This is a genomic window from Verrucosispora sioxanthis, from assembly GCF_010560025.1.
GTDB lineage: Bacteria > Actinomycetota > Actinomycetes > Mycobacteriales > Micromonosporaceae > Micromonospora > Micromonospora palythoicola.
Map to the genome: position 1 here is coordinate 460,359 of NZ_SAIY01000002.1, position 230,686 is coordinate 691,044.

Below are 230,686 nucleotides of genomic sequence, written 5' to 3' on the forward strand. Positions count from 1 at the left end.
ATCGTCGAGCAGGTCAACGGCACGCTGATGCTGCACCGCCGCCTCGTGCGCGAGTACGAGAGCCGCCCAGAGTCCTCGGTGTCACGAACCCTGTGGGCGTCGACGGCGAACATCGTGCGGCGGCTGACCGGGACCAGCACACCCTCCTGGCGGCACCGGTGAACCTTCCCACCGTCCTCGACCTGATCACCGACCGGGAGACCACCGCACGCCAACGCGCCGACCGGCTCCGCGAGCAGATCACCGCACTGACCGGCGAACTCGCCCGCCTCGACGGCGAACTGGCCGACCTCGCGACCACCCGCACCACCCTGCGCACTCTCGCCGCCGACGAGTTCACCGCCGACGACCCGACGATCGCCAGCGGGCCCTACCAGCAGATCCTGCACATCCTTGGCACCGCGCCCGCCGGCATGCGCGCCAAAGGCATCTGCCTCGCCCTCGGCGTCGAACCCTCACCGAAGAACGTCGAAGGCACCCGCGCCAAGCTGAAACGCATGGTCAACCGCCACGTCCTCACCGAAGACGAACCCGGAGTATTCACCCTCAGCCAGAAACGGACCTAACACTCCGAACCGCCCTCTGAGGAGGGGTGAGCAGCCGCCGTGGATCGTCTCGGACGAGTTGTGGGCCGAGATCGCGCCGCTGCTGCCGCCCCGAGCACCGCGTAGGCACCGGTTCCCGGGCCGAAAGCCTCTCGATGATCGGAAGGTGTTGTGCGGGATCCTGTTCGTGCTCTACACCGCGATCCCGTGGGAGTACCTGCCCCAGGAGCTTGGGTTCGGGTCGGGCATGACGTGCTGGCGCAGGTTGCGGGACTGGAATGATGCTGGTGTCTGGCAACGACTGCATGAGGTTCTGCTCGGCAGACTGCGGGCCGCTGGGCAGTTGGACATGTCTCGGGCGGTGATCGACGGCTCTCACGTTCGGGCGCTCAAGGGCGGCCCAAAACCGGTCCGAGCCCGGTCGACCGCCGCAAGCCAGGCTCGAAACACCACGTCATCACCGACGCGGGCGGCATCCCTCTCGCCGTCAGCCTGACCGGCGGCAACCGCCACGACGTCACCCAACTGCTGCCCCTGGTCGACAAGGTCCCACGGATCAAGGGCATCCGCGGCAGGCCCCGGCAACGGCCCGACCGGATCTACGCCGACCGTGGCTACGACTTCGACAAGTACCGCCGCGAGCTCCGCACGCGCGGCATCACACCCGTCATCGCCCGACGCGGCATCGGCCACGGCTCCGGCCTCGGCACCCGCCGCTTTGTCGTCGAGCAGACCATCGCCCTGCTGCACTGGTTCCGCCGCCTACGTATCCGCTGGGAGATCCGCGACGACATCCACGAAGCGTTCCTCGCCCTCGCCTGCGCCATCGTGTGCTGGCGCCGGCTGCAGCGCTCAAAGAGTTAGGAGCTCTTAAGCACGTCGGCCATCGGTTCGTGCTCGGTCAGCAGCTGCGCCGGGTCGACCGTGCCGTTGGCGACGCTGTGCCATGTGACGGCCTTCATCGGATGTCCTTAGGGTTGAAGGGTCTGGGGCTGGAGCCCTGGATGCCCAGGACGGCGGGGTGTGGCTGATCGGTGGTTGCCGCTCGGTGGCTCGAGAGGAATGGCCGCCCCGCCGTTCTGGACGCCCCGGCCGCTGATTGAGATCTGTGCGAGTTGTCGCTGTCTAAGGACCTGCCGGCGGGGTTGTCCACGGGGTTGACCTGCGCGGAGGGGAGGTCGGGCCGGGTGACGGCTCGGGAAGTGATGTGGGTCGGCGTCGATGCTGGGAAGCAGGCGCACCACGCGGTGGCGGTGGATGCCGAAGGGCGGCTGTTGTGGTCGACGCGAGTCGCCAATGATCAGGCCGCGATTGAGGCGCTGGTCGCCCGGGCTGGCCGCAGCGGTGCTGAGGTGTGCTGGGCTGTCGACCTGACCTGTGCTGCCGCGACGCTGCTGCTGGCGCTGCTGGTCACGGCCGGTCAGCGAGTGGTCTACGTGCCCGGGCGGACTGTGAACCGGATGGCCGGCGCGTTCGCCGGTGAGGGCAAGACCGACGCCAAGGACGCCCGGATCATCGCCGACACCGCCCGGCTGCGTCGGGATCTGACCGAACTGTCCACGCCGAACGAACTGGTGGTGGAGATGTCCCTGCTGGTCGCTCAGCGGGCTGATCTGATGGGCGACTGGGTGCGCGGGGTGAACCGGCTGCGGGAACTGCTCACCGCCATCTTCCCGGCGCTGGAACGGACGTTCGACTACACCACCCGCAGCGCGCTGATTCTGGTCGCCGGCTATCAAACCCCACAAGCGATCCGCGAGGCCGGCCCGGACGGTTTGGCCGCCCACCTCAGCGAGGCGGGCGCGTGGCGCAAGGGCATCCCCAGCATGGTCGACAAGGCCCTGGCCGCCGCTGCCGCACAGACCATACGGCTGCCGGCCGAGGCCACCACCGCGGCGCTGATCGCCCGGCTGGCCCGTCGACTGCTCGACCTGGACCGGGAAATCAAGGACACCGACAAGCTGCTCACCGAGCGGTTCCGCACCCACCCACAAGCGAAGATCATTGAGAGCATGCCCGGCATGGGCCCAATCCTCGGCGCCGAATTCCTCGTCGCCACTGGCGGCGATCTGGCCGCGTTCGGTACCTCGGCACGCCTGGCCGCCTACGCCGGCCTGGCGCCGGTGCCCCGCGATTCCGGCCGCCGCACCGGCAACCTGCACCGCCCAAAGCGCTACCACCGCGGCCTGCGCCGGGTCTTCTACATGGCCGCCCTGTCCAGCCTCCGCGCCAGCGGCGCCTCCCAGGCGTACTACCGACGCAAACGCGAGGAACGACTGCGCCACACCCAGGCCCTCATCGCCCTGGCCCGCCGACTCGTCGACGTGCTGTGGGCACTCCTTCGTGACAATCGCCAGTTCCACGACTCACCCCCACTCACCGCGAGGGCTTGACATGGTCATTGAGATTCCCTTCGTCGGCTCACCGGTCAACTACCCGGCCTGGCACGACCGAACCATTTCGATCAGCATCGGGCATCTCGTCACAGCCGGGCCGTCATCCGGCGAGGCGGTCCCGGAGGAACGCGACGATCTCCGTCCGTGCCGACCGCGCCTGGGGCACCACGCCCGGCATGCTGAGGAACGCGTGGGTCGCTCCGGGGTGTTCGGTGAGCTGTGCGGGCGTCCCGGCCTCGCGCAGCCGTCGCGCGTACGTACGTCCGTGATCGGCCAGCGGGTCGTGGGTCGGCACCACCACCAGCGCCGGAGCCAGCCCGCTCAGGTCGCCGGCGAACAACGGTGACACCGCGCGGGGGTCCGTTCCTTCCGGAGCGGCCAGCCGGCGGAACAGTTCCAGCTGCGGCACGGTGAGGATCGGGCTGCTGGCGTGCTCGTCCATCGAGGCGTAGTCGAACGCCGTCGAGGTCAGATCGACGCAGGGATTGACAAGCACCTGTGCCCGTACCATCAGGTCGGACTCCCGGGCGCGGATCGCGGCCAGCGCGGCCACCACCGATCCGGCGCTCTCGCCGAAGACGGCCACCCGGGTCGGGTCGATTCGCCACCGCGCGGCGTGCCGCACGACGTGGTTCAGCACGTCCCAGCCGTCGTCGACAGCTGCGGCCAACGAGACTCCGGGTGCGACGAGGCGGTGTTCGACCGACACGACCACCGCGGGCAGTCGACAGGCGAGGTGGCTGTTGACCCAGTCGCTCTGCACCGCTGTGCCCACGAAGCCACCGCCGTGGACGTGGAGCACGAGCGGCAGGCCGGCCGGATCGTCGCGTTCGGACGACGACCGGTAGACCCGGACCGGGAGCACCCGGTCGGGCAGCGTCAACTGCTGCCAGTCGATCCTGGCCCTGCGGTCCGGGAAGCCGGTGATCAACCGCGCCAGGCTGGAGGCCCGCCGGCGGTTCTCCGCGTCGCGGAACGCGTCCAACGCCTCGGCCGGCATCGTCAGCCAGTCCGGCTCCTTCCGTAGGGCGTGCAGCAGCCGGACGCCCAGCGGCGGCCGTCGCATCTCGACCGTGTGGCTCATGGCTCCTCCTCGATCATTATTACGATACTTCAGGTATCGATACTAGAAGTAGCATAACTGGTTATCGTGTGACCATGGACCGAGCAACCACACCCACCAGACCGGCCGGCCGTCCCCGCTCCAGCGTCGACGCCACGGTCTTCGCCGCCACGCTCGACACGGTCCACCAGCTCGGCTACGCACACGCCACCGTCGACCGCATCGCCGCCGCGGCGGGCGTCGCGAAGACCACGATCTACCGCCGCTGGCCGTCGAAGGGTGCGCTGATCACCGCCTGCCTCGTCGACGCGTTCGGCCCGGCGCCACTGACCGGCGCCAGCCGGGAGGAGATCATGTCGACAGCGATCCGTTGGATCGCGGCGAAGATCGGTGAGCCCGGGATCGGCGCGGCGTTCGCGGGCGTGTTCACTGATGCCGTGAACGATCCCGCCCTGCGCCAGCTTCTTTCCGCACAGTTGCAGGACCCTTACCAGCTCGCGCTTCAGGAGGCGCTCGGCGAGCCGGAGAAGCGGGTGCTCTTCTTCATCGACGTGGTCGTCGGAACCCTGCTGCACCGGATGGGCATGACCGGCGAGCCGATGGACGACGCCGACGTCGACGCCCTGGTCGAGATGGTCCTACTCACTCTTCGCTAGGGGTGTGACGTGCTGGCGCGTCACGGTCCCGGCAGGGTGGTTCGCCAGGCCGCGACGAGGAGGAGTTGGCAGCCGTGGGGTAGTTCCATCGCTCCGGAAGCGTACGGCAGCTGTCCATCGCTGCCGGCCGGATCGACTGCCGGTACGCTGCACCGGCGGCGTCAGCCCGTTGCACCCGTCCCCGACGGGTGCAACACCGGCGCTCCTTCGGCACTGGCAGATGAAAGGCGACCCGACACCATGACGGCGGTACCAGGTGAACTGCGCGCTGCTGCGGATCCGGCGGGCGCAGGTCAGGCAGCGGAGGATCTGCGGACGCTGTTCGGGCAGTCCATTGCCGTCTTCGCAGCGCTGGCGGGGCCGGAGCACCTGGTGGAGACGGCCAATCCGGCGTTCTTCGCCGCCATCGGCGAGCATCGGGCCCGAACCGGCGTACCGCTCGTCGAGGTGATGCCCGAGCTGGCCGCTCAGGGCTTCATCGACCTGCTGGACGAGGTCTATCGCACGGGCGAGCCCTACACCGGTCGGGACGCTCGGGTAGTGCTGGGCACCGGGCCGCACGCGCGGGAGGCTTACTTCGACTTCACCTACGAGCCGCGCCGGGACGCCGACGGCACCGTGCTGGGCATCCGCGTGATCGGTGTGGAGACGACCCAGGTCAAGCAGGCCCAACGGCTGATGGCCGAGCACCGGGCCATGCTGGAGCAGATCGCCCGCCAGGCACCGCTGACCGAGGTACTCGACGGGATGGCGCGCTGTATCGAGCAGCTCGCCCCGCAGGAGATGCTCGTCTCCGTGCTGCTCGCCGACCCCGACGGTCGGCACCTGCGTCATGGTGCCGCGCCCAGCCTCCCGGACTTCTACAACGAGGCCATCGACGGGATCGCCACCGGTGAGGGGGTCGGATCCTGCGGCACCGCCGCGCACCGGCGGGAATCGGTGATCGTCACCGACATCGACACCGATCCCTTCTGGGCCGATTTCCGCGACCTGGCCGGGCGGGCCGGGCTGGCCGCCTGCTGGTCCACCCCGATCCTGGCCCGCGACGGCAGCCTGCTGGGCACCTTCGCGATGTACCACCGCACTCCGCGCGTGCCCCAGGACATCGACCTTGCCCTCGCCCGGGTCTTCGCTGGCACCGCCGCACTGGCCATCGAGCGGCACCACATCGAGCAGGCGAAACTCGCCGCCGAGGCGCGCGCGAAGGCAGCCCACGACGCACTCGCCAAGGCGGTACGCGCGGAGCGGGAGCTTCGTGCCGAGGCCGAGCAGCGCGCCAGCGTCGCCGCGGAACTGAATGCCCAGATGCGTGCCGCCGCGGCTGCGCAGGCCACCACCCCGCACCCGGAGACCTGCCAGCTCGGCGGCATCCAGGAGTGCACCGCACCGGCTGAAATTAAGATCGCCGATTCGTGGGGCGACTCGGCGTGGGGCTGTCCCCGCCACGTCGAGGAAGCCATCCTCAACGTGCGGACGGTCTTCATCGCCAGCGAGGAACTCGGCGGCCTGACCGCGTACCTCAACCGCTGACCGCCGGAGATAAGGCCGACTCGAACTACTCTGAGTCACCATTTCGACACACCTCTACCCGTCCGGGCTCCGGTTCGCCAACACTTCCTTCATGCAGAGCAGTGGGCGTGAGCGCAGCGACGAGCGTTTCGAGAAGGTGGCCGAGGAGACCTCCGAGACGGTGACCCATGCGGCCAGCGTGCTGGAGGAGGAACTCGCGGCGGGCATTGCCAGCGCGCGACGGCTGGAGGAGAAGCTGAGCGCCGACCGCCGGGTGGACCCGGAGGCGTTCGACGAGTTGGTGACGCGGGTCCGCACCGACGGGCACGCTCTCATCGACACCGTGGTCGCGCAGTTGAAGACCTCCGACGACCGGCGAGGTGAGGTGATCCGCCGGTACACCTCGGACGCGCACGACGCCCTCGACGGCGTGCTCAACCTCGCACGGTTGGTGCCGGACATGGCGAACGGCCTGGTCGACCGGCTCACGCCGGAGGCCAGGCAGAAGCCCACACCCTCGGACAGGTAGCCGGACCACCGACGTGACTGGCAGTCACGTCACCCAGATGCTGGAGCGCTATCGCGCCCTCGCGATCGACGCGCTCCTCGCGGGTGTGCCGTCGGGCGGACCGCACTACCTCTACGACCTGGTGAGTGAGTATCCGCGGCGGTGGGGCAAGGGGCTGCGGGCCGCGCTCTGTCTCGCGGCCTGCCGGGCCTTCGGTGGCACGCCGTCGGTGGGGCTCAACGCGGCGGTGACGGTCGAACTGTTCCACAACGCGTTTCTGATCCATGACGACATCCAGGACGAGAGCGAGCAGCGGCGCGGAGCACAGACCCTGCACGGCGAGTACGGAGTCGGTGTCGCCCTCAATGTGGGAAACATGACGAACCTGCTCGCGTTGCAGCGGCTCGCCGCCAATCGTCGGGCCCTCGGCTCGGGGATCGCGTGGCGGCTGTTCGAGGAAACCCAACTCATGCTGCGTCACTCGTTGGAGGGGCAGGCCATCGAGGTCGGCTGGATCCGGGACAACGTGTGCGACCTCGACGCGGACGACTACTACCGGATGTGTCTGAAGAAGACCTCCTGGTACACCTGCATCTACCCGTGCCGTACCGGCATCCTCGTCGCCACCGGTCAGCATGACGCGATCGACGTGCTCGACCGCTACGGCTGGTATCTGGGTGCCGCGTTCCAGATCCAGGATGACGCGCTCAACCTCGTGGGGGACTTCGCCCGCTACGGCAAGGAGATCGCTGGCGATCTCTGGGAGGGCAAGCGGACACTGATCCTCATCGACTTCATGCGGCGATGTACCGGTGACGAACGCGAGCGGCTGCTGGAGTTCCTACGCCGGACCCGAACGCAGCGCACAGCCGCTGAGGTGCGGTGGCTGCACGGGCGGTTGCTCGCCTACGACTGCGTCGAGTCCGCCCGCCGCAGCGCCCGTGATCTGGCCGCCGCCGCGATCCGGGAAGGACGGCGGGCGTTGGGGCCGGCGGCCGAGACCGAGGACGGGCGCTTCCTGCTCGGCCTACCCGAGTACGTCGTGGAACGCAGCCGGTAGCGCCAGGGCTCCGCATTCCCGCCGCGCCGGAGCTGCACGGGTACCGCCGGGGTCAGCCGCCGAGGGTGGCAAGTTCCGAGACGACGACGTTCGTCAGTGCCCGGCCGTCGCGGCGGACCTGGCGCAGGTACCACTTCTGAATCGGCGCGTGGGTTGACTTCGCGAACTGCCAGGGCCCACGGGGGCTGTTGAGCTGCCCGAGGCCGGCGATCGCGGCGTTGATCTGCTCCGGGGTGGGGTTCACACCCGCTGCGGCGATCGCCCGATCCAGCACGGCTGCCGCGTCGTACGACGCCATGACGATCGAGGTGGGTACCCGGCCCGGGTAGGCCGCGTTCCAGGCGGCGACGAATTCCCGGTTGGCCGCGTTGTCGAGGTCGGGTGAGTAGTTCAGGCCGTTGTAGATGCCCTCGGCCGCGTCGCCCTGCTCGACCAGGCTCGCCGGCTCGGTCACGAAGCCCGCCGCGTAGAGCGGCAGGTCGGCGACGGGGGACGCGGCGTACTGCTTGACGAAGGTGATGGCGTTCTGCGCGTCGAAGAAGCAGTAGACCGCGTCGGCGCCGGACTCGGCGATCTCGTCCAGGTACGGCCTGAAGTCCTCGGTGACCGGGAACGGGCTGAAGACGGCTTTGCCACCGGGGTTGGCCAACCGGCCACCGAGGTCGGTGAACGTGTCGACGAATCCGCGCAACTCGTCGCGACCGCTCTGGAAGTCCGGCCCGATGGCGTAGACCCGGCCCTGCCCCACCTCCTGCTTGACGAACGGTGCCATGGCCACACCCGGCTCAACGGAGATCAGGTTGGTGTGCCAGATGTACGTCACGTCGGTCAGCGCCGGCCGCCCCAGGGCGCCGACGAGCGGAACCTTGTGCTTGTCGATGAGCGGCAGGATGGCGGCCACGCTGCCGCCGTTGATGATGCCGGTGATCGCCGAGACGCGATCCTGCTCCAGCAGTTTCGTGGCGGACTCGACTGTCACGTCGCGTTCGTAACCCTCGTCGGCGACGATCAGCTCCGCCGGATGGCCGCCCAACTGCCGGCCGCGCATGTCCAGGTAGAGCTGGAAGCCGTCGCGCAGCTCGGAGCCGGGTGCCTCGAGCGACCCGGCCAGGGCGGTGATCATTCCGATCCGGATGGTCTGACGTTGCGGTTCCGACCCGCCGTCACAGGCGGCGGTGGCGGCGACCAGTACGCCGGTCAGCAGGGCCGCGACGAGCCGACGGGCGGGGTGGCTGGCGTTCACAGCATCCCCAGCAACTGGGACCGCACCGCCGGGGTCAGCACCTCACCCATCCGGTTCGCCAGGTCGGTCATTTCGTACGAGACCTGACCCACGTCGCAGACCGGGGACGCCAGCACGAGCAGCGAGGCCCCGTCGCTGAACGACATGCAGAACATGAAGCCGCCGTCCATCTGGGTCACGTTGGAGATCACCGAGCCCGCCTGGAAGAACCGGGCAGCCCCGACGAGCAGGGCGATCAGTCCGCTGCCGGTGGCGGCGAGCTGATCCGCCCGGTCCCGGGGCAGGCTGTGGTTGTGCGCCAGGACCAGCCCGTCGGTGGAGATGGCGAGGGCATGACTGACCTCAGGAGTACGGTTCACGAAGTTCTGCAACAGCCAGCTCAGGTCGTTCGGGCTTGTCACGACGTCGCTCCAGATCGGGGAGGGGGGGGTGGACGGTCAGCGTCAGAAGGAGGTGGTGGACCGGCGTCCGGCGACGCCCTTGGCGTAGGCCGACATCGCCGCCGACACGGCGGCCGGGTCCAGCTTCCGCCGCGGGTCCGCGCTCGGTTGCTGTGCCTCGGGTACGAGGTGCGGCTGCGGGACCCGGCGCGGCAGACCGACCTGAGTGGCGGGCGCCGGAGTGGCGGTCGCCCACTTCTCACCGTCATCGACCGGCCAGATGACGGCCACCGAGTCGCCGTCGAAGGCAGTCTTGAACCAGCCGTTCACCGTCGGCCCGGCCGGCAGGCCCACCGCGGTGGGCTGGGGCTGTGCTGCCGGCTGGAACAACGGTGCGGGCACCGGTGGGGCGACCGAGCCGGTTGGTGCCGGCGCGCTCGCCGTACCGCGCCGGCCGTGCCGACACCGGCCGGGATCCGCCCGGCGCTCGGCACCTGGTTATCGGGACCGGCCACCGGGACGGTTGGCGCGGCTCGCCGAGGCCACGGCCGGACGTCTCCCGGCGGCGGAGGGTCGGCCTCGGCTTAGTTCGGGCTCCACCGCCGGTAGCTGCTGCGCCGGGCGGCGTACCACGATCGGTGCCGGCAGGGCGATCTCGGCCACCGTGCCGCCGGTTGGTCCGGGTCGCAGCTCGACCTTGACCGCGTGCCGGGCGGCGAGGCGGGCGACCACGGTCAGACCCATGGCTCGCACGCCCGACACGTCGACCGACGACGGGTTGGCAAGTGCCGCGTTCAACTGCGCGCACCGTTGCGGGGAGAGCCCGACCCCCTGGTCGACCACCTGCACGATCGCCCGGTCGGTGAGTGCGTGCCCGGTGACCAGCACCTCCGCGTCCGGCGGGGAGTATCCGGTCGCGTTGTCCAGCAGTTCGGCGACCAGGTGCACGATCTCGTCGACCGCGTTGCCGGCGATTGCCAGCTCCTTGTCCACCGTGCCGATCCGGACCCGGGTGTAGTGCTCGATCTGGGACAGCGCGGCCTGGATCACATGGTCGAGCGGGACCGGTTCCTGACGTACCCGGGAGATGCCGGAACCACCGAGCACCAGCAGGCTCTGGTTGATCCGGGCCATCCGGGTCGCGAGATGGTCCAGTTGGTACAGCTGCTGGAGACGTTCGGGGTCGGCCTCGTCGCGTTCCACGTCATCGACCTGGGCGAGCATCGCGTCCACCAGCCGCTGCTCACGCCGGGAGAGGTGGACGAAGATCTCCGCGATGTTGGCCCGCATCACCGCCTGCTCGCCGGCGATCCGGACCGCTTCCCGGTGCAGGGCCCGGGTCGCGGTGGCCACCTCGGCGATCTCGTCGGAACCGGTGATCCGGAATTCCGAGACGGAACGGTCCGCCACCTCGTCGGGCTGCACGCTGCCCGGTGGGGCCGCGCTGAGTTCCCGGACGACGGCCGGAAGCCGGTCGTACGCCACCTTGGTCACCGTGTTGCGCAGGGACCGCAGCCGGCGGGTGATCCGGCGCGCCACCACACCGGTGAGGACGGCGGTGAGCGCCAGGACCAGGAAGATGCCGACGCCCTGGAGCAGCGCGTCACGCAGCAGTTGCCCCCGCTCCGTCGACACCCGGTCGGCGACGGCGGCATCCACGTCGCTCTGGATCCGGAACATCTGGCTGACCCAGCCGTCGGTGGCCTCGACCCAGTCATCCGCGTCGACGGCGAGCCGGCCGCCGGGAAGTGTCCGACCCACCTGATCCTGAAGCCGTTGCGCGGCGACGACCTGAGGATCGGTGCCGATCTGCTCCCAGCTGGCCGTCCAGCCTGGTTCGGCGAGGGCCAGGAAGGCGTTGGTGGCCTCGGCATACCGGGCCTGGGCACCGACGATCTCCTGCTGCCCGGCCGGGGTCAGTTCGCCTCCGGCGAGGCTGCGCAGCACGATCACCTGAAGCTGACCGATCGCCTCGCCCGCCTCGGAGACCGCCACCGCGGCCCGGACGTCGTCGGCGATGTTCGTCGAGGTGTCGGTGGCCACCGACGCGCGGAAGGTGAGCAGGTCCGCGACGAGGATCCGGTAGCTGAAGGCGATCGCGGACAGGGTTGCCCGGGGGCTCGAACGGACCTGCTCGCGTACCGAGCCGAGCGCCGTCAGACCGGCGTCGATCCGTTGCAGGGCCGAGTTCCCGGCCGACACCTCGGCCCGACGTCGTTGGAACTCGACGATCTCGGCGTCGGTCTTCGCCACCTGGTCGTCGAAGGTGGCGCTGGCGGCCTGACTCTGGGTGGTCACTTCGACCGCCGCGATCACCCGTTCGGCCTGCAGGGCGCGGGCCAGCGCACCGGCCTGGGTGGACAGTGTGACGACGTCGTGCACGGTGCCCGCGTTGAGCACCTGCCGAACGGTGCCCTCAAGGGCGAGGCCGGCGAACGCCACCACGGCGATCAGTGGTACGGCGACCAGCAGCCGTAGCAGGCGGACGATGCTGCCCCGGGCCAGCCACCCCCGGCGCGCTTCGGCATGGGTACGCACCGCGGCTGCCGCTGTAGCACGTGTCACCGGCGTACTCCGCCCCCTTGCCTCATCGACGTTGATCTCAGCAGGAACCGGCGTCCACGCCGGCTACATGGTGGAGGGTGGGCATGCCTGCCCACGTCAGAGCGCCATTCCTACCACGATGTATCGGTTCACCTCTAGATCCCTTATCGCCCGTCGACGGGTTGACTGACGTCTCGGACATGAACCGAAAACACGAAAGCGAAACTTGTTCGACCGATCGTCGTGAACCAATAGAGGAACGGGCGAGGCGAGATCTGGCTTGATCTTGTTAAGTGGTTGCATATACCCCTAGGGGGTATATGGTAGGGCCGGGAGGCGATGACATGGCCCACGTCGACACGAGAAATCATCCGGATCAGCACGGGCACGGCGGGCACGACAAGCACGCCGGGCACGATCCGGCGGCGTTCCGCCGCAAGTTCTGGCTCAGCCTGGCGCTGACCGTGCCGATCGTGGCCACCAGCCACATGGTGATGGACTGGCTCGGCTACGAACTCGACTTTTCCGGAATCGGTCTGGTCGGGCCGGTGCTCGGCACGGTGGTCTTCGGCTACGGCGGCTGGCCCTTCCTCCAGGGAGCGGTGCGTGAGATCCGGGACCGGGCGCCGGGCATGATGCTGCTGATCGCGATGGCGATCACGGTCGCCTACGTGGCATCGCTGGCCACCTCGTTCGGCGCCTTCGACCTGGACTTCTGGTGGGAACTCGCGGCGTTGGTGACCATCATGCTGCTCGGTCACTGGCAGGAGATGAAGGCGATCGGCCAGGCCCGGGGTGCCCTGTCGGCGCTCGCCGCGCTGCTGCCCGACGACGCCGAGCGGCTCGACCCGGACGGGGCACCGCAGCGGGTGCCGGTGGCCGAACTGGGCGTCGGTGACGTGGTCCTGGTCCGTCCGGGTGCCCGGGTGCCGGCCGACGGCACCGTGGTCGACGGTCGCGCCGAGATGGACGAGTCGATGATCACGGGTGAGTCCCGGCCGGTGGCCCGCGCCACCGGCGACCGGGTGGTGGCCGGCACGGTGGCCACCGACGCGGCGCTACGGGTACGGATCGAGGCGGTCGGCGACGACACCGCGCTGGCCGGCATCCAACGGTTGGTGAGCGAGGCCCAGCAGTCCAGCGGCCGGGCGCAGGTGCTGGCCGACAGGTTCGCCGCCTGGCTGTTCTACATCGCCACCGCGACCGCCGTGCTGACCCTCGCGGTCTGGTCGCTGCTCGGCAATGTGGACGAGGCGGTCGTACGGACGGTGACCGTGCTGGTCATCGCCTGCCCGCACGCGCTCGGGCTGGCCATTCCGCTGGTCATCGCGCTGTCCACGGCGGTCGCCGCGAAGGGCGGCATCCTGGTCAAGGACCGGTTGGCGCTGGAGCGGATGCGCACGGTCGACACGGTGCTGTTCGACAAGACCGGCACCCTGACCCGGGGCGAGCACGTCCTCACCGACGTAGCCGCCACCGGCGGCTCGACCGAACGGGACGTACTCGCCATCGCGGCGGCGGTGGAGGCCGACAGCGAGCACCCTCTCGCCCGGGCGATCGTGACCGCCGCCGACCAGCACGACAGGCGGGCGGCCTCCGGCTTCCATTCGATGACCGGCCGTGGGGTACGCGCCGAGGTGGATGGAGTGACCTACGCCGTCGGCGGCCCGGCGCTGCTACGGGAACTCGACGTCACCGTGCCGGACGACCTCGACGAGCACCGGCACGACTGGTCACGTCGGGGCGCGGCGGTGCTCTACCTGCTGCGGCTCCGCGACGACCACGCTGACGTCCTCGGTGCCCTCGCGTTGGCCGACCAGGTTCGGCCGGAGGCCCGACGGGCCATCGCCGACCTGCGGGAACAGGGCATCCGGAAGATCATGATGATCACCGGGGATGCGCGTCCGGTCGCCGAGGCGGTCGCCGCCGACCTCGGATTCCGTACCGGAGAGGACGAGGTCTTCGCCGAGGTGCTACCGGCGGAGAAGGACGACACCGTGACCGGACTGCAGCGACGCGGGCTGCGGGTCGCCATGGTGGGCGACGGGGTCAACGACGCACCTGCCCTGGCCCGGGCGAATGTGGGCATCGCGATCGGCGCCGGCACCGACGTGGCCATCGAGTCCGCCGGAGTGGTGCTCGCCTCGTCCGACCCGCGCGGCGTGAGCGGCGTGATCCGGTTGTCCCGGGCCACCTACCGGAAGATGCTCCAGAACCTGGCCTGGGCCGCCGGCTACAACGTGGTCGCGCTACCGCTCGCCGCCGGAGTCCTGGCCTGGGCCGGCGTGGCGCTGAGTCCGGCGGTCGCCGCCGTGCTGATGTCGGGCTCCACCATCGTGGTCGCGCTCAACGCCCAACTGCTGCGTCGCGTCGAACTGCGCCCACCGGACTGAGCACGCGTCAGGGCAGTTTCGTACAAGACCCCGGCGCGGCTGCCGGCCCAGACTCGGCAGCATGGAAACCCTCACCGAGCCCGTACGCTTCGACACCAAGATCGCGATCCTGCTCCGCGACGACCTGCCTACCTGGCAGCGACTCAACATGACCGCGTTCCTGGTCAGCGGCATCGGTCAGGCCGTGCCCGAGGTGATCGGCCAGCCGTACGCCGACGCGGACGACACGCCCTACCTGCCCATGTTCCGGCAGCCCGTGCTGGTGTTCGCCGGTACGAAGGAGACGGTGACCGCCGCCCACCAGCGCGCCGTGACCCGCGGGCTGCCGCTGGCCGTCTTCACCTCGGGCCTGTTCCGGACCGGCAACGACCGGGACAACCGGGCGGCGGTGCGCGCCGTCGGCCGCGACCACCTCGACCTCACCGGGCTGGCCGTGTACGGACCGAAGAACGCCGTGGACAAGATCCTCAAAGGTGCCCGGATGCACCCGTGAACCGGCGGTGGTGGGTGTACTGGCCGGGGGTGAAGCCGAGGATCCGCTTGAAGTGTCGACTCAGATGCGGCTGGTCGTGGAAGCCGCCGGTGGCGGCGGCCTCCCGGGCCGGTACGCCCTCGCGCAGCAGTCGTCGGGCGAGATCCACCCGGCGGGAGATCAGATACTGGTGCGGGCCGATACCGAAGGCCGCGGAGAAGGCCCGCACGAGGTGGGTCGGGTGGGCGTGCAGCAGTCCGGCGGCCTCCGCCAGGGTCAGCCCCACCACGAAACGCTCGTCGATCAGGTCATGTAGCCGCTGCGCGATCCGTGGATCCCGCCGCGATGTGACCATGGGCGTACCGCGGGCCAGTCCCGCCCGCAGCCGCTCGGTGACGAGCGCGAGATGCACCTCGGCGGCGAACTCGTCACCCGGCTCGGTCAGCCGCGCGTGCAGCAGATCGATCCGCCGGCGCAGGGCTTCGTCGTCGAAGGTCGGTCGGTCCACCGCCCGGCCAGAAAGGCGTTCGTCGAGTTGCCCGGATTCGAGATAGAGCACCCGTTTGCGGAACCCCTGCGCGGTGACGGGGGAGCCGTTGTGCGCCACGTTCGGCGGCAGCAGCGTGACCACCTGCCGGAACGCGCCGTGCTCGTGGCGATCCAGGTCGTACCGGACGACTCCCTCGTCGACCACGAGCAGCGCCCAGCTGTCATGGGTGTGCATCGGGTAGGCGTGGTCGGTGAACCGCGCGTGCAGCACCTCGGTGATCCCGCTGAGCGCGGGGGACCACGTCCGTACCTGCTGTCGCCGGGCCACGGCGGAACTGTAGCCGCTCCGCCAGCGGCCACCACAGGACGCGAGTGACCTGGGCAACCAGGGCGGGCGGAACTTCCGGGCGGCACCGGCCGACCAAGCTCATGACATCGATCTTCGAGGGGAAACTCATGCCCAGCGTCCTGCCTCGCCGGTTCCTGCGCCCGGCGGCCCTGCTCACCGGGGCCGCGCTCAGCGTGTCCCTGGCCGCCTGCGCGTCGTCGCAGGACGGGTCGACCGCGCCCACGCCATCCGCCAGCGCGTCCACCGCAGTCACCGTCGAGGCCGGCGTGCTGGGCGTACGCGATCCGTGGGTGAAGGCCGCGGACGAGGGGATGACGGCGGCGTTCGCCACGCTTGTCAACGACAGCGACACCGACGTCACGATCACCGGTGCCACCACCGAGGTCTCCCCGATGGAGCTGCACGAGATGGCGATGGCGGACGGGAAGATGGTGATGCGGGCCAAGCAGGGTGGCGTGGTGATCAAGGCGAAGAGCGAGTACAAGCTGGAACCGGGCGGCGACCACCTGATGCTGATGGACCTCGCCAAGCCGGTACGGGCCGGTGACGAGCTGGCCTTCACGCTCAGCTTCGCCGACGGGCGGACCCAGACGTTCCGCGCGGTCGCCAAGCCGTTCACCGGGGCGCAGGAGAGCTACGCCCCCGGGCATGGCGAGCCGATGCCGGACATGCCGACGAGCCACAGCCCGGCACCGTGAGGCCCACCAGCCGGCCGGTGAGCCGGCGCGGCCTGCTCACCGGCGGCGCGCTGGCCGCCGGTGGCACGGTCGTCGGGGCCGCCGCGGTGGCCACCGCCCGCAGCGAGCCAGCGGGACGTCCGCCGGAGCGGACGCCGGTGGCGGGTGTCGGCGAGGCTGTCGAACCGTTCCACGGCGTACGGCAGGCGGGGATCGTCGACGAGCCACAGGCACATGCCGCGTTCGTCGCCTTCACCCTGCGCCCCGGCACCGACCGGGCCGGCCTCGGGCGGCTGCTGCGACTGCTCTCCGACGACGCCGCCCGCCTCACCCAGGGTCGACCCGCACTCGCCGACACCGAACCCGAGTTGGGGCTGCTGCCGGCCCGGCTCACGGTCACCTTCGGTTTCGGACCGGGCCTGTACGCCGCCGCCGATCTCGACGACCGCCGCCCGCCCTCCGTGGTCGACCTGCCTGCGTTCCGCATCGACCGGTTGCAACCCCGCTGGTCCGGTGGGGATCTGCTGGTGCAGATCTGCGCCGACGATCCGATCACCGTGGCACACGCCCAGCGGGTCCTGGTCAAGGACAGCCGGCCCTTCGCCATCGTGCGCTGGGTCCAGCAGGGCTTCCGGCGGGCGGCCGGCGCCGAGCCGGGCCGGACGCAGCGCAACCTCTTCGGCCAACTCGACGGCACCGCCAACCCGAAGCCCGGTGCACCGGTGGAGACGGCGGTCTGGGTCACCGACGGGCCGGACTGGCTGCGGGACAGCACCACCCTGGTGGTGCGGCGGATCAGCATGAACCTGGAGACCTGGGACCTGCTCGGTCGCACCGACCGGGAACTGGCCGTCGGTCGGCGGCTGGGCAGCGGTGCTCCGCTGACCGGCACGCGCGAACACGACGAGCCCGACTTCGCCGCCCTCGGCCCCGACGGGCTCACGGTCATCCCGGACTTCTCCCACCTCACCCGGGCGCACGTCACCGACGACCGGTTCCGGATCCTGCGCCGTCCCTACAACTACGACGGCGTGCCCGCCGCCGACGGCACCGCGGACAGTGGGCTGATCTTCGCGGCGTATCAGGCGGACATCGCCACCCAGTTCCTGCCCATCCAGCGGCGGCTCGCCGAACGGGACCTGCTCAACGAGTGGACCACCCCGATCGGCTCCGCCGTCTTCGCCGTCCCGCCCGGCTGCCCGGAAGGTGGTTGGGTCGGTCAGCAACTGCTCGACTGACGAGGAGAATGACCGCCATGTCCCGCCACCCGCATCGGCCGCTCGCCGCCGCCCTCGCCGCCGCGCTGGCCGCCACCGCCCTGCTGCTCGGGCCGGTCTCCCCGGCGTACGCCCACAACGTGCTGCGCAAGGCCACTCCCGCACAGGACGCCGAGCTGAAGAAGGCACCGACCAGGATCACCCTGGAGTTCCTGCAGAAGCTGAACCCGTCGTTCACCACGATCACCCTCAGCGACGCCGACAAGCAGCAGGTGACCACCGGTGAGCCGGAGGTCAGCGGCACCAAGGGCACCGTCACCGTCGACACGCCGCTGGCCAACGGTGTCTACACCGTCGCGTACCGGGTGGTCTCCAAAGACGGACACCCGGTGCAGGGGTCGTACAAGTTCACCGTCGCCGACCCGACGGCCACCGCCGAACCGAGCCCCAGCCCGGTGGCGAGCGAGCCGGCACCGACCCCGTCGGCCACCCCGAGCGCCGAACCGACCGCCTCGACCAGTCCGGCCGCGAGCGGCTCCGCCGACGGTCCCGGCACGACGGCACTGCTGGCCGGCGGCGGGATCGTGCTGGCTCTGATGGCCGCCGCGGCGGTGCTCCTGCTGCGGCGCCGGCCCACCGGCGGCGATCCGACGCGGTGAGCCGTACCGGCAGCGGTCCGGCGCGGTGAAGCCGTACCGGTGCTGACGGCCGGCGACCCGGGCGGGCTCAGCGCAGCAGCACCGGGCCGGCGTCGATCCGGGTCCGGAACAACGCGTACGGCTTACGGCGCAGATCCCGGCCCCGCTGGAAGCTGGGCTGCCGGTGCAACTGGTTCGCGGTGACGTAGAGGTGTCCGTCCACCGCCACCGACAGGGTGTCCGGCCAGAGCAGCCGCGGATCGTGGACGACCGTCTCGTACTCGCCGTCCGGACGTCGCCGCAGCACCGCGTTGTGCTCGTACGCGGTGAGGTAGATCCGCCCGACGTCATCGGCCTCCAGACCGTCCGAGCCGGTGCCCTTGTCGCCCTCGTGGATCACCGTCGCGGCGGCCTCGTCCGCGCTGGTCGAGACGTCGGCGAGCGCGTCGGTGGCCACGCTGTACCACTGGCGCGAGGCCAACGGGCAGTAGTGGAGTCGGGAACCGTCGGCGGAAATGGCTATCCCGTCCGCGCCGATCGTCAACGGACTCGGCGGCCCGTCGGCCGGTCGTTGCAGGAGGGGCCTGCCCTCCACCACCGGCCGGAAACGGGACAGTGGCTCCGCCTTTGTCGACCGATGGTCGTGCAGCCGTCGCCAGGAGGTCCCGGTGGCCAGGTCGACCACGATGATCCCGTTCGGCCCGGCGACCGCGGAGTCGGTGATGTACGCGAGGCCCGCCTCGCCGCGCCGCAGGTCGAAGCGCACGTCGTTGAGGTACGTGGTGGGCAGCGCCACGTCTGGCGGAAAAGTGATCACCTGGGCGACGGTGTCGCTGCCCAGGTCGATCCGGACCAGTTTGGGGCCACCCGGTCGCGTCGGTTGGAACATCGGGCTGCCGGTGTCGAGCACCCAGAGCCGGTCTACCGGGTCGACCACGACGCTCTGCACCGAGACGAAGGCACCCGGGTCGTCGTCGCCGGCCGGCCGGTTCCACCGCTCGTCCGGGTACGGCACCTCGGCGCCGTCGCGCAGCTCGACCACGGTGGCGGGCACCTCGTCGCCCCAGCGGGGAAAGTTGACGAAGATCCGACCGCTGTGCGAGACGCTGACGCCGGTGGGCATGGGCCCGGTGAAGGCGTGCACCAGTTCCAGCTCGCCGACGGGCTCGTCGGAAACGGGCTCGCTCATCTACTGCTCCTGCCGTCGGGCCCCATAGCGTCCGACCCGTCCCGAGTCCTGCCAGAGACGGCCTGTGCCCAGCCGTTCCCGTCGTCGGACGAGGCAAACGTGGCCGTGCGGCTTCTTCGCCCGAACCGCGAGGCCGGTGTCAGCCAGCGGCCGGGGGGTGCGGACGTTGCCGGGGCGCGGGTAGGTGATCGGTTTCCGCGTAGCCGGCGGCCTGGAGGGTGAACAGGTCGGCGTACCGGCCACCGGCGGCGACGAGTTCGTCGTGGGTGCCCTGCTCGATCAGACGACCGTGGTGCAGCACGAAGATCCGGTCGGCGTGCCGGACGTTGGCCAGCCGGTGCGTGATCAGGATCGTGGTGGCCCGGCCGCGCCGATCGCGGATGGCCTGGAACAGCGCGTCCTCGGCCCGCGGGTCGAGCGCCGAGGACGGCTCGTCCATCACCAGCAGCTCGGCGTCGCGGAGGAAACCACGGGCCGCGGTGATCCGCTGCCACTGGCCGCCGGAGAGGTCCTGCCCCTTGGCGAACGTGCGGTCGAGCAGCGTCTCGTACCCGTGCGGCAGCTCGCGGATCATCTCGTCGGCGACCGCCCGGGCGGCGGCGGCCTCGATCCGGTCCTGCCGGGCCTCGGTGTCGATGTCCCCGATGGCGATGTTCGTGGCGGCGGTGAACGGCCACTTGTGGTACTCCTGGGTAACCACGGCGATGCGACCACGCAACTCGTCGCGGTCCAGCTCGGACAGGGGCCGCCCGTTCCAACGGATCACCCCGTCGCTGGGCGTACGCAGGGCCGCGATCATCGCGGCCAGGCTGCTCTTGCCGGATCCGTTCTCCCCGACGAAGGCCACCGTCTGCCCCGCCTCGACGGCCAACGTCACGCGATCCACCGCCGGGACATCGCGATCCGGGTAACGCAGGCTCACCGCCTCCACGGTCAGCACCCGAAGCCGGTCGGGTGCGGCCGCCACCGCCTCCTCCGGCAGATAGGTGGCGGCGCGGGTCATGAACCCGGTGTAGTCCCGGAAGTGCTGGCCCTCGGTGTAGACGCGGTCCATCTGAAAGGTCACCACGGCCAACGAACGCTGCGCCGCCTGCACCGCGATCACACAGGTGGCCGCCGCCGCCAGCGGAATCTGGCCGTCGACGAGCAGCAGCCCGAGCAGCACGTAGACCACGGCGGTGGCGACGCCCCCGATCATCGAGCCCACCGTGACCGTCGTGGTCACCCGACGCGCCAGGGCCAGCTCGATGTCGGTCTCCACCGCCATCACCCGGTCGTACTGGTCCAGCAGGAACCGGCGCAGGCCGTACGAGCGCAGTTCCGGTGCCGAGGCCCGTTCAGCCATCAGCCGGTGTAGCAACCACATCCGGCGTCGCCGCACCGAGCCGGCGATGTACGTCTGGTACCGCAGGTGCCCCGCCCGCAGCGACGCCCACGCGTTCGGCACGGTCGCGACCAGCAGCGCCGGCAGCAGCAGCGGATGGATCACGGCCACGGCCACGGTCACCGCGACCACCCCCACCAGCCCGGCGAGCAGGTTCATCGAGGCGGGCACCAGGTCGACCGCGGAATCGGTGCCCCGCGAGGCACGCTCCATGTCGTCGGCGAAGGCGTCGGCGTCGAAGGCCTCCAGCCGCACCGCCGTGGTCACCTCGAACAGCCCGCGCTCCACCTCGCGGCTGACCCTGGGCGTCAGCCCGTTCAGGGCGTAACCGGTGGCGATCGCCATGCCAGAGCGCGTCGCCGTCGCGGCTGCCAGCACCGCCAGCGCCGGCAGCGCGGCCACCACCTTCTCCCGGGTCGGCCCACCGGCGAACAGTTCCACCAGCACCCGCTGCGTAGCGAGCAGCCCGAACGCCGACATCACGCCGGCACCGACCGTCGCCACGGCGACCACCGAGGTGCGCAGCCGGTCGGCCCGCCAGCTGATCCGCAGGGCCGCCCAGATCAGCCGGGGCAGTTCGGCGAAGACGGCGAGCAGACCGGCCTGGGTCCGCGCCCGCATGCCCGTCTCCCACCACATGGCCCGCATCTCGGGGAGCACCGACTCCCCGGCCGTCGACCCGTCCTGTTCCGCTCGGTCACGACGCCGGGTCGACGTGGCGGCCATGGCACACCTCCTGGTCCGGGAACGTGGCCGCGATCTCCGGCCGGGCGGTGGCACTGCGGTACCGAGCGGGACGGCCGCCGGTCGTAGCCAGGAGCATTCGACCAGCTACCTATAGTCACCGTCGATGCGACCGAGGTCCAGCCCTGTCGGCGCGCCGACCCGCCCGGCCGGTCCGGTCACCGCCGCTCGGCGAACTCCGGCAGCCGGCGGACATGCTCCGCGACGTCAGGCACCGCGCGGGGCGTACATGATGACGGCGACGCCGAGCAGGCAGATCGCGGCACCGGTGAGGTCCCAGCGGTCCGGACGGAAGCCGTCGAAGATCATTCCCCAGGCCAGCGAGCCGGCGACGAAAACCCCGCCGTACGCGGCCAGGATGCGGCCGAAGTTCGGGTCGGGCTGGAAGGTGGCGACGAAGCCGTACGCGCCCAGGGCGAGCACCCCGGCGGCGACGAACCACAGCCCCCGGTGCTCCCGCCAACCCTGCCACACCAACCAGGCCCCGCCGATCTCGGCGATCGCGGCCAGGGCGAACAGCAGGACGGAACGCAGCACGGTCACCCGCCGCACCCTACCGTCGGCGGGTGCGCCGCACCCTGCGTCGACGTCCAGCGAGCGGCGTTATCCTCTGCACGGGCCATCCACCGAGGTGTCCGTGGCGGTGGGCCCGCCATCCCGCCGGTGCGGGACAACCGCGGCACCCGCCGCCAACGGTCCCTGCCAGGGCCCACGCGTACTGGTAGGGGGTGACCGTGGGAGCGCAGCGACCGCCCGTCGATCCGGACGTCGATCTCGGTGTTCCGCGTCAGCGCGCGGAACTGCGGGGCGGGACGACCAGCCTGCTCGCCGCGATCGCCGGCGGCGGGATGGTCGGCGCGCTGGCACGGTACGGGCTGACCGTGACCTTTTCGCATCCGCCGCGCGGCTTTCCGTGGGCCACCTTCGCCGTCAACGTCTCCGGCTGCCTGCTCATCGGGGCGCTGATGGTGCTCATCACCGAGGCGTGGACCGCCCACCGACTGGTCCGGCCCTTCCTCGGCGTCGGCGTGCTCGGCGGCTTCACCACCTTCTCGACGTACGCCGTCGAGGTGCAGCAGGCGGTGGCGGCCGGCGCGGTGCGGACCGGCCTGCTGTACCTCGCCGGTACCCTCGTCGCCGCCCTCGTGGCCGTCCGGCTGGGCGTGACCCTGACCCGGCGGGCGACCGGCGTGGACCGGAACCGGAGCGCCGGATGACCGTCATCCTGGTGGCGCTCGGCGCCGCTGTCGGCGCACCACTGCGCTACCTCGTCGACCGGGCGGTGCAGGCACGTCACGGCTCCGCCTTTCCGTGGGGCACCCTCGTGGTCAACGTGATCGGCTCGCTGCTGCTCGGCGTCCTGATCGGTGGGGCCGCCGTGGGCGCGGTGCCCGGTTCCCTGGTCGCCCTGCTCGGCGTCGGTCTGTGCGGTGCGCTGACCACCTACTCGACCTTCGGCTACGAGACGGTCCGGCTATTCGAGGACGGTGCCCGTCTCCCCGCGCTGCTCAACGCCATCGTCAGCGTCGTCGCCGCGCTGGGTGCCGCGTTCGTCGGCGTCACCCTCGCCGAGACGATGTGGGCCTGAACCCGGCGCGGTCCCGCGATCGCCGGGAGCCGGCCGAAGCGGGACCGTTCAGCCGAGGTTGTGGCGCAGTCGCTTGTCGACGCCGACCACGACCGCGGAGACCGCCCCGACGGCCAGGATGCGCAACCACACGTCCGGCCCGATCGGCGCCGTGTCGAAGATCGCGTTCATCGGTGGCAGGTACGTGATGGCGAGTTGGCAGAGCGCCTGCGCGGCCACGCCGAGCAACAGCAGGCGGTTGGTGAAGAAGCCGATCCGCCAGGCCGAACGGGTCAGTGACCGGCAGCTGAACAGGTAGAACGTCTCGACCACGACGAAGACGTTCATGGCGGCGGTACGCGCCTGCGCGACGTCGGCGCCGTTGGACCGCTCCCACTGGAACACCCACCACGCGCCGGCCACCAGCAACGCGGCCACCAGCAGGATCCGCAGCACCAGCGCACCGGTCAGCAGCGGCCGGGCCGGGTCACGGGGCGGCCGACGCATGATGCCGCGTTCCTTTGGCTCGAAGGCCAGCATCAGGCCGAGCAGGACGGCGGTGGTCATGTTGATCCAGAGGATCTGGGTGGGTAGCAGCGGCAGGGTGGCCCCCAGCACGATGGCGACCAGTACCACCAGTCCTTCGCCGAGATTCGTCGGCAGCGTCCAGACGATGAACTTGGTGATGTTGTCGAAGACCCCCCGACCCTCCTCCACCGCGGCCTCGATGGTGGCGAAGTCGTCATCGGTGAGGACCATGTCGGCTGCTTCCTTGGCCACCTCGGTCCCGGAGCGGGCCATGGCGATGCCGATGTTCGCCTGCCGCAACGCGGGGGCGTCGTTGACCCCGTCGCCGGTCACCGCGACCACGTGGCCGCGTTGCTGGAGCGTCTCCACCAGCCGGAGTTTCTGTTCCGGGGAGACCCGGGCGAAGACGGCGGCCCGGTCCACCGCCTCGGCGAACCCCTCGGCGGGCAACTCGTCGAGATCCGTGCCGGTGACCACCCGGTCCGGTCGGTCGGCGTCGAGCAGCCCGAGCCGGCCGGCGATGGCGCCGGCGGTCGCCGCATGATCCCCTGTGATCATCTTGACGTCGATCCCCGCGGTGTGACATGCCCGCACCGCCGGTGCCGCCGCGCCGCGGGGCGGGTCGAGCATGGCCTGCAACCCGGTGAGGACCAGGGTGCCGGGCAGCGCGACCTCGTCGAAGCCGTCGTCCGGGCCGTCCGGCGGTCGTACGGCGGTGGCCAGCACCCGCAGCCCCTGGGCAGCCAGATCCTCGGCGGCCCGCAGGGCGGCCTCGGCGCGGAGCGGGCGGATCTGACCGTCGGCGCCCATCTCCCCCCGACACATCGACACGATCCGCTCGACGCCGCCCTTTGCCAGGACCACCGTCCGCCCCGTGGCGCGCTCGTCGTGCAACGTCGCCATGTACTGCCGCTTCGAGTCGAAGGGGATGGTGTCCCCACGGGGATAGTCCGCCGACAGCCGACCGTGATCGATCCCGACCTTGGCCGCGACCACCTGCATCGCACCCTCGGTCGGATCGCCGGCCAGCAGCCACTCGCCGTCCTCCTCGCGTACCCGTGCGTCGTTGCATCCGGCACCGGCCAGCAGGGACCAGCGCAGTGCCTCGCCGCCCCGGCCGTCGTCGCGGACCTCCCCTTCCGGCCGGTAGCCGGACCCGGTCACCTCGAATTCGGCGTCCGGGGTCCACAGCGCGCGGACCGTCATCTGGTTCTCGGTGAGGGTCCCGGTCTTGTCGGAGCAGACGACGGTCGTGCTGCCGAGTGTCTCGATCGCCGGCAGCCGACGGATCACCGCCCGTCGACGGGCCATCCGGGTCACCCCGATGGCCAGGGTGATGGTGACCGCCGCCGGCAGCCCCTCGGGGATCGCACCGACGGCGAGCGCCACGGCCGCCGTGAACGTCTCGACCGCGTCCTGGCCGCGGAGCAGGCCGACCGCGAACGTCACCGCCGCGAGCACCAGGATGATCACGGTCAGCACCTTGCTGAACCGGGCCAGCTTGCGGGTCAGCGGCGTGGCGAGCGCCTCCGCCGTGCCGACCAGACGGTGAATCTGGCCGAGTTCGGTCTCGGCTCCGGTGGCCACCGCGATACCGGCACCGCCGCCCGCCGCGATGAGCGTGCCCGACCAGACCATGTTGCGCCGGTCGGCCACCGGGGTGCCCACCGGCAGTTCCGCCTCCAGTTTGTCCACCGGAACGGACTCACCCGTCAACGCCGACTCGTCGACCCGCAGTTCGGCCAGCCGGACCAGCCGCAGATCCACCGGCACCTTGTCGCCCGCCTCCAGCACCACCAGGTCACCGGGGACCAGGTCGTCGGAGGAGATCGGCCGTAGTTCACCGTCGCGGATCACGCGCGCCTCGGTACGCACCATCGAGCGCAGACTGTCCAGGGCCGCCTCGGCCCGCGACTCCTGGGCGTACCCGATCGCGGCGTTGGTCAGCACCACCGCGAAGATCACCGCGGAGTCGACGTACTCTCCGAGGACCGCGGTGACCACACCGGCCGCGATCAGCACGTAGATGAGCGGGTTGTGGAACTGCCGCAGGATCCGGCGCAGCAGCCCACCGCCGCCAGCGGCGGGCAGCACGTTGGGCCCGTAGCGTTCCAGCCGCCGGGCGGCCTCGGCACCGCTGAGGCCACGCTGCGGATCCGTCTCCAGCAGCAGCACCACCTCGTGGGTGGACATGCCGTGGTGTTCGTTGGACCGCGACGTCCCAGCTGACTGTTCGAGCGTCACCGTCACCCCGCCGACGATCAGAAGACCGGATCCGCGGCCGCCGGCCCGGATTGCCGCCTGCGTCCCGGCGGCCGGCCGGACGCCGCGCCCACCATCTTCCGGGACGAACTCCGTCCGGCAGGCCGGAACGCCCGATCACGCACCTCCGGCCGGCATCGTTCAGTCGGCGGACCGCTCGGCCGGGTCGGGGCGCCCGCCGGTGTGCTCGGCCAGGTCGGGATCGAGACGCCGCCGCAGGGCGGCGATCTCGGCACGCAGCGCCGCCACGTCGTCGCCGGTGACCTCCGCCGGCTTGTCGGCGGAGGCCGAGACGCGGTCGACGATCCAGGTCGCCAGCGACCCCGTGACGAAACCGATCAGGCCGATCCCACCGATCATCAGACCGAGGGCGACGAATCGGCCGGCGGTGGTCACCGGATAGAAGTCGCCGTAGCCGACGGTGGTGATGGTGACCGTCGACCACCACAGCGCGTCGTCGAAGGCGGTGATGTTGGCGTCCGGTGCGAATCGTTCGGCGTCCAGCACGGCCAGCGCGGAGACCAGCACCAGCAGGGCCGTGGTGGCGGCGACGTAGACGGCCAGCCGGCCGCGCGCCCACACCTCGGTACGGCGGTTGATGGTCAGCACCACCATGACCAGGCGTACCGCGCGTAGTGGTCGCAGCATCGGCAACGTCAGCACCACGAGGTCGAACAGGTGCTCCCGGAGGAATCTCCGCCGGTCCGTGGCCAGCCGCAGCCGCACGAGGATGTCCACCCAGAACAGCGCCCAGACGACGACCGTCGTGGCGGCGCAGGCCGCCCGCCACTGCGGGCTGAGGTCCGGGTCGAGGATCGGTACCGCGTACACCACCAGGAACACCACGGACAGTACGGTGAGCGGTGCGGCGCTGACCCGCTCCCACGCCTCCAGTCGATCGGTCTGCGGTGCTGTCCCGCCGCTCATGAGCCGGCTCCCGTCTGCTCCGTCGTCGTACGCGTGACCGGGCCATGGTCGCGCAGTCGAGCACCGGTCCCCACAGGTGGTCCGCAGATCGTCCGGGCAGTGCGTCACCGTCACGCTCGGCATTCGGTGGCTGCTCACCCGGTAACGTGAGCGCGGGGACACACCGTGGCACGGGTTGCCGTCCGGCTGGTAGAGCCGGGCGTGCCGGCTGTGCGCCCGTGGGGGCGGGTGTCGGCGTCGTACCCCGCACCGGGCGCGAGCGTGAGGGAGCGGAAGCATGGGTCGACGGCGACTGGGACAGGTTCCGGGATGACCCTGCAACAGGTCTACCTGCTGATGATCGCCGGAGCGGCAACCGTCCTGGTCAGCGTCACGGCCGCCCGGCTGGCCACCCGGGTCGGCGTGCCGATGCTGCTGGCGTACCTCGGCATCGGGCTGCTGCTCGGCGAGAACGGGCTCGGTCTGCGCTTCGACGACGCCGCCATGGCGCAGGCCCTGGGCACGGCGGCGCTCGCGGTGATCCTGGTGGAGGGCGGCCTGACCACCCGGTTCTCCGACATCCGGCCGGTGCTGGCGCCGGCGACCGCGCTCGCCACCGCCGGGGTGCTGATAAGTGTCGGGGTCACCGCCCTCGGCGCGCACCTGCTGCTCGACGTCTCGTGGCAGCTGGCCCTGCTGCTGGGTGCCGTGGTGTCCTCCACCGACGCGGCGGCGGTCTTCTCGGTGCTGCGTACCCTGCCGCTGCCCCGGCGGCTGGCCGGGCTGGTCGAGGCCGAGTCGGGGCTCAACGACGCGCCCACCGTCATCCTGGTCCTCGCCCTGAGCGCCACCGGGCTGACCGTCACCAGTCCGCTGGAACTGCTGGTCCAGATGATCTATCAGCTCGGCGTCGGTGGTGCGATCGGCATCGTGATCGGCATCGCCGGAGTGTGGTTCCTGCGTCGGCTCACCCTGCCCGCCTCCGGCCTCTACCCGATCGCCACCTTCTCCTGCGGCATCCTGGCCTTCGCCGCCGCGGGGCTCGCTCAGGCCAGTGGCTTCCTCGCCGCGTACCTCGCCGCGTTGCTCCTGGGCAACGCCCGGCTGGCGCACCGCCGGGCCACCGTGTCGGTGGCCGAGGGACTCGGCTGGATCGCGCAGATCGGCCTGTTCGTCATGCTCGGCCTGTTGGCCAATCCCAGCGAGCTGCCCGCCGCGATCCTGCCCGCCCTCGCCGTCGGCCTGGTGCTCCTGCTGCTCGCCCGGCCGATGTCGGTGCTGATCACCCTGCTGCCGTTCCGCATCCCGCTCCGCGAACAGGTGCTGCTGTCCTGGGCCGGCCTGCGCGGTGCCGTACCCATCGTGCTGGCCACCATCCCCGTCGTGGCCGGGGTCGGTGGCAGCGGGCAACTGTTCAACATCGTGTTCGTACTGGTGGTGGTGTTCACGCTGGTCCAGGCTCCGACGCTGCCCTGGCTGGCCAAGCGACTGCGGCTCAGCTCGGCCGGGATCGGCCCGGACCTCCAGGTCGAGTCCGCACCGCTGGACGCCATCGACGCGGACCTGCTGCACCTCACCGTCGAGGCCGACTCCCGGATGCACGGCGTGCACATCCGCGAACTACGGCTGCCTCCGCCGGCCGCGATCACCCTCGTGGTCCGCGACGGCACCGCCTTCGTACCCGAGCCGGACACCCGACTACGCCGTGATGATCAGTTGCTCGTGGTCACCACGCCACACGTTCGGGACCGTGCGGAACGTCGGCTGCGGGCGGTCGCCCGGGCCGGACGGCTGGCCCACTGGCGCGGCGAGACCGGTGACCCGGAGCGGCCGGCCAGGACTCGTCGCCCCCCGGACGCCCCCACGGCTCCCCCGCCCCCGGCACCACCGCCGGACACCGGTGACGAGGCACCGCCGGTCCTCGTCCAGTCGGCTGGCTGATCGGCCGTCGGTCGTCCGGTCAGGGCATTGACACGGGCCGTACGGTGAGGCTGGTGTGCCGGGAAGCCTGGTCGGCGGTCGTGTCCCTGATCCCACGGAGGCCGCCGTGCACCCGCCCGCCATCCGCACCGAGCACCTGACCAAGCGCTATGGTTCGCTGCTCGCCCTCGACGATCTGAACCTGACCGTCACCGCCGGTGAGGTGTTCGGCTTCCTGGGCCCCAACGGCGCCGGCAAGTCCACCACCATCCGGCTGCTGCTCGGCCTGGCTCGCCCGACCGCCGGCCAGGCGCAGATCTTCGGAACTCCCGCCGCCGCGGTGGCCACGGCACACCAGCGGATCGCGTACGTTCCGGCCGATGTGACCCTGTGGCCGCAGCTGACCGGCGCGGAGATCCTGGAGCTGCTCGGCTCTACCGGACCCGGCGTCGACGTCGCCTACCGCGACGAACTGGTGGCGCGGTTCGCACTCGACCTGTCGAAGCCGGGGCGGGCCTACTCCACCGGCAACCGGCAGAAGGTGGCGCTGGTCGCCGCGTTCGCCACCCGCGCGCCGCTGCTCGTGCTGGACGAACCGACCGCTGGTCTGGACCCGCTGATGGAGCGTGAGTTCCGCCGCGCCGTGGTCGAGGCCCGCGACGGCGGGAGCACGGTGTTCCTCTCCTCGCACCAACTGGCGGAGGTGGAGGCTGTCTGCGACCGGGTGGGCATCCTGCGGGCCGGGCGCCTCGTCGATGTCGCCACCATGCCCGAGTTGCGTCGACTGCACCGCACCGAGGTGCTGGTGCGGTTCGCCGGTCCGGTGCCCGAGTTGACCGACGTGGCAGGGGTCGACGGCGTTCAGGTCGACGGGGCCGCGCTGCGCTTCACCCTCACCGGGCCGCCCGGCCCGGCCCTGCGGGCCCTGGCGGCGGCGGACGTCACCACTCTCACCATGCGCGAGCCCACGCTGGAGGAGATCTTCCTCGACTACTACGGCGAGGAGGACCGATGAGCGCCTTCGGAGCCGGTGACGCGGGTGCCGCCAGGGCCGCCGTCACCCGGCTCGCGCTGCGGCAGGTCCGCCGGCCCGCGCTCGTCGTGTCCGCGGTGGCGGCCGGCGTCACCGCCGTCGTCGTCGCCGGGTACGAGAGCACGGCCGGCACCGCGCTCGACGCCGCCGCGTTGGCCACCCTCGCCGAGAACCCGGCGGTCCGTACCCTCTTCGGCGAACCGTTCGCGCTGGACACCCCCGGTGGGTTCACCGTCTGGCGGACCGGCACCGTACTGGCCGTCCTGCTTTCGGTGTGGGGGGTGCTCGCCACCACCCGGGTCACCCGGGGCGAGGAGGAGAGCGGTCGGTGGGACCTCCTGCTGGCGGGCCGGTTGGCGGTGCCGGCCGTGCTCGGTCGACACCTCACCGTTCTGGCTGCCGCCGTGGTGATCGCCGGGGGCGCGGCCGGCATCGTGCTCGTTGCGGCCGGCACACCACCGGGTGGTGCACTCCGGTACGCGGCCGGTCTCGTGCTGGTCGCCCTCTTCGCCGTGTCGACGGCGCTGCTGAGCGCGCAGGTGATGCCGACCCGGGCCGGGGCGAGCGGGTCCGCCCTGGCCGTGCTCGGCGTCGGGCTGCTGGCCCGGATGGTCGGCGACGGCGTCGCCGCGCTGGGGTGGTTGCGCTGGCTGTCGCCGTACGGGCTGCTCGCCCTCGTCCGCCCCTACCACGACGACCGGCTGCTGCCGCTGCTCGTGCTCGCCGGTGCCGCGCTCCTGGTCGGTGCGGCGGCGATGACGCTGGCCGGGCGTCGCGACGTCCGGGCCGGGCTGGTCGCCGCGCCGGCCGGCAGGCCGCCCCGCACGTGGCTGCTCGGCACGGTCGACGGTTTCGCGGTACGCCGGATGGTCCGCCCGCTGGCCGGCTGGTCCGCCGGGATCGGCGCGTACTTCCTGCTGATCGGCCTGCTGGCGACGTCGATGACCCGCTTCCTGGCGGACAATCCGCGCTTCGCCGAACTGGCCGCCCAGGCCGGCTTCACCGAGTTGAGCAGCGTACGCGGCTACACCGCATCCCTGTTCGTCCTGCTCGCCGTGCCGGTCGGGGTCTTCGCCGCGTCCCGGCTCGCCGAGTTCGTGGCCGCCGAGACGGACGGCAGGTTGACGTCGCTGTACGCACAGCCGGTCCGCCGCAACCGGCTGCTGACCGCCGAGACGCTGGCCACCTTCGCCGGGGTGGCCGTCCTCGTCACCGTGGCGGCGACGGCGACCTGGCTCGGTGCCGCTCTGGTGAACGCCCCGCTACCGCTGACCGCGGCCCTGGCCGGCACCTGGAACGTGCTGCCGGTCGTGCTGCTCTGCCTCGGTGCGGCGATACTCGCGCTCGGTTGGCTGCCCCGGGCCACCGCGGCCGTCGGCGTGCTACCCGCGGTCGGCGGTTTCCTGCTCCACGTGCTCGCCGACAGTGCCGACCTGCCCGGATGGGTGGCCGCCAGCTCACCGTTCACCCATCTGGCGGCGGTTCCGGCCGAGTCCCCCGGCTGGTCGGCGGCGGGCGTCATGATCGCGATCGCGATCGCCGCCGCCGCCCTCGGCCGACTCGGTAACCGCCGTCGCGACCTGCTGGGATGACCACTGACCGGCGGCGGCCCGCCGGACCAGCCGGCGAGCCTCGTCGCCTGGCACACCGGTGGCCCGCAGCATGTCGTTGGCGACGGTCCGCAACTGGGAGACCACGATCGTGCCGGAGAAGCCGATCTCCTGGCGGCAGGCTTCACCGGCGTCGTGGACGGCCCGCAGCACCCGCTCCCGCGTCCGCACCGGCTCCCGCATCGACAGGAACTCCTCGTGCATCAGGCGCACGCCCTGCCCCACCTGCTGGACGGCGTTGGACAGGCCGGCCGGCACCGGTTCGTGGTCACGCAGCGCGGTGAGAATGCGTCGGACCATCGTCCGGCTGTTGCGGAACGCCCGGTCCAGGTGCTCGGCCCCGGCGCCGTACGCGGCCAGCGCTCGTCGCCGCCGCCACCGCAGCGGGGAGAAGCGGACCACCTCCTCGGCCGCGGTCACCACGTCACCGACCTCCCGCAGTTGCCCCTCGGCGGACCGCATCTCGTCCAGTACCTGTCGCGCTCGGCGCGCGTCCCCTCGGGCCAGCGCATCCGCGGCCGACGTCAACTGCCGCGCGAAGGTGTCAAGCGCCGGCCCGGCTATCCGGCGCACGCTGCGGGTCGGGTTCATCGGGACGAGGACCAGCACCACCAGCAGCCCGGTCGCGCCGCCGACCAGGGCGTTCACCGTCCGGGGCAGGACGATGTCGGGCGTGCCCGGTGCGAGGGTGGCGATCAGTGCCGCCGCGCCGCCGGCCTGGGTCACCAGGGCACCGGTGCCGCGTACCGCCACCGCGACGAGCAGCGCACCGAACACGATCACGAACGTCTGCCAGGCGCCGGTGCCGACCGTCCCCACCAGCAGATCGCCGATCAGGACCCCGACGATCACGCCGACGATCAGTTCGACGGCCCGCCGGGCCCGCCGGCCGATCGAGGTGGCGATGACAGCCACCGCGGCGATCGGGGCGAAGGTCGGGTCCGGGTTGCCGAGCACCTGCTCGGCGACCACCCAGGCCAGTGACGCGGCCAGACCGCCCTGGAAGGCCAGCAGCAGGTGCTGCCGCAGCCGGCCGTAGCTGCCTCTGCTGACGGCCGCGACGCGTCCCCGCAGGCTGCTCATCGAGTCAGCCGACGGGATGGGCCATGGTTCCGGTGAGGGCCACCGTGCCCGGCAAGCGGGTGTCCTGTCGAAGGAACTGCACCACCACCGGCACCGGTGAGCTGAGCACGCAGCCGTACGGGCGGTCGAGGCGGACGGCTTCCGGGTCGATCAGATCGTTGATCCGTACGTGCCGGATCCGTCGGGCACCGACAGCGAACCGGTACGGCCCGACCGGTTCGGCGTCCTCGTAGTAGAAATGCAGCCTCACCTCCGCCACCTCGTCGGTGGTGTTCAGCACGCACAACTTGTCGAAGCTGGTGAACTGCGGCTCGCCGCCGGTGCCGCCGAACGGCACGTGGCCGCCCGGCACCGCCCACACCTGGGACATCACGCCTCCTCCAGCAGTCGGGCCAGGTCCGGGGTGAGGAACACCCCGTCCGGGTCGAGGCGGCGCCGGGCCACCTGGAAGTCGTCCCATCGGGGGAAGAGTGGGCGCAGGTCGTCAGCGGTCATCCAGTGCTTCTTGCCCCAGTGGGGTCGTCCGCCGTACTGCCGGAAGACGTCCTCCATGTCCCGGAAGTACTCCTCGTACGGCAGTGCGGCGTTGTGCAGGCAGGCGATGGTGGTGGTGGTGCGACCGTACGCGTTGCTGAGCCAGATGTCGTCGGCGGCGATGCTGCGGACCAGCACCCGCCAGCCGGCGGTGCGCCGGTGTCGGTTCAGGATCCGTCGCCGGACTTCCGCGAAGCAGGCCGGGAACGCCTCCGACGGGAGCATGTACTCGATCTCCTCGAAGCGCAGATCCCGGTGCTGCGGGATGGTGTCGTGGGTCGGCCCGACCTCCAGTTCCCTGGGCTCCTGCCACCCGTTCCACTCCGGCACCCGACGGGCCGCCCACGTCGACCGCGCGGCCACCCCGTCGACCCGGTTCATGGTGCGGATCTGGGTCAGGTCGCTGCGCGGGTACCAGTAGAAGTCGATGTTGCGGTTGGTGTGCTGCAACTCGGCCAGGTGGTCGAGGGTCCACTCGATCGGGGCACACCAGGACCGTCGGCGCAACTCGTAGCTGGGCTCCAGGTCGAGGGTGAGCTGGGTCACCACGCCCAGTACGCCGAGGGAGAGCCGGGCGGCGGGCAGCAGTTCGCTGTTGCTGGTCGCGGAGACGTCCAGCACCTCGCCGGTGCCCGTGACGAGGCGTACCTCCGCCACCTGGGTGGAGAGGTTGCCGAAGCCGAGGCCGGTGCCGTGGGTACCGGTGGCGGTGGCGCCCGCGATGGACTGGTAGTCCACGTCGCCGAGGTTCTCCATCGCCAGCCCGGCCTTGTAGAGGCCCTCACCCAGCTCCTTGAGCCGACTACCGCCCCGGACCGTGGCCTGGTCGCCGGCCTTGTCGATCACACCGACCATCCGGTGCAGGCTGACCAGGGTGCCGTCGGTACGTACCAGCGGGCTCGACGAGTGGCCCGAGCCGACCGGGCGCAGCGTGTCGCCCGACTCACGGGCCCGCAACACCAGTTCCCGTACCTCGTCCTCGTCGGCCGGCTCGGCGTAGCCGGACGGGGTGAAGGTGAGACTGCCGGACCAGTTGACGAACGGACGCGGCACCCCGGCAACCTCCTCACGACGGACGAACCGTGCGCTTACCCCCGGGCTGGTGGGGTAGTCCTGGGCATGGCGGCACTCGTTTTGACCGCGTCCACGCCCCGAATCGTCGGCGAGGTGCCCTGTGTCTGAGTGGTGGTATCTGGCACTGGTGGCGGTGTTGTGGCTGGCCGTCGGTCTGGGCACGGCGGCGCTCTTCGTCACTCGTGGCGGGCACCGCAGCCCGCTCTGGTATCTGGTGGGCGCGCTGCTCGGGCCGCTGTTCGTGCCGATCGCCGTCGAGCGGGGCCGGGCCCGTCCGCAGATGGTCGACGTACGCCACCGACCGTCCGAGGCGGTCGGCACCGGGCTGCGGGTGCTGGTGGGCGTGGACGGTTCCGAGCACTCCGACCGGGCGCTGCGGGCCATCGCCCGCACCCTCACCGGGAGCACGAGTGAACTCGTCCTGGTCACCGTCACCAGCCCCGACCTGTCCGACGCCGAGTCCCGGCGGGAGCACGAGCGGGCCCGTCGCATGATCGATGAACGGGCCGCCGGGCTGCCGGAAGGGCTGCCCCGGCCCACCACCGCGATCGTCACCGGCCATCCCGTCGACGCCCTGCTCACGGTCGCCGACGACCGAGAGGTGGACCTGCTGGTGGTCGGCCGACACGGACACGGGATCGGCGACCGCTTGCTCGGCAGCGTCGCCGAGGGCCTCACCCACCGGTCGACGCGGGCCGTGCTGCTCGGCAGTCTGCCCGGTCGGTGACGTCGACGAACGACCTCGCGCCACACCGAGCGGCACCTGGGCGGCGCTGACCTCGGCGTCGGCCGGTTCCGTCGGTCCCGGCCGGGAACCATGCCGGCCCGGGGAGCGACTATTGGTACATGCGGTGTGAGCAGTGGCGGGAGATTCTGTCGGCGCAGTTGGACGGTGAGGTCACGGCGGACGAGCAGCGCAGGGTCGGCGAGCACCTGGAGACGTGCGCCGGTTGCCGGACCTGGCTGGACTCGGCGGCGAGGGTGACCCGCCGGGCACGTACCCGGGTGGTGACCGCACAGCCGGATCTGACCGAGGCGATCCTTGCCGCCGCGCCGCCGCCACGGCGAGGCCGGCGTACGCTCACCCCCACCGGGGTGCCGGGACGCCTGTGGCCGGCGGCTGGTGGGCGACTCACCCTGGTCAACGCGCTGCGCGCCGCGCTGGGTCTGCTCGGTGCCGTGCAACTGGTGCTCGGGCTGGCGCAGATCGGCCGGGCCGAGGTCGCCGCGCACCTGCACGCCAACGGCCAGCACCTGTGGCACGAGTCCGCCGCCTGGAACGTCGCGGTGGGCGCGGGGTTCCTCTTCGTCGCGTTGCGCCGCACCTCGCCGTCGGGGCTGCTGCCGATGCTCGGTGCCTTCGTGGTGACCCTGGTGCTGCTGTCGGTCAACGACCTCGTCGCCTCGCAGGTCGCGGTGGAACGGCTGGTGAGCCACGGCTTTCTGGTGGTCGGCTACCTGTTCACGGTGCTGCTGGCGCGTAGCTCCCGCCAGCCCGGCGAACCGGGCGACCGACACCAACCGGAACGGTCCCGCTGGCGGCTACGCCTCGACGAGGTCGACGAGCCCGCGCCGCTGCGGCTGCTGCCGCCATACTCGGCTCAGGCGCACCACGGGCCGGCCCGGGCCGGTAGCGGCGCCGGCCGGGGCGACGGCGACCGTGACCAGCGGCGGGTCGCCTGACGACAGATGGCTCAGCCGGCGGCACCAGGGCGGTCGGTCGGCTGCTCGACCGGCCGGATCGCCGCGACCAGGTCCTCCCGGGCCCGGGCCACGCGGGACCGGATGGTGCCGACCGGCACGTCACACACCTTCGCGGCCTCGGCGTACGACAGGCCGAGCAGTTGGGTCGCCACGAACGCCTCCCGACGCTCGGGCGCGAGGCCGTCGAGCAGCCGATGCAGCACCACCTGCTCGTCCACCCCGGCGCGTACTCCGGTCGGCGTGCTCTCGGCGGCCGCCTGCCAGTCGCCGAGGTTGGCGGTCCGTGGCCGGCAGGTGGCGGCGCGTACCTGGTCCACCGCGACCCGGCGGGCGATGGCCAGCAGCCAGGTCCGTGCCGTCGACCGACCCGCGAACGACGGCAGTGCCCGCCAGGCCCGCAGGTACGTCTCCTGGACCAGGTCGTCGACCTCCCGGACGCCGGGCAGGTGGGACAGGAACCGCCGTACGTCGTGCTGCGTGGCCCGCACGAAAGCCGCCGCGGCGGCGTGGTCGCCCCGGCCTGCGGCAAGCGCATATCCGCTGATGTCGTCGGTCACGGCTGTCATCGCCGTATTGGTCGGTCGAAACCGTCGGTTGGTTCCCGGCCGGGACGACAACCGCAGGACCTGCATCTGGGGCCCGCCTCGGACGACGCCGTAGAATGCACTGATGGGGCACCTCACGTGAGCGAGCGGAGTGCCGTGCTGACTGACCAGCCGCGGTACCGGCACCTGTGCTGGGCCTACGACGACCCGGCCGGGTTCATGACCCACGCCGTGGAGTTCCTCCGCGCCGGGTTGGCGGCCGGCGAGCGGGTGTGGTTCGTCGTCTCCGGTCCCGCCGAGCCGGTCCGGGACCAGTTGCTCGGTACCCGGGATTTCGCCGACGCACTGCTGTCGGGTGCCGCCCAGGTCCGCTCCCTCGACGGCGCGTACGGCAGCACGGCGACGATCGATCCGGCGAGTCAGGTGACGGCCTACCGCAGCGCCACCCAGGAGGCGGTGGCCGACGGATACACCGGCCTGCGGGTGGCCGCCGACGCCACCGAGCTGGTCCGTACCCCCGCTCAACGCGACGCGTTCGCCCGTTACGAGCAGCGGGTGAACGAGATGATGCGCACCGAGGCGTTCCGGGCCATGTGCGCCTACGACCGCTCACGGCTGGGTGAGCCGGCGGTCGCCGAGTTGGCCTGCCTGCACCCGGAACACAACCTCGGCCAGCTGCTGTTCCGGTTGTACGCCGTACCGCTGCGCCAGGGACAGACCGCTCTCGCCGGTGAGCTGGACCCGTCCAACCACGACCTGTTCCGCACCGCCCTCGACCGCGCGGATCTGCGACCCGTCGAGGACGAACTGGTGCTGGACGCCCACGGGCTCCGCTTCCTCGACCACCGGGCGCTCATCCACCTGAGCGAGTACGCCAGGGACCGACACGCGACCGTCGTGCTGCGGGCCGCCCGCCCCGGGGTGGCCCGGCTCGCCGCCCTGTTGGACCTGCCCGACGTGCGGGTGGAGGTGGCCCGGTGAGGACCGGCGCGGCCGCCGGACGCACCGGCTATTTCCACGAGGCTGTCTGTTACGGCTCCGACGAGGAACTGCTCGCCGTCGTGGTGCCGTTCCTGGTCGGCGGCGTCGAGGCGAACGAGCCCACCTTTGTCGCGCTCGGCGAACGCACCGGCAACCTGGTCCGCGCCGCGTTGCCCGCCGACACGAAGGTCGAGTTCCTGTCCGGCGGTGACGTCTACGGCCGGCCCACCGCCGCCATCCGGATGTACCGCCAGCTCCTCGCCGATCTGGTCGCCGACGGCGCCACCCAGATCCGGATCATCGGCGAGGTGCCGTCGCTCGGTCTCGGCCCCACCTGGGACTGGTGGGCCCGGTACGAGTCGGCGATCAACCGCGCGTACGACGACTGGCCGTTGTGGAGCATGTGCGCGTACGACACCCGGACCACCGCACCCGGCGTGCTGGCCGACGTCGCCGCCACCCACCCGTGCTTCGCCACCGCCGACGGGCGGCACGTGCCGAGTGGCGACTACGTCGCCCCGGAGACGTTCCTACGCCAGGTTCGCCCGATGCCACCCGACCCGATCCAGGCGGCCCCGCCCCTCGTCGATCTGCTCGGCCCGACTGCGGCGCAGGCTCGCGCGGCCGTGCACCAGGTCGGCCAGGGCGGGTTACCGGACGACGAGTTCGACGACTTCGTCGTCGCGGTCAGCGAAACCGTCACCAACGGGCTGCGGCACGGCCGTCCCCCGGTCCGGTTCCGGGTGTGGGTGGGCGCGGACCGGATCGTGGCCACCGTCAGCGATGCCGGTAGCGGGCCACAGGATCCGTACGCCGGGCTGCTGCCGTCGGCCAACGGGACGCCGGGCGGGTTGGGCCTGTGGATCACCCACCAGTCCTGCAACCACGTCACCTACCATCGCGACGCCGAGGGGTTCACCCTCCGACTCACCGCTGGTCGACCGCTGGGCGCCTGAGCACAGGCGAACGCCGGGCCGGCGTAGGCCGACCCGGCGTCAATGTCGAGTACTACTTACGGAACGCGTCCTTGATCTTCTCGCCGGCCTGCTTGAGGTTGGCGCTCATCTGGTCGCTACGGCCCTCGGCCTCCAGACGCTCGTCGTCGGTGGCGCGACCCACGCCTTCCTTGATCTTGCCACCGGTGTTCTCGGCGGTGTTGTCGAACTTGTCCTCGACGCCCATGTCAGCCTCCCGGAGGTTTTTGCCGCTACGTCCACTCAGGTACCCAGCCCGGCGGCGACCAACCGGAATTCAGGAAACCGGGCGGAACCGGCGCAGCCTGAGGCTGTTGGCCACCACGAACACCGACGAGAACGCCATCGCCGCCCCCGCGATCATCGGGTTGAGCAGCCCGGCGGCGGCCAGCGGCAGGGCCGCCACGTTGTAGGCGAACGCCCAGAACAGGTTGCCCTTGATGGTGGCGAGGGTGCTGCGGGCCAGCCGGATGGCGTCCACCGCGGCCAGCAGGTCGTCCCGGACGAGAGTCAGGTCGGACGCCTCGATCGCCACGTCGGTGCCGGTGCCCATCGCCAGGCCGAGGTCCGCCCGAGCCAGCGCGGCGGCGTCGTTGACCCCGTCGCCGACCATCGCGACCACCCGGCCCTCGCCCTGCAACCGGGCGACCACCTCGACCTTCTCCGTCGGCAGCACCTCCGCGATCACCTCGTCGACGCCCACCTCGGCGGCCACCGCCCGGGCGACCGTGGCATTGTCGCCGGTGAGCAGCACCGGTTTCAGGCCGAGTGCGCGCAACCGCCGCACCGCCTCCCGGCTGGTCGGCTTCACCTGGTCGGCGACGGCGAGCAGGCCCCGGGCCCGGCCGTCCCAGCCCACCAGCACCGCCGTGCGCCCCACCGCCTCCGCGTCGGTCGCTGCCCGGGCAAGGTCGTCCGGTACGACCAGACCCCGCTCGCGCAACAGCCGGCCCCGGCCGAGCAGCACCTGACGGCCGTCCACGGTGCCGGTGACGCCCAACCCGGCCACGTTGGCGAAGTCGATGACCGGCGGCAGCGCGCCGACCTCGGCGGCGCCGGCCACCACCGCCCGGGCGACCGGGTGCTCCGAGCCGCTCTCCAGGGCGGCGGCCAACCGCAGCACCTCGTCGCGTCGCTCCCCGTCGGCGGGGGTCACCGCGAGCAGACTCATCCGGCCGGTGGTCACGGTGCCGGTCTTGTCGAGCACCACGGTGTCCACCCGCCGGGTGGACTCCAGCGCCTCGGGCCCCTTGATCAGGACGCCGAGCTGTGCGCCACGGCCGGTGCCGACCAGCAACGCGGTCGGTGTGGCCAGGCCAAGGGCGCACGGACAGGCGATGATCAGCACAGCCACGGCGGCGGTGAACGCGGCGGCCGGTCCGGCACCGGCACCCAGCCACCAGCCGAGCGTGCCGGCGGCCAGCGCGATCACGATCGGCACGAAGACCCCGGAGATGCGGTCGGCGAGCCGCTGGGCGGCGGCCTTGCCGCTCTGCGCCTGCTCGACCAGGCGGGCCATCTGGGCGAGTTGGGTGTCGGCACCGACCCGGGTCGCGGTGACCACCAGTCGCCCACCGGCGTTGACGCAGCCGCCGATCACCGCGTCGCCCGTGCCCACCTCGACGGGCACCGACTCACCGGTGACCAGGCTGGCGTCGACCGCCGAGGAACCCTCCTCCACCGTCCCGTCGGTGGCGATCTTCTCGCCGGGCCGCACCACGAAGCGGTCGCCCACCGCGAGCTGGTCGACCGGGATCCGGGTCTCCACCCCGTCACGCAGCACGGACACGTCCCGGGCGCCCAGTTCCAGCAGGGCCCGCAGGGCCGCCCCGGCGGTGCGCTTCGCCCGCGCCTCGAAGTAGCGGCCGGCGAGGATGAAGGTGGTCACCCCGGCGGCCGCCTCCAGATAGATGTTGCCGGAGCCGTCGGTGCGGCCGATGTCGAAACTGAACGGGTGGGTCATTCCCGGGGTGCCGGCGGTGCCGAGGAACAGTGCCCACACCGACCAGCCCAGGGCGGCCAGCGTGCCCAGCGACACCAGGGTGTCCATGGTCGCGGCGCCGTGCCGCAGGTTGACCAGCGCGGCCCGGTGGAAGGGCAGCCCGCCGTAGACCACCACCGGGGCGGCCAGGGTCAGCGACAGCCACTGCCAGTAGGTGAACTGCCAGGCCGGCACCATGGCCAGCGCGATCACCGGGACGCTCAGCGCCACCGAGACCCACAACCGGGTACGCAGGGCGGGCAGCGGGTCCACCGGTTCGGCGGCTGCCGGCCCGGCCGGGGTGGGCGGTGGCGGCAGGCTGGCCTGGTAGCCGGTCTTCTCGACCGTGGCGACCAGGTCGTCCGGGGTGACCGGATCGGCGTAGGAGACCGTCGCCTTCTCGGTGGCGTAGTTGACGGTGGCCCGCACGCCGTCCATCCGGTTGAGCTTCTTCTCGATCCGGGCGGCGCAGGACGCGCAGGTCATCCCGCCGATGGCCAGCTCGATCAGGTGCGGCGCGGTGGTCAGGGGTCGGCTCGTGCTCATGGTTGGTCCCGTCAGTCGTGCCCGTGCCCGGGGCTGCCGTGCCCGTCCTCGGTGCCGGGGGTGGCGTGCTCGTCGGCCGGCGCGGCGGCAGCGCCCGGGTCACCGACCCGCACGGTGAACTCGGCGGTACGCACCACGCCCCGGTGACGGAAGTCGAGGTAGAGCCGGTACGTGCCGGCCGAGGGGAACTCGGTGGCGAAGCTGACCTGCGGTCCGGGGGCGGTCCGCCCGTCGCCCGGGGCACCCTCGGGGTGTACGTGCAGGTAGGCGAGGTCGCCCCGGCGCAGCGCGACCAGGTGACCGTACGCGCCGAGGTACGGCTCCAGATCGGTCACCGGCGCGCCGTCGCGGTTGACGGTCAACGTCAGCGTGGTGGAGTGCCCGGGCCGTGGGGTGCCGGCGAGGGTGATCGTGTAACCGTCGACGGTGGCGCTGCTCGCCGGAGCGGGCAGTCCTCGCTCGGTCAGCGCGCCGGGGACGGTCACGTCGACGCCGAGCGTCAGGGGTGCGCCACCGGTCGGGGTGAAGTCCGCGAAGGCCCGCCACACCCCCGGGGAATCCAGCGGCGAGGCGATCCGCCAGGTGCCGTCTGCGGCCAGCTCCGGATGGACGTGCCGGAAGCCGGACAGGTCGCGGCGGGCCACGATGAGGTGCATCCGTTCGTCGTGGCTGAAGTCGTATCCGGTCACGGGACGGCCGTCGGGCCCGGTGATCCGGAACGCGAATTCACCCGGCGGGGCGTCGACCGGCACCAGGGTGTAGCCACGGTCGGAGACGAGCAAACCGCCGGGCAGGTGCCCAGCCTCCCCTTCCCCGTGCCCGACCGGCCCCGCCGCTCGGCCGGTGTCGCCCTCGGCGCGGACGTCAACCCCGTGACCGGCACCCTCGCTGTCGTGGTCGGCGGCGAGCACGTTCACCGGGCCGGCCAGCTGCCCCACCCCGTACGCCGCGCCGAAGACCGCCGCCAGGCCGAGCACGAAACCGCTCAGCCTCGTCGCCGTGTTCATGCTCGACTCCTCGGTTTCCGCCTGCCGGCCGGCTCAGGCGCCGACCAGCTCGTATCCGGCCTCGTCCACCGCGGCACGCACCGCGTCACCGGAGAGCGGTTGGTCACTGGTGACGATCACCTGACCGGTGGCCAGGTCCACCTGGACGTCGCTGACTCCCTCGATCGCACCAATCTCGGTGCTGACCGCGTTGACGCAGTGCCCGCAGGTCATGCCCTGCACCTGGTACGTCGTGCTGACCATGGAACTCTCCTCACCAGCTCACCAGGGTGGGCCGAGAACCCACCCGATACCCACCGGGGGTATCCGTGGAAACGACCGTACCATACCCCCTGGGGGTAGGCTATTCTTGTCGGCATGAGCACACCCGCGCCGATCCGTGGTTACACCGCCAGCAAGGACCAACTCCTGGCCCGGCTGCGCCGCGTCGAGGGCCAGGTGCGCGGCATCGAGAAGATGGTCGACGACGATCGCTACTGCATCGACGTGCTCACCCAGATCTCCGCCATCCAGGCCGCGCTGGACAAGGTCGCCCTCGGTCTGCTCGACGGGCACGCCCGGCACTGCATGCACGAAGGTGCCGCCGAGGGGCGCGCCGACGAGATGGCGACCGAGATGATGGCCGCCGTGGGCCGGCTCATGAAGCGCGGCTGACCCGACCCGCCGACATACCCTCGCGAACGGCGTCGGGAGGTCGGGCTGGTTACCATTCGCACACGATGGCCAGCCGAAATCCGTGCCGCGCGGCCCGAGGTCGCCGGCGGGCACCCGCCCCTACCCCCGCCGCCGTCGCGAACCCCTCCACAGCTCACGGTACGCAGCCACCCCGCCACCTTCCGGCCATTCGGGCTGCCCTTCGACACGGTCGTCCGGCGGCAGTGAACCGTCTCGCCCATCGACACGTACTCAGCCCTGAAATCGTTGGGAGACACTGAATGGGCGCCGACCACACCCGTTCCGCTCCGCCCACCCCGCCCCGGGTGCGGCGGATCCTCGTCGTGACGGTGGTCCCCCTCTTCCTCGCCACCCTGGTCGCCGCGATCGTGCTCTGGCCCCGGGACGCCCCACGTCCCGAGGCCACCGACGACACCCCCCGCTACCACGGCACGGTCACCCGGGTGGTGAGCGAGCCCTGCCCGCCCAACCCGGTGGTGCCCGAGGGCACACCGACGACCGCGGCGGGCCCCTGCGGCACGGTCACCGTGCGGGTGCAGACCGGCCCGGACGCCGGCCAGGAGGTGCAGACGCCCATCCCGACCGGGCCGGGAGCACCCCGCATCGACGTCGGCGACGACATCATCCTGGTCTCGCTGATCGACCCGGAGGACCCGTCGGTCAGCACCTACAACATCGCCGAACACCAGCGCGGCAAGCCGCTGGTGTGGCTGGCCGTGCTCTTCGCCGCCGCCATCGTCGCCTTCGGGCGGCTACGGGGCCTGGCGGCGCTGGGTGGCCTGGCGGCCAGCTTCGCGATCCTGCTGACCTTCGTGCTGCCCGGCATCAGCGCCGGCCGGCCGCCGCTCGCGGTCGCCATCGTCGGCGCCTCGTTGATCATGTTCGTGGTGCTGTACCTGACCCACGGCATCTCCGCGCAGACCTCGGTGGCCGTACTCGGCACGCTCGCCAGTCTGGTCCTCACCGGCCTGCTCGGGCTGGCCGCCACCGGGGCCACCCACCTGACCGGATTCGGCAGCGAGGACGCCACCACCCTGTCCATGTTCCGCGCCGACGTCGACCTGCACGGCCTGCTGCTCGCCGGCATCATCATCGGCTCGCTGGGCGTGCTCGACGACGTCACGGTCACCCAGGCCGCCGCGGTCAACGAGCTGCGTCACGCCAACCCGAACCTCTCCCGTCGGGAGCTGTACCGCTCGGCCACCCGGGTCGGGCGGGCCCACATCGCCTCGGTGGTGAACACCATCGTGCTGGCGTACGCCGGCGCCTCGCTGCCACTGCTGCTCCTGCTGACCGCGGACTCCCGCGCGCTGGGCCAGATCCTGACCAGCGAGTTCCTCACCACGGAGATCGTCCGAAGCGTGGTGGCCACGCTCGGGCTGATCGCCGCGGTACCGCTGACCACGGCGCTGGCGGCGGTCGTCACGACCGCCGGACGCGGCGAGGCCGGCGCCCACACGGGTGAACCCACCCCCCTGGTCCCCCGGCCGGCGACGGACCGGGCCGAGGCGCTCCGCGCGCTGAGCACCCCACCCACCCGCAACACGTCCCCCGCCACCCCCTCGGGGTGGCCCGACCCGGACAGGAGCACGGACACCACATGGTGACACTCCTCAACGTGACCGCCCCTGCCGATGCGGCTCGAAACCGTGTCGCTGGTCACTCAAAGCGATTACGAAATGACGCATCTCGTCGGGTTCGGGGCGTAGAAGCACAGATAGACTGTCGGGTAACCTCACTGCCGGTCACCGCCGAAGGCGCGCAGCGGCGCCTGCGGTGCCACCGCCCAATCGCCCTCGGGCGAGCCGGGGACCCAGGTAGGTGGGGTGAATCCGCGAAAGCGGTAGGGGCCACTTCCGTCCCGAACCCGTCAGCTAACCCGGTCGGCGGTCGATGGAAGGGAAAACAGTGACGGCACCCCTACGCCGCTGGTTGACACCCGTGGTGGCCGTGCTCGCCGCGTTCGCCGTGTTCGCCGGTCCGATGCCGGCCACGGCCGCGCCGAACGACCCCAAACCGGCGGAGCACGACGACGACCCGCCGATGCTCAACGATCTGATCGAGGCGACCACCCGGGACTACTCCAAGGCCAAGGCCAAGCTGGAGAAGTCCAAGAAGCGCCAGCTCCGACTGGCGGTCGAGGTCCGCTCCGCTCAGGCCGACCTGGACGCGCTCTCCCCGCAGGTCGCCCAGATCGCCACCCAGTCCTACCGGACCGGCCGGGTCGGCGCGATCGCCATGTTGTTGCAGAGCAGCGCACCGGACTCGTTCATCAACCGGGCCTCCGCGCTTGACGAGCTGAACCTGGTGAACGACAAGAAGCTGGGCGAGGTCAACGCGATCAAGCTCCGTGCCGAGCAGGCCAAGCTCGCGCTCGACGCCGAGGTGCGCGAGCAGAAGAAGCTGACCAACGACATGGCGCGCAAGAAGAGCGAGGCGGAGAAGTCCCTCCGGCTGGTCGGCGGTGTCGGCCTGACCGGCGGACTGGTGGACGCCACCTCGCCGGTGGCCCGGATCGGGCCGAACCGGTCCTCGGACGGCGGCTGGAAGCCCGAGTCGTGCAGCCAGAACGACCCCACCACGTCGGGCTGCATCACGCCCCGGACGCTGCACATGTACAAGGAGGTCAAGCGGGCCGGGTTCAACCGGTTCGTCGGCTGCTTCCGACCGGGTGACAAGTTCGAGCACCCCAAGGGCCGGGCCTGCGACTGGTCGTTGCAGAACAGCGGCTTCAGCCCGTGGCACAACAACGACACCCGGATCTACGGCAACAACCTGGCGGCCTTCCTGGTCCGCAACGCCGACCGGCTGGGCGTCTACTACGTGATCTGGAACCGGCAGATCTGGTTCGCGGCGACGGAGCGCTGGAGTTCCTACAGCGGACCGTCCAACCACACCGACCACGTGCACGTGTCACTGCTCTGATCGCCCGACACGACGCGCCGAGGGCCGTCCCACCAACCGTGGTGGGACGGCCCTCGTCGTTCAGGACGTCGTCGTCGGTCGCGGATCAGGGCGCGGTCGCCATCGCGCCGGTCAGTTCGGCGGGTTCCGCGGCCACCGCCCGCACCTCACCGGCGGCCAGCCGGTAGGACATGCCGACCACCGCGCATCGCCCGGCGGCCACCTCCGCCGCGAGGGTCGCCGAGGAGTCCAGCATCGTCTCGACGGTACGCGCGATGTGGATGTCGACGATCTCGTCCAGCTCGTGCACCCCGGCGTCCTGTGCTCGGCGCAGGCTCGGCACCACCGCGTCGACCACGGCGCCCAGATGCCCGGGGGGCGTGGTGTCGGTGGCCAGTGCCTCGCGGGCCGCCTGGACGGCGCCGCACGAGTCGTGGCCCAGCACCACCACCAGCGGCGTACGCAGCACGGCCACCGCGTACTCCACGCTGCCCAGCACCTCCGGCCCGACGGTGTGCCCGGCGGTACGGACCACGAAGAGGTCACCCAGCCCGCGATCGAAGATGATCTCGGCGGCGAGCCGGGAGTCGGAACAGCCGACGATCACCGCGAAGGGATGCTGCTCGGTCGCGACGGCGGCCCGACGCCCGGCGTTCTGGTTGGGATGCCGCAGCGCGTCGGTGACGAATCGACGGTTGCCGGCGAGCAGTTCGGCGAGGGCCCGCTGCGGGGCACCGGGATGATCCGCGCTGAGCACCTCGCGGTCCGGACCGGGTTGCGGACCGAGCGTTCCGGGTCGACTCATCCGGCTGCACCTCGTCTCTGGGAGGAATGCCTGGTCATCCCGGCCGACGCTGGTCACGGGCTGCCATCACGGTCACACGCGACCTAACGCACGTCAAGCTATACGTGATATGTATTTCATGCATCAGTCGACGCTTGCGCTCGGCCGGGCCGGCGTCGGCGACGGCGCGAGCCGAAGTAGCCGAACGGCAGGTCATACGATGGCGGACATGGCGAGCACTGACGGACGGGAAAACGCGCGAAACTGGACGTTTCTCACGAACCACGCGCACGTCCTGCTCGCCATCGCCCGTAACCCCACCGCCCGGCTACGGGACGTCGCGACCGAGGTCGGCGTCACGGAACGTGCCGCCCAAGCGATCGTCGCCGACCTGGAGGCCGGCGGCTACCTGCATCGCACCCGGGTGGGTCGGCGCAACGAGTACACCCTGAACCCCGCCGGACGGTTCCGGCACCCGGCGGAGGCCGACCACGAGGTCGGTGATCTGCTGGCCCTCTTCACCAAGGAACAGGTCACCGGCACCGCCGAGGGATGAGTCGACGGACATCTGGTCGGACGACGTGGCGCGCTTCACCCACCCCGAACGATCGCGGCGCTGCGGTCCCGCCGAAGGCGGGATAGGTTGGGTTCCGTGCCGTCTCCCGCGTTCGCCCGTCCACTGTGGCCGGCGACGCTGTGCGCACTGCGCGAGCTGACCCGACTGGCGCTGGCGTCACTGGTGCTCGCCGTCGGTCTCGGCGGGGCCGTCGCGGCCGATCCGCCGACCCGGTCCACCGCTGTTTCACCACCGAGCGCCACCGTCACCCTCGGCGCACCGCCCACCGCCGTGGCGGTCCGGCCCACCGTCGGGCCCGAGCGGGCGGTCGACGCCGGCCAGCGGCGGAGCCGGCCACCAGTGCTCCGGTCGGGCCCGCAGGCACCGACGGCACATCGGCTGCCGCCGTCCAGGCCGGTCACCGCGTCGCCCCGGTGCCCGCCGTCCGCGCGGGCGAATCGACCCGACGCGGCCCACCCACCGGCTGACCGACGGCGGTCCGGCCGACCGATCGAGCAGGTGACGCCGCCGCGCTGGCCAGACGCCTAGCGGACCCAGGCGACCAGCCGACTCACCGCGTCACTGCCATGGTGATGCCGGGACCATCCCGGCGAGCCCGATCCGGCCGGCCTGCAACGGCATCAGCCGCGTCCCGGGCACCTACCCCGCCGTCACGACCCGCGTCCACCACAGTCGACGACTCATCCCGACCGCGAGGTGTTGATGATGCGTACCGCCCTGTCCTCCGTTCTGCTCGACGCGCCCCGGGCCGCGGCCATCTGGCTGGGCCTGCTCGGCGTGGTGACCCTCGCCGTCACCGGCCTGCTGCTACGACCCCGACTCTTCCGCTTCGACGCCGGCGTCCGCATCCGCGAGGCCGCCCTGCCGAGCCGGCCAGACCACGCCGAGCACCGACGTGACCAGGAGCGCTGGGCCGAGGAGGTCACGATCGCGGCGGACCGGGCCGACGCCACGGCACGGCACCGGCGCGACGAGTGGCTCGCCGCACAGGACGAGACCGAGCAGGCGTGGCGGTCGTACGAGGCGGCCGAGGCGGACGTACGCCGGCTCTCCCGCGCCGCCGGCATGCCGTTGCCGCAGACCGCCCGCACCCCGCCGAGTACGCCGACCGGGAGCGCTGGCTGCACCGGGCCGCCCTGGACGCGTACTGGCGGCGGGAGCTGTCAGTGGAGCAGCTCAGCGACGTCTTCGCGCATCGCGGCTGGGATCCCCGGTTGCACCCGGTGGAGCAGGAGTTGATGCTGCGCCGGGCGGTACGCGACCACCTCCTCGCCCGGCAGCGGGCGGCCCGGGAACGGGAGCAGGCCACCTGGCGGGCCGCGGAACTCGCCGCCGCGGCGGCCCGCAGTCTGCGCGAGGAAGCGGCCGCCGCACTGGTGCCGGTGGTGGAGGAGCGCGAGTCGGTCCTGCCGCTGACCACACCCGGCGCCGCCGAGCAGACCCGGGAGATCCCGGCGGTCGTCGGCCGGGCACCGGTCGCCGCGTACTGAGTCGGGTCTCGCGAGCCGAACACCCTCCGGGCCGGTCGCCGGCAACTAGTGTCGGAAGGACGTCGACCGGGTACCGACCACGCCGGACACTGAGGAGGGCCGACGTGGTCGCAAGCGATGACGGGAACCAGCCCGACAAGACGGCGGTGCGGGGCGCCGGACCGCGCCAGACCTGGGCCGCCCTGCCCTGGCTGGTGCGATCCGCGGTGGTGTGGAGCGCCTGCCTGGTAGTGATCTCCGCCGGGCTCTACCTGCTGGCCCGGATCACGCTGCTGGTCACCCCGCTGGCCATCGCCGTGGCCGCGACCCTCTTCCTCGCCGCGCTGCTCGATCCGGTGCAACTGGCGTTGCGTCGCCTGCGGCTGCCGGCCGCGCTCGCCGCGCTGCTCAGCGTCCTGCTCCTGCTCGGCATCCTGGGCGGCGTCGGCGCGCTCGTGTGGAGTCTGACCGCCGACCAGTTCAGCGAGTTGGGCGAGGAACTGCGTCAGGGGCTGGAGCGCACCCGGGACTTCGTCACCTCCACCCTGCCGGTCAGTGACCAACAGCTGGACAGCCTGCTCGCCCAGTTGCGCCAGGCGATCAGCCAGCAGCAGGTGGACCCGGTCGCCAGCGCCCGCACGGTGGCCGAGGTGGTCGGCTCGATCCTGCTCGCCCTGGTGCTGCTGTTCTTCCTGCTCAAGGACGGCCGGGAGATGTGGCGCTGGACGTTGCGCCGAGCCGCCGGGCCCAATCGGGACATCGCCGCCGAGGCGGGTCGCACCGGCTGGCACACCCTCGGCTCGTACAGCCGGGGCACCATGCTGATCGCGGCCATCGACGCCATCGGTATCGGCCTGGCGCTGGTACTGCTCAGGGTGCCGCTGGCGTTCCCGCTGGCGTTGATCACGTTCATCGGCGGGTTCGTGCCGATCGTCGGTGCCACCGTGGCCGGCGCGGTCGCGGTGCTGGTGGCACTGGCCGCCAACGGGCCCACCACCGCCCTGCTCACCCTGGCCGCCGTGATCGCCGTCCAGCAGATCGAGGGCAACCTGCTGGAGCCGCTGGTGATGAAGCGCCAGGTACGGCTGCATCCGGTGGTGATCCTGGTCGCGGTGACCGCCGGCACCCTCATCGCCGGCATCGCGGGCGCCTTCGTGGCGGTTCCGATCGTTGCGGTCGCCTGGCGGGTCGTCGACAGCGTCCAGCGTCAACGGCAGGCCGCCGCGGACGCATCCGACTCGGCGTCCGGCCCACCGGCTCCCGACTCGCCGCCATCGAAGAAGGCACCGTCCCGCCCGTCGACCGCCCCCTCGGGATCGTCGCCCTCCGGACCGTCGCCCTCCGGACCATCGACGTCGCCGGCCGGACCCGATCCCGAGCCCGCCTGAGGGTGTGTCAGGCGGAGGCGGGTTGCGGGTGCAGGTGGTCGTGGAACCAACCGGCTGCCGCCTCGGCGACCTGGTCCAGCGTGCCCGGCTCCTCGAACAGGTGCGTCGCACCCGGAATCACGCGCAGCTCGGATCGGGACGTCAGTTGACCGAGCGCATGTTCGTTGAGCGTGATCACCTGCTCGTCGAGACCACCGACGAGCAGCAGGGTGGCGGCGCGCACCTGGCCCAGCGCGGAGCCGGCCAGGTCGGGACGACCACCGCGGGACACCACCGCGCGTACCAGATCAGGTCGTCGCGCGGCGGCGACGAGCGCGGCGGCGGCTCCCGTGCTCGCGCCGAAGAGACCTACCGGGCTCGCCCCGAACGGCCGCTCGGTGGCCAGCCAGTCCACGATCCCGGCGAGACGGTCGGCCAGCAGGCCGATGTCGAAGCGCAGCTCGGCGGTGACCGCGTCCAGTTCGTCCTCGGCCGGAGTCAGTAGATCCACCAGGACGGTGCCGAGCCCCGCCCCGTTGAGCTGGTGCGCCACCGTCGCGTTGCGCGGGCTGTGCCGGGAGCTGCCGCTGCCGTGCGCGAACAGCACCGCACCGACGGGCTCCGCCGGCACCAGCAGGTCCGCCGGGAGCAGGACCCCGCCCGCCGGGATCGTCACCGCTTCGCCGCGCACGTCCATCTCGCCTCCCCTGAGGTGTCTCACCCGCCCGGATACCCGGCCCGACCGACAACAAGCCCCGGGAACGCGGCGAGTGGGTTTGCGCCGGGGGGCGCCGGGTAGCCGACGGGTGACCAGAGACGGACCGGCGTCACCGGCGCCGCCGACAGATCGCGAGGACCGTCATGGCGCATCACCAGCGCGAGCCCGTGCAGTCCGCCGCCGAACGTGACCGGCGGGAACAGGACGACCGGCGCGGACGGGACTGGGCGGACGACGCGGCCCAGGCGCGTTCGGCCGACGATCCCCGGGCGAGGACGCCCCACGACGCCACCGGGCGCCCTTCCCAGGGCGAGCCCATCTGACGACGCGGTAGCGGGTCAGGCCGGGTTTTCCGGCAGCCGGAGCAGGGGTGCCCGACCGGGCGCCTGCTCCGGCGTCGGCAGGTCCGTACGCGGCGGCGGATTCGGCACGGTCACCGGCTCGTCGCAGGTGACGCGCACCGGTTTGCCGTGGTGACTCAGCTCGATGACCGCGTCCGGAGCGGCGTGGTGCAGGGCGTACGTCGTGTCGTGGCCGCGTACGTCGACCCGCAGCCGCATGCCGCACCACTGGAGCGAGAAGGACAGGGCGTTGAGCCGGCTGGACAGGCTCGGCGCGAACGACAGCGTCCCGTCGTGGTCCCGCAGGCCGCCGAATCCGGCGACCAGGGCGATCCAGGCACCCGCGAGCGATGCCATGTGCACCCCGTCCCGGGTGTTCTCGTTCAGGTCGTGCAGGTCCATCAGCGCGGCCTCACGCAGATAGCTGTGCGCCAGATCGGCGTAACCGACCTCCGCCGCCAGCACCGCCTGGGTGCAGGCCGACAGTGACGAGTCGCGGACCGTACGGCGCTCGTAGTAGAGGAAGTTGCGCAGCTTCTCCTCGCTGGTGAAGGCGTCGCCCCGCCAGTGCATGGCCAGCTCCAGGTCGGCCTGCTTGATCACCTGCTTGCGGTACAGGTCGAAGTACGGATAGTGCAACAGCAACGGATACTTGTCCGGTGGGGTCTGCTCGAAGTCCCACTCCTGCAACCGGGTGAAACCCTCCACCTGCTGGTGGACGCGCAGCTCCTCGTCGTACGGGATGTGCATGGCCGCGGCGGCGTCCCGCCACGCGGCGGCCTCCTCGTCGGTCACCCGGAGGTGGAACGCCTCGTCGCGGTACCGCGACGCCGCCTCGGCGGCGGTCAGCAGGTTCCGCTGGGCCATCAGGTTCGTGTAGATGTTGTCGTTCTTGACGGCGGTGTACTCGTCGGGACCGGTGACCCCGTCGACGTGGAAGTTGCCGGCGCGGTCGTGGTGCCCGAGCGAGCGCCACAGCCGCGCGGTCTCCACCAGCAGTTCCAGCCCGATCTCCCGCTCCAGTTGCCGATCGCCGGTCGCCAGCACGTAGCGCCGCAGCGCGTCGGCGATGCCCGCTGCGATGTGGAACGCCGCGGTGCCCGCCGGCCAGTACCCGGAGGACTCCGGCCCCTCGATGGTGCGCCATGGAAAGGCGGCACCGGCCAGATTGAGGGTGCGTGCCCGTTCCCGGGCCTGCTCCAGAGTGGAGAAACGCCAGTACAGCGCATCCCGTACGGCGGCCGGGTGGGTGTATGTCAGCACCGGCAGGACGAACATCTCGGTGTCCCAGAAGGCGTGCCCGTCGTACCCGGGGCCGGTGAGTCCCTTGGCCGAGATGGGTCGGCGTTCCGCCCGCGCGCCTGCCTGGAGCACGTGGAACAGGCCGAACCGGACCGCCTGCTGCACCTCCGGATCCCCGTCCACCACGACGTCGGCGGCGTCCCAGAACTCGTCCAGGTACTCCCGCTGCTCACGGACCAGCCCGTCCCAGCCGTCCAGCTTGGCCGCGGCCAGGGCGGCACCGACCTGGTCGCGCAGCGCCGGCAGGGAACGCCGACTGGACCAGCCGTAGGTCAGGTACTTGACCACCTGGAGCTTCTGTCCCGGCTCCAGCACGCAGGCCACGGTGGTACGGACCCAGTCCTCGTAGCCTTCGGAGCCGACGGATGTGCGGGCCGGCGAGGCCACCTCGTGGTCCATGGCGGCGGCGACCCGCAGCCCGGAGACCTTGGTCTGGTGGATCAGCAGCCCACCGGCGGGAGTGGTCAGCTCCTCCTCCGCCTGCAACGGCGACTCCAGCACGGCGGCGACGCGCGGGTCGCGGCTCTGCGGTGGCAACGTCTCGTTGGCCACCAGTTCCGACTGGATGATCAACCGCAGCGGCTTGTCGTCGGCCACCTCCACCTCGTAGCGGACCGCGGCCACCGAGCGCTGCCGGAAGGAGACCAGCCGGGTGGTGTTCACCCGGACCTCGCGGCCGGCCGGCGAGCGCCAGTGCAGCGACCGGTGCAGGGTGCCGGCGCGCATGTCGAGGATCCGCTCGTGGGCGAGCACCTCGCCGTAGCGCACGTCGAGCGGCTCGTCGTCGACCATCAGTCGGATGAGCTTGCCGTTCGTGACGTTGACGATGGTCTGGCCGGACTCGGGGAAGCCGAACCCGGCCTCCGCGTACGGCAGGGGCCGCAGCTCGTAGAACGAGTTGAGGTAGGTGCCGGGCAGCCCGTGCGGCTCACCCTCGTCCAGGTTTCCGCGCAGGCCGACGTGTCCGTTGGAGAGCGCGAACACCGATTCGGACTGGGCGAGCACGTCCATGTCCAGCCGGGTCTCCCGGACGTGCCACGGTTCGACCGGGTACGCCCGCTCCCGGATCACTCGGGCCGCCCGGTGTCGAGCAGGTCGGCGAGGTCGTCGACCACCACGTCGGCACCGTGCGCGCGCAGCTCGTCGGCGTGGCCGGCCCGGTCCACGCCGATCACGTACCCGAAACCGCCGGCCCGGCCGGCTTCGACGCCGGCCAACGCGTCCTCGACGACGGCTGCCTTCTCCGGCACCACGTCGAGCAGTTTCGCTCCGGCGAGGAACGTGTCCGGGTACGGCTTGCCGCGTAGCCCCTCGGCTCGGGCGGTGAGGCCGTCCACCCGGGCCTCCAACAGCGGCTCCAGGCCGGCGGCGGCGACCACCTCACGGCCGTTGGCGCTGGCCGTGACGACCGCCCGCCGCAGCCCCGCCGCGGCCACCGCCCTGAGGTACGCGACCGAGCCGGGATAGACGTCCACCCCGATCGTGCGGATCCGCTCAAGCACCATGGCGTTCTTCTGGTTGCCGAGGCCGTGCACGGTCTGGGCACCCGGTGGGTCCTCCGGTGCGCCCTCGGGCAGGGTGATGCCACGGGAGGCGAGGAAGGTCCGCACCCCGTCGAGACGCGGGCGACCGTCGACGTACCGGTGATAGTCCGGCCCCGGATCGAACGGCCGGTACGGCTCACCGGTGGTGGCCGACCGCCGGCGCAGGTAGTCGTCGAACGTCTCGGTCCAGGCGGCGTTGTGCACCCGGGCGGTCTGCGTGAGCACACCGTCGAGGTCGAACAGAACAGCGGTCACATGATCAGGCAGGCCGAGCATCGTATCAATCTATCCGCGGACGCGGACCGGCAAACACACTTCCGCTGATACCGGCGCGGCCCCGGGGTTGATCAGAGTCCGGCCGCGGAGTCGTACCGGCGGCGTAGATCGGCCATCTCGGACGGCTCCAGCGCCTCCTTCTCCGCCAGCTCCGCGTACTTGGCCGGGAACATCTGCCGCAGCCGGTCGATGAACCTGGTGTCCTCGGTCGCCTCGACCACCTGGATGTCCGCGGGTTCGGTGGACATGTCGATGATCACCGGGCCGGCCAGTTTGACCGCCCAGTCCCACGGGCGCCCCTGCTCGGCGACCCCGCAGAGGTGGAAGCCGTAGACCGTCCGCACGTCGGCGAGCACGGTGACCTCGGCCGGCTCGTAGCCGTAGACGTGCACTCCGCAGATCACCGCGGGCTTGGTCTCTTCCCCGTTCGCCACCTGCTGGATGTCGTGCCCGGCGTGGTTGTGCTGCTCCGGGTCCGCCTCCTCCAGCGTGGTACGCATCCAGTTCGTGATCTGCCCGTGCAGGTCCGGCGGCTCCGATTTCGACGTGGCCGAGTTGACCAGCACGACGGCACCTGTCGACACCACCAGCAGGATCGCCGCCGCCCACACGTAGCGGTGCCGGAACCACCTTGCGAAACTCTCCCGGGAAATCATGATCGTTTCTCACCTCGTCGCCGGTTCTGTGCGTTGCGGACCGCTGGGACGCCTCCGGCGCGTCGACGCTCGACCATCTCGGTCGACGCGAAGACAGCAGCCGGTGATACGACCGGTGGACCACCGTGCCCGGGTAGGTGTGACCGGTGAAGTTGGCCCAGGTGAGCGGCGCGCAGGCAGGTGCCCGAGCGATGCGCAACCGGCACTGGGTTGCTCCCGTGCTGGCCGTGCTCAGCGCGTTTGCCCCCGCGCTGCGGCGATATGAGTCATTCCAACACGCTTGGGCCCCATCCGGCAACATCGACGACCCTCGACGGTCTCGGCGCGGGCAGGCCCCAGCTTGCGGCATGTCGGGCAATCCTCGGGACAGCAGGGCCCGACATGCCGCATGTCGGGCCAGCTTGGGGGTCAGTTCGGGCGCAGGGTCCAGATGACGGTCATCTCCGAGGTCGGCTTGCCCTCCTCGGTGGCGATCTCCACGCGTACCGGAAACTCGGGTCGCTCGCCGGCCTCCAGTTCCGCGACCACCTCGGCCGGCGCGCGGCCGAGCCGCGCCGTCGCCCGCACCGGGCCCAGGGCGAGCTTGCGGTACGCGATCTCCGCCCGCACCGCCAGCGGCGTGGCCCGGTCGAGCAGGTGACCGAAGGCGGCGAGCACCACCGCACCGGAGGCGGTCTCCCCGAGGGTGAACATGGCCCCGGCGTGCGGGCCACCGATGTGGTTGTGGGTGGCCGGCGAGTCGGGCAGCCGGACCACCGCCCGGACCGAACCCTCCGCCTCCGGGGCCACCTCGACGAATTCGAAGCCGAGCGTACGGGCGAAGGGCACCGCCTCGAGCATGCCGGCCGCCACCTGCCGCGAGTCGATAGTCATGCCGCCAAGCTACCCGCCAGTAACTTCGTCAGGCAAGGAGCGAACCGTGGCAGGGGTCAGCGCCAGCCGACGTCGATGCGGTCGCCGCGCTCGTCGAAGAAGTGCAGGGCGTCCATGCGTACCTGGACCGCGAGCGGGTGGCCGGCGGTGACGGCAGGGTACGGGGCGAGCCGGACCGCGAGTTCGGCCGGGCGGCGGTGGTGCCGGCCCGGGTCGTGCAGCACGCTGGTCCGGGTGCCGTTGGTCGCTGGTGTCGTCGACTCGCTGGCCCGGCCGGTGATCCGCTGCATCACCTGGCCGAACCGGCGCAGGCCGCGCTGGCCGGGCGGCGCGTCCGCGTCCCCCGGGGCGCCGATGTCGTCCACCATGATGGCGGTCGCGCCGATGTCGAGGAAGGCGAGCGACTCGTGGCCGTGGTGTTCCAGGTAGCGGATCCGACCCTGGAGCACGTCACCGGGGGTGTCCGGGGCGACCGGGGTGAGCGCCTCGGCTCGCATCCCGACCACGATCCGCTCGCCGTGGTAGTGCGCCACGGCCCGACTGCGGATGTCGTCCCAGGGCAGGTAGAGCGCCTGTTCCCCGAGCGTCAGGGTGACGTAACGATCGAGGTGGACGTAGACCGACGCCTCCAGCAGGTTCATCCGGGGGCTGCCCAGGAACGCGGCCACGTAGAGGGTCGCCGGCCGGCCGTACACCTGGGTCGGGGTGCCCACGTCCTGGAGCACACCCTTGCGCATGATGGCGACGCGGTCGGCCATGGTCAGCGCCTCGGCCTGGTCGTGCGTCACGTAGACGGTGGTGACCCCCAGCTCGCGGGTCAGCCCGGAGATCTCCGCCCGCAGCTCCGCGCGCAACCCGCTGTCCAGGTTGGACAGCGGCTCGTCCATCAGGAACAGCCCCGGCCGGCGGACGATCGCCCGGCCCATCGCGACCCGCTGCCGCTGGCCACCGGAGAGCTGGCTGGGACGTCGGGCCAGCACGTCACCGATGCCCAGTGCGCTGGCCACGTCGGTGACCCGCTCGCCGCGCGGGGTCGGCTCGACCCCGGCCAGCTTGAGCGGGAAGGCGATGTTGTCGTTGACGCTCATGTGCGGGTAGAGCGCGAAGTCCTGGAAGACCATGGCGATCTTCCGCTCCCGGGGCGGCAGGTCGTTGGCCAGTTCCCCGTTGAGCATCACCGCGCCGGAGGTCGGGTCCTCCAGGCCCGCGACCATCCGCAGCACCGTCGACTTCCCACAGCCGGACGGCCCGAGCAGCACCATGAACTCACCGTCCTTCACGTCCAGGTTGATGCTGTCGACCGCGACCGTGCCGTCGCGGAAAACCTTCGTGACGTCCTTGAGTGCGACGGTGGTCACCGTCTCCTCCCCACCTCGTCCACGGAATCCCGAATGACTGTGGCCAGGATCATGCGGATGGCACATCGGGTAAACGTGCCATGTTTGAATCGTGACAGACCTATTACGTTCCATCGATTAGCGGCGATTGTGCGGAACTTCCAACTCAGGCCGGGTTCTCCCCGAGGAACACCCGGCGCACCACCCGCTCGGCGGCGCGCCCGTCCTCCAGGGCGCAGAACCGCTCCCGGAAGCGGGCCCGGGCCCGCTCGGCGTCGGGTGCGCGCAGCGCACCCGAGCGGAACACGTCGAGCAGCTCGGTGAAGGTCCGGGCCACCGGTCCGGGCGGCTCGGCGACGATGTCCAGGTAGACGCCCCGGGTCAACCGGTAGGCGTCCCAGTCGGGCGCGTAGAGGACGATCGGCCGGTCCAGGACGGCGTAGTCGAACATCGCCGACGAGTAGTCGGTGACCAGCACGTCGGCGGCGAGGTACAGGTCCTCGACCCGGGGATGGGCACTGACGTCCAGGACGCGACCACGGGCCGCCGCAGGCGGTCGTTGCCGGTTCCGGTCCTGGAAGTAGTGACTGCGCATCAGCAGCAGGCCGGCGGGGCCGAGCGCGTCCAGGAAGCGCTCCGGGTCGAACGGCGGCCGGTACCGGGGCAGATGCTCCCGGTGGGTGGGCGCGTACAACACGACCTGCTCACCGAGGCCGGCGTCGAACTCCGCGCGCAGCCGCAGCACCTCCTCGGCGGTCGCGGTGACCAGCCGGTCGTTGCGCGGGTAGCCCACCTCCAGTGTGGTGTACCCGGCCGGATAGGCGCGTTCCCACATCTGGGTGGAGAAGCTGTTCGAGGTGACGCTGTAGTCCCACCGGTCCACCCGGCGCAGCAGGCCGGCGAAGTCCATCCCGCCCGCGCCCAGCGGATAGCGCTGCTGGTCCAGCCCCATCACCTTGACCGGGGTGCCGTGGTGGGTCTGCACGTGCACCGTGCCGGGTCGCTTGCGTACCGAGTCCGGGAAGTTGACGTTGTTTATCAGCCATCGGGCCCGCGCCAGCGTCCGGTGGTACGCGGGCGTGCCCGCGACCACGTACTCCACCCCCTCGGGCAGGGTGTGCACTCGGTCCCGCCGGACGATCCACACGCCGCGGACCTGCGGTGCCAGCCGGCGGGCCGCTTCGTAGATCGCGGCGGGATTGCAGGCGTAGCCGCGGTACCAGTAGGCGGCATAGACGGCCAGGTTGTCCTCGACCGGCCGGCGTCGCTCGGCCCGCTGGTACTGGCGCAGCGCCGCGTCGCGGGCCCGCCGCACGCCGAGCCGGGCTGGTGGCAGCACCCGTCGGCGGGTCCGGCCGGCCAGCCGGCGGGCGGCTTCCCCCGCTCGGCTCGCGGCTCGCAACGCGCTGAACGTACGCCACTGACCGGCCGCCACCAGCCGGTGCTTGAGCCCTTCGACCCCGCTCGGCACCCGGTGCCCGTCGAGCGGTCGGAACCGGGCGTGCTCGATGGCGACCCGGGCGAAGAAGGTCGGCCGCAGCTCCGGCCCGATCCGGTCGCCGTTGCCGAGCACCACCAGGTAGTGCCACATCATCCGCTCGAAGATCGCCGGCCGCAGCTGCTCGGCACCGAACCGGTCGAGTTCCCGGAACACCCGGTGCCACTGCTCGAACACGTCGAAGTGACGCTCGCCGCGGGTTCTCGTGATCGCCCCCGCCCGCCGCTGCCGGTAGTTCAGGCAGACCTGGTCCAGCACGCCGATCCGGTCGGCGGCCAGCAGCACCGGATAGCTGAACGAGACGTCCTCGTACCAGCCGGGTGCGAAGCGCAGCCCCACGTCGGTCAGGAACTGCCGGCGGACCAGCCGATTCCACGCGGTGTGCAGCAGTTTCACCGTCTCCGGCCGCTCGATCAGCCGGAACGTCGCCGGCCCCGGCGGTACGGGGAAGACCTCGGCCATCGCGCTGCGGGTCACCGTGTCGTCCCAGTGTGCGCGTACGTGGTCGACCAGCAGCACGTCCGGCCGGGTCTCGCGCAGTCGGGCGGCCACCTCGACCAGGCAGTCCGCCGTCAGCCAGTCGTCGCCGTCGACGAACCAGAGGTACTCGCCGGTGGCCCGGTCCAACCCGACGTTACGCGCCGGTCCCAGCCCGACGTTGCGCTCCAGTCGTACGGCGGTCACCCGCTCGTCGCGCTCGGCGTACTCGGCGAGGATGTCGCCGCTGCCGTCGGGCGAGCAGTCGTCGATCCCGATCACCTCGATGTCGGCGACCGGTTGGGCGAGGATCGAGTCCAGGCATTCCCGCAGGTAGCCCTGCACCCGATAGGCCGGGACGACGAAGCTGACAAGCGTCATCGTCCCGGCTCCTCCTCAGTGCGTCGCGCGACCTCCGGCACCCGCCGGCACCCGTGTGGCCCGGGCCGGCCGGACGAACCAGGCCAGCACCACGCTCGCCACGAAGAGCACCAGAAGGTAAGAACCGAGTGTAGTCAGACCAATACTCACGATTCCGGCGATCGTCGCCACTGCCAGCACCACCGATCGCCCCTCCCAGCCCAGGGTGGCCGCGTGCAGCGGCGGTGCCGGTTGCCGTTTCTCCAGCCGGGCGACCAGATCGTAGTGGTGCAGGGTGAGCACGAAGAGGTACCCGAAGATCAGCCAGAGGGGTGCTCCGCCGATCAGCCCGACCGCGATGGCGAACAGGAACTCGGCCGCCCGCAGCGCCGCCGGCACCAGCCAGTCCAGCGGCCCGTTGTGGGCCGCCCGCGCCCCGGCCGCGCCGGCCAGCAGCACCAGCAGCGCCACCGGCACCGCGACCCACGACACCGCCGGCAGGCGGAGCACCAGCCCGAGCAGGAGCAGGATCGCCGCGCCGAGCGCCGCCACCACCGCGAGCGCCAGCGGCCCCGGTCGCCGCAGCACCGGTAGCCGGGCGGCCAGCGGACCGTCGTCGCGGTGCAGGGTCGCGTCCAGCGTGTCCAGCACCGGCACCCACATCCAGCGGGCCCGCAGCGTACGCAGCCCACCGGTGTACGCGAACGCCAGCGCCCCCCAGGTCAGCACCGCCAACAGCGCGATCCGCTGGTCGAAGAGCGCCACGGCCAGCGAGATCAACGCCCACCGTTCCCCGATCGGGAAGACCACCGTGCGCTTGAGCCAGTACGACACCGAGCCGGTGTCCGCCTGCACCCGGGTCGACGCCGCGTTCAGCCGGTCACCGATGCCCCCGCCACCGCCGCCGACGCTCTTCGGCCGGCGCGCCGCCTCGTCGTGCAACACGCCGTACCACGCGTCGGTCATGTGCCGCACGGTCTGCATGGTCATCGCGGCGATCGCGAGGGCCCAGCCGTACCGGAACCCGGCCTGGGTCGCGCCGAGGCCGAGCCCCGCGTAGACGAGGTACTCCTTCGCCCGGTCGGCCATCGTGTCCAGCCAGCCGCCCCAGGCGCTGAAGTTGCGGGTGTAACGCGCCAGCTGACCGTCCACGCAGTCCAGCACGAAGCCGAGGTAGAGCAGCACCGCACCGACCACCAGCAGCGGCCGGCCACCGGCGGCGAACAGCGCCGCCGCGGCCACCGCGAAGGCCACCGACACCATGGTCACCGCCGTCGGGCTCAACCCCACCCGGGCGCAGGCCTTGGTGACGTACGGCGACCAGGTGCTGACGAAGTAGGTGGTGAAGAAGTCGTCCTTCTCCTTCACCGACAGCCGCAGCTCGGCCCGGTCCTCGTCGACCGCGGCCACCGCCGCCTCCGCCCGGCTCAGGCCGGTGGCCTCGTCGACCCGGTGCGCGACGAGCAGGCGTACCCGGTGCGCGAAGACCAGCGCACCCTGCCCGGTGAGGGCGGCGAAGAGCCGGTCCACGGCGGGCCCGGCCGCCGCGTCCGACCGCTCGACCGGCCGGGTCGACTCGAACAGGTCGACCGGGACGGCTCCGGCCGGTAGCCGACCGGCGGCGACCGCACGGGCGGCGGCCACCAGCGCCGACACGTCCTCCCGACCCACCCGCACCGCGCCACCGAAGGTGCCGGTGGCCGCGCCGCCCGCCAACTGCTCGGGGCGGCCCGCCTCGACCACCTGGCCGCGCTCCTCGCGCAGCACCGTGCGACCCTCGGTGGGCGGATCGGTGAGCACCAGGGCCACGGTCGGCCCGACCGGGCTGGTCAACAGGTGCCGCAGCACGGCCGTGTGCGCGACCAGGTCGACCCCGCTGACCACCACCGGGCCGTCGGCCGAGCCCGCCAGATCGGCCAGTTCGTCAAGGTCGGCAACCACCCGTACCTCGCTCGCGCCGGCCCGGTGCCACTGGTCGGCCAGCCGGTCGCCAATCGTCTCGCCGGTCTCCGTCGACAGGCTCGCGGCCGGTGATCCGGCGGCGAGCACGATCGCGAGGGTCACCGCGGAACCGCGTCGTGGTACGCGGCCAGCGCCTCGGCGATCGTGCCGTCGACGCTCAGCCGGCCCGCGTCGAGGAAGAGCCCCCGACGGCAGAACCGGGTCAGATCCTTTTCGTTGTGTGACACCAGCACCAGAGTGCGCCCCTCCCCGAGCAGACGGTCGATGGTCGTGTAGCACTTCTTGCGGAACTCGGCGTCGCCGACCGCCGTCACCTCGTCCATCAGCAGGATCGGGTGCGGCAGGTGCGAGATGATCGCGAACCCGAGCCGCACCTTCATGCCGGACGAGTAGTGCCGCACCGAGGTGTCGATGGCGCGTTCCACCTGCTCACCAGCGAACGAGACGATCTCGTCGAAGTGCCGTTTCAGGTAGCCCGACGACAGCCCGTGCAGGCCGCCCACCAGGTAGAGGTTCTCCCGCCCGGTCAGGTCGTTGGAGAAGCCGGCGGAGAGTTCGAGCAGCGGCGCGACGTCGCCGTCGACCCGGATGCGACCTTCGTCGGGGATCAGCACCCCGGCGATCAGCCGTAGCAGGGTGCTCTTGCCGGTGCCGTTGCGACCGATCACCCCGACGGTCTCCCCCGGCGTGACCGAGAAGGAGACGTCGCGCAGCGGCCAGAACCGGCCGTCGGAGGCACCCCTCGTACCCCGGTGGATGAACAGCTCCCGCAGCCGCAGCTGCCGGCGGCGGTTGCGGACGAACCGGATGCCGAGGCCCTCCGCCTCGATGATCGGCCCACCCATCAGAGTTCCTTGAGCACGGCGGGTTCGAGCCGGCGGAACGCCCACCAGCCGGCCACGAGCAGCAGCAGGCTGGTACCGATGGTGGTGGCGAGCAACCGGGCATCCGGGAACTCGTCCGGGTACCACACCGCGTGGTGCAGTTGGAAGATGCCGACCAGGGGGTTGAGTTCGTAGCTCACCCGGAGCCAGCCCGGCAGGCCGGAGTCGCGGACCAGGCTCAGCGGGTAGATGATCGGCGTGGCGTAGAAGAGCACCCGGATGACCAGGCGCATGAACCGCTCCACGTCGCGCATCAGCACGTTGAACGCGGACAGCAGCAACGCCAGCCCGATCAGCAGGATCGCCTGCACCAGCACCGCGAGCGGCAGGGCGAGCAGCGACCAACTCGGTTCGATCCGGCCCTGTGCCGCGTACCAGACCGCGATGGCGACGAGGATCGGCAGGCCGGCGGCGTACTCGGCGAAGCGGCCGGCGACCCGGCCGACCGGGAAGACCTGCCGGGGCACGTTCATCGTGGTGATCAGCCGGGCCTGGCCGGTGAGCGCGTGGGTGGCCTCACTCAACGCCGAGCTGGTCCACATCCAGGCGAAGATCCCGGTGATCAGGAACAGCGGGTACGACCCGGCGGCCTCGCCGAGATGCCGGTTGGTGTCGCGGGAGTAGAGCACGCCGAAGACGAACCAGTAGATCGCGCCCATGCCCAGCGGCTCGATCAACGACCAGAGGTAGCCCAGCACCGACTGCTGGTACTTCACCGCGAGGTCGCGCCGGACCAGGATGCGCAGCGAGCCGCGGTGCGACCACAACGCCCCGACGCCAGAGGTCACCGCCGCCTCCCGCCTGCTGAACGGACGACAGGTTAGCAGCCGGTGAACGCCGCCCGACGAGCACTCAGCACTCGATCACGTTGACGGCCAGGCCACCGCGCGCCGTCTCCTTGTACTTGATTTTCATGTCGGCACCGGTCTCCCGCATGGTCTTGATGACCTTGTCGAGCGAGACGGCGTGCACGCCGTCCCCGCGCAGCGCGAGCCGGGCGGCGGTGATCGCCTTGATGCTAGCCACCGCGTTGCGCTCGATGCACGGGATCTGCACCAGGCCACCGACCGGGTCGCAGGTCAGACCCAGGTTGTGCTCCATGCCGATCTCGGCGGCGTTCTCCACCTGGGCCGGCGTGCCGCCCAGCGCCTCGGCCAGGCCGGCGGCGGCCATCGAGCAGGCCGAACCGACCTCGCCCTGGCAACCCACCTCCGCGCCGGAGATCGACGCGTTCTCCTTGAACAGCACCCCGATGGCACCGGCCGCCAGCAGGAACCGCACCACCCCCTCGTCGGAGGCACCCGGCACGAACCGCGTGTAGTAGTGCAGCACCGCCGGAATGATCCCGGCCGCCCCGTTGGTCGGCGCGGTCACCACCCGACCACCGGCCGCGTTCTCCTCGTTCACCGCCAGCGCGAACAGCGTCACCCAGTCCATCACGTGCAACGGGTCGGCGGGCGCAGCCGCGGTCGGGGCGGTGGCGTCGGCCTCCAGGCTGCGACGGAGTTCGGCGGCGCGACGGCGCACCTTCAGGCCACCGGGCAGGGTGCCGTCGCGGGTGCAGCCGCGCTCGACGCACTCCCGCATCACCCGCCAGATGTCCAGCAACCCGGCCCGGACGTCCGCCTCGGCCCGTCGGGACACCTCGTTGGCGAGCATGATCTCGCTGATGGACAGCCCGGTCGTGGCGGTCACGTCGAGCAGCTCCGCGCCGGTGAGGAACGGGTACCGGACCGGCGTGCTGTCCGGCTTGATCCGGTCCGCCCCGGCCGCCGCCTCGTCCACCACGAACCCGCCACCCACCGAGTAGTAGGTACGCGTCCGCACCTCGGCCCCGCCCGCGTCGTACGCCGAGAAGATCATCCCGTTCGGGTGGTACGGCAACGACCGGCGACGGTGCAGCGTCAGGTCCCGTTCCGGGTCAAAGTCGATCTCGTGCGTACCCAGCAGGGGCAGCCGGTGCTCCGCCCGGATCCGGCCGACCCGCCCCTCGACGCTGTCCGTGTCGACCGTCTCGGGCGCCTCGCCCGCGAGGCCGAGCAGCACCGCCCGGTCGCTGCCGTGCCCGTGCCCGGTGGCGCCGAGGGAACCGAACAGCTCGGCCCGTACCCGGGCGGTGTCGGTGAGCAGACCGTCGGCCTTGAGTCCGGCGACGAAGGTACGCGCCGCCCGCATCGGCCCCACCGTGTGTGAGCTGGACGGCCCGATACCCACACTGAACAGGTCGAACACGCTGATCATTACTGTGCCTTCTCGCCGTCGCCGGGGTTACCGGTCAGCGGCCGGTCGTGGTCGGCTCCGTACTGCGAAGCCGACCCGGTCGTGGCCGGTCTCCGGTACGGTCCGGCCCTGGTGACGCCCGGGTGAGGGCGTCCGACCAGCGAGCCTACTACCCGGTCCGCGACCGTGACCGACGCGCGAGCGCTGTCGAGCTGACGGCGCAGACGAATCACCCCCGGGATGGCGCGGACGGTTCGCCGCGACCGTCACCGCCGAAGAACATCTCTCCCCTTGGCGTCGCAGTTGTCTTCCCTCGGCGTCGCAGTTGCCCTGATTCCGGGCGGTAGGCGTCGTCCGGAACCCACGCGGGTAAGCACCTACGGGTCAGCGGGGTGGCCTTCCTCCTCCCGACCGAGGGCGGGGCGGCCATCCGTCTCTAGCGTTGATTCCAGCAGCGGCGGAACGCCGCAGAGGGGAAGTGACACGAATGAGCCGCAAACTCGTCCGGCCCCGCCAGGGGCGCATGCTCGCTGGTGTCTGCGCCGGCCTGGCCCGGCGCTTCGGCACGTCGGCCGGGATGATCCGGCTGCTGTTCCTGCTGTCGCTACTGCTCCCGGGCACCCAGGTGATCGTCTACCTGGCGCTCTGGATCATCATGCCCAACGAGGACCGCCACCTGGCCACCAGCCACTGACCCCCACCCACACACCCCGCCCACCGCCGCCGAGAGCGCAACTTCAGGGTTGTTGCTGTATCCGGCGCGCGGCAGGCGACAACAACCCTGAAGTTGCTGCCGCCTGGCGGCGCACGGCGGGGGGTGGGGTGGGGTGGGGTGGTCAGGGGGCGATGTAGGTGACGGTGACCTGTTCGAAGCCGAGCGAGCGGAGCAGCCCCTCCAGCATCTTGCGGGTGTTCTCCTCGGCGCGGGCGTTCAGGCCGCTGTCCCGGGCGGCCGCGGTGATCCGGTCCTCGGCCAGCCGGTAGACCTCCTGCTGCCGGTTCGGGTCACCGCCGATCAGGTCACCGACGCGGTTGAGCAGGCCGCGTTCCTCCGCGAAGACGTAGCTCTTCTCCAGGTCGAGGTTGGTCTCGGCGAGTTGCGGCGCCGGCAGCTTGATCTCGACCGACTTGCCGTCGGCCGACTGCACGATCGCCCCCTCGGTGAGGGTGGTGAAGTCGACGTACGCCTCGACGCTGCCCGACCCGACGAACAAGGTCCGCTGGTTGAGCAGCCAGTCCGGCACGTTGCGCCGGTCGTTCTGCAGGTCGACCACGACCTGGAAGTTGCCCTCGGCGGCCACGTAGCGGCTGAGGTCCTGCATCGACTCCAGCAGCGCGGGCTGCGTGCGGTCGGTCTGTTCCTTGGCGAACGGGTTGCGGAACTCGGGCAGGAGCCCGGTGGTCTGCACGCCGAGCAGCACCACCACCGCGAGCGCAGCGGCGCCGAGCACCCAGAGCAGGGCGCGGACCGCTCCGCCGCCCGAGCGCGGAGCAGGCGGTGGTGTGTCCGCGTCGTCCGTGAGCACATCGCCCGACCGGTTGTCGGTAAACCTGCTGGTGGGCTCGTTGATGTCGCCGTCGCGTGCCATCGCCCTCACCGTCCTCGTCAGACGCCGTCTCTGGTGATGACGGTAAGCCCAACCTACGACAGCCGCTCGCCGAGCCCGTCAGATGAACGGGCCAGGTTCAGGTGAACGCCGAGACGCCGGTGAGCCGCTGCCCGACCACCAGCTGATGGATCTCCGAGGTGCCCTCGTAGGTCAGCACGCTCTCCAGGTTGTTGGCGTGCCGCATCACCGGATAGTCCCCGGAGACCCCGTTGGCGCCGAGGATGGTCCGGCACTGCCGGGCGATCGCCAACGCCTCCCGTACGTTGTTCAGCTTGCCGACGCTCACCTGTTCCGGGCGCAGTCTTCCGCCGTCGGCCAGCCGGCCGAGCTGAAGCGCCAGCAGGTAACCCTTGTTCCACTCGACCGCCATGTCGGCGAGCTTCGCCTGGGTGAGCTGGAAACCGGCCAGCGGCCGACCGAACTGGGTGCGGGTCGTCGCGTACGTCAGGGCGGTCTCCAGGCAGTCGCGGGCCGCGCCGAGCGCGCCCCAGACGATGCCGTGCCGGGCCTCGGTCAGGCAGCTCAGCGGCGCTTTCAATCCGGTCGCGTCGGGCAGCCGCGCGTCCGCCGGCAGCCGCACGCCGTCGAGGGAGATCTCCCCGGTCGACGAGGCGCGCAGCGACATCTTCCGGGTGATCTCCCGCGCCGTCACCCCCGCCGTGTCCATCGGTACGACGAAACCCCGGACGCCCTCGTCGGTGCGTGCCCAGATCACCGCCACGTCGGCGATCGGCGCGTTCGTGATCCACATTTTGCTGCCGTCGAGCACCCAGTCGTCGCCGTCGCGGCGCGCCCGGGTGGCCATCGAGGCCGGGTCGGAGCCGTGGTCGGGCTCGGTCAGCCCGAACGAGCCGATCGCCTCGCCGGCCGCCATCGCCGGCAGCCAGCGCTGCTTGTGCTCCTCGCTGCCGTAGCGCCAGATCGCGTACATGGCCAGCGAGCCCTGCACCGAGACCAGCGACCGGACACCCGAGTCACCGGCCTCCAGTTCCAGACAGGCCAACCCGTACGCGACGGCCGTCGAGCCGGCGCAGCCGTACCCGGTCAGGTGCATGCCGAGCAGGCCGAGCTTGCCGAACTCGCGGGCCAGTTCGCGGGCCGGCACCTGGCCGGCCTCGTACCAGCCGGCGACGTGCGGACGGACCAGATCGTCGACCACCCGGCGCACGACGGCGCGGATCGCACGCTCCTCCTCGGTCAGCGACCCGTCCAGGTCGAGCAGGTCGACGGGGGTCACTCGACCGCCTCGGCGAGCACGAGCACCCGGGCGTGGATCTGGTTGCGCTGTTGCAGCGCGGCACGCAGTGCCCGGTGCAGGCCGTCCTCCAGGTAGAGACCGCCGTTCCACTGCACGACGTGCGGAAACAGGTCACCGTAGAAGGTGGAGTCCTCGGCGAGGAGCTTGTCCAACGCCAGCTCGCGCTTGGTGGTGATGAGCTGGTCCAGGCGCAGTGGGCGGGGCGGAATCTCCGCCCACTGCTTCAGAGTCAGGTTGTGTTCCGGATAGGGACGCCCGTCCCGGACCGCTCTGAAGATCACGACGGACGCTCCCCTCCCCCGGCCGGGCCGGTACCACGACACCGGGCCGGGTCGCGGTACGGCGCCGCGACCTGCGGCGCCGATGACCGTGCCAGCGTAGCCGGACCCCGCACCCCACGTTCTGTTCCCTGATGCCAGTTTCGCGACCGGGCGTCCGGTTCTCAACCGGACGAAACCACCGGTTCGGGTCAGCTCCACCGCCCCCGCCGAACGACCTCGTCCACCGGACGGCGTCCGCGACGCAGCGACGGTGACCGGTGGTCGGCCGCTCGATAACCGACAGTGAGGGCACCGATCGGGTGGTACGCCTCCGGCACACCGAACGCCTCCCGATAGGACTCCAGTCGCTGCGGTGGGATGCCGAAGAAACAGGAACCCAGCCCCTCGTCCACGGCGGTGAGCATCATCAGCAACGCGGCGAAGCCGGTGTCGACGAACCAGTAGGGCACCGGCCAACGATCCGTCGACCGGTCCGCCCAGCCCTTGTCGGGCTCCGCGTACCGCTCCAGGTAGACCGAGCGGTTGGCGTGCGGCACCACGATCAGCGGGGCCCGGCGCATCCCGGTCAGCCAGCGCTGCATCCCGCCGCCCTCCGGGGTGCTGGCCACCCAGAACCGCTCCCGGTCCTCCGGCGACTCCAGCACCAGGAAGCCCCAGCCCTGCGAGAACCCGGCCGACGGGGCGCGCACCGCGTGCTCCAGCAGCCGTTCCAGCACCTCCGGCGGGACCGGCCGGTCCGGGTCGTAGTTGCGCACCATCCGGCGCCGCCGGACCACCTCCGCGAACTCCACGCCGTACTCCTCACTTGCCCGCCCGGTCGACGACCGGACGTCAGACACCGGGCCGGATGCCCCAGCTGCCGCGCCAGGTGTCGCCCGGTGCCAGGGTGATGAGATCCCGACCCGACCGGAACGCGTCCGGCGGGCAGGTCATCGGCTCCACCGCCACCGACCGGCGGAACCGCTCGCCGGTGAGGGTGTCACCGGTGAAGACCTGCCACCAGCCGAACTGGTCGTCGGCCCAGATCCGCAGCCCGGCCGAGGCGTCCGGCCCGGTCAGCGTCACCGAGGAGCCTCCGTCGTCGTCCCGGTTCACCTGCCCGAAGGCGAGGTCCAGGACCGCGTCACCGATGCGCCGCGGCTCGGTGTAGTCGTACTCGGTGCCGGCCACCACGGCCGCGCCGACCGGCAGCAGCCGACCGTCCAGCAGCAGCCGGGTACGGCCGGGTACGCGCAGGGCGATGTCCTCCACGGACACCCCCGGCAGTCGCAGGTACGGGTGCACGGAGAAGCCGAAGGGCACCGCCTCGGTGCCGACGTTCGTGACCTCGTGCTCGGCACGCAGCCCGTCGGCGCCCACGCTCCACCTGGTACGCAGCCGCAGCGGCCACGGGTATCCGGGCTGCGGCAGCAGGTCGTAGCCGACCGTGACCTCGTCGGGTTTCTGCTCGATCAGGTGCCACGACGCCCAGTTCACCAGGCCGTGGATGGCGTTGTGCCGCTCCGGCTCGGTCAGGTTCAGCTGCCGTGACTGGCCGCCGAAGGTGTAGACGCCGTCGCGGATCCGGTTCGGCCAGGGTGCCAGCACCTGCCCCGCCGAGCCCGGGCACACCTCGTCGGTGGCATACCCGTCGAGGTGCTCGACCCCGTCCTGGCGGTAGGCGCGGAGCCCGCCGCCCACCTCGACGATGACCGCCTCGTGACCGGCGGCGGAGATGCTCCACTGGGCTCCCGAGAGGGGAAGCGGATCGCGGCTGTCCATGTCGCCAGACCCTAGCCGCCGACGCCGTTGTCCGCTCGCCGCGGTCGGCGGCCGGCGTCGGGCTCGTCCCCCTCGGCTCCGATCGGCGGCCGGTAGCGGGTCAGCGCCGGGAACGCCACGGCGAGCAGCACCGCGAGCACCGCCGCCGCGACACCGCCACCGACCCAGGCCACCCCGCTGCCGAAGCCGGCCGCCATCGCACCGGCCCGCAGGTCGCCCAGGCGCGGACCGCCGGCAACCACCACGGTGTTGACGCCCTGGAGCCGGCCGCGCATCCGGTCCGGCGCGTAGACCAACAGCAGCGACTGCCGTACCACCGAGCTGACCAGGTCGGCGGCCCCGGCCAGCACCAGCAGGACGACCACCAGCCAGAGCTGGCCGGCCAACCCGGCCAGCGCCACCGCGACACCCCAGCCCACCACGGCGAGCACCAGCACCAGCCCCTGCCGACGGACCTGGCCGATCCAACCCGAGACCAGGCCGGCGAGCAGCGAGCCGATCGCGATGGAGCTGTACAGCCAGCCCACCGCCGCACCGCCACCGAACCGCTCGGTCGCCACCTCGGGAAAGAGGGCCCGCGGGAAGGCGAACACCATCGCGATCAGGTCGATGGCGAAGGAGAGCAGCAACACCGGACTGCCGGCCAGGTACCGGACCCCGTCGACGATGCTGCGCAGCCCCGCCTGCCGGCGCCCGCCGTCGGGGTCGAGCTCCGGCGGCATGGCCGGCAGCCGCAGTGCTGCCCAGACCAGCGCGACGAGCAGCGTCGCGTCCACCGCGTACGCGACCGGCAGCGCCACCCCGAGATCCCAGATCGCCAGGATCAGGCCGGCGGCCAGCGGCCCGAGGACCGCGGTGGCCATGGCGGTGGTGAAGTTCAACGTGGTGGCCGCCGGCACCAGTTCGGCCGGTACCAGCCGGGCCACGAGCGCACCCCGGGCCGGCCCGGAGATCGCGAACGCCACCGAACTCAGCGCCACCAGGGCCAGCAGCAGGATCGGGCTGCCGACGCCGAGCAGCGCCTGGGCCAGCAGCCCCAGCACGGCCACCCAGAGCAGGACGGAGCCGCCCAACAGCACCCGCCGCCGGTCGATGGCGTCGGCGACCGCGCCACCCCAGAGCCCGAAGACCAGCAGCGGTACGAAGGCGGCGACGCCGAGCAGACCGACCCAGAGGGAGTCCTCGGTGAGCGCGTACATCTCCACCGGCACCGCGACGGCGGTGAACTGGAAACCGAACATCGCGATGGCGTTGCCGAGCCAGAGCCGCCGGTACGCCGGCACCCGCAGCGGGCGTAGATCGATCGCCCAGCGGCGCTGCTCGCGCGGCCGGTCGGTGCTGCCAACTGTCACGGGGCCAGCCGCTCCACGACCCAGCCCGCGTCGGTACGGCGGAACCGCAACCGGTCGTGCAGCCGGCTGGCCCGGCCCTGCCAGAACTCGACCGAGTCGGGACGCACCCGCAGCCCACCCCAGTGCGGCGGCGCGGGGATCGGGTCCACGTCGGCGAAGCGCTCCGCCGCGGCCCGGTAGGCGTCATCGAGGGCGGCCCGGTCCGGCAGCACCGACGACTGGGCGCTGGCCCAGGCGCCGAGCTGCGAGCCACGCGGCCGGCTGGCGAAGTACGCCTCCGTCTCGGCCCGGTCGAGTCGTTCCACCGGGCCGGCGACGATCACCTGCCGCTGCATCGGGAACCAGGGGAACAGCAGGCTGGCGTACGGGTTGGCGGCCACCTCGGCGCCCTTGCGGGAACCGTAGTTGGTGAACAGCACGAAACCCTCCGGGTCGTACCCCTTGAGCAGCACCGTCCGGGCGCTCGGCCGCCCGGCGGCGTCGGCGGTGCCGAACACCATGGCGTTCGGCTCCGGCAGCTCGGCGGCGACCGCGTCGGCGAACCACCTGTCGAACTGGGCGTGCCAGTCGGCGGCCAGTCCGCTCTCCGTCAGGCCGGATTCGGCGGCGTACTCGTGCCGCATCCCGGCCGGCACCGGTGTGTCCCCCATCACGCTCCCGCTCCTCCCCCGTGGGGCCGGTACGCGCCCGGCGACCAGCCCGTCCGGCCCAGTCTTATCGATGCCGGACGGGGACCGGCAAGCGGGATGTCGCCAGCAGCACATTGACAGCGTCTCGCGCACCCGGTCCCCAGCAGGCAAGATGTCACGAACACATCCCTGAGGGTCGCCTAAGGCGCTCACCCGGCCGGGGCCGGGGCACCGAGCCCGGGCGGGCGCACCGACCACACACCAGGAGTAGTGAGATGGCCGACTTCAAACCCGGACTTGAGGGCGTCGTAGCCTTCGAAACCGAGATCGCCGAGCCCGACCGCGAGGGCGGTGCGCTGCGCTATCGCGGGGTCGACATCGAGGACCTGATCGGCCAGGTCTCCTTCGGCAACGTCTGGGCGCTGCTTGTCGACGGCCGCTTCGGCCCGGGCCTGCCGCCGGCCGAGCCGTTCCCGGTGCCGGTGCACTCCGGCGACATCCGGGTCGACGTGCAGTCCGCCGTCGCCATGCTCGCCCCCTACTGGGGTTTGCAGCAGATGCTGGACATCTCCGACGAGCAGGCCCGCGAGGACCTCGCCCGGGTTTCGGTCACCGCACTCTCCTTCGTCGCCCAGTCGGCTCGCGGCCTCGGCCTGCCGGCGGTCCCGCAGAAGGAGATCGACAAGGCGGAGACGGTCGTCGAGCGCTTCATGAAGCGGTGGCGCGGGGAGCCCGACCCCCGGCACGTCAAGGCCGTCGACGCCTACTTCATCTCGGCCGCCGAGCACGGCCTGAACGCCTCCACCTTCACCGCCCGGATCGTCGCCTCCACCGGGGCCGACGCCGCCGCCTGCATCTCCTCGGGCATCGGCGCGCTCTCCGGCCCGTTGCACGGCGGTGCGCCGTCGCGGGTGCTGACCATGCTGGAGGCGGTCGAGCGCAGCGGCGACGCGGAGGGCTACGTCAAGGGCGTGCTCGACCGGGGCGAGCGGCTGATGGGCTTCGGCCACCGGGTCTACCGGGCCGAGGATCCACGCGCCCGGGTGCTCCGCCGCACCGCCCGGGAGCTGGGTGCCCCGCGCTTCGAGGTCGCCGAGGCCCTGGAGAAGGCGGCCCTCGCCGAGTTGCAGGCCCGCCGGCCGGACCGGGTGCTCGCCACGAATGTCGAGTTCTGGTCCGCCGTGGTGCTCGACTTCGCCGAGGTACCGGCGCACATGTTCACCTCCATGTTCACCTGCGCCCGGATGGGCGGTTGGAGTGCGCACATCCTGGAGCAGAAGAAGCTCCAGCGGCTGGTCCGTCCCTCGGCCCGCTACGTCGGCCCCGGCACCCGCAAGCCGCACGAGGTCGACGGTTGGGACGCCGTCCCGCACGACGTCTGATCTGCCGCGACAGGGCCTCTCCGCCGGATGGTGGAGGGGCCCTGTCCGACTGTTCGGGGCCTCGGCAGGCCGCCGGTAACGGCCGGTCGGCCGACGGGAAGGACGGTCCGCAGGCGGGCGCCGACAGGCCGTGGGCGACGGGCCTTGGGCGACGGGCCTTGGGCGACGGGCTGTGGCGGACGCCTCAGCGTTCAGGGTGGGACCAGCGCCCGGACCGGCGGCGACGGGTGGGAGGATGAAGTCCGGCAGCGCTGCCGGACGGGCTCCGACCCGGCAACGCCGTGCGACCGCGCACGCGTCCGCCGTCGGTCCACGCCCATTCTGCTCACCCGGGCCCCGACCCATGCGGAAGGATCTTGAACACCGTGGCTGACGCACCGACCATCCGGATTCCCGACGAGATCAAGCCCGCCGACGGCCGATTCGGCTGCGGGCCGTCCAAGGTCCGTCCGGCGGCGGTCTCCGCGCTCGCCGAGGTGACCACCAGCTACCTGGGCACCTCGCACCGGCAGAAGACCGTCCGCGACCAGGTGGCCCGGTTGCGCTCCGGCATCGCCCAGTTCTTCTCCCTCCCCGGGGGCTACGAGGTGATCATCGGCAACGGTGGCACCACCGCCTTCTGGGAGGTCGCCGCGTTCGGCCTGATCCGCGACCGCGCGCAGTTCGCCAGCTTCGGCGAGTTCGGTGCCAAGTTCGCCAAGGCCGTCAAGGACGCGCCGTTCCTCGGTGAGCCGACGGTCCGCAAGTCCGACGCGGGCAGCGCCCCGGCCCTGGTCGCCGAGGCGGGCGTGGACGTCTACGCCACCCCGCACAACGAGACCTCGACCGGCGTGGCGGTGCCGATCGGCCGGGTGGCCGGCGCGGACCCCGGCTCCCTGCTGCTGGTCGACGCCACCTCCGGTGCCGGTGGGCTGGAGGTCAACGTGGGCGAGACCGACGTGTACTACTTCGCCCCGCAGAAGTGCTTCGGCTCCGACGGCGGGCTCTGGCTGGCCCTGATGTCACCGGCCGCGCTTGAGCGGGCCGCCGAGGTCAAGGCCTCGGGGCGGTACATTCCGGCGTTCCTCGACCTGGTCACCGCGATCGACAACTCGCGGCTGGAGCAGACCTACAACACTCCGGCGCTGGCGACCATCTTCCTGGCTGCGGAGCAGACCGACTGGATGAACTCCCAGGGTGGTCTGGCCTGGGCGGCCAAGCGCACCGCCGAGAGCGCCGCGATCGTGTACGGCTGGGCCGAGCGCTCGTCCGTCGCCACGCCGTTCGTCACCGACCCGGCACTGCGCTCCAACGTGGTCGCCACCATCGACTTCGCCGACGGGGTGGATGCCGGGGCGATCGCCAAGGCGCTGCGCGCCAACGGCATCGTCGACACCGAGCCGTACCGCAAGCTGGGCCGCAACCAGCTGCGGGTGGCGCTCTTCCCGGCTGTCGAGCCGGCCGACGTCGAGGCGCTCACCGCGTCCATCGACTACGTCGTCGAGCGGCTGTAGGACCGCCGACCCGGTCTCGTCACGGGCCCGGCACCCGATCGGGGTGCCGGGCCCGCGCCGTGGGAAGCCTCGGTAGGCCTCCGGCACACGCCTGCTCCCGGCACCACTTCGGACCGGGTACCACGGCACTGTCCGCCGTCGACGGCTGACCCGTCACACAGCGGCGGAGCAGGCGGATCCGCCGCTTGTCCGGGCGTGGCGTCTCCCGCCCGGGGACGGATGGGCGTACCGTGGAGCGCAACGCCCCGGGTGGCCGGCTCGTGGCGTACGGCCAGCGAAGCGGGACGGAGGCAACGCGATGCGCCCAGTACGCTTCGTCGCCCTCTCCGAGGACGGCCAGGCCCTGGTGCTCGCCGACGAGGTCGGGCGGCTGCTCGCCCTGCCGTTGGACGAGCGTATCGCCGGAGCGCTGCACGCCGAGCCGGGTACGCCCACGCTCGCGGTGGCACCGGCCGCCGCCGACCCGGTGCCTTCGCTGTCTCCTCGGGACATCCAGGCCCGGATCCGCTCCGGTGAGTCCGCTGAGGACGTCGCCCGGATCGCCGGCGTCCCTGTCGATCGGGTGCTCCGCTACGCCGGGCCGGTGCTCCAGGAGCGCGCGATGCTCGCCCAGCACGCCCGGCGCACCCGGCTCAAGGGTGCCGAGAAACCGACGCCGCTGGCCGAGGTGGTCAACGGTCGGCTCGCCCAACACGGGATCGACACCGAGAAGATCTCCTGGGACGCCTGGCGTCGCGACGACGGCACCTGGCGGATCGTCGCGACCTGGCCGTCCGGCAAGGCCACCGCCCAGGCGGTCTGGGATCTGGACAAGACCCGGCAGTCGGTCGCCCCGCACGACGACATGGCGCAATACCTGTGCGCCGAGCGCCCGACGCCGATCCTGGGCCAGGAGCCGGCACCGGAGCGGGGCGGCCACGCCCTGCCCGGCCCGTCGCGTGGCGAGCCGAGTCGCGGTGGACACGGGCTGCCCTCGCCCGCCGAGTCGGGTCGCGCGGGTCGTGACCCGATCCGCGCCGGCCGCGACGCGCTGCTCGCCTCCTCGACCGGCCACTCGGTTCGACCACGGGCCGTGGGCTCGAACCGCGCACACCGGCCGCGCTCGCGGGCGGTCCGGACACGCAACGCCAGCGGGCGGTTGGCGGGGCGCCGCGGCGCTGCTCGGTGGCGGTCAGGGCTCGGCGTTCGACGACGACGCGGACGCGCCCAAGGAGGTGCCGGCCGTGCCCTCGTTGGCGGTGCTGCGTCCGCGCCGGACCAACGCGCCGGCCGCTGGTGCCACCGAGTCCGGCGAGGCCGGCGGCAAGCCGCGCAAGCGGCTGCCCAGCTGGGACGACGTCCTCTTCGGCACCGGCCCTGCGGCCCGCGAGTCCTCCTGACCCGCGGGCCCTGTGCCCGTAGCCCCTGACGGATCTCAGAGGGGCCAGGTGGCGAGTTGGTGGTAGCTCGACGAGGGCCCGGGCCGGCTCTGCACAAGCATCAGTTCCCTGGCCGGCCAGGGCGGGCCGAGGTAGCTGTCGAGTGCGGCCAGGTCCGCCTCGATGTCGGCGTGCGGCACCCGGTCACCCGGACGGGCGATGGTCAGGTGCGGTCGGAACGGCTTCTCGTCGCCGGGAACCCGGCCGCGGTCAGTCCGGCGCGTACGGCGCCGGCCAGCGCTCCCAGGCGGGCGACATCGCCGCGTACGTCGACCCAGAGCACCGTGCTTCGGCCCCAGCCGAATCGACCACCGCCGCCCAGCCGCAGCACCGGCGAGCCGTCACACCCGCCGGGCGCCTGCGCCGCGGCACCGCCGCGAGCAGCCGCCACGGTGCGTGAGAGGACCTGCCGCAACTCGGCCAGTCGCGCGGGATCGACCTCGCCGACGAAGGCGAGCGTGAGATGGGCCTTCGTCGGGTCGACCAGCCGGACGTTCGTGCCGGCGGCCGAGGCCGCCGCCAGGCGTAACCCGGCCAACCGGGTGCTCAGGTGCGCGATGGCCTCGGCCGGTGGGTAGATCGCGATGAAGAGCCGCACCTGTCACAGGATGGCAGTCAGTGGTTCCGCTCGGGTTGCTCGGGGCGGGTGGCCGGCAGCAGTAGGCCGGCGGCGTCCAACTCGGCCTCGACCCGTACCCGCTCGATCTGGCGGTCCAGGCCGGTCAACTCGGCGAGATGCTCGGTGATGCCCAACGCCCGGCAGGCCAGCCGGAGCCGATCGTCGTACGCGTCGAGCACCTCACTGTGCCACACGGCCGGTCTGCTGCCGCCGGCCCGGTCCCGGCGCAGGCACCGCAGGTCGGCGGCGATCTGTTCCAGCGGCCGCCGGTCCAGCCGGTCGAGCGCGCCGAGGTCGATCCGGTCGGCGACCGCGACGGCGTCGGCGGCCTCGTTCAGCCGGGCGATCAGACGTCGTTCGCGGCGCCGCTGCCGCCACTCGCCGTACCGGCAGGTCAACCGGTCGACGACCTCGTCGGCGCAGATGACGAGCGCGATCAGCACCGGCACGAAGACCACGGCGGCCAGCGCCACGGCCAGCAACAGTAGGCGTAGGATCTCCACCCATCGAAGCTATGCCGTGGCACAGCGTCAGGTAACCGAATTTCCGCATTCCGCGCGTGCGGCGATGCGCTGTCCAACCGCCGGTGACATCCCAGTGTTGGACCGACCGGGCAGCGGGCGCGGCCGGCCATAGGAACTCGTCACATCTCGGTGACGTAGAAGCGCGGCAGCGGCAGGACGCGGAACCGCAGTCGGGCACCGGCCCGGCGTAGCTGCCAGGCCAGCGCCAGCAGCGCGGTGGTCAGCGAGAGCAGGCCACCGGCCCAGATGCTGGCACCGGCGCCGAAGGTCTCCGCGACCCAGCCGATGATCGGGGCGCCGACCGGGTTGGTGCCGAGGAACACCAGCACCCACAGCGCCATCACCCGTCCGCGGAAGGCGGCGTCGGTGCCGAGTTGCACCCGCTGATTCGCCGCCTGGGCGAAATAGACCATGAAGAAGCCGGTCGGCGGCAACAGGGCGACCACCATCCAGTACGCCGGGGCCAGCCCGACGAGCGTGCCGAAGGTGGCGCAGCCGATCGCGGCGCCCAGCACCAGCCACACCGAGGGGCGGCTGCGCCGCCCGGTTCCGGCCAGCGCACCGACCAGCGCGCCGGCCGCGAGCGTGGTGCTGAACAGGCCGAACGAGGCCGCCCCGGTGTTGAAGACCGTCTTGGCCAGAGCCGCCAGTGTCAGCTGGAAGTTGAACAGCGACATCCCGATCACCGACATCACCACCATCGGGAGCAGCAGGTCGGGACGGCGGGCGACGTAGCGCAGCCCGTCGAGCACGGTCGCCGCGGCCCGCTCGCCACGCGCCGGCAGCGGCTCCCGGTGCAGTTCGGTCGACCGCATCCGGATCACCGTGACCAGCGGCGCGATCGAGCTGAGCGCGGTGACGAGGAAGACCGGACCGACGTCGAAGGCGGCGATGGCCAGGCCGGCCACGGCCGGACCGACGATCCGGGCCGAGTTGAACACGGCCGCGTTGAGGGAGAGCGCGTTGGGCAGCAGCGCCGTGCCGACCAGCTCGGAGACGAACGCCTGGCGTACCGGGGTCTCCATCGCGTTGGCGACGCCGAGCAGGGCGGCGAAGACGAAGACGTGCCAGAGCTGGACCAGGTCGGTCAGCACCAGCACGCTCATGGCCAGCGACAGCACGGTCCAGAACGCGTTGGCGACGAAGAGGAGCATCCGCTTGTCGTACCGGTCGGCGAGCCGCCCGGAGAGCAGGGTGAGCAGCAGCACGGGCGTGAACTGGAGGGCGACGACCACGCCGAGGGCGGTGGCCGAGTCGCCGGAGAGCTCGAGGACCAGCCAGTCCTGGGCGATGAACATCATCCAGACACCGATCAGCTTGACCAGTTGCCCGAATGCGAAGAGCCGGTAGTTGCGGACCTGTAGGGACTGGAACATCGTGCTCAGTCTTGCCTGCACTCTTGGTGCGCCTCCTCGCGGTCGTACGCGTCGTCAACGACGGACGGCACGGCGCGGGGCGCACACCCGGTGTGCGCGGCGTCAGGCGCGGGAGATTCGTTGCAGGATCTCCGCGGCCCGGTGCAGGGTCTCCCGATCGGTGTCACTCAGCTCGGCCAGCCGGCGGGCCAGCCACTCGTCCCGGACCCGCTCGAACTGGTCGAGCACGGCCCGGCCCCCCTCGGTCGTCGCGAGGATGACCTGCCGGCCGTCGGTCGGATGCGGGGTGCGCTGCACCAGGCCGCGCTCCTCCAGCTTCGCGACGATCTTCGTCATCGTCGGTGGCTGCACCCGTTCGACGTCGGCGAGTTCCCGCGGCGTGAGCGCGCCCGCCAGCCGAAGGCTGGTGAGCGCGGACAGTTGGGTGACCGTGAGGTCACCAACCGGCCGGGCCTGGCGGACCCGCCGGTTCAACCGGGTGATCGCATCACGCAACTGGAGGGCCAGTTGCGCCGGTGGCATGCTCTGAGCCGTCACCGTCCGCTCCGTCACGATAGTTAGCCTAACTAATTAGCTGACCGAGCCGCAGCGGATATGACCATGCTCACCCCGACGTTTCTCCTGCTCCGGGCCGGGCGCGGCGATCACGTCAGGCGGATCACACGCGCCCGGCCCGGCGCCTGTCAGAAGAGCAGCGTCTCGATCGGACCGCGCAGGAAGTACACCACGAACAGCGCCGCCACCGCGTACAGCAGCGGATGGATCTCCCGGGACTTGCCCTTGGCCAGTTTGATCACCACGTACACGATCAGGCCCGCGCCGATCCCGTTCGAGATCGAGTAGGTGAACGGCATCAGCACGATGGTGAGGAAGGCCGGGATGGCGATCTCGTAGTCGGACCAGTCGATCGTCCGGACCGCCGTCATCATCAGGAAGCCGACCACCACCAGCGCGACGGACGCCGCTTCGAACGGGACGACCACCACCAGCGGCGCCAGGAACATGGCCAGCAGGAAGAGCACGCCGGTGACCAGGTTCGCCACCCCGGTCCGGGCGCCCTCCGCGACACCTGCGGCACTCTCGATGTACGACGTGTTGCTGGAGACGCTTGCCGCACCACCGCTGGCCGCCGCGATCGAGTCGACGAGCAGGATCTCCCGGGTACGCGGCGGAGTTCCCTGCTCGTCGAGCATGCCGCCTTCCTGACCGACGGCCACCATCGTGCCCATCGTGTCGAAGAAGTCGGTGATGAGCAGCGTGAAGATGAACATCAGCACGACCAACCAACCGGCCCGCCCCCACGAGTCCAGCACGTTGAACTGCCCGAGCAGCGACAGGTCCGGCACGTCGAACGGGTTACTCGGCAGCGTCGGAACGTTCAGCGACCAGCCCTTCGGGTTCGGCGCCCCGTCGACGAAGGACGGACCGATGTCACCCACCGCCTCCACCAGCATGGCCAGCGCCGTGGAGGCGAGGATGCCGACCAGGATGGCCCCCTTGACCCGGCGTACCACGAGCACCAGGGTCACCAGCAGGCCCACCACGAAGACCAGCATCGGCCAGCTGACGAGTTTGCCGCCGATGCCGAGACCGACCGGCACGGTGGTGTTCGCCTCGTCCGGGATTCGCCGGACGAAGCCGGCGTCCACCAGGCCGATGATGGTGAGGAACAGGCCGATGCCGACGCCGATCGCGGTCTTCATCTGGGTCGGCACCGAACGGAACACGGCGGTACGCAGCCCGGTCAGCACCAGCACCGCGATGATCACACCTTCGATCACCACCAGGCCCATCGCGTCCGCCCAGGTCATCTCGGGCGCGATCTCGTACGCCACCAGGGCGTTGACGCCGAGGCCGGCGGCGACCGCCAGCGGGAAGCGGCCGACCACGCCCATCAGGATGGTCATCAGACCCGCGATCAGGGCGGTGGCCGCCGCGATCGCGGGGATCGGCAGGGTGTTGCCGTCACCGTCGACGGCACTGCCCAGGATGAGCGGGTTGAGCACCACGATGTACGCCATCGTGAAGAAGGTGGCCAGGCCGCCGCGTACCTCCCGGCTCAGGGTGGAGCCACGGGCCGAGATCTCGAAGTACCGGTCGAAGCCGTTGCGCGGCTGGCGGGAATCGGGTGGGGTGCCGTTGTCGGGCGGCGCTACTGCCATCAGGAACCTCACAGCGGATCATCGGGTTGTCGCGCGCATCGTCGCAGATGGCCGGCCTGACGCAAAGCAGGGTCACGTACGCTGACCGGGTGCCCACCCCGCCGCCCCGCCCCGAGCCGCTCGACCCGCCGATGGTGCCGTTCGCCCTCGCCGGGATGGCGGCCTGGGCCGTCGCCGGACTGGTGCTGCTGCTCTTGCGCGACCGGCTGGTCGCCGCTGGCCACGAGAACTGGCTCTGGATCTGCCTGGCCGGGTTCCTGTGGGGCTTTCCCGGTCTCGCGGTGATGATGCGACACGACGCCAACCGCCGCCGCCGTCGCGCCGCCGGTTGAGCCGTCGGCGACCGGCCACGGGTCAGGAGTGCCCGTACGGCTCCGCCGGCTCGCCACTCTCGACGGACCCGGCGGCCCGGCTGACCGCCATCGGCTCCACGGCACTGTCGTCGTAGACGGTGGGCATCTCGTCGACCGCCGTCTCCGCCTCGACAAGCGTCTCCGAGTGGGCACCACAGCCGTGGTCGGCGCTGACCACCCGGCCGTCGTCCGGCGCGTAAAAGTTGCCGCAGACGCCGAAGCACTGCCGCAGCTTGCCCGCGAGTGGCAGGTAGAAGCCGCAGGTGCCGCAGCGGGCGGCGGGCGGCGCGGAGGCGGAGATCGGCGCCGAGGGACCGTGATCACCGTCGTACCAGCGCTGGGCCGTCTCGATCCGCCCCTCCCGCGACATCACCCGGGGACGGCCGAGCCCCAGCTCCCAGGCGGTCTCCTCGACCGCCGGGTCGTCGGAGAGGAGGTAGCCGGGTTGAAGTCGCTCGTCGTCGGACGGGGTCGGCAGCAGGTCGCCGGGGCCCAGGTCACCGGGCTTGAGTCGCTCCTGCCAGGGCAGCCAGCCGGGGGCGAGCAGCGCGTCCGACCCGGGCAGCAGCACCGTCTCACAGAGCGTCACGGTACGACTGCGCGGAGCCCGCGTCACGGTGACCGCCCACCGCCAGCCGCGGTAACCGGCCAGCCGGCACTCGAAATAGTGCGTGACGAGTCGATCGCCTTCGGCGACGACCTGGAGGTGATCGCCGACGTCGTCGGGGCCCACCTCGGTGATGCCGGCGCGCGCCACCTCGACGGCGGCGGCGCAGACCTGGTCAAGACGAGCGGCGCGGGCGGAGGCGGGCCTGGTCACCCGACCATTGTTCCCCATCGGGTGGGTCGACTGTGAGGCACTCCCCAGAGGTGTTCTCCGCCGGTGGCGCAGCATCGCCCGCGCCGATGGGTCAGGATGGGTGCCATGCCGCTGTTCTCCCGCTCTGAGCGGTCCCTCCTCGGGCGGACCGTCGGCACCGGCATCCGCGCCACCCGGCTGATGCTGCGCGGTTCACTGACCAGCGGTCGCTGGATGACCCGCAGTGCCGCCCGGGCCCGGGCCCGGGGTGCCGGTGGGGAGACCGGCATGGTCCGCCTGTTCGACCTGCACGCGATCTCCTGCGCCGGTGACACGCTGATCGCCATCGGGCTGGCCGGGACGATCTTCTTCAACGTGCCGCTCGGCGAGGCGCGGAGCAAGGTGGCGCTCTACCTGCTGGTGACCATGGTGCCCTTCGCGATGCTCGCTCCCGTGGTCGGCCCGCTGCTCGACCACTTCCGGCACGGCCGGCGATACGCCCTGGCCACCACCATGCTGGGTCGGGCGTTCCTGGCCTGGCTGATCTCCGACTACATCCACGGTTTCGGGCTCTATCCGGCGGCCTTCGGCGTGCTGGCGCTCTCCCGGGCGTACGGAGTGGCCCGTTCCGCGGCCGTACCCCGCTTGCTGCCGGAAGGGCTCGGCCTGTCTCAGGTGGGTGCCCGGGCCAGCGTCTACGGCACGGTCGCGGGAGCGCTGGTCGCCCCGATCGGCCTCGCCGCCTTCTGGTTCGGACCGCAGTGGCCGTTACGGGTCGCCTCGGTGATCTTCCTGGTCGGCATGGTGATCTCCCTCCGGCTGCCACCGAAGGCCGACTCCGAACCACCGGAACGGGTACCGCGGCCGCTGCGGGCGCTGCGGCGGGGCACGGACGAGCGACCACTGGGCCGGGGCAGACCCGCCGGACGATTGGTCATCTCGACCCTGGTCGGCGCGGCCACGCTGCGCGCGGTCTACGGTTTCCTGCTGCTCTTCCTGGCCTTCACCATCAAGGCGGGTGACCTGACCACCGTGGTGTTCGGGCGTGACCTGGGGGACGAGGGATCACTCGGCCTGGTCGGCGGCGCGCTGGCCGTCGGCACCTTCCTGGCCACCGCGATCGGTACCCGGCTGCGCATCCACCGTCCGGCCGCCCTCCAGTCCAGCGGCATGGTGATCGTCGCCGGGGTGGCCGTGCTCACCGTGCTGAGCTTCTCGCTGCCGATGGTCGCCCTGCTCTGCGTGGTCACCGCCATGATGAGCGGCATCGCCAAGCTGGCCGTGGACGCCTCGATCCAGGAACGCATCCCGGAGCGGCTGCGGGCCAGTTCCTTCGCCCATTCCGAGACGGTGCTGATGCTCGCCTTCGTCGCCGGTGGCGGTCTCGGACTCGTACCCTTCAACGGCCGGATCGGCATCGCCGTCGCCGCCGGTGTCGGAGCCCTCGCCGCCGCCCGGGGCCTGGTGATGGCCCGGCGGTTGCGGGCCGAGAAGCTGCACGGACGGCCACTCACCGACGACGAGCTGGCCGCCGAGAAGCCAGCCGCAACGGACACCGCTGAGGCGGACGGCGCCGAGACGGAACGCGGCTCTGAGTCCACCCCCACGTCCCCGGCCCCCTTCCAGGGCGGGCGTGGTCCGGAGGAGCCGGGACTGGCACCCCCCGGCTTCCACATCTACCGGCCCTCCTCGACCGTCACCGGTTCCGGTGGTGGCGACGACGAGACGCGGCGTAGCTCACCGGGTTCGCTCGCGTGAGCGGTCTGCTCGTGGTGACCGCCGTGCCCGCCGAGGCGGAGGCCATCCAGGCCGGTCTCGCCGACCCGACCGTGGCGGTGCTGCCGGTCGGGGTGGGTCCGGCGGTCGCTGGTGCGGCGACCGCCCGGTTGCTGGCGCTCGCCGAGATGGCTGGCCGCCCGTACCGGGCAGTGGTCAGCGCGGGGTGGCCGGCGGCTTCGCCGGCCGGGTCGCGGTCGGTGGCACCGTGCTCGGCAGCCAGGCCGTCGCCGCCGACCTGGGCGCGGAGTCACCCGACGGCTTCGTGCCGATCGACGAACTCGGCATGCCGGCCGAACTGCTCGGCGGCGGGCCGGCCCTCGACGCAGATCCGGAGCTGTTGACCGCCCTGCGCAAGGCGCTGCCGGCCGCGACCGTCGGACCGGTGCTGACCGTCAGCACCGTGACCGGCACCGCGGCCAGCACCGACGAGCTGGTCCGCCGCCATCCGGAGGCGGTGGCCGAGGCCATGGAGGGGTACGGCGTGGCGGTCGCCGCCAGCCAGGCCGGCGTGCCCTTCGCCGAGCTACGTACCATCTCGAACCCGATCGGCCCCCGCGACCGCGACGCGTGGCGGATGCGCGATGCCCTCACCGCCCTCACCGCCGCCGCCCCCGCCCTACGCTGACCCGCCAACCCCATCCCAAGATCCGCGCAACTTCAGCGATATTGCTGATTCTGGCCGAGTTCAGGCAGCAGCATCCGGGAAGTTGCCCGGATCTTGGGTGGGGGCGCTACAGCGCTTGCAGCGGGTCGGCGGGGCTACGGTGGGGGTGTGGCGCTCTCGCTGGCGATCTCGCCCTGCCCCAACGACACGTTCGTCTTCCATGCCCTGGTGCACGGGCAGGTGCCCGGCGCGCCGCCGGTGGAGGTGACGTACGCCGACGTCGACGTCACCAACACGGCCGCCGAGCGCGGCGCCTTCGACCTGGTGAAGGTGAGTTACGCGGCGCTGCCGTGGCTGCGGGAGGACTACCACCTGCTGCCCTGTGGGGGTGCGTTGGGCCGGGGCTGTGGCCCGCTGGTGCTCACCCGCGCCGACCGTGACGGCGGCCCGGACCGCGACGATCTCACCGGCGCCACGGTGGCGGTGCCGGGTGACCGGACCACGGCGTACCTGCTGTTCAGGCTGTGGTCGGCCGGGCGGACGCCGCAGCGGATCGAGGTGGTGCCGTTCCACGAGATCATGCCGGGCGTGGCCGCCGGCCGCTACGACGCCGGACTGGTGATCCACGAGGCCCGGTTCACCTATCCGCGACACGGCCTCACCGCCCTGGTCGACCTGGGCGAGTGGTGGGAGTCCGACACCGGGCTGCCGATTCCGCTCGGCGCCATCCTGGCCCGCCGGGGCGTGGTCGATCCGCAGCAGGCCGCGGGCTGGATCCGGGACTCCGTTCGACGGGCCTGGGCCGATCCGGCGGCCAGCCGGGCGTACGTGCTGGCGCACGCCCAGGAGATGGAGCCCGACGTGGTGGACCGGCACATCGGCCTCTACGTCAACGAGTTCACCGCGGACCTGGGTGAGGCGGGTTTCGCTGCCGTCGAGGCGCTGCTCGGCCGGGCCGCCGACGCCGGGCTCGTGCCTCAGACCTCCAGCTCGCGGGCGACCGCGTGGACGAGCTGAGCGATCTTCTGCGCGGTCCGACGGTCCGGGAAGCGGCCCCGGCGCAGATCCGGCTGGACCTTCGCCTCCAGTACCTTGATCATGTCCTCGACCAGGCCGTGCAGCTCCTCGGCGGGACGTCGGCGCAGCTCCGCCACGGACGGCGGCGCGTCCAGGAGCTTCACCCCCATCGCCTGCGCACCCCGCCGGCTGTCCACCACGCTGAAGTCGACCCGCTGGCCGCCCTTGAGATCGGTGACACCCGCCGGTAGCGCGCCCTTCGGCAGGAACACGTCGCCACCCTCGTCACTGGTGACGAACCCGTATCCCTTGGCCGCGTCATACCACTTCACTCGACCCGTAGGCACCTGAGAACCTCTGCTTCGCTTGAACCGTCTACTGCCTCAAGGCTAGCCGGATCATCCCGTCGAGCGCCGCCGGGAATCCGGTGAGATCCGCCAGCACCACCGCCGCCCCGGCGGCGCGTAGTTCGTCCGCCGTACACGGGCCGGTGGCCACCGCGATGCCGGGCACCCCGGCCGCACTGGCGGCCACCATGTCCGCCACGTGGTCACCGACGTAGTGGGTCGCCCCGTGCGCCCGCAACGCGGTCGCCTTCTCCTCGGCGAACAGGTCACCGGCCAGCTCGTCCACGGCCAGCCCCAGGTGGTCCAGGTGCAGCCGGGCCAGCCGACCGATCTTGGACGTGACCACCAACACCCGGCCGCCCCGGTCACGAACCGCGGCGAGCGCCGCCACGGCGCCGGGCAGCGGCACGGTCGGCGTGATCGCGTACGCCGGATACAGCTCGCGGTAGACGTCCACCGCCGCCTCGACCTGGTCCGGCGGGAACCAGCGGGCGATCTCGGTACGCAGCGGCGGGCCGAGCCGGGACACGGCGGCGTCGGCGTCGACGGGGACGCCTGTCCGCTCGGTCAGCGCGCGGTAGGTCGCGGCGATGCCGGGACGCGAGTCGACGAGCGTCATGTCGAGATCGAATCCGACGGTCAACGAAGGCATCCTGGAAAGCTACCCGGCCAGTCAGACCGGCCGGGACGTCCGATGGGCGAGACCGCCCCTCACCGGGCTAGCGTGGAACGACGATGAGCACCTCACTCGCCGACCACCTGCGGTCGCTGCCCGACGAGTCCCTCGCCGCGCTCCTTCAGCTCCGGCCTGACCTCGTCGTACCGGTCCCCGCCGACGTGGCCGCCCTCGCCCTGCGGGCACAGTCCCGCGTCTCGGTGTCGCGGGCACTCGACGGGCTGGACCAGTTCACGCTCCAGATCATGGACGCCGCCAGGTTGACCCGTGACCCGGCCGACGGCACCACCTCGGTCGACGGGGTTCTCGCCCTGGCCACCACCGGCCCCAACCCACCCGCACCCACCGCGGTCCGCGCCGCCGTCGACCGGCTGCGGGCCAGGTTCCTGCTGTACGGCCCCGACAGCGCCCTGCATCTCGTCGGTGGCATCGACGAGATCTCCCCGTATCCCGCCGGGCTCGGTCGGCCGGCGGCGGAGCTGGACCCGCGCACGGCCGCGCTCTGCGCGGACCCGGCGAAGCTGCGGCGGACGCTGCTGTCCGCGCCGCCGTCGGCCCGGGCGATCCTGGACCGGCTGGCCGCCGGCCCACCGGTCGGCAGCGTGCCGCCCGGCGCGTTGCAGGCACCGGCGGTCGGCGCGGACGACGACCTGCCGCCGGACGACACCAACGGCGGGGCACCGACCGGGTCCCCGGTGCGCTGGCTGGTCGACCACCGGCTGCTGGTGCGGGTCTCCGGCGGCAAGGGTGGCACCACCGGCATGGTCGAGCTGCCCCGGGAGATCGGGCTGCTGCTGCGCCGCGAGACCGGTCCGCTGGGTCCGCTGTCCAGCAGCCCACCCCAGGTGGCTGCCACGCCCCGCGAGCCGAAGGCCGCCGACTCCGCCGGGGCGGGGCAGACCATGGAGGTGGTACGCCACACCGAGGCGCTGCTGGAGCAGCTGGCCGCCGAGCCGGCGCCGGTGCTGCGCTCCGGCGGCATCGGCGTGCGTGACCTGCGCCGGCTGGCGCGGGCCACCGGGTCGGACGAGTCCACCGCCGCGCTGCTGCTGGAGGTGGCGTACGCGGCCGGGCTCACCGGTGAGATGGAGTTGCCCGGCGTCGCCGGCCGGTACGGCGCCGACCAGCAGGTGCTGCCGACCGCCGGCTACGAGATGTGGCGGGCCGCTTCGTTGGCCCAACGCTGGGAGCAGCTGGCCCGGGCCTGGCTGACCATGACCCGGCAGGTCGGGCTGGTCGGGCAGCGGGACGACCGGGACCGGCCGATCACGGTGCTGTCGGCGGAGGCGGAACGGGCCGGAGCGCCGGCCGCCCGGCGGGCGGTGCTCGGCATCCTCGCGGATCTGGAACCGGCCAGCGCGCCCAGCGTCGAGGAGGTGCTGGCGCTGCTGGACTGGCAGGCGCCGCGACGCAGCCGGGGCCGGGAGAACACGCATCGGGAGGTGCTTGCCGAGGCGGCCACGCTGGGCGTGACCGGGTTGGGGGCGCTCACCTCGTACGGACGACTGTTGCTGGCCGAGGCGACGGCGAACGAGCACGGCGCCACGGACGACCCGCTGGGGTTGCTTGCTGACGCCGAGGACGGCGGCGGCGCGATCCGGGCCCTGGACACGCTGCTACCCGCCCCGGTGGACCACTTCCTGGTCCAGGCCGACCTGACCGTGGTGGTGCCCGGGCCGCCCGAGCCGGCGCTCGCCGCCGAACTGGAGGTGGTCGCCGAGCCGGAGTCGGCCGGTGGAGCGAGCGTGCACCGGATCACCACGAGCAGTGTGCGACGTGCCCTGGACGCCGGCTACTCCGCTGACGACCTGCACGACCTGTTCCGCCGCCGGTCCCGAACTCCGGTACCGCAGGGGTTGACCTACCTGGTCGACGACGCGGCCCGCAAGCACGGTGGGCTGCGCATCGGCTCCGCCGGGGCGTACCTGCGCAGCGACGACGAGGCGTTGCTGGCCGAGGTGCTCGCCGACCGGCGGGTGGAGGCTCTGGCCCTGCGCCGGCTCGCGCCTACCGTGCTGGTGACCCCGTACCAGGGCGGCCGCCTGCTCAGCGTGCTGCGGGAGGCCGGCTACGCCCCGGTGGCCGAGGATGCCACCGGGTCGACGGTGCTCACCCGACCGAGGGCCCGCCGGGCACCCGCCCGGGTGTCGGTGGGGAACCGGACGCTCGACCCACTCGCCACCCCGCACCTGCCGCTGCCCCGTCTGCTCGGCGTGGTGGAGCAGATCCGGCGGGGTGACGCGGTGGCTCGGGCGGCCCGAAGGGCCCCGGCGGTGGTGCGGGGCGCGGCGTCCGACGGGCCGGTTCCCGCGCACAGTCACCACGACGCCCTGGCCGTGCTTCAGCAGGCGGTACGTGACAAGGCGCTGGTCTGGGTCGGCTACGTCGACGCGCACGGGGCAACCGCCTCGCGGCTGGTGCGCCCCGTCTCGCTGGGCGCGGGCTACCTGCGTGCCGAGGACGAACGCACCGAGATGTTGCACACCTTCGCGCTGCACCGGATCACTGCGGCGGTGCTGGAGAAGTGAGGTTCAGCGGCGGCTGCGCCGCACCGACCCGACGATCGCCACGATCAGCAGCAGGGCGAAGCCTGTCCCGGCAGCCTCACCGACCGAGTCGATGAAGCCCTGCTGGAGCACCAGCCAGCCGAAGAGGAACCAGCCGAACAGGACGACGCCGACGATCGCGTACGCGACCACCGTGGCGGTGGAGACGGGTTCGGACGACTCTGCCTGCTCGCGTTTGGGGACAACTTCCTGGTCAACGGTCATCTGCCCTCCCCCGTACGGTCCGGCCCTCGCAGTCAAGGGTGTCACCCTTGGCGGCTGTCGGCCAGCACCATCGGGTGACGATCCGACTCGGCTCGTACCCTGCGGTGCCCGGTGGGCAAACGGTGCGGACGGGGCGCCGGTGCGGCCCGGGCGCGCCGCTCGCCCCCGTTGGCTTCCACTGCGACGGGAACGGCCCCCGCTTTCCTGGCCCGTCCGGCCGTGGATCGAACGCGCTGCGCACCGGCACCGACCGGCTTGACGACCGCGAGGGCGTACGGTGGCCCGTCACGCGACCCGGTGGGCCGACGACCTCGACAACTCGTCCCCTACTGCTAGACGCGCCGGGGCACCCGCAGGGTTGCGCCAGCTGAGCACTTTCTCGCCACCCGCCCGCGCGTGCAACACTGGATGGTCGCCCAGTGGCAGGTCAGCCGCCTGCCCCGGCGGCCGGATCAGCCGTACGGACGAGAGGATTCGGCGTGAGTGGTGGACCGCTTATCGTGCAGTCGGACAAGACCCTCCTGTTGGAGATCGACCATCCCGACGCACAGGCCTGCCGGATGGCCATCGCTCCCTTCGCCGAGTTGGAACGCTCGCCCGAGCACGTGCACACGTACCGGCTGACGCCGCTCGGGTTGTGGAACGCCCGCGCCGCCGGCCACGACGCCGAGGGCGTGGTGGACGCCCTGATCAAATATTCGCGGTACCCGGTGCCGCACGCGCTGCTGGTGGACGTGGCCGAGACGATGGACCGGTACGGGCGGCTCCAGCTCGCCAACGACCCGGCGCACGGCCTCGTCCTGCGCGCCCTGGACCGGGTGGTGCTGGTCGAGGTGGCCAAGAGCAAGAAGCTGGCCGGAATGCTCGGCAACCGCATCGACGACGACACCATCGCGGTGCACCCGTCCGAGCGGGGGCGGCTGAAGCAGGCCCTGCTCAAGCTCGGCTGGCCGGCGGAGGACCTCGCCGGGTACGTCGACGGCGAGGCGCACCCGATCGAGCTGGCCGAGGCCGGCAAGGACGGTGGCCGGCCGTGGACGCTGCGGTCGTACCAGCGGGAGGCGGTCGAGGCGTTCTGGGCCGGCGGGTCGGGTGTGGTGGTGCTGCCCTGCGGGGCCGGCAAGACGCTTGTGGGTGCGGCGGCGATGGCCGAGGCGAAGGCCACCACGCTGATCCTGGTCACCAACACGGTCGCCGGCCGGCAGTGGAAGCGGGAGCTGATCGCCCGCACCTCGCTGACCGAGGAGGAGATCGGCGAGTACTCGGGCGAGCGCAAGGAGATCCGCCCGGTCACCATCGCCACGTACCAGGTGCTCACCTCGCGGCGCGGCGGCGCCTTCACCCACCTGGACCTGTTCGGTGCCCGCGACTGGGGCCTGGTCGTCTACGACGAGGTGCACCTGCTGCCCGCGCCGATCTTCCGCTTCACCGCGGACCTCCAGGCCCGCCGCCGGCTGGGCCTGACCGCCACCCTGGTACGCGAGGACGGCCGGGAGGGCGACGTGTTCAGCCTGATCGGCCCGAAGCGGTACGACGCGCCCTGGAAGGACATCGAGTCGCAGGGCTGGATCGCCCCCGCCGAGTGTGTCGAGGTCCGGGTCACCCTGACCGACGCCGAGCGGATGGCGTACGCGACGGCGGAGGCGGAGGAGCGCTACCGGATGGCCGCCACCGCCCGCACCAAGCTGCCGGTGGTACGCGCCCTGCTCGACCGGCATCCGGACGAGCAGACGCTTGTCATCGGCGCGTACATCGACCAGTTGCACCAGTTGGGCGAGTATCTCGACGCCCCGATCGTGCAGGGCTCGACCACGAACAGGGAGCGCGAGCGCCTCTTCGACGCGTTCCGCACCGGGGAGATCCGCACGTTGGTGATTTCCAAGGTCGGTAACTTCTCCATCGACCTGCCCGAGGCGGCGGTGGCGATCCAGGTGTCCGGCACGTTCGGCTCCCGCCAGGAGGAGGCGCAACGGTTGGGCCGGGTGCTGCGCCCGAAGGCCGACGGCCGGCAGGCGCACTTCTACACCGTGGTCTCCCGGGACACCATCGACACCGAGTACGCCGCCCACCGGCAGCGCTTCCTCGCCGAGCAGGGGTACGCGTACACCATCGTCGACGCCGACGACGTCCTCGGCCCACCCCTACCCACCGTCGACTGACCGGTCGCCGGCAAGATCCGCGGCATCGGGGCCGTCCCTCAGAGGATCCGGGTGACCTGTTCGGCGGCGATGAGCGTGTCCCGACGGGACGGGTCGAGGTTGGCGCAGAGCAGCACGGACGCTCCGGCTGCCAGCGGGGCGAGCAGCCACTTGAGCGGCTGGTCGTGCTCGGCGACGTCGACCAGCAGCCGGTCACCGGCCCGCAGGTCGAGCTGCTCGGCCACCGCCCTGGCGATCGAACCCCACTCGGCGTAGCTGGTGCCGTCCGGACTGGCCGCGTCGTGCGCGTGCAGCACGGGCCGGTCGGTCGGGGCGACGCCGTGCCGCAGCACCTCCACGGACCAGTCGAGCCAACCGACCGGCACGTCGACGAGCGGCTGCGGCCCGGTGCCGACGAGATACCGGTGCAGCCCGTCCGGCACGTCCTCCAGCCAGTCGTCCAGGCGTTCCGGGGTGACCAGGACTGCGTCGTACGGCCGGTCGCCGCCGGGCTCCAGCACCGGCAGCCCGGCGGTGGCGCGCGGCCGGAACGACACCTCCATCCCGACCGACCAGGCACCCAGCAACACGGCCGCGGTACGCCAGTGCGGCGGCAGCAGCACCGCCACCCGGCTGCCCTGGGTCAGTCCGCAGCCGTCGCGCAGCAGCCCGGCGGCCCGCGCCGCCAGGTCACCGAGCGCGGCGGCGGACAGGTCGTGCCGCGCGCCGCTGCTGTGGTCGAGGTAGCTGAGCAGTGGCCGGTCCGGATCGGCGAGACCGGCGGCGGACGGTACGGGTAGGGCAGCGCGCATAGGTACGTCCTACTCCTGCCGCCCGGCCCTGTCGAGGCCGCCCCCTCGCGGCCGGGTCGGCGAAGACATGACTGACGGCATTGGCGCAGGGCGCCGCGTCACGGGAGAGTCAGGGGCATGACCACTCACGGGGCAGAACGGGCGGCTCTCGACGGCGGCCGGCAGCCGATGTTGCGGCGACTCGTCCCGGTCGTGGCGCTGCTGTTCCTCGCCCCCTGGGCCGCCGAGTGCTCGTGGGGCGGCTTCGCCGGCACCGACATGCTGGGCGTCGTGGTGGTGCTGGCACCGATGTACGGGGGCGCGGCGGTGCTGATCCGGGAGGCGGCCCGGCGTACGGGCGGCGGCTGGCCGATGATCGTCCTGCTGGCGGCGGGGTTCGGGGTGCTCCAGGCGGGCCTGGTGGACCAGTCGCTGTTCAACCCGGACTACCTGGCCGACACCGAGTTCGCGGAGCTGAGCGCGGCGGACCGCACCCGCGTACCGGTGCTGGGCATCAGCGCGCAGCAGGCGATCAGCTTCGTCGGTAACCATGTCGCGTTGACCATCTGCGCGCCGATCGCCATCGTCGAGTCGTACCTCTCCCCGACCCGCCGGCTGCGGCCGTGGCTGCGGGTGCCCGGCCTGGTCGTCGTGGCCGTGCTCTACCTGCTGGGCAGCCTGCTCGTCTTCGCCGACGACAGCGGACGCAAGGGGTTCCTGGCCAGCCCCGGTCAACTCGTCGGGGCCGCGGCGGTGGTCCTCGCCCTGGTCGTGCTGGCCGCGCTGCCGCGTTGGCGGCGTCGACCGATCCCGGCTGCGGCAGGTGCCCCCCGCCCGGCCCGTCCCGGCCTGCTGGTGCTGCTCGTCTACCTGGGAGTCAGCATGCTCTCCGGCTGGATCGGCGTCGCCGTGTCGGTAGTTGTCGTCGCCGCGCTGGTGTGGATGCTGGCCCGTTGGTCGGGACACGCCGACTGGGGTCAGCGGCAGGTGCTGGCCAGTGCCGCCGGTGCGCTGGTCGGGGCGGCTGTGCTGGCCTACCTGGTGCCCCCGTACTCACCGGCGTCACCCACCCAGGCCCTGATCAGCGACGTGATCGTCAGCCTGCTCGCGATCGCCATGCTCACCGGGGCGTACGCGCGACTGCGGCGGCACGAGTCGGTGCCGGCCTACCCGGGCTGAGAGCCTGCCTGAGGAGGCCATGCCTCTGGCGAGCCTCCTCAGGCACGTTCTGACCGTTGCCGGAGGCTGCCAGACTCGTGGCGCGGGCGTCCAATGTCGACGTCGGATGCTGTCGGGCGGGAGGCTGGTCATGAGGCGATGGACGCGGCTACGGGTCGGACTGGTGATGCTCGCGATGGGCGCGGTGCTGGCCCCGCCGGCAGCCGTGACGGCTGATCCGCTACCCACCGGCGCGGTCATCGCGACCGTGTGGGCGAACCAGCCGGCTGCGGCTGAGTACACGGTCGACAACGGCTGGAGCTGGTCCTCCACCGAAGGTGACATCGTCGTACGGCGGACCGGCACCGGGGCGTACACGGTCGAGTTGCAGCACGCCGCGACCAGCACCGGCGTCGCACACGTGGTGGCGTACGGTGGCGGGCCGGTGCACTGCACGGTGGCCAGCTGGTACCGGAGCCTGCTGGGCGGCAACCACCTGCTGATCCAGGTACGGTGCTTCGCGGCGACCGGCGCACCGGTGGACAGCCGGTTCGTGGCGACGTTCACCAACCGGCAGCAGATCCATCAGGGGCGGTTGGCCTGGTTCACCACGGACCAGGCGACGCCGGTCGGTCTGCGGACCATCCCGGCCGGCCTGCGGTACGACTCCACGGGCGGAACGATCAGCTATGAGCGGCTCGGTACCGGCCACTACCGCTTCCGCATGAACCCCAACCCGGCCAGTGAGTCGGGTGCCCCGATCTTCCCGATGACACACGTCACGGCGCTTGGCGGCAACGCGGTGAACTGCCAGATCGACTGGCCGGACGGGCGGGAGGTGCGATGCGCCAACGCCGCCGGTAACGACGTCGACGCGCGGTTCGCGGTCACCTACGGCTCCCGGGTCGACCTGCTCGGCCACTCGGCGGGCCCACGGTTCGCCAGCGGAACCCTCTATGGCGACAACATCACCGGAGGGTTCATCAGCGGCGACAGCTACAACTCGACGCTGCCCGGGTACGGCGGCGCCAGCGGCACACCGCTCGGCACCGGCCGTTACCAGATGATCTTCAGCGGCACCGGGACCACGTTCGGCACCGCCTTCGTCAACGCCCACCTCGGCATACTTCCCGGCAGTCGGCCTCGCGGCCACTGCGTGCTCGCCGGCTGGGGGCGATCCGGGGCGAACACGGTGGTGCTGGTGAACTGCTACGGCTGGCTCGGCGTACCGGCCAACCTGAACGCCCGGATCTCCTACACCACCTGGCCCGGGGGCACCGCCGTGTGAGCAGGGGCGGTGGGTCTACTCGGGTAGTGCGGGGCCGCCGTCGAGCAGCGGGGCGAGCAGGTCGCCATGCTTCTCGATCCGGTCCAGCACCTCGCCGGCGGCGTAGGGTCTGGTGGCCGGGCGTCGGCCCGCCGCGCCGGCGGAAACCTCGTCCCAGGTCAACGGCGTCGACACCGACGGGACGGGCTGGGCACGCAGCGAGTACGGCGCCACCGTGGTCTTCGCCGCGTTGTTCTGGCTCCAGTCGATGAAGACCTTGCCCGGTCGCAGGTTCTTCGCCATCTTCGACACCACCAGCTTCGGCTGTTCGCGTTCGAGTTCCTGGGCGACGCGCCGGGCGTAGGCCGACACGTCGTCGGCGGGCTGGCTGCCGGAAATCGGGCAGCAGAGCTGCATGCCCTTCTTACCGGAGGTCTTCGGGTAGGAGTCGATGCCGTCGGCGGCCAGTCGGTCGCGCAGCGTCAGGGCCACCTGGCAGCACTGCTCCAGTGCCGCCGGAGCACCCGGATCCAGGTCGATCACCATCAGGTCCGGGTGTGCGCCGACCTTCCACTGCGGGGTGTGCAGTTCCAGGGCGGCCAGGTTGGCCAGCCAGACCAACGTGGGCAGGTCGTCGGCGACGACGTAGTCGATGGTCTCCCGACCCTTGGTGGAGCCCGGCGCGGGCAGCGTCTCGACGCGTACCCAGGACGGGGTGGCGGCCGGAGCGTTCTTCTCGAAGAACGAGCCACCGGTCACGCCGTTCGGGTAGCGGATGCGGGTCAGCGCCCGGTCGGCCAGGTGCGGCAGCAGCACCGGGGCGATCCGGGTGTAGTAGTCGATCACTTCGCCCTTGGTGAAGCCGGCCGTCGGATAGAGCACCTTGTCCAGGTTGGACAGCTCCAGCGTGCGGCCCTGCACCTCGACCGGGAACCGGTCAGCTGGCATCGTCGACCTCCTCGGCCGGTTTGTCCGGGCGGATCCGCAGGATCCGGGGGAACCGCAGGCGCCCGTCCGGGGTGCGTTGGCCGTACTTGACCTCCACCACCAGCCGGGGAGTTACCCAGATCGCGCCCCGGGCATCCTCGCGGGGCACATCGCCGCGAAACGGCGAGGCGGTGGTGCGCAGCGGCTCCAACTCGCGCAGCAGTTCCCGTTCGAGGGCGGCACCGATCCCACCGCCGACCCGGCCCCGGTAGACGAGTCGGCCGTCGGCACCGGGCACCCCGACCAGCAGCCCGCCGATCTTCCGCGCGCCGGGCCGCCAGCCGCCGACCACGAAGTCGCCGGTCACCTCCAGCTTGACCTTCACCCAGTCCGGCGAGCGCACCCCGGGCCGGTAGACCGACTCGACCCGCTTGGCCATCACCCCTTCGAGGCCGTGCTCGCCAGCCGCCTCGTAGGTGGCCGGGCCGTCGGAGAAGACCGGTGGGACCGCCCACCGCGCCGCGCCGAGCGCCAGGCCGTCGAGGGCCTCCCGCCGCCGGGCGTACGGCCAGCCGGTGAGATCCTGCCCGGCCAACCGCAACACGTCGAAGATCATGTACGTGACCGGGACGGTTGCCGCCAGCCGGGCCGCCTTCGCGGCGTTACGCACGTGCATCCGCTCGGCCAGGGCGGTGAACGAGGGTCGTCCGGCCTGGTCGAACAGGACCACCTCGCCGTCGAGCAGTGCGTCGTCGACCTGCTCGCCGAGCGGAATCAACTCGGGATAGGCGGTGGTGATCTCCACGCCGGAGCGGGCGTACAGGCGTGGCCGTCCGCCGGCGATTTCGGCAAGCGCGCGTACCCCGTCCCACTTGAACTCGTACGCCCAGTCGGGACCGGCCGGAAGCTGCCCGGTCATCGCGAGCATCGGCTTGAGCGGCGCGCCGGGCACAGGCCGACTGTAGTAGCAGGCCGAACACCTCGCGTCCGGTTCGCTGTGATGCGAGCATGGTCGATACCGGGGAAGGGAGCGCAGCATGCGTGCCATCTGGAAGGGAGCCGTGTCGTTCGGCCTGGTCTCGATCGCGGTGAAGCTGTATTCCGCGACGGAGGAGAAGGACATCCGGTTCCACCAGGTGCACCGGGCCGACGGCGGACGGATCCGGTACAAGCGCACCTGCCAGGTCTGTGGCGAGGAGGTCAGCTACGACGACATCGCCAAGGGCTACGACATCGGTGGCGGGGAGATGGTCATCCTCACCGACTCCGACTTCGCCGACCTGCCGTTGAGCACCTCCCACGCGATCGACGTGCTGGAGTTCGTGCCGGCCGAGCAGGTCGACCCGATCCTCTACAACAAGGCGTACTTCCTGGAGCCGGAGGGCACCGCGACCAAGCCGTACCTGCTGCTGCGGGACGCGTTGACCGACTCGGAGCGGGTGGCGATCGTCAAGGTGGCGCTGCGCCAGCGGGAGCAGCTGGCCACCCTGCGGGTCCGCGAGGGTGTGCTGCTGCTGAACACGATGCTCTGGCCCGACGAGATCCGTAAGCCGGACTTCGGTTTCCTCGACGAGGACCTGAAGATCCGGCCACCGGAGTTGGCGATGGCCACCTCGCTCATCGACTCGATGGCCGGGGACTTCCACCCGGACGAGTTCACCGACGATTACCGGGCGGCGTTGCAGGAGGTCATCGACGCGAAGGTGGAGGGCCGCGAGGTGGTCCAACCGGAGGAGGTCGAGGAGGCGCCGGCCGCCGCCGTCGATCTGATGGCCGCGTTGAAGGCGTCCGTGGAGCGGGCCCGGGCGGCTCGCGGCGAGGCACCGGCCGGTGGTGGCGCCGAGCCGACCCCCATCTCGTCGGCACGTTCGGCGCAGAAGAAGGCGGCGGAGAAGAAGACCGCCAAGGCACCGGCCAAGAAGGCACCCGCGAAGAAGACCGCCGAGAAGAAGGCCACCGCCAAGAAGGCAACGCCGGCCAAGAAGACCACGGAGAAGAAAGCCACCAAGAAGGCCACCCCGCGCAAGTCCGCCTGACCGCGCCCTCGATCACCTGAATGTACCTTTCTGGGCGGGTTCGGCTCCACCACCGACCCCATGATCCTCATGCCCGTGCCGGTCGGCGCGGGCCATCGATGGTCGGAAGTGCGTCGGACACCAGGTACCGTGTGTCGGCGACGGCTGCCCGTGGCCGGACCCACCCCACACCTCTCAGCAGGGAGTCGAGGACGTGAGCGAGCAGGAGACCAAGGCGCGGCGGCGGCTGGCCGAGCAGTTGGCGGCTCAGAAGGCGGCCGAGGCGAAGCGCCGCCGGCAGGCCTGGGCCGGTGCGTTCGCCGGCATCGCCGTCGTGGCGGTGCTGATCACCGTGTTCGTGATGGTGGGCCAGCGCGGCGGTGACGACGCCCCCGAGCAGGCCGCCGGTACGCCGTCCGCCCCGGCGGAGGCGACCAACGAGCCGGCCGCCCCGCCTGCGCCGCAGCTACCGGAGGGCGCGGACCCGGCGCTGGGCAGCAAGCCGACGGTCACCGCCGGTGAGGGTGAGTTGAAGAAGCTGACCGTGACTCCGCTGATCGAGGGCACCGGGCCGAAGGTCAAGGCCGGTCAGTCGATCACCACCAACTACGTCGGTGTCTTCTACAAGACCGGTGAGGAGTTCGACTCCTCCTGGGAGCGGGGGCAGCCCGCCACCTTCCCGATCGGGGTGGGGCAGGTCATCCCGGGCTGGGACAAGGGTCTGGTGGGCGTGAACGTGGGCAGCCGGGTGCAGCTCGACATCCCGGCCGAGGACGCCTACGGCGACGGTGGCGGCGGTCGCCCGGCCGGTCCGCTGCGGTTCGTGGTGGACGTGCTCGCCGCCGAGTGAGCCGCGGGGCGCCCCGCCCCGACGGCAGGCGAACATCGATGCGGTTGACCACAGATGGCTTCCGGACGGTCACCGACCGGCAGTAGGTTCGACAGGCGTCCCGGGTACCTCGCCCGGGACGCTCGTCGAAGCGACCCGGAGGTGCACGTGACGGCAGTGGACGCCGACGGGCGGACCGCCCGGTTGATGTGGACGCACTACGAGCCGCTGCACGCCGTCACCTACTTCCATCCGCGCGCCCGCGCCGCCTACGAGGCGGCCGGACTACGCGGCTACTGGCGGGGCTACTTCGCCGGTCGCGCCGCCCCGCTCGGGCCGACCGGTCCGGCTCCGGTGATCGCCGCCTTCTACAACTTCGCACCGCAAATGGTGAGCCGGGCCCTGCCGGCGGTGTGGGAACTGGCCACGCCGGACCAGGCGCTGCGCGCCCGGCTGACCGGTGCGGTGCAGGCGCTCGCCGAGTTGACCTACGAGTTGCCCGAGCGGCATCTCGTGGAGGCCGCCGACCTGCTCGAGGCCGCCACCGACGGGCTCGGCACGGCCGGCCGGGTGCTCGGCGCGGCGAACGCGGGCCTGCCCCGGGGTGAGTACCCGCTGGCTCGGCTCTGGCAGGCCGCCACCACGCTGCGCGAACATCGTGGTGACGGGCACGTGGCCGCGCTGGTCGCCGCCGACCTCGACCCGGTGGAGACGCTCGCCTGGCGGGTCGCGGTCGACATGCCGGCGGCCAACCTCCTCGGCCGGGGCTGGTCGGAGCAGGACTGGTCGCAGGCGCGTGACCGGCTCACCGTCCGTGGCTGGCTGGACGCCGAGGGCAAGCCGACCGAGCGCGGCCGGACGTCCTTCCAGGCGATCGAGGACGCCACCGATCTCGCCGCCACTCGCCCCTGGCTGACGCTCGGCCCCGAGCGTGCACACCGCCTCCGCGAACTGCTCGACCCGATCGCCCGCGCCGCTCACACGGTCATCCCGCCGGACAGCCCCATCGGTCTGCCACCCCTGGCGAGTTGACCAAGAAGTTCCGGTCTGACTTGTCGTCGATTCCTGACGCGAACTTCTTGATCGACGCCGCGGTGGGTGGGAGAGGATGGGGGTGTGACGGTGGATGGAGTGGTTTTCGACCTTGACGGGGTGATCGTCGACTCCGAGCCGGTGTGGGAGGAGGTTCGGCGGGCTTACGTCGCGGAGCACGGGGGTGTCTGGCAGGACGACACCCAGCGTCGGCTGATGGGGATGAGCACCGGCGAGTGGGCCCGCTACCTCAGCGACGAGTTGGGGGTGCGGCGCACCGCCGACCAGGTGGCCGCCGAGGTGGTCGAGGAGATGGCCCGCCGCTACGCGGCCCGGGTGCCGGTGATCGACGGCGCGGTCGACGTGGTCCGCCGGCTGGCCGCACGGTGGCCGCTGGGACTGGCCAGTTCCTCGCCGACCCGGCTGATCGGCGCGGCGCTGGCCGCCACCGACCTGACCGGCTCGTTCCGCAGCACCCTGTCGACCGAGGAGACCGAGCGCGGCAAGCCGGCACCGGACGTCTACCTGAGCGTGGCCGAGCGGCTCGGCCTCGACCCGACGCGCTGCGTGGCGGTGGAGGACTCTTCGAACGGGGTCCGTTCCGCGGCTGCGGCCGGGATGGCGGTGGTGGCGGTGCCGCACGGGGCGTACCCGCTGGATCCGGACGCTCGGCGGCTGGCCGTGGCGGTGCTGGACTCGATCGACGAGTTGACCCCGGAGGTCGTCGACCGGCTGGGCTGAACCGGCACCGGGCGGTCCCCCGCCCGCCTACGGTCGGTGGCATGAAGGCGATGGTGTACGAACGCACCGGCGATCCCTCCGTGCTCCAGTTGGTCGAGCGGCCGGTGCCGGAACCCGGGCCGGGCGAGGTGCTGGTGCGGATCGCGGTGTCCGGGGTGAACCCGACCGACTGGAAGTCGCGCCGGCAGGGCCCGCTGCCGGCCGGCTGGCAGATACCGGGCCAGGACGGCGCCGGAGTGGTCGAGGCGGTCGGCGAGGGGGTCGACCAGGAGCTGATCGGCGAGCGGGTCTGGGTCTGGGAGGCCGCCTGGCAGCGGCCCTGGGGAACCGCCGCCGAGTACACGGTGGTGCCGGTCCGCCAGGCGGTCCGCCTCGGCGACGCGTCCTTCGAACTGGGCGCCTGCCTCGGCATCCCGTTCCTGACGGCGCACCGGTGCCTGACCTCCGGCGAGTATTTGCCGGACACCCTGCGTCCCGGCGCGCTCAGTGACCACACGGTGCTGGTACAGGGTGGGGCCGGCGCCGTGGGCAACGCGGCGGTCCAGTTGGCGTCCTGGGCCGATGCCTGCGTGATCGCCACGGTCAGCAGCGCCGAGAAGGCCCAACTGGCCGCGGCGGCCGGTGCCTCGTTGGTGGTCAACTACCGGGAACAGGACGTGGTGGAGGAGGTCCACAAGATCGCGCCCGACGGGGTGCACGGCATCGTGGAGGTCTCCCCCGCCCGCAACGCGGCCACCGACGTTCGGCTGCTGCGCCCGGGCGGAGTGGTCAGCGTGTACGCCAACGACGGCGGTGACGAGGTGACGTTGCCGGTCGGCCCGCTGATGGCGCCGAACGCCCGTTGGCAGTTCGTGCTGGTCTACACGATGCCGAAGGCGGCCAAGGCCCAGGCGCTTGTCGACGTCGCGGCGGCCGCCGCGCAGGGCGGGATCCGGGTGGGCGAGGAAGCCGGTCTGCCGTTGCATTCCTATCCGCTGTCGGCGACCGCCGCCGCTCATCAGGCGGTGGAGGACTCGGTGGTCGGCAGGGTGCTGCTCAGCGCTCACGAATAAGCGGCTCGACCTGGGAGTTTTCGCCGTACGCAGGACAGAGGCGAACAAGTCTCGCAATACTGGCATTGCGGGTCGCCCCGCAAGGAACGGGCGGCCCCGGCGCGGTGCGAACGCCGGGGCCGCCCACCGGAGAGAGGTCTGTTCAGGCCACTACTCCCAATGGCGATGATGCGCCGAAAAACGTTACGGCGTGGCCAGTTCCCGCACATTCAGGTCGCCGTCGGCGTACCGGGAGCGCACCACCTTCTTGTCGAACTTGCCGACGCTCGTCTTCGGCACCGCCTCGACGAACGCCCACCGCTCCGGCAACTGCCAGCGCGCCACCGACCCGGCCAGGAAGTCCCGCAACTCCTCCGGGGTCGCCGAGGCACCCTCCCGGAGCACCACCGTGGCCAGCGGCCGTTCGTCCCACCGCTGGTCCGGCACGCCCACCACGCAGGCCTCCAGCACCGCCGGGTGGGCCATCAACGCGTTCTCCAGTTCCACCGAGGAGATCCACTCGCCACCGGACTTGATCACGTCCTTGGCCCGGTCGGTGAGGGTGAGGTAGCCGTCCGCCGACAGCGTGCCCACGTCACCGGTACGCAGCCAGCCGTCGCGGAACTTCTCCGGGTCCGGCGCGTCGTCCCCGACGTACCGCGCGGTGATCCACGGCCCACGGACCTCCAGCTCGCCGACGGAGGTTCCGTCGGCGGGCAGCGGTTCCCCGGCCGGGCCCACGACGCGGGCCCGCACGCCCGCCGGCACCCGGCCCTGGGTGTACCGGTAGCGCCAGGCCTCGTCACCGCTCGCCCCGGCCGGTGGGCGCGACACCGAGCCCAGCGGCGACATCTCGGTCATCCCCCACGCGTGGATGACGTCGATGCCGTGCCGCTCGTCGAACGCGTGCATCAGCGACGGCGGGCAGGCAGAACCACCGACGATCACCTCCGTGAGCGAGGAGGTGTCGACGTCGTGGCTGTCCAGGTAGGCAAGCAGGTCGGTCCAGATGGTCGGCACCGCACCGGCCAGCGTCGGCCGCTCGGCGGCGATCATCTCGGCGATCGGCGCGGCCTGGAGGAAACGGTCCGGCATCACCAGCGACGCGCCGGAGAGGAACGCCGCGAACGGCAGCCCCCACGACATCGCGTGGAACATCGGCACGATCGCCAGTTCCCGGTCGGTCGGCCCGAGCCCGAACCCCTCCGGCATGCAGATCTGCAACGAGTGCAGGTAGATCGAGCGGTGCGAGTAGGCCACCCCCTTGGGGTTGCCGGTGGTGCCGGAGGTGTAGCAGAGGGCGGCGGCGTCGCGTTCGTCCACCTCGGGCCAGTCGTACACCTCCGGGCGGTCGGCCAGCAGCGCGTCCCAGTGATGTACGGCGATCCGGTCGCCCGCCGCCGCCAGCAGCGGGGCGGGATCGCCAGCGCCGACCACCACCACGTGTCGCACGCTCGTCATGCCACCGAGAGACTTCGCCAGCAGCGGGATCAACGTCGCGTCGACGAGCACCACCCGGTCCTCGGCGTGGTTGGCGATGTAGGTGACCTGGTCCGGAAAGAGCCGGATGTTGAGCGTGTGCAGCACCGCACCCATGCTGGGCACCGCGAAGTACGCCACCAGGTGCTCGGTGTTGTTCCACATGAAGGTGGCGACCCGCTCGTCGCCGGTCACCCCGCACTCCGCCCGCAGCGCGTGCGCGAGCCGGGCGGCGTCCCGCCCGACCTCGGCGTACGTGCTGCGGCGCGGCTCGGCGCCGGTCCACGTCACCACCTCGGCCGCGCCGTGCACGGTGGCGCCGTGTTCGAGGATCCGGGAGACCTGAAGGGGGGCGTCCATCATCGTGCTACGCATGGGTAACAAGTTAGTGTCGCCGGTCACACGTTGGGAACCCCCGTAAATTGTCCGGGTGAGCATCTCCTGGGCTGATTCGTACGTCGGGCAGCTACGCGCCCTGGCCGGCGACCGGACGCTGATGTTCGTCGGCGCGCGGGCCGTGGTGCGCGACAGCTCGGCCCGGATCCTGCTGATCCGCCGCTCCGACAACGGGCAGTGGGCACTGCCCGCCGGCGCGATGGAGTTGGGCGAGTCGATCGCGGACTGCGCCGTGCGGGAGGTACGCGAGGAGACCGGGCTGCGGGCGCTGCGGGTGAGCGCCTTCGCCCTCTACACCGGCCCGGACCGCACCCACACCAACATGTACGGCCACACCTACCAGATCTTCACCACCGCGTTCCGGGTGGAGGAGTGGGACGGACGGCTGGCCCGGGTCACCGACGAGACAAGCGACGCGGGCTTTTTCCACCACGAGGCGATGCCCCAGCCGCTCTCGGCAAGTGTCCTGGAGACCCTGGCCGACCTGGACGTCTTCGAGCAGACCAACCGTCTGATCCTGAAGTGACCAGGCAGCACGGTGGCCTCGCCCGGGCGGGCGAGGCCACCGTGCGGGCGCCGTCGGCGGATCAGTGCCGACCCTCGGCGAACTCCTCGACGATCTTGGCGCAGAAGGCCGGCAGGTCGTCGGGCTTGCGGCTGCTGACCAGCCCGTTGTCGGTCACGACCTGCTCGTCGACCCATTCCGCGCCGGCATTCACCAGGTCCGTACGCAGGCTGGGCCAACTGGTCAGCCGCCGGCCCCGCACCACGTCCGCCTCGACGAGCGTCCACGGGCCGTGGCAGATCACCCCGACCGGCTTGCCGGCGTCGAAGAACGACTTCACGAACCGGACGGCGTCGGAGTCGGTGCGCAGGAAGTCCGGGTTGGCCACCCCACCGGGCAGCACCAGCGCGTCGTACCTGGCGGGATCCGCGTCGGCCGCGCTCACGTCCACCTCGTACGTGGTGGAGGGGTCCAGGTGCTCGAAGGAGGTGATCTTCCCAGGCTTGATCGACACCAGCTCGGCGGTCGCACCGGCCTGCTCGACGGCCTGACGCGGCTGGACGTACTCGACATCCTCCACGCCGTCGGTGGCCAGGAAGGCGACCCGCTTGCCCTGCAACGTCGCTGCCATAGTGTTCTCCTTTCCGGGGGTACGTCCGTATCCGTTCCCGGTGCCGACGTCACGAAACGCGGCTGGACGGTGGCCCACCGCACGTCGCCGCCAGCGGGTGCCCGGCCGGCAGGTTTGACCCCGCCGACCGGAGGGGAACCGCCGGCATGGCACGAGCAGCAGCGGAACAGCTCCGGTTCGCCGACGTCGTGCAGAGCTGGCTCGGGCGTCCGGTCCTGGTTATCGGTGACGCCATGCTCGACGAGTGGCGGTTCGCCGACTCCGACCGGTTGTGCCGGGAAGCCCCCGCACCGGTCCTCACCCTGCGCCGCCGCATCTCGGCGGCGGGTGGTGCCGCCAACACCGCCGTCAACATCGCCACGCTGGGCGGGCGCTCGGTGCTGGTGGCTCCCGTGGGGGCCGACGCCGCCGGCGACGAGCTGCACGACTGCCTCGACCGGGCCGGTGTCTGGGACCGCACGGTCAGCCAGCCGGGCCGCTACACCCCGGTCAAGCGTCGGATGCTGGCCGGCGACCAGATCCTGCTGCGGGAGGACTCCGGCGACCCGGACGACCCGCTCAGCGACCTGGGAGTGGACTGCCTGCTCACCGCCCTGGACTGTGCGAGTGCGGAACTGCGGGCCGCCAGCGGAGGCGAGAAACCGGCCCTGGTGGTCTGCGACTACGGTCTGGGCGCGCTGCCCGCGCCGGTACGCGCCTGGCTGGTCGAGCACCGGGACCGGTACGCCACGGTCGCGCTCGACGCCCACGACCTCGCCGACTGGCGGGGGCTCGCCCCGACCGTGGTGACCCCGAGCTTCGCCGAGGCCACCCGCCTGCTCGCCCGGGCGGGCACGGTCCGGCCGACCACGAACCCGGCGACGGCCGCTGACCCGGTCGGTACCGGTGCCTCGCCGGCCGCCGGTGGCCGCGAGCTGCACCTGGAGCATCCCGAGGTCGACCCGGCCGACGGGCCGTCCGAACTGACCGTCGGCACGGCTCCGGGTGCGGCCGGGATGCGGCGTACCGACGGGCCCACCGGCGAGCCGACTCCGGGCGAGAGTCGGGTGGCGATGACCCGCGACGGGCTCAGCGTGACCGGCACGGGGGTGACCGTGAACGCCGAGGTCGGTGCCGGCGTGGACCGGGCCGTCCTGGCCGAGTCCCGGCTCGCCGAGCTGCGTGCCCACACCGGCGCGGCCGTGGTCGCGGTGACTCTGGACACCGAGGGCGCGGTGGTCGGCGGTGTCGACGGTGCGCCCGCCCGCAGTCACAGCACACCCGTGCCCGCCAGCCACGCCGTCGGTGCCGGTGACGCCTACCTGGCCGCGATGACCCTCGCGCTGGCCGCCGACGCCCCGCTGTCCACCGCCGCGCAACTTGCCCAGCTCGCCGCGACGAGCACCGTCGCCGGCACCGGCACCTGCGTGTGCCGCCGCGAGGACCTGCTGGCCGCCCTGGGCCGACCGGCAGCCGACGACCGGCAGGTACTCGTCGACACCGGGCACCTGACGGAGATCGTCGCCGAACACCGGCGGGCCGGCCGCTCGATCGTCTTCACCAACGGCTGCTTCGACGTGCTGCACCGGGGGCACGTGCGGTACCTGGAACAGGCCCGCGCCCTCGGCGATCTGCTGGTGGTGGCGGTCAACTCCGACGGCAGCGTACGCCGGTTGAAGGGTGCGGACCGGCCGGTGAACCCGATCGAGGACCGGGCCGCCCTGCTCGCCGCGCTGACCTGCGTCGACCACGTGGTGGTGTTCGAGGAGGATTCCCCGGCCGCCCTCATCGAAGCCGTCCGGCCGGACGTCTACGTCAAGGGCGGCGACTACCCGCCCGAGCTGGTGCCGGAGGCGCCGCTGGTGCAACGGCTGGGCGGCCAGGTACGCACCCTGGGGTACGTACCGGACCGCTCCACCTCGGCGATCATCGACCGGATCCGCGCGTACGGGCAGGAGGGCGCGACCGACGCGCAGGCCGCTCCCACCCCGGCGGTGGAGACGTCCGGCGCGACCGGCACCGGAACCGCCGCCACGACCGGTGCGGACGCGCCGCCGCTGACCGGCAAGGCGCCGTGAACCGACCCCTCGACGCCGGCACGCCCGCGCAGTTCCGCGCCGACCGGCTGGTCGACGTGCTCGTCCCGACCCGCAACCGGCCCACCGAACTCGCCGTCACCCTCTCCGGGCTCGCCGCCCAGGAGGGGGTGCCGGGGTTCGGCGTGGTGGTCAGCGACCAGTCCGACGGCGACCCCGGATACCTCCACCCGGCGGCGGCCACCATGGTCCGGGCGCTACGCCACCGGGGGAATCCGGTGCTGCTGACCCGGCGACTGCCCCGACGCGGACTCGCCGAGCACCGCGACTTCCTGCTCGACGCCTCCGTCGCGCGGTACGTCCTCTTCCTCGACGACGACGTCTGGCTGGAACCGGGCACACTGCGCCGGCTGGTGACCGCGATCGGCGAGCTGGGCTGCGGCTTCGTCGGCAACGGGGTGCACGGCCTGTCCTACCTGGACGACGTACGGCCGGACACGCACCGGCACTACCGGGAGTGGCCGGGCCGACCGGTGCCGGAGCGGGTCCGGCCGGGCACGCCCGAGTGGGACCGGGCGCAGATCCACTCCGCGGCGAATCTGCTGCACGTGACGGCGTCGCTGGCGCTCGCCGACGGTGACTGGCGGGCGTACCAGGTGTCCTGGATCGGCGGCTGCGTGCTCTACGACCGAGCCAAGCTCGTCGACGCCGGCGGATTCGGCTTCTGGCGACGGGTACCGGCGCGGCACCAGGGCGAGGACGTCGCCGCGCAACTCGCCGTGCTGGCGCGGCACGGCGGTGCCGGCGTCCTGCCCAGCGGCGCCTACCACCTGGAGTCACCGACCACGGTCACCGAACGCGACGTGGAGGCATGGGAGGTCGTCCTCGCCTCGCTGGACCCGGACACCTGAGCCGGCGGAACCCGTCAACGGAACAGCAGCTCGCGGGCGGCTTCCACCACCTCGGCCACCGGCACGTCCGTGACGAAGGAGTCGCGGTGCGGGCAGTTGCCGTCACCCGGACGGTGCGGGTAGATGCCGGGGGTGCAGTCCACCCCGCAGACCGGACAGTGCACCGTCCACGAGGTGATCGGCCGATGCCGGCCCCGCAGCACGGGAGCGGTGGTGATCAGGTTGCCGACCCAGAAGATGCCGACGGTCGGCGTACCGACGGCGGCGGCCAGGTGCAGCGGCCCGGTGTCGTTGGAGACCACCAGCTCGCAGCCGGCGTAACAACCGGCCAGCCCACCCAGGCTGAGCGTGCCGACCTGCGGCCGGACCGGCACCCCGGCGGTGGCCACCACCCGGTCCACCACGTCCCGTTCGGCAGGGGTGCCGGTGACGAGGATTTCGTACCCGTCGGCGTGCAGCGTCCGGGCCACCTCCCCGAAGCGGTCCGCGGGCCAGCGACGACGGGTGTCCGTCGCTCCGGGATGCAGCGCCACCCGGGGACGCTCCGACTCGCCGAGCACGGTGCGCGCCTCGGCCCGGTCGGTCTCGGTGACCGCCAGCGCCGGGATGGTCGTGGTGGCCGCGGCGCCCACCAGAGCCACCGTCTCCAGGTATCGGATCACCTCGTGCTGGTAGTAGACGTACCGCAGCCAGCGGTCCAGCGGCGGCGCGTCCTCGGCCCGTAGGCCGGCGGTGAGCCGGGCGCCGAGCGCGGCCACCAACGGGTTGGAGTTGGCGCCGCCGCCATGAAGTTGCAGCGCCAGGTCGAACCGTTCCGCGCGGGCGGCGGCCAGGAAGTCGACAATGCTCGACTCGGGCTCGCCCTCGGTCGCCGTCCGGATCCCCGGCGCGGGCGGCACCACGAGTACCCGGTCGACCGGGCCCGGCCGGTCGCGCCACAGCTGCGCGTGCCAGGGCGCGCCGAGCAACACGATCTCCGCTTGGGGGTACGCGGCCCGCAGCGCCTCCAGCGCGGGCAGTACGAAGATGAAGTCACCGAGCGCGTTGGCGCGCAGCACGGCGATCCGGGCCACGTCGGGCACCCGGTCGGCGGCCCCTCCCAGCACGGCCGAAGCCACCGGGCGCGCTACCGGCCGGAATCGCCGGTAGCGACGTCCGGCTGGTGCAGTTCCCGGTCCGCCGCCGGGTCGACGCTGCTCGGCACACCACCGGAGGGGCTCGTCGAACGCGGTCCGGTACGGCCGACGGTGATGGTGCGCGGTGCGGGCCGGTTCGCCCGGGGCAGCCGTACCCGCAGCAGACCGTGGTCCATCACCGCGTCGATCTCCTCGGGGTCCACCCGCGACGGCAGTTGCACGCGGTACTCGAAGCCCCGGGTCTCGAACCCGCCGGGAATGCCATGGTCGGCGTTGACCTCGGCCTCCGTCCGCGCCCGTACGCACAGCTCGCGGTCGTCCAGCTCCACCGCGACCTCCTCGGGAGCGACGCCGGGCAGCCGGACGACCACCTCCCAGCCGTCGCTGGTCTCGCCCAGCTCCACCTCGGGCGGCCCTGGACGGCCGCCGACCAGCCGGCTCAGCTCGGCCCGCAGCGACTGCAGCTCGCCCATCGGGTCCCAGCCCTGCTGGCCGCCCCGCCAACCGCGTCCCGGCCTGGTCATCGCGCGTCTCCCATTCGTTGACTGGCGGCTGCCGGCCGCAACGAGCTCGGCGCGTCGAGGTTGGCCTCCCGGTCGACCCCGACGCCGAGCCGGTCGACGAGTTCACCGCCCAGCCAGCCGCTGACCCCGAGAATGCCCAGCGCCACCACCTCGATGGCGATCAGTGCCCCACCCGCCCCCCGCGAGTCGGCGTTGAGCCGCACCACCCAGACGGCGGCGAAGAGCAGGATCACCGCGACGTTCGCGACGGCGTGGATGAGCGCCACCCGCTTGGCCCGGGTTCCGGAGGGGATGGCCAGCAGGTCGAACGTGCCGGCCGCCGCCGCCAGCAGGCCGCCGATCAGGCCGACGGTGAGGTTCCAGTACGCCACCTCGCCGAGGAAGTCCGGCCCGCCGACCGTGTCGATGACGTCGAAGAGCACGGCGGTGACCAGTAGGGCGAAGGGAAACATCACAAGCATCGGATGGACGGGGTGCCCCAGGATCTTGAGTCGACTCTCCATCTCCGGGCCTCCACTGCTGTTCGAAAGCACTCCGTGGGTCGGTACCCCCGGGCACCGGGGGACAAACCTGACGGTCGTGCGCGACTAGACTGACCGTGGCGGTTTCCCGCCCGGGTGCTGCCACCACGGTCAACTCCACGGGGAGGCACCCAGTGACGGTGGAGATCACATCCGCAGCGGAATTGACCGACCTGCTCGGCACCCCGGCACCCCGCGCGATCGCCAAGGAGCGCACCCGACTGCACGAGCGTGACCGGCAGTGGCTCGCCGCATCGCCGTTCTGCCTGGTGGCCACCGCCGGCGCGGACGGCACCTGCGACGTCTCCCCCAAGGGCGACCCGGCGGGTTTCGCGCACGTGCTCGACGACCGGACCATCGCCATCCCGGAGCGTCCCGGCAACAAGCGCGCCGACGGCTACCGCAACATCCTGGCCAACCCGCACGTCGGCCTGATCTTCCTCATTCCCGGGCGCACCGACACCCTGCGGATCAACGGCCGGGCCCGATTGCTGCGGGACGCGCCCTGGTTCGACGACATGGTGGTCAAGGGGCACCGGCCGGTGCTCGCCGTGCTGGTCGAGATCGAGCAGATCTTCTACCACTGTGCGAAGGCGTTCCTGCGGTCCCAACTGTGGCAGCCGGAGACCTGGCCACCGGACCCGCTGCCCAGCCGGGCCCGCCTGGTCAAGGAGGTCGAGGCCCCGGCGGCCACCCTCGCCGACCTGGAGCGTCACTACGGCCCCCAGTACGCCGCCAGCCTCTACACCTGACCCGCCTCGTCGACCGCCACCCGACGCCGTCGGCTCGCAGGCAGCAACTTCGGTGATGTTGCTGCCTGCGGCCCGTCCAGACACGACAACATCCGCGAAGTTGCAGGCCGGGGCTGCACGGGGGCCGGCGGCGGAGGGGTGTGCTAGCTGCGGGGGATCACCGTGGTGGTGACGATGACACTGTTGACGACGGTTGCGGTCATGGTCCGGGTCACGGCTTCCGCTGCGGCACCGGCTCCCCAGTTGCCCTGTTCGAGTTCCTTGGCGCGTTCGATCACCGGTGTGGTCCACGGGATGTCGCGGTAGAACTGGGGCAACGTTCCGCTGCCCGACAGCAGTGCCGCGAGCGCGGCCGTCCGGGCCGACGGTTCCGTGCCGTCCACGAGCACCTGCCGGACCTCCTCCAGCAGGCGCGCCCGGCGCCCGTTGCCGCCGTCGCGCAGCGCGGTCGTACGGAACAGGCCGAGCACCTTACGCTCCTCCCGCCGGATGTCGCCGCGTTCGACGAGCCGCTCCAACACCGGCTTGCGCAGGTGCGGGCCGATGGCGGCGAGCACCGTCTGGACGCCGCGGGGCTTCTCGGAGACGTAGTCCCACGCCGACCGGAGCAACTCGTCCGACGGTGCCTGCCCCTCGACGGTCTGCACCTTGCGTCGGTCCGCCATCGTCACCCGGTCGGCGAGGGCGAGATCCGCGAGTACGGCCCCGGCGAGGACATAGAAGAGGGTGTTCTCTCCGGCGATGGTGCCCGACCTCGGCTGGAACAGTAGAAGCAGCAGGTCCTCCACCAGAGTCGGTGAGCCGGGTTGCGACGTTTCTGCGGTCACGGTCACTCCTTTGTCGTACGTCTTCCCGCGCGGTGCGCGGTTCTGGTCGGGGTGTCGCGCGCACCTCGGTGCCGCTCGCCACCCTCAGCGGCGGGGTTCCCACTTGAACAGGCGGGTGGCCGCCACGACGGCGATCACGACCCAGCCCAGCGTCGGGGCCAGCAGGAGCAGGGAGTCGGTCACGGCGACGCCACCGTTCCAGGCGTTCATCACCATCTCGGTGGCGGAACCACCGGGCAGCAGCCGCTTGAGCAGGGCGAGATTCTCGGTGCCGGTGACGCCCACCCAACTGGCCACGCCGATCACGCCGAGGGTGACGGGCAGGGTGGTGACCTGGGCGTGCTCGGGTGAGTTGGTCAGGCCGGCGGTGGCCAGACCCAGGCCGATCAGCATGGCCACGGTCGCGACGATCGCCACCACCAGCAGGGGTACGTTGGCCGGCCCGCCGGCGACCATGGCCAGGGCGGTCAGGATCGCGGCCACCTGCACCAGCGCGACGACGGTGGCGGGCAGCAGCAGGCGGGCGAGGATGCCGGCGTCCCCGATGGCCGTGGAGCGCAGCCGCTTGAGGAAGAGGTTCTGCCGCCGGGACGCCAGGGTGGTCACGGTCGTGGCGTAGAGCCCGAACGCGGCCACGGTGAACAGCACGATCGCCGCGATGTAGCCGAGGCTGCCGAGGGCGGCGAAGGTCTCGTGCTGACGGACGAAGTACGCGGAGACGACCACCGGGATGATGAAGCTGGTGACCAGCACCAGCCGGTTCCGGAAGATCTGGATCAACTCGCTGAAGGCGATGGGGAACACGGGAAGGATTCCTCTCGGGGAGACGATTCAGCCGCTGATGGCGCGGAAGACGTTGTCGAGTCGGGTCGGTCCGGCCTCCAGGTCCCGCAGCTCCACGGCGTGGTCCTGCGCCCAGGCGAGCAGGACGTGCAGGTCTTTCTGCAGATCGAAGGTCTCGATCACGACCCTGCCGTCGCCGTCCGTGGCGGCCCGCACCGGCAGCGCCGGCGCCGTCGGCGGCAGCGAGAAGCGGATGACGGCCGGCAGCGTGCGGGTCAGCTCGGAGACGGTGCCCTCCCGGTGGAAGGTGCCCTCGTGCATGAGCCCGATCCGGTCGGCGCGCTGCTGCGCCTCCTCCAGGTAGTGCGTGGTCAGCACGATCGTCGCGCCGTTCTCCCGGAGGCGGTCCACCGTCATCCACAGGTGGTCACGGGACTGGACGTCCAGGCCGGTGGTCGGCTCGTCCAAGAAGATCAGCTCCGGGGTGCCGTAGACGGCGGTGGCGAAGTCCAGCCGCCGCTTCTCCCCGCCGGAGAGCTGGGAAACCTTCCGGCCGGCCTTGCCGGTGAGATCGACGATGTCGAGCACCCGGTCGACATCGTCGGTCCGCCGGGTCAGGGTGCCGATCAGCCGGACCGACTCACGAACCGTGAGGTCCGGGGAGAAACCACTCTCCTGGAGCATGACGCCCATCCGGGGGCGGACCGCCCGACGGTCACCCGGTTGGTGCCCGAAGACGCGCACGGTGCCGGAGGTCGGCGTCCGGTGGCCCTCGACGGTCTCCAGGGCCGAGGTCTTCCCCGCCCCGTTCGTGCCGAGCAGCGCGTACAGTTCGCCGCGCCGGACCTCGAAGGAAAGATCCTTCACGGCGTGGAAGTCGCCGTACTTCACGTTGAGCCGTTCGACTTCGATCACTGGTGTCGTGGACATGCCCCAATGACAGCAGCGGTCGCGGCGATCGCTCAGTGGCGCCACGTCACGGGTACATGTGACGTGGTGTCACTGCCCGCCCCACCTGGACTTGGGAATACTGGCTGGGTGACCGCGAGATCGCCGGCCTTCACCAAGACGACGCAGAAGCGGCTGCGCCGGATCAATCTCCTCACGTCACTTCCGCCGGTCGTGTTCGCCGCGGTGGTTCTCCTGGCCACCGACGCGCACACCTGGTGGCATCTCGTCGTCCTGGCCCCGGGTGTGGCCTTCGAACGCTGGACGGCGGACGACCTCGCCCGGGTCGCCCTGCCCTGCACGATCGTCGGGGCTGTGGTGTGGCCGCTCGGGGTGCTGCTGACCGGCAGCCCCAACGCCTACTGGGGCATCTGCGCGGTCGGGTCTCTCGCCCTCCGCGAGGTACGACGCCGGACCCTGGCAGCGGTCGGGCTGTTCAGCTACGTCGCCGCCGTCGGCGCGATGCGGCTCCTGGTCGATCAGGACGACATCCGCGGCGTCCTGATCACCTACGTCCTCGTCCCGACGGGCCTCACCGTCCTGGTGACCGTCCTGACGATCGTCGGCGAGCGCTTCTACGACCTCATCCGGGAGCTGGATCACGCCCGGGAACGCGAGGCGGAGCTGGCGGTCATCCGCGAACGCGTCCGCTTCGCCAGCGACCTGCACGACATCCAGGGCCACACTCTGCACGTGGTCAAGCTGAAGATCGCACTGGCGCAGAAGCTGATGCGCCGCGACACCGACCGAGCAGAGAAGGAACTGCGGGAGACGTACGCGCTGGTGAGCGACACCATCACCCAGACCAAGGAACTGGCGTACGCGCAGCGCCGACTCAACCTCTCGGCGGAACTCGAGAACGCGAAGAACCTGTTCGAGGCGGCGGGCATCCGGGTCCGGGTGACCCGGGAGGCCGAGGTGGACCCGCGCAGCAGCGAACTGCTCGGCCAGGTCCTGCGCGAGACCACCACGAACATCCTGCGCCACGCCCAGGCCACCCAGGTGCGGATCACGCTCTCCGAAGCCGGCATCTCGATCGTCAACGACGGCGTGAGCGGCGACACGCTGCCCGAGCTCAGAGGGCTGTCCAACCTCCGGCAACGGCTGGCAGCCGACGGCGGCGAGTTGGCCGTGGAACAGCAGGACGGGCGCTTCCGAACCGCCGCGAGGCTTCCGGCCGCCCGTGCCGATGCCGCCACCGGCGGCGCTGCGGAGGATCAGCGATGACCACCACCATCGTGCTCGCCGACGACGAGGCCCTGCTGCGCAAGGCGCTGGCGGCGCTGCTGCCGCTCGAAGGCGACATCGACATCGTCGCCGAGGCGACCAACGGCGAGACCGCCGTCGAGGCCACCCTGCGACACCGGCCCGACGTGCTGGTCATCGACCTGGAGATGCCCGGCACCGACGGCCTCGGCGCCATCACGCAGATCCGCCGCGTCCGGCCGGAGCAGGTGGTCCTCATGCTGACCCGACATGCCCGGCCCGGCGTGCTGCGCAAGGCGCTGAAACTCGGCGTCCAGGGTTTCGTCAGCAAGTCGGCCGAGCCCGCCCACATCGCCTCGGTCATCACCGACCTGCACGCGGGTCGACGGTGGATCGACCCCGACGTGTCCGCGCTCGCCATCGTCGACGACTGTCCGCTCACCGAGCGGGAACTCGACGTTCTGCGGGTGACGAGCGAGGGCTACTCGGTCGCCGACATCGCCGCCCGGCTCCACCTCGCCCAGGGCACCGTGCGTAACTACCTCTCCAACGCCATGCAGAAGACCCAGACCCACACCCGCCACGAGGCCGCGCGCTACGCCCGCGAGCACGACTGGCTGTGACCCCTGAACCGCCAGCTTGGAGATGTCGGATGTTGAACCCGGTCCAGACACAGCGCATCGAGGGCGTCGTGGTGGCGGCCTTCGCCGTCGTGGTGATCGTCGCCGTCGGGTACGCGTGGTGGTGGCTGCTCGCCCTGTTCCTGATCTTCGACCTGTCGATGGTCGGCTATCTGCGCGGCCCGCACGTGGGTGCCTTCTGCTACAACCTGGTGCACTCCTACGCGCTGCCGGCGCTGCTCGGCGCGGTCGCGGTGGCCCTCGCCGCATTCCGGGAGCCGATCGACTGGCTCGGCGTCCTCGCCATCGCGTGGGTCTTCCACATCGCCGTCGACCGCGCCCTCGGCTACGGCCTCAAGACCACCGAGGGCTTCGAACACACCCACCTCGGCCCGATCGGCAAGGCCAAGCGGTCCACGCGCTGAGCCGCACGCTCCGGGACGGACAGCCGCAGCGCAACCGGCAGCGGCTGACCTGAAAGACGGCGAAGCCCAGGCCGATGACCTGGGCTTGCGTACCGAGCCGCCTGACGGAATCGAACCGTCGACCTACGCTCCTCGCCCATCGCCCTCCCTAGCCTGTCACCAGTCGTCACAGATAGTCGCCGACCTGCGCAGACGCGGCTGTTCGCTGATCAACGTCTGCCACCAGTCGTCACCCGTTGGTATGAGTTTTCGGGGGGTAAACGGGGGGCAAGGCCGGACCGGGCCACCGGCCGCCACAGCGAACCGCGAACGGCGTCGCACCTGCGGGGCCGTGGTCGTCAGACCTGCCATGGGACGGTTGACGACCTGGCGTGCGTCAGCGTGGGCGCTGAATGCTTCGCCTCCCGCCGCTACCCGCAAGGCCGCGAACCAATCGTGCTTCAAGACCCCTTGACCTCGACTTACGGGCACCTCGGTCGTCCCGGCGGTGTCCGGTGCGGTTGCTCGCGCTCAAACTGACCCGACCCGGCGGGTGGGTCACGTGTGTCGTCGTCTGGCGCACAACACCATCCGCCGGGCCGTTTCCAACTGTCGTAACTACAGCGGAGTACCCATTCGGTCAACACGACCGGCCTGCTTAGAGCGTGTTTGAGATGGAGTTGATCAGGTCCTGGTGAAGGTGCGGCGGGGTTGCCGGCGGGCGGGTTGGCCGCGGGTGATGCGGCGGGTGATGCCGGCGATGGCGGCCCAGCGGATGAGGGCTGCGGAGATGGCCGGGTGGCGCTCGTAGTCGCGGGCCAGGCGGCGGCAGGCGGTGAGCCAGGCCAGAGTCCGCTCGACCACCCACCGACGTGGGTGGACGGCGAAACCGCGCTGCTCAGCGGGTTTACGGACGATCTCCAGGGTGGTGCGCAAGGTGTCGCGAGTCCGGTCGACCAGGCGGCCGGCGAAGCCCTGGTCGGCGTAGACATGCCGGATCGGGCTGATCATGTAGGCGCCCAGCAGGGCGGTCTTGGCACCGTCGCGGTCCTGCCAACTCGCGGCGAGGACGGTGACGGCGACCAGCAGTCCCAGGGTGTCGGTGACGATGAACCGCTTGCGGCCGTTGACCTTCTTCCCGGCGTCGTAGCCCCGACTGTCCCGACCCACGGTATCCGCGCCCTTCACCGTCTGCGAGTCGATGATCCCCGCCGACGGGTCCGGCTGACGGCCTTGCTGCACCCGCGCCTTGACCCGCAGCGTGGTCAGGAGCTTCTCGGTGACGCCGGCTTCTTCCCACCGGGTGAAGTACCAGTACACCGTCTGCCACGGCGGCAGATCCGCCGGCAGATAGCGCCACGGACACCCCGACCGCACCACGTACAAGATCGCGTTCACGATCTCCCGACGCGGATGCTTCTCCCTGCGGCCGTCCGTGCTCGGCTCGGGCAACAACGGCTCGATCAGCGCCCACTGGGCGTCAGTCAGGTCCGAGGGGTAACCACGACGTGCAACCACCGCGCCACCCTGCCCGCCCCGGCAACAGATGTCACGCCGCCACACCTTCCACAACAGACCTTCTCAAACACGCTCTGAGAACGTTGAGGCCACTCTTGCGGAGGATGCCGCCGCCACGCACCTAGACCAGATCAACTTCGGCCTCCTTCTTGCGGCACACGTCCTTCTCGAAAATCCGATCGATGACGTAACTGCTTCCGGTGTAAACGAGGTGGCCTCAGGCATAGCATTCACTTGCGCGTTCAGCGCAATACGCGCCGCAACCGTCGTCGCCGTTCATGGGTATTACATAGACGCGCGAGCGCTCGTCCGAACGGTGTACGAATCTGCGGGCCTTGGGCGAATGCTGGCTAAATTGCCCGACAAGGCGGAGAAGTGGCTGGTCAAAGGTGACTGGTTCCCCGATAGGATTGTGCGTGACTACATCGAAGGCCAGACAACCCCCGTCAACGGCTCACCGTATCAGGCTTTCTACAAAATGTCGTCGGCAAATTCCCATCCTACTGCAAAGACGTCTGCTTATCTCGTATTCGAGCCTGAATCAGTGAGGCTGAGGCCGAAACTGCATCCCCAGTTCAACGCCGACTACGCCATAAGGACGCTGCATGAAATCGCAGGAGTAACTCTCTTCACGTTGTTCGCTATGCGCAGGGCGATGGTCTCTCAGAATTTCCTACCTGAATGGTGGCTACAGGGTCTCGCACAGCTGGCGAACGACGTATACGACGCAGATTGGTCACATTTAGAGCAAGACTGGAATGCGCACAACGAACGATACGCGGAACTCAACGCCTCCACCATCCCGTCCGAGCGGCTCGACGAATATTTGCGAATCCATCCGAACTCCTTTTTCAACATACAAAAGCGGCAGGCCGCAGAAGAAGAAGAAGAAGAAGAGGCGAGTGGCTGAAATCTCGCCCGGTTAAATTCCCTATCGGATCGGCTTCAAGTGACGGCGCCGTAGGAGCCGGCAGGCCGACAGGAGTAGGAAGTAGGTAGCCTTCGCTGCGTTCACGAAGGCTTCGTCGTTGATGGTGAAGTTGACAAATGAGCCGCCGGGAATCTCTGCCTCCACCCTCCGCTTGCTACCGTTCATCAAGGCCCATCCGAGGCCATGCTCGTAGCCGGAGAGCAGACGCCACATCGCCTCCAACAACGGAGCGGACTCGCGCTGGTCCTTAACGAAGGTCAGCTTGGGCAGCTCCTGCACAACGTTGACCCTCTGCTGGACCTCGTTCCATCGTCGGCCGAGTGCAGCAGCTTCCTCGCGGTAGGTCTTCAACGACCCATGCGTGGCGTCCCACTGCTCACGCTCCACGATCAGCTTCGCAGCTTCAGGGAAAGCCTTGAAGGCAGCGCGGTGGTTACGCTGCTGGTAGTAGTCGTTGACCTCGCATCGAAGCCCTCGCGTCCGGCGCTCCCGCCCATCGTCCGGGTCGAGGATCCACGCGGCGTAAAAGGCCGTCTCGAAGGTAGGTCGCAGCAGGCTCCACGGCGCCCAAAGCGTGGCGCCATGATGCTCCAGCAAGGCGAGTAGCGCCTGGTGGTTGTCCCTGGCAACACCCAGATATCGGTTAACCTCGATGTAGGTGCGAGACCCGGCGACCTGCGACTGGTCGAAGGCGCGGGCAGAGAGTACGTGGCGCGCCTCCAGAGAGGGCAAGCCGTCTATCGCCTGGAACTCCTGGTCAATGAGCTGCCAATACAGGTGCAGGTTGTCCAGGTCCATCGTCTCGCCGGTGAGAACAGATTCACGCACGCCAAACAGGTTAGGTGCGGCTGGCCAATTCGCCTACCGCGTTACCAAGCCTGGACGTACCCGCAGCTGTCCTGCCATCCCACCACCCACGAACCGCAACCGTTCGGCAACTCCATCTCGGAGTCGTCTGGCCCCCGCCGGAGGCATGCCCTTCAATCGGCCGGCGCGCCGGCCGATGCCGGCGCTTGCGCCGCCAGCAGGCCGAGCGCGGCCGGCGCGGCCCGCTTGCGGGCCGCCTTGACGCCGCCAGACGGGCCGCCGACCCGCCCGATGTTTCGGCAACCGCGACGATGACGGAGGGAGTAGCAGCATGAGGGCTCGGACCATTGACCCGCTGTGGACGGCTGAGGACGTGTCGACGTTCCTCGGAGTGCCGGTGAACACCCTCTACCAGTGGCGTTACCGACGGGTGGGCCCTCGGGCGTCTCGTGTCGGTCGGCACCTGCGGTATGACCCTGCGGACGTTCGTGTCTGGTTCGCGAAGCCGGCGGGGTAAGGATGAGCGTCAGAAGGCGGCCGAACCGAAAGTGGCGGGCTCGCATCCGGGACGCATCCGGTAGGCAGATCGCTCGGCATTTCGACCGGAAGTCGGACGCGGAGCGGTGGGAGGCATCCGCCAAGGCGGCCATCTCTCGCGGTGACTGGATCGACCCTGCTCGGGCTCGCGTCACGGTGGGCATCTGGGCGGCGCAGTGGATGGCGGCCCAGGTGCAACTCAAACCGACGACGCGCGCCCGGTACGAGGTGGCACTACGGCGGCAGGTGTTCCCGACGTGGGAGAACATTCCGCTCTCGGCAGTGTCGTACGCGGAGGTGGCCGCATGGGTGCAGCGGCTGACCGCGTCCGGCCTCGCTCCGGCAACGGTCCGGTACGCCCACCGGGTGCTGGCGCTGGTCCTGGCGCACGCTGTCCGGGACGGTCGAATGTCTCGGAATCCGGCAGAGAGCGTGCGGCTGCCTCGGGTGGTCAAGGAGGAACCGGTGTTCCTGGACCACGACCAGGTGGCGAAGCTCGCGGGGGCGTGCGGCCGGTACGGCCTGCTGGTGCGGTTCCTGGCCTACACCGGGCTGCGGTGGGGTGAGGCGTCGGCGCTGCGGGTGTCGCGGCTGGATCTGCTGCGGCGTCGGGTGACGGTGGCGGTGGCGTTCGCGGAGGTTGGCGGCGAGCTGGTGGAGGGCACGCCGAAGAACCATCAGCGCCGCTCGGTGCCGATTCCGCGGTTCCTCGTTGACGAGCTGGCCGCGCACGTCGCCGGGAAGCGCCGCGAGGATCTCGTGTTCACGGCTCCGAACGGCGGTCCGTTGCGCAACACCAACTACCGGCCTCGGGTCTTCGCGCCGGCTGCGGCCTCGGTCGGGCTGGGTGGGCTGACTCCGCACGATCTACGGCACACAGCGGCGAGTCTGGCCGTAGCGGCGGGCGCCAACGTCAAGGCGGTGCAGCGGATGCTCGGGCACGCCTCGGCGTCGATGACGTTGGACGTGTACGCCGGGCTGTTCGGTGACGACCTGGACGCGGTCGCCAATCGGCTGGACGAGGCGGTCGCTGCGCGGGATGCGGACCATTTGCGGACCGGCACCACCGGCGGCGGTCTGATCGACCTCGGGAAACGGTGAAGCCCAGGTCGATGACCTGGGCTTGCGTACCGAGCCGCCTGACGGAATCGAACCGTCGACCTACGCATTACGAGTGCGTCGCTCTGCCGACTGAGCTAAGGCGGCAACGGTGGTCAAGTGTACGGCACGCACCGCTGCGGGGCCGAGCGGGATTGACCGCCGGGTCGAACGAACCGGACGCCCGGGGCGTTTCCGGGGTCGTCGGGTCACCCCGGCTCGCACTACGCTGCGGCGAATGACCGACGATCACACCTCTCACGACGAACCGGGCGATGTCGGGCCGCCGTCCCGCGACCGGACGCCGCCGCCAGGGTCGTACGCCGGGGAGGCCGCCGGCGGTCGACAGGCTCGGCGGCCCCGCAGCACCGATCCGCTGGAGCTGGGCTTCACGCCCCGCAAGCCGGTGCCGTGGCTCGCGCCGTTCCTGCTGATCAGCACCGGCCTGCGGACGCTGCTGGCGATGCTGTTCGGTGCGTACCTGGACAAGCGGGAGCTCCAGAAGGCGCTGGACGCGGAGATCTCCCGGCAGGTGGGGCCGGACGGCGGGCTCTGGCTGGACTACGTGGCCGATCTGGGTGACGGGTTCGACGCCACCTATTCGGTGGCGTATCTGCTCGCCCAGCGGGAGATCACGGTGGACGGGCACCGGCTGCCCCGGGCACAGACCCTGGTGATGGGTGGCGACCAGGTCTACCCGTCGGCGGAGTACGCGGCGTACGAGGACCGGTGCAAGGGGCCGTACCAGGCGGCACTGCCGGCCACTCCGGCGGAGCAGCCGACGATCTTCGCGGTGCCCGGCAACCACGACTGGTACGACGGGCTCACCGCGTTCCTGCGGCTGTTCGTCCGTACCCGGGACCGGCACTTCGGCGGCTGGTGTACCGGCCAGTCACGGTCGTACTTCGCGGTCGAGCTGCCGGCCGACTGGTGGCTGCTCGGCCTCGACGACCAGTCCGGCTCGTACGTCGACGACCCGCAGCTCACCTACTTCGACGCGGTGGCGAAGCGGCTCGGACCGCAAAGTCGGGTGATCCTGGCGGTGCCGGCTCCGGCCTGGGTCAAGGCCGTCGACCGGCCCACCGCGTACGACTCGATCGACTACTTCATCCGCACCATCGTCGCGCCCACCGGCGCCCAGGTTCGGCTGCTCATCTCCGGCGACCTGCACCACTACGCGCGGTACACCGGGCCGGACGGACGGCAGCTGGTCACCTCCGGCAGCGGCGGCGCCTACCTGTACCCGACGCACAAGCTGCCCGAGCGCATCCAGGTGCCACCGCCCGACACCCTGGCCCGCCGGTCCAGCCCGTCCCGGACGTACGAGTTGGCGGGCCGCTACCCCGACGCCGCCCGCTCCCGCCGGTACGGCTGGGGAATCTTCGCCCGGCTGCCGCGCCGCAACCCGGGCTTCTCGACGTTGCTGGGGGTGCTGCAAACCCTGCTGATGCTCTCCATGGCCGGGGTGGCCGATTTCCGGTCCGAGGCCTCCGAACAGCGGCTGTTCAGTGTGCCGCTGGTGATGATGGTGCTGGTCACGGTGCTCGCGGCGGCGATGTTCGCGAAACCGCCCAGTTCCAGCGGCAAGCGCCACGCCCGGCACTGGATCCTCGGCGTCGGGCACGGGCTGGCGCACGTCGGGCTGGCCGCCGCCGGCACCTGGGCCTGGCTCGCGCTGCCGTTCCACGACTGGTCCTGGCCGCTGCCCGCGGTGGCGGCGGCAGTGGTCTACCTGCCGGTGATCGGGTTGGTGGCCAGCCAGTTGGTGGCCGCGTACCTGCTGCTCGCGAGCGCCTTCGGGGTGAACGTCAACGAACTGTTCGCCGGGCAGGGCATCGAGGACGCCAAGGGCTTCGTCAGGATGCGCATCGATCCCGACGGCACCCTCACCCTCTACCCCATCGCCGTCGACCGGGTCGCCCGCGACTGGCGCATCAACCCCGACCAGTCCCCCGACTCCTCCTGGCTAACCCCCACCGCCCCGTTGATCCCCCGCCTGGCCGAACCCCCCATCACCCTCACCTGACCACCCCACCCATGCCGTTGATCATGAGGTTAGCGGCGATGTTGATCTCTGAAACTGCCGTTAACCTCATGATCAACGCGGACCGGCGGGGGGGGTGGAGTGGGTGGGGTGGGTTAGCGGGTGTCGTGGGCGCGGCGGGGGCCGCAGACGTCGGCGCGGGAGCACCTGGAGCGGGAGCCGTCGGCGTCGAGGCGGACGGTGACGGCGTCCCTCGGGACGCTGTGGCCGACCACGCGGCCGTCGCCGTCCGGCGTGGTGACCCGGGCGCCGATGGCCGGGGCGGATTCGGCGAACTTCGCGTACAGGGGATGTTCGTACTTGAGGCAGCACATCAGCCGACCGCACGCGCCGGAGATGCGCAGCGGGTTGAGCGGAAGATCCTGGTCCTTGGCCATCCGGATGGTGACCGGCTCGAAGTCGTTGAGGAACGTGGCGCAGCACAGATCCCGCCCGCAGGAGCCGATGCCACCCTGCACCCGCGCGGAGTCGCGGGCCGAGAGCTGACGCAGCTCGACCCGGCAGTGCAGGGTCGCGCCGAGATCGCGGACCAGGGAGCGGAAGTCCACCCGGTGCGGGGCGGTGAAGTAGATCGTGCTGCGCTCGCCGGCGCCCTCGCCGTTGCCGAGCACGTGGTCGACCGCCACCACCTTCATCGGCAGTCCGTGCTCGCGGATCAGCCGCTTGGCCGCTACCTTCGCCTCGGCCTTGCGCCGCCGCAGATCCTCGTCGCGCCGCAGGTCCTCCTCCTGCGCCAGCCCGGCCAGTCGGGGGAAGCCCGCGGTCTCCTCGGTAACCCACTGGGCCGCCCACACGCACTCCGCCACCTCGGGACCGTCGTCGGTGGGTACCAGCACCTTGTCGCCCACCTGGGGGCGCAGCTCGCCTGGGTCGAGGTAGTAGAGACGCCCGTACCGCTGGAAGCTGACCGCGCAGAGCATGCCCATTGCCTCACCCTACGTCGCGGGGACGGAAATGCGCCGGGTCGACCGTGGGCGCCGTTGCCCCGGACCGCCGGCAGTCAGCCATCCATGATTGTCGACTCGACCGATGCCCGGCCCGGCCACCGGTCCGACGATGCTGCCCGGACGGCTGAAACCTGCGTCACGGGCGGGACAAGACCGGGCCGAAGGCGTTGAGTGGAGAGCAGACCTGCGGGGGGTGCAGGGAAGGTCACGGCGCCGCTGACGGGCCATCTTCGAGAGGCCCGCGAGCGGCGCCGTGCGCCCTGTGCGGGCGCGGGTGCAGGCACCGGAGACGACGTGGGTGGACGTCACCAGCCGACCCGGGTCGTCCGGCCGCCCGGCGGACCACCGCCGCTGTCCGGTCGGAACCGCGCGCCCCCCGGTCGCCACGGAGACTCGGCCAGGCTCGGTGACCACTGTCGCAACAGCGTCTCGACACCGTCGTACGCCACGCAGAGCACCGCCAGCACCCGGGCACCGATCTCGGCGGCGGCGACCGCACCCGCCCGGACCTTCCGGTCTGCGCCGTCGCCCGGCCGTCCGACGTGGCGGCGACGACGGCAACCGCCTCGGCCGAGCCGATCGCCTCGGCCAGTGCCCGAGCGGCGGCGAGCCGGCTGCCCTCCACCCAGTCGGCGAGCGCGTCGGCATAGCCGGCGGTGGCTTCCAGCCGCCCGACCAGGCTCTCGGGCCCCTCGTCCAGGTGTCGCAGCAGCGTCGCCCGCGACTGGCCGTACGCCGTGGCGGCCGAACCGGACCAGAGCACCGCATCGGTCAGCGCGGCGCAGGCGTGGTCGTAACCGTGCACGTGCCGACGCACGGCGTGCCCGGCGGTGGCCAGCGGCCCCGGCCGCAGGTCGAGGAAGCCGCGCAGCGCGTCACCGGGCAGCACCTGCATGCGGCGCAACAACGGCCACACCCGGTGCCCCTCGGGAGCGCCGGTCGCGAGCAGCGTGTCGACCCGCTCCAGCAGATCGAGGCCAGGCTCGGCGAGCCGGTCGAGGAAATCCATCACGCCTCACCGGCGAGCCGACGGGAGATGGCGGAGTCGGTGTCGGAGTAGCGGTCGGCGGCCTCGCGCAGTGCGGCGGCCACGGTTGCCAGCTGGATGGCGGCGTTGTGCGCCTCCCGGGCCCGATCGCCGGTGGCGGCCACCCACTGCCGATGCAACGCCCGCCCGACCTCGCCCGGCCGACCGGGCGCGTCGGCACCGAACGCCACCTGTGCCGGGTCCCCGGCGGTGACCGACCGGGAGAGCGCGGTAAGCGTGGCGCTCGCCTCGTCGAGGCGGCCGGCCAGGGTGCGAAGGCTGTCCATCTCAGGCCCCCGTCAGCGGTCGGTACGCGGTGAAGGTCTCGTTGTGCAGCTTTTCCCTCGCCCATTCCGCGGCGTCGGCGGCGGCGGTGACGGCGGCTCGTACCGAGTCGGCCACGTCGCGCGGTGCCCGGGTGTGCAGGGGGCCGAGGAACCGTACGTCGGTGATCCGGCCGCCGGCGGTGACCACCACCTCGACCAGGCCGTCCGGTGAGCGGACGGTGACCTCGACCGTCGCCACGGCCTGGTCGAACTCGGCCTGGAGAGACTCGATGCGGCGGTAGCGCCGGACCGCCTCCTCAATCCACGCCTCGTCGATCTCACCCCGCGGCATCGCCGGACTCCTCCCGGTTTCATCACTGTGCGTGCCGCTACCGTCACCACGGCACACCGGACCGTACCGCACGCGAATTGCGCCTGTCGATGGCTGTGGGCAACGGTCCGGCTACAGGGCAGCCGGGGGCGCGACAACCAGGCCCGGAGCCGGCCGTTCGTCGAGGTGTCGCGCCGGAACGACGGCGGTCAGCCCTTCCAGAGGGCGAGCATCATCGCCTCGACGGCGATCCGGGGCTTGACGTTGGCCTCGATCGCGGCGCGACAGGTGAGCACCGCCTCCAGCCGCCGCAGCGCCCCCTCCGCCTGCCAGCTACGGGCACCGGCCTCGGCCAGTTCGGCGGTGTCGGAGTGGACCGGCGAGACCGGTGCCCCCAGTGCCATGGTCAACGCGTCCCGGTAGAAGGCGGCGAGGTCCACCAGGGCCCGGTCCAGCGCGTCCCGCTGGGCCCGGGTCGCCCGTGACTTCTGGCGTCGTTCCAGGTCCTTCAGTTGACCGGCGGCTCCCCGGGCGGCGCCGGCCGCACCCCGGCCGGTACCGCCGGCACCGAGTGCCGTCTCCAGCGCCGCGCGCTCCGTGGCGTCGATCTCCGCGACCGACGCCTCGGCCTCCGCCTCGGCGGCCTCGATCAGCGCGGACGCGGCGTCGAAGGCGGCGCCCACCCCGGTGAGCCGACGCGGCACCGCGAGCACCGCCTCCCGCCGGGCCCGTGCCTGCGGATCACGGGCCAGTCGCCGAGCCCGCCCCACATGGCCCTGCGTGGCGGCGGCCGTCCAGCGGGCCACGTCGGGAGCGATCCCGTCCCGGCGGACCAGCACCTCGGCCACCGCCTCGGCCGCCGGCTGCCGCAGCGGCACCACCCGGCACCGCGACCGGATGGTCACCGAGATGTCGTCCGGGTGGGTGGACGGCGCGCAGAGCAGGAACACCGTACGCGGCGGGGGTTCCTCCACCGCCTTCAGCAGTGCGTTGCCGGCCGCCTCGGTCAACCGGTCGGCGTCTTCGATGATGACGACCTGCCAGCGCCCACCGGACGGGGTGCTGGCCGCCCGGAGCACCAGCGCCCGCATCTCGTTCACCCCGATGGAGAGCCCCTCGGGCACCACCAGACGGACGTCGGCGTGGGTGCCGGCGAGGGTGGTGTGGCAGCCGGGGCACTCGCCACAGCCGGTGCCGTGCACGCACTGCAGCGCGGCGGCGAAGGCCCGCGCCGCGACCGACCGGCCCGAGCCGGGTGGGCCGGTGAAGATCCAGGCGTGGGTCATCCCCCGCCCGGATCAGCGCCGACGGCCGCCTCGGGTTCGCCGGTGGCGCGCAGCACGGCGGCGGCAGCCGCGGCGGCCCGCCGCAGCGTCTGCACCGCCTCGTCCTGCCCCACCAGGTCGGCGAAGGCCTCCGGCATCAGGTCCGCTCCGTCGTCACCAGCTCCGATGGGGATAACTCGGGCTGCACCGAGGTGTCCGGACCGTGCGCCGGGCCCGGGTGCTCGATCCCGTCGGCGTTGCCGAGCAGCTCCTCCACCCGGCGGGCGACCCGCTCGGCGATGTCCTCGGCCGAGCGGGCGCCGTCGAGCACCAGGTAACGCTTCGGGTCGGCGGCGGCGAGATCGAGGAAGGCGTAGCGGACCCGATCGTGGAAGGCGATCGACTCGGCCTCCAGGCGGTCGGCGCTCTCCGCACGCGCGGCGACCCGGGACAGCCCGGTGCGCGGATCGACGTCGAGCAGCACCACCAGATCGGGCTTGAGCCCACCGGTGGCCCAGGAGGAGAGCCAGGACACCTCGTCGACCGGCAACGTCCGGCCGGCTCCCTGGTAGGCCAGGGACGAGTCGACGTACCGGTCGCTGATCACCACCGCGCCCCGGGTCAGCGCGGGCCGGACCACGGTGGCCACATGATGCGCCCGGTCGGCGGCGTAGAGCAACGCCTCGGCACGCGGTGAGGGTGCCTCGTCGGGTGTGGTGTCCAGCACCAGCGATCTGATCCGGGTACCGACGCCGGTGGCGCCCGGCTCCCGGGTGACCACCACGTCCCGTCCCTGGCCACGGAGCAACTCGGCCAGCTTGCCGAGCTGGGTCGACTTGCCGGCGCCCTCGCCGCCCTCGAAGACCACGAAGAGTCCGGCCGAGACGAACGGCTCGGCCGGCATCAGCGGACGGCCGCGGATCGACCCCCACAGGTCGGCCAGGACCGGCACGCCCTTCTTGTCGTCCATCTGCCCGAAGGCACTGATCCCGGCGAAGATGCCGGCCGCACCGGCGGCGAGCAGCAGCAGGCGGGTGGAGGAGACGGAGATGCCGAGGTCGGCGATGGTCAGCGTGCGGGAGCCACCGACACCGGCCAGCAGGCTGCCGAGCGCGATCGCCAGGATCAGCACGAGCCGGGTACCGATCTGCACCACGGCGAAGACCCGGCCGCGTACCTCGTCGGCGACCTCACCGCCGAGCAGGGTGGTGCCGGAGAGGAAGGCCATCCCGGCGCCGGCCCCGACGAAGACCGCGCCGACGAGCGCCATGGACAGGTGGATGGCGAAGGCCAGGGTCATCACCGAGGCGCTGGCCAGCACGATGCTCATGCCGAACCAGCGACGCCGGGACATCTCCCGCACGATCATCGGCCCGAGCCCGATGCCGATCGCCAGGCCGATGAAGATCGCGCCGAACAGCAGGTAGAACGCGGCGTCACCGGCACCGAGCGAGTCGGCGAAGAACCGGGCGGTGCCGATGACGATGCCGCCGCCGGCGAAGGCGCCGAGGATGCCGAGAACCAGCCCGCGCACCAGTGGGGTCTGCCCGATGAACCGCCAGCCCTCGGTGAACTGGCGCATCATGCTCTGCTCGGTGCGGTCCCGTTCGTCGGTCTGCCCCTGACTGATCTCCTTGATACCGAAGGCCACCACGAGGGCGGTGGCGAGCCGGGAGAACGCGTTGAACCAGAGCGCGAGTTGGGCCGGCTGGGCCCAGCCCGGCATCTCGCCGCCGGTGGCGCCCCGGATGATGCCGTCGAGCGCGGAGAGCACGATCGCGGCGAAGACCGGGGTCAGGCCGTACGTGGTGATCAGGGTGAGCTGGTTGGCCGTCTCCAGCCGGGCCCGGGGGATGAGGTTCGGTACCGCGGCTTCCTTGGCCGGGATCCAGAGCAGGGTGACCGTCTCGATCAGGAAGGTGGCGATCGCCGCCCAACTGACCACTCGCGCGCCGCTGGCACCGGTCAGCGCGTAGAGCGGGATGGAGGCGAAGAGCACGAACCGCAGCAGGTCGCAGATGACCATCGTCCAGCGCCTGTCGAACCGGTCGGCGAGCACTCCGGCGACCGGGCCGAGCAGCAGTGCGGGCAACAGCCGGATGGCGATCACGCCACCGAAGGCCGCGCCCTTGGCGGTGCTTCCCTCCACCTGGGCGGCGGCGAAGACACTGGTGGCGAGCAGGCCGAGCCAGTCACCGAAGGAGGCCGCGCCGAGCACGATCCAGAGCCGACGGAACGGTCGGATGCGCAGCACCGAGCGGATCGCTCCGTACCCGGTCAGGTCGGGTTGCCCGCCGGGGCCTCCCGACGGACCCTGCGTCCCCGCCTTGCCTGGCTGGTCGGTGGCACCGGACTGGCCGGCCGCGTCCCGTCCGGCGGTGCCGGCGGGCTGGTCGGCTGTGCCGGCGGGCTGGTCCGCCGGCGACACGCCGGACGACTCGCCGTTCAACTCGCTTTCGATGGCCGTACCTCCACGTGCCGGCCCATCGCTGGGCACCCCCGGTGGAACACTCTAGACCCGGTAGGGACGTCCTCCCGTCCTGCACCGCCTGCTCGCCGAGCCTAGGCCGCCGTGGCCAGCCCGACCCAGGCAACCCGGACACGAGGGTATTTCGCATTAACCGTTTCACAGTTAGCGTGCACACGTGGCCACCGACAGCGAGAATCTGCGCAACCGGCTGGACCGGGCGACCGCGCACCTCGACCCGCCGTACGCGGTGGTCGACCTCGGCGCCTTCGACGCCAACGCCGCCGCCCTCGTCGGCCTGGCCGGCGACAAGCCGTTGCGGGTCGCCAGCAAGTCGGTACGCAGCCGCGAGTTGATCGCCCGCACGCTGGCCCGACCGGGCTGGCACTCGGTGATGGCGTTCACCCTGCCCGAGGCGATCTGGCTGGTCCGCAGCGGGATCAGCGCCGACGTGCTGGTGGCGTACCCCACCGTCGACCGGGGAGCGCTCGCCGAACTCGGCGCCGATCCGGTGCTGGCCGCCGCGATCACCCTGATGGTCGACGACCCGGACCAGCTGGACTTCTGCGACGCGGTGTCACCCTCCGGCCGCCGGGCCGAGCTACGGATCTGCCTGGACCTGGACGCCTCGTGGCGGCTGTTGAACGGGCGGTTGCACGTCGGTGTCCGCCGCTCACCGGTGCACAGCGCCCGGGCGGCCGGCCGGCTGGCCGCCACCGTCGCCCGTCGACCTGGTTTCCGGCTGGTCGGGCTGATGTCGTACGAGGCGCAGATCGCCGGCCTGGGCGACGCACCGCCCGGGCGGGCGGCGCTCGGCACCGCGATCCGGCTGGCCCAGCGCGGTTCGTACCGCGAGTTGCTGGTCCGCCGCAGTGCGGCGGTTGCCGCCGTACGCGAGCACGCCGACCTGGAGTTCGTCAACGGCGGTGGCACCGGCAGCGTGGCCGCGACCCGGGCTGATCCCGCGGTGACCGAGATCACCGCGGGATCGGGCCTCTACGGGCCGACGCTGTTCGACGCCTACCGTGCCTGGCGGCCCACCCCGGCGGCCTTCTTCGCCTGCGGGGTGGTCCGGCGTCCGACGCCCGACCTGGCCACCGTGCTGGGCGGTGGCTGGATCGCCTCGGGGTCGGCCGACCGCAGCCGACTGCCCCGTCCGTGGTTGCCGGCCGGGCTCAGCCTGCTCGGTGCCGAAGGCGCCGGCGAGGTGCAGACCCCGCTGACCGGCGCACCCGCCGCCCACCTGCGCATCGGCGACCGGGTCTGGTTCCGGCACGCGAAGTCCGGGGAGCTGTGTGAACGGGTGAACGAGCTGCACCTGGTGGACGGCGACCAGGTGGTGGCCACCGTGCCGACCTATCGGGGCGAGGGTCGAGCCTTCCTCTGACCGGCGCGCCGGCTGGCCGCGTCGGCGGTGGGTGAGGTCGGCGTCAGGCGGGTTGGGCCGCTGGCTGGGCGGGTTCCGCCTCGGCGACGATCTGGTCGTCGGCCGGCTTCGCCGGTTGCACCACCGGCCGGCGGCCGGCGTCACCCCGGGCGTCGACCTGCCGGTGCAGGTATTCCCGGATCAGCGCCTTCGCCTCGGTGAGCACCCGGTCGTCCCCGTCCGGCTTTCGCCGGAACGCCAGCTTGATCAGGGCGTCGGCCGCCTCCACCGCGATCTCCAGATGGAAACGCAGGTCCGGCACGTCGGCCAGCCCGAACCGCTCGGTGAGCACCCGAGCCAGCTGGTCGGCGATCACCCCGTTGTTGTCCCGCTGCTCATCGAGCAGGTGCAGGTCGACCACGTCGCCGAAGTGCAGGGTACGGAACCCGGGAACGGTGCGGTGCATCGTGATGTATTCATCGATCCCCGCGTCGACCCCGTCCCACCAGTGGGTCAGGTCGTCCGAGGCGAAGCGTTCATCGAGCCGCTGCAGGTAGGACTCCATCGTGCGCAGCGTCAGCGCCTGCACGATCGCCCGCTTGTCCGGAAAGAACTGGTAGACCGACCCGATCGCCACCTCGGCCCGCTCGGCGAGCAGGGTGGTGGTCAGTCCCTCGTACCCCACCTCGTCGACGAGTTCGGCGCAGGCGTCCAGCATCCGCTGGACCCGCGCGACACTACGACCCTGCACTGGTACTCGACGCAGCGGCCCGGTCGTGGCGGCTGAAGTGGACACGCGCCACCCCCTCTCGACGGATGAACATATCTGCACGTCACGAGTCCGTGACTACCGGTACAACGAGCGGACCTCGATTGCGGTGTTTACCAGGGACAACGTTCCTGATATGAATTCGGTTCATATTCATCTTTAGGAGCGGGCCGATGGTCGAGAGCACCGCCACCGAGACCGCCGCCTGGTCGAACTGGGCGGGTAACCAACGCGGCGCGGCCACCGTAGTACTGCGGCCGTCCTCGGTCGACGAGGTCGCCGAGCAGGTCCGACTTGCCGCCGAAGCCGGCGAGCGGATCCGCCCGGTCGGCAGCGGCCACTCCTTCACCCCGGTCGCGGTCAGCGACGGGCAACGGATGGACCTGACCCGACTTGCCATCGACGTACGCGTGGACGTCGATCGACGCCTCGTCACCGTACCGGCCGCGACGACGCTGCGGGAGGTGAACGCCCTACTCGCCGCGCACCGACTGGCCCTGCCCAACCTCGGCGACATCGACGCGCAGACCGTCGCCGGGGCCATCTCCACCGGCACCCACGGCACCGGTGCGGCCCACGGCGGCCTGGCCACCTTCGTCGAGGCGCTGACCCTGGTCACCGGCGCCGGCGAGGTGCTGCGTTGCTCCGCCGAGGAACATCCGGAGGTTTTCGACGCCGCCCGCGTCTCGCTCGGCGCGCTCGGCGTACTCGTCGAGGTGACGCTGCGCTGTGTGGACGCCTTCGTCCTACTGGCCCACGAACGTCCGGCGACACTGGACGCCGTGCTGGCGCGGGTGCCCGACCTGGTCGCCGCGCACGACCACCTGGAGTTCTTCTGGTTCCCGTACACCGACCGGGTGCACCTCAAGACGAACGACCGGGTACCGGTCGACGACCGTCCGCTGTCCCGCTGGCGCGGTTGGCTGGACGACGACTTCCTGGCCAACACCGTCTTCGCCGGAGTCTGCCGGCTCGGCCGGGCCCTGCCGGGCCTGGCACCGGGCATCAGCGCGCTCTCCGCACGCGCGCTCGGCGAGCGCCGCTACACCGGTCGCTCCGACGCGGTCTTCTGTAGTCCCCGCCGGGTCCGCTTCCTGGAGATGGAGTACGCCCTGCCGCGCGCGGCGCTGCCCGAGGCGCTGTCGGCGGTGCGTCGCATCATCGACGGGTTGCCGTTCAAGGTGCTCTTCCCGGTCGAGGTTCGCTTCAGCGCAGGGGACGACATCTGGTTGTCGCACGCCTACGGCCGGGATTCGGTGTACCTCGCCCTGCACCAGTACGTCGGCATGCCGTACGAGCCGTACTTCCGGGCCTTCGAGGCGGTGGCCACCGGGCTCGGGGGCCGGCCGCACTGGGGCAAGCTGCACTGGCGCGACGCCGCCTCGCTCGCCACCGCCTACCCCCGCTGGCCCGACTTCCAACGCATCCGCGCCCACCTCGACCCCCACCGCACCCTCACCACCCCTTACCTGACCACCCTCCTCGGCTGAACCCACCCCGAATCTTGGTGCGCGAGCGCCCCTCCGGGGGCGTTTTCGGACCAAGATCCGGCAGAGTCACGGGCGCCAACCCGCCGCCGTCAGGGCGGCGTGGAGTTGGGTGATGACCTGGGTGGGGGCGTGGCGGGTGGCCCACGCCGGGAAGCGGAGCACCCGGTCACCGCGCTGCCACAGGTCGTTCTGTCGGCGCATGTCCGCCCAGGCGGCGGCCGGGTCTAGGTGCTGGCCGCCGTCGATTTCCACCAGCACCCGCCACTCCTCGAACAACGCGTCCAGGTAGCGGCGGCGACCGGCGGCATCCCGCCGAACCACCTGCCGAGTCGGCTCGGGCAGCCCGGCGCGCCGGACGAGGGCGAGGAACTCCAGCTCCGGCAGGGAGTGTGCGCCACCCGCCGCGTCGACGGCCGTCCGGCGGATCAGGTCACGCCGCCGGGCCCGGGGCAGGCGATCGAGTACCCGCTGCACATCGTCGCCGCCGACGAGACGCTGCTGAAAGCCGGCCGCGATGATGGCACACGCCTCATGGTCACCGGCCGCCCACTGCGCCGCGTCCACGATGGACCGGGCCGGCATCGTCCGACGCGGCTGCCCGACGTCGAGGACGTCCTCGTCGGCCAGGATGGTGGTGCGGTGGACCCGGACGCTGGGCGGTAAGGAACGCGGCCGGTGCTCCGCCGGCATCAGCAGGTGCACGATTCCGTCGCCGTGTCTGCGCAGGCCCCAGGCCTGCGCGGCGCTCAGCCCGCCGAGCACCGCCGCCGGGCCGACCGACAGGACGGCGATCCACGGCAGTTGCTCTCGTGTCAGCGGCCCGTTGTGCGTCACATAGACAGCCCGGTGCACCTGCCGCCAACGACCGGAAGTCACCCGGTGCCGAATGGCCTTCGGCGACAGGTGTAGCCGGGCCTGATCGAGGCTGAGCACCTGCGCCTGGTGGAACAGCAACCAGGTCAGCTCGTCCGCGTCGTCCCTCGGAAGCCCCGACCCCCGGCCCCGGAACGCCGCCCTCGGGTCACGCCCCCCAGTGCTCCGCCGACCTGCCCTCGGATCGTCCCGACCAGCTCGCCAACCCGCCCTCGGGCCCGGTCCGCCTTCGCTTCGTTTCCCCCGTCCACCAGGCGGCCGCAATTGACCCCTGCGCCCCGCGGATCCATCCACCCCGGACCCACACCCCACCCACCCCGCATCTTGTCCCGAATCTCGATTCCCCACACCCCACCCTCCCCCGCCGCCGTCCCCCACGCTGCCCCTGTGGACAGCCGAGAGATCTTGGTCCCTGCGAGCCCTCCTAGGGGCGGTTCGGGACCAAGATTGGCGAGGTCAGTCGGTGGTGCGGGCCTTTGCCGGGGTGGACTTGGTGGCGGGGGTGTTCTTGGCCGTCGTCTTGGTGGCGGTGGCCTTCTTCGCGGTCGCCTTGGTGGCGGTGGCCTTCTTGGCCGTCGCCTTCTTGGCCGGGGCCTTCTTGGCGGCGGCCTTCTTCTTCGGGGCCGGACCCTTCGCCCGCTTCTCGGCGAGCATCTCGGAGGCCTCCTCCAGGCTCAACGCCTCGGGGGTCTGGCCACGCCGCAGCGAGGCGTTGGTCTCCCCGTCGGTGACGTAGGGACCGAACCGGCCGTCCTTGATGACCAGAGGCTTCTCGGTGAGCGGATCGTTGCCCATCTCCCGCAGCGGCGGGGCGGCGGCCCGGCGCTGGCGGGTCTTCGGTGCGGCCAGCAACGCCAGGGCCTCGTCCAGCGTGACGGTGAACATCTTGTCTTCCGAGTCCAGCGAGCGGAACTCGTCACCACGCTTGACGTACGGGCCGTAGCGGCCGTTGTTGGCGAAGACCTCCGCGCCGTCCGGGCCGACCCCGACCAGCCGGGGCAGGCTGAGCAGCTTGAGCGCCTCATCGAAGGTGAGCGAGTCGGGCGACTGGGATCGCAGCAGCGACGACTTGCGCTCGCCGCTGGCCACGTACGGGCCGAACCGACCGGACTTGAGCAGGATCGGTTCCCCGGTGGCCGGGTCGTCGCCCAGCTTGCGCTCGCCACCCCCGCCGAGGAACAGCTCGTGCACCTTCTCCGGGGTCAGCTCGTCCGGCGCGAGCCCTTCCGGGATCGGCGCCCGGTCGCCCGGGCTGGTGCCCTCCTCGCCCTCCGCGGCGGGTGCCTGCTCCTCGCCGGGCACCCGGCGTTGCAGGTACGGCCCGTACCGGCCGACCCGCACCACCACCTCACGCCCGTCGTCGTCGGTGAACAGCGGGATCGAGTTGACGCTGCGCGCGTCGATCTCGCTGAGGTTCTCGGTCACCAGCTTCTTCAGCCCACCCGCGTGCGCGATGGCCTGGTCACCGGTGCCGTTGCTGCTGCCGAAGTAGAAGGCGGTGAGGAAGTCGACGGCGGCGTGGTCGCCACCGGCGATCTCGTCCAGCTCGTTCTCCATGCTGGCGGTGAAGTCGTAGTCGATCAGCCGCGGGTAGTGCCGTTCCATCAGCCCGATCACCGCGAAGGCCAGGAAGGACGGGATCATCGCCTGGCCGCGCTTGACGACGTACCCCCGGTCCTGGATCGTCTGCATGATCGACGCGTACGTCGAGGGGCGGCCGATGCCCAGCTCCTCCAGGGCCTTCACCAGCGACGCCTCGGTGTAGCGGGCCGGCGGCTGGGTGTGGTGGCCCTGCGCGGCCAGTTCGTCGGCGGTCAGCGGCTGGTCCTTGACCAGGTTCGGCAGCCGCCGCTCGGCGTCCTCAGCCTCGGCGTTCTCGTCGTCACTGGACTCGACGTACGCCCGCAGGAAGCCCGGGTCGGTGATGGTCTTGCCGGTGGCGCCGAAGTCGGCCTCCTCGCCGCCGGCGGTGGTCGCCCGGATCCGCACCGAGACGCTGGAGCCGACCGCGTCGGTCATCTGCGAGGCGATGGTGCGCCGCCAGATCAGCTCGTAGAGCTTGAACTCCTCGGCCGACAACTCCTTGGCCACGTCGCCCGGGGTGCGGAAGTTGTCCCCCGCCGGGCGGATCGCCTCGTGCGCCTCCTGCGCGTTCTTCACCTTGCCGGTGTAGCGGCGCGGCTCCGGCGGCACGCTGCGCTCGCCGTACAGCTCGACGATCTGCCGGCGGGCCGCGGCGATGGCGGTCTCCGACAGGTTCACCGAGTCGGTACGCATGTAGGTGATGTAGCCGTTCTCGTAGAGCCGCTGCGCGGTGCGCATCGTCTGCTGCGACGAGAACCGTAGCTTCCGGGCCGCCTCCTGCTGGAGGGTCGAGGTGATGAAGGGGGCGTACGGGCGACGCCGGTACGGCTTCTCCTCGACCCGGGTGACGGTGAACGGCCGATCCGCCAGGCGGGCGGCGAGCCCTCGGGCCCCACCCTCGTCGAGGTGGACCACGCCGGCGCCGGGCCGGACCCGGCCGGTGGTGGGCTCGAAGTCCTTGCCGGTGGCGATCCGGTCGCCGTTCAACGCGACCAACGTGGCGTTGAAGCTGCGCGGCCCCTCGCCCGGGTTGGTCACGGCGAGGGTGGCCAGGATGTCCCAGTACTCGGCGGTGCGGAAGGCCATCCGCTGCCGTTCCCGCTCGACCACGATCCGGGTGGCCACGGACTGCACCCGGCCCGCCGAGAGCTTCGGCATGACCTTCTTCCACAGCACCGGGGAGACCTCGTAGCCGTAGAGCCGGTCGAGGATGCGCCGGGCCTCCTGGGCGTCGACGAGATCCCGGTCGATCTCCCGGGGGTTGGCCACCGCCGCCTGGATCGCCGGCTTGGTGATCTCGTGGAAGACCATCCGCCGGACCGGCACCTTGGGCTTGAGCGTCTCCACCAGGTGCCAGGCGATCGCCTCGCCCTCGCGGTCCTCGTCCGTGGCCAGGAAGATCTCGTCGACCTCCTTGGCCAGCTTGGTCAGCTTGCTGATCTGCTGCCTGCGGTCGGCGGAGACGACGTAGAGGGCGTGGAAGCCGTTGTCGACGTCGACGCCGAGTCGCGCCCACGCCTCGCCCTTGTACTTCGCCGGCACGTCGGCGGCGTTACGTGGCAGGTCACGGACATGCCCGAAGCTGGCCTCCACGACGTACCCCGGGCCCAGGTAGCCCGAGATCGTCTTGGCCTTCGCCGGAGACTCGACGATGACCAGACGGGTGGTTCCAGCGTTGCTCGGCACGTCTGTTTCGACCTCATTCCCACTCAATGGCCGCGCCTGGCCGGCTTGGGGCGCACTCGTCCCACCGGTACCCGGCGGTCCGGATGTCCAACGTAACGCGCCGTCCGTGTTTCGGGTTTCGCGGGCGAGGATCCGCCCCGGACGATCTGTGGTCACGCCGGACGGCGTCACCGTACACCCTGGGTAGGGTGTCGAGCGGGCCGCTGTGACCATGGCAGCCCCTCGGTGGAGGTCAAACCCGGCCGATTCTCCCTGTGTTCCCCGACACCCGGCTGTCTCCGATCGGACAGCCGCGCCGACGGTCAGACCCGGCTCGGCCAGGCCGAGGGCGGGCTCGCGGGCGGGCGTTCACCGACAAGTTCGGCCAGCCGCCGGGTCCGGTGGCGCCCCGCGATCCGGTATGCGGGACCGCCGGGTCCGGTCGCGACCAGCTCACCGGCCAGCCCGGCGGTGGCCAGAGCGGCACCGACCGCGGCCCACCGGGCCGGGTCGTCACCGCCGAGGTGGAGCAGGAAGTCGGGCGGATCGGCCACTCCGGCGGCGGCGAGCCAGAGGCGCAGCCGCCGGCCGTCGAGCTGGAAATTCGGCGGCGGATGCTGCGTCGGGCCGTGCAGCCAGGCCGCCGCGAGCGGCACGATCGTCCGGGTGTACGCGGTCCGCACCGCGTAGCGCTGGTCCTCGGTGGGCGCCCAGTTGCTGCGGACACCCCGCTGGGCCAGCTCGGTGACGAGCACGTGCACCCGCCAGGCGGCCGCCACCACCACCGACAACCGGCCGTGCCGCCCATCCGGTGCACCTCGCCCGGTCCGGCGAGCAGCCCGGCGAGATCGGCCACGGAGGGCTCACCGGTCTCCGCGCCGAAGAAGACCAGTTGCCGGTCGCGGCCGGTCGCGTCGGCCGGCACCGGCGACGGGTCGTCCGGGGAGTCGTCGTGAGCCGGCGCATCGACGGGGGCGGGCCGGCGGCCGCTCGGCCGCCGACGGCGCGCCGGTGGTGTTCCGGCGGGCGGCGGGAAGGACACCGGCAGCGGTTGCGCCGCCGGTGTCTCGCCGGAACCGCTCAACGGCATTCGGGTACCTCGTCGAAGGCGCGCTTCAACTCCTCGGAGTCGAGCCGGCTGGTGTCCAGCGCGCTGGCGTCGTACTCCTGCTGGAGGGTCTCCACCGCGTCGCGGACACCGTCGTAGAAGGCGCTGGCCTCGCCGGTGCCCAGGCCGTCGATGGTGGTCCGGGCCCGGCCGTAGGCGTCCCGCATCGACGCGAGCGAGGCGCGGAAGCCGGCGGAGACCTCCTCGCCGTGCTCCACCTCGGGCACGCCGGCCTGCTCCACCTTGCGCCGGGCGGTCTCGCTGGCCTGCTCGGCGCCGCCGAAGAGCCGGACCAGGTTCTCCTTGGCCTGCGCCGGGGTGGTCTGCGCGGTCATCTGCTGGTCGGTGCTGTTGGTCAACTTGCTGATCTCGGCCCGCCAGGGGGTCAGCGCCGAACAGACCGAGGCGGCCCAGGCGCGCGGGCTCGGGCCGCTGGAGCCGCAGGCGGCCACCAGCATCAGCGTGGCCAGGACCACCGTGAACTTTCCGGCGGCTGCCGCCCGGCACGTACGCATGCGTTGCAGCGTACGGCTTCTCCTCCCGGTCGGCACCGGTCATCGGTACCGGGGTCCGTGGAGGCGACCGGTCCCCGGCCGGCAGACGTCGCCGACCGGGGACCGGTGTGCCCGACGCGTCAGGCCTTGATCTCCTCCGGACGCGGGTCCGCGCTGCCGGAACCGCTGTCGGCGTCGTCACCCATCGCGATGCTCTTGCGCTTGCTGAACACCACCGCCGCGACGACGATCAACGTCGCCACGAGCGCGATGGTGACCCGCAGGCCGACGTTACGGTCGTCGCCCACGCTCCACGCCACCACGGCCGGCGCGATCAGCAGCGCCACCAGGTTCATCACCTTGATCAGCGGGTTGATCGCCGGGCCGGCGGTGTCCTTGAACGGGTCACCGACGGTGTCGCCGATGACGGTCGCGGCGTGCGCCTCGGAACCCTTGCCGCCGTACGCGCCGTCCTCGACCATCTTCTTCGCGTTGTCCCAGGCACCGCCGGAGTTGGCCAGGAAGACCGCCATCAGCGTGCCGGCACCGATCGCACCGGCCAGGTACGACGCCAGCGCACCGGGCCCGAGGCCGAAGCCGACCGCGATCGGCGCCAGGATGGCCAGCAGACCCGGGGTGAGCAGCTCTCGCTGCGCGTCGCGGGTGCAGATGTCGACGACCTTGCCGTACTCCGGACGCTGGGTGCGGTCCATGATTCCGGGCAGCTCGCGGAACTGCCGGCGGACCTCCATCACCACGGCACCCGCCGACCGGGAAACCGCGTTGATGGCCAGACCGGAGAAGAGGAACACCACCGCCGCGCCGATGATCAGGCCGACCAGGTTCTGCGGGTTCGACACGTTCAACGCGTTGAGGATCTCGGCACCGACGTCGGTCACCCCCGCGTCGGCGTACGCGGTGCGCAGCGTGTCGGTGTAGGAGCCGAACAGCGCGGTCGCGGCCAGCACCGCGGTGGCGATCGCGATGCCCTTGGTGATCGCCTTGGTGGTGTTGCCGACCGCGTCCAGCTCGGTGAGCGTACGAGCGCCGTGCTCGTCGATGTCGCCGGACATCTCGGCCACACCCTGGGCGTTGTCGGAGATCGGGCCGAAGGTGTCCATCGCGACGATCACGCCGACGGTGGTGAGCAGGCCGGTACCGGCCAGCGCCACGGCGAACAGCGAAAGGGTGATGGACCCGCCGCCCAGCAGGAAGGCGCCGAAGACACCACCGGCGATGAGCAACGCCGAGTAGACCGCCGACTCCAGGCCGACGCTGATGCCGGCGAGGATGACGGTCGCCGGACCGGTCTGCGAACTCTTGCCGATGTCCTGCACCGGACGCTTGTTGGTCTCGGTGAAGTAGCCGGTCAACGCCTGGATGGCGGCGGCCAGCACGATACCGATGATCACCGCGCCGATGACCACGCCGCGCGGGCCGAAGAGCGGGTCGCCGCCGTTCACACCGAGGGTGGTCCGCCAGTCGTCACCGAGTTGCGCCGCCCACGTCGGCTGAAGGTAGGCGAAGGTGGCCACCGCGACCAGCACCGCCGAGATCAGCGCGGAGAGGTAGAAGGCCCGGTTGATCGCGGTCAGGCCGTTGCGGTCGGAGGCGCGCAGCCGGGTGATGAAGACGCCGATGATGGCGACCAGCACCCCGATCGTGGAGATGATCAGCGGCAGCACCAGGCCGTCGGTGCCGAACGCGGCCCGGCCCAGGATCAGCGCGGCGACCAGGGTGACCGCGTACGACTCGAACAGGTCGGCGGCCATGCCGGCGCAGTCGCCGACGTTGTCGCCCACGTTGTCGGCGATGGTGGCGGCGTTGCGCGGGTCGTCCTCCGGGATGCCCTGCTCGACCTTGCCGACCAGGTCGGCGCCGACGTCGGCGGCCTTGGTGAAGATGCCACCACCGACCCGCATGAACATGGCCAGCAGTGCGGCGCCGAAGCCGAAGCCCTCCAGCACCGTCGGCGCGTCACCCCGGAAGATCAGGACAACCAGCGCGGCACCGAAGAGACCGAGACCGACGGTGAGGAAGCCGACCACGCCACCGGTCCGGAAGGCGATCTTCATGGCCGACTCCCGGCCACCTTCACGCTCCCGGGCGGCGGCGGCCACCCGCAGGTTGGCCCGGGTCGCCAGCCACATGCCCGCGCCGCCGATGAAGGCGCTGAACAGGGCACCGACCACGAAGAAGAGCGAGCGACCGATCTTCACCGCGACTTCGCTGCCGTCGGTGTTGTGCACCGGTAGCAGGAACAGCAGAACCACGGCGATCACCACGAAGATCGCCAGGGTCCGGAACTGCCGGAGCAGGTAGGCCGAGGCGCCCTCCTGCACGGCCCCGGAGATCTCCTGCATGTTGGTGGTGCCCTTGCCGGCGGCCAGCACCGTCTTCGTCAACGCGGCGGCGAAGGCGAGCGCGACCAGCGCGATCACCGCGGCGATGACGACGTACGTGACATTGGCTCCGGTGAGGGAGATCCCGCCGCCCTCGGCGGCCAAGGTGTCGGACATCTGTGTCCTCCTGTGCCGAACAACGCGCCGGCCGGTGGAGACGCACCGTCCGGCGCCTGGATGCGAATTCGCAAGCGCGCGCCGATCCACCCGGCGAACCAGCGACTCCACGCCCATCTGTGCTGGCTGCCGGGTGGATCACTTGCTGACAACCCGCGTACTCTAGCCGCCCCCAGTGTTCGAGGTCACACCGAGGTGGCGGCGGGTCTGGATGATCTCCGTCGCTGTGTTATGAACCGAAATCTGATATAGGGACCGGTCCATGGTGATCCGGTCGGCGGGTCCGCGCGAGGTCAGCGGTTGACCGGCCAGACCATCCGTACCTCGGTGCCGACACCCTCGTCGACGGGGCGTACCTGAAGATCCTCGACGAATCCGGCGAGCAGGGCGAAGCCCACTCCGGTGGTCAGGTCGTCCTCGTTGAGCGACTCGTTGGCCAACTGGTCGGCGTCGAGGGCGGCAAGACCGATGCTCGCCTCGATCGGTGCCCGGTCCACCACCCGCACCGCGTACGTCCCCGAGTCGGACATCTCCACCAGCACCGGCTCGGCGAGGCCGTACTGACGGTGCAGAGCGACCGCCCGGGTGCACGCCTCGCCGATGGCCAGGCGGACCTCGTCGAGCAGATCCTCGCGAACGCCAGCGCGCCGGGCCACCGCGACGCCGACCAGGCGGGCGGTACGCACGTGCACCGGCGCGGGCGAGAAGGAGAGCCGGACGGTGGCCATCACTGACCGGCGCCGGTCGCCGCTTCGACCGTCGGGTACAACGGAAACACCTGGTCCAGCGCGGTGATCCGGAAGATCTTGAGTAGCGGCTCCTTGTCGCAGACCAGGGCGAAGGTGCCGTCCGCGGTACGCAGCCGCTTGAGCGCGCCGACCAGCACACCCAGCCCGGTGGAGTCGAGGAAGTCCACCCGACCCAGGTCGACCACCACGTGCCGGGCCCCGGCGTCGATCAGTTCCAGGAGCCGTTCGCGCAGCCGGGGGGCGGTGTAGACGTCCACCTCACCGCCGACCTCGAGCACCGTGTGCTCACCCACGGTGCGGGTCGCCAGCGACAGCTCCATCCGTCCTCCTCCTCAGGCAGCCGTAAACTCTCTTGGCATCTAACCACTACCCCGGGGTCGGGCCGACGACTCACCGGGGCAGCCCATCCGTACCCGGCACGCCGATTTCCCAACACCCGAACACCAGTGCGAGAGTGCAGGACGTGACCTCGGCAGCCACCGTATCCGCCGGCAGCGGCCCCGAGCGACCCACCGACGCCGTTACGGCCGGCCCACCGCTCGCGCCGCCCGGGGAGCTGCTGCGCCGGTTACGCCAGCGGCACCCGCCGATCCGGTCACCCACGTCGAGCGGGTGCCGCCCCGGCCCGGGGTACCGGCATCGTGGCCGTCCTGGGCTCCGGAGGAGCTGCGGGCGGCGTACGCCCGGCGCGGGGTGACCACGCCGTGGCGGCACCAGGCCGAGGCGGCCGGCCTGGCGTACGACCGCCGACACGTCGTGGTGGCCACCGGCACCGCGTCCGGCAAGTCCCTGGCGTACCAACTTCCGGCGCTGGCCACGCTGCTCGCCGACCCGCGCGCCACCGTGCTCTACCTGGCACCGACCAAGGCGCTCGCCGCCGACCAGTTGCGCGCCGTCGCCGCGCTGGAGATCGAGGGCGTACGCCCGGCCTGCTACGACGGCGACACCCCGCGGGCCGAGCGGGAGTGGATCCGGCGGCACTCCCGGTTCGTGCTGACCAACCCCGACATGCTGCACCACGGCATCCTGCCCGGGCACGCCCAGTGGTCCGGCTTCCTGCGTCGGCTGGCGTACGTGGTGATCGACGAGTGCCACGTCTACCGAGGCGTGTTCGGCTCGCACGTCGCCCACGTACTGCGCCGGCTGCGCCGGCAGTGCGCCCGGTACGGACGCGCCGACGGACCGACGTTCGTGCTGGCGTCGGCGACGTCGGGCGATCCGGCCGCGGCGGCCGGCCGGCTGACCGGCCTCCCGGTGACAGCCGTCACCGAGGACACCTCGCCGCGCGCCGGGTCACCTTCGCCCTCTGGGAGCCGCCGCTGCTCCCGCCGGACCCGTCGGCCGCCGGGTCCGGCGAGCCCGGGTCCGAGCTGGCCCAGGTTCGCCGCTCGGCGCTGCGGGAGACCGCCGACCTGCTCGCCGACACCGTCGCCGCCGGGGTACGCACGCTGGCCTTCGTCCGCTCCGCCGGGGCGCCGAGGTGGTGGCGACCAGCGCCCGGCGCAGCCTCGACGAGGCGGTGCCGGGGCTCGGCGACCGGGTGGCCGCGTACCGGGCCGGCTACCTGCGCGAGGAGCGTCGCGAGTTGGAGCGGGCGCTGCTGCACGGCGAGCTGCTCGGTCTGGCCTCGACGAACGCCCTGGAGCTGGGGGTCGACCTGATCGGGCTGGACGCGGTCGTGATCTGCGGATATCCGGGCACCCGGGCGTCGCTGTGGCAGCAGGCGGGCCGGGCCGGACGCTCCGGCCAGGAGGCTCTCGCGGTGCTGGTGGCCCGGGACGACCCGCTGGACACCTACCTGGTGCACCATCCGGAGGCCGTCTTCGGTGCGCCGGTGGAGGCGACCGTGCTCGACCCGGCCAACGCGTACGTGCTCGGTCCGCAGCTGGCCTGCGCGGCGGCGGAGGCCCCGTTGACCGCGGCCGACCTGGAGCTTTTCGGCGACGGCGCCAAGGAGGCCGTGGCGGCGCTGGTCGAGGCGGGCGCGCTGCGCCAACGGCCGACCGGCTGGTACTGGCGGCATCGGGAACGGCCCGAGGTGGATCTGCGCGGCGACGGTGGCGCCCCGGTCTGCGTGGTGGAGGCGGCGACCGGCCGGCTGCTCGGTACGGTCGACGGCGGCTCGGCGCACTTCCTGCTGCACCCCGGCGCGGTCTACCTGCACCAGGGCGCGTCGTACGTGGTCGACTCGCTCGACCTCGACGACGGGTGCGCGCTGGTGCACCCCGAGGAGCCGGAGTGGTCCACCCACGCCCGCGACGTCACGTCGCTGTCGGTGGTTTCGGTGCGTTCGTACCTGGACGCCGGACCGGTCGGGCTTTTCCTCGGCGAGGTCGACGTCACCAGTCAGGTGGTCTCCTACCAGCGGCGGCGGATCGCCACCGGCGAGGTGATCGACACCCGCCCGTTGGACCTGCCGGCGCGTGAGCTGCGTACCGTAGCGGTCTGGTTCACCCTCTCCCCCGAGTCGCTGATCGACGCGGGGGTGGCGCCGGCCGACGTGCCGGGGGCTCTGCACGCGGCCGAACATGCCGCCATCGGACTGCTGCCGCTGGTCGCCACCTGTGACCGGTGGGACATCGGCGGGCTCTCCACGGCGGTGCATCCGGACACCGAGGCCCCGACCGTCTTCGTCTACGACGGCCATCCGGGGGGTGCGGGCTTCGCGGAGCGGGCGTACGGCATGGCCGCGTCGTGGCTAGGGGCCACCCGCGACGCGATCGCCGAGTGTGGCTGCGAGACCGGTTGCCCGTCCTGCGTGCAGTCACCCAAGTGCGGCAACGGCAACAATCCGCTGTCCAAGCCGGACGCGATCCGGGTGCTCGACGTGGTGCTCGCCAACCTGCCGCAGTGACCGGCCGGGTATGAAAACCGGGGCCACCGGGCAATGATGGTGGGAGCGCTTCCATAGAGCGTTGTGCTTGCCGTTCACCGTCAGTGCCAGCATGGAGGAGAGGCCGTGGCCGACACCATCGCCGAGACCGTCGACCTGCTCTACACCATCGATCAGGAGAAGCTCGACGTCAACCAGCAGATCGCGCTGGGGACCGCGCTCGCCACCCTGGCCCAGGCCGAACGGCTGGATCAGATCAACGAACGTCTGCGCACCATCCATCTGCTGTTGACCACCATGACGCACCGGTCGGGCGTAGACGGCGTCCGCTGACCGGCGGACCCTGCACGCAGCCGTTGTCCGACTGTGCGACACTCCGGCGCACCACAATCGAGGAGTTCTCATGCAGCTCGACAGCTTGCAGGCACAGCAGCAGTTCCACATCCGTCAGCGGGTGCGGTTCATGGTCAACCAGTACGAGGTGCACAGCGTCGCGCCGGACGGTTCCGAGGGTGGGCTGCTGGCGTTCGCCCAGCAGAAGCGGCTCGCCTTCAAGGAGCAGGTGACGATCTACACCGACGAGTCCAAGCAGCAGCCACTGCTCGGCTTCAAGGCACGCCAGCGCCTGGACCTCGGTGCCACGTACGACGTCACCGACCACGCCGGCAACCCGATCGGCCTGTTCCGGAAGGACTTCGCGCAGTCCCTGCTCCGCTCGACCTGGCACGTCGAGCAGGCCGGTCTGCCCAACGTCACCGGCCAGGAGCGCAGCATGCCGGTGGCACTGCTGCGCCGTTTCGTCGACTCGCTGTCCTGGCTGCCGTACCACTTCGACTTCGTCGCGGACGGGCAGCCCGTCTTCTCCGTGGTCAAGAAGTGGGGTCTGCGCGACCGGTACGTCGTCGAGATCCAGAACCCGCAGATCGACCGTCGCCTGGTGATCGCCATGGCCGTCGCCCTCGACGCCCTGCAGGGCCGCTGACGCCGGTCCTGACCCAGCGATCCACCTGGCCCCTGGCCGGCCCGCTCGACCACCACGCCGAGCGGGCCGGCCCGCCATTACCGCCCCAACCGCCCGCTGCCGCTACCCGGTCAGCCGCGCAGCGGGCCGGCCGGGCTGGTGGCCCTGGCCGTCCGGGTCATTCCCGGCAACGGGCTCACCATCACCTCGGTGGTGACCAGCACGTCCAGCCCGTCGATCCGGCACCACACCAGCCGGGCAGCGTTCGCGGCGACCAGCTCCGCCGCCCGGGCGCACGCCACCGGCGCGTCCTGAAGAACCCGTGCCGCACCCGCGAGGGCACCGAGATCGGCGGCCACCAGAGCCTGCTGACGCGCCACCCGGGCCGCTCCCACACCCGCACCGAACAGGCCCGCCACCACGAACAACAGCCCCACCCCGAGCAGGCAGATCGTGGCCCCACCCCGCTCACCACCAGCCGCCCGCAATCCGGGACGCAGTCGACGGGAACGCAGGTCGCGCCCCTGGGTGGTGGTGGCCGGGTGAGCTGCGACGGCGCTCACGGGTGCGGCTCCGGCGCACCCGGTTCGACCGCCGCGACGGCCGTGGCCACGACGCTGATCGCGGGCAGGTCGGTGCCGAGGGCGCGGACGGAAGCGCGGACCGTCACCCGGACGAGTTCGCCGTCCGAGACGACGACCACCTCGGCACCGGTCGGGGCCTGCCGGCGGCCGGCGGTGGCGCCCGGCTCTCCCGGGCGGCGGCGAGCGCCGCCTCCCGGGCCGCGTCCAGGCACGCCGCCTTGGTGCTCACCGCGTTGATCGTGGTCAGCCCGGTGAGCAGGAGCAGCACCAGCGCCGGCAGGCCGGCCGCCATCTCGGCCGTGAACGATCCCCGGTCGTGGCCGGCCGGCCGGCGCCGGGTCACTTCAGTGCCCGGTCGATGACGGCCGTCAGCGCGGACTGCACACCGTCGGAGGTCAGCACCTTGAGCAGGACGCCGCCGAAGGCCACCGCGGCGAGCGTTCCGACCGCGTACTCCGCGGTGTTCATTCCGGCGTCCCCGCGAAGGCGGGCGAGGATTCTGCGCACGTGTTCGTCCTTTCTCATTGGGTTTCACAGCACGTCGCCGAGGACGGCGACGATCACCGGCACCAGACCGGCGAGAATGAAGGCGGGCAGAAAGCACAGGCCCAGCGGCAGCACGATCAGCACGCCGGCACGGCGCGCAGCCGACTCGAGCGCGACGGCGCGATCAGCTCTCAGGTCGTCGGCGAGCCGGGTGAGCGCTCCGGCCAGGGCGGCGCCACTGCTCGCCGAGCGGGTCGCGGCGGTGGCCACGCGGTGTGCTCCCGGCACCTCCGCCAGATGTGCCCACGCCTCGTGCGGCCCACCGCCGAGTTGCAGCGTCCGGCCGACCCGGGCAAGTTGTCGGCCCAGCGGCCCGCCGAGCGCGTCGGCCACGGCGAGCAGCGAACGTTCCACGGGTGCCCCTGCCCGCAGCGCCGCCGCCAGCAGGTCGGCGGCGAGCGGTAGGTCGGCGGTGGCACGCAACCGGCTACGACGTACGGTCGGTGGCTCGATCCGCCGGAGCAGCCGGTCGAGCAGCACCGCCGTGGGCAGTGCCGCCACCGGTCCGGCCCAGCCCTCGATCAGCACCGCCGCCGCCAGGCCGGACAGCCCGGCGGCCAGCCGGACGAGGTCCAGGCCCCACCGATTCGTGTGCCGCGACGGGGTCGTCGAAGCCGGTGCCGAGGCTTCGTCAGGTGGCCCGTCCCGCTGGGCGGCCGCTCTCCCCCCGCAGGACCTCGTCCGCCCGCGCAACGACCGCCAGAACCGCTGACCCACCCGGCCGGGCGTCGGCTGTCCGGACAGCCGACGCAGCCGGCGTCGGGGCCGGTACCGGCCGACCGCGAGCCCAGCGACAAGTACGACGCCGGCCAACCCGCCGGCGACCAGCTGCGTCCCGGACATCAGCTGCTCCCGGCGGAGGTGACCGAAAGTCGCTCCGCCCAGAGCAGGCCGATCACCTGAAGGCCCACGGCGGCGACCGCGCAAGCACCACCGACCGGAGTGTGCAGCAGCACCTGGAGGGGATCCACCCCGATGCCATAGCCGAGGCCGATCCCACCCAGCGGCAGGGCGGCCAGCAACCAGGCGGTCGCGCGGGCACCTGACGCCTGGGCCGTGGCCGCCGCCAGCCCTCGGTCCGTCGACCGGGCGTCGGCCTCGATCCGCTCCACCAGATCGGCCAGCGGCGCCCCGTCCGCTCGGCCAGCCGTACCGCGGCCCCGGCCAGTCGCCCGAGCCGATCCTCGGCGAGACCGGGCATGGCCGGGCCCGGTAGACGATGCGCGGACCCGACGGGCTGACCGTCGTCGGTGACGGTCTCACCCGCCGGCGCGACCGGTTGGGCCGCAGCCGGCGTGACGCCGGACAACGAGTTCGTCAGCACCTGCGCGGCCACCGGCACCGGCAGACCCACCCGCAGGTCCCCGGCCAGGGCGCACAGCTGATCCAGCCGCTCCCGGCGGTCCCGGACGGCCCGGCCCAGGGTTGCCCGGCGGCGCATCGCCCGCACACCCAGTACGCCGTAGCCGGCCAGGGCCACCGCCGCCACCGGACCGGCCACCAACTGACCGATCCCCGCGCCGAGCAGGCAGGTCAGCACCAGAACACGCCGCGGTGTCGCCACTGGCGCCGCCGGTCGCTGCGCCCTCGGTGCCCGCTGACCGGTCTGCGCGCGATGCTCGATCGGTACCCGCAGGTCGGCCGGTACCCGGTGACCGGTCCGGTCGCCATGGCCGGTCTGGTCGCCATGGCCGGTCTGGTCGCCGCGGTCGGTCTGGTCGTGGTGGCCGGTCTGGTCGCGGTGGTCGATGTCGCTCCTGGCAGTCTGGTCCTCGTCCAACAACCGCGTGCCGGCTCCCCGTGCCGTCGACGCGACGACGGATGCTCCGCCCGGTACGACAGCACCGGCTACGCCACCGGGCCGCCTCGGCCGCCGGCTTCCACGCGGCCCCGGCGGACGGGACGCGGTCGGTGCTGTCGGCGGCCGTGACCTGGGCCAGCCGATCGGGGACGCAGCTGGGCTGGACGGGTGAGCCGCACGCCACGAAGGCGCTGCCCCCGTTGTCGCCGGCCACCCGACACCGGTCGCTTCCGGGCTGCGCCCACCCCGGCCTCGCAGGCTCTCGCCGTCCCGGCGACCACCCGCCTCACGCAGGGCGACGATCCACGCGACCAGCGGATCGTCGGCCGCTGTCCCGCCGTCCTCGGACCCTGACAGGGCACGTCGCCCGCGCATCCGGTAGGTCAGGGCGACCATGACCGGCAACACCGACATCGCCCACCACCACGCGCCATTCATGACGACACCGCCGGCGCGGGCCAGGGCTCGCACAGAATCGGCGGCACCGGCACGTCGCGGTTGCGGATCAGCGTGCCGAGCGCCCGGGCCGCCAGCCCGAGCCCCCGACCACGAATCCACGCGGGAACGGCAGCGACCAGCCGCTCGGGTCCTTCCGGCAACAACAGGCAGATGGATTCCAGCACGCGGCCCTGCGGGGTACGGCGGATCTGGAACACCACCTGGAGCGCCGCTGCCACCTGGGCGTGCAGCGCCGGACGGGGCAACCCACCGAGCAGCCCGAGCGCCTCCAACCGGGCCGGTACGTCCGACGGAGTGTTGGCGTGCAGCGTCCCCGCCCCACCCTCGTGCCCGGTGTTCAGAGCGGCCAGCAGGTCGACCACCTCCGCACCCCGGCACTCGCCGACCACCAGCCGGTCCGGTCGCATCCGCAGCGCCTGCCGGACCAGCTCGCTCAGGCCGACGGCACCCGAACCCTCCACGTTGGCCGTTCGTGTCTGCAGACCCACCACGTGCGGGTGCACCGGTCGCAACTCGGCGGCGTCCTCGACCAGCACGATCCGCTCGGTCGTCGGCACCAGGCCGAGCAACGTGTTCAACAGGGTCGTCTTGCCGGAGCCGGTGCCGCCGATCACCAGATAGGCGAGCCGGGCCGCCACCACGGCGGCGAGCACCGGCGCCACCGGCCGGGCCACCGCGCCCTGGGTCACAAGTTCGTCGAGGGTGAAGGGCCGTTGCCGGAAGGTACGCAACGACAGGTAGGGCCCGTCGGTCGCCACCGGCGGTAGCACCGCGTGCAGCCGCGTACCGTCGGCCAGCCGGGCGTCGACGCATGGCGAACCGTCGTCCAGCCGACGACCGGCTCCGGCCGCGAGCCGCTGCGCGAGTCGACGAACGTCGTCGGGCGTGCCCACCGGCACCGGCACCTGGTGCAGCCCCTGCCCCCGGTCGACCCACACCCGCGCCCCGTTGACCAGTACGTCCGTCACCTCGGGGTCGGTCAGCAGCACGGCGAGCGGGCCCGCACCCACCAGGTCGTCACGGACCCGGTCGGCGATCCGCAGCAGGGCGTTGTCACCGAGCACGGCGGCATCAGGCTCGGCGCGTACCGCGGAGACGATCGCGGCCGGGGTCACCGGCGTGGTGGTCGCGGCGATCCGCTGCCGTACCCGGGCCGCGAGGTTCTCCCCGGTCATGCCGCACCCGCCACAGACTGCCCGGTGAGTTCGGCGACGATCCGCTGGCAGAGCTCGGCCAGCGGGCCGCGCCCACCGGCCGCCGGGGCTTCACCCCGCTCCAGCCCACGGCACAGCCCTGGCTCGGGCCGTAGCGAGCCGGCCAGCGGCAGGCCGAGTGCTCTGGCCACCTCGGTTGCGCGCAGCCGGCCGGGAGCGGGACCCGGACGATGACCGACAGGTCACGACAGTGCGGGGCGACCGCCGTGACCACCCGGGCCGCGGCAGCGGTCGCCCGCAGTTCGGCGGGTACCACCACGAACGCGCGGTCGGCGGCCTGCAGAGCGGTCACCGCGGCGTCGTCGAGTTGGCGGGGCAGGTCGACCACCACGACGTCCCGGCTCCGCCGGGCGGCGTCCAGGGTGGCGGCCACCGCCTCGGCCGGCACCGCGATCAGGTCGCCACGGTCCCAGGAGAGCACCACCAGATCGCCCCGGCTGGGCAACGCGCGTACCAGGGCCGGTGCGTCGACCCGTCCGTCGGCACCGGTCAGCGCCGGCCAGCGCAGCCCTTCCATCTGCTCCCAGCCGAGCACGAGATCCAGGCCGCCGCCGAGCGGATCGGCGTCGAGCAGGAGAGTACGCAGCCGTGCCCGGGCGGCGGTGACGGCGAGACCACCGGCGAGGATGCTGGCACCGGCTCCGCCGCGACCACCGACCAGCGCGACCATTCGGGCGTGCGCCGAGGCCCCACCCTCGGCACCGCAGTCGGCGAACCGGTCCACCAACCACGGCTCGGCCGCCGGCAACACGGCGACGTGTTCGGCACCGAGCAGCTCGGCCACCTGCCAGCCGGACTCGACGTCGCCGGACCGACCCACCAGGACGAGTCGACTTCGTCGGGGTAGCCGCGCCCGCAGGCAGGGCTGCGCCTGGTCACTGCCGACAAGGACCAACGGGGCTGGCCGCCAGCGGGTGCGGGCGGCCGCCGCATCGGCGGCGACCTCCACCTCGACTCCGCCCGCGGCAGCGAGCCGAAGCAGGTCGTCGAGCAGGTCACCGTCCGAGGTGACGACCAGCGGCAGGCGCCGGTCCGGTGGGACGGAGGTACGGGATGGCATCGCGGCCTCCAGGCGGTCAGCGCGGGTTCACTGGCTCGAACCCTGCCGCCGCTGCCGCCCCGCACGCCGCCCCAGACGGCGGGCCTGTGGACAACGAAGCGTTCTGTGGACAACGCCCACAACGGTCGTTGATCTGTTATATGGACGGGCCGCACATCGCACCTGTCTCGACCCCCACCACCCATGGCGGGACGTGACGTGCACCACGCATAATCGACGTCCTGTGCCGTCGGCCGGACGGCATTCCTCGCCGGATCGAGGTCATGACTCAGTCGCCAGATCACGAACAACCCCGTGTCGAGCCGAGGCTGCGGGTCGGCCCCTGGCTGTTCGACCCGCGTTCCCGCGCCAGACAACTGTCGGCGCGTCCGGTTCCACGTGCACTGCCACCGGCACCGACCGCAGGCGACGGTGGCCCGGTCACCGAACCTCCGCCCGTACGCGAGCCAGCCGTCGCCCTCGAGCCCGCCCACCGCGCTCCCGGCCGGATGTCGCACCGGCTGATGCTCGCTGGCCTCGCCGCCGCCGCGCTCGGTCTCCTGCTCACCACGCTCTGGCCGGCGGCTGAACCCCCGACCGTCGCGGCACCGGACGTGCCGTCGGACTGGGTCCCACCGCAACCGGGTGGCCCCGGGTCCAACCTGGACGGTGTCGCCTCCGCCGGCGCGCTGTCGCCATCCGCACCGGCAGCCTCGTCATCCGTCGGAGGGGTCTCCTCCTCCCGGCCGCAACTCAGTCGGCGGGCGACACCGGCCCCGTCGGCCACCCGCCCCGCCTCGCCGACCGTGCCGCCCAGGCCGAGCGCCCGACCGACTCCCACGCCGAGCCGGTCGGCAGGCCCGCCACCGACCACCCGACCGCCCGAGCCGGCGCAGCTGACCCCGCTACCTGCATGGCGGGAACATGATCTGCGTTCGGTCAGCGGCGGCAGCGAGACGAGCATCGAATTCGTGAACTCCCGCCAGCGATCGGTGATCGTCTACTGGCTGGACCACCGTGGGCACCGAAGGCAGTACGCCGTGCTGCGACCGCGCGAGTCGTACCGGCAGCACACGTACGTCGGGCACCCCTGGGTGGTGACCGACCACCGGGGCCGCGCCCTGGTCTGCTTCGAACCGATGCGTACCTCAGGCCGAGCCGTGATCAGGTAGCCCTCGTGCGAGCGACTGTCGTGCGTAGCGTCCGGTGAGGCTGTCCGCTAGGTGACAGCACCCTGACGGAGCGGCGGGACGCGCCTACGCTTGGCGCACCTTTCGCCGGCCACGCTCCGGAGGGAGCCGTCCCATGCCATCCATCCTCGCCACGGCACTCCTCACAGCCGCCCTGACGGCCGCACCCACAGCCGCCGTCTCCCCAGCCCGCACCGACTACCGCGCGGTGGACCTCGGCACGCTCGGTGGTGACAGCAGCTACGCCACCGCCATGAACGACCGAGGTGACGTGGTCGGCCGGGCCCAGGGCGCGGATGGCATCTACCGCGGATTCCTCTGGCGCAGAGGCCGGATGATCAATCTCGGCGACTTCAGCCCGACCGATGTCAATGACCGAGGTCAGGTCGTCGGCGTCCGCGACGACGGCTCCGGCGCGTACGTCTGGCATCGCGGCGTCCTGCGGCCGCTGGGCGGCCCGTCCGGCCGGCCCGTGGCGATCAACGACCGCGGCCAGGTCGTCGGTCACACCGACGCGGGCCCTGTCCTGTGGACGAACCGCCGTCCCCGGCCATTGCCCCTCGGCGACGTGTCCGACATCAACGAGCGCGGCCAGGTCGCCGGCGGAGTGTCCGTACCGGACGGCTTCCACGCCGCCCGGTGGCACCGTGGCCGGGTCACCGACCTCGGCGCCGGCCCCTTCAACCGCAGCAACACGTACGCCCTCAACGACCGTGGCTGGGCGATCGGCTGGCAGTTCTCGGCCGACCAGTCCGAACGCGGCATCCTCTGGCGGCACGGACGCGCCCTGGACGTCGGCACCCTCGGCGGCAGCTTCACCCGGCTGCGGGCAATCAACAACCGTGGCGAGATCCTGGCCAGTTCCCAGGCCACCGATGGAAGCGAGCGCCCGGCGCTGTGGCGGCGCGGCGTGCTGCACGACCTCAGCCTCGCCGGGATCAGTACGGAGGGCGAGGTCGTCGACCTCGATGACCGGGGCCACATCGCGGCCTCGATCCGCCCGGTCTGGGGTGTGAGCCGCGCGGTCGTCTACCACCCGCGCTGACGGAACAGTCCGGCCACTGCGGTGACGCCTGGGCGGCCCGGCCTCACCGCCGGGGCGGTGTGGAAGAAGTCGACCGCTGGACCGAACCCGTCTTCAGCCTGCGATGGGCGATCAGGACATACGCCGCAGTAGGACCAAGCACAGCGGCCGCGCCGCCCCCGCACGCCAACAACGTGCCGGCAACCGTCGGCTTGTCGGTCAGGACCGCGATGCCGGCCACGTAGAGCATCGCCAGCACTGCGGCGACGGCGAACGCGACAAGTAGCTTCACGGACAGCCGTCCGCTTCTCGAGGCGATCTCACCGATCCAGCCCGCCGGCACGAACAGCAGCGGCACCAGGGCGACGCCCAGACACGCCAACGAAGCGCACAGTACCGGCCCGGCGAGCGGGCCACCCAGATCTCCAGTGGTGCTCGACGCGTACACGAGCAGTCCGGCGTAGATGACGGGCGTCTGTGCCACGAAGACCACCCAGGCGACAAGCGCGCCGGCTCCGTGGCGAGCAATGGTTCTGTTCATCGTGCCTCCCCAGCGACAGCTTCGGGAGGGTATGCCACTCGACAGACACGCCTTCACCTGGGCCGGCAACGGGAGAGGAAAGGGACGACCCCCGTCGGGGGGAGACGGGGGTCGTCGGAGGTTCGGCTCCGGGGGGGGTCGAGCCGAACCCGCTCAGCGGTCACGGGGGGTGCAACCGCCGAGAGTCTGCCGGTTGTACGAGATATGAATGCCTGTGCTGTAACCAAGTCTGCCTGAGCGGACCTGTGTACGTCGAGTGGTGTAGCCTCCACTCCCTGCGAAATCCTGTTCGCTGGGTGTGACCACGGTCACTGTTCGCAGGCGGGTGGGGGTCGGCCCGCAGGTCTTAGCGCTCTTCAGCCCCCGGGCACCCGCCGACGATAGACCATCGGGCTAGACTTTCGCGCCGTGGGCCGAAGTGCCGCTTTCTTCGATCTGGACAAGACCGTCATCGCCAAGTCGAGTGCCTTGGCGTTCGGCAGGCCGTTCTACCGGGACGGCCTGATCACTCGGCGTGACGTGGTCAAGTCGGCGTACGCGCAGCTGATGTTCCGGCTGGGCGGCACCGACGAGCAGACCATGGCCCGGACCCGTGACTATCTCGCCACCCTGTGTAAGGGGTGGCCGGTGGAGCAGGTCCGTCAGATCGTCGCGGAGACGCTGCACGAACTCATCAACCCTTACGTGTACGCGGAGGCCGCCGCGCTGATTGAGGAGCATCAGGCCGCCGGCCGGGACGTGGTGCTGGTTTCCGCCTCGGGCGAGGAGATGGTGCGCCCCATCGGTGCGCTGCTCGGGGTGACCGACGTGATCGCCACCCGGATGGGCGTGGTCGACGGCCGATACAGCGGCGAGGTCGAGTTCTACGCCGCCGGTCCCAGCAAGGTCGAGGCGGTCAGCGAACTCGCCACCGCCCGGGACTACGACCTGGCCGACTCGTACGCCTACTCCGACTCGTACAGCGATCGCCCGTTGCTGGAGTGCGTGGGGCATCCGTCGGTGGTCAACCCGGACCGGCAGCTGCGCCGGCTGGCCGTCGAGAACGCCTGGCCGGTGCTCGAGTTCCGGCACCCGGTGCCGCTGGGGCGGCGACTACGCGAGCGGCCCGCCGTGCCGGTCGCCGCGGCGGCGCTCGGCGTCGGTGTCGGGGTGGCCATCGGCATCGCCTGGTACGGCCGGCATCGCCGCACCCGCGCCTCCGCCTCGCCGGCCTGACCGCGCCCCGAGCTGCACCACCGCGGGCACAGCCACCGGGCACCACCATCGGATGGATCTTCGGTACCCGCTCAGGCGGCGGCCAGGATCTCGTCGCCGATCGCGGTGAGCTGGTCGGCGCCCACCTCGACGGCCGACATGTAGTGGCGAAGCCAGGATCGCAGTCCGTCCGGGGTGCCGGTGGCGAAGGCGCCGGCCGCGCCCACGTACTCCGGCTCGCGTTCCCGGTGCCCGACATCGACGGCGAGCAGTCCACGTGGGTCGAATCCGGTGGAGAGCAGCACGAGACGGGCCGCGCCCCGGGCCACCACGCCCGACGGGCCGGCGAACGGGCGCAGGTTGAGCAGTTCACCGTGTACGACGGCGGCCAGCACCAGCGGAGTGACCCGGGTACCGCCGGCCACCAGGGTGGCCAGGGCGTCGAGCCGGGCGGCGACCACCGGATCGTCGACCGGGCGGCCCAGCGCGGTCTCGGCGACCACCTCGCGGGCGGCGAGCACGTGCAGCTTCGCCAGCACCTGCCGGGGGGCCTTCGGCCAGAGTTCACTGAGCCCGGGCAGGGCGCCGGCCACCCGCAGCGCGCCCTGGAGCACCGGTTCGGTGACGGTGCCGGCGCGTACCGTCTCCCGCTCGTGGTGGTGACCCTCCAGCCCGGCGCTGGCCACCGCGGAGCGCAGGCTCACCTCGGCGGCGACCTGGCCGCCGTGGCGCCGCAGCGCCCGGTGGCCCAGCGCCCGGTCGAACCGGTCGCGGGCACGCTCCACGGCGGCGGCGATGTCGGCGAGGTCGAGCAGCGGCGCGAGCGGATCGGCGGTCACCCCGACACGGTAGCGACGATGCCGACGGCCCCGGGCGGGAGTCACCGGCAACGCGAGCCCCGCCACCCACCCGGCCTGGCGGAGACCACCCGCCCGACCGGGGCCGCGCCGGGGGCCGCGCCGGGAGGGGCGCAGTCGCGACATGCGGCATGTCGGGCTTTCACGCCGACGGGAAGGCCCGACATGCCGCAACCCGTGACCGATCGAACGCCCACGCCACGTGCCCCGGCGGAGAAGGGCAGACCTGCCCTGCACCTCGGCGCGTGGGAGGGGCCGTTGAGCGACGGGCGCGTCGGGGATCGGTCGCCTCGCTCGGCCGCCGCGACTAACCTGCCCGGGAGAGACCCAGGTCACCCGAGCAACGAGGAGTCACCGCATGAGCGAGCGTCAGCGAGCGAATCATCAACGCGGCGCGCTGGTGCCTCATGGCGGCACGGAGCGAAGCGGAGTGCCGGCATGAGCGAGGCATTGGCCAATCTGCTGAACGAGACGCGCCAGTTCCCGCCGCCGGCCGAACTCGCCGCCGACGCCAACGTCACCGCGGACGCGTACGCCGAGGCGGCGGCCGACCGGCTCGCCTTCTGGGAGCGTCAGGCGTCCCGGCTGGCGTGGACCAGGCAGTGGGACGAGGTGCTGGACTGGTCCCGGCCGCCCTTCGCGAAGTGGTTCGTCGGCGGGCAGTTGAACGTGGCCTACAACTGTCTGGACCGGCACGTGGAGGCTGGCCGGGGTGACAAGGTGGCGATCCACTGGGAGGGCGAGCCCGGCGACAGCCGCACTCTCACCTACGCCGACCTGCACCGGATGACCTGCCAGGCGGCGAACGCACTCACCGATCTCGGGGTGACCGCCGGTGACCGGGTGGCGATCTACCTGCCGATGGTCCCGGAGGCCGCGGTCGCGATGCTGGCCTGTGCCCGGATCGGCGCCACGCACAGTGTGGTCTTCGGCGGCTTCTCCGCCGACGCGCTCACCAACCGGATCCAGGACGCCTCGGCGAAGGTCGTCATCACCGCCGACGGCGGGTACCGGCGCGGCAAGCCGTCCGCGCTCAAGCCGACCGTCGACGAGGCGGTGGCGAACTGCCCGTCGGTCGAGCACGTTCTGGTGGTCCGGCGCACCGGCGAGGAGGTCGGCTGGTCCGAGCGGGACCACTGGTGGCACGAGACGGTGGAGCAGGCGTCGGCCGAGCACACCGCGCAGCCGTTCGACGCCGAGCACCCGTTGTTCATCCTCTACACCAGCGGCACCACCGCCCGGCCGAAGGGCATCCTGCACACCACCGGCGGTTATCTGACCCAGGCGGCGTACACCTCGTACGCGGTCTTCGACCTCAAGCCGGACTCCGACGTCTACTGGTGCACGGCGGACATCGGCTGGGTGACCGGTCACTCCTACATCGTCTACGGCCCGCTCGCCAACGGGGTGACCCAGGTGATGTACGAGGGCACCCCGGACACCCCGCACAAGGGCCGCTTCTGGGAGATCGTCGACCGGTACCGGGTGACCATCCTCTACACGGCGCCGACGTTGATCCGCACCATGATGAAGTGGGGCGAGGAGATCCCGGCCGAGTACAACCTCTCCTCGCTGCGGCTGCTCGGTAGCGTCGGCGAGCCGATCAACCCCGAGGCCTGGATGTGGTACAGGCAGCACGTGGGACGGGGTGAGCTGCCCATCGTGGACACCTGGTGGCAGACCGAGACCGGCAGCATGATGATCTCACCGCTGCCGGGGGTGACCGCCGCCAAGCCGGGCTCGGCGATGACGCCGCTGCCGGGCATCGTCGCGGACGTGGTGGACGACCAGGGCCAGTCGGTGCCCAACGGCGGCGGCGGTTACCTGGTGCTGCGCGAGCCGTGGCCGTCGATGCTGCGCACCATCTGGGGAGACGACAACCGGTTCATCGAGACGTACTGGTCGCGGTTCGGCGCGGGTGCCGGTGGCGACGGCCCGTGGATCTACTTCGCCGGTGACGGCGCGAAGAAGGACGACGACGGGCACGTCTGGCTGCTCGGCCGGGTCGACGACGTGATGCTGGTGTCGGGGCACAACATCTCCACCACCGAGGTGGAGTCGGCGCTGGTGTCGCACCCGTCGGTGGCGGAGGCGGCGGTGGTCGGCGCCACCGACCCGACCACCGGGCAGGCGATCGTCGCGTTCGCCATCCCGAGGGGCAGCACCGAGATCTCCGGCGAGGCCGGTGAGCAGCTCATCGCCGACCTGCGCAACCACGTGGCGAAGACGCTCGGCCCGATCGCCAAGCCCCGGCAGATCATGCTGGTGCCGGAGTTGCCGAAGACCCGGTCCGGCAAGATCATGCGTCGGCTGCTGCGGGACGTGGCGGAGAACCGCTCGCTGGGCGACGTGACCACGTTGCAGGACTCGTCCGTGATGGACCTGATCGCCTCCGGCATGAGCGGCGGCAAGTCCGACGAGGACTGACGGCAGACGTAGGACCCGACGGGGTGACCGTCCGCGAGGACGGTCACCCCGTCTTCGCATCAGACGCCCACCACTGCACCCTGTCGCCTGGCGTGCCCGGGGCCCTGACCTGGCTGCCTCAAGGCGGCGACCGGCGGGGCCCGGCGGGGCCCGGACACTGCGCACACTTCGTCCGGGCCCCGCTTGGGGTACGCGCCCACTCATGTTGCCGGAGGGGCAGCGTAGGCAGCAGCAGGGCCACGTGGCGGGAATCGAGCGGGCGGGGGCTGCGACTCCTGACCGATACTCTGCAATGCGCCCTTCAGTCGACAACGTCGAGCGTCATCGGTTCGCCGGCGCCACCGCTTTCGTCGAGGCAAGAGAACGTGATCATGTCATCTAGTTCCGACACGAGCGCTGGTGGCACCAGGAAAAACCCGTCGAAGACATCCCGAACTACCGGAAGGTCGGATGGGTGGTCCACCTTGACCGAGACTTGAGTCCGGCAAGGACTGGCAACAACGACGACGCCGAACACCCGGGCGGCTGCTGTCGTACCCAGGCCATGGCATGCGGAGGTTGTCGCGATCTCCGTGCCGTCGTCGGCGACCTCGCTGATCCGCCAACAACGAGATGAGCCGACTTTGGTTTCCTGCTCGGTTCCGCCGGCAGCGGTCTGGAGGGACACCTCACGACCGCCGGGAAGGTCAACCGATGCCACCACGGCCGACCACCTTTCTTGACCACCATCCTGATTCTGGCCGCTCATCTGGGAATCCTTGGAACAGCCCGATACGGCAGCTAGTACCGCAGCAAGGCCGAAGGCGACACGCCCCACGGCGCTCATCATCCCGCACGTCCTCTCGTCCGTCTCAGATCATCAATGGGAAGCGTCCACCGCAAGCCGGCTTGTCGCAGGCGAGTGCGAGATAGATCTGGCCGAGCGAGGCACCATCCTGCGCACCGTCCGAGCAGAGAAATCCGTCGCACATGCCCTTCTCTTCCCAGCGGTGGCGGGGAGCAGCGTGGCTCCGTTCAATCCAGCTACCAATTGCCGAGGCAGGAATCGAGGGCTCAGCCGAGGCGCACGTCTGCCGTTCTTCGCAAGGGCCTATTCCATACAGGGTGTCCACGATGCGATTCTGCCGTGCGATAACGGCTGCCCGTGCCATCGCCGCCTTGTCGTGCAGATGCCCACCTATGATGGCCAGCATGGCAGCAACATCCATGGATTCCGGACCACCACCCTCTTGGAGTTGTGCCAGAGCCAGCTCGTCCACCCGCCGCTGCTCCTCGCCACCGATCGCGTTCGCAACAAGCACGTCAACGAGCTCGTATCGGTCACTCGGCTTGCTCGACGTGTTACTTTCGACCGTCACCGAAACATCGGCGATATCGGCAACCCGGGCGAGGCGGGCAGATGCCAGAGGGTGAGCGGTCGACGGCAGCGAAGCGTCCTTCAGCATCGGCGTCCACAACTGTTCGACACTGTCGCCGAGCCTGTTCGCAAACGCGGCGTCACCAGCCACGAGGTCCGCGAGAGCGAGCGCAGCGTGAGTTGCTGCCAGCGTCTCGTAGGGGTCGACAGCCGATCCCAGGACCCAGCCCGCTCTTGTGTACGGTCGGTCCATCTGCGAGATGACAGTCCGACATCCCAGTTCACGAGCGTAGAAGGTGCCTTGGGTATCAGCGTCCACCCGGTTGGGCAGAGTTACGGTCCCCGTTGAGGTGACCAGCTTGGCGCAGGTCTCCGGACGCAGCGAGGTGCGCGGCTGTCCCAAGCTGGATCGCACAGAATCAAGCTGGTACCGCGCACCCAGCCAGGAAATGTCGATTGATGAGGGTTCTATAGCGTTAAGAATGCTGAGAACGGCAGCGGACACTCGGAGCTCGTCCTCTTTCGAATCGTTTCCGCTGCGACCGGCACCGACCACTTCCAGCAAAGGTATAGCGGTAGAGACAGCCTCCTCAGGAGTAAGCGTCGTCGACAGCCCAGACAACTTGGCACCCGCTTGGCGTAGGGTCGCGTCGGGTACGGGCAGACCGACGTCTCTCATCGCGCGCACGGCTGCTGCCGTACTGCCCCACGTTCCACCAGCGCCCGGGTCGGGAGCATAAAGATCCCCGTCCCGCATTGTCTCCAGCTTGGCCGCCGTCAACTGAGGGTCCAGACGAATGTTCAGGTACTTGGCGATACCGGCGGCGTAACTGATTTGGGCGACCTGCTGAAGCGGCGAGGAACCAAGTCCATTCCTGGCAGCCACTTGCACCCAGGTCCCGATTCTGACTGGATCAACGCCCGGTGGGGGGCGGCCGTCACGCCACCTCAACTGCCAATACGTTTCATATAGGGAGAACGGTGAACGCGCCTCGCTCCACGCATCGTCGACGAAATAGTGGTTGCTTCCAGGCCCTATGACGAAGGAATCGGATAGGAGATCCGCCACATCCTCCTTCGTCTTGATCGGTGCTACCACGGTCGTAGCACGGTCGACAGCGCCTACGACTGCGGGGGGCGAAGCGGGGTCGACAGCGGTTGGTGGGCCGACGGCGTTACCTGAGCAGGCAGTGATGGACGCAACAAGTATCGCCGAAACCATCAAAGAGCATCGCTTAGCGACTTTTTTGTGGCCGTCTCGCATCAGTTATCTCGCCCTGGCTTTCTTGGCAATGCAACGGGTCTCGGCCCCGATGAGGCCGAGACCCGCAGCTGTTACTCTACTCATCCGTCGATTAAGGCAGGGCGACGCTGCTGTAGGCATCCGTCGTGTAGAAGTTGCTGCCGAAGCCGTAGGAACCGTGCACCTCGTACTTAACCTTGCTAACCCGGCCCGAGCTCACCTTAAGGTACACGTGCTGGACACTGTGGTTGACTCTCCACGTGTTCTTCACGGTGTTCGAGTACGAGATCCGACCGCTGCCGTGGTTGACGGTCCCAGAAGGAGAGCCACCGAAGCTCCAACTCAACGCGAAGTAGTCAATGTCCCAGACATCCCGGTGCTTGATGCTGGTGGCGTTGTAGGGCGACGTACCGCCCCACTGTGAATAAGACGTGGTGTTGTAGTAGTCGGCCTTCGTGAAGCAGCAACCCGTAATGGTGTAGACGTCAACGAGAGCCTTGCCATAGGACTTGAGAAGCCCCGACTTACCGCCCGGCGGCGTGATGGTGCGACTCGCCGACTTGTAGATGTTGAACTTGCACGGGGGGAAATTGATACTGCAATGGCTTGCAGAGTTGTTTCCGACATAAGCCGATAGGGTTGAATAGGCACCACCCGTTCGACTGGCCGCCGAGGCTCCCTCAGGATCTGGCTGGTACTCCGGGTCATAATCGACAGCGGGCTCGTCCGAGAGCTCTGCCTGGCCGGGTCCGGAGTCTGGCTGAGGCGTGTCCCCGTTTTCGGGTGCGACGGCCGCCGGCCCCTTGTCCTTGATCTTGGGGTCGGGAATCGTAACGGTGACAACTCCAGGCTGGTCGACGATCGTGACAATTCCCGGATCCGATGACTCCGCCGCAGCCGGCGCCTGCGGCGCAACAGCCCCAACGAGCGCCATCGTTCCAAGGATTCCTATCATGCCAGATAATCTGGCCTTCTTTTTGGTCACGACTTTTTACCCCGTTCACTCGGTACAACGAATAAGACAACCTTCGAGTGCCGCCACATCGGGTCGATTATCCCGACCACCATTAAGGCAGATCGATAAGGTACGCACAATGTAACAGTACCGAGTTCCGCGCGATGCCCCACTTTTGAGCACGTTAAGCGACCGGCAGACATGGTCGACGGTTCGGCACCCTGCGTTAGCGACATTGACCGATTTACCCCCTCTTTCACCTCGGGGATCACCGTCAGTGACCGGTAACGATTGCGAAACGGGCTCGGGCATGGGTCGCGTCCATGGAGGTGGTGTGCCGACATGCCCGTGATGAGGACGTCGCATCGACCGGAGACGGGCATCGCGGAGTCCTTCGAAACGACTGGATCCAACAGGAGAGGCTGCTGACGCACCGCTGGCAGGCCGAGCAGGTCCGCGAAGCGGACATGCAGCGGCAGGGTCCACGGTCGGTGTCGAAGCCGACGGCGATGCAAGGCGTTAGGCCTGGGCTGGGCGTCCGACAAGGACGCGCCGGTCGGACCGCCAATCCCTATACGGCCCGCGGCTCGCAACCGCTGATTGAAGCGGCTCACCCTCGACGGACGGCCACAAGGAAGGCCAACGTCCTGGCCGGCCGGCTCAGTCGGGGCGGCAGCGGCCCCTGCTACACCCTGGTCACCGACGACGGCCGGGAGTACGCGATGCACGGCACCGACAAGGGCACCTTCGCCACCGGCGCCTGGGTGCGGGTGACCACCGCCCCGGCGGCGGACGGGGTGGACTGCGGTCCGGGAATCCCGGTCAGCATCCTCAAGATGAGCCCGGTCGGTTGACCGTCCGCGCCCCTCGGCGGGGTCGGCCGGGCACCCCGCGCCGACGGCACCAACCGGGCCACCGGCGTCGGGGTCCTAGGCTGTCGTCATGACCGAGCAGCGTGACGAGGCCGTCGACGAGTCCTGCGTACTCACCGAGGGGCCGTGGACGCACCGGTTCGTGGGTGCCAACGGCAGCCGCTTCCACGTCGTGGAGGCGGGTACCGGGCCGATGGTGCTCTTCCTGCACGGCTTCCCCGAACACTGGTGGGCCTGGCACCGGATGCTCCCGGCGGTCGCCGACGCCGGTTTCCGCGCCGTCGCGATGGACCTGCGGGGCTACGGCGCCAGCGACAAACCACCCCGGGGGTACGACGGCTACACCCTCGCGGCCGACGTGGCCGGGCTGATCCGGGCGCTCGGCGAGCGCTCGGCCACCCTGGTCGGCACCGGTGCCGGCGGCATGATCGCCTGGACTGCGACCTCGTTCCACCCCAACCTGGTGCGTCGCCTGGTGGTGCTCGGCGCCCCGCATCCGCTGCGGCTGCGGGCGGCCATCTTCGCCGACCCGCGCGGTCAGTTCGCCGCGTCGACCCCGGCGCTGAGATTCCAGCTGCCCCGGTACGAACACCTCCTCACCCGCGACAACGGCCGCGCGGTGGAGGAGATCCTGCGCCGCTGGGGCGGCCACCGCTGGGTCACCGGCGCGGACTTCGCCGACTACGCGCGGCGCTACCGGGAGGCCATGCGGATCCCGCAGGCCGCCTTCTGCGCGCTGGAGGGCTACCGGTGGGCGTTCCGGTCGGTGCTGCGGCTGCACGGCTACCGGTTCGTGAAGCTGATGCAGCGACCGCTCGCCGCGCCCACCCTGCAACTGCACGGGGCGCGGGACGTGGCGGCGTTGCCGCGTACCGCCCAGGGCTCCGGGCGCTACGTCAGCGCACCGTACGAGTGGCGGCTGCTCGACGAGGTCGGGCACTTTCCCCACCTGGAGATGCCGGAACTGGTGCTCGGCGAGGTCCTCCGCTGGGCGAAGTCCTGAGCTTCAGACCCGCTGCTCGCGTACGTCGGTGACCTCGCCGACCGGGGCCCATCCCTGGTAGACGCCGAAGTCGAAGGCCTCCAGCCGCATCGCCTGCGCGACCGGCCAACGGCCACCGGTGTACTCGACCCGCAGCCACCCGTCGTGCTCGGCCAGCACGATGAACGGCTGTCCCTTCCAGGTGCAGGTGGTACGGACGTACACCAGTTCCTCGATTTCGCCGGCCGGCACGACCCGGACGTGCCGGCCGGGGCGTACCTCGGTGAAACCCTCGGTCGCCTCCGGCTGGTAAAGCCGGACCTCGCTGCCGTCCGGGCTGGCCGGGAACTCCCGCCCGCGCCAGCGCGCCACGTAGCCGTCGCGCATCACCGCTCACCGACCTCCCGCCAGGAGAGCGTGTCGGCGTCGAGCACGGCGACCGGTCGCTCGCTACCCGAGGCGTCGATGCGGACCAGTTGCGCGCCGTGCGGCAGCCGGACACTGTCCACCTTGAACTCGGCCAGCACGTCGCTGCCTTCACCGGGGGCGAAGCCGTTGCCCCGGAACGGGGGCCGTTCGATGACCCAACCCTCCATCGCCCGCATGGCCGCCTCGTTCTGCCCGCCGTACGGAATGCGGTACAGGCTCGGCCGGTACGCCGGCCACCGGAGCACGTAGATCTGTTCCGCGTCCGGCGCGAAGGGCGACTCGGGGTGGTTGAGGCCGAGCGCCTGGTAGAGGGCGGCCGGGGTGGTGAGATGCGCCAGCTCGCTCGCCCGGTGGACGAACCCGGAGACCCGGTCGTAGCCCCGTTCCAGGTAGTAGCCGAGTTGACTGGGTGCGATCGCCTTCTGCATCACGATCGGCCGGGTCAGGTCACCCGCCGGTGCCGCCTGCCGTGGACTGCTCGCCGGTGCCGGGGCCTCGACGTTCGGCTCGGGCTCACCCTCGGCGTCGTCGCCGAGGCCGAGTTCGGCGGCCCAGTTGGCCAGCCCGACGATCTGCTCACCGGGCAGCTTCGCACCCACCGGGGTGCCCGGGTTGACGGCGAACGACCAGGAGAGGTCGGGCCACTTCCGAATGAGCTGGACGAAGCGGACCTGGACCGTCTCGGCCGCCGGATCGGTGTGGTCGGCGAGGCGCTGCGGAGAGGTGTAGGCCACCACGAAGGTCTGCCCGTCCAACTGCACGGCCGGCCAGACGAAGCCCGGATCGCCGGGACGGCTTCCGGGGGCGGAGTCGGCCGCCACCGGCATGAGAACCCGGGCCAACAGCAACGTGGACAGGAAGGTGTCCGTGCTGCCGGCCTCCGCGGCACCGTGCAGGTCCTCCTCCACCTCGTTGGCGGGTTGGAAGGGCGGATCGGCGGGCGGCGCGGTGGGCGCAGCGGACGTGGACGTCGAAACCGGGGACTCGGACGCTGCGGGTGCTCGCGTGGCCGCCGCGGACACCGGCGTGAACAGCGACGGGCTCTCCGTGACCGGGCCGGCCGGGCGGGTGGCGACCGGCGCCGCCGTTCCGACGCCGGCATCCGTCTGGTCCTGGCGCGGCGGTGCAGGAGCGGCCGTCGGAGCGGCGGCCGTCGACCCGGGCATCGCCGATCGTCCGGGGACGGTCGACTCGGGCGTCACCGTCCGGACCGGGACGGTCGGCTCGGGCGGCGCTGCCGGCACCGCCACCGTCGGCTCGGCTGCCGCCACCGTCGGCTCCGGGCGGGGTCGGAAAGCGTACCGTCGGCTCGGGATCGACAGCCGTCGGCTCGGGATCGGCGACCGGCGGTTCTGGTCTGCTCGCGACCTTCGCGTCCGCCGGTGCCGGACGAGCCGACGTCGCGCCCGCCCCGGTCGCGGACCGGTCCCCGTCGCCGCTTGGTCCGCCGGGCTGACCTGGGTGGCCGTTGGTCAGGGTGAGGTCCCGGGCCTCGATGATGGTGCCCTCTATGACGATCGGGGTGAAGCCACGGCGCGGCGCGGGGGGAGCGGAGACCGGCTCGGCCGCCGAGGTCGGTTGTTCCTCCTCCGGCTGACGACGGGGCAGCGCCTCGGTCGGGTCACCGCCACCGGCGGTCGGATCACCGCCACCCGGAGCCGCCCAACCGACGGGGGTGCTCACCCGCAGCGGCCGAACCGGCCCGTCGGGCGGTGGCAGCGGCTGGGTCGTCTCCTCGTGCGGGACGGCACGGGTCCGGGCGGTGGCCTGGTCGTCCTCGCTGAACACGAAAGCGCGGGTCGGCCCGTCGGAAGGCTGCTCACCGGCCGGGCCCCGGCGGGGAACGGCTGACCGCCCCGGAACCGCGACGGTGGTGCCGCCCGGTCGGCGAGGCGGTCGCCGCGATGCGGCGAGCGACCGTTCGCCGGCTCGAAGAAGGATCGCTGACCCGTCGGCTCGGGGCCGGAGCCGGCCGGGCCGCCGTTGGCGGGCGCGCCGGACCGGTCCGGCGCGGTGGGCCACCCGGGCCCGCCCGACGTCGGTTCCTCCTTCCGGCCCGGTACCGGCCGCCGTGGCGGCACGCCGCCCACGGTGCCGGCGCCGTCGGGCCGGGCAGCACCAGACCACCCGGCCGCTGGGCGTCGGCGTCCCATCCCACCGCTGTCGGGTGGTGCCGGGCGGGCAGCGAGGCCGGGTGACCGGTCGGCGGAGTCCGTGCGGGGGCGGGCGACCGTGCTCGACGCCGTCGGCGGCACCTCGGGAAGGTGGAAGGCCGCCGGCACCACCGGTGGTGCCGGGGAGAGCTGTGTCGGTCGGACCGGACCCGGCGATCGCGGCGGGGAGGGTGGGTTGGGCGTCGCCGGGGCGGACGACGCCGCGGCGGCGTCGCGGGCCCGGTTCAGCGCCTCCACGCGTTCCAACCGGGCGCGGGCACCCACCGTACGGCCGGGCAACCGGACATCGCCTCGCGACAGCTGGGAGACGTACCAGGCGGGCAGGTAGCCCTCGATGGGCAGGCCCGGGTTCACCGCCAGCCACCACTCGTGGTTCGGCCAGCTCGCGGCGAGTTCCGCGTATCCGGTGCGTCGACTGGGCCCGGCGTGCTCACCGAGGCAGGCCCGCATCGCCTCGGCGGAGGTGAACGCCAGCACGTGCGTCCGGCCGCCGGTTGTCCACGTGCCCCAGCCCACCGGTGTCCGCCCAGCGGCCGCCTGTGCGGAGACCGGCAGCAGCAGCTCGACACCGGACAAGATCCGGAAGTAAAGCTGCTGGTCATTGCCGTGCAGCGCGTCTCGCATCGCCGCCTCGGCCCCGGTGGCCGGCTCCCAGTCGGTCACGGCCACCCCTCCTCCCGGGCACAGCCATAGGTGTCGGATACAACCTACAAGGTGATTGCAAGATCACAATGTCAGGCCGTCGGCGGCCCGCCCGGTTCACCAGCAACCGATAACATCCCGTCTCGGTGTCGACACGATACGGAGGCGGTCGATGTACCGGACGCGCGGTGTGCGCCAGCGAGGTGGTCGGCGCCCACCTGGCGTCCTTCGGGCGGTTCTGGCCGCAGTCCTGCTGGCCGGCCCCATGACGGCCGTCGCGGTGGATCCGGCCCACGCCGCGCCCGCCTGCGCTTCGCCACCGGCTCCGGCCGGGCCGATCTCCGCAGCCCCCTGGGCGCAGCAACGGTACGCCCCGGGGCGGCTCGCCCGACTGGCCACCGGCGCTGGGGTGACCGTGGCGGTGGTCGACTCGGGCGTGGACCGGACCCATCCGCAACTCGCCGGGCGGGTGCTCCCCGGCACCGACCTGCTCGATGTCGGCGGCGACGGCGGACTCGACTGTGTCGGGCACGGGACCGGCGTGGCGAGCATCATCGCCGCGGCGCCCCGCGACGGGACGGCCTTCCAGGGGCTGGCACCCAGGGCCCGGATACTACCGATCCGGGTCAGTGAACAGCAGGTCGTCGACGGACGTGGGACGGGACGCACCGCGACGCCCGTGGATCTCGGCCGGGCCATCCGCTGGGCGGTCGACCAGGGCGCCGCCGTGGCCAACCTCTCCGTGGTGCTCTACGCCGACCATCCCGTGGTCCGCGCCGCGGTCGCGTACGCGCTCAGCCGGGACGTGGTCGTGGTGGCCGCCGCCGGCAACGGGCCCGCTGATGGCCAACGACACCCGTACCCGGCCACCTACGACGGGGTGCTCGGGGTCGGCGCGGTCGGCGCCGACGGGCGGCGGGCCGACTTCTCGCCGACCGGCACGCACGTGGATCTCGTCGCTCCCGGCCTCGACGTGCTGGTCGCCGCTCCGGGGACGGTCACCGCAGTGCCGCCGGCACCAGCTACGCGGCACCCTTCGTCGCCGCCACCGCCGCCCTGCTGCGTCAGTACCGCCCCGACCTCGGGGCCCAGGAGGTGGCCCGGCGGATCGTCGCCACCGCTGATCCGGCTCCCGGCGACGGGTACGGGGCGGGGGTGCTCAATCCGTACCGGGCGGTGACCGAGACCGGGGCGGTGCCGAGGCACGCGCGGCCGGTCACCGGGCTTGCCGACGACCGACCCGATCCGGCGCTGCTGGCACAGCAGGACCGTCGACGTGACGCACGGAACCGGGCACTGCTGCTCGCCGGCGCGGGCGTGCCACTGGTGGTCACCGTCGTGCTGGCCGCGGTGGTGGTGCCCCGAGGGGTACGCCGACGGTGGCGTCCAGCCGACCACGGCCACGACGCGGGGTGACGCCGGCCGGCGTCACCCCGTGGTCTGTGCGTGGCGGTTCACTGGAAGAGGTTGGTGTTCCGCTTCTCGGTGTCGAGGTAGTCGGCCGCGGATTCGTCGACCGCGAGCTTGATGTCCCGCAACATCGCCTGGAGGTCCTGCGAGGCGTTTCGCCACCGCGCCTGCCGCTGCTCGTAGGCCTGCTGTGCCGCACCGGACCAACTGGCCACCAGCGGTGCCGCGTCGCGCTCCAACTGGCCGAGCTGCCCGTCGAGCGTGTTCAGCGCTCGCTGAATGTCCGCGCTGGCCTGTTGCAGCGCGGCGAAGTTGACGACCAGCACACCGTGCTCCATCGGATTCTTCTCCCTGCGTCGTGGGCTAGAGCGGCAGTTGGATGCCGCCACGGTTGGTGGCCGCCACCCGGGCAGCCGCCTCGGTGTCCGAGACGTCGTACCGGGTGCCGGCGGTGCGGATCGCCCCCGCCGTCTCCCGCAGCGCCTGGTGAAGCCCGGCCTGATCCTCCGCCCACTTCCGTTTGACCTGCTCGAACGATCGGCCACCAGCCCCGCGCCAGGCCTGCTGGAGGATCTCCAGCTGGACCAGCAGTCCACTGAGCATCGACTGCAACGACTGGTCTGTCTGCTCGAACTTCGCCGCGGTCTGCTGCATCACCGCGGCCTCTGCCTGGGTCTGGGACACCTTGGACGTCACCTCGTCTCCTCGGTCGTGGCTGGCCCTGCGGCGGGAAACGCACCACCCACGACGCCGGAGGGGGAGCACGACGCGGGATGGGCCAACGAGAACTCGTCGCTGAGAGTAGCTACATGGTCGCGGTTCTGCTACCCCACCTCGCTCCCCTGTGGATAACGCGCTCGATCGCCGGTAACTACCATGGGCGTCGTCGATGTCGCGATCGGTGACGGCCGAAGGGAGGGCACGGTGGCGGCGACCCTCACCCCGACCCGCCCTGACACGGCCGGCCGTCAACCCTCCGACGACCCGTCGTCCGGCTCCGCCCGCCGGATCCGCCCCACCGGGCCACGGCGACGGTCCGGGCTTCGGTGGCACTCGACCCCTCTGAGGTCCGGGCAGATCGTCACCACCCAGGTGGTGGCGGCGGCAATCGTCGTGGTCGCGGGCCGGGGTCACCTGGCGACGGCCGCCACGACACTCGCGGCAGCCGTGCTGCTCACCGTGACCTGGGGCCGGGTCCGCCGACGATGGCTGCACGAGTGGCTGGTCATCGGCGTCGGCTTCCTGGCCCGGCGGCGCGCGACCAGACCCGACGACGGCCCGACCGAGCTGCTCGATCTGGTGAACCCCGACACCGTCATCGGTTCCGTCGAGCTGGGCGACGGTTCCGCCGCCGTGCTGGACGACCCGGACGGCCTGGTGGCGCTGTTGGAGATCGGCGATCCGGCCGACCTGCTCGGTGACCGCGAGCAGCCGCTACCGTCGCCCGCGTCGCTGCTCCCGGCGGAGACCGATCCGGGGCCGCCGGTACGCGTACAACTTCTCCTGACCGGTACGCCGGCACCGGCGGTCGGTGCCGGCGGTGGTGCGGCGGCCGTCTCGTACCGTCAGCTCACCGACGGACAGCTGGCCGGGCGGGAACGGGCGGTGCTGGCGGTGCGGGTGTCGCGGGCGGGCGGCTGGCCGGAGGAGGCGCTGCGGCACGCCCTGGCAGGCACCGTGCGACGGATCGTCCGGCGGCTGCGACCGTTGACCGTGCGCCCGATGGGCGAGCAACCGATCCGGCGGGTGCTCGCCGAGTTCGCCCACCACGACGGACGTCCGGTCCGGGAGTCCTGGCAGGCGGTCCGCTGCGGCGACCTACTGCAGACCACCTTCTGGTTGAGCGGCTGGCCGGGCGGGCAGCCGGCCGCACTCGTGCCCCGGCTGTGGACGCTGCCGGCGACGGCGATCACGGTCTCGCTGCACGCCGGGACGGATCGGCCGACCGCGAGCGGGCTGCTCGTTCGGCTGGCCGCGGCAACACCCGCCGAGTTGTCCGACGCGGCCCGACAGTTGCGGCGGACGGCGGTCGCCGAGGGCGTGCCGGTGGAACGGCTCGACGGCCGGCAGTTGGACGGGCTCGCCGGAACGCTGCCGTTGGCCCGGCCCGGGACACCACTGCTGACCGGTGCCGGGAACCCGAAGCGGGTGGCGCCGTACGGTGCCGCGAACCTGGTGCGGGAGGTGCCGTTCGGCGCCGCCGGGTTGATGCTCGGCGTCAACCGGCACGGCGACGCCGTCACCGTCCGGCTGTTCCGGCCGGAGAGCACCCGGCTGATGCTCGTCGGTGGGGTGCCCGCCGCCCAACTGGTCGCCGTGCGCGCGATGGCACTCGGTGCCCGGGTGATCGTCCAGACGGCCCGGCCGCACGCCTGGGCGCGGTTCGTCCGGGGCACCGGTGCGCCGGGCAGGCCTGTTCCGCTGGTACCACCGGGCCGCCCGGTCACGAACGAGCCCGGGACGCCGCTCGCCCCGGTGCTCGTGGTGCTGGACGCACCACCGCCGACCGGTCCCCGACCGGGCACCGCCTGGCACACCACGCTACTGGTCCGCGACGTGCTGACCCCGGCCGACGCGGACGCGCTGGGCCGGGCCGACCTGGCGGTTTTCCAGCCGCTCAGCCGGGCGGAAGCCACCGTTGCCGGCAACGCACTGGGGCTCGGCGACGCGGCGGAGTCGCTGACCCGCATCCGGCACGACATGCTCGCGGTGGTCAACCGACGCGCCCTGCGATGGGCCCTGCTCGCCCGCACCCCGATCGAGGCGCAGCTCATCGACGTCCGAGCCATCGACCAAGCAGGATGATCTCGCGGGTTCCGCCCGTGCGCCCGCCGTGGCACCATGCCCGCCATGGGTTTTCTGAAAGGTCTACTGATCCGGGTCGGCGCCACGGCGGTGGCCTTCTGGCTGGCCACACTGCTCATTCCCGGCATCTCGCTCGACACGGAGTCGATCTCCGAGACGATCCTGACCCTGATCCTCGTCGCGGTCATCTTCGGGGTCGTCAACGGGGTGCTCCAGCCGATCATCAAGACCGTCGGCTGCGGTTTCTACCTGCTCACCCTCGGTCTGATCGCACTCGTGGTGAACGGTCTGCTGTTCCTGCTCACCGGCTGGATCGCGGATCAGGCGGGGTTGCCCTTCGACGTCGACGGCTTCTGGCCGGCCGCGGTGCTGGGCGCGCTCTTCGTCGGGATCGTCACCTGGATCCTCGGCGCCATCCTCGACCGCGACTGACCGCGACACGGCACCGACCCTGCCGGTGGTCGCCGCCCGACGGTGGCCACCCCGGCAGGGCGGTCGCGCCGGCCATATCGCGGGAATTGGCTGCGGAAACGGCCACGCCGAGGCACTAGCTTCGACAGGGTGTTCACTCTCGCCCGCGTCGACGGCTACATGATCAGCACCGATCCGACCCGGCTCGATCTGGATCTCGTGCACGGCTGGCTCAGCCGGGACGCGTACTGGGCGCTCGGGCGGGACCGGGAGACGGTGACGCGGGCGTTCGCCGGCTCCCTCGGCTTCGGCGTGTACCGGCCGGCGGACGGCCGGCAGGTCGCCGTCGCCCGGGTCATCACCGACCGGGCCACCTTCGGCTACCTCTGCGACGTCTACGTCGACCGGGCCGAACGGGGTCGCGGGCTGGGCACCTGGCTGGCGGGCGCGGTCCGTGACCACCTGGCCGAGCTCGGCGTACGCCGGATCCTGCTGGCCACCAACGACGCGCACGGGGTGTACGCGAAGGTCGGCTTCGACCCCGTACGCGCCGACCGCTGGATGGAACTCGACCGGCGCGACCAGGCCGTGAGTCCGCTCACCAGCAAGGATCGACAACCCGGTACGCCCCTTACGGTGGAGCCGTGACGTCGCTCCGCCTCGGCTACCTCTACGGACTCGGTGCGTACCTGCTGTGGGGGTTCTTTCCGCTCTACTTCAAACTGCTGCGCCCGGCCGGTCCGCTGGAGATCCTGGCCCACCGGGTGGTGTGGTCCGTCGCCTTCGTCGCGCTGCTGCTCGTCGCGCTGCGCAACGTCGGCTTCCTCCGGTCCCTGCTGCGCCGGCCCCGGACCCTCGCGGGGATCGGTGCCGCCGCCACGCTGATCGCGGTCAACTGGTTCACCTACATCTACGGCGTGAACTCCGACCGGGTGGTGGAGACCGCGCTCGGCTACTTCATCAACCCGCTGGTGGTGGTCCTGCTCGGGGTGCTGGTGCTGCGCGAGCGGCTGCGCCCGGCACAGTGGTCGGCGCTCGGCGTCGGCGCCCTGGCCGTGGCCGTGCTCACCGTCGACTACGGTCGGCTGCCGTACCTCGCGCTCATCCTGGCGTTCTCCTTCGGTGGATACAGCCTGGTGAAGAAGCGCCTCGGCCTGCCCGCGGCGGAGGGTCTGTTCGTCGAGTCGGCCGTGTTGTCCCTGCCCGCACTGGGCTACCTCGGCTGGCTCGCCGCCACCGGTGACGCCGCGTTCGGCCACGTCTCGGCCGGCCACACGGCCCTGCTGGTGCTCGCCGGTGCGTTGACCGCGATCCCGCTGCTGCTCTTCGCCGGTGCCGCCAACCGGCTGCCGCTGACCGCCCTCGGGATGCTCCAGTACGTGGCGCCGATCCTCCAGCTCGGCTGCGGCGTACTGATCTTCCACGAGCCGATGCCGCCGGCCCGGTTGGCCGGCTTCGCCCTGGTCTGGCTCGCGCTGATCGTCTTCACCGCCGACGCGGTACGCCAGGCCCGACACACCCGCCGGCTGCGCCTGGACGGCACCGTGCCCGCCACGGCGGCGGTCGCCACCAGCCGCTGAGGTCGCCCACCGCCGAGGTTCCGGCTCAGCGGACCTCGTAGGCGAGCACCGGAGTGCCGTCGGCACGGATCAGTTCCAGCCGGACCAGTTCGGCGTTGGTGAACCGGGTCGCCCCGGTTATCCGCAGGTCGTCGCCGGGAGCGGCCAGCCAGGAGCCGATCTGCTCCTGCGAGCCGTCCCCGGCGTGCGCCACCAGCCGGAAGGCGTTCGCCTTGCCGTACCCGGCCCGCTCGTCGTAGCCGCAGTGCATGGTCACCTCGGTGCCCCAGTCGGTGCCGGTCAACCCGATCTCGGCATGCACCGGCACCGTTCCGGCGACCGGCTGCATCTGCACCATCCGCACCTGGGTTCCCGGCCCGGTCGGCACCTGCCCGGCCAGCATGGTGGCCGCCCCGAAGCCGACCACCAGGGCGAACGCGGCGGCGGCCAGACCGATGACCGCGTACCGCAGCCGACCGGCCTGCCGCTCACGGCGTCGGCGCTCCCGGGCGACGTTGAGCAGTTCGGGCACCCGGGGGTTCTCCGGCGGTGGGAGGAACTGTTCCAGGCTGGCCGGATCCAACCGGCCGAGCAGACCGGGCAGCACGGCGATCTCGGAGACCGACTGCTGGCAGGCCGGGCAGTCGGCGAGATGCCGTTCGTAGGCCACCCGGTCGGCTGGGGAGAGCGCGCCCAGCACGTACGCCCCGTCGTCGTACGCGAACTCGCAACGGTTCATCCGGTCACCCCCATCTCGGCCAGGACCAGCCGCAGGGAGCGCAACGCGTAGTGGGTGCGGGACTTCACCGTGCCCGGCGGAACTCCCAGCCGCGACGCCGCCTCGGAGACCGACCGCCCCTGGTAGAAGCACTCCACCAGGACATCGCGGTGTGAGGGACTGAGTCGGTTGAGGGCCTCCGCGACCGTCCACGCCTCGACGGCTCGCTCGGTTTCGTCGACGACCTCCGGCGGCTCGGGAAGTTCGTCGGTGTAGATCTCGCCGACCCGGGTGGACCGCCGCCGCCAGGCGTCGATCGCCAGGTTGCGGGCGGTGGTGAAGAGCCAGGCGCGCACCGAACCCCGCCGGGGGTCGAGCGACTCCGGATGCCGCCAGGCCCGCAGCAGTGTCTCCTGCACCAGGTCCTCGGCGCGCTGCCGGTCGCCGTTGACCAGCCGCAGCGCGTGCGCGTACAGCGCCTCGGCATGCTCGTCGTGCAGGGCGCGCAGCAGGTGGGCGTCGTGGTCGCTGATGGTCTTCTCCTCGCTCTCGGCGCGAGCGGGCGCGGTGTTACGACCAGAGATACGTGCTGTCACGCCGAACGGTTCATTCCCAGCTCAACCTGGGATTCCCGGGGATGGAGTTCATCGCTGGTTCACATCGACGCCGACCCACGCTCACCGCGCCGCCCTAGCGTCCGGCGGGTACGCGTCGGTGACCTGCACCGACGTGCACCGACCCTCAGGAGGATCCTCCCCATGAGCGACCGTCCCCGGCTGCTCCCGCTGCTGGGCACCCCTCGCCACGGCAGCCGCGACGCCATGACCTGCCTGTACCGCTGCGGCAACGCCTGTGACCATCCGGTACCCAACACCTCCGACAACGCGTACTTCGGTGACGTGGTGAACGCCGAGGTCAGCCGCCGCGGTGTGGTCCGCGCCGGGGCGGTCGGCGCCCTGGTGCTCGGTTTCAGCGGCGCCGCGGCCGGCGCGCTGGCCGGTGCGGCCCCGCCGCCGCGGCCCCGGTCCCCCCGGTGCCGCCGGCCGGTCAGCCGGTGGCGGCCGGCCGTCGTCCGGGCAGCGGTGCCCTGAGCTTCAAGCCGATCCCGCCGAACACCCTCGACACGTTCGTCGTACCGAACGGGTACGACCACGCCGTCGTCATCCGCTGGGGTGACCCGGTGGTGCCCGGTGCGCCGGAGTTCAACCTGCGCCGGCAGACCGCCGCCGCGCAGGCCAAGCAGTTCGGCTACAACAACGACTTCGTCGGCGTGCTCCCGCTGGACAAGCGCGGCAAGCGGGCACTGCTCGTGGTCAACCACGAGTACACCAACGAGGACCTGATGTTCCCCGGCTTCACCAGCCAGGACGCGCTCAGCGTCGAGCAGGTGAAGGTGGCGATGGCCGCACACGGCATGTCCGTGGTGGAGATCGAGCGGGTCGCCGGCACCGGCCAGTGGCAGGTCGTCGACTCCGGCCGTCGGCCGTACAACCGCCGCGTCGACGCGCTGAGCAGCAAGTTCGAGCTGACCGGCCCGGCCGCCGGCTCGTCGTTCGTGAAGACGGCCGCCGACCCGAAGGGTCGTACGGTCATCGGCACGCTCAACAACTGCGCCGGTGGCGTCACCCCCTGGGGGACGGTGCTCTCCGGTGAGGAGAACTTCAACCAGTACTTCGTCGGCGGCGACGCGGCGCCGGAGTCGGAGAAGGCCCGGCTGGCGCGCTACGGGATCAGCACCAGCGCCCGTTACCCGAGTGGCAGCCGCAAGTGGGACCGGGCCGCCGAGCGCTTCGACCTCGCCAAGCACCCCAACGAGGCGAACCGGCACGGCTGGGTCGTGGAGATCGATCCGTTCGACCCGGAGAGCCGCCCGCGCAAGCACACGGCGCTCGGCCGGTTCAAGCACGAGGGCGCGAACGTCATCGTCGCGCGCAACGGGCACGTGGTCGCGTACATGGGCGACGACGAGCGCTTCGACTACCTGTACAAGTTCGTCTCGGACAAGAAGTTCATGAAGGGTGACTCCTGGGTCGCCCGCAAGCACAACCTGACGCTGCTTGAGTCGGGCACCCTCTACGTCGCCAAGCTCGACCAGACCAGCGCCGGTGAGATCGACGGCTCCGGCACCCTGCCCAGCGACGGTGCCTTCAACGGCCGGGGCCGCTGGATCAAGCTGGTCAGCGGCAACCGCTCCTACGTGGACGGGATGACCGCCGCCGAGGTGCTGACCTTCACCCGGTTCGCCGGGGACAAGGTCGGTGCGACCAAGATGGACCGTCCGGAGGACGTCGAGCCGAGCCTGCTCACCGGCAAGGTGTATGTGGCGTTGACGAACAACTCCAACCGTGGGGTCGGTAGCAACCCGGCGCCGGACGAGGCCAATCCGCGTACCGCCAATCGGCACGGGCAGATCCTGGAGCTGGTCGAGGACCGGGGGGACAACACCAACGACACGTTCACGTGGTCGCTGCCGATCGTCTGCGGCGACCCGGCGGACCCGTCGACCTACTTCGCCGGGTACGACAAGACCAAGGTCTCGCCGATCTCCTGCCCGGACAACGTGGCGTTCGACGGCGCCGGCAACCTCTGGATCTCCACCGACGGCAACGCGTTGGGCAGCAACGACGGCCTCTTCGCCACCGCGACCGAAGGCCCGGAGCGCGGCCACCTCAAGCAGTTCCTGACCGTGCCGGTCGGTGCGGAGACCTGCGGGCCGTTCATCACCGAGGACAACCGCTCGGTCTTCGTGGCCGTACAGCACCCGGGTGAGATCACCGGTGCCACGGTCGACAACCCGGCCTCCACCTGGCCCGACGGCGACTACGCCAAGCCGGGCGTGGTGGTGACCTGGCGGCTGGACGGCGGACCGGTCGGTAGCTGACCCCGCCCCGGCACCGCGCCGGCCGCCGATCCGACGGCCCTCTCCCCACCAGGGAGGGGGCCGTCTCGGTGGGCGGCGACGGTCAGTTGTCGGCGGCCAGGCCGTCGGCGATGGCGCGGGCGGCGGTGAGCAGTTTCGTCCGGACCACCCGGGCGGAGGTCATCATCTCGCTGGCCGGCAGCGCGCAGGCCAGCACCGTCCGCCGTTCCATGTCCTTGTCCGGGCTCACCAGGACGGCGGCGCAGGCCACGCCCTGCCGGAACTGGCCCAGTTCCAACTGCATCCCGCGTCGGTCCCCCGCCGACAGGTCGGCCTCGAAGGCCTCAGGGGTGGTGAGGGTGGCGCTGGTGAACGGGCGCATGCCGTACTCGCGCAGGTAGCGGTGGCGCTGCTCGGCGGTGAGCGTGGCGAGCAGGGCCTTGCCGAGTGCGGTGGCGTGGGCGCCCTCGTCGAACCCGGGAACGAGATCCTCCAGGTACGGCGAGCGGTGGCCCTCCGCCACCGCGGTGATCGCCACCTGGCCACCCACGAACCGGCCCAGAAAATGACTCCAGCCGGTGTCCAGAGCGGCCCGACGCAGGCTCTCCCCGATCGCCGGTGAGCCGCGGAACGCGGAGACCAGCTCGCGGTAGCGGTCGGCCACCTCCAGCCCAACGATGTACGTGCCGTCCTCCCGACGGATCACGTAGCCCTCGTAGGCGAGGGTGCGAACCAGGTGGTACGTGGTGGCCACGGTCAGCTCGCAGCGGCGGGCGATCTGTTTGACCGTCAACCCCCGTGGGGCACGACCGACCGACTCGAGCACTCGAAGCGCGCGGGAGACACTTCGGATCAGGTCCGAAGGTTCCGCCAGGGGGTCACGCACAACCACCTCCGCCACCGGGGACTTACACCATATGAAAAAGCGGCCCTCCGCGAAACGCCTGATCGGGTGGATGATCCAAGGTTCTCGAATACTCGATGTGAAGTTCGCCTCACTTTCCGTTGTCGCAGTGCGGCTGGCGTAGGTTGGCCGCACCATGACCCACATCGCCCCTGCGCACACTTCGGCAACCGCCACACGACCCATCCGCGCCAGTGCCGTCGCAGTCACCGTCACGATCGTCTGCGTGCTGCCGGTCTTCCTGGTCGGCGGCCTCGCCGTGCAGATGCGGGAGGAGTTGGGCTTCTCTCCCGCCGGCCTGGGCCTTGTCGTGGCGGTCTACTTCGGCGTCGGTGCCCTCGCCTCGGTGCCCTCGGGCGCGCTCGTGGAACGGTGGGGCGCGGCCGTGGTGGCCCGCGCCGGCATCGGGGTGTCCGCCGGTGCCCTGCTGGCCGTGGCAGTGGTGGCCAGGTCGTATCCGGTACTCGTCGGTCTGCTCGCCGTCGCCGGCACCGCGAACGCGCTCGGTCAACTGTCCAGCAACGCACTGCTCGCCCGGCACGTCCCGCCCCGCCGGCAGGGCCTGTCGTTCGGCGTCAAGCAGGCGGCCATCCCGGTCTCCACACTGCTCGCCGGCGTGGCGGTACCCACCCTCGCGCTGACCGTCGGTTGGCGTTGGGCCTTCGTGGCGGCGGCCGGCGCGGCACTTGCCGCGCTGCCGGCCGTGTCCACAGGACGCCCAGCCCGCACGGCGGCGCACCGGACGGACCGGCGGCGCAAGGCCAGGGCTGATCCTGGTCGGGGTGGCCGCGACCCTGGCCGCGGGGGCGGCGAACGCCCTGGGCACCTTCGTGGTCGACGCCTCGGTTGACCGGGGTCTCAATCCGGGAATGGCCGGGCTCACCCTGACCCTCGGCAGCGCCGTCTGCGTCGCGGCCCGGATCGGGATCGGCTGGCTGGCTGACCGCCGCACCGGCGGACACGTCGCGGTGATCGCCGGTCTGCTGGTGACCGGCGCGCTGGGGCTGGGCCTGCTCGCCGCGGCCGGCCCCGGCCCGCTGGTGGTTGGCGTGGTGCTCGGCTTCGGTCTCGGCTGGTCCTGGCCCGGGCTGATGAACTTCGCGGTGGTCCAGCTGCATCCGCAGGCACCGGCCGCCGCCACCTCCATCACCCAGACCGGGGTGTACGCCGGCGGCTGTGTCGGCCCGCTCGCCCTGGGCCCGCTGGCCGCCTCGGCCGGCTACCCCGCGATGTGGCTGGCCGCCGCCGCCGCGATGCTGGCCGCCGCCGCCCTCATGCTCACCGCCACCCCACTCCTCTCCACCCCCCGTTGACCCCACCCCGCCCGTCACGGTGATCAAGAGGTGTGCGTCTGGATCTGCCCGCCCGGACGGACGGCGACCAGAATTTCTTGATCAACCCGGTGGCGGTTGGGGCCGGTAGGGGCGGGGTCAGCTGGTGCGGTCGGCGATGTGGTCGCAGAGGGATTCGAGGGCGTGGCGAGCCGGGCCGGGTGGCAGGGGTGCCAGTTGGGCGCGGGCGTCCTCGGCGTAGCTGCGGACGGTCTCGCGGGCGCGCTTGAGCGCCGGGCTCTCGCGGAGCAGGCCGAGCGCCTCGGCGTGCAGGGAGTCGTCGGTCAGCGGCCCGGTGGCCAGGATCTCCCGCAGCCGCACGGAGGCGGCGTCCGCGTCGTCGCCGGCGAGGGCGTAGAGCACCGGCAGGGTGGGCACGCCCTCGCGCAGGTCGGTGCCGGGAGTCTTGCCCGACTCCGTCGACTCGCTGGCGATGTCGAGCAGGTCGTCGGAGAGCTGGAAGGCCACCCCGATGGTCTCGCCGTACCCGGCCAGCGCCGCCACCTGCTCGGGGGCGGCCCCGCTGAACTGGGCTCCGAAATGCACGCTCGTGGCGATCAGGGAGCCGGTCTTCTCGGCGATCACCCGCAGGTAGTGGGCCACCGGATCGTCACCGGCCCGGGGGCCGATGGTCTCGGCGATCTGCCCGTGCACCAGCCGGGCGAACGTACGCGCCTGCAGGCGTACCGCCTCGGGACCCAGCTCGGCCGCCACGTCCGCGGCCCGGGCGAAGAGGTAGTCGCCGACCAGAATGGCGACGGAGTTGGTCCACCGGGAGTTGGCGCTGGGTGCGCCACGGCGCACCGACGCCTCGTCCATCACGTCGTCGTGATAGAGCGTGGCCAGGTGGGTCAGCTCCACCACCACGGCCGCCGAGACGACCTCGGCCCGGGTCGGGTCGCCGAACTGGGCACCCAGGGCCACCAGCAGCGGCCGGAACCGCTTACCGCCGGCCTCCACCAGGTGCCGGGCCGCCTCGGTGACGAACGGGTCGGCGCTGGCGATGCTCGCCAGCAACTCCGCCTCGACCGCCGCCAGCACACCGAGGACGGACTCCTCACTGCGCGAATCAGCGAGGTGAAGGCCGAGCGCGCCGAACTGAGCCGCGCCGGAACGGCTCCGGCGACCACCGGAGCCGGTGACACCTGAACCCTCGCCACCCCTAATCACCACGCCTCCAACCATGCCACACACGTTCTACCTGCACCGGACCGGGGATACGCGACGAGGGCCGGCCCACAGCGCGTGGTCCGGCCCTCGATCGGCAGGTCAGCCGTTACCGGACGAAGTCGGCGGCCGAGGAGGCGAGGTCGAGCAGCGGATCCGGCGCGACGCCGAGCACCAGCGTGGCGAGCACCCCGATCACCAGGGCGGCCGAGGTGAGCCCACCGGGCACGGCCACCGTCGGCGTCGCGTCACCCGGCTCGGAGAGCCACATCAGCACCACGACCCGCAGGTACGGGAAGGCCAGCACCATGCTGGTCAGCACACCCGCGATGACCAGCCACACCTGCCCACCGTCCAACGCCGGACCGAAGACCGCGAACTTGCTGGTGAAGCCGCTGGTCATCGGGATACCCGCGAAGGCCAGCAGGACGAAGGTGAACACGGCGGCGTAGACCGGCGAACGCCGCCCGAGCCCGGCCCAGCGGGACAGGTGGGTCGCCTCACCGTCGGCGTCGCGCACCAGGGTCACCACCGCGAACGCGGCCAGTACCGTGAAGCCGTACGCGACCAGGTAGAACATCGTGCCGGAAAGCCCTCCGCTGCCCGGTGCGAGCACACCGACGAGCAGGTAGCCGGCGTTGGCGATGGACGAGTACGCCAGCAACCGCTTGATGTCGGTCTGCGTCACCGCGAACAGCGCGCCGACCAGCATGGTGAGCACCGCCACCGCACCCAGCACCGGAGTGAAGTCCCACCGGGCCCCCTCGAATGCGACGTGGAACACCCGCAGCAGGGCACCGAACGCGGCGACCTTGGTGCAGGCCGCCATGAAGCCGGTCAGCGGCGTCGGAGCACCCTGGTAGACGTCCGGCGTCCAGACGTGGAACGGTGCGGCCGCCGCCTTGAACAGCAGACCGATGGCGACGAGCGCCATACCGGCGAAGAGCAGCACCGGGCTGGCCGTCGAGTTCGCCACGGCCGCGTTCACGGTGGCGAAGTCCACCCCGGCGACCCGGTCGCCCAGGCCGGCGGTGAAGCCGTAGATCAGCGCCAGGCCGAACAGGAAGAAGGCCGAGGCGTACGCACCGAGCAGGAAGTACTTCATCGCCGCCTCCTGGCTCAGCAGCCGCCGGCGACGGGCCAGCGCGCAGAGCAGGTAGAGCGGCAAGGAGAAGACTTCCAGCGCGATGAACATGGTCAGCAGGTCGTTCGCCGACACGAAGATCAGCATGCCGCCGATCGCGAAGGTGGTGAGCGGGTACACCTCGCCCGCGCCACCGGCGTTCTCCGCCTGCCGGCGGTCCTCCGGCGAGTCGGCGGTCACCGCGGCCTGCGCGACGAACGCGCCGCCCCGCTCGACCACGCGCTCGCCGAGCAGCAGCAGCGCCACCGCCGACAGCGCGAGGATCGCGCCCTGGAGGAACAGCGTCGGCCCGTCGACGGCGATCACCCCGATGGTGATCACCCGTTTGTCGGCGTTGACCACCACCATGGTCAGCGCCGCGAGCACCGCCAGCAGCGCCAACGGCAGCTGTACGGGGTGCCGCAGCCGCCGGGGCACGAACGCCTCGACCAGCACCCCGACCACCGCCGCGCTCAGCATGATCAGGATCGGCGCGATCGCCGCGTAGTCGATCGGCGGCAGTTCAAGCTCAGTCACTGGACCGACCTTTCGTTCGCGACTGCGGGGCTCGCAAGCTCACTCCTCGCGCTCACGGAGCCAACCTTTCGTCTCGCGGCTGCGGGGCTCGCAAGCTCACTCCTCGCGCTCACCGGCTCGCCTCCTGGACGGTGTCTACCGACGGGGCCGGGTCGGTCCGGCCGACGTCCTGCATGGTCGCCTGGATGGCGGGGTTGATCACGTCCGTCACGGGCTTCGGATAGAAGCCGAGCACCACGATCAGCGCGATCAGGGGGGCGACGACGACCTTCTCGCGCAGGTTGAGGTCGCGCTTCATGCCGTCGATCTCGGTCAGCGCCGGGTTCAGGGTGCCCTGCGTGGTGCGCTGCACCATCCACAGCACGTACGCCGCCGCCAGGATGATGCCCAGCGTGGCGATCACGGCGACCGGCTTGTTCACCGTGAACGTGCCGATCAGCACCAGGAACTCGGAGACGAACGGCGCGGTGCCGGGCAGGGCCAGCGAGGCGAGACCGGCGAAGAAGAGCACGCCGGCCAGCACCGGCACCAGCTTGCCCGCGCCACCGAAGTCGCTTACCAGCGCCGAGCCCCGACGCGCGATGAGCATGCCCACCACCAGGAAGAGCAGCCCGGTGGCGAGGCCGTGGTTGACCATGTAGAGCACCGCGCCGGTGCCCGCCTGGGTGGTGAAGGCGAAGATGCCCACGCCGATGAAGCCGAAGTGGGCGATCGAGGTGTACGACACCAGTCGCTTGAGGTCGTTCTGCCCGACGGCCAGCAGCGCCGCGTAGATGATCCCGATGACCGCCAGGGCCAGCGCCCACGGCGCGAACCACTGGGCCGCGTCCGGGAACAGCGGCAGGCAGTATCGCAGGATGCCGAAGGTGCCGACCTTGTCCAGCACGCCGACCAGCAGCGCGGCGGCACCGGCCGGCGCCGCGCCACCGGCGTCCGGCAGCCAGGTGTGGAACGGGAAGAACGGCGCCTTGATCGCGAACGCGACGAAGAACCCGAGGAAGAGCCAGCGCTCGGCGCCGGTGGAGATGTCCACCTGCGACAGCGCCACCCAGTCGAAGGTCTTGCCGCCGACCACCCACAGGCCGATCACGGCGGCCAGCATGAACAGACCACCGACGAGCGAGTAGAGGAAGAACTTCACCGCCGCGTACTGCCGCTGGTGGCCGCCGTAGCTGCCGATCAGGAAGTACATCGGCACCAGCATGACCTCGAAGAACACGTAGAACAGGAAGACGTCGGCGGCGGCGAAGACACCGATCATCGTGCATTCGAGGACGAGCAGCAGCGCGAAGTAGACCGGCACCGACCGCTTCGAGGCCTCCGCGTCGTGCCAGGACGCGAGGATCACCAGCGGCACCAGCACCGCGATCAGCATCAGCATGACCAGCGCGATGCCGTCGGCGGCGAAGGTGAAGTTGACCCCCCAGTTCGGGATCCACGGGTACGACTCGCGGAACTGGAACCGGTCGCCGCCGACCTGGAAGGTCACCCACATGACCACCGACAGCGCCAGCACCAGCAGCGACCAGCCGAGCGCGACCTGCTTGGCCAGCGTCGGCCGGCTGCGCGGCAGGAAGGCGACGACCACGGCGCCGACAAGCGGCGCCACGGTGAGCACCGAGAGGAACGGGAAGTCGGACATTATGCGGCCTTACCTCCGTCGTCACTGTGCGGTCCGCCGGCGACGGCCGCCTGTGAGGCCGACAGCCTCAAGAGGTCGATCACGCGAACCACCCCGCCTGTACGGCCAGGAAGGCGGCCACCACCAGCAGCGCGCCGGTCAGGATCGAGGTGGCGTACGACCGGACGAAGCCGGTCTGCAACCGCCGTAGCCGGCCCGATCCGCCGCCGACGCCTGCGGCCAGGCCGTTGATCAGCCCGTCGATGCCCCGGTTGTCGAGGTAGACGAGCGCCCGGGTGAGGAAGATGCCCGGCTTCTCGAAGACCGCCTCGTTGACCGCGTCGGTGTAGAGGTTCTTGCGGGCGGCGGTGACCAGCACCCCGGCCGGCTGCGGCGCGGTCGCCGTCCCGCCCCGGAACAGGAACCAACCCAGACCCGCACCGAGCACGGTGACCCCCTGCGCCAGGAAGAAGATCGCCAGGTGCGGCAGCACGCCGTGATGTTCCTCGGTCTCGGCGAGGCCGGCGGTGGTGGTCAGCCAGTCCGGTACGGAGGTGGCCAGCAGCGCACCACCACCCAGCGAGCCGACGGCCAGCAGGATCAGCGGGATCGTCATCAGCGCCGGGGACTCGTGCGGGTGCTCGATGTCCTCGGTCCACCGCTTGGGCCCGTGGAAGGTGAGCACGAACAGCCGGGTCATGTAGAACGCGGTCAGTCCGGCACCGAGCAGCGCGGCCCCGCCGAACAGCCAGGCAGTCCACCCCTCCCGAGCGAACGCCGCCTCCACGATCGGCTCCTTGGAGAAGTAGCCGGAGAACGGGATGATGCCGATGATCGCCAGCCAACCGGCGCCGAAGGTCAGCCAGGTGATCTTCATGTACTTCGCCAGACCGCCGAAGCGACGGATGTCGACCTGGTCCTTCATGCCGTGCATCACCGAGCCGGCGCCGAGGAACATGTTGGCCTTGAAGAAACCGTGCGCCAGCAGGTGCACGATGGCCAGCGCGTACGCCGCGCCACCCAGCCCGACGCCGAGGAACATGTAGCCGATCTGGCTGACCGTGGACCAGGCCAGCACCCGCTTGATGTCGTCCTTGGCGCAGCCGATGATCGCGCCGATGAGCAGGGTCAGCGCGCCGACGCTCACCACCACCAGCTGCAACGTGGCGTTGGCCGAGAAGATGATGTTGGAGCGGGCGATCAGGTAGACACCGGCGGTGACCATCGTCGCGGCGTGGATCAGCGCCGACACCGGAGTCGGGCCCTCCATCGCGTCCGGCAACCACGCCTGAAGCGGGAACTGGCCGGACTTGCCGGCCGCGCCGAGCAGCAGCAGCACACCCAGCACCAGCACGGTGCTGCCGGCCAGCGCGCCGATCCCGTTGAACACCTCGTCGTACTGGGTGGTGCCGAGGGTGGCGAACATGATGAAGATCGCGATCGCCAGGCCGGCGTCGCCGACCCGGTTCATCAGGAACGCCTTCTTACCGGCGGTGGCCGCGGCCGGCTTGGTGTACCAGAACGAGATCAACAGGTACGACGCCAGACCGACGCCCTCCCAGCCGAAATACAGCATCACGTAGTTGTTGCCGAGCACCAGCAGCAACATGGCCGCGATGAACAGGTTGAAGTACGCGAAGAAAAGCCGCCGGCGCTCGTCGTGCGCCATGTACTCGACCGCGTACAGGTGGATCAGGAAGCCCACACCGGTGATCAGCAGGACGAAGACCCCGGCCAGCGGATCGAACAGCAGACCGAAGTCCACGCGCAGGCCGCCGACCGCGATGAAGTCCCAGAGGCTCAGCTCGACCGACCTGTTCTCCAGACCGCGCAGGCCGAGGAAGTAGCTCAGGCCGAGCAGGAAGGCGGCACCGACCGCGGTCACCCCGAGCCAGTGCCCCCAGCGGTCGGCCCGCCGGCCGAGCAGCAGCAGGATCGTGGCGCTGACCAACGGGATGGCCACCAGCAGCCAGACGCTGCTCAGCAGCCCGTCCGCCGTCGCGTACGAGACGGTCTCGGCCGGAGCAGCCTGGGCGTACGTCATGATTTCGTCCACCGGTGGGCCCCTCTAGTACTTCAGCAGGTTGGCGTCGTCGACGCTGGCGGAGCGTCGGGTGCGGAAGATCGCCATGATGATGGCCAACCCGACCACGACCTCGGCCGCCGCCACCACCATCACGAAGAACGCCATGATCTGGCCGTTGAGGTCACCGTTCATCCGGCTGAAGGTGACCAGCGCCAGGTTGGCCGCGTTGAGCATCAGCTCGACACACATGAACAGCACGATCGCGTTGCGCCGGACCAGCACCCCGGCGGCGCCGATGGTGAACAGCACCGCGGCGAGGACCAGGTAGTAGTTCGGCTCGACCGAGAAGAAGTCACTCATTTCTCAGTGCCCTTCAGCGTGGTCTCCTCGGCGGTCAGCTCCCGCACCGGCAGGACGTCCGGCGTGCTGCGGTCGCTCAGCCGGCCGTCCGGCAGGCGGGCCGGGGTGGCGACCGACGAGGAGGTGGCGAAGACACCCGGGCCGGGCTTCGGGCCGGGGTAGTTGCCTGGCGCGAAGCGGGCCTTCATGGTGGCCACCTGGTCGCGCTTGTCCTCCTTGCGCCGCTCGACGTGCGCCAGGATCATGCCGCCGATGGTGGCGGTGATCAGCAGCGCCGCGGTGAGTTCGAAGGCGAAGACGTAGTCGGTGAAGAGCAACCGGGCGATGCCCTCCACGTTGCCACCCGCGTTGGCCTGCTCCAGGCCGATCGGGGTGCTGCCCTGCGTGGCCCGGTAGACCCCGCTGCCGAGCAGGCCGGCGAAGCCGAGACCCAGCCCGATCGCCGCGATCCGCTGGCCGCGCAGCACCTCGATCAGCGAGTCGGACGCCTCGCGGCCGACGAGCATCAGCACGAACAGGAAGAGCATCATGATCGCGCCGGTGTAGACGATGATCTGCACCATGCCGATGAACGGCCCCGCCTGGAGCACGTAGAACACCCCGAGGCTGAGCATGGTCAGCACCAGCCACAGCGCCGAGTGCACCGCGTTGCGGGCGGCGACCATGCCGATCGCACCGGCCAGCGCGAGCGGAGCGAGGACCCAGAAGGTCACCGCCTCGCCGCCGGAGACCGCACCGGAGGCGGCGAGCAGCGTCGAGGTGCTCATGCCGACTCCCCCTTCTCCGCCTCGGCCCGCGCCGCGGCCTGCTCGGCACCGGGGAAGGTGACGCCCGGGTGCTCGTCGACCTGGTAGCGCCCCGGCCCCATCGGTGAGCGCTCCGCCCCGGCCGAGGTGCCCGGGTTGGTGAGGCTGCCGACGTAGTAGTCCTTCTCGCTGTCGCCCAGCCGCATCGGGTGCGGCGGCTGCTCCATCCCCGGCAGCAGCGGTGCCAGCAACTGCTCCTTGGTGAAGATCAGGTCCTGGCGGTTGTCCCGGGCCAGCTCGTATTCGTTGCTCATGGTCAGCGAGCGGGTCGGGCAGGCCTCGATGCACAGTCCGCAGAAGATGCACCGCGCGTAGTTGATCTGGTAGACGCTGGCGTACCGCTCGCCCGGCGAGAACCGTTGCTCGTCGGTGTTGTCGCCACCCTCGACGTAGATCGCGTCCGCTGGGCAGGCCCAGGCGCACAGCTCACAGCCGATGCACTTCTCCAGCCCGTCCGGGTGCCGGTTGAGGATGTGCCGCCCGTGGTAGCGGGGGGCCGGCGTCGGCGGGGTGAAGGGGTAGTCGGTGGTGACGACCTTCTTGAACATGTGCGAGAAGGTGACCCCGAAGCCCTTGAACGTTCCGGTGATCGCGCCCACGTCACACCTCCTCAGAGTCCTGGCCGGCGGGGGCGTTGGCCGGCTCCCGCTCGGCGACCATGCGCCGGGTACGCGGGCTCGGTGGTACCTGCAGATCCAGCGGGGGCAGCGGGAAGCTGCCCGGCGGCCGGTTGTCGACCTGCTCGACGAGGGTCGGCTTCGGTGCCGCCTTGCGGCTCGGCCAGAACAGCGCGGCGAGCAGCACGATGCCGGCCGGGATGCCGATGGCGTACATCCGGCTCTGGGTGTCCCAGTCGTCGATGGTGCGCAGACCGGCCAGGATCACGATCCAGACCAGGCTGATCGGGATGAGCACCTTCCAGCCGAAGCGCATCAGCTGGTCGTACCGCAGGCGGGGCAGCGTGCCGCGCAGCCAGACGAAGACGAAGACCAGCAGGATGACCTTGCCGAAGAACCAGAGCAGCGGCCACCAGCCGGAGTTGGCCCCCGACCACTCGGTGATCGGCCACGGCGCGTGCCAGCCGCCCAGGAAGAGCGTCACGGTGAAGGCCGACATGGTCACCATCGCGACGTACTCACTGAGCATGATCAGCGCGAACTTGAGCGAGCTGTACTCGGTCATGAAGCCGGCCACCAGCTCCGACTCCGCCTCCGGCAGGTCGAACGGCGGCCGGTTGGTCTCGCCGACGATCGAGATGAAGAAGACGATGAAGCTCGGGAAGAGCAGCAGCGCGTACCAGCCCGGCGTCGGGATGTCGGCGCCGAACAGGGTCAGCTGGGTTCCGTTGCCCTGGGCGGCCACGATCTCACTCGTGGACATCGTGCCGGCGAGCATGAACACCGCCACGATGGACAGCCCCAGCGCCACCTCGTACGAGATCAGCTGGGCGGCGGACCGCAGTCCGCCGAGCAGCGGGTAGGTCGAGCCGGACGCCCAGCCGGCGAGCACGATGCCGTAGACCGCCATCGACGAGAGAGCGAGCACCACGAGCACCGCGACCGGCACGTCGGTGACCTGCAACGGCGTCTGGTGGCCGAAGATGCTCACCATCGGGCCGAACGGGATCACCGACAGCGCGGTGACCGCGCAGATCACCGAGATGGCCGGGGCGAAGAAGTAGATGACCTTGTCCGCCGACTTCGGGAGGATGTCCTCCTTGAAGGCCATCTTCAGGCCGTCGGCCAGCGTCTGGAGCAGACCGAACGGGCCGAGCTGGTTGGGGCCGGGCCGCACCGCCATCCGCCCCACCACCCGCCGCTCGAACCAGACACCGAGCAGGGTGCCGAGCAGCGCGACGACGAAGGCGAAGACAATCTTGCCGAGGATCAGCCACCACGGGTCGTGGCCGAAGTCGCTCAGCGACGGCGCCTGGGCGAGCGGGTTCATGCGACACCCCCGGAGGAGTTGAGGAGCGGGCCCGGACGGCCGGCCGCGTCGGCGGCGACCGGCTCGGTCGTGCCGGGCGCGGAGATCCGCACCACCGCGCCGGAGGTCGCGCCCAGGCTGCGCCGCACGGTCGAGCCGGGCGAGTTGGTGGGTAGCCAGACCACGCCGTCCGGCATCTCGGTGATCGCCGCCGGCAGGGTGAGCGCACCCCGGTCGGTGCCCACCGTGACCGGGTCGCCGTCGGCGACGCCGAGCGCCTCCGCGCTGCCCTTGCCCAGGCGGACCACCGGCGGCCGGGCGGTGCCACCCAGGTGCTCGTCGCCGTCGGTGAGGCTGCCCAGGTCGACCAGCTGATGCCAGGTCGCCAGCACCGCCTCGCCCGCACCCGGCTGCGGCACCGACCCCGGCCGCACCGTGGGAGCGTCCGGGCGGCTCACCCGGGTCGCCGGCAGGCCGCCCAGTTCACGCCGGACGGTCAGCACGTCCCCGGTACCCAGCCGCACGTCGAGCTGCGCGGCGAGCGCGTCGAGCACCCGCCCGTCGGTCATCGCGGCGGTGTTCAACACCGCGTCGAACGGGCGCAGCCGGCCTTCCCAGTCCAGGAAACTGCCGGCCTTCTCGACCACCGGTGCCACCGGGAGGACCACGTTCGCCCGGCGGGTGACGGCGCTGGCCCGCAGCTCCAGGCTGACCAGGAACGGCACCGCGTCCAGGGCCTGCTCGGCCAGTCGCGGGTCGGCCAGGTCCGCCGGATCGACGCCGGCCACCACGAGGGCACCGAGCTGACCCGCGGCGGCGGCGGCGAGGATGCCGTCGGTGTCCCGGCCGGCCTGGCTCGGGATCACCCCGGCCGGGATGTCCCAGGCCTCACCCAGCTCGGCGCGGGCGGCCGGCTCGGTGACCAGGCGACCGCCGGGCAGCAGGTTGGGCAGGCAGCCGGTGTCGACGGCGCCACGGTCACCCGCGCGTCGCGGCACCCAGGCCAGCTTCGCCCCGGTACGCGCGGCCACCTCGGCGGCGGCGGACAGGCCGCCCGGTACGGTGGCCAGCCGCTCGCCGACGATCAGGATCGCCCCTTCGGCGCTGAGCGCCTCGGCGACGGTGGCGTGCTCGGCGAGCACCCCGGCCTCCTCGCCCGGCACCACCCGGGCCAGCTTGGCGCCGAGCTTCTCCAGGCCACGGGTGGCGAACGGGGCGATCGCGTACACCTTCAGCTTGTTCTTCAGGTACGCCTTGCGCAGCCGCAGGAAGAGGATCGGGCACTCCTCCTCCGGCTCCAGGCCGACCAGCACCACTGCCGGTGCGTTCTCGACGTCGGTGTAGGTGACGTCGGTGCTGCCGGCGACCGTACTGGCCAGGAAGTCGGCCTCCTCGCGGGAGACCGGGCGGGCCCGGAAGTCGATGTCGTTGGTGTGCAGCGCGACCCGGGCGAACTTGGCGTACGCGTACGCGTCCTCCACGGTCAGTCGACCACCGGTGAGCACGCCGGCGCCCTGGCCGGTGTCCCGGGCGGCCCGCAGCCCCTCGGCGGCCACGCTGAGCGCCTCGCTCCAGGACGCCTCCCGCAGCTCGCCGGTGTGCTCGTCGCGGACCAGCGGGGTGGTGAGCCGGTCGACGGCGCGGGCGTACTGGAAGCCCCACCGCCCCTTGTCGCAGTTCCACTCCTCGTTGACCTGCGGGTCGTCCCCGGCCAGCCGGCGCTGCACCTTGCCTCGACGCCAGTCGGTGCGCTGGGCACAGCCCGCCGAGCAGTGCTCGCAGACGCTCGGGCTGGAGACCAGGTCGAACGGCCGGGCGCGGAAGCGGTACTGGGTACCGGTGAGCGCGCCGACCGGGCAGATCTGCACGGTGTTACCGGAGAAGTACGAGTTGAACGGGACGTCGCCGTCCTCGCCCTCGGTGCCGTAGTCCTCGTCCCGGTAGATGTTGATCTCCTCGGCGGAGGAGCGGTTCATCAGGTCGATGAACTTGTCACCCGCGATCTCCTCGGAGAAGCGGGTGCACCGCTGGCAGAGCACGCACCGCTCCCGGTCGAGCAGCACCTGGGTGCTGATCGGCAGCGGCTTCGGATACTCCCGCTTGTGCTCGTGGAACCGCGAGTCGGTGCGACCGGTCGACATCGCCTGATTCTGCAGTGGGCACTCGCCGCCCTTGTCGCACATCGGGCAGTCGAGCGGGTGGTTGACCAGCAGCAGCTCCATGATCCCCTCCTGCGCCTTCTTGGCGACCGGAGAGGTGAGCTGGGTACGGACCACCATGCCGTCGGCGACGGTCTGGGTGCAGGAGGCGACGGGCTTGCGCTGCCCCTCCACCTCCACCAGGCACTGCCGGCAGGCACCGGCCGGGGCCAGCAGCGGGTGGTCGCAGAACCGGGGGATCTCGGTGCCCATCTGCTCGGCGACCCGGATCAGCAGCGCCCCCTTCGGGGCGGTGACCTCGACGCCGTCGATGGTGAGGGTGACCGTCTCGGTCGGCTTGGCAACGTCCGTCACAGTGCTCGCCTTTCGCTCGCGGCTGCGGGGCTCGCTCCGCTCACTCCTCGCACTCGCATCAGTGGGCTCCCACCAACTGCTTGTCGGACAACTTCGGCGCGGTCCGTCCCTCGATGTAGTCGAGGTAGTCCTGCTTGAAGTACTTCAGCGACGAGGTCACCGGGCTGGTGGCGCCGTCACCCAGACCGCAGAACGAGCGGCCGAGGATGTTGTCGCAGGTGTCGAGCAGGGTGTCCAGGTCGTCCTGGGTGCCCTGGCCGGCCAGGATGCGCCGGTAGACCCGCACCATCCAGTAGTTGCCCTCCCGGCACGGGGTGCACTTGCCGCACGACTCGTGGTGGTAGAACTCCAGCCACCGGTAGGTCGCGTAGACCGGGCAGTCCTGGTCGGAGAAGATCTGCGTGGCCGTGGTGCCGAGGATCGAGCCGGCCGCGGCCACCCCCTCGAAGTCCAGCGGCACGTCCAGGTGCTCGGCGGTGAGCAGTGGGGTCGACGACCCGCCCGGGGTCCAGAACTTCAGGTTGTGGCCCGGCTGCATTCCGCCGGCCAGCTCGATCAGCTCGCGCAGCGTGATGCCGAGGCCGCACTCGTACTGACCGGGGTTGGCGATCCGGCCGGAGAGCGAGTAGATCATCGGGCCGGCGGACTTCTCCGTGCCCATCGACTTCCACCAGTCCGCGCCGCCCAGCACGATGTACGGCACGCTGGCGATGGTGCCGACGTTGTTGACCACGGTGGGGCTCGCGTACAGGCCGTGGGTGGCCGGGAACGGCGGGCGCAGCCGGGGCTGGCCCCGGAAGCCCTCCAGGGAGTCCAGCAGCGCCGTCTCCTCACCGCAGATGTACGCGCCGGCACCCGAGTGCACCACCAGGTCCAGGTCGAATCCCGAGCCGAGAATGTCGCGGCCCAGGTAACCCTTGGCGTACGCCTCGTTCACCGCGTTGCGCAGCCGGCGGGCGGCGTGCACGGCCTCGCCCCGGATGTAGATGTAGGCCCGGTTGGCCCGGATCGCGTACGAGGCGATGATGACGCCCTCGACGAGCGAGTGCGGGTCGTGGGTCATCAGCGGCAGGTCCTTGCAGGTGCCGGGCTCGCCCTCATCGGCGTTGACCACGAGGTAGTGCGGCTTGCCGTCACCCTGCGGAATGAAGCCCCACTTGAGACCGGTGGGGAAGCCGGCGCCGCCGCGACCGCGCAGCCCGGAGTCCTTCACCAGCTGGATCAGGTCGTCCGGGTGCGCCTTGATCGCCTTACGCAGCGCCGCGTAGCCGTCCAGCTTCTCGTAGGTGTCGATCCGCCAGGCGTCCGGAGACAGCCAGCGCTTGGTCAGCACGGGCGTCAACTTGGCCAGGGTCTGCGGCGCGGGCGTGGTCACTTCTGAGCCCCCTTGTCGTGTGCGGAACCCTGGCCACCGCCGTTGGATTCCGCTTCCCTGAGGTTGCGCTCCTGCGCCCCGGTGTCGTCACCGGCCGGCTTGCCGTCGCCCGCCGGCCTGTTGGCCGCCGCCCCCGCGGCCTCCGCGGCCCGGGCGTCGCCCGCCGCGGGCGGCTGCCCGTCGACGGGGCCTTGGTGCCGGGCGCGTCCGGGACGGCGGTCTTCGCGTCCGGCTGCCGGGTCTCGGCGGTACGCACCTGCGGCGACTTGCGGTCCGGCGCCGGAACGTCGGGTGCGGTGCTGCCGGTCGGTGCGGCCTTCGCCGGGGTGGCCGGTGCCGGCTTGTCGCCCGCCTTGCCGCTGCGGATCGGGGTGTTCGGGTCGAAGCCCGGTGCCGAGATGCCGTGCTGCTGGGCCAGCCGCAGACCGCGCAGTGTCGGCTCGCCCGGCACCCCGTCGGCGACGGCACCCTCCCGCTCGTCGGCGAAGCCGGCGAGCTGGACCGCCATCTCCTTCAGGGTGCAGAGGCGGGCACCACGGCTCGGCGTGGGCCGGCCACCGGCGCGCAGCTCGTCGACCACCCCGACCGCGGTCTGCGGGTCGACGCCGTCGAAGAAGTCGTAGTTGACGGTCATCACCGGGCCGTAGTCGCAGGCGGCCAGACACTCGGCGTGTTCCAGGGTGACCTTGCCGTCGGCGGTGGTCTCGTCGTGCCCGACACCCAGGTGCTCGGCGAGGGTGTCGTAGACCTCCTGGCCACCGAGCACGTTGCACATGGTGTTGGTGCAGACGCTGACCAGCCAGTCGCCGGTCGGCCGACGCTTGTACATGGTGTAGAAGCTGGCCACCGCACCGACCTGGGCCTTGTTGAGGCCGAGCACCTCGGCGCAGAACGCCACGCCGGCCGGGGAGACGTAGCCCTCCTCGGCCTGCACCAGGTGCAGCAGCGGCAACAGGGCCGAGCGGGACCGGTCCGCCGGGTAGCGGGCGATGATCTCCCGTGCCCTGGTCCGCGTCTCGTCAGTGAAGACAGTCATCAGCGTCGCCTTCCGTTCGCGACTGCACCGGCGTCTGCCCGCGACTGCGGGGCTCGCTCCGCTCTCTCCTCGCGCGGGCGGATGGGGCTCGCAAGCTCACTCCTCGCGCTCACCGGTCACACCCACCCATCACCGGGTCCAGCGAGGCGCCGCCGGCGATCACGTCGGCGATCAGGCCACCCTCGGCCATCGCCGGCAGGGCCTGGAGGTTGACGAAACTCGGCTCCCGGTAGTGCACCCGGTACGGCCGGGTCCCGCCGTCGGAGACCGCGTGCACGCCCAGCTCGCCACGCGGCGACTCGACCGCGACGTACACCTGACCCGGCGGCACCCGGAAGCCCTCCGTCACCAACTTGAAGTGGTGGATCAGGGACTCCATCGACTGGCCCATAATTTTCGCGACGTGCTCCAGCGAGTTGCCCATGCCGTCGACGCCGATGGCCAGCTGCGCCGGCCAGGCGATCTTCTTGTCGGCCACCATCACCGGCCCGGGCTTGAGCCGGTCCAGCGCCTGCTCGACAAGCTTCAACGACTCGCGGATCTCGGCCAGCCGGACCAGATAACGGCCCCAGACGTCGCCGTCGGGGTGGGTCGGCACATCGAACTCGTACGTCTCGTAGCCGCAGTACGGCATGGTCTTGCGCAGGTCCCAGGCCAGGCCGGCGGAGCGGAGCACCGGGCCGGTGACACCGAGCGCCAGGCAGCCGGTCACGTCGAGCACCGCCACGTTCTGCGTCCGCTCCAGCCAGATCGGCTGGCCGGAGAGCAGGTCCTCGTACTCCTTGAGGCGCTTCGGCATCAGCGTGAGGAAGTCGCGGATCTTGACGATCGCCTCGTCCGGCACGTCCTGGGCGACACCGCCCGGCCGGACGTACGCGTGGTTCATCCGCAGCCCGGTGATCAGCTCGAAGATCTCCAGGATGTACTCGCGCTCCCGGAAGCCGTAGAGCATCATGTTGATCGCGCCGAGCTCCATCGCCGTGGTGGCCACCCAGACCAGGTGCGAGGAGATCCGGTTCAGCTCCATCATGAGCACCCGGATGGTGGTGGCCCGCTCGGTGATCTGCTCCTCGATACCGAGCAGCTTCTCGACGGCCAGCGAGTACGCCGTCTCGTTGAAGATCGGCGAGAGGTAGTCCATCCGGGTCACGAACGTCGAACCCTGGACCCAGTTGCGGTACTCCAGGTTCTTCTCGATGCCGGTGTGCAGGTAGCCGACGACCGAGCGGGCCTCCCGGACCGTCTCGCCCTCCAGCTCCAGGATCAGCCGGAGCACGCCGTGCGTGGACGGGTGCTGCGGGCCCATGTTGACGACGATGCGACCCTCGTTGATCGGGTCGACCCCCGACACCACGTCGTCCCAGTCCCCGCCGGTGACGTTGAAGACGCGGCCCTCAGTGGTCTCGCGTTCGGTGGCGTAGTTGGACGCGGTCATTGGTAAGACCTCCGCTTGTCGGGCGGCGGGATCTCGGCGCCCTTGTACTCCACGGGCACGCCGCCGAGGGGGTAGTCCTTGCGCTGCGGGTGACCCTCCCAGTCGTCCGGCATGAGGATCCGGGTCAGCGCCGGGTGGCCGTCGAAGATGACGCCGAACATGTCGTACGTCTCCCGCTCCTGCCAGTCAGCGGTGGGGTAGACCGCGGTGACGCTGGGCAGGTGTGGTTCCTCGGCGCTGACGGCGGCCTCCAGCCGGACCTGCCGACGGTAGGTCATCGAGGTGAGCTGGTAGACGACGTGCAGTCGGCGGGCGTCGGCACCCAGGTAGTCCACGCCGGACACCGACGAGCACAGCTCGAAGCGCAGCGCCGGATCGTCCCGCATCACCTGGCAGACCTCGGCGATCCGCTCGGGGCGGATGTGCAGGGTCAGCTCGCCCCGGTCGACCACGACCTTCTCGATCGCCTCGCCGAACGCCGGGTACGCCTCCTCCAGCGCGTCCCGGACCTCGTCGAAGTAGCCGCCGTACGGCCGCGGTGAATCCTCGACCGTGCGGTGCGGCCGGACCAGTCCGCCGAACCCGGAGACGTCGCCACTGCCCTGGTTGCCGAACATGCCCCGGCCGGCCGGCGCGGCCGGCGGGAACTCGGCCGGTGCGCCACTCGTCGCTCCGGCCGGCGTCACCGGGACCGGCACGCCGCCGGTGCTGGGCTTGTCGTCAGTCACTTGATCCCCCGGTACGGCTGGAGGTGGTTCTGGGCCTTCATCCAGTTCTCGATCCGCAGCTGCTCCTCGCGGCCCTCGCGGACGGCCTTCGTCCACTCGGCCCGCCGGGCCTTGTCGCTGCGGTACGACGACGGCATCGAGCCGTACGGCACCACCGGCACGTCACCGCGTGCCTCGCGGGCGGCAAGCATCTTGCGACCGTTCGGGCCGAGTGGCTCGTGGCCGATCTTCTCGCGCAGCTTGAGGATCGCGTCGATCAGCATCTCCGGCCGGGGCGGGCAGCCCGGGAGGTACATGTCGACCGGTACGACGTGGTCGACGCCCTGCACGATGGCGTAGTTGTTGAACATGCCGCCGCTGCTGGCGCAGACGCCCATGGAGAGCACCCAGCGAGGCTCCGCCATCTGGTCGTAGATCTGGCGCAGCACCGGGGCCATCTTCTGGCTCACCCGGCCGGCGACGATCATCAGGTCCGCCTGCCGGGGCGAGGCCCGGAAGACCTCCATGCCCCAACGGCCCATGTCGTAGTGCGGACCACCGGCGGCCATCATCTCGATCGCGCAGCAGGCCAGGCCGAACGTGGCGCCCCAGACCGACGACTTGCGCGACCAGTTGACCAGCTTCTCCACCGAGGTGAGCAGGACGCCGGCGGGGAGTTTCTCCTCGATACCCATAGCGGTTCCTCCCTCAGTCCCAGTCCAGGCCGCCGCGTCGCCACTCGTAGGCGTACGCGACGAAGACGGCACCGATGAACACCAACATGGCGACGAACCCGAAGACCGGCAGGATGTCGAAGGAGACAGCCCACGGGTACAGGAAGATCATCTCCACGTCGAAGACGATGAAGAGCATCGCCGTCAGGTAGAACTTGACCGGAAACCGGCTACCGCCGATCGGCTGCGGGCTAGGCTCGATCCCACACTCGTAGGCTTCCAGCTTGGCCTTGTTGTAGCGGTGGGGGCCGGCGAACCGGGCGGCGGCTATCGAGAACAGCGCGAAACCCGCGGCGAGGGCGAACAGCCCGATGATGGGTACGTAAGGCGAGAGCGACATTTCTTCTCCTGCTCGTCCTTCCCTGCCCTCGGTGGTTGGCGAAATTCACACTATTCACATCCCACCCCGCGCCCTTCGGCGGGGGTGGACATTGCCTGCTCCGCGCCCCTACACGGCCGGCGCAACCCGGGTCATCGCATTGATCACCCGGTCCATCGCGTCACCGCCACGCGGGTCGGTGAGGTTGGCCAGCAGCTTGAGCACGAAGCGCATGAGCGTGGGATGGGGCATGCCGTGCTTGGTGGCCACCCGCATGATCTCCGGCCGGCCGATCAACTTCACGAAGATCCCGCCCAGCCGGTAGTAGCCGCCGAACCGGGTCTTCAACTCCTGCGAGTACGCCATCAGGGCCCGCTCCCGCTCCGCGCCGGCCGGCCGGGCGAGCGCCTGGACCGCGACCTCCGCGGCCAGCTCGCCGGACTCCATGGCGTACGCGATGCCCTCTCCGTTGAACGGATTGACCATGCCGCCCGAGTCGCCGACGAGCATGACCCCCCGGGTGTAGTGCGGCACCCGGTTGAACCCCATCGGCAGGGCGGCACCGAGGATCGAGCCCTCGGCGTTGGTCTCGTCGGTCATCCCCCACTCCGGCGGCGTGTTGGCCAGCCAGTCGGTGAGCAGCCGCCGGTAGTTCGTCTTGCCGAAGGCCGAGGACGAGTTGAGGATGCCGAGCCCCACGTTGACCCGGCCGTCACCGAGACCGAAGATCCAGCCGTACCCGGGCAACAGTTCGTTCGTGCCCTTGGCCCGCAGTTCCAGCCAGGACTCCAGGTAGTCGTCGTCGTGACGGGCCGCGGAGCGGTAGTAGCGCCGCACGGCGACACCGATCGGGCGGTCCTCCCGCTTGGCCAGCCCGAGGGCGAGCGGGAACCGGCCCGAGACGCCGTCCGCGGCCACCACCAGCGGAGCGTGGAAGGTGACGGGTGCCTTGTCCGGCCCGTCCTCACCCTGCACCCCGATCACCCGGCCGTCGCCGTCGAGCACCGGGCCGATGACGTTCACGCTGGTCCGCAGCTTGGCGCCGGCCGACACCGCGCGCTGGGCGAGCAGGTCGTCGAAGTCGAGTCGGGTGCGCACCAGACCGTAGTTCGGGAAGCTGGCCAGATCCGGCCAGTCCAGTTCCAGTCGGACACCGCCGCCGATCACCCGCAGGCCACGGTTGTGCAGCCAGCCGGCCTCCGGGGAGGTGTCCACCCCCATCCGGATCAACTGCCGCACCGCGCGCGGGGTCAGCCCGTCGCCGCAGACCTTCTCCCGGGGGAACTCGGTCTTCTCCAGCAGCAGCACGCGTACGCCGTGCCGAGCCAGGTGGTACGCGGTCGCCGAACCACCGGGACCGGCGCCCACGACGATCACGTCGGCGTCGTTCTCCACCGCGGTCATTAGCGCCTCCTCCCCGCCCTGCTCGTGAAATGCTTCACAAGCCAGCGGGGTCGAGTCTATGACCGGCGCCGTAAGCTCGCCTTGTTAGGTAGGCCTAACCTGCTGGAACGATCTGGGGGCCGGCAGCCCCCTCAGTGCCGGGCCGGGTTGGCGCCGTCCAGGCCGGCTCGGATGGTCTCCGGCAGCTGCTCGCGCAGGGCGCCACCGGCGGCCCGGTCCAGGGCCGCGAGCACCTCGGTCACCACCTGGCGGACGTCGGCGGGATCCGCGCCGGCCAGACCCCTGAGCTGTTCGACCAGCTCCGCGGCATCCCCGATGGCCACGTTCTTCGGATCCGTCATGCCGGCCAGCCTAAGCGGCAAACCCGACAAAATCGCCTTATTCCCCTAAATGACAGTGCTGCTGCCGCGTCGACCCGCGAGGGGCACCGGGCTCATGTCCACGGGGGGCGGCGCGGCGAGCGCCGGGCTCAGGTGCGCACGGCGCGGTGCAGCGCCACCACGCCGCCGGTCAGGTTGCGCCACGCCACCCGACCCCAGCCCGCGGCAGCCACCCGCGCCGCCAGCGCCGGCTGGTCCGGCCAGGCCCGGATCGACTCGGCGAGATAGACGTACGCGTCGGGGTTGCTGGAGACCGTCCGGGCCACGGCCGGCAGGGAGCGCATCAGGTACGACAGATAGACGGTGCGGAACGCGGGATTGACCGGGGTGCTGAACTCGCAGACCACCAGCCGGCCCCCCGGACGGGTCACCCGGGCCAGCTCGGCCAGGGCGGCGTCGGTGTCGTTGACGTTGCGCAACGCGAAGGAGATGGTCACCGCGTCGAAGCTGGCGTCGGCGAAGGGCAGCCGCAGGGCGTCCCCGGCCAGCAACGGCACCTGCGGCCGGGTGCGCTTGCCGGCGTACAGCATGCCGAGGGACAGGTCGGCCCCGACCGCGTACGCCCCGGAGTGGGCGAGTTCCTCGGTGGAGACACCGGTGCCCGCGCCGACGTCCAGCACCCGGTCGCCCGGTCGCAGGTCGAGCGCCGCCCGGGTGGCCCGCCGCCAGAACCGGTCCTGGCCGAAGGAGAGGACGGTGTTGGTCAGGTCGTAACGGGCCGCGACACCGTCGAACATCGCGGCGACCTCGTGCGGCTGCTTGTCCAGGCTGGCGCGCTGGCCCTGCGGGGTACGGCTCACCCCTCCACTCTGCCAGCCCGACGGGCGACGGCCCGGACAGGGTCGAGCCGACACAGTGAGGGCGGGATGGTCACCCATCCCGCCCTCACTGCCGTGCGTTATGTGAACGGCCCGCGCGGGCCGATAGAGGACGAACCTCAGGCGTTCGTCTTCTCGTCACCCGGGGTCACCAGGACCACCCGGCGACGGCGGGCAACCAGGAACATGGCCACACCGGCGGCCAGCACACCCGCGCCGACGCCACCGATCAGACCGACCTGCACACCGGTGACCGGCAGGCCGCCACCGTCACCGTTGTCGCCACCACCGGAGCCACCCTTGGCGGCCACGACCACCGCGAAGTCGTCGGTGTTGTCGCTCGGGTCGACGTCGTTACCCGCGACGCCCGTGGCGTTCTCCGGCAGCGCCGAGGTGGCGGCGGACCGGAGGATGCTGGGGGCCTCCTGCACCGACAGCGAGTCGATGGTGACCTTGCCACCGGTGAGGCTGCTCGGCTTCACACCGTCGGCGACCTTCACCAGGTTGTAGAAGCGGGCGCCGGAGAAGAGGTCGTCACCGTCGGTGTCCTGCGCGGCCGGGATGAGAACGGCCTTGTCGTACTCGCAGGTCAGCGAGGTCATCGCGGCGTTGTAGGTGCAGTCCGGCTCCTTCTCCGCGAAGGTCGCGCCCTTGGGCAGCTGCACCTCGATGCGCAGACCGCGGGCGGCCTGGTCACCCTGGTTGAAGGCGCCGTAGATGAGCTGGCCGGTGTTGCCCGCGTACAGGTCGCCGACCTCGGTGATCGTGCCACCCTCGACCTTGACGGCCTTGCGGACATCGTCGGCGACGACGGTCAGGTCCGGCCCGGTGCCCTCGACCTTGACGTCGACGGTCACCACGTTGTCGGACTCGTCCGGGTCCTCGCCGCCGTGCAGGATCACGGCGGTGATGGAGCCGGCCGGACCGACCTCCTTGCCCTTGCGGGTCAACGGGAAGAACCAGTCGACGTCCTCACCGGCACGGATGGTGTCACCCTCGATGCCACAGAGGATCCAGCCGTCCTCGCGCGGGTTGCAGCCGGTCTCGTCGATGTCGACGAGATCGGTCTTCAGCTTGCTGACGTCGAGGGCGACGAGCACGTTCTTGGCGTCGACCTTGCTCTTGTTCAGCAGCGAGACGCTGGCGTCCTTGCCCGGCGCACCGACCGCGATCGTGGTGCCGGTCGCCTTGATGGCGAGGTCCGCGCTGTCGTCCGCCAGAGCCGGGGCGGCGAAGGCGCCGGCCGCGAGGACGCCGGCGGCACCGGCTCCCAGGTACGCGGCAGCCCGGTTGCGGAAAATCATGAAGGTGTCTCCCCGTGGGGTGAAGGAAGCGTACGGGCGGGGACGTTAGCGGTCAGCGATCACCCGCGCCACCCTGGATCACACCAGTCACAAGCTGCTCAGCTAATGGCAACTTAAGGATTGTCCGGATTGATGGGTCTTGCTACCTGCTCGCGCCCCCGCACCTGGCCGTGGCGGCCTGGCGCTTCGAACCGGACGGATGATCCACGCGAGCCGTTCGGCTGACAACCGATCGAGCCACCCCTGTCACCCAGCGCCCGAAACCCAGTGACACTTAGTGATCTCTCGCCCGCCGCCACCCCACCACCCAACGACGCCGCCCGCCGCGACGAGGGCCCGGGATGCCGCAACTCGTACCCTCCCGCCGCCGGGAAGACCCAAGACACCGCAACTCGCGGCACGCCGCTGCACGGGGCGACCCGGGAGCCGCTACTCGGGACTCACGGTGACGGTGTGCGACGGTCCAGGTCGCCGGCCGGCGTTCGCTCCGCGGATCGGGATGGGGTGTCGGTCAGCGTGCGTCGACCAGGGGCAGCGATCGGCCGGCACCGCCGCCGGGCAGGGCGATCGACGAGAAGTGCGAGACCACCCGGTCGTCGCTCGGGTCGTCGTCGGGCGTGTGGTGCACGGCCAGTCTGTTGTAGAGCGTGTCGCGCTGGGCCGGGATCCGGTCGGCGGAACGGATCATCCCGATCAGCTCGTGCAGGTTGGACCGGTGCCGGGCGCCCGCCGAGGAGATGACGTTCTCCTCCAACATGATCGAGCCGAGGTCGTCGACGCCCATGTGCAACGCCAGTTGACCGACGTCCTTGCCGGTGGTCAGCCAGGACGCCTGCAGGTGCGGCACGGTCTCGAAGAACAGCCGGGACACCGCCACCAGCCGCAGGTATTCCAGGGTCGTCGCCTGGGTGCGGCCCTTGAGGTGGTTGTTCTCCGGCTGGTACGTCCACGGGATGAAGGCCCGGAAGCCGCGCGTACGGTCCTGCACGTCGCGGATCATCCGCAGGTGCTCGATCCGCTCGGCGGCGGTCTCACCGGTCCCCATCATCATCGTCGCGGTCGACTCGACACCCTGCCGGTGCGCGAGTTCCATGACCTCCAGCCAGCGCTCGCCCGACTCCTTGAGCGGCGCGATCGCCTTGCGGGGTCGCTGCGGCAGCATCTCGGCACCGGCACCGGCGATCGAGTCGAGCCCGGCGGCCTTGATCCGGGCGATCGCCTCGTCCAGGCTGACCCCGGAGACCTTGGCCATGTGCAGGATCTCGCTCGGGCCGATCGAGTGGATCGCGAGCTGCGGGTACGCCTGCTTGACCGAGGAGAACAGCTCCTCGTAGTACTCCACGCCGTAGTCCGGGTGGTGGCCGCCCTGGAGCATGACCTGGGTGGCGCCCAGCTCGACCGCCTCGCCGCAGCGACGCAGGATCTCCTCGGTCGGGTGGGTCCACCCTTCCTTGTGCTTCGGCGCCCGGTAGAACGCACAGAACTTGCACGCCGTCACGCAGACGTTCGTGTAGTTGATGTTGCGGTCGATCAGGTACGTGACGATGTTGTCCGGGTACCGCCGCCGACGGACCGCGTCCGCCGCCTCACCGAGGGCGTGGAACGGGGCGTCGGTGTAGAGCAGCAGGGCCTCCTCGGGCGTGATCCGCCCGCCGTCCGCACCGCGCTGCAGGATGTCGTCGATCTCCCGGTTCACCGTCACATCTCCGAGGGTACGCCGAGCCTGATCAGCGACAACCGGGCCCTGCTGGGATCTGACCCACAGCCAGCGAACAGCTCAGAACAGTGGATCTCCCTCACTCGTCGGGCTCTTGCGCGGCTGGCGTCGACCCCGTGGCGACAACTTCGGTCCAGGTCCGTAGGTGACCGAGGGACCACGCCGTGACTCGGAGATTCTGGCGAGCACTCCTTCGTCGACGAGGCCACCAAGTAGACGCGATGTGGCCTGCGCATCCAGGTCGAGCGCCACTCGCACCATCCGGGCATTGACTTGCCCTGCGGCCTGCAACAGTTCGATCACTTTGCGCTCCGCGTCGTCCCGGTGTCCGCGGTGGTACCGGACCGCCGGGCCCAATGCACTCAGCGCTGAACCTCGTAACCGATAGTTGGGGTGTCTACGTCTGGCCGTCTCCCGGGTCGACTCGAGCATCGCGACCGGCTCCGTACTGAGTCGCAGCAGAACCTCCTGCGCCTCAACGACATCCTTCTGCAACAGAGGAACGGCGTCGACGGCGGAGAGGACACGATGAGTCAACAAGTGATAGAGGATCAGCAAGGTGTCCGCGTCGTCCTGCTCGGTTTCCGGCAGCGCCGCGACATAACGCGCGAGATGCCGGTTCGGTGCGCCGCCCAGCAACGTCACGGTGACCCTGTCCGGCTCTTCCAGGTATCGAGGTGGCTGATGGCCCACCCGGACCATCTCCCGATACATCCGATCTACGCCGACACCGGCTTCCTCGGCGAGACCCAACGTCCGGACAGCGCCGGCAAGTAGCGGATTTCGAGGTCTGGAGGTGGTGGTCAGGATGTTCTCCACTGTCACACCGAAGACCAGCGGCCCGGGAGATGCCACCACCAGGCGAGTGGGCGCGTGCTCGATCTGCACTGGACCAGCCAGACGATAGTCACGATGCACAAGGGCGTTGACCACAGCTTCCCGTACCGCCGCCTCAGGCAGGTCAGCTAGTTGCACCTGCTGCCCGCCCGGCAGATTGACCGGGGTCTTGTCCACCCGCGCATCGATGAGTTCGAGTATCCGCACCAGGGCAGGCAGGAGCGGTCCAGTGATGCGATGCACGACTGTCGGTTCGCCCGCCGGGGTCTTGCGGAACTGGTAGACCACAAGATGTGAGCCGTTGCCTGGTCCGCCGTCCTCTTCGGCGAACAGCAGCAGCCCGGCTCGGTTTAGCCGGCCAGCCTCGTTCACTACTCCCAGAATTCGTAGCAGGTCTCCGTCGCTTTCCGCCGCGTATCGCCGACGAACCGGATCGGAGCTGCGGCGCAGCAGCGTACGGGCGATATCCAAGGCGACGGGGGACACCTCGGCGCGGGCTAGGTCGGTGTCGCCGGCAGACCAGTCGTCGTTGCGACGGTCAGCCAAGGCGGACGCGATCTGGGTAGCGGTCATCGGAAGGCACGAGGTGCCCACCCGATGCGTGGCACGCTGGTCGACCTGATGGATGTCGGGACTTCGGGGCACGGTGATGAGCAGCAGCCGTGTGTCGGAGACCTCGATCGCCTCGCTGAAGACGGTCAGGGCTGGTTGGGTCAGCTCATAGATTCGCTGCACCACACGAATCGGATCCAGGTCAGTACCCGCGAGGGCGTCGACACCAGCGATCCTGTCGTGCACGCCGACCACGAGCGTTCCGCCGATCCCGTTCGCGAAGCAGGCAGCCGCTGCGGCCAAGTCCCGGAGGGTGTCGTCGCGAGATCTTCCCTGCCGCTTGAAGTCCAGGGTTCTGGACTCCAGAGCTGCGGCCGTCTCACCAGCGAGAATTCGAGCCAGCGCCTCCTCGTACTCATGCCCAGTCATCTCGGTTTCCGATCGGTTTAGACCATTCCTTGCGAGGAAGGATAGCGCAAAACTATTGGAAAACCGGCTCCAGCCTCGTCGCGTGAACCCCGAACGCCCGACGCCTCACGCGTCGTAGTCGATGGTGAGGGTGTCGGTGAGCGGGCTGGACTGGCAGGTCAGCACGTAGCCGGCGGCCACCTCGTCGGGCTCCAGGGCGTAGTTGCAGGCCATCTCGACCTCGCCGGAGACGACCTTCGCCCGGCAGGTCGAGCAGACCCCACCCTTGCAGGCGTACGGCAGCTCGCCGCGGACCTTCAACGCCGCGTCGAGCACCCGTTCGTCGCGGCGCATGGTGAAGCTCGACGAACGTCCGTCGAGCGTGATCGTCACGTCGGTGCCGCCGGACGCGTCGTCGCTGCGGCGTACCGGCTCGGGCGGCGCGTCGACGTGGAACAGCTCGGTGTGCACCGCCGACTCCGCGACACCCCGCTCGGTCAGCACCGCACGAGCATCGACCACCAGCCCGTACGGGCCGCAGAGGAACCACTCCTCGATCGCCTCACCGGGCACGATGGTCTCCAGCAGCCGGCCGAGCCGCTCCGCGTCGATCCGGCCCGACAGCAGCGGCGAATCGCCCTGTTCGCGGGAGAGCACGTGCACCAGGTGCAGCCGGGTCGGGTAGCGGTCCTTCAGGTCGGCCAGCTCCTCGGCGAACATCACGCTGCCGGCGGTGCGGTTGCCGTACACCAGCGTGAAGGTGCTGGCCGGTTCGACGGCCAGCGCGGTGGCGACCAGCGACAGCACCGGGGTGATGCCCGAGCCGGCGACCACCGCGCCGTAGCGGCGAGCCCGGTCCGGTGCGAAGGCCGTGGTGAAGTGCCCCAGCGGCGGCAACACCTCGATGGTGTCGCCGTGCCGCAGCGCCCCGCAGGCGTAGCCGGAGAAGGCCCCGCCCGGAATCTCCCGCACGCCGATCCGCAACCGCCCGTGCCGGGCCAGCTCCGCCGGGGTGGAGCAGATCGAGTACGAACGGCGCACGTCCCCGCCGCCGTCACCGTCCGGGGCGACGGCGGCGGCCGGCAGGCGTACGGTCAGGTGCTGGCCGGCGCGGAACGCGAAGGTCTCGCGCAGTTCCTCCGGTACCGCGAAGGTGATCGCGACGGCATCGGCGGTGAGCCGGTCCACGGCGACGACGGGCAGCGGGTGGAATACCGGTCGGCGGCGGACCGGGCGCGTGATGGTGACAGTCACAGGGCCTTCACCTGGTCGAAGGGTTCGGAGCAGGAGCGGCAGCGCCACAGCGCCTTGCAGGCGGTGGAGCCGAAGCGGCTGAGCTGCTCGGTCTCCGGCGAGCCGCAACGTGGGCAGCGCACCGTCAGGGTGAGCGGAACGACGCCGTCGCGCCGGACCGGAGCGGGTGGGGCGATGCCGGCGGCGGCCAGCTTGGCCCGCCCGACGTCGCTGATCCAGTCGGTGCTCCAGGCCGGGCTGTGCACCGTACGCACCTCGGCGTCGGGATGACCGGCGGCGGCAAGCGCGCGCCGGATGTCGGCGCGGATGACGTCCATCGCGGGGCAGCCGGTGTAGGTGGGAGTGATCGTCACAACCACCCGACCGGTGGCCGGGTCCTCCAGCACCGACCGCAGGATGCCGAGATCGTCGATGGTGACCACCCGGATCTCCGGATCCACCACCGCCGCCACAGCCTCCCGCGCCCGGCTCATCGGCTCACCAGCGGGCCCCGGGATGGGCGCGGTGCAGCACCTGCATCTCCGCGAGCAGGTACGACAGGTGTTCGGTGTGCACGCCGTCGCGTCCACCGGCCGGCGTCCAGCCGACCTCGGGGACGGTGAGGGTCGCCTCGGCGAGCACCGCGGTCACCGTGTCGTCGAAGTCGGGTCGCAGGGTCGCCGGGTCGACCGGCGCGTCCGGCCACGCCGCGAACAGCTCGTCGGCGTACGGCCAGATCTGGTCGACGCCGGCCTGCATCCGCCGGTGTGACTCCTCGGTCCCGTCACCGAGCCGCTTCACCCACAGCGCGGCGTGGTCCAGGTGGTAGGCGGACTCCTTGCGGGCCTTGGCTCCGACGGCGGCCAGCCGCTCGTCCGGGCAGCCGGCCAGGGCGGTGTAGAGCGGCACCTGGTAGGCCGCCAGCACGAGCAGTTTCGCCATGGTCACCGCGAAGTCACCGTTGGGCAGCTCGACCAGCAGGCAGTTGCGGAACTCCCGGTCGTCGCGCAGGTACGCCAACGCGTCCTCGTCCCGGCCGGCGCCCTCCAGTTCACCCGCGTACGACAGCAGGAGGCGGGCGGCACCGAGCTGGTCCAGGGCGATGTTGGACAGCGCGATGTCCTCCTCCATCTCCGGTGCCCGGGTGCTCCACTCGGCCAACCGCTGCGCCGCGATGAGCGCGTCGTCGCCGAGGGCGAGGGCGAGGGCGAAGTTCACGCTCACAGGGCGATATCCGTTCGCGACTGCGGGGCTCGCAAACCCGGCTCACTCCTCGCGCTCACAGGGCGATATCCGTTCGGGACTGCGGGGCTCGCAAACCCGGCTCACTCCTCGCGCTCACAGGTGCGCCACCCCGTCTGGGACCTCGTAGAAGGTGGGATGGCGGTAGACCTTGTCGGCGGCCGGGTCGAAGAAGGCGTCCTTCTCGTCGGGGCTGGACGCGGTGATGGCGCTCGCCGGCACCACCCAGATCGACACCCCCTCCTGACGTCGGGTGTAGAGGTCACGGGCGTTGCGCAGGGCCAGTTCCGCGTCGGGCGCGTGCAGGCTGCCGACGTGGGTGTGCGCCAGCCCGCGCCGGGCCCGGACGAAGACCTCCCAGAGCGGGGTGTGTTGCCGGCTCACGCTGCCACCTTCTCCTTTTCCTTCACCGCACGCTTGGCGGCGTACGCGGCGGCCGCCTCGCGCACCCAGGCGCCCTCGCTGTGCGCACGACGCCGGTGCTCCATCCGCTGCCGGTTGCACGGCCCGTTGCCCTTGATCACCCGCATCAGCTCGTCGTAGTCGGGCTCGGTGAAGTCGTACGCCTGGCGCTCGTCGTTCCAGCGCAGCTCCGGGTCGGGAATGCGGAGCCCGAGCGCCTCGGCCTGACCGACGCACATGTCCACGAAGCGCTGGCGCAGCTCGTCGTTGGAGAACCGCTTGATCTTCCAGGCCATCGACTGAGCGGAGTGGGTGGAGTCGCCGTCGGGCGGGCCGAACATCGCCAGCGACGGGTACCACCAGCGGTCCACGGAGTCCTGGGCCATCGCCTTCTGCGCCGGGGTGCCGTGCGCCAGGGTGTGCAGGATCTCGTAGCCCTGGCGCTGGTGGAACGACTCCTCCTTGCAGACCCGGATCATGGCGCGGGCGTACGGGCCGTAGGAGCAGCGGCACAGCGGGACCTGGTTGACGATCGCGGCGCCGTCCACGAGCCAGCCGATCGCTCCGACGTCGGCCCAGCTCAGGGTGGGGTAGTTGAAGATCGAGCTGTACTTCTGCCGGCCGCTGAGCAGCAGGTCGACCAGCTCGTCCCGGCTGACGCCGAGGGTCTCGGCGGCGGCGTAGAGGTAGAGGCCGTGACCGGCCTCGTCCTGCACCTTGGCCAGCAGGATCGCCTTGCGCTTGAGCGACGGTGCGCGGCTGATCCAGTTGCCCTCCGGCTGCATGCCGATGATCTCGGAGTGGGCGTGCTGCGCGATCTGCCGGATCAACGTGCGCCGGTACGCCTCCGGCATCCAGTCGCGGGGCTCGATCTTCTGGTCCGCGTCGACGACCTCGGCGAAGTAGGCGGCCAGGTCGCCACCCGGCTCGGCGGCGCCACGGTCGCGTGCCGCGGCCGCGCGCAACGCCGCCTCCGCCGCCTCGACCTCACCGAGCAGCCCGCCGGGCGGGTCCTCGCCCGGGAAGTCATTGCCATACATGCCCCCAGTGTTACAGCTAGGCGTTGATTAAGCCAGGGGGTGTCATACAAATTCGAGACTGCCCACCGTTACCTCCCGGTCGCCATCGGTGGCGCGGGAAACTATGAATTGGGTCACGAATCAGCGACAAATCCTCGCAACGACCGCATAGCGGTTCGTTATCCCGCCTTCACGGCGAGTCGCCAGGTGTCGAGTCCTGGCATAACGCCGATCCGCACGTAGACTTCCCCCGTCACACCGATCGGCTGACGACGATCGCCAGCTCAGGCCACTTCCCCCGGCCCAGGTGATCCGCACCGGTCAGTCCTGGCAGCAAGCCGGTCCCCCCGGCCCCGACATCTGGAGCTCACCCGCTCATGCGACCTCGCGTGACCATGGTGTTCGCCGCGACGGCGGTACTGCTCGGCGGCGTCATGCTGGTGCCGGCCGCCTACGCCCGGCTCTCCGCCGGCGAGGCCGAGGCCAGCCCGGAAAGCGTCGCCGCGCCCACACCCGCGCCACCGCCGCCGCCGACCCTTGCCGCCGGCAAGGTCTCGGTGAACTTCAAGGGCGAGTTCTTCTCCTGGGCGCTGCTGGACCGGGAGACCGACCAGCTCGCCGGCTCCAAGAACCTGGCCGCGACCAGCTCCACCGAGTCGATGCTCAAGGCCTGGATCGTCGCCGACTACCTGCGCCAACTCGGCGACAAGGAGCTGCCCGCGTCGATGAAGAAGGCGGCCAGCCGGGCCATCCGGGACAGCAACGACGACGGGGCCAACCAGGTCTACTTCGCCGCGGGCGGGTCCTACCGCCTGCCGGCCAAGGGGCAGCCCGGCGCGGTGGTCAAGCGGGCGATCAAGCTGTGCGGCCTGACCGACACCAAGCCCGGCAAGGTCAAGGGCTACGAGGGCTGGTGGAGCTTCACCGAGATGTCCCCGCGCGACGCGGTACGGCTCGGCGACTGCATCGCCGACGGCACCGCCGCCGGACCCAAGTGGACGAAGTGGCTGCTCACCGAGATGAGCAAGGTTCGCGGCAGCACCGCCGCCAAGGACCAGAAGGCCCGGGAGGGCGGCGGCCGGTGGGGCATCATCGACGGCCTGCCGGAGTCGATCACCAGTCAGGGCCCGGTCAGCATGAAGAACGGCTGGACCGTGCTCAACTACGACGGCAACTGGCACGTCAACTGCCTGGCCGTGACCGAGAAGTGGAGCCTCGCGGTGATGCTGCGTTACCCCAGGCAGGGCGGGCTCGACTACGGAGCGGACGTCTGTGCCAGCGTCGCCAGCCAGTTGGTGACGCCACAGCCCGGCGGTGCCCTGAAGGTGCCGCAGCAGCCGATCGGGAAGCTCTGATGGCCGGCCGCAGCCGCGGCGAGACATCGCCGCTCCGGCTGATCGCGATCGCGGCCGTACTGATCGGGCTGGTCCTGGTCTCGCTGCGCCTGCTACCCGGTTCACCGTTCGAGTCCACCGCCGCCGCCCAGTGGGGCCAGGGTGAGTCTCCGACGGGCCGGGACGGGAGCCGGACCGACCGCAGCGTACGGCCGTCGCCGTCGCCAAGTCCCTCGCCGGAGCCCGAGCCGCTGCCGTTCGAGGACAGGGAGATCGACCTGGACATCGACGGCTGGTACGCGTGGAGCGTGCTGGACCGCCGGTCCGGCGAGATCATCGGCTCGGAGAACATGGCCGAGACCAGCACCACCGCCTCCCTGATCAAGGCCTGGATCGTCGCCGACTACCTGCGCCGTACCGCCGACGCCGGGCAGACCCCGAGCGACGGGAAGCTGGACGACCTGACCCGGATCATCCGGGACAGCGACAACACCCGCACCGAGCAGCTCTACACCCAGATCGGCAGGTCGGCCTCGATCAAGCGGCTGCTGTCCACCTGCGAGCTGACCGACAGCAAGGTGTCCAGCGATCTCGGCTGGAGCCGTACCCAACTCTCCCCCCGGGACACCGCCCGCCTCGGCAACTGCATCGCCGAGGGCACCGCCGCCGGCCCGAAGTGGACCAAGTGGCTGCTCAGCGAGATGCGCCAGGTACGCGGTGCCGGCGACTTCGGCATCCGCAAGGCGTTCCCGGCCGCCGAGGCGAAGAAGATCGCCATCAAGAACGGCTGGGTCGACCGCACCCGCGAGCAGGAGATCCACGTCAACTGCCTGGCGATCGGCGACACCTGGGCCATGGGCGTGATGCTCCAGTACCCGATCAACAAGGGCTACGAGTACGGCATGAAGAACTGCGAGAAGATCACCGAGGCGCTGCTCACCACCAGCCCGTGAGCCTGCCGCACCCGCGGGTCAGCGGGTGAAGAAGGCGGGGCCGGTGGCGGGTAGTGGCGGGGTTTCGCCGTGGGTGGCGGTGAGGCGGGCGAACTCGCGGATGCCGGCGATCTGGCGCTCGCCGAGGGAGAAATCCAGGGTACGGAAGTAGTCGGCGAGCGTGCTGGCCTCGAACGGCTCCCATCGGGCCGCCGACTCGGCAACCTGGTCCAACTCGGCCAGGCACAGGTCACGCGAGCGGAGGAACGCCTCGTGCACCTCCTTGACCAGGCCGGGATGGGCGGCGGCGAAGTCACGGCGGACCGCCCAGACGGCGAAGACCATCGGCAGTCCGGTCCACTCCCGCCACGCCTGGCCCAGGTCGGTCACGGTCAGCCCCTGTCGGGGTGCCTCGTACATCGCCCGCAGCGCCACGTCGCCGATCAGCACCGCGGCGTCGGCCTCCAACAGCATCTGGGTCAGGTCCGGCGGGCACCGGAAGTACTCCGGACGGACCCCGTACCGCTCGCGCAGCAGCAACTGGGCGAGCAGCACGCCGGTCCGCGAGGTTGAACCCAGCGCCACCCGGGCGCCGTCAAGGTCCGTCAGCGGCCGGGTGCTGACCAGGTTGACCGACAGCACCGGTCCGTCGCTGCCCACCGCCAGGTCGGGCAGGAGCAGCAGCTCGTCGGCGTGCCGCAGGTACTCGACCAAGGTGATCGGCCCGATGTCCAGATCACCGGCGACGAGTTGGGCGCTGAGCCGGTCCGGTGAGTCCTTGCGCAGGTCGACGTCGAGCAGGGCGCCGGAGCGCATCAGCCCCCAGTAGATGGGCAGGCAGTTGAGGAACTGGATGTGCCCGACGCGGGGGCGGGCAAGGCGCTCGACCATGCCCCGACCGTATCCCCGCCGCCGGTGACCTGCTCAGCCGGACGTCGCGGAAGTGGCCAACCCCGCACCAGCCGGCCCGGTCTGCGCAGGGCCAGCCGGCGGGAGTTGCCGGACGCGGGAGCGTTCGGCCCGGACCGCTCGGCGGACGGGTGCCACGAAGCCCAGTACCACCAGCAGCCCGGCCACCCCGCAGCCGACGATCAGCGGGCGTGGTGCGGTCGCCTCCAGCAGCAGACCACCGAGCAGGTAGCCGACCATCGCCGCGCCCTGCACCGAGGCACCCACGGCGGCGAAGGCCCGCCCGCGCGCCGCCTCGGGTACCCGCCGCGCCACCACCAGGTTGTGGAAGACGTTGTCGCCGCCGTTGCAGAGGCCGCCGAGCAGCCAGAGCGGCACCAGCAGCGCAGCGGAAGGGACCGTCACCGAGAGCAGCACCGCCAGGCAGCAGCCGCCGAGCAGCAACAGGCCGCCCTGGACCAGGGCGCCGTCGTCGGCGAGCCGGCCGGCCACCCGGGCGAAGATCCACGCACCGCAGAGCACCCCGAGCGTCCAGGCGCCGGTCACCAGGCCGTAGACGGAGGCCGACGCACCGAGGGTCTCGCGTACGTAGAAGACCTCGATGACGTTTATCGCGCCGATGGCTGCTATGACGCCGGCCAGGGTGGCCACCATCGCCACCAGCAGCGGGTCCCGCCGCAGCCGCCAGCCACCGGCCAGCTCCGCGTCCGTGGCATCCACGCCCACCGAGGGGCCATCGCCGGTCGCTGTCACGCGCCGCGCGCCGCCTCTGCGGGTCCGGACCAGCAGGCCGGCGACGACGAGCGCCAGATAGCCGACCGCGGCGATAAGCAGCGGTACCCGGGTGCCGAAACCGCCCACCAGGAACCCGGCCAGGGCCGGTCCGGCCAGGACGCCGAGCATGCCGGCGGTCTGGTTGAGGGCTGTCGCCCTGGGCAGGTCCGTGGCGCGCACCATCGCGGGCACCAGGGCGGCGAGCACCGGTTGGGCGACGGCGAGACCGGAGGCGAGCAGCGCGACCAGACCCACGACCAGCAACGGATGCCCGGTGTACGCCAGCGCGAGGCAGATCGCCGACTGGGCCGTCCCGGCACCGACCAGCAGCGCTCGGCTGTCCACCCGATCGGCGAGCCGCCCGGTCAGCGGGGCGAGCGCCACGAGCGGCAGGGTCGCCGCCAACAGCATGCCGGCGACGGCGCTGCCGCCCGCCCCGGAGGTCTGCAGGCTCAGCGTCAGGGTCGTGGCCGTGAGGAACTGCCCACAGGTGGCGAACCCACGGGCGGAGGTGGCCAGGGCGACGTCCGCCCACCGCGATTCGCCAGATATGAAGGACATACTTCGAAAGTAATGCTTCATATCTGGTGGACGCAAGCACCCTCAGGCCAGCGGCAGTGCCCGGTACTGGACAGCCACCCGGCGGGCGCCCGGCGGCGGATCGGAGCGGGTGCGTTTCCGGTACGGCCGAAGCAGAGCCGTCACGGCCTCGTTCAACTCCGCCAACTCCTCGGCGGTGAGCAGCAGCAACGACTCGCTGAGGATCGCGCTGCGATACCACTCCTCGGACTCGTCCGGGGCCCGGCGCAGCCAGTCCCGGCTGCGCTCAAGTCCCCGGGCCAGGAAAACCTCCACCAGGGTCTGCTCGGCGTCGCGTACCGACGGGTCAGCGTCCCGGCCGGCGTCGATGGTCCACTGCTGGACCACGGCACGCCACAGTCGCTCGCGGGCGTCCCCCCGGCTCGGCGCCTGCTCCACGAGGCCGAACTTGGCAAGTGCCCGCAGGTGGTAGCTGGTCGCGCTCGGCGACAGGCCCACCACCTCGGCGCACTCGGTGGCGGTCATCGCGCCCTCGGTCGTCGCCAGGTGTTCCATGATCGCGAGCCGGGCCGGATGAGCGAGCGCCCGCAGCGTCTGCGGGTCGCTGATCGTCACCCGGGGTGGCTCGGAGTGCGCCTGCGTCATGTCCCCATGATCCCCCGACCGGAGGGAAAACCGGTTGTCCACGGCAGTCCCGGGAGTAGGCTGTTCGTTCCGCCTGACGGCCGCGGTGAGTAGCACCGCAGCGGACGTCCCCGCGCCGACCCACGTGTCGGAAACGCGAGCGGCAGCCTTCTTCCCGCGTCGAGGAGTCCGTGGATGAGCCTGCACGCCGATAAAATCTCCCAGCCACCCGCGCTGGACGACGAACTGGCCGCCGAACGGGCGCACCTGACCCGCTCGCGGGCGGCGCTGCACCAGATGCGGGAACGCGCCGAGGCCCTCTTCGCCACCGGCGACAAGGTGGCCGGAGATGCGTACACCGCCGAACAGCTCGGCCGGCACCTCGCCCGGCGGGTCGCCGAACTGGCCGACGACCCGCGCACCCCGCTCTTCTTCGGCCGGCTCGACTTCGGCGACGCGGATGCCGAACACGCCGGCCGCCGCTACCACGTCGGCCGCCGGCATGTCACCGACGAGCAGGGCGAGCCGCTGGTGCTGGACTGGCGGGCACCGATCTCCCGCACGTTCTACCGGGCCAGTGCCCGCGATCCGCAGGGCCTGGCGGTACGCCGCCGGTTCGGCTTCGGCGACGGGAAGTTGACCAGCTTCGAGGACGAGCACCTCGACCGGGGCGAGGAACTCGGCACGGCCAGCCGGATCCTCACCGCCGAGATCGAACGTCCCCGGGTCGGGCCGATGCGCGACATCGTCGCCACCATCCAGCCTGAGCAGGACGAACTCGTCCGGGCCGACCTGGCTGACTCGATCTGCGTGCAGGGCGCCCCGGGCACCGGCAAGACCGCCGTCGGGCTGCACCGGGCGGCGTACCTGCTCTACCTGCACCGGGAGCGGCTGCGCCGGTCGAAGGTGCTGGTCGTGGGACCGAACCGGGCCTTCCTCGGCTACATCGCGGCGGTGCTGCCCGCGCTCGGTGAGGTCGAGGTGGAACAGGCCACCGTGGAGGACCTTGTCACCCGGGTGCCGGTCCGCGCGGCGGACCCGCCCGCGGTGGCCACGCTCAAGCACGACGCCCGGATGGCCGAGGTGCTGCGCCGGGCCGTCGACGCGTACGTCGGCGAGCCGGCCGAGCCGGTGCTCGTCTCCGACGGCTCGTTCCGCTGGCGGATCGGGCTGGAGCCGCTGCACCGGCTAATCCAGGACACCCGCGCGGAACGACTGCCGTACGCGGTCGGGCGGGACCGGGTCCGGGCCCGCGTGGTCGGACTGCTGCAACGGCAGGCCGAGGCCCGACGGGCGGAATCACCGGGCGACGCGTGGCTGCGCCGGATGAGCCGGTCGAAGCCGGTCACCGGATTCCTGGACGCCGTCTGGCCGGCACTCACGCCGGACGGCCTGCTGCACGCGCTGTACACCGATTCGGACCGGCTCGCCCAGGCCGCTGACGGTCTGCTCACGCCCGACGAGCAACTCCTGCTCACCCGCCCGGCACCCGGGACCGGGCGCGCCACCGGCACCGGGTTGGGACGGACGGCGAAGGCGACCCGCTGGACGGCCGCCGACGCGGTGCTGATCGACGAGGCGGCCGGACTGCTCGAACGGCCGAGCGGCTACGGCCATGTCGTGGTGGACGAGGCCCAGGACCTCTCCCCGATGCAGTGCCGGGTCATCGCCCGGCGCAGCGAACACGGCTCGCTCACGCTCCTCGGCGACCTGGCGCAGGCCACCGCGCCGTGGGCGGCCAGCGACTGGCGGGAGAGCCTGCGCCACCTGGGCAAGCCGGACGCGACGGTGGTGCCGTTGACCATCGGGTTCCGGGTGCCCGCCGCCGTGCTCTCCTTCGCCAACCGGCTGCTGCCGGCGCTGGCCGTCGACGTGCCGCCGGCCGAGTCGCTGCGCAACGACGGCACCCTCGACGTGCGTACCGTGCGCGATCTGACGGCCGCGACGGTGGCCGAGGTGCGGACGGCGCTCGCGTTCGAGGGTCGATCGCGGTTATCGCCGCCGACGACGCCGTGGACGGGCTGCGGTCGGCGCTGACCGAGGCGGGGGTGCAGACCGTGACCCCCGACGGGCCGGCCACCGGCGCGCGGGTCACGGTGATGCCCGCGACCCTGGTCAAGGGCCTGGAGTACGACCACGTCATCGCGGTCGAGCCGGCCGCCATCGCGACCGCCGAGCCACGCGGCCTGAACCGGCTGTACGTGGTGCTCACCCGGGCGGTGTCCCGGCTGTCCGTGCTGCACGCCACGCCGCTACCCGCCCCGCTCGGCTGACTCTCGACCGGACGGGACCGGGTCGCCGGTTCAGTTGACGTTCCCCCGGTTTCCGCCCCGAACGGCGGCGCACCGGTGCCACCATGCCGGGAGGGGCGACCGGTCGGTGGTCGCCGCGGGCCGGAAGGGGTGGCCGTGGTCAGCGTCGCGCCGGGTACGCCCTGTTGGGCCGACCTGGCGACGCCGGGACTCGACGCGGCCCGGCGGTTCTACCCGGAACTGTTCGGCTGGACCGGCCGGGTCGACCCCGAGCCGGAGGCGGGCGGGTACACGGTCTTCCTGCTGGACGGGCGGGCGGTGGCCGGGGCGGGCCCACCGGCCGTACCGGACCAGGTGCCGATCTGGTCGACGTACGTGGCGACCGACGACGCGGATCTGGTCGCCGGCCGGGTGGAGCGGGCCGGTGGACAGGTGGTGGTGCCGCCGTTCGAGGTCTTCGACCGGGGTCGGATGGCGGTCTTCACCGATCCCGCCGGGGCCGCGTTCAGTGTCTGGCAGCCGATGGCCTTCGCGGGGGCCGAGGTGTTCGACGTGCCCGGTGCGATGAGCTGGACCGAACTGGTCACCCCCGATCCGGGCGGGTCACGGATCTTCTACGAGCTGGTCTTCGGCTGGCAGCCGGAGGAGGAGCCGATGGGCCAGGTCGCCTACACCGGTTGGCGGCTCGGCGACCGCTTGGTGGCGGGGATGATGCCGCCGCTGGGCGACGAGTTCCCCTCGGACGGCCCGGCGTACTGGTCGGTGTACTTCGCGGTGGCCGACGCGGACGCCAGCGCGGCGCGCGCCGCCGAGCTGGGCGGCACGATCCTGGTGCCGCCCCGCGACATCCCGGCCGGCCGCTTTGCCGCGCTCCGCGACCCCCACGGTGCCCTGTTCCACGTCATCGCCCTCACCGGGACGCGCTGAATCGCCAGCGGGGTGTCGGACCCGAATGCGACGCTCGGACCACCCCGCCCATCACCGACGGAAACCGGAGCCTACGCGCATGACCAGCATTCCACCGGGAAGGCCGGCCTGGGTCGACCTGTTCACCAGCGATCCCGCCGCGGCGGCCGGCTTCTACGCACCGCTGTTCGGCTGGGCGGTCGCCGAGGCGACCGGCGAACCGCCAACCGGCCGTCTCGTCTTCCACCAGCAGGGCAGACCGGTGGCCGGCGCTGGCCCGACCGACGACGGGCAGCCGGCCTGGACGCCCTACCTGGCCACCGAGAATGTCGACACGGCCTGTGAACTTGCGACGGCCACCGGTGGGCGGCTCCGCTCGGGCCCCGTCGAAGTGTCCGACTCCCGTCGCTCAGCGGTGCTCACCGACCCGGCCGGCGCGTCGTTCGGGGTGTGGCAGTCGCTGGGCCTCTCCGGCGCGGAGGTCTTCGACGTGCCGGGCGCGCTGACCTGGGCCGAACTGACCACCCGGGAGCCCGACCGGGCCAAGGAGTTCTACGGTGCGGTCTTCGGCTGGACGGCCGACGACCAGCCGATGGATGCGATCACCTACACCACCTGGCAGCGCGACGGCCAGCAGGTGGCCGGGATGATGCCGATGGTCGGCGAGGAGTGGGGCGACCTGCCGTCGCACTGGATGGTCTACTTCGCGGTGACCGACACCGACGCGGTGGCCGACGAGGCGCAGCGGCTCGGCGGCAGCGTGTCCGTCCCGCCGACCGATCTGCCCCGGGGCCGGTTCGCGGTGCTGACCGACCCGCAGGGGGCGTTCTTCTCCATCCTCGGCCCGGTGCCCGCCCCCGCCTGACTCACCCTGCGGCCGGCACTACTGTCGCCTGGGGCGTACCGGCACCACGAGCGGGCCGTGCTCACCGTCGACGACACGGACGCTGGCCCGGTAGTGCTCGGCGAGCAGCCGGTCGGTGAGCACCTCCCGGGGGGTGCCGACCGCGACCACCCGACCGGCGGCGAGCAGCACCATGCGGTCGGCGTACTCGCCGGCGATGGACAGGTCGTGCATGGTGGCCAGCACCGTCAGTCCGTGCGTACGACGGAGCTGGTCGACAAGTTCGAGCACCTCCTGCTGGTGGCCGATGTCGAGAGCGCTGGTGGGTTCGTCGAGCAGCAGCAGGGTGGCGCCCTGGGCCAGCGCCCGGGCCAGGAAGACCCGCTGCCGCTCACCGCCGGAGAGGGTGGCCAGTTCCCGGGCGTGGAAGCCGGCGAGGTCCAGCCGGTCGAGCACCTCGTGCACCACGGCCAGGTCGGCGGCGGACTCCCGACCCAGCGGCGGGATGTACGGGGTGCGACCGAGCAGCACATAGTCCAGCACCGCCATGCCGGGCGGTACGACCGGCGACTGCGCGACCGTGGCCACCACCCGGGCCCGATCCCGGCGACGCAGCCCGCCGATCGGCGTACCGAAGAGCCGGACGGCGTCCGGCGCGGGGAGCAGGCCGCCGACGGCGCGCAGCAGTGTCGACTTGCCCGCGCCGTTGGGACCGATCACCGTGACCCACTCGCCGGTGGCGACGGTCAGGTCGACGCCCGCGAGGATCGACGTACCGTCCACGCTGATCCGCAGGTCCCGCAGGTCGACGGCGGGCGCGGCCGACGAGCCGGTCACGTCAGCACCCGCCGGACGGAGCGCAGCACCACCACGAAGAACGGGCCACCCAGCAGCGCGGTGACCACCCCGATCGGGATCTCCTGCGGTGCGGCGGCGGTCCGTGCCACCACGTCGGTCAGCGCCAGGAAAGCGCCACCGAACAGCAGCGACAACGGCAGGATCACCCGGTAGCTCGCCCCGGCCAGCATCCGTACGGTGTGCGGCACGATGATGCCGACGAAGCCGATCAGACCGGAGGCGGAGACGGCGGCGGCGGTGCCCAGCGAGGCGGCGGCGATCAGCAGGTACCGGGACCGCTGCGGGTGCAGGCCGAGGCTGGCCGCCTCGTCGTCGCCGACCGACAGCACGTCCAGCTCCCGCCGGTGCAGCAGGATGACCAGGCTGGTCACCAGGAAGTACGGCAGCACCAGCCGGACGTCCTGCCAGCCCGCGGTGGCCAGCCGGCCGAGCAGCCAGGAGTACACCTGCTGGATGCTCTCCGCGTGTCGTTGCAGCAGGTACGTCTGCCCGGCGCTGAGGAACGCGGAGACGGCCACCCCGGCCAGGATCAGGGTCGCCGGGGAGCGGCTGCGTCCACCGGCGGAGCCGAGCAGGTAGGTCATCGCCACCGCGCCGAGGGAGCCGACGAAGGCGGCCAGCGGGATGGTGGCCGGCAGGCCGCTCAGCGCTCCGCCCGCGCCCACCCCCAGGGTCAGCACCACGGTGACCGCGAGCCCGGCCCCGGCCGCGACACCGAGCAGGTACGGGTCGGCCAGCGGGTTGCGGAACACCCCCTGGTAGGCGCCGCCGGCCAGGGCGAGCAGCCCGCCGACCAGCAGACCCAGCACCGCCCGGGGCAGCCGCAGCTCGGTGACGATGGCGATCTCCCGCTCGGTCAGCCCACTGTCCAGGCCTACCCCCGGCAGCAGGTTGAGCAGTTCGATCGCGACGCTGCCGGGCGGCAGGCTGACCGGGCCGAGCGAGACCCCGGCCACCAGCGCGACGAGTACCGCGAGCACCCCGGCCGCGAGCCAACGCTTCCGCAGGCCCGCCGGCCGGGGTGGGGTGACCGCCCCGACCGGCGGGCCGAGTCGGCCACGCTTCAGCACGTCGTGCACGATCCGTTCAGCGCTCGACGGCCAGCGTCACTCGGCGGCCTTTGCGGTGGCGTCCACGATGGTCCGCAGCAGGTCCACCACGCGCGGCCCCCAGCGGGAGGCGACGTCGTCGTCGAGTTCCACGACCTGGTCCTGCTGCACCGCGGTGAGCGAACCCCAGCCGCTGCGCGCCTTGACCGTCGCGGCGCTCTGCTGACAGCACTTCACGTCGGAGAGGAAGATGAAGTCCGGGTCGGCGTCGACGATCACTTCCTGGGACAGCTGCGGGTAGCCACCGTTCTTGCCGTCGGCGTCGGCCGCGTCGGCGATGTTCTCCAGCCCGGCCAGGCTGTAGATCGAACCGATAAAGGTCTTGCTGGTGGCGGTGTACAGCTCCGGACCCAGCTCGTGGAAGTAGGTGGGCGCCTGCGCACGCTGCGGCACCTCGGCCACGATCTTCGTGATGTCGTCCTTCATCCGCTGGACCACGTCGGTCGCCGCGTCGGCGTTACCGGTGAGCGTGCCCAGCTCGGTGAGCTGCCGGTACGTGTCGTCGAGGGTCTGCGCGGCGGGAGTCAGGTAAACCGGGATCTTGAGCGTGGTGAGCTGCTCGACGATCTTGTTGCGGTCGTCGCTGAGCACCACCAGGTCGGGGTCCTTCGCGGCGACCGCCTCGGCGTTCGGCTGGTAGCCGGAGAGATCCGTCTTCGGTGCGTCGGCCGGAAAGTTGGACTGGTCGTCGACCGCGGTGACCTGCGGACCGGCGCCGATCGCGAAGAGCATCTCGGTGGCCGTCGCCGACAGCGAGACGATCTTTTCAGGGCGCTGTTCCAGCGTCAGCGACCCGACGGTGACGGGGAAGGTGGCGGCGCTGGGGCTGCCGCTGGCGGCGGGGGTGTCGGTGGTCTTCTCGGCGCAGGCGCCGAGCGCGAGCGCGGCCACCGCCAGGCTGGCGGCGAAGACCCTGGGCGTACGTCTGAACATCGGTCCTCCTGTCGGTCGAGGAGTGTGCTGCTTCGCCGACAGAGAGCCGAGGCACCCGTCCGCGAGGCGCCCTTCCTCGAGAGCGCGGATCGCGACCGCGCCCCAGGCGACCTGGCTCGTCCCCGGTAACGGGGCATCACAGTTGCGGGACAGCGCCGGTGTCTCACCGGCTTCGCTGGAACGGGTCGGTAAGACCGTAGCGCACGTCGCGTCGGCACCCCGCCGGGCAGGCCGTCGCGCTGCCGCAGACCCGGCCGCGAGCCGTCGGGAGAACGGCGGTCTGCCCGTTTGCTCCCTGGAACGGGGCCCCGCGCGAGGGGGTGCGGGGCCCCGTCCGCTTTCAGGAGGCGGTGATGGTGACGTTGTCCACAGCCGCCTCGACGAGGCTGGCGGTCGAGGTGTCCGCGGCCTCGACCAGGATCCGGACGGACTGGCCGGCGTACGGGGTGAGGTTGAGGTTCGACACCGTCCAGGCACCGTTGCGGTTGCTGGCCGCACCGGCCTGGGTGAGCAGCGCCGTGGTGCCGCCGTTGTGCACCACGCTGACCCGGAAGTAGTCCGCCGACGACGAGTTCGAACCGTGCGCCAGGTACCACGCCAGCGACAGGGTCAACGTGCCGCTGGACGGCAGTGCGACAGCCGGCGAGCGGGCGCTCGTCACCCCGCCGTCGATGTCGTAGTCACCCGCACCGCTGCCGGCGAGCCGGCCGGTGACCAGGTCGTTGCTGCCCGCGTACGGGGTGAGCTGCTTGGCTCCGCTGGAGGTGGTGGCCTGCGCGGCACCGCGCTCCCACTGCCCGGTGGTCGCGCTGTCGGTGCCGTTGGGGTTGATCGTCCAGCCGGTCGCGGTCTCGAAGGTGTCCGACCAGACCGTGGTCCCCCCACCGCCGCTGCCGCAGTACTGCGCCTGCTTCCCGATGGCCCGGTACGGGCAGTCGGCGTACTCGGAAAGGATCAGCACCGCCTCGCGGTTGCGCGAGGTCTGTTGCGGGATGACCTCGTCGGGCGGGTAGAAGCCGCCGCCGGAGGCCCCGCCCGGATACAGCTCGAAGGTGTACGCCCAGATGCCGTGCTCCGCCCACATCCAGTCGATGCTGCTGCCGTCGGTGATGTACAGGTCGCTGGACTGCTGCGGGGTGAATCCATTCGTCGCCGCCATCTGCTGGCCGATGGTGGCGAAGGTGTTGTACTGGTCGGCGTTCATCCCGGTCGCGGTGTTGCTGGTCGTGTAGCCGTACGGCCAGAGCACCAGCTCGGAGTAGGTGTGGAAGTCGATGTTGGCCTTGATCTGCTGCGTCCCGCCGACGACCCGGCTGTTGACGAAGTTGCGCAGCGCCTGCGTCTCGGGTGCGGAGAACGCCGACGGACCCCGGTAGGTGTCCGATGAGGTGGAGCCGGACGAGCCACCGCAGCACCCGAAGTTGTAGCTCCAGTTCCGGTTCAGGTCGGTGCCCACGTACGACGATCCGCTGTTGGGTTGGCGGTTCTTGCGCCACGACCGGTAGGAGCCGGTGGCGATGTCGTACTCGCTGCCGTCCGGGTTGACCGACGGCACGACCCAGATCTCCCGGTTGTTCACCAGGCTGGTGATCCGGGAGTCGGAGCCATAGTTGTCGGTGAACAGGTTCAACAGGTAGAGCGCCATCTCGACGGTCAGGTGCTCGCGGGCGTGCTGCTGGGCGTTGAACAGGATCTCCGGCTCGTTCTCGTCGGAGGCGACGTTGTCGGAGATCTTCACCGCGACCAGGTCACGGCCCTCGTACGAGCTGCCGATGCTGATCTTCCGCGCGATCGTGGGATGGTCGGCCACCACCTTGTTGACCGCCGCGATCATCTCCGGGTAGTCGTGGTAGTTGGAGTCGGCCGACGGGAAGCCGAGGATCCCGATGTCGCCGTCGGCCTGCCCCCGGTCGGTGGGCAGCGCGGCGATCGCCTCCAGCCGGAACCCGAGCCGGGTGATGGCGGCGGCCTCGGCCCGGGTGGCCGAGACGTGCAGCACCCCGTGCTCGGAGTAGTCGATGGCGGCGCCGGTACGGGCGACCGCGTTGCGATCGGCGAGGGTCTTCGGGCCGAGTACCCGGTAGGGCACGGCGGCCGGTTGTTCGTCCCGGTTGGGCGCCGGCTCGGCGGAGACCGGTGGCGCGGCGATGGTGAGCAGGCCGAGCCCGGCGGCGACGATGAGCGCCAGGGCACGGCGGACGGGGATGGAACGGAAGGCCATGGACAACCTCCTGGAGGCGCGGGGATCCCCCGCTCGGTAGCGGACAGCCCACCACCGGTCACATGGTCATATCAACATTGATCGCTGTTTGGTCCATCCCAGCCTGATCCTCATGCCGGCGACATGGTTCCGCCGACCGGTGCACGGAGCCGACTGTCAGGGCGCTCAGCCCTTCTCGTCGGCGGCCCGATCACCCGTCGTGCCGTCGGCCTGGTCGTCGCCGGCCAGCGCGGACCGCAGCCGCTCCTTCTCCACGCGGCGACGCTCGGCGGCGGCGGCCATCTCCTCGGCCATCTCGTCACGCCAGCCCTTCAGCAGGAAGAACGAGAGGGCGGCGGAGAACAGCAGCGCCAGGATCAACTTGAGGAAGATGTCCATGTCGACCGGCCAGAGGGCCGCCACCACGACCACGAACAGACCGATCCGGCCCAGCGTGTACTTGACCGCCGCACTCACGTTCGTTCGCTCCGCTCGCTCACGTCATCACTTCGTCTCAGCCGGTCCGGTTGGCCAGCCAGCGCACGCCGGGAAACCAAATCGTCGCGTACACCACGGTGAACGTGGTCGCGGCGAGCACGCCGGACAGCAGTGGCGGCAGCGTCGTCGCCAGGCCGGCCACCAGCAGGCCGGAGACCACCGCCGTCGCCACGGCCACCAGCGCGGCCACCACCCGGGGGGCACCGAAACCCCAGGCCCGGAAGTCCTCCCAGAACAACCAGGCGGGCAGGATCACGGCCAGCCAGCCGTTGGCCTGGCCGAACTCACCGGCACCGAACCAGGCGAAGGCCACGTCGAAGAGCACCAGCACCAGCAGCCCGATGACCACCCCGGCAAGCCCCACCCCCACCAGGTCGCCCAGGGTCCGGATCCGCCCCTCGGCATCCCGACGGGGGAACGCGCTCTGCTGCTCGGTCATCGTCGTGCCAGGGTACGCGTCGGATCAGGCCCAGACCTGCTGCGGCTCGGCCCGGCGCTCGGCCAGCGTGGGAGCGGCGTCGTACTCGCGGACCACCTCGTAGCGGGTGTTGCGCTCGACCGGGCGGAACCCGGCGTCCCAGATGAGGTGCAGCAGGTCGTCGCGGTGCATGGTGTTCGGCGTCCCGTACGAGTCGGCATCGTGCGTGATCTTGTATTCCACGACCGAGCCGTCCAGGTCGTCGACACCGAAGTTGAGCGAAAGCTGGGCCACCGACAGGCCGTGCATCACCCAGAAGCACTTGACGTGCGGGACGTTGTCGAACAGCAGGCGGGAGACCGCGAAGGTCTTCAGCGACTCGGCCGGCGAGGCCATCGTGGTGCGGGCCTGGATCCGGTTACGGATCTTGCCGTCCGCCGAGTCGACGAAGTCGTGCTGGTAGCGCAGCGGGATGAAGACCAGGAAGCCGCCGGTCTCGTCCTGCAACTCGCGCAGCCGCAGCACGTGGTCGACCCGGTGCCGAGGCTCCTCGATGTGGCCGTAGAGCATCGTCGACGGCGTCTTCATGCCCTTGCTGTGCGCCAGCCGGTGGATCCGGGACCAGTCCTCCCAGTGACAGGCGTGGTCGACGATGTGCTGGCGGATCTCCCAGTCGAAGATCTCCGCCCCGCCACCGGTGAGCGACTCCAGGCCGGCGTCCATCAGCTCGTCGAGGATCTCGTCCGCGCCCAGTCCGCTGATCTTCTCGAACCACTGCACCTCGGTCGCGGTGAACGCCTTGAGCTTGACGTTCGGCAGGGCGGCCTTCAGCTCGCGCAGCACCTTGGGGTAGTAGCGCCAGGGCAGCGTCGGGTGCAGGCCGTTGACGATGTGCAGCTCGGTGAGCTGCTCGTCCTCCATCTCCTTGGCCTTGCGGACCGCCTCGTCGATGCGCATCGTGTACGCGTCCTTCTCCCCCGGCTTGCGCTGGAAGGAGCAGTACGCGCAGCTCGCGCTGCACACGTTCGTGAGGTTCAGGTGCCGGTTGACGTTGAACATCACCCGGTCACCGTTCATCTCGGTGCGCCTGTGGTGGGCCAGCCGCCCCAACCAGGTCAGGTCGTCGCTGGCGTAGAGGGCGATCCCGTCCTCACGGGTCAGCCGCTCCCCCGCGTACACCTTCGCTTCGAGCTCGCGCTTGAGTCCGGCGTCCATCGAAAGCCCCGTCCCCTTCCACCTGCGGTCGCGACCCGAGCGCGGTCGCCACCCGAGCCTACGTCGGCCGCGCTGACAACTCACACCGTGGTCGTCGACAGCAGACTCTCAGCCTCCCGTTATCCGGCCAGACATCGACATCAGTGCACCGGGTGAGGTAAGACAGGGTGGGGCACGACACACACTGGTAGCGTCCCGAACCGCCGCGCCGACCGAGCGTGGCAGAGCAACGCCGGACGGGGAGCGGAATGATCGACAGCGCGGACGGACGGCAGCGGCGACGAGGTCCGGCGGTTTCGCCGGTGCTACGTCCGGCCCTGTGGTCCGCCCTGCTCGCCGCGGTCGCCAGCACGGTCCTCGCCGCACCGGCGTACGCCGAGCCCGGCATTCCCGTCACGGTGCCCGACACGGGCTCCCGTCCCACGGTGACCGGTCCCCTTCAACTACCCGGCATGCCCGCCGGTACCACCCCGGGCCTGACCCCACCGACGCTCGGCGCTCCCGGTGCCAGCGCGCTGGAAACCCGGATCACGGCCGCCGAGGCACGGGTCGCCGAGCTGGGCACCCGACTCCTCGAACTCGAACAGCAGCGCAACGAGGTGCAGGTCCAGTTCCGCACCGCCGAGCGTGATCTGGAGTTCGCCCGGGGGGCGGTCCAGCAGGCTCAGCAGCGTGCCGACCAGGCCGCCGCCGAGGCGATGAAGGCAGCCGCCGCGCTGCCACCCGGCGGCTTCGCCACCGACCTGCGTGACCTGGATCTGCTCAGCCGGGCCAACCGGGGCGAGAAGGTCGGGCACGACACCGGCCCGGCCGCCGGCGAGATGGCGCGTGCCCGCGCCGACGAGCAGGTGGCGACGCAGGCGTACACGGCCGCCCAGTCGCGGCTTCAGGGGGTTCAGCAGCAGTACACCGCCACCCAGCAGGCACTGCGCGACGCCGAGGCAGAGCTGATCAAACTGCGCGACGAGAACTCCGCGCAGCTTGTCGAGTTGGCTCGCCAGCAGGAGGCCGCCGAGCAGCAGATCGGTGCCGACTACGTCGACCAGTCCGCCGGCGGGCTGGCCGCCCACCCCACGGCTAAGGCCGCCGTCGCGTACGCCCGCAAGCAGCTCGGTGACCCGTACGTCTGGGCTGCCGAAGGGCCGAACTCGTTCGACTGCTCGGGCCTGATGTGGGCGGCGTACCGGTCGGCGGGTTACCGCCAACTGCCCCGGGTTTCCCGGGACCAGTACCGCGCGACCAGCTCGCGGACCGTGCCCCGCACCGCCCTTCTCCCCGGTGACCTGCTCTTCTTCGCCTCGGGCAGCAGTTGGCGCAGCATCCACCACGTGGGGATGTACATCGGCGGCGGCAAGATGATCCACGCACCGACCACCGGTGACGTGGTGAAGATCTCCACGGTCCGGTGGTCCCGGCTCTACGCCGCGACCCGGGTGGTGGGCGCGGTGCCGGCACCGACGACCACGCCGACCCCGTCGCAACCGCCGACCCCCAAGCCCAAGCCGACGCCGAAGCCCACGCCCAAGCCCACCAAGACGCCGAAGCCGACCAAGACGCCGACCCCCTCGCCCACTCCGTCGGGCAGCACGTCGCCGTCACCGACCCCGACGGGTTCGACCACGCCGTCGGCAACCCCGTCGGCGACCACCACGCCGTCGGCAACCCGGTCGGCGACCACGACGCCGTCGGCGACGACCTCCGCGTCCGAGAACACCGCACCGACCCTGGAAGCCAGCAGCGTCGCTCCGACCACGGCTGCCGCCAAGGCCGACCCGACCACGACTGCCGGCAAGGCCGACCCGACCACCGCGGCGAGCAGCGCGGCACCGGAGGACAGCGCCTCGGCCAGCCCGTCCACGGTCGGCGGACGGTGACCTGACCCGACATCGCACCCGCCGGCTCCGCGACGCCCACCGGTCACCGGGAGCAACGGGGCGGGTGCAGACGTCGGTCGATATCCGGGCTGCCGGGCGGCTGATGACACCGCGACGCGGTACGCACTCCGGGTGTGCCGCACGGGCGGAATGTGGCACGGTGTCACTCAGGCACTCCCGGTCCGGCGGTACGGGTCGGTGGCGAGCGTGGCGCGGAGGCGACGATGACGGAGCAAGAGGTTCCGGCGGGGCCGGCGGGCCCGCCCCCTGCCCCCAAGCCGGAACCCACACCCGCCGTCGAGTCGCGGCCGGCTACCCGCGGCGCCTCGGACCGAACGGTCGATGAGCCGGCCGAACCTGTTGCTCAACCGCCGACCTCCCGCCCGAGCGCGGACGTCGTCGGCCAGTCGGCGGGTCCGGCCCGGGGTCGGGCGGGCGTCGCCAGGGTTGCAGCACCCGGCGACGTGGCCCACGGGCAGCCACCGGCAGGCCCCGGATCGACCGTGGGCGGGGGCACCACGTACCGGGCCGCCGCCGGACCGGTGGGCACGAGCGAGGCGCACCAGCACCCGGCAGCACCGAAAGCGGCACGGGCCAGCGTTCGGGTACCCAACCTCAGCCCGGTGAGCGTGGACGAGGCGCAGTCCGCTGGAGGCGGCGGCAAGGCAGCGGGTGTCTATCGCTCCACTCCGGCTCAGGTGGCCACTCCGGCTCAGGTGGTCGGGCCGGCCGGACCGGAGCCGGTCGAGCCGCCCGAGCCCGACCGGCCGCCCGAGCCGGCCGAACCGCCCACGCCACCCGCGCCCGAGCCGGAACCGGCACCCCATCCCCGGTGCCCGGCCCGATTCCACCCGGACCGACTCCACCGTCGCCGGCACCGCCCTCGCCGGCGCCGGCACCACCGACGCCCGGCCCGTACCCGCCGGGACCGGCCCCGGTTCCGCCGCCCACCCGCGTCCCGCACCACCAGTGCCGGGTCCGCCGACACCGCCGCCCGGTCCGCCCGTGCCGGCGCCGCCACCGCCACCGGGTCCGTTGCCGGCACCGCCGTTCCCGCCCCCACCGGCCACCGCCGGCGTCATCGGCTCGCACCGGCGACCGCCGACCCCACCCGCGCGACGCCGGCCGCCGACACCCGCGCGACGCCGGCCGCCGAGTCCCGAAGTGTTCCGTCCGCCGGACCTCGCGAGCCCGACGCGGCTCCGGTCGTGCCGGCGCCGGCGCTGCCCGTCTGGCCGCCGCCGACGAATCCCGCCGGCCGCCGAGACGAGCCTGCGCCCAGTTCGCCGGGGTCGTGCCCCGGCCTTCGTCCCGTCCCGGGCTGCGCCCGGGCTCCGGCGGGTCGCTCGCGGGCTCCGCCGGGTCGCTCGCGGCGGTGGCCCGCCGGGCGCTGATTCGGATGCGACGCGAACCCCGAGCAGCATGGCCGGAACCGCCGCGTGGGTCGGGACGCCCGCGAGCGCATCGCCGCCGGGCGTCGGGGCAGCCGGCGAAACGGAGCGCACCCACCGGCCGGCCGAAGCGGCGCAGGCGCACCGGCCGGCCGGGCCAGCGCCGACACAGCGTCCCGGCGGTTCCGACCTGAGCGCGTACTACGCCGGGCTGGAGAGTTCGGCGACGGTGGCGTTCCCGGCCGGTGACCAGGAGACCTCCGGCTCGTTGACCGGGCACATCCTGGCCCAGGGTTGGGCGGACACGGCGGCCGAGCGGTCCCGTGGCACCCTCCGGGTCGTGATCCTGATGGCGGTCGCGCTGGGGGTGCTGGTGGCGATCAGTGTCCTTGTGGTGCTGTTCGCGAACGACGCGCTGCCCAGCGCGAGCGGTGGCCTGCCGGACGACCGACGGCTTGTGGATCGTTGGTGAGTCCGCCCACTACCCGGCTCCGGGCGCGGGCGGGCAGGCGCCGACCGCCGTACACTGGTCGCTGATCATTGACCTGGCGCGTGACCACGCGCCCATGGGCGTTCTTGCGGAAGATCCGGCGGCCACGGCCGCAGCGGGACATCGCGAAGATGCGCCCCGCTTGAAAGGCATTTCTTGACCACCTCCGCTGACCTCGGCATGCCCCCGTTCTCCCCCGACCTCCCCGCCGCGCCGCGACCGGCCGGCTCGACCGCACCGGTCACCTTCGACTCGCTCGGGCTTCCCCGGCAGTTGGTCCGGGTCCTGGACCGACAGGGCATCACCACTCCGTTCGAGATCCAACAGGCCACCGTGCCGGACGCGCTCGCCGGACGCGACGTGCTGGGCCGTGGGCAGACCGGCTCCGGCAAGACCCTCGCCTTCGGGCTGCCGTTGCTGGCCCGGATCGCCGCCGGTGAGCGGGCCCGCCCCCGGCATCCACGGGCGCTCGTGCTGGTGCCCACCCGGGAACTGGCCATGCAGGTCAACGACGCGCTGCTGCCGCTGGGCAAGGCCGTCGGCGTGTTCCTCAAGACCGCCGTCGGCGGGGTGCCGTACGACCGGCAGATCGATGCCCTGCGGCGCGGCGTCGAGGTGGTGGTGGCCACCCCGGGTCGGCTCGCCGACCTGATCGACCGGGGCGTCTGCCAGCTCGACGACGTCGAGATCACCGTGCTCGACGAGGCCGACCAGATGGCCGACATGGGTTTCCTGCCCGAGGTCACCGAGCTGTTGGCGAAGACGCCGGCGGACGCGCAGCGACTGCTCTTCTCGGCCACTCTCGACGGTGACGTCGACGCGCTGGTGCGGCGGTTCATGACCGATCCGGTCACCCACTCGACCGCACCGCCGACCGCAGCCGTGTCCACGATGGACCACCACCTGCTGCTCATCCCGCCGCAGGAGAAGTTCCCGGTCACCGCGTCGATTGCCGCGCGATCGGGCCGGACCATCGTGTTCGCCCGGACCCAGTTGGGCGTGGACCGGCTGGTCACCCAGCTCGCCGCCGTGGGCGTACGGGCCGGTGGGCTGCACGGGGGCAAGACCCAGCGGATGCGTACCCGCACCCTGGCGGAGTTCCGCGAGGGACGCACCAACGTCCTGGTCGCCACCGACGTCGCGGCGCGGGGCATCCACGTCGACGGGGTATCCCTGGTGCTGCACGTCGACCCGCCCAAGGACCCGAAGGACTACCTGCACCGCGCGGGGCGTACCGCCCGGGCCGGTGAGACCGGTGCGGTGGCCACCCTGGTGCTGCCGAAGCAGCGCCGCACCACCCTGGCGATGCTGGAGAAGGCCGGTGTGGAGCCGGCCCAGTCCCGGGTACGCGTCGGCGACCCGGTGCTGGCTGAGCTGACCGGGGCACGGGAGCCGAGCGGCGTGCCGGTGCGCGACGAGCCGGAGCCGCAGTCCCGGCGTGGCAGCCGGCCGGGTGGCCCCCGTCGCTTCGGCGACCGGCCTGGCGGCGAGCGCCGGTACCACGACCACCCGCGCGGCGAGCGCCGCTTCGGCGGTGATCGCAACGGTTGGTCGGAGGGCCGGAGCACGCACGACCGGCCCCGCGAGGACCGGCGCGGTACGGGCGGCCGAGCGCGGGCCCGCAGCTACTGACCGCGGCGCTCCGCTCGCGGTGCTGATCTTCGGCGCATACGCTGCCCGGCTCCGCCGGGTGGCGTAACGTCCGGCTCATGCCGACCACGCCGAAGTCACTGTTGTGGACCCGTACGGACACCGCCGGTGCCGAGCACGCCCTGGTCGACGACGGCCACGGCCTGACGGCGCAGGGCACCCAGTTGGCCGTCGACCCGGTGCCCTACACGTGCCGCTACCAGGTGACCACCGACACCGACTGGGCCAGTGTCCGGCTCGAGGTCGAGGTCGAGGGAGCCGGGTGGCGGCGCAGCGTACGGCTGGAACGGGCGACCCAGCGGTGGCGGGTGACCGCCGCGGAGCAGGGTGATCTCGACGCGGTCCTGACCGCCGCCGGGCACGCCCCGGCCGGGCTGCCCGGCGTGGAGGATCCGGATCGGCTGGCCGACGCCCTGGACGTGGATCTGGGCGGCTCACCGCTGTTCAACACCCTGCCGCTGCGCCGGCTCGGCCTGAACACGGCACCCCCCGACACCGCCCACTCGATAAGCGTGGCCTGGGTGCTGCTGCCCAGCCTCACCGTGCTCCCCACCGAGCAGGTGTACACCGGGCTGGGCCCGAACCGCTTCCGGTACGCCAGCGGCGGCTTCAGCGCCGAAGTCGAGGTGGACCCGGAAGGCTACGTGCTGCGCTATCCCGGTCTGGCCGAGCGCGCCGCCACCCGCTGACGGTCTGGTCGGGCGGTCAGACCGGCCAGGAGCCGTCGGTCAGGAAGCGGTCGACGGTGGCCAGGTGCGGGGTCAGGTCGAGGCCCTGCCCGGCCACCCACTCGTCGGCGTAGTAGGTGTCGGCGTACCGGTCACCCGCGTCGCAGATCAGGGTGACCACCGAGCCCGTCCGGCCGGCGGCCAGCAGTTCGGCGATCAGGCCGAAGGCACCCCACAGGTTGGTGCCGGTCGATCCGCCCACCCGCCGGCCCAGCACCGCCGAGGCGGCTCGCATGGCCGCCAGCGAGGCCGCGTCGGGTACCTGCATCATCCGGTCCACCACCGAGGGCAGGAACGACGCCTCGACCGTCGGGCGGCCGATGCCCTCGATCCGCGAGCCCCGGCCGGTACGCACCGACCAGTCGGCCGCCTGCCAGGCCGGGTAGAACGCGGAGTTCTCCGGGTCGACCACGCAGAGCTTGGTGGGCAGCCGCCGGTACCGGGCGTACCGGCCGATGGTGGCGCTGGTGCCGCCGGTGCCCGCGCCGACCACGATCCAGGCCGGTATCGGATGCCGTTCCAGGGCGAGCTGGGCGTAGATCGACTCGGCGATGTTGTTGTTGCCCCGCCAGTCGGTGGCCCGTTCCGCGTAGGTGAACTGGTCCATGTAGTGCCCGCCGGAGTCCTCGGCGAGCCAGCGAGCCTCGATGACCACCTTCGCCGGGTCCTGGACCAGATGGCACCGGCCGCCCTGGAACTCGATCTGGGCGATCTTCTCCGGCGAGGTGGAGGCGGGCATCACCGCGATAAAGGGCAGTCCCAGCATCCGGGCGAAGTACGCCTCGGAAACCGCCGTGGAGCCGGACGACGCCTCGATGATCGTGGTACCCGGCCCGATCCAGCCGTTGCAGAGCCCGTACAGGAACAGCGAGCGGGCCAGTCGGTGCTTCAGCGACCCGGTCGGATGCACCGACTCGTCCTTGAGGTAGAGGTCGATCCCCCAGTGCCGGGGCAGCGGGAACGGCAGCAGGTGGGTGTCGGCGGACCGGTTCGCGTCCGCCTCCACGGCCGCGATCGCCTCGGTCACCCACCGCCGGCTGACCTCGTCGCACCGGTCGAGATGAGTCACGCCCGGAAACCTAGCAAGGCGAACCGCGGAGCCGGGCCTCAGCCCGTCGGCGGAGCGACCGGCTGCGGCCGGTTCTCCCACTTGGTCGACAACGCGATGCCGGTACGGGTGGAGGCGACCCCGGGTGTCCGGTTCAGCCGTACGATCAGCTGCTCCAGCTCGGCGATGGTGCCCACCCGGGCCTTGAGCAGAAAGGACTCGACGCCGGCCATGAAGTAGCAGGACTCGATCTCGGGCATGGCCCGGAACGCCTCCAGCACGTCGTCGGTGTCCGCCCCGGAGTCCTCCACGATGCCGATCAGCGCGGTCACGCCCAACCCGATGGTTTCCGGCTCGACCTCGGCGCGGTACGCCCGGATGACGCCCCCGGACTCCAGCTTCCCGACCCTTTCGTGCACTGCCGGAGCGGAAAGGCCGACCTGGCGGGCCAGTTCGGCGTACGACAGGCGGGCGTTGCCACGGAGCAGGTCCACGAGGTTGAGGTCGATGGCGTCCACGGACTGTGACCCTAGTCGGCGGGGCGGGGCAGCCGGACTCCGGTATCCGTTTGATCTGGCAGGGGGTGACAGTTCGCATACCCGGGGTTCGGAGGGCGCGACGCCGGTACCATTTACTAACTTCCCACTCAGTGCGTTTTTCGCGTTTGGCGGACACGCCAGGTCGCTGGTGCTGTAATTGCCATACGTCCCTCATGACGGCTCTGGGCTCGCACCGGCCGGGGGCAGTGTGTTCAGCCGGGGGCTTCGTCGATGCGAGGAGGGGGCTGTGGACACTGGAGATCGCCTGCTGACACCGGGTGAAGTCGCCGCACTGTTTCGGGTGGACCCGAAAACCGTGACGCGATGGGCGGCGGCGGGCCGGATCGGGAGCATCCGGACTCCAGGAGGGCATCGCCGGTTTCGGGAATCCGAGGTGCGGGCCCTGCTTGAAGGGGAGGGCATGCTGGACGAGGCGGACGAGATGGGTAGACCGCGTAATGCGGGCCCGACCGCTTCGACCGGCCCTGCCGGCCCGGCAAACGCCGGCATGTACTGAATTGCGGGTCGGGGCGCGGACCGGCCGTCAGGTCCGGTCCGCGTTCAATTTTCCGGCCCACCGCTTGAACAGGGTGTGCGGTACGTCGAGGGCGTCGAGCACCTTACCCGCCACGAAATCCACCAGCTGGGCCGCGGAGGCGGCGGCACCCGCGCCGTAGAAGCCGGGGCTGGCCGGGAGCACCACCGCGCC

204 protein-coding genes, 1 tRNA gene, 17 pseudogenes and 2 riboswitches (2 of these 224 only partly in view) are annotated in these 230,686 nt (G+C 71.4%); of the genes and pseudogenes, 88 read left to right on the top strand and 134 right to left on the bottom strand.

Annotation, left to right across the window (positions count from 1 at the left end):
• The 4 genes from ENC19_RS07255 to ENC19_RS07270 form a co-directional block, all read left to right on the top strand.
• Positions 1-162 carry the 3' portion of an IS5 family transposase gene (locus tag ENC19_RS07255; protein ID WP_164446305.1) on the top strand. It extends 675 nt beyond the left edge of the window, so only the last 162 of its 837 coding nucleotides appear in the window; the start codon falls outside the window, past its left edge; it ends in the stop codon at positions 160-162.
• Positions 159-566 carry a hypothetical protein gene (locus tag ENC19_RS07260; protein WP_164446304.1) on the top strand — a complete coding sequence of 136 codons (408 nt, stop codon included), beginning with the start codon at positions 159-161 and terminating at the stop codon, positions 564-566. Before ENC19_RS07255 ends, ENC19_RS07260 begins: the two co-directional genes overlap by 4 nt.
• A 43-nt stretch (positions 567-609) precedes the next feature.
• Positions 610-1,409 (top strand): IS5 family transposase gene (locus ENC19_RS07265; RefSeq protein WP_164446765.1). Its coding sequence is split into 2 segments (ribosomal slippage): positions 610-946 and positions 946-1,409, totalling 801 coding nucleotides; the frame shifts between segments, so codons are not numbered across the junction.
• A 323-nt stretch (positions 1,410-1,732) separates the two neighbouring features.
• Entirely contained in the window at positions 1,733-2,938 is a 1,206-nt protein-coding gene (locus tag ENC19_RS07270) for an IS110 family RNA-guided transposase (RefSeq protein WP_164446343.1), read from the top strand.
• 103 nt (positions 2,939-3,041) lie between these two features.
• Here ENC19_RS07270 and ENC19_RS07275 read toward each other — a convergent pair whose 3' ends face one another.
• On the bottom strand, positions 3,042-4,025 hold the full coding sequence (locus ENC19_RS07275) for an alpha/beta hydrolase (RefSeq protein WP_164446345.1): 984 nt from the start codon (positions 4,023-4,025) through the stop codon (positions 3,042-3,044).
• A 74-nt stretch (positions 4,026-4,099) separates the two neighbouring features.
• Between ENC19_RS07275 and ENC19_RS07280 the strand changes: the two genes are divergently transcribed.
• From ENC19_RS07280 to ENC19_RS07295, 4 genes are all read left to right on the top strand, one after another.
• A complete protein-coding gene (locus ENC19_RS07280; RefSeq protein ID WP_164446346.1) occupies positions 4,100-4,660 on the top strand; it encodes a TetR/AcrR family transcriptional regulator in 561 nt (186 codons plus the stop codon).
• Between the two features lie 240 nt (positions 4,661-4,900).
• On the top strand, positions 4,901-6,190 hold the full coding sequence (locus ENC19_RS07285) for a GAF domain-containing protein (RefSeq protein WP_164446347.1): 1,290 nt from the start codon (positions 4,901-4,903) through the stop codon (positions 6,188-6,190).
• Between the two features lie 91 nt (positions 6,191-6,281).
• Positions 6,282-6,698, top strand: a complete 417-nt coding sequence (locus tag ENC19_RS07290; protein ID WP_164446348.1) for a hypothetical protein — start codon at positions 6,282-6,284, stop codon at positions 6,696-6,698.
• 13 nt (positions 6,699-6,711) lie between these two features.
• Positions 6,712-7,737, top strand: coding sequence for a polyprenyl synthetase family protein (locus ENC19_RS07295; protein WP_309246217.1), 1,026 nt, complete (start codon positions 6,712-6,714; stop codon positions 7,735-7,737).
• 52 nt (positions 7,738-7,789) lie between these two features.
• Here the strand turns inward: ENC19_RS07295 and ENC19_RS07300 are convergent, their stop codons facing one another.
• The 4 genes from ENC19_RS07300 to ENC19_RS07315 form a co-directional block, all read right to left on the bottom strand.
• On the bottom strand, positions 7,790-8,980 hold the full coding sequence (locus ENC19_RS07300; RefSeq protein WP_216592715.1) for an ABC transporter substrate-binding protein: 1,191 nt from the start codon (positions 8,978-8,980) through the stop codon (positions 7,790-7,792).
• Positions 8,977-9,381 (bottom strand): roadblock/LC7 domain-containing protein, encoded by a 405-nt coding sequence (locus ENC19_RS07305; protein ID WP_099847772.1) that lies wholly within the window; start codon positions 9,379-9,381, stop codon positions 8,977-8,979. Before ENC19_RS07305 ends, ENC19_RS07300 begins: the two co-directional genes overlap by 4 nt.
• A gap of 42 nt (positions 9,382-9,423) precedes the next feature.
• On the bottom strand, positions 9,424-9,762 hold the full coding sequence (locus tag ENC19_RS07310; protein ID WP_164446349.1) for a hypothetical protein: 339 nt from the start codon (positions 9,760-9,762) through the stop codon (positions 9,424-9,426).
• A 96-nt stretch (positions 9,763-9,858) separates the two neighbouring features.
• On the bottom strand, positions 9,859-11,925 hold the full coding sequence (locus tag ENC19_RS07315) for a sensor histidine kinase (protein ID WP_164446350.1): 2,067 nt from the start codon (positions 11,923-11,925) through the stop codon (positions 9,859-9,861).
• Between the two features lie 323 nt (positions 11,926-12,248).
• On the opposite strand from ENC19_RS07315, the gene ENC19_RS07320 reads away from it, so the two are divergent.
• Positions 12,249-14,297 carry a copper-translocating P-type ATPase gene (locus ENC19_RS07320; RefSeq protein WP_208020826.1) on the top strand — a complete coding sequence of 683 codons (2,049 nt, stop codon included), beginning with the start codon at positions 12,249-12,251 and terminating at the stop codon, positions 14,295-14,297.
• 61 nt (positions 14,298-14,358) lie between these two features.
• A complete protein-coding gene (locus ENC19_RS07325; protein WP_164446352.1) occupies positions 14,359-14,790 on the top strand; it encodes a DUF2000 domain-containing protein in 432 nt (143 codons plus the stop codon).
• Here ENC19_RS07325 and ENC19_RS07330 read toward each other — a convergent pair.
• On the bottom strand, positions 14,765-15,586 hold the full coding sequence (locus ENC19_RS07330) for a helix-turn-helix transcriptional regulator (RefSeq protein ID WP_164446353.1): 822 nt from the start codon (positions 15,584-15,586) through the stop codon (positions 14,765-14,767). The two genes, ENC19_RS07325 and ENC19_RS07330, sit on opposite strands and share 26 nt — an antisense overlap.
• A gap of 128 nt (positions 15,587-15,714) precedes the next feature.
• On the opposite strand from ENC19_RS07330, the gene ENC19_RS07335 reads away from it, so the two are divergent.
• Genes ENC19_RS07335 through ENC19_RS07345 form a run of 3 tightly spaced genes read left to right on the top strand, consistent with a single transcriptional unit; the run spans position 15,715 to position 18,160 of the window.
• Positions 15,715-16,305, top strand: a complete 591-nt coding sequence (locus tag ENC19_RS07335) for a copper chaperone PCu(A)C (protein WP_164446354.1) — start codon at positions 15,715-15,717, stop codon at positions 16,303-16,305.
• Positions 16,306-16,322: 17 nt separating this feature from the next.
• Entirely contained in the window at positions 16,323-17,522 is a 1,200-nt protein-coding gene (locus ENC19_RS07340; RefSeq protein WP_164446355.1) for a Dyp-type peroxidase, read from the top strand.
• Positions 17,523-17,539: 17 nt separating this feature from the next.
• The gene (locus ENC19_RS07345; protein WP_164446357.1) at positions 17,540-18,160 is read left to right on the top strand and encodes a copper resistance CopC family protein; all 621 of its coding nucleotides are present in this window, start codon (positions 17,540-17,542) and stop codon (positions 18,158-18,160) included.
• A gap of 67 nt (positions 18,161-18,227) precedes the next feature.
• Here ENC19_RS07345 and ENC19_RS07350 read toward each other — a convergent pair whose 3' ends face one another.
• The 3 genes from ENC19_RS07350 to ENC19_RS07360 form a co-directional block, all read right to left on the bottom strand.
• Positions 18,228-19,328, bottom strand: a complete 1,101-nt coding sequence (locus ENC19_RS07350) for an L-dopachrome tautomerase-related protein (protein ID WP_164446359.1) — start codon at positions 19,326-19,328, stop codon at positions 18,228-18,230.
• A gap of 139 nt (positions 19,329-19,467) precedes the next feature.
• The gene (locus ENC19_RS07355) at positions 19,468-21,438 is read right to left on the bottom strand and encodes an ABC transporter ATP-binding protein (protein ID WP_164446361.1); all 1,971 of its coding nucleotides are present in this window, start codon (positions 21,436-21,438) and stop codon (positions 19,468-19,470) included.
• 225 nt (positions 21,439-21,663) lie between these two features.
• Complete coding sequence (locus tag ENC19_RS07360) at positions 21,664-21,999, bottom strand: YnfA family protein (protein ID WP_164446363.1); 336 nt, start codon at positions 21,997-21,999, stop codon at positions 21,664-21,666.
• Positions 22,000-22,190: 191 nt separating this feature from the next.
• Here ENC19_RS07360 and crcB (ENC19_RS07365) point away from each other — a divergent pair, with 191 nt between their 5' ends.
• Positions 22,191-22,673 (top strand): fluoride efflux transporter CrcB, encoded by a 483-nt coding sequence (crcB, locus tag ENC19_RS07365; RefSeq protein ID WP_328824173.1) that lies wholly within the window; start codon positions 22,191-22,193, stop codon positions 22,671-22,673.
• Entirely contained in the window at positions 22,670-23,044 is a 375-nt protein-coding gene (crcB, locus tag ENC19_RS07370) for a fluoride efflux transporter CrcB (RefSeq protein ID WP_164446366.1), read from the top strand. Before crcB (ENC19_RS07365) ends, crcB (ENC19_RS07370) begins: the two co-directional genes overlap by 4 nt.
• A 48-nt stretch (positions 23,045-23,092) precedes the next feature.
• Here crcB (ENC19_RS07370) and ENC19_RS07375 read toward each other — a convergent pair whose 3' ends face one another.
• Both ENC19_RS07375 and ENC19_RS07380 read right to left on the bottom strand, forming a co-directional pair.
• Positions 23,093-25,744 (bottom strand): HAD-IC family P-type ATPase, encoded by a 2,652-nt coding sequence (locus ENC19_RS07375; protein WP_164446367.1) that lies wholly within the window; start codon positions 25,742-25,744, stop codon positions 23,093-23,095.
• 210 nt (positions 25,745-25,954) lie between these two features.
• Positions 25,955-26,740 carry a potassium channel family protein gene (locus ENC19_RS07380; RefSeq protein WP_164446368.1) on the bottom strand — a complete coding sequence of 262 codons (786 nt, stop codon included), beginning with the start codon at positions 26,738-26,740 and terminating at the stop codon, positions 25,955-25,957.
• A gap of 309 nt (positions 26,741-27,049) precedes the next feature.
• Between ENC19_RS07380 and ENC19_RS07385 the strand changes: the two genes are divergently transcribed.
• Together ENC19_RS07385 and ENC19_RS07390 are read left to right on the top strand one after the other, a co-directional pair.
• Positions 27,050-28,660 carry a potassium/proton antiporter gene (locus ENC19_RS07385; RefSeq protein WP_164446369.1) on the top strand — a complete coding sequence of 537 codons (1,611 nt, stop codon included), beginning with the start codon at positions 27,050-27,052 and terminating at the stop codon, positions 28,658-28,660.
• Positions 28,661-28,766: 106 nt separating this feature from the next.
• The gene (locus ENC19_RS07390) at positions 28,767-29,654 is read left to right on the top strand and encodes an ABC transporter ATP-binding protein (protein WP_309246220.1); all 888 of its coding nucleotides are present in this window, start codon (positions 28,767-28,769) and stop codon (positions 29,652-29,654) included.
• Between the two features lie 1,475 nt (positions 29,655-31,129).
• Here the strand turns inward: ENC19_RS07390 and ENC19_RS30885 are convergent.
• The 3 genes from ENC19_RS30885 to ENC19_RS07405 are packed head-to-tail and all read right to left on the bottom strand — an operon-like array spanning position 31,130 to position 33,952.
• Positions 31,130-32,365, bottom strand: a complete 1,236-nt coding sequence (locus ENC19_RS30885) for an FUSC family protein (protein WP_164446370.1) — start codon at positions 32,363-32,365, stop codon at positions 31,130-31,132.
• A gap of 4 nt (positions 32,366-32,369) precedes the next feature.
• Complete coding sequence (locus ENC19_RS07400; protein WP_164446371.1) at positions 32,370-32,735, bottom strand: sensory rhodopsin transducer; 366 nt, start codon at positions 32,733-32,735, stop codon at positions 32,370-32,372.
• Positions 32,735-33,952: a D-arabinono-1,4-lactone oxidase gene (locus tag ENC19_RS07405; protein ID WP_164446373.1), complete on the bottom strand. Its 1,218-nt coding sequence runs from the start codon at positions 33,950-33,952 to the stop codon at positions 32,735-32,737. Before ENC19_RS07405 ends, ENC19_RS07400 begins: the two co-directional genes overlap by 1 nt.
• Positions 33,953-34,073: 121 nt before the next feature.
• Between ENC19_RS07405 and ENC19_RS07410 the strand changes: the two genes are divergently transcribed.
• Both ENC19_RS07410 and ENC19_RS07415 read left to right on the top strand, forming a co-directional pair.
• Positions 34,074-34,700: a universal stress protein gene (locus tag ENC19_RS07410; RefSeq protein WP_164446374.1), complete on the top strand. Its 627-nt coding sequence runs from the start codon at positions 34,074-34,076 to the stop codon at positions 34,698-34,700.
• A gap of 119 nt (positions 34,701-34,819) precedes the next feature.
• The gene (locus ENC19_RS07415; protein WP_164446375.1) at positions 34,820-35,656 is read left to right on the top strand and encodes a zf-HC2 domain-containing protein; all 837 of its coding nucleotides are present in this window, start codon (positions 34,820-34,822) and stop codon (positions 35,654-35,656) included.
• A gap of 11 nt (positions 35,657-35,667) precedes the next feature.
• Here the strand turns inward: ENC19_RS07415 and ENC19_RS07420 are convergent, their stop codons facing one another.
• Entirely contained in the window at positions 35,668-36,243 is a 576-nt protein-coding gene (locus tag ENC19_RS07420) for a sigma-70 family RNA polymerase sigma factor (RefSeq protein ID WP_166458165.1), read from the bottom strand.
• A gap of 117 nt (positions 36,244-36,360) precedes the next feature.
• Between ENC19_RS07420 and ENC19_RS07425 the strand changes: the two genes are divergently transcribed.
• Both ENC19_RS07425 and ENC19_RS07430 read left to right on the top strand, forming a co-directional pair.
• Positions 36,361-37,203 carry an MEDS domain-containing protein gene (locus ENC19_RS07425; protein ID WP_281602318.1) on the top strand — a complete coding sequence of 281 codons (843 nt, stop codon included), beginning with the start codon at positions 36,361-36,363 and terminating at the stop codon, positions 37,201-37,203.
• Positions 37,200-38,159: a sensor histidine kinase gene (locus ENC19_RS07430; protein WP_164446376.1), complete on the top strand. Its 960-nt coding sequence runs from the start codon at positions 37,200-37,202 to the stop codon at positions 38,157-38,159. Before ENC19_RS07425 ends, ENC19_RS07430 begins: the two co-directional genes overlap by 4 nt.
• Positions 38,160-38,211: 52 nt before the next feature.
• On the opposite strand, the gene ENC19_RS07435 is transcribed toward ENC19_RS07430, so the two are convergent.
• The 4 genes from ENC19_RS07435 to ENC19_RS07450 form a co-directional block, all read right to left on the bottom strand.
• The gene (locus tag ENC19_RS07435; protein ID WP_164446377.1) at positions 38,212-38,385 is read right to left on the bottom strand and encodes a CsbD family protein; all 174 of its coding nucleotides are present in this window, start codon (positions 38,383-38,385) and stop codon (positions 38,212-38,214) included.
• A 69-nt stretch (positions 38,386-38,454) separates the two neighbouring features.
• Positions 38,455-40,704: a heavy metal translocating P-type ATPase gene (locus ENC19_RS07440; RefSeq protein WP_164446378.1), complete on the bottom strand. Its 2,250-nt coding sequence runs from the start codon at positions 40,702-40,704 to the stop codon at positions 38,455-38,457.
• Between the two features lie 11 nt (positions 40,705-40,715).
• Entirely contained in the window at positions 40,716-41,711 is a 996-nt protein-coding gene (locus tag ENC19_RS07445; protein WP_164446379.1) for a DUF748 domain-containing protein, read from the bottom strand.
• A 33-nt stretch (positions 41,712-41,744) separates the two neighbouring features.
• The gene (locus tag ENC19_RS07450) at positions 41,745-41,954 is read right to left on the bottom strand and encodes a heavy-metal-associated domain-containing protein (RefSeq protein ID WP_164446380.1); all 210 of its coding nucleotides are present in this window, start codon (positions 41,952-41,954) and stop codon (positions 41,745-41,747) included.
• A gap of 114 nt (positions 41,955-42,068) precedes the next feature.
• Between ENC19_RS07450 and ENC19_RS07455 the strand changes: the two genes are divergently transcribed.
• From ENC19_RS07455 to ENC19_RS07465, 3 genes are all read left to right on the top strand, one after another.
• Complete coding sequence (locus tag ENC19_RS07455) at positions 42,069-42,365, top strand: metal-sensitive transcriptional regulator (protein WP_099847797.1); 297 nt, start codon at positions 42,069-42,071, stop codon at positions 42,363-42,365.
• Between the two features lie 281 nt (positions 42,366-42,646).
• Positions 42,647-43,993 carry a YibE/F family protein gene (locus tag ENC19_RS07460; protein WP_164446381.1) on the top strand — a complete coding sequence of 449 codons (1,347 nt, stop codon included), beginning with the start codon at positions 42,647-42,649 and terminating at the stop codon, positions 43,991-43,993.
• Between the two features lie 166 nt (positions 43,994-44,159).
• A riboswitch (cyclic di-AMP (ydaO/yuaA leader) is annotated at positions 44,160-44,291 on the top strand.
• Between the two features lie 3 nt (positions 44,292-44,294).
• Positions 44,295-45,311, top strand: a complete 1,017-nt coding sequence (locus ENC19_RS07465; RefSeq protein WP_164446382.1) for a coiled-coil domain-containing protein — start codon at positions 44,295-44,297, stop codon at positions 45,309-45,311.
• Positions 45,312-45,396: 85 nt separating this feature from the next.
• On the opposite strand, the gene ENC19_RS07470 is transcribed toward ENC19_RS07465, so the two are convergent.
• Positions 45,397-46,095, bottom strand: a complete 699-nt coding sequence (locus ENC19_RS07470; RefSeq protein ID WP_164446383.1) for a carbonic anhydrase — start codon at positions 46,093-46,095, stop codon at positions 45,397-45,399.
• Positions 46,096-46,294: 199 nt separating this feature from the next.
• Here ENC19_RS07470 and ENC19_RS07475 point away from each other — a divergent pair, with 199 nt between their 5' ends.
• The 5 genes from ENC19_RS07475 to ENC19_RS07490 all read left to right on the top strand — a co-directional run bounded on the left by ENC19_RS07475 (position 46,295) and on the right by ENC19_RS07490 (position 49,508).
• Positions 46,295-46,630, top strand: coding sequence for a helix-turn-helix transcriptional regulator (locus ENC19_RS07475; RefSeq protein WP_164446384.1), 336 nt, complete (start codon positions 46,295-46,297; stop codon positions 46,628-46,630).
• 96 nt (positions 46,631-46,726) lie between these two features.
• Complete coding sequence (locus ENC19_RS07480; RefSeq protein ID WP_164446385.1) at positions 46,727-47,179, top strand: hypothetical protein; 453 nt, start codon at positions 46,727-46,729, stop codon at positions 47,177-47,179.
• Positions 47,180-47,356: 177 nt separating this feature from the next.
• A complete protein-coding gene (locus tag ENC19_RS07485) occupies positions 47,357-47,890 on the top strand; it encodes a hypothetical protein (RefSeq protein ID WP_235944537.1) in 534 nt (177 codons plus the stop codon).
• On the top strand, positions 47,875-48,141 hold the full coding sequence (locus ENC19_RS29960; RefSeq protein ID WP_235944539.1) for a hypothetical protein: 267 nt from the start codon (positions 47,875-47,877) through the stop codon (positions 48,139-48,141). Before ENC19_RS07485 ends, ENC19_RS29960 begins: the two co-directional genes overlap by 16 nt.
• Before the next feature lie 104 nt (positions 48,142-48,245).
• Positions 48,246-49,508 (top strand): AI-2E family transporter, encoded by a 1,263-nt coding sequence (locus ENC19_RS07490; protein ID WP_309246222.1) that lies wholly within the window; start codon positions 48,246-48,248, stop codon positions 49,506-49,508.
• Positions 49,509-49,515: 7 nt separating this feature from the next.
• Here ENC19_RS07490 and ENC19_RS07495 read toward each other — a convergent pair whose 3' ends face one another.
• Complete coding sequence (locus ENC19_RS07495; protein WP_164446386.1) at positions 49,516-50,184, bottom strand: dienelactone hydrolase family protein; 669 nt, start codon at positions 50,182-50,184, stop codon at positions 49,516-49,518.
• A gap of 164 nt (positions 50,185-50,348) precedes the next feature.
• Here ENC19_RS07495 and ENC19_RS07500 point away from each other — a divergent pair, with 164 nt between their 5' ends.
• A complete protein-coding gene (locus ENC19_RS07500) occupies positions 50,349-50,528 on the top strand; it encodes a hypothetical protein (RefSeq protein ID WP_164446387.1) in 180 nt (59 codons plus the stop codon).
• 15 nt (positions 50,529-50,543) lie between these two features.
• On the opposite strand, the gene ENC19_RS07505 is transcribed toward ENC19_RS07500, so the two are convergent.
• The 10 genes and pseudogenes from ENC19_RS07505 to ENC19_RS07550 form a co-directional block, all read right to left on the bottom strand.
• The gene (locus ENC19_RS07505) at positions 50,544-52,919 is read right to left on the bottom strand and encodes a glycoside hydrolase family 65 protein (protein WP_164446388.1); all 2,376 of its coding nucleotides are present in this window, start codon (positions 52,917-52,919) and stop codon (positions 50,544-50,546) included.
• Positions 52,916-53,668, bottom strand: a complete 753-nt coding sequence (locus ENC19_RS07510) for an HAD family hydrolase (RefSeq protein WP_164446389.1) — start codon at positions 53,666-53,668, stop codon at positions 52,916-52,918. The genes ENC19_RS07505 and ENC19_RS07510 overlap by 4 nt, the downstream gene beginning before the upstream one ends.
• A 71-nt stretch (positions 53,669-53,739) precedes the next feature.
• The gene (locus ENC19_RS07515) at positions 53,740-54,324 is read right to left on the bottom strand and encodes a hypothetical protein (RefSeq protein WP_164446390.1); all 585 of its coding nucleotides are present in this window, start codon (positions 54,322-54,324) and stop codon (positions 53,740-53,742) included.
• Between the two features lie 408 nt (positions 54,325-54,732).
• Complete coding sequence (locus ENC19_RS07520; protein ID WP_164446391.1) at positions 54,733-55,197, bottom strand: DUF4442 domain-containing protein; 465 nt, start codon at positions 55,195-55,197, stop codon at positions 54,733-54,735.
• Positions 55,198-55,253: 56 nt separating this feature from the next.
• Positions 55,254-56,555: an ABC transporter ATP-binding protein gene (locus ENC19_RS07525; protein ID WP_164446392.1), complete on the bottom strand. Its 1,302-nt coding sequence runs from the start codon at positions 56,553-56,555 to the stop codon at positions 55,254-55,256.
• A 145-nt stretch (positions 56,556-56,700) separates the two neighbouring features.
• Entirely contained in the window at positions 56,701-58,890 is a 2,190-nt protein-coding gene (locus ENC19_RS07530) for a bifunctional glycosyltransferase/CDP-glycerol:glycerophosphate glycerophosphotransferase (RefSeq protein ID WP_164446393.1), read from the bottom strand.
• Between the two features lie 15 nt (positions 58,891-58,905).
• A complete protein-coding gene (locus tag ENC19_RS07535) occupies positions 58,906-60,933 on the bottom strand; it encodes a DUF5941 domain-containing protein (protein WP_164446394.1) in 2,028 nt (675 codons plus the stop codon).
• Positions 60,930-61,535: pseudogene (locus tag ENC19_RS07540) on the bottom strand (ABC transporter ATP-binding protein); the annotation flags it as partial. The gene ENC19_RS07535 and the pseudogene ENC19_RS07540, both read right to left, overlap by 4 nt.
• 140 nt (positions 61,536-61,675) lie before the next feature.
• Positions 61,676-62,503, bottom strand: coding sequence for an ABC transporter permease (locus ENC19_RS07545; protein ID WP_164446396.1), 828 nt, complete (start codon positions 62,501-62,503; stop codon positions 61,676-61,678).
• 64 nt (positions 62,504-62,567) lie between these two features.
• Complete coding sequence (locus ENC19_RS07550) at positions 62,568-63,956, bottom strand: L-serine ammonia-lyase (RefSeq protein WP_164446397.1); 1,389 nt, start codon at positions 63,954-63,956, stop codon at positions 62,568-62,570.
• A 466-nt stretch (positions 63,957-64,422) separates the two neighbouring features.
• Between ENC19_RS07550 and ENC19_RS07555 the strand changes: the two genes are divergently transcribed.
• Complete coding sequence (locus tag ENC19_RS07555; RefSeq protein ID WP_164446398.1) at positions 64,423-64,629, top strand: PspC domain-containing protein; 207 nt, start codon at positions 64,423-64,425, stop codon at positions 64,627-64,629.
• Between the two features lie 142 nt (positions 64,630-64,771).
• Here ENC19_RS07555 and ENC19_RS07560 read toward each other — a convergent pair whose 3' ends face one another.
• The 7 genes from ENC19_RS07560 to pdxH all read right to left on the bottom strand — a co-directional run bounded on the left by ENC19_RS07560 (position 64,772) and on the right by pdxH (position 70,847).
• Positions 64,772-65,524, bottom strand: coding sequence for a DUF4230 domain-containing protein (locus ENC19_RS07560; RefSeq protein ID WP_164446399.1), 753 nt, complete (start codon positions 65,522-65,524; stop codon positions 64,772-64,774).
• A 97-nt stretch (positions 65,525-65,621) separates the two neighbouring features.
• Complete coding sequence (locus tag ENC19_RS07565; RefSeq protein ID WP_164446400.1) at positions 65,622-66,782, bottom strand: acyl-CoA dehydrogenase family protein; 1,161 nt, start codon at positions 66,780-66,782, stop codon at positions 65,622-65,624.
• Positions 66,779-67,084, bottom strand: a complete 306-nt coding sequence (locus ENC19_RS07570) for a type II toxin-antitoxin system VapB family antitoxin (protein ID WP_111214238.1) — start codon at positions 67,082-67,084, stop codon at positions 66,779-66,781. Before ENC19_RS07570 ends, ENC19_RS07565 begins: the two co-directional genes overlap by 4 nt.
• A 188-nt stretch (positions 67,085-67,272) precedes the next feature.
• Complete coding sequence (locus tag ENC19_RS07575; protein WP_164446401.1) at positions 67,273-67,875, bottom strand: nitroreductase family protein; 603 nt, start codon at positions 67,873-67,875, stop codon at positions 67,273-67,275.
• A 40-nt stretch (positions 67,876-67,915) separates the two neighbouring features.
• The gene (locus ENC19_RS07580; RefSeq protein WP_164446402.1) at positions 67,916-68,845 is read right to left on the bottom strand and encodes an aldose 1-epimerase family protein; all 930 of its coding nucleotides are present in this window, start codon (positions 68,843-68,845) and stop codon (positions 67,916-67,918) included.
• An 11-nt stretch (positions 68,846-68,856) separates the two neighbouring features.
• The gene (locus ENC19_RS07585; RefSeq protein WP_164446403.1) at positions 68,857-70,197 is read right to left on the bottom strand and encodes an MFS transporter; all 1,341 of its coding nucleotides are present in this window, start codon (positions 70,195-70,197) and stop codon (positions 68,857-68,859) included.
• Positions 70,194-70,847, bottom strand: a complete 654-nt coding sequence (gene pdxH, locus ENC19_RS07590) for a pyridoxamine 5'-phosphate oxidase (protein WP_235944540.1) — start codon at positions 70,845-70,847, stop codon at positions 70,194-70,196. The genes ENC19_RS07585 and pdxH overlap by 4 nt, the downstream gene beginning before the upstream one ends.
• 254 nt (positions 70,848-71,101) lie before the next feature.
• Between pdxH and ENC19_RS07595 the strand changes: the two genes are divergently transcribed.
• The 3 genes and pseudogenes from ENC19_RS07595 to sepH all read left to right on the top strand — a co-directional run bounded on the left by ENC19_RS07595 (position 71,102) and on the right by sepH (position 75,080).
• Positions 71,102-72,208, top strand: coding sequence for a citrate synthase 2 (locus ENC19_RS07595; RefSeq protein WP_164446404.1), 1,107 nt, complete (start codon positions 71,102-71,104; stop codon positions 72,206-72,208).
• Positions 72,209-72,573: 365 nt separating this feature from the next.
• On the top strand, positions 72,574-73,701 hold the full coding sequence (serC, locus tag ENC19_RS07600; protein WP_164446405.1) for a phosphoserine transaminase: 1,128 nt from the start codon (positions 72,574-72,576) through the stop codon (positions 73,699-73,701).
• Positions 73,702-73,999: 298 nt separating this feature from the next.
• Positions 74,000-75,080: pseudogene (sepH, locus tag ENC19_RS07605) on the top strand (septation protein SepH).
• 35 nt (positions 75,081-75,115) lie between these two features.
• Here the strand turns inward: sepH and thpR are convergent.
• The 5 genes and pseudogenes from thpR to ENC19_RS07630 form a co-directional block, all read right to left on the bottom strand.
• A pseudogene (gene thpR, locus ENC19_RS07610) lies at positions 75,116-75,717 on the bottom strand (RNA 2',3'-cyclic phosphodiesterase).
• A gap of 17 nt (positions 75,718-75,734) precedes the next feature.
• On the bottom strand, positions 75,735-76,241 hold the full coding sequence (locus ENC19_RS07615; RefSeq protein ID WP_164446407.1) for a hypothetical protein: 507 nt from the start codon (positions 76,239-76,241) through the stop codon (positions 75,735-75,737).
• A gap of 140 nt (positions 76,242-76,381) precedes the next feature.
• Positions 76,382-77,659, bottom strand: coding sequence for an MFS transporter (locus ENC19_RS07620; RefSeq protein ID WP_164446408.1), 1,278 nt, complete (start codon positions 77,657-77,659; stop codon positions 76,382-76,384).
• Positions 77,660-77,740: 81 nt separating this feature from the next.
• Positions 77,741-78,190, bottom strand: coding sequence for a MarR family winged helix-turn-helix transcriptional regulator (locus tag ENC19_RS07625; protein WP_216592721.1), 450 nt, complete (start codon positions 78,188-78,190; stop codon positions 77,741-77,743).
• A 131-nt stretch (positions 78,191-78,321) separates the two neighbouring features.
• A complete protein-coding gene (locus ENC19_RS07630) occupies positions 78,322-79,800 on the bottom strand; it encodes an NCS2 family permease (RefSeq protein WP_164446409.1) in 1,479 nt (492 codons plus the stop codon).
• A gap of 89 nt (positions 79,801-79,889) precedes the next feature.
• Between ENC19_RS07630 and ENC19_RS07635 the strand changes: the two genes are divergently transcribed.
• Positions 79,890-80,132, top strand: coding sequence for a DUF2530 domain-containing protein (locus ENC19_RS07635; RefSeq protein ID WP_309246223.1), 243 nt, complete (start codon positions 79,890-79,892; stop codon positions 80,130-80,132).
• Positions 80,133-80,154: 22 nt separating this feature from the next.
• Here the strand turns inward: ENC19_RS07635 and ENC19_RS07640 are convergent, their stop codons facing one another.
• The gene (locus tag ENC19_RS07640; RefSeq protein WP_164446411.1) at positions 80,155-80,991 is read right to left on the bottom strand and encodes a DUF3027 domain-containing protein; all 837 of its coding nucleotides are present in this window, start codon (positions 80,989-80,991) and stop codon (positions 80,155-80,157) included.
• 87 nt (positions 80,992-81,078) lie between these two features.
• On the opposite strand from ENC19_RS07640, the gene ENC19_RS07645 reads away from it, so the two are divergent.
• From ENC19_RS07645 to ENC19_RS07655, 3 genes and pseudogenes are all read left to right on the top strand, one after another.
• Positions 81,079-82,710: an MFS transporter gene (locus tag ENC19_RS07645; protein ID WP_164446413.1), complete on the top strand. Its 1,632-nt coding sequence runs from the start codon at positions 81,079-81,081 to the stop codon at positions 82,708-82,710.
• A pseudogene (locus ENC19_RS07650) lies at positions 82,707-83,356 on the top strand (futalosine hydrolase). The gene ENC19_RS07645 and the pseudogene ENC19_RS07650 overlap by 4 nt, the downstream one beginning before the upstream one ends.
• Before the next feature lie 147 nt (positions 83,357-83,503).
• Entirely contained in the window at positions 83,504-84,352 is an 849-nt protein-coding gene (locus ENC19_RS07655) for a 1,4-dihydroxy-6-naphthoate synthase (protein WP_164446414.1), read from the top strand.
• Here ENC19_RS07655 and ENC19_RS07660 read toward each other — a convergent pair.
• A complete protein-coding gene (locus ENC19_RS07660) occupies positions 84,313-84,699 on the bottom strand; it encodes a cold-shock protein (protein WP_093404122.1) in 387 nt (128 codons plus the stop codon). The two genes, ENC19_RS07655 and ENC19_RS07660, sit on opposite strands and share 40 nt — an antisense overlap.
• Before the next feature lie 28 nt (positions 84,700-84,727).
• Positions 84,728-85,351 (bottom strand): HAD family hydrolase, encoded by a 624-nt coding sequence (locus tag ENC19_RS07665; protein ID WP_164446415.1) that lies wholly within the window; start codon positions 85,349-85,351, stop codon positions 84,728-84,730.
• 83 nt (positions 85,352-85,434) lie between these two features.
• Here ENC19_RS07665 and ENC19_RS07670 point away from each other — a divergent pair, with 83 nt between their 5' ends.
• Entirely contained in the window at positions 85,435-87,903 is a 2,469-nt protein-coding gene (locus ENC19_RS07670; protein WP_164446416.1) for a helicase-associated domain-containing protein, read from the top strand.
• A 3-nt stretch (positions 87,904-87,906) separates the two neighbouring features.
• Here ENC19_RS07670 and ENC19_RS07675 read toward each other — a convergent pair whose 3' ends face one another.
• The gene (locus tag ENC19_RS07675; protein WP_164446417.1) at positions 87,907-88,146 is read right to left on the bottom strand and encodes a hypothetical protein; all 240 of its coding nucleotides are present in this window, start codon (positions 88,144-88,146) and stop codon (positions 87,907-87,909) included.
• 479 nt (positions 88,147-88,625) lie between these two features.
• On the opposite strand from ENC19_RS07675, the gene ENC19_RS07680 reads away from it, so the two are divergent.
• Positions 88,626-90,305, top strand: coding sequence for a DNA repair helicase XPB (locus ENC19_RS07680; protein WP_164446419.1), 1,680 nt, complete (start codon positions 88,626-88,628; stop codon positions 90,303-90,305).
• A 38-nt stretch (positions 90,306-90,343) separates the two neighbouring features.
• Here ENC19_RS07680 and ENC19_RS07685 read toward each other — a convergent pair whose 3' ends face one another.
• A complete protein-coding gene (locus ENC19_RS07685; protein WP_164446420.1) occupies positions 90,344-91,096 on the bottom strand; it encodes a TIGR03089 family protein in 753 nt (250 codons plus the stop codon).
• Positions 91,097-91,213: 117 nt separating this feature from the next.
• Between ENC19_RS07685 and ENC19_RS07690 the strand changes: the two genes are divergently transcribed.
• Both ENC19_RS07690 and ENC19_RS07695 read left to right on the top strand, forming a co-directional pair.
• Entirely contained in the window at positions 91,214-92,254 is a 1,041-nt protein-coding gene (locus ENC19_RS07690) for a hypothetical protein (RefSeq protein WP_164446421.1), read from the top strand.
• Positions 92,255-92,384: 130 nt separating this feature from the next.
• Positions 92,385-93,521 (top strand): hypothetical protein, encoded by a 1,137-nt coding sequence (locus tag ENC19_RS07695; RefSeq protein ID WP_164446422.1) that lies wholly within the window; start codon positions 92,385-92,387, stop codon positions 93,519-93,521.
• Positions 93,522-93,536: 15 nt separating this feature from the next.
• On the opposite strand, the gene ligD (ENC19_RS07700) is transcribed toward ENC19_RS07695, so the two are convergent.
• Positions 93,537-94,448: a non-homologous end-joining DNA ligase gene (ligD, locus tag ENC19_RS07700; RefSeq protein WP_164446423.1), complete on the bottom strand. Its 912-nt coding sequence runs from the start codon at positions 94,446-94,448 to the stop codon at positions 93,537-93,539.
• Positions 94,438-95,379, bottom strand: a complete 942-nt coding sequence (gene ligD, locus ENC19_RS07705; RefSeq protein ID WP_164446424.1) for a non-homologous end-joining DNA ligase — start codon at positions 95,377-95,379, stop codon at positions 94,438-94,440. The genes ligD (ENC19_RS07700) and ligD (ENC19_RS07705) overlap by 11 nt, the downstream gene beginning before the upstream one ends.
• A gap of 85 nt (positions 95,380-95,464) precedes the next feature.
• Between ligD (ENC19_RS07705) and ku the strand changes: the two genes are divergently transcribed.
• From ku to ENC19_RS07730, 5 genes are all read left to right on the top strand, one after another.
• Positions 95,465-96,463 carry a non-homologous end joining protein Ku gene (gene ku, locus ENC19_RS07710; RefSeq protein WP_164446425.1) on the top strand — a complete coding sequence of 333 codons (999 nt, stop codon included), beginning with the start codon at positions 95,465-95,467 and terminating at the stop codon, positions 96,461-96,463.
• A 193-nt stretch (positions 96,464-96,656) separates the two neighbouring features.
• Positions 96,657-97,292, top strand: a complete 636-nt coding sequence (locus tag ENC19_RS07715; RefSeq protein WP_309246225.1) for an FKBP-type peptidyl-prolyl cis-trans isomerase — start codon at positions 96,657-96,659, stop codon at positions 97,290-97,292.
• Between the two features lie 186 nt (positions 97,293-97,478).
• Positions 97,479-98,303: an SCO6745 family protein gene (locus tag ENC19_RS07720; RefSeq protein ID WP_164446774.1), complete on the top strand. Its 825-nt coding sequence runs from the start codon at positions 97,479-97,481 to the stop codon at positions 98,301-98,303.
• 84 nt (positions 98,304-98,387) lie between these two features.
• Positions 98,388-99,044: an HAD family hydrolase gene (locus ENC19_RS07725; protein ID WP_164446427.1), complete on the top strand. Its 657-nt coding sequence runs from the start codon at positions 98,388-98,390 to the stop codon at positions 99,042-99,044.
• A gap of 41 nt (positions 99,045-99,085) precedes the next feature.
• Entirely contained in the window at positions 99,086-100,096 is a 1,011-nt protein-coding gene (locus tag ENC19_RS07730) for an NADPH:quinone reductase (protein WP_164446428.1), read from the top strand.
• A 183-nt stretch (positions 100,097-100,279) separates the two neighbouring features.
• Here the strand turns inward: ENC19_RS07730 and ENC19_RS07735 are convergent, their stop codons facing one another.
• Positions 100,280-101,929, bottom strand: coding sequence for a fatty acid--CoA ligase (locus tag ENC19_RS07735; protein WP_164446429.1), 1,650 nt, complete (start codon positions 101,927-101,929; stop codon positions 100,280-100,282).
• A 55-nt stretch (positions 101,930-101,984) separates the two neighbouring features.
• Here ENC19_RS07735 and ENC19_RS07740 point away from each other — a divergent pair, with 55 nt between their 5' ends.
• On the top strand, positions 101,985-102,476 hold the full coding sequence (locus ENC19_RS07740; protein ID WP_164446431.1) for an NUDIX domain-containing protein: 492 nt from the start codon (positions 101,985-101,987) through the stop codon (positions 102,474-102,476).
• Between the two features lie 61 nt (positions 102,477-102,537).
• Here ENC19_RS07740 and ENC19_RS07745 read toward each other — a convergent pair whose 3' ends face one another.
• Entirely contained in the window at positions 102,538-103,086 is a 549-nt protein-coding gene (locus ENC19_RS07745; protein ID WP_164446432.1) for a type 1 glutamine amidotransferase domain-containing protein, read from the bottom strand.
• 146 nt (positions 103,087-103,232) lie between these two features.
• Between ENC19_RS07745 and rfaE2 the strand changes: the two genes are divergently transcribed.
• The gene (gene rfaE2, locus ENC19_RS07750; RefSeq protein WP_164446433.1) at positions 103,233-105,143 is read left to right on the top strand and encodes a D-glycero-beta-D-manno-heptose 1-phosphate adenylyltransferase; all 1,911 of its coding nucleotides are present in this window, start codon (positions 103,233-103,235) and stop codon (positions 105,141-105,143) included.
• Complete coding sequence (locus ENC19_RS07755; protein WP_164446434.1) at positions 105,140-106,012, top strand: glycosyltransferase family 2 protein; 873 nt, start codon at positions 105,140-105,142, stop codon at positions 106,010-106,012. Before rfaE2 ends, ENC19_RS07755 begins: the two co-directional genes overlap by 4 nt.
• Positions 106,013-106,026: 14 nt before the next feature.
• Here ENC19_RS07755 and ENC19_RS07760 read toward each other — a convergent pair whose 3' ends face one another.
• From ENC19_RS07760 to ENC19_RS07770, 3 genes are read right to left on the bottom strand one after another with little or no spacing between them, the layout of a single operon-like run.
• A complete protein-coding gene (locus tag ENC19_RS07760; RefSeq protein WP_164446435.1) occupies positions 106,027-107,130 on the bottom strand; it encodes a glycosyltransferase family 9 protein in 1,104 nt (367 codons plus the stop codon).
• Positions 107,131-107,138: 8 nt separating this feature from the next.
• Positions 107,139-107,672: an Hsp20/alpha crystallin family protein gene (locus tag ENC19_RS07765; RefSeq protein WP_164446437.1), complete on the bottom strand. Its 534-nt coding sequence runs from the start codon at positions 107,670-107,672 to the stop codon at positions 107,139-107,141.
• Positions 107,669-108,175 (bottom strand): DUF2231 domain-containing protein, encoded by a 507-nt coding sequence (locus tag ENC19_RS07770; RefSeq protein ID WP_164446438.1) that lies wholly within the window; start codon positions 108,173-108,175, stop codon positions 107,669-107,671. The genes ENC19_RS07765 and ENC19_RS07770 overlap by 4 nt, the downstream gene beginning before the upstream one ends.
• Before the next feature lie 152 nt (positions 108,176-108,327).
• Between ENC19_RS07770 and ENC19_RS07775 the strand changes: the two genes are divergently transcribed.
• Positions 108,328-108,945: a pyridoxamine 5'-phosphate oxidase family protein gene (locus ENC19_RS07775; protein WP_164446439.1), complete on the top strand. Its 618-nt coding sequence runs from the start codon at positions 108,328-108,330 to the stop codon at positions 108,943-108,945.
• Between the two features lie 143 nt (positions 108,946-109,088).
• On the opposite strand, the gene ENC19_RS07780 is transcribed toward ENC19_RS07775, so the two are convergent.
• The 3 genes from ENC19_RS07780 to ENC19_RS07790 form a co-directional block, all read right to left on the bottom strand.
• Positions 109,089-109,772 (bottom strand): GOLPH3/VPS74 family protein, encoded by a 684-nt coding sequence (locus tag ENC19_RS07780; protein WP_208020829.1) that lies wholly within the window; start codon positions 109,770-109,772, stop codon positions 109,089-109,091.
• An 84-nt stretch (positions 109,773-109,856) separates the two neighbouring features.
• A complete protein-coding gene (locus tag ENC19_RS07785; RefSeq protein WP_164446440.1) occupies positions 109,857-110,576 on the bottom strand; it encodes an ABC transporter permease in 720 nt (239 codons plus the stop codon).
• A 27-nt stretch (positions 110,577-110,603) separates the two neighbouring features.
• The gene (locus ENC19_RS07790) at positions 110,604-111,485 is read right to left on the bottom strand and encodes an ABC transporter ATP-binding protein (protein ID WP_164446441.1); all 882 of its coding nucleotides are present in this window, start codon (positions 111,483-111,485) and stop codon (positions 110,604-110,606) included.
• A gap of 108 nt (positions 111,486-111,593) precedes the next feature.
• On the opposite strand from ENC19_RS07790, the gene ENC19_RS07795 reads away from it, so the two are divergent.
• The 3 genes from ENC19_RS07795 to ENC19_RS07805 are packed head-to-tail and all read left to right on the top strand — an operon-like array spanning position 111,594 to position 113,754.
• Positions 111,594-112,730, top strand: a complete 1,137-nt coding sequence (locus tag ENC19_RS07795; protein ID WP_208020830.1) for a sensor histidine kinase — start codon at positions 111,594-111,596, stop codon at positions 112,728-112,730.
• Positions 112,727-113,332 (top strand): response regulator transcription factor, encoded by a 606-nt coding sequence (locus ENC19_RS07800; protein WP_164446443.1) that lies wholly within the window; start codon positions 112,727-112,729, stop codon positions 113,330-113,332. The genes ENC19_RS07795 and ENC19_RS07800 overlap by 4 nt, the downstream gene beginning before the upstream one ends.
• A 29-nt stretch (positions 113,333-113,361) precedes the next feature.
• Positions 113,362-113,754, top strand: a complete 393-nt coding sequence (locus tag ENC19_RS07805; protein WP_164446444.1) for a DUF4260 domain-containing protein — start codon at positions 113,362-113,364, stop codon at positions 113,752-113,754.
• A gap of 663 nt (positions 113,755-114,417) precedes the next feature.
• Here the strand turns inward: ENC19_RS07805 and ENC19_RS07810 are convergent.
• On the bottom strand, positions 114,418-115,251 hold the full coding sequence (locus ENC19_RS07810; protein ID WP_309246226.1) for an IS5 family transposase: 834 nt from the start codon (positions 115,249-115,251) through the stop codon (positions 114,418-114,420).
• Between the two features lie 28 nt (positions 115,252-115,279).
• Between ENC19_RS07810 and ENC19_RS07815 the strand changes: the two genes are divergently transcribed.
• The gene (locus ENC19_RS07815; RefSeq protein WP_164446446.1) at positions 115,280-116,161 is read left to right on the top strand and encodes a hypothetical protein; all 882 of its coding nucleotides are present in this window, start codon (positions 115,280-115,282) and stop codon (positions 116,159-116,161) included.
• A gap of 21 nt (positions 116,162-116,182) precedes the next feature.
• Here the strand turns inward: ENC19_RS07815 and ENC19_RS07820 are convergent, their stop codons facing one another.
• Positions 116,183-117,010 (bottom strand): hypothetical protein, encoded by an 828-nt coding sequence (locus ENC19_RS07820; RefSeq protein WP_164446447.1) that lies wholly within the window; start codon positions 117,008-117,010, stop codon positions 116,183-116,185.
• Positions 117,011-117,320: 310 nt separating this feature from the next.
• Here ENC19_RS07820 and ENC19_RS07825 point away from each other — a divergent pair, with 310 nt between their 5' ends.
• Together ENC19_RS07825 and ENC19_RS07830 are read left to right on the top strand one after the other, a co-directional pair.
• Entirely contained in the window at positions 117,321-117,506 is a 186-nt protein-coding gene (locus ENC19_RS07825; protein ID WP_164446448.1) for a helix-turn-helix domain-containing protein, read from the top strand.
• 176 nt (positions 117,507-117,682) lie between these two features.
• Positions 117,683-118,627 (top strand): tyrosine-type recombinase/integrase, encoded by a 945-nt coding sequence (locus ENC19_RS07830; protein ID WP_208020831.1) that lies wholly within the window; start codon positions 117,683-117,685, stop codon positions 118,625-118,627.
• Positions 118,628-118,659: 32 nt separating this feature from the next.
• On the opposite strand, the gene ENC19_RS07835 is transcribed toward ENC19_RS07830, so the two are convergent.
• Positions 118,660-118,732 (bottom strand) — tRNA-Thr (locus ENC19_RS07835).
• Positions 118,733-118,862: 130 nt separating this feature from the next.
• Here ENC19_RS07835 and ENC19_RS07840 point away from each other — a divergent pair.
• Positions 118,863-120,650: a metallophosphoesterase family protein gene (locus ENC19_RS07840; protein WP_164446450.1), complete on the top strand. Its 1,788-nt coding sequence runs from the start codon at positions 118,863-118,865 to the stop codon at positions 120,648-120,650.
• 113 nt (positions 120,651-120,763) lie between these two features.
• Here the strand turns inward: ENC19_RS07840 and ENC19_RS07845 are convergent, their stop codons facing one another.
• The 6 genes and pseudogenes from ENC19_RS07845 to tmk form a co-directional block, all read right to left on the bottom strand.
• Positions 120,764-121,594, bottom strand: coding sequence for a PSP1 domain-containing protein (locus ENC19_RS07845; RefSeq protein ID WP_164446452.1), 831 nt, complete (start codon positions 121,592-121,594; stop codon positions 120,764-120,766).
• 326 nt (positions 121,595-121,920) lie between these two features.
• A pseudogene (locus tag ENC19_RS07850) lies at positions 121,921-122,624 on the bottom strand (hypothetical protein).
• Positions 122,624-122,929, bottom strand: a complete 306-nt coding sequence (locus ENC19_RS07855) for a hypothetical protein (protein WP_164446453.1) — start codon at positions 122,927-122,929, stop codon at positions 122,624-122,626. Before ENC19_RS07855 ends, ENC19_RS07850 begins: the two are co-directional and overlap by 1 nt.
• Before the next feature lies 1 nt (position 122,930).
• On the bottom strand, positions 122,931-123,260 hold the full coding sequence (locus tag ENC19_RS07860; protein WP_093404078.1) for a YbaB/EbfC family nucleoid-associated protein: 330 nt from the start codon (positions 123,258-123,260) through the stop codon (positions 122,931-122,933).
• Between the two features lie 188 nt (positions 123,261-123,448).
• Positions 123,449-124,662, bottom strand: a pseudogene (locus ENC19_RS07865) (DNA polymerase III subunit delta').
• Positions 124,662-126,722 (bottom strand): dTMP kinase, encoded by a 2,061-nt coding sequence (gene tmk / locus ENC19_RS07870; RefSeq protein ID WP_408058063.1) that lies wholly within the window; start codon positions 126,720-126,722, stop codon positions 124,662-124,664. Before tmk ends, ENC19_RS07865 begins: the two are co-directional and overlap by 1 nt.
• Positions 126,723-127,149: 427 nt before the next feature.
• Here tmk and ENC19_RS07875 point away from each other — a divergent pair, with 427 nt between their 5' ends.
• Positions 127,150-128,358: an amino acid deaminase/aldolase gene (locus ENC19_RS07875; protein ID WP_164446454.1), complete on the top strand. Its 1,209-nt coding sequence runs from the start codon at positions 127,150-127,152 to the stop codon at positions 128,356-128,358.
• A gap of 43 nt (positions 128,359-128,401) precedes the next feature.
• Here the strand turns inward: ENC19_RS07875 and ENC19_RS07880 are convergent, their stop codons facing one another.
• Positions 128,402-129,055: a TetR family transcriptional regulator gene (locus tag ENC19_RS07880; RefSeq protein ID WP_164446778.1), complete on the bottom strand. Its 654-nt coding sequence runs from the start codon at positions 129,053-129,055 to the stop codon at positions 128,402-128,404.
• A 224-nt stretch (positions 129,056-129,279) separates the two neighbouring features.
• Here ENC19_RS07880 and ENC19_RS07885 point away from each other — a divergent pair, with 224 nt between their 5' ends.
• Positions 129,280-130,596: a D-arabinono-1,4-lactone oxidase gene (locus ENC19_RS07885; RefSeq protein WP_164446455.1), complete on the top strand. Its 1,317-nt coding sequence runs from the start codon at positions 129,280-129,282 to the stop codon at positions 130,594-130,596.
• A 66-nt stretch (positions 130,597-130,662) separates the two neighbouring features.
• Here ENC19_RS07885 and ENC19_RS07890 read toward each other — a convergent pair whose 3' ends face one another.
• The 7 genes and pseudogenes from ENC19_RS07890 to ENC19_RS07920 form a co-directional block, all read right to left on the bottom strand.
• The gene (locus ENC19_RS07890; RefSeq protein WP_235944541.1) at positions 130,663-131,550 is read right to left on the bottom strand and encodes a DUF559 domain-containing protein; all 888 of its coding nucleotides are present in this window, start codon (positions 131,548-131,550) and stop codon (positions 130,663-130,665) included.
• 375 nt (positions 131,551-131,925) lie between these two features.
• Positions 131,926-134,739: a type I DNA topoisomerase gene (topA, locus tag ENC19_RS07895; RefSeq protein WP_164446456.1), complete on the bottom strand. Its 2,814-nt coding sequence runs from the start codon at positions 134,737-134,739 to the stop codon at positions 131,926-131,928.
• A gap of 302 nt (positions 134,740-135,041) precedes the next feature.
• Positions 135,042-135,808 (bottom strand): annotated as a pseudogene (locus tag ENC19_RS31725) (hypothetical protein).
• The gene (locus ENC19_RS07905) at positions 135,799-136,341 is read right to left on the bottom strand and encodes a hypothetical protein (protein WP_164446458.1); all 543 of its coding nucleotides are present in this window, start codon (positions 136,339-136,341) and stop codon (positions 135,799-135,801) included. Before ENC19_RS07905 ends, ENC19_RS31725 begins: the two are co-directional and overlap by 10 nt.
• Before the next feature lie 119 nt (positions 136,342-136,460).
• Complete coding sequence (locus ENC19_RS07910; protein WP_164446459.1) at positions 136,461-138,839, bottom strand: sodium-translocating pyrophosphatase; 2,379 nt, start codon at positions 138,837-138,839, stop codon at positions 136,461-136,463.
• Positions 138,840-139,132: 293 nt separating this feature from the next.
• A complete protein-coding gene (locus ENC19_RS07915) occupies positions 139,133-139,567 on the bottom strand; it encodes an ATP-binding protein (protein WP_164446460.1) in 435 nt (144 codons plus the stop codon).
• Positions 139,567-139,908, bottom strand: a complete 342-nt coding sequence (locus ENC19_RS07920) for an STAS domain-containing protein (RefSeq protein WP_099847876.1) — start codon at positions 139,906-139,908, stop codon at positions 139,567-139,569. Before ENC19_RS07920 ends, ENC19_RS07915 begins: the two co-directional genes overlap by 1 nt.
• A gap of 180 nt (positions 139,909-140,088) precedes the next feature.
• Between ENC19_RS07920 and ENC19_RS07925 the strand changes: the two are divergent.
• The 3 genes and pseudogenes from ENC19_RS07925 to ENC19_RS07935 all read left to right on the top strand — a co-directional run.
• Positions 140,089-142,442 (top strand): annotated as a pseudogene (locus ENC19_RS07925) (DEAD/DEAH box helicase); the annotation flags it as partial.
• Positions 142,443-142,547: 105 nt separating this feature from the next.
• Positions 142,548-142,754, top strand: coding sequence for a hypothetical protein (locus ENC19_RS07930; RefSeq protein ID WP_164446462.1), 207 nt, complete (start codon positions 142,548-142,550; stop codon positions 142,752-142,754).
• Positions 142,755-142,824: 70 nt separating this feature from the next.
• Entirely contained in the window at positions 142,825-143,403 is a 579-nt protein-coding gene (locus tag ENC19_RS07935; RefSeq protein WP_164446463.1) for an LURP-one-related/scramblase family protein, read from the top strand.
• A gap of 110 nt (positions 143,404-143,513) precedes the next feature.
• Here the strand turns inward: ENC19_RS07935 and ENC19_RS07940 are convergent, their stop codons facing one another.
• From ENC19_RS07940 to ENC19_RS07960, 5 genes and pseudogenes are all read right to left on the bottom strand, one after another.
• Complete coding sequence (locus tag ENC19_RS07940) at positions 143,514-143,945, bottom strand: Rv3654c family TadE-like protein (protein ID WP_408058057.1); 432 nt, start codon at positions 143,943-143,945, stop codon at positions 143,514-143,516.
• Positions 143,942-144,309 (bottom strand): annotated as a pseudogene (locus ENC19_RS07945) (TadE family type IV pilus minor pilin). The gene ENC19_RS07940 and the pseudogene ENC19_RS07945 overlap by 4 nt, the downstream one beginning before the upstream one ends.
• Positions 144,306-144,434, bottom strand: coding sequence for a DUF4244 domain-containing protein (locus ENC19_RS07950; protein ID WP_205808979.1), 129 nt, complete (start codon positions 144,432-144,434; stop codon positions 144,306-144,308). The pseudogene ENC19_RS07945 and the gene ENC19_RS07950 overlap by 4 nt, the downstream one beginning before the upstream one ends.
• A gap of 63 nt (positions 144,435-144,497) precedes the next feature.
• Positions 144,498-145,205 carry a type II secretion system F family protein gene (locus tag ENC19_RS07955; protein ID WP_408058064.1) on the bottom strand — a complete coding sequence of 236 codons (708 nt, stop codon included), beginning with the start codon at positions 145,203-145,205 and terminating at the stop codon, positions 144,498-144,500.
• Positions 145,206-145,354: 149 nt separating this feature from the next.
• Positions 145,355-145,749: pseudogene (locus tag ENC19_RS07960) on the bottom strand (type II secretion system F family protein); the annotation flags it as partial.
• Between ENC19_RS07960 and ENC19_RS07965 the strand changes: the two are divergent.
• The gene (locus ENC19_RS07965) at positions 145,732-146,442 is read left to right on the top strand and encodes a hypothetical protein (protein WP_164446015.1); all 711 of its coding nucleotides are present in this window, start codon (positions 145,732-145,734) and stop codon (positions 146,440-146,442) included. The pseudogene ENC19_RS07960 and the gene ENC19_RS07965 sit on opposite strands and share 18 nt — an antisense overlap.
• 305 nt (positions 146,443-146,747) lie before the next feature.
• Here the strand turns inward: ENC19_RS07965 and ENC19_RS07970 are convergent, their stop codons facing one another.
• Both ENC19_RS07970 and ssd read right to left on the bottom strand, forming a co-directional pair.
• Positions 146,748-147,947 (bottom strand): TadA family conjugal transfer-associated ATPase, encoded by a 1,200-nt coding sequence (locus tag ENC19_RS07970; RefSeq protein ID WP_164446465.1) that lies wholly within the window; start codon positions 147,945-147,947, stop codon positions 146,748-146,750.
• A pseudogene (ssd, locus tag ENC19_RS07975) lies at positions 147,944-149,046 on the bottom strand (septum site-determining protein Ssd). The gene ENC19_RS07970 and the pseudogene ssd overlap by 4 nt, the downstream one beginning before the upstream one ends.
• A 263-nt stretch (positions 149,047-149,309) precedes the next feature.
• On the opposite strand from ssd, the gene ENC19_RS07980 reads away from it, so the two are divergent.
• Positions 149,310-150,197 (top strand): VHL beta domain-containing protein, encoded by an 888-nt coding sequence (locus tag ENC19_RS07980; RefSeq protein ID WP_235944543.1) that lies wholly within the window; start codon positions 149,310-149,312, stop codon positions 150,195-150,197.
• 133 nt (positions 150,198-150,330) lie between these two features.
• Entirely contained in the window at positions 150,331-151,260 is a 930-nt protein-coding gene (locus ENC19_RS07985; RefSeq protein ID WP_164446466.1) for a hypothetical protein, read from the top strand.
• Between the two features lie 43 nt (positions 151,261-151,303).
• On the opposite strand, the gene ENC19_RS07990 is transcribed toward ENC19_RS07985, so the two are convergent.
• Positions 151,304-151,780 (bottom strand): hypothetical protein, encoded by a 477-nt coding sequence (locus ENC19_RS07990; RefSeq protein ID WP_164446468.1) that lies wholly within the window; start codon positions 151,778-151,780, stop codon positions 151,304-151,306.
• A 408-nt stretch (positions 151,781-152,188) separates the two neighbouring features.
• Here ENC19_RS07990 and ENC19_RS07995 point away from each other — a divergent pair, with 408 nt between their 5' ends.
• Entirely contained in the window at positions 152,189-152,995 is an 807-nt protein-coding gene (locus ENC19_RS07995) for an HAD family hydrolase (RefSeq protein ID WP_164446469.1), read from the top strand.
• 71 nt (positions 152,996-153,066) lie between these two features.
• Here ENC19_RS07995 and ENC19_RS08000 read toward each other — a convergent pair whose 3' ends face one another.
• On the bottom strand, positions 153,067-153,813 hold the full coding sequence (locus ENC19_RS08000; protein ID WP_164446470.1) for a Fic family protein: 747 nt from the start codon (positions 153,811-153,813) through the stop codon (positions 153,067-153,069).
• Between the two features lie 456 nt (positions 153,814-154,269).
• Here ENC19_RS08000 and acs point away from each other — a divergent pair, with 456 nt between their 5' ends.
• Positions 154,270-156,258 (top strand): acetate--CoA ligase, encoded by a 1,989-nt coding sequence (gene acs / locus ENC19_RS08005; RefSeq protein WP_164446471.1) that lies wholly within the window; start codon positions 154,270-154,272, stop codon positions 156,256-156,258.
• Between the two features lie 301 nt (positions 156,259-156,559).
• On the opposite strand, the gene ENC19_RS08010 is transcribed toward acs, so the two are convergent.
• From ENC19_RS08010 to ENC19_RS08020, 3 genes are all read right to left on the bottom strand, one after another.
• Positions 156,560-157,006 (bottom strand): hypothetical protein, encoded by a 447-nt coding sequence (locus ENC19_RS08010; protein ID WP_164446472.1) that lies wholly within the window; start codon positions 157,004-157,006, stop codon positions 156,560-156,562.
• 103 nt (positions 157,007-157,109) lie between these two features.
• Positions 157,110-158,714, bottom strand: coding sequence for a hypothetical protein (locus ENC19_RS08015; RefSeq protein WP_164446473.1), 1,605 nt, complete (start codon positions 158,712-158,714; stop codon positions 157,110-157,112).
• 256 nt (positions 158,715-158,970) lie between these two features.
• The gene (locus ENC19_RS08020) at positions 158,971-159,843 is read right to left on the bottom strand and encodes a hypothetical protein (protein WP_164446475.1); all 873 of its coding nucleotides are present in this window, start codon (positions 159,841-159,843) and stop codon (positions 158,971-158,973) included.
• Positions 159,844-160,535: 692 nt separating this feature from the next.
• On the opposite strand from ENC19_RS08020, the gene ENC19_RS30890 reads away from it, so the two are divergent.
• Together ENC19_RS30890 and ENC19_RS08025 are read left to right on the top strand one after the other, a co-directional pair.
• Positions 160,536-160,667 carry a hypothetical protein gene (locus tag ENC19_RS30890; protein WP_268967984.1) on the top strand — a complete coding sequence of 44 codons (132 nt, stop codon included), beginning with the start codon at positions 160,536-160,538 and terminating at the stop codon, positions 160,665-160,667.
• A gap of 88 nt (positions 160,668-160,755) precedes the next feature.
• Positions 160,756-161,688: an alpha/beta fold hydrolase gene (locus ENC19_RS08025; protein ID WP_164446476.1), complete on the top strand. Its 933-nt coding sequence runs from the start codon at positions 160,756-160,758 to the stop codon at positions 161,686-161,688.
• 3 nt (positions 161,689-161,691) lie between these two features.
• On the opposite strand, the gene ENC19_RS08030 is transcribed toward ENC19_RS08025, so the two are convergent.
• From ENC19_RS08030 to ENC19_RS31735, 3 genes and pseudogenes are all read right to left on the bottom strand, one after another.
• Positions 161,692-162,057 (bottom strand): hypothetical protein, encoded by a 366-nt coding sequence (locus ENC19_RS08030; protein WP_164446477.1) that lies wholly within the window; start codon positions 162,055-162,057, stop codon positions 161,692-161,694.
• A pseudogene (locus ENC19_RS31730) lies at positions 162,054-163,262 on the bottom strand (SseB family protein); the annotation flags it as partial. The gene ENC19_RS08030 and the pseudogene ENC19_RS31730, both read right to left, overlap by 4 nt.
• 672 nt (positions 163,263-163,934) lie before the next feature.
• Positions 163,935-164,933 (bottom strand): annotated as a pseudogene (locus ENC19_RS31735) (SseB family protein); the annotation flags it as partial.
• A gap of 151 nt (positions 164,934-165,084) precedes the next feature.
• Between ENC19_RS31735 and mycP the strand changes: the two are divergent.
• Positions 165,085-166,328: pseudogene (gene mycP, locus ENC19_RS08045) on the top strand (type VII secretion-associated serine protease mycosin).
• A gap of 38 nt (positions 166,329-166,366) precedes the next feature.
• On the opposite strand, the gene ENC19_RS08050 reads toward mycP, so the two are convergent.
• On the bottom strand, positions 166,367-166,660 hold the full coding sequence (locus ENC19_RS08050) for a WXG100 family type VII secretion target (protein WP_164446478.1): 294 nt from the start codon (positions 166,658-166,660) through the stop codon (positions 166,367-166,369).
• A gap of 25 nt (positions 166,661-166,685) precedes the next feature.
• The gene (locus tag ENC19_RS31315; RefSeq protein ID WP_164446783.1) at positions 166,686-167,006 is read right to left on the bottom strand and encodes a WXG100 family type VII secretion target; all 321 of its coding nucleotides are present in this window, start codon (positions 167,004-167,006) and stop codon (positions 166,686-166,688) included.
• Positions 167,007-167,246: 240 nt separating this feature from the next.
• On the opposite strand from ENC19_RS31315, the gene eccE reads away from it, so the two are divergent.
• From eccE to rarD, 4 genes are all read left to right on the top strand, one after another.
• The gene (gene eccE, locus ENC19_RS08060) at positions 167,247-169,127 is read left to right on the top strand and encodes a type VII secretion protein EccE (RefSeq protein ID WP_281602384.1); all 1,881 of its coding nucleotides are present in this window, start codon (positions 167,247-167,249) and stop codon (positions 169,125-169,127) included.
• Between the two features lie 45 nt (positions 169,128-169,172).
• Positions 169,173-169,559, top strand: a complete 387-nt coding sequence (locus tag ENC19_RS08065; RefSeq protein WP_164446481.1) for a phage holin family protein — start codon at positions 169,173-169,175, stop codon at positions 169,557-169,559.
• Positions 169,560-169,688: 129 nt separating this feature from the next.
• The gene (locus ENC19_RS08070; RefSeq protein ID WP_164446482.1) at positions 169,689-170,186 is read left to right on the top strand and encodes a GNAT family N-acetyltransferase; all 498 of its coding nucleotides are present in this window, start codon (positions 169,689-169,691) and stop codon (positions 170,184-170,186) included.
• Positions 170,183-171,118 (top strand): EamA family transporter RarD, encoded by a 936-nt coding sequence (gene rarD / locus ENC19_RS08075; RefSeq protein WP_164446483.1) that lies wholly within the window; start codon positions 170,183-170,185, stop codon positions 171,116-171,118. The genes ENC19_RS08070 and rarD overlap by 4 nt, the downstream gene beginning before the upstream one ends.
• A gap of 25 nt (positions 171,119-171,143) precedes the next feature.
• On the opposite strand, the gene ENC19_RS08080 is transcribed toward rarD, so the two are convergent.
• A complete protein-coding gene (locus ENC19_RS08080; RefSeq protein WP_164446484.1) occupies positions 171,144-171,836 on the bottom strand; it encodes an anti-sigma factor family protein in 693 nt (230 codons plus the stop codon).
• Positions 171,833-172,327, bottom strand: a complete 495-nt coding sequence (locus tag ENC19_RS08085) for a sigma-70 family RNA polymerase sigma factor (protein WP_166458318.1) — start codon at positions 172,325-172,327, stop codon at positions 171,833-171,835. Before ENC19_RS08085 ends, ENC19_RS08080 begins: the two co-directional genes overlap by 4 nt.
• A gap of 246 nt (positions 172,328-172,573) precedes the next feature.
• On the opposite strand from ENC19_RS08085, the pseudogene ENC19_RS08090 reads away from it, so the two are divergent.
• Positions 172,574-174,696, top strand: a pseudogene (locus ENC19_RS08090) (PhoX family protein).
• An 82-nt stretch (positions 174,697-174,778) separates the two neighbouring features.
• Here the strand turns inward: ENC19_RS08090 and ENC19_RS08095 are convergent.
• Positions 174,779-175,561 (bottom strand): IclR family transcriptional regulator, encoded by a 783-nt coding sequence (locus ENC19_RS08095; protein ID WP_164446485.1) that lies wholly within the window; start codon positions 175,559-175,561, stop codon positions 174,779-174,781.
• A 244-nt stretch (positions 175,562-175,805) separates the two neighbouring features.
• Between ENC19_RS08095 and ENC19_RS31740 the strand changes: the two genes are divergently transcribed.
• On the top strand, positions 175,806-176,429 hold the full coding sequence (locus ENC19_RS31740) for an MFS transporter (RefSeq protein WP_408058058.1): 624 nt from the start codon (positions 175,806-175,808) through the stop codon (positions 176,427-176,429).
• Entirely contained in the window at positions 176,362-176,892 is a 531-nt protein-coding gene (locus ENC19_RS31745) for an MFS transporter (protein ID WP_309246229.1), read from the top strand. Before ENC19_RS31740 ends, ENC19_RS31745 begins: the two co-directional genes overlap by 68 nt.
• Positions 176,893-177,009: 117 nt before the next feature.
• Here the strand turns inward: ENC19_RS31745 and ENC19_RS08105 are convergent, their stop codons facing one another.
• The 26 genes and pseudogenes from ENC19_RS08105 to paaA form a co-directional block, all read right to left on the bottom strand.
• Positions 177,010-178,095, bottom strand: coding sequence for a polyprenyl synthetase family protein (locus tag ENC19_RS08105; protein ID WP_164446487.1), 1,086 nt, complete (start codon positions 178,093-178,095; stop codon positions 177,010-177,012).
• 91 nt (positions 178,096-178,186) lie between these two features.
• Positions 178,187-179,737, bottom strand: a complete 1,551-nt coding sequence (nuoN, locus tag ENC19_RS08110) for an NADH-quinone oxidoreductase subunit NuoN (RefSeq protein ID WP_164446488.1) — start codon at positions 179,735-179,737, stop codon at positions 178,187-178,189.
• 109 nt (positions 179,738-179,846) lie between these two features.
• The gene (locus ENC19_RS08115) at positions 179,847-181,379 is read right to left on the bottom strand and encodes an NADH-quinone oxidoreductase subunit M (RefSeq protein WP_164446489.1); all 1,533 of its coding nucleotides are present in this window, start codon (positions 181,377-181,379) and stop codon (positions 179,847-179,849) included.
• A 79-nt stretch (positions 181,380-181,458) separates the two neighbouring features.
• On the bottom strand, positions 181,459-183,402 hold the full coding sequence (nuoL, locus tag ENC19_RS08120) for an NADH-quinone oxidoreductase subunit L (RefSeq protein WP_164446490.1): 1,944 nt from the start codon (positions 183,400-183,402) through the stop codon (positions 181,459-181,461).
• Positions 183,403-183,426: 24 nt separating this feature from the next.
• Positions 183,427-183,744, bottom strand: coding sequence for an NADH-quinone oxidoreductase subunit NuoK (gene nuoK / locus ENC19_RS08125; protein ID WP_013731028.1), 318 nt, complete (start codon positions 183,742-183,744; stop codon positions 183,427-183,429).
• The gene (locus ENC19_RS08130) at positions 183,741-184,511 is read right to left on the bottom strand and encodes an NADH-quinone oxidoreductase subunit J (protein WP_164446491.1); all 771 of its coding nucleotides are present in this window, start codon (positions 184,509-184,511) and stop codon (positions 183,741-183,743) included. The genes nuoK and ENC19_RS08130 overlap by 4 nt, the downstream gene beginning before the upstream one ends.
• Entirely contained in the window at positions 184,508-185,149 is a 642-nt protein-coding gene (gene nuoI, locus ENC19_RS08135; protein ID WP_093404032.1) for an NADH-quinone oxidoreductase subunit NuoI, read from the bottom strand. Before nuoI ends, ENC19_RS08130 begins: the two co-directional genes overlap by 4 nt.
• A gap of 1 nt (position 185,150) precedes the next feature.
• A complete protein-coding gene (gene nuoH / locus ENC19_RS08140) occupies positions 185,151-186,497 on the bottom strand; it encodes an NADH-quinone oxidoreductase subunit NuoH (protein WP_164446493.1) in 1,347 nt (448 codons plus the stop codon).
• Positions 186,494-188,989: an NADH-quinone oxidoreductase subunit G gene (locus ENC19_RS08145; RefSeq protein ID WP_164446494.1), complete on the bottom strand. Its 2,496-nt coding sequence runs from the start codon at positions 188,987-188,989 to the stop codon at positions 186,494-186,496. The genes nuoH and ENC19_RS08145 overlap by 4 nt, the downstream gene beginning before the upstream one ends.
• 58 nt (positions 188,990-189,047) lie before the next feature.
• Positions 189,048-190,364, bottom strand: coding sequence for an NADH-quinone oxidoreductase subunit NuoF (gene nuoF, locus ENC19_RS08150; protein ID WP_164446495.1), 1,317 nt, complete (start codon positions 190,362-190,364; stop codon positions 189,048-189,050).
• Positions 190,361-191,400: pseudogene (gene nuoE, locus ENC19_RS08155) on the bottom strand (NADH-quinone oxidoreductase subunit NuoE). The gene nuoF and the pseudogene nuoE overlap by 4 nt, the downstream one beginning before the upstream one ends.
• Positions 191,401-191,509: 109 nt before the next feature.
• Complete coding sequence (locus ENC19_RS08160; protein WP_164446497.1) at positions 191,510-192,835, bottom strand: NADH-quinone oxidoreductase subunit D; 1,326 nt, start codon at positions 192,833-192,835, stop codon at positions 191,510-191,512.
• Positions 192,832-193,563, bottom strand: a complete 732-nt coding sequence (locus ENC19_RS08165) for an NADH-quinone oxidoreductase subunit C (RefSeq protein WP_164446498.1) — start codon at positions 193,561-193,563, stop codon at positions 192,832-192,834. The genes ENC19_RS08160 and ENC19_RS08165 overlap by 4 nt, the downstream gene beginning before the upstream one ends.
• Complete coding sequence (locus ENC19_RS08170) at positions 193,560-194,237, bottom strand: NuoB/complex I 20 kDa subunit family protein (RefSeq protein WP_119578786.1); 678 nt, start codon at positions 194,235-194,237, stop codon at positions 193,560-193,562. Before ENC19_RS08170 ends, ENC19_RS08165 begins: the two co-directional genes overlap by 4 nt.
• Before the next feature lie 13 nt (positions 194,238-194,250).
• Positions 194,251-194,616, bottom strand: coding sequence for an NADH-quinone oxidoreductase subunit A (locus tag ENC19_RS08175; RefSeq protein WP_093404019.1), 366 nt, complete (start codon positions 194,614-194,616; stop codon positions 194,251-194,253).
• Between the two features lie 108 nt (positions 194,617-194,724).
• Positions 194,725-195,999 (bottom strand): geranylgeranyl reductase family protein, encoded by a 1,275-nt coding sequence (locus ENC19_RS08180; protein WP_164446499.1) that lies wholly within the window; start codon positions 195,997-195,999, stop codon positions 194,725-194,727.
• Positions 196,000-196,130: 131 nt separating this feature from the next.
• Positions 196,131-196,340 carry a DUF2267 domain-containing protein gene (locus ENC19_RS08185; protein ID WP_164446500.1) on the bottom strand — a complete coding sequence of 70 codons (210 nt, stop codon included), beginning with the start codon at positions 196,338-196,340 and terminating at the stop codon, positions 196,131-196,133.
• A gap of 128 nt (positions 196,341-196,468) precedes the next feature.
• Positions 196,469-197,179, bottom strand: coding sequence for a demethylmenaquinone methyltransferase (locus ENC19_RS08190; RefSeq protein ID WP_164446501.1), 711 nt, complete (start codon positions 197,177-197,179; stop codon positions 196,469-196,471).
• 137 nt (positions 197,180-197,316) lie between these two features.
• A complete protein-coding gene (locus tag ENC19_RS08195) occupies positions 197,317-198,501 on the bottom strand; it encodes a cell wall anchor protein (RefSeq protein ID WP_164446503.1) in 1,185 nt (394 codons plus the stop codon).
• A 511-nt stretch (positions 198,502-199,012) separates the two neighbouring features.
• Positions 199,013-200,203, bottom strand: coding sequence for a cyclic dehypoxanthinyl futalosine synthase (mqnC, locus tag ENC19_RS08200; RefSeq protein WP_164446504.1), 1,191 nt, complete (start codon positions 200,201-200,203; stop codon positions 199,013-199,015).
• A 75-nt stretch (positions 200,204-200,278) separates the two neighbouring features.
• A complete protein-coding gene (locus ENC19_RS08205; protein ID WP_164446505.1) occupies positions 200,279-202,036 on the bottom strand; it encodes an ATP-binding protein in 1,758 nt (585 codons plus the stop codon).
• A gap of 105 nt (positions 202,037-202,141) precedes the next feature.
• The gene (gene paaE / locus ENC19_RS08210) at positions 202,142-203,269 is read right to left on the bottom strand and encodes a 1,2-phenylacetyl-CoA epoxidase subunit PaaE (protein ID WP_164446506.1); all 1,128 of its coding nucleotides are present in this window, start codon (positions 203,267-203,269) and stop codon (positions 202,142-202,144) included.
• Positions 203,266-203,742 (bottom strand): 1,2-phenylacetyl-CoA epoxidase subunit PaaD, encoded by a 477-nt coding sequence (gene paaD / locus ENC19_RS08215; protein WP_164446508.1) that lies wholly within the window; start codon positions 203,740-203,742, stop codon positions 203,266-203,268. Before paaD ends, paaE begins: the two co-directional genes overlap by 4 nt.
• A gap of 4 nt (positions 203,743-203,746) precedes the next feature.
• A complete protein-coding gene (gene paaC / locus ENC19_RS08220; RefSeq protein ID WP_164446509.1) occupies positions 203,747-204,472 on the bottom strand; it encodes a 1,2-phenylacetyl-CoA epoxidase subunit PaaC in 726 nt (241 codons plus the stop codon).
• 114 nt (positions 204,473-204,586) lie between these two features.
• Positions 204,587-204,874: a 1,2-phenylacetyl-CoA epoxidase subunit PaaB gene (paaB, locus tag ENC19_RS08225; RefSeq protein WP_093404003.1), complete on the bottom strand. Its 288-nt coding sequence runs from the start codon at positions 204,872-204,874 to the stop codon at positions 204,587-204,589.
• Positions 204,871-205,932, bottom strand: coding sequence for a 1,2-phenylacetyl-CoA epoxidase subunit PaaA (gene paaA, locus ENC19_RS08230; RefSeq protein WP_164446510.1), 1,062 nt, complete (start codon positions 205,930-205,932; stop codon positions 204,871-204,873). The genes paaB and paaA overlap by 4 nt, the downstream gene beginning before the upstream one ends.
• Before the next feature lie 356 nt (positions 205,933-206,288).
• Here paaA and ENC19_RS08235 point away from each other — a divergent pair, with 356 nt between their 5' ends.
• Both ENC19_RS08235 and ENC19_RS08240 read left to right on the top strand, forming a co-directional pair.
• Entirely contained in the window at positions 206,289-207,266 is a 978-nt protein-coding gene (locus ENC19_RS08235) for a hypothetical protein (RefSeq protein WP_164446511.1), read from the top strand.
• Complete coding sequence (locus ENC19_RS08240; protein ID WP_164446513.1) at positions 207,266-208,198, top strand: serine hydrolase; 933 nt, start codon at positions 207,266-207,268, stop codon at positions 208,196-208,198. Before ENC19_RS08235 ends, ENC19_RS08240 begins: the two co-directional genes overlap by 1 nt.
• Before the next feature lie 18 nt (positions 208,199-208,216).
• Here the strand turns inward: ENC19_RS08240 and ENC19_RS29520 are convergent, their stop codons facing one another.
• Genes ENC19_RS29520 through ENC19_RS08250 form a run of 3 tightly spaced genes read right to left on the bottom strand, consistent with a single transcriptional unit; the run spans position 208,217 to position 211,045 of the window.
• Positions 208,217-209,068, bottom strand: coding sequence for a menaquinone biosynthetic enzyme MqnA/MqnD family protein (locus tag ENC19_RS29520; protein ID WP_208020832.1), 852 nt, complete (start codon positions 209,066-209,068; stop codon positions 208,217-208,219).
• A gap of 33 nt (positions 209,069-209,101) precedes the next feature.
• A complete protein-coding gene (locus ENC19_RS29525) occupies positions 209,102-210,421 on the bottom strand; it encodes an MFS transporter (RefSeq protein WP_208020833.1) in 1,320 nt (439 codons plus the stop codon).
• Between the two features lie 42 nt (positions 210,422-210,463).
• Positions 210,464-211,045 carry an ArsR/SmtB family transcription factor gene (locus ENC19_RS08250; RefSeq protein ID WP_164446514.1) on the bottom strand — a complete coding sequence of 194 codons (582 nt, stop codon included), beginning with the start codon at positions 211,043-211,045 and terminating at the stop codon, positions 210,464-210,466.
• A gap of 174 nt (positions 211,046-211,219) precedes the next feature.
• Here ENC19_RS08250 and ENC19_RS08255 point away from each other — a divergent pair.
• From ENC19_RS08255 to ENC19_RS08265, 3 genes and pseudogenes are all read left to right on the top strand, one after another.
• Positions 211,220-213,297, top strand: a pseudogene (locus ENC19_RS08255) (HelD family protein).
• 135 nt (positions 213,298-213,432) lie between these two features.
• On the top strand, positions 213,433-214,203 hold the full coding sequence (locus ENC19_RS08260) for a VOC family protein (protein ID WP_164446515.1): 771 nt from the start codon (positions 213,433-213,435) through the stop codon (positions 214,201-214,203).
• Between the two features lie 79 nt (positions 214,204-214,282).
• Positions 214,283-215,047 carry a VOC family protein gene (locus tag ENC19_RS08265; RefSeq protein ID WP_235944544.1) on the top strand — a complete coding sequence of 255 codons (765 nt, stop codon included), beginning with the start codon at positions 214,283-214,285 and terminating at the stop codon, positions 215,045-215,047.
• Positions 215,048-215,065: 18 nt separating this feature from the next.
• Here ENC19_RS08265 and ENC19_RS08270 read toward each other — a convergent pair whose 3' ends face one another.
• The 7 genes from ENC19_RS08270 to mqnE all read right to left on the bottom strand — a co-directional run bounded on the left by ENC19_RS08270 (position 215,066) and on the right by mqnE (position 222,257).
• Positions 215,066-215,863, bottom strand: a complete 798-nt coding sequence (locus ENC19_RS08270; protein WP_164446517.1) for an ABC transporter ATP-binding protein — start codon at positions 215,861-215,863, stop codon at positions 215,066-215,068.
• A complete protein-coding gene (locus tag ENC19_RS08275) occupies positions 215,860-216,951 on the bottom strand; it encodes a FecCD family ABC transporter permease (RefSeq protein WP_164446785.1) in 1,092 nt (363 codons plus the stop codon). Before ENC19_RS08275 ends, ENC19_RS08270 begins: the two co-directional genes overlap by 4 nt.
• Before the next feature lie 39 nt (positions 216,952-216,990).
• Positions 216,991-217,926, bottom strand: a complete 936-nt coding sequence (locus ENC19_RS08280) for an ABC transporter substrate-binding protein (protein WP_164446527.1) — start codon at positions 217,924-217,926, stop codon at positions 216,991-216,993.
• A gap of 110 nt (positions 217,927-218,036) precedes the next feature.
• Positions 218,037-218,097, bottom strand: a riboswitch (cobalamin riboswitch).
• Between the two features lie 169 nt (positions 218,098-218,266).
• A complete protein-coding gene (locus ENC19_RS08285; RefSeq protein WP_164446529.1) occupies positions 218,267-220,147 on the bottom strand; it encodes a M14 family zinc carboxypeptidase in 1,881 nt (626 codons plus the stop codon).
• 165 nt (positions 220,148-220,312) lie between these two features.
• On the bottom strand, positions 220,313-220,603 hold the full coding sequence (locus ENC19_RS08290; protein ID WP_164446530.1) for a DUF4229 domain-containing protein: 291 nt from the start codon (positions 220,601-220,603) through the stop codon (positions 220,313-220,315).
• A gap of 37 nt (positions 220,604-220,640) precedes the next feature.
• Positions 220,641-221,063: a hypothetical protein gene (locus tag ENC19_RS08295; RefSeq protein WP_164446532.1), complete on the bottom strand. Its 423-nt coding sequence runs from the start codon at positions 221,061-221,063 to the stop codon at positions 220,641-220,643.
• A gap of 24 nt (positions 221,064-221,087) precedes the next feature.
• Positions 221,088-222,257, bottom strand: coding sequence for an aminofutalosine synthase MqnE (gene mqnE / locus ENC19_RS08300; protein ID WP_164446534.1), 1,170 nt, complete (start codon positions 222,255-222,257; stop codon positions 221,088-221,090).
• A 248-nt stretch (positions 222,258-222,505) separates the two neighbouring features.
• On the opposite strand from mqnE, the gene ENC19_RS08305 reads away from it, so the two are divergent.
• The 4 genes from ENC19_RS08305 (at position 222,506) to ENC19_RS08320 (ending at position 228,351) form a co-directional block, all read left to right on the top strand.
• The gene (locus ENC19_RS08305) at positions 222,506-224,131 is read left to right on the top strand and encodes a C40 family peptidase (protein ID WP_164446536.1); all 1,626 of its coding nucleotides are present in this window, start codon (positions 222,506-222,508) and stop codon (positions 224,129-224,131) included.
• A 1,422-nt stretch (positions 224,132-225,553) separates the two neighbouring features.
• Positions 225,554-225,994: a hypothetical protein gene (locus ENC19_RS29975; protein WP_235944621.1), complete on the top strand. Its 441-nt coding sequence runs from the start codon at positions 225,554-225,556 to the stop codon at positions 225,992-225,994.
• A 198-nt stretch (positions 225,995-226,192) separates the two neighbouring features.
• Positions 226,193-227,644, top strand: a complete 1,452-nt coding sequence (locus ENC19_RS08315) for a DEAD/DEAH box helicase (protein ID WP_164446787.1) — start codon at positions 226,193-226,195, stop codon at positions 227,642-227,644.
• 77 nt (positions 227,645-227,721) lie between these two features.
• The gene (locus tag ENC19_RS08320; RefSeq protein ID WP_164446538.1) at positions 227,722-228,351 is read left to right on the top strand and encodes a putative glycolipid-binding domain-containing protein; all 630 of its coding nucleotides are present in this window, start codon (positions 227,722-227,724) and stop codon (positions 228,349-228,351) included.
• A gap of 16 nt (positions 228,352-228,367) precedes the next feature.
• Here the strand turns inward: ENC19_RS08320 and cds1 are convergent, their stop codons facing one another.
• Both cds1 and ENC19_RS08330 read right to left on the bottom strand, forming a co-directional pair.
• Positions 228,368-229,459 (bottom strand): L-cysteine desulfhydrase Cds1, encoded by a 1,092-nt coding sequence (gene cds1, locus ENC19_RS08325; protein ID WP_164446540.1) that lies wholly within the window; start codon positions 229,457-229,459, stop codon positions 228,368-228,370.
• Positions 229,460-229,497: 38 nt separating this feature from the next.
• Positions 229,498-229,956 carry an Lrp/AsnC family transcriptional regulator gene (locus tag ENC19_RS08330; protein ID WP_164446543.1) on the bottom strand — a complete coding sequence of 153 codons (459 nt, stop codon included), beginning with the start codon at positions 229,954-229,956 and terminating at the stop codon, positions 229,498-229,500.
• A 268-nt stretch (positions 229,957-230,224) separates the two neighbouring features.
• Here ENC19_RS08330 and ENC19_RS08335 point away from each other — a divergent pair, with 268 nt between their 5' ends.
• Positions 230,225-230,494, top strand: a complete 270-nt coding sequence (locus ENC19_RS08335) for a BldC family transcriptional regulator (protein WP_099847941.1) — start codon at positions 230,225-230,227, stop codon at positions 230,492-230,494.
• Between the two features lie 27 nt (positions 230,495-230,521).
• Here ENC19_RS08335 and ENC19_RS08340 read toward each other — a convergent pair whose 3' ends face one another.
• On the bottom strand, positions 230,522-230,686 hold the 3' portion of the coding sequence (locus ENC19_RS08340; protein ID WP_164446544.1) for a UbiX family flavin prenyltransferase. Its footprint extends 465 nt past the window's final position; 165 of the gene's 630 nt are visible here — the last part of the coding sequence; the start codon falls outside the window, past its right edge — the gene reads right to left on this strand; it ends in the stop codon at positions 230,522-230,524.

Coding starts and splice junctions, on each gene's coding strand:
- ENC19_RS07290 (WP_164446348.1), top strand. CDS start 6,282: ATGCAGAGCAGTGGGCGTGAGCGCAGCGACGAGCGTTTCGAGAAGGTG.
- ENC19_RS07665 (WP_164446415.1), bottom strand. CDS start 85,351: ATGCCTTCGTTGACCGTCGGATTCGATCTCGACATGACGCTCGTCGAC.
- ENC19_RS07435 (WP_164446377.1), bottom strand. CDS start 38,385: ATGGGCGTCGAGGACAAGTTCGACAACACCGCCGAGAACACCGGTGGC.
- ENC19_RS07530 (WP_164446393.1), bottom strand. CDS start 58,890: ATGACGCTTGTCAGCTTCGTCGTCCCGGCCTATCGGGTGCAGGGCTAC.
- ENC19_RS07445 (WP_164446379.1), bottom strand. CDS start 41,711: ATGAACACGGCGACGAGGCTGAGCGGTTTCGTGCTCGGCCTGGCGGCG.
- ENC19_RS07560 (WP_164446399.1), bottom strand. CDS start 65,524: ATGGCACGCGACGGCGACATCAACGAGCCCACCAGCAGGTTTACCGAC.
- ENC19_RS08240 (WP_164446513.1), top strand. CDS start 207,266: ATGGCCGGCCGCAGCCGCGGCGAGACATCGCCGCTCCGGCTGATCGCG.
- ENC19_RS07280 (WP_164446346.1), top strand. CDS start 4,100: ATGGACCGAGCAACCACACCCACCAGACCGGCCGGCCGTCCCCGCTCC.
- ENC19_RS07645 (WP_164446413.1), top strand. CDS start 81,079: ATGCCGCTGTTCTCCCGCTCTGAGCGGTCCCTCCTCGGGCGGACCGTC.
- ENC19_RS30885 (WP_164446370.1), bottom strand. CDS start 32,365: ATGAGCAGCCTGCGGGGACGCGTCGCGGCCGTCAGCAGAGGCAGCTAC.
- ENC19_RS08250 (WP_164446514.1), bottom strand. CDS start 211,045: ATGACGCAGGCGCACTCCGAGCCACCCCGGGTGACGATCAGCGACCCG.
- ENC19_RS08280 (WP_164446527.1), bottom strand. CDS start 217,926: ATGTTCAGACGTACGCCCAGGGTCTTCGCCGCCAGCCTGGCGGTGGCC.
- ENC19_RS07475 (WP_164446384.1), top strand. CDS start 46,295: ATGGCGGACATGGCGAGCACTGACGGACGGGAAAACGCGCGAAACTGG.
- ENC19_RS08105 (WP_164446487.1), bottom strand. CDS start 178,095: ATGGTTGGAGGCGTGGTGATTAGGGGTGGCGAGGGTTCAGGTGTCACC.
- ENC19_RS07880 (WP_164446778.1), bottom strand. CDS start 129,055: ATGCTGGACGCCTGCGCCGAACTCGTCGACGAGGTGGGGTACGAGGGA.
- ENC19_RS07800 (WP_164446443.1), top strand. CDS start 112,727: ATGACCACCACCATCGTGCTCGCCGACGACGAGGCCCTGCTGCGCAAG.
- ENC19_RS07515 (WP_164446390.1), bottom strand. CDS start 54,324: ATGATTTCCCGGGAGAGTTTCGCAAGGTGGTTCCGGCACCGCTACGTG.
- ENC19_RS07470 (WP_164446383.1), bottom strand. CDS start 46,095: ATGAGTCGACCCGGAACGCTCGGTCCGCAACCCGGTCCGGACCGCGAG.
- ENC19_RS07970 (WP_164446465.1), bottom strand. CDS start 147,947: ATGACCGGGGAGAACCTCGCGGCCCGGGTACGGCAGCGGATCGCCGCG.
- ENC19_RS07765 (WP_164446437.1), bottom strand. CDS start 107,672: ATGACCAGGCCGGGACGCGGTTGGCGGGGCGGCCAGCAGGGCTGGGAC.
- ENC19_RS07500 (WP_164446387.1), top strand. CDS start 50,349: ATGGCGCATCACCAGCGCGAGCCCGTGCAGTCCGCCGCCGAACGTGAC.
- ENC19_RS08065 (WP_164446481.1), top strand. CDS start 169,173: ATGGGTTTTCTGAAAGGTCTACTGATCCGGGTCGGCGCCACGGCGGTG.
- ENC19_RS07985 (WP_164446466.1), top strand. CDS start 150,331: ATGCCATCCATCCTCGCCACGGCACTCCTCACAGCCGCCCTGACGGCC.
- ENC19_RS07455 (WP_099847797.1), top strand. CDS start 42,069: ATGAGCACACCCGCGCCGATCCGTGGTTACACCGCCAGCAAGGACCAA.
- ENC19_RS07920 (WP_099847876.1), bottom strand. CDS start 139,908: ATGGAGCTGTCGCTGGCGACCCGCACCGTGGGTGAGCACACGGTGCTC.
- ENC19_RS07735 (WP_164446429.1), bottom strand. CDS start 101,929: ATGCGTAGCACGATGATGGACGCCCCCCTTCAGGTCTCCCGGATCCTC.
- ENC19_RS08175 (WP_093404019.1), bottom strand. CDS start 194,616: ATGTCGCTCTCGCCTTACGTACCCATCATCGGGCTGTTCGCCCTCGCC.
- ENC19_RS08195 (WP_164446503.1), bottom strand. CDS start 198,501: ATGATTTTCCGCAACCGGGCTGCCGCGTACCTGGGAGCCGGTGCCGCC.
- ENC19_RS08205 (WP_164446505.1), bottom strand. CDS start 202,036: ATGACTGGGCATGAGTACGAGGAGGCGCTGGCTCGAATTCTCGCTGGT.
- ENC19_RS07965 (WP_164446015.1), top strand. CDS start 145,732: ATGCGCGGACCCGACGGGCTGACCGTCGTCGGTGACGGTCTCACCCGC.
- ENC19_RS29975 (WP_235944621.1), top strand. CDS start 225,554: ATGGCCGGAACCGCCGCGTGGGTCGGGACGCCCGCGAGCGCATCGCCG.
- ENC19_RS07860 (WP_093404078.1), bottom strand. CDS start 123,260: ATGCCGCGGGGTGAGATCGACGAGGCGTGGATTGAGGAGGCGGTCCGG.
- ENC19_RS07720 (WP_164446774.1), top strand. CDS start 97,479: ATGTGGACGCACTACGAGCCGCTGCACGCCGTCACCTACTTCCATCCG.
- ENC19_RS08320 (WP_164446538.1), top strand. CDS start 227,722: ATGCCGACCACGCCGAAGTCACTGTTGTGGACCCGTACGGACACCGCC.
- ENC19_RS08010 (WP_164446472.1), bottom strand. CDS start 157,006: ATGAGCGGCCAGAATCAGGATGGTGGTCAAGAAAGGTGGTCGGCCGTG.
- ENC19_RS07400 (WP_164446371.1), bottom strand. CDS start 32,735: ATGTCCCAGGTGTGGGCGGTGCCGGGCGGCCACGTGCCGTTCGGCGGC.
- ENC19_RS07745 (WP_164446432.1), bottom strand. CDS start 103,086: ATGGCAGCGACGTTGCAGGGCAAGCGGGTCGCCTTCCTGGCCACCGAC.
- crcB (WP_164446366.1), top strand. CDS start 22,670: ATGACCGTCATCCTGGTGGCGCTCGGCGCCGCTGTCGGCGCACCACTG.
- ENC19_RS08315 (WP_164446787.1), top strand. CDS start 226,193: ATGCCCCCGTTCTCCCCCGACCTCCCCGCCGCGCCGCGACCGGCCGGC.
- ENC19_RS08130 (WP_164446491.1), bottom strand. CDS start 184,511: ATGAGCACCTCGACGCTGCTCGCCGCCTCCGGTGCGGTCTCCGGCGGC.
- paaA (WP_164446510.1), bottom strand. CDS start 205,932: ATGTATGGCAATGACTTCCCGGGCGAGGACCCGCCCGGCGGGCTGCTC.
- ENC19_RS07910 (WP_164446459.1), bottom strand. CDS start 138,839: ATGTCCGACACCTTGGCCGCCGAGGGCGGCGGGATCTCCCTCACCGGA.
- ENC19_RS07355 (WP_164446361.1), bottom strand. CDS start 21,438: ATGGCCGCCACGTCGACCCGGCGTCGTGACCGAGCGGAACAGGACGGG.
- ligD (WP_164446423.1), bottom strand. CDS start 94,448: ATGCCAGCTGACCGGTTCCCGGTCGAGGTGCAGGGCCGCACGCTGGAG.
- ENC19_RS07935 (WP_164446463.1), top strand. CDS start 142,825: ATGCAGCTCGACAGCTTGCAGGCACAGCAGCAGTTCCACATCCGTCAG.
- ENC19_RS07275 (WP_164446345.1), bottom strand. CDS start 4,025: ATGAGCCACACGGTCGAGATGCGACGGCCGCCGCTGGGCGTCCGGCTG.
- ENC19_RS29520 (WP_208020832.1), bottom strand. CDS start 209,068: ATGGTCGAGCGCCTTGCCCGCCCCCGCGTCGGGCACATCCAGTTCCTC.
- ENC19_RS07580 (WP_164446402.1), bottom strand. CDS start 68,845: ATGGACAGCCGCGATCCGCTTCCCCTCTCGGGAGCCCAGTGGAGCATC.
- ENC19_RS07730 (WP_164446428.1), top strand. CDS start 99,086: ATGAAGGCGATGGTGTACGAACGCACCGGCGATCCCTCCGTGCTCCAG.
- ENC19_RS07325 (WP_164446352.1), top strand. CDS start 14,359: ATGGAAACCCTCACCGAGCCCGTACGCTTCGACACCAAGATCGCGATC.
- ENC19_RS29525 (WP_208020833.1), bottom strand. CDS start 210,421: ATGTCCTTCATATCTGGCGAATCGCGGTGGGCGGACGTCGCCCTGGCC.
- ENC19_RS07905 (WP_164446458.1), bottom strand. CDS start 136,341: ATGCGTACGTGCCGGGCGGCAGCCGCCGGAAAGTTCACGGTGGTCCTG.
- ENC19_RS07815 (WP_164446446.1), top strand. CDS start 115,280: ATGTCACGCCGCCACACCTTCCACAACAGACCTTCTCAAACACGCTCT.
- ENC19_RS08285 (WP_164446529.1), bottom strand. CDS start 220,147: ATGGCCTTCCGTTCCATCCCCGTCCGCCGTGCCCTGGCGCTCATCGTC.
- ENC19_RS07460 (WP_164446381.1), top strand. CDS start 42,647: ATGGGCGCCGACCACACCCGTTCCGCTCCGCCCACCCCGCCCCGGGTG.
- ENC19_RS07380 (WP_164446368.1), bottom strand. CDS start 26,740: ATGAGCGGCGGGACAGCACCGCAGACCGATCGACTGGAGGCGTGGGAG.
- ENC19_RS08025 (WP_164446476.1), top strand. CDS start 160,756: ATGACCGAGCAGCGTGACGAGGCCGTCGACGAGTCCTGCGTACTCACC.
- ENC19_RS07770 (WP_164446438.1), bottom strand. CDS start 108,175: ATGGAGAGTCGACTCAAGATCCTGGGGCACCCCGTCCATCCGATGCTT.
- ENC19_RS07335 (WP_164446354.1), top strand. CDS start 15,715: ATGCCCAGCGTCCTGCCTCGCCGGTTCCTGCGCCCGGCGGCCCTGCTC.
- ENC19_RS08305 (WP_164446536.1), top strand. CDS start 222,506: ATGATCGACAGCGCGGACGGACGGCAGCGGCGACGAGGTCCGGCGGTT.
- ENC19_RS07990 (WP_164446468.1), bottom strand. CDS start 151,780: ATGAACAGAACCATTGCTCGCCACGGAGCCGGCGCGCTTGTCGCCTGG.
- ENC19_RS07640 (WP_164446411.1), bottom strand. CDS start 80,991: ATGGGGAACAATGGTCGGGTGACCAGGCCCGCCTCCGCCCGCGCCGCT.
- mqnE (WP_164446534.1), bottom strand. CDS start 222,257: ATGGACGCCGGACTCAAGCGCGAGCTCGAAGCGAAGGTGTACGCGGGG.
- ku (WP_164446425.1), top strand. CDS start 95,465: ATGCGTGCCATCTGGAAGGGAGCCGTGTCGTTCGGCCTGGTCTCGATC.
- ENC19_RS07805 (WP_164446444.1), top strand. CDS start 113,362: ATGTTGAACCCGGTCCAGACACAGCGCATCGAGGGCGTCGTGGTGGCG.
- ENC19_RS07790 (WP_164446441.1), bottom strand. CDS start 111,485: ATGTCCACGACACCAGTGATCGAAGTCGAACGGCTCAACGTGAAGTAC.
- ENC19_RS07520 (WP_164446391.1), bottom strand. CDS start 55,197: ATGACTATCGACTCGCGGCAGGTGGCGGCCGGCATGCTCGAGGCGGTG.
- ENC19_RS07285 (WP_164446347.1), top strand. CDS start 4,901: ATGACGGCGGTACCAGGTGAACTGCGCGCTGCTGCGGATCCGGCGGGC.
- ENC19_RS07415 (WP_164446375.1), top strand. CDS start 34,820: ATGCGGTGTGAGCAGTGGCGGGAGATTCTGTCGGCGCAGTTGGACGGT.
- ENC19_RS07420 (WP_166458165.1), bottom strand. CDS start 36,243: ATGACAGCCGTGACCGACGACATCAGCGGATATGCGCTTGCCGCAGGC.
- ENC19_RS08265 (WP_235944544.1), top strand. CDS start 214,283: ATGACCAGCATTCCACCGGGAAGGCCGGCCTGGGTCGACCTGTTCACC.
- ENC19_RS07320 (WP_208020826.1), top strand. CDS start 12,249: ATGGCCCACGTCGACACGAGAAATCATCCGGATCAGCACGGGCACGGC.
- ENC19_RS07595 (WP_164446404.1), top strand. CDS start 71,102: ATGGCCGACTTCAAACCCGGACTTGAGGGCGTCGTAGCCTTCGAAACC.
- ENC19_RS07510 (WP_164446389.1), bottom strand. CDS start 53,668: ATGCTCGGCCTGCCTGATCATGTGACCGCTGTTCTGTTCGACCTCGAC.
- ENC19_RS08180 (WP_164446499.1), bottom strand. CDS start 195,999: ATGACCGCGGTGGAGAACGACGCCGACGTGATCGTCGTGGGCGCCGGT.
- ENC19_RS07840 (WP_164446450.1), top strand. CDS start 118,863: ATGACCGACGATCACACCTCTCACGACGAACCGGGCGATGTCGGGCCG.
- ENC19_RS08080 (WP_164446484.1), bottom strand. CDS start 171,836: ATGAACCGTTGCGAGTTCGCGTACGACGACGGGGCGTACGTGCTGGGC.
- ENC19_RS07550 (WP_164446397.1), bottom strand. CDS start 63,956: ATGATCAGCGTGTTCGACCTGTTCAGTGTGGGTATCGGGCCGTCCAGC.
- ENC19_RS07350 (WP_164446359.1), bottom strand. CDS start 19,328: ATGAGCGAGCCCGTTTCCGACGAGCCCGTCGGCGAGCTGGAACTGGTG.
- ENC19_RS07555 (WP_164446398.1), top strand. CDS start 64,423: ATGAGCCGCAAACTCGTCCGGCCCCGCCAGGGGCGCATGCTCGCTGGT.
- nuoL (WP_164446490.1), bottom strand. CDS start 183,402: ATGACGTACGCCCAGGCTGCTCCGGCCGAGACCGTCTCGTACGCGACG.
- ENC19_RS07440 (WP_164446378.1), bottom strand. CDS start 40,704: ATGAGCACGAGCCGACCCCTGACCACCGCGCCGCACCTGATCGAGCTG.
- nuoH (WP_164446493.1), bottom strand. CDS start 186,497: ATGAACCCGCTCGCCCAGGCGCCGTCGCTGAGCGACTTCGGCCACGAC.
- ENC19_RS30890 (WP_268967984.1), top strand. CDS start 160,536: ATGCACGGCACCGACAAGGGCACCTTCGCCACCGGCGCCTGGGTGCGG.
- ENC19_RS07980 (WP_235944543.1), top strand. CDS start 149,310: ATGACTCAGTCGCCAGATCACGAACAACCCCGTGTCGAGCCGAGGCTG.
- ENC19_RS07695 (WP_164446422.1), top strand. CDS start 92,385: ATGAGGCGATGGACGCGGCTACGGGTCGGACTGGTGATGCTCGCGATG.
- ENC19_RS08235 (WP_164446511.1), top strand. CDS start 206,289: ATGCGACCTCGCGTGACCATGGTGTTCGCCGCGACGGCGGTACTGCTC.
- rfaE2 (WP_164446433.1), top strand. CDS start 103,233: ATGGCACGAGCAGCAGCGGAACAGCTCCGGTTCGCCGACGTCGTGCAG.
- ENC19_RS08050 (WP_164446478.1), bottom strand. CDS start 166,660: ATGGAGCACGGTGTGCTGGTCGTCAACTTCGCCGCGCTGCAACAGGCC.
- ENC19_RS08160 (WP_164446497.1), bottom strand. CDS start 192,835: ATGACCGCGTCCAACTACGCCACCGAACGCGAGACCACTGAGGGCCGC.
- pdxH (WP_235944540.1), bottom strand. CDS start 70,847: ATGGGGGACACACCGGTGCCGGCCGGGATGCGGCACGAGTACGCCGCC.
- ENC19_RS08185 (WP_164446500.1), bottom strand. CDS start 196,340: ATGACGGATCCGAAGAACGTGGCCATCGGGGATGCCGCGGAGCTGGTC.
- ENC19_RS08295 (WP_164446532.1), bottom strand. CDS start 221,063: ATGACCGAGCAGCAGAGCGCGTTCCCCCGTCGGGATGCCGAGGGGCGG.
- ENC19_RS07450 (WP_164446380.1), bottom strand. CDS start 41,954: ATGGTCAGCACGACGTACCAGGTGCAGGGCATGACCTGCGGGCACTGC.
- ENC19_RS07825 (WP_164446448.1), top strand. CDS start 117,321: ATGAGGGCTCGGACCATTGACCCGCTGTGGACGGCTGAGGACGTGTCG.
- ENC19_RS07915 (WP_164446460.1), bottom strand. CDS start 139,567: ATGGCCACCGTCCGGCTCTCCTTCTCGCCCGCGCCGGTGCACGTGCGT.
- ENC19_RS07855 (WP_164446453.1), bottom strand. CDS start 122,929: ATGGACAGCCTTCGCACCCTGGCCGGCCGCCTCGACGAGGCGAGCGCC.
- ENC19_RS07690 (WP_164446421.1), top strand. CDS start 91,214: ATGACCACTCACGGGGCAGAACGGGCGGCTCTCGACGGCGGCCGGCAG.
- ENC19_RS07885 (WP_164446455.1), top strand. CDS start 129,280: ATGGTCGAGAGCACCGCCACCGAGACCGCCGCCTGGTCGAACTGGGCG.
- nuoK (WP_013731028.1), bottom strand. CDS start 183,744: ATGAGTGACTTCTTCTCGGTCGAGCCGAACTACTACCTGGTCCTCGCC.
- ENC19_RS07345 (WP_164446357.1), top strand. CDS start 17,540: ATGTCCCGCCACCCGCATCGGCCGCTCGCCGCCGCCCTCGCCGCCGCG.
- ENC19_RS07485 (WP_235944537.1), top strand. CDS start 47,357: ATGCGTACCGCCCTGTCCTCCGTTCTGCTCGACGCGCCCCGGGCCGCG.
- ENC19_RS07670 (WP_164446416.1), top strand. CDS start 85,435: ATGAGCACCTCACTCGCCGACCACCTGCGGTCGCTGCCCGACGAGTCC.
- ENC19_RS07950 (WP_205808979.1), bottom strand. CDS start 144,434: ATGAACACCGCGGAGTACGCGGTCGGAACGCTCGCCGCGGTGGCCTTC.
- ENC19_RS08170 (WP_119578786.1), bottom strand. CDS start 194,237: ATGGGTATCGAGGAGAAACTCCCCGCCGGCGTCCTGCTCACCTCGGTG.
- ENC19_RS07385 (WP_164446369.1), top strand. CDS start 27,050: ATGACCCTGCAACAGGTCTACCTGCTGATGATCGCCGGAGCGGCAACC.
- ENC19_RS07495 (WP_164446386.1), bottom strand. CDS start 50,184: ATGGACGTGCGCGGCGAAGCGGTGACGATCCCGGCGGGCGGGGTCCTG.
- ENC19_RS07685 (WP_164446420.1), bottom strand. CDS start 91,096: ATGCGCGCTGCCCTACCCGTACCGTCCGCCGCCGGTCTCGCCGATCCG.
- ENC19_RS07375 (WP_164446367.1), bottom strand. CDS start 25,744: ATGTCCACCCACGAGGTGGTGCTGCTGCTGGAGACGGATCCGCAGCGT.
- acs (WP_164446471.1), top strand. CDS start 154,270: ATGAGCGAGGCATTGGCCAATCTGCTGAACGAGACGCGCCAGTTCCCG.
- ENC19_RS08115 (WP_164446489.1), bottom strand. CDS start 181,379: ATGTCCGACTTCCCGTTCCTCTCGGTGCTCACCGTGGCGCCGCTTGTC.
- ENC19_RS07630 (WP_164446409.1), bottom strand. CDS start 79,800: ATGGCAGTAGCGCCGCCCGACAACGGCACCCCACCCGATTCCCGCCAG.
- ENC19_RS07845 (WP_164446452.1), bottom strand. CDS start 121,594: ATGGGCATGCTCTGCGCGGTCAGCTTCCAGCGGTACGGGCGTCTCTAC.
- ENC19_RS07675 (WP_164446417.1), bottom strand. CDS start 88,146: ATGACCGTTGACCAGGAAGTTGTCCCCAAACGCGAGCAGGCAGAGTCG.
- paaD (WP_164446508.1), bottom strand. CDS start 203,742: ATGAGCCGGGCGCGGGAGGCTGTGGCGGCGGTGGTGGATCCGGAGATC.